Here is a 224,558-nt window from a genome sequence, read left to right as displayed (position 1 = left end):
GACAGCGCGCTGCCCTGACCGGTCTCGAAATACATCAGGTTCTGCCCCAGGGTGCCGCGATTCAGGCTCAAACCGGCGTCGTAACCTTCCTGCAGCACGTTCAGGTTGATGCCGAAACTGGCATTGGCCGCTTCGGTGCCTGCGATCGACTGGAACACCAGGTCCAGCGGAACGCCGCGATTGATCGCCTCGATGGACGTAGTGACGTGGGTCAGCACGCAGGCCTGGGTAGGAATTTCGTAGCGCTGGATGATCGCGTCGAGCATTTCCAGCATCGCGCAGATCGAAGCGATGCTGTCGGTGGCCGGGTTGATGCCGATCATCGCGTCGCCATTGCCGTACATCAGGCCATCGAGAATGCTCGCGGCGATACCGGCCGGCTGATCGGTGGGGTGGTTGGGTTGCAGGCGTGTAGACAGTCGGCCGCGCAGGCCCAGCGTGCCGCGAAATTTGGTGACCACGCGGATTTTTTGCGCCACCAGCACCAGATCCTGCACGCGCATGATCTTCGACACGGCGGCGACCATTTCCGGTGTCAGTCCGGGGGCGAGGGCACGCAGGCTGTGTTCATCAGCTGCATCGCTGAGCAGCCAGTCGCGGAAACCGCCGACGGTGAGGTGGCTGACGACGGCAAAGGCTTGCAGGTCGTGAGTGTCGATGATCAGTCGGGTGACTTCATCGGTCTCGTAAGGAATCAGCACTTCTTGTAGGAAATGAGTCAGTGGGATGTCAGCCAGGGCCATCTGTGCGGCCACCCGTTCGCCGTCGTTCTGCGCCGCGACACCGGCCAGGAAGTCTCCGGAGCGCGCCGGACTGGCCTTGGCCAAGACTTCCTTGAGATCGTCGAAGCAGTAGTTCTGGCCACCGACGGTATGTGAAAAACGTGCCATTTCTGTCTCCGTTTCAAATAGGAAGGTGCGCTGCCCAGTGCTGGCGATTCCTCAGAATGCCATGCCCTGTGTGATCAGCGCACTTCAATGCAGCACACTCAGGCCGTCACCTTGATGCCGTTCGGCGCAAGGGACTCGGGCAGCGGAAGGCCGAGGTATTCGCCCTCGGCGATGATCCCGGCGGCGCGATCCTGCGCTTCCAGTTGCAAGGCCTTGGGCACCGACAGCCAATACGCCAGGCCCACGGCAATGAAACCTGCACTTATCTTGCCAATCAGCACCGGCAGGATGATGGTGGGCTGGAAGTTCGCGGTGAACGACAGGTGATCGCCCAGCAGGAACGCGGCGCAAACGCCGAAGGCGATGTTGATCACTTTGTCTTTGGGTGGCATGAACCGCACCAGACGGAACATGGCCAGGATGTTGGCGATTGTCGCCAGCATGCCGGCACTGCCGACAGCGCTCAGGCCGATTTTGCTGCCCAGGCTTTCCAGCGGTTTACCCAGGTATTTGCGCAGCAGGTAAACCATCGGGAACGCACCGGCCAGCATAATGCCGATGTAGCCGGCCGTTTCCAGGGCTCGGGTCTGGTCTTCGGCGTCCGCGATGATCGGGTGGAAGCCCCAGCTGCCGAACACCACTGTGAACACGCCGGTGAAGTACTCGACGATGGAGAACACCAGCACCAGTTTGATAGCCGCGTCCATCGTACGGCCGAAGATGATGAAACCCTTGATCATCAGGTCGGGCAAGAACCGTAGCCCCAAAGCCAGGCCCACGACGAAGATCAGGATCGGCAGCAGGTTGGCGAAGATGCTGCCCAGGCCCAGGGCCAATTGATAGGTGGCTTCGCCGTTGGTCGACACCAGATCCCGTACCAGCGGATTACTGAAGGCGAGGATGACACTGGCGATCAACACACCCAGCGGGATGGTCAAAATGCCCGACATGATGCCCAGGGCCATGTATTTGTGGTCGCGCTTGTCGAGCATCGCCAGGCCCATGGGGATCGAGAACACGATGGTCGCACCGCCCATGAAACCGGTGATCAGCGCCATCACCAGCGCTTCTTTGCTAGCGGCCAGCGCCGAGGCCAGGTGATAGCCGCCCATGTCCGAGGCGATGATCATGGTCGCCGCCAGGGCCGGGTCGGCGCCCAGGGAGCTGAAGAACGGACCGAAGGCTTTTTCGATGACCACCGTCAGGTAGGGGATGGAAGCCATGATGCCCGCCGCCGGCACGAAGATGTGGCCCGTGGCGTGGATGCCTTCCATGAATTCTTTACCAAGCCCTTCATCGCTGTTGTAGATCGCCGCGAAGGCGCCGAGTACGGCGCAGAGCATGATGAGATAGAGCACGTAATTGCCGATCTGATCCATGCGTTGTGCTTCCTTATTGTTGTTTTTTTATGCGCGGACGCTGCGTGCACGACGGGCGCAGTGCCGTTTGGGGATTTGCGGTTGCTGCAATGCATTCGGCTGCTGGTGGGCGCCGAATCCGATGCGAAAAAAGTAGGGGAAACTGATAGTGAAGCGCCTCCCGGCGACCGAAGTCGCCGGGAGGAACGATCAGAAGAAGCCCAGTGGATTGATGTCGTAGCTCACCAGCAGGTTTTTGGTCTGCTGATAGTGATCAAGCATCATCTTGTGGGTTTCACGGCCGACGCCGGACTTCTTGTAACCGCCGAACGCGGCATGCGCCGGGTACAGGTGGTAGCAGTTGGTCCACACGCGACCGGCCTTGATGGCGCGGCCCATGCGGTAGGCGCGGTTGATGTCGCGGGTCCACAGGCCGGCACCCAGGCCGAACTCGGTGTCGTTGGCGATGGCCAGGGCTTCGGCTTCGTCCTTGAAGGTGGTGATGCTCACCACCGGGCCAAAGATTTCTTCCTGGAACACGCGCATTTTGTTGGTGCCCTTGAGCAGGGTCGGCTGGATGTAATACCCGGTCGCCAGGTTGCCCTCGAGTTTTTCCACCTTGCCGCCGGTCAGCAGCTCGGCGCCTTCGCCCTTGGCGATTTCCAGGTACGAAAGGATTTTGTCGAATTGCTGCTCGGACGCCTGGGCGCCGACCATGGTGTCGGTGTCCAGCGGGTCGCCACGTTTGATCGACAGGACTTTCTTCATCACCACTTTCATGAAGTCGTCATAGATCGATTCCTGCACCAGCGCGCGGGATGGGCAGGTGCAGACTTCGCCCTGGTTGAAGAACGCCAGCACCAGGCCTTCGGCGGCTTTTTCGATGAAGGTTTCTTCGGCTTGCATGATGTCGGCGAAGAAGATGTTCGGCGACTTGCCACCCAGCTCCACGGTGGACGGAATGATGTTTTCGGCGGCGCATTTCATGATGTGCGAGCCGACCGGGGTCGAGCCGGTGAAGGCGATCTTGGCGATGCGTTTGCTGGTGGCGAGGGCTTCGCCGGCTTCTTTGCCGAAGCCTTGCACCACGTTCAATACGCCGGGTGGCAGCAGGTCGCCGATCAGCTCCATCAGCACGGTAATGCCCAGCGGGGTTTGCTCGGCCGGTTTGAGCACCACGCAGTTACCGGCGGCCAGGGCCGGAGCGAGTTTCCACGCGGCCATCAGGATCGGGAAGTTCCACGGGATGATCTGCCCGACCACGCCCAGCGGTTCATGGATGTGATAGGCCACGGTGTTGCCGTCGATCTCGGCCGCGCTGCCTTCCTGGGCGCGGATGCAGCCGGCGAAGTAGCGGAAATGGTCGGCCGCCAGCGGGATGTCGGCGTTGAGGGTTTCACGCACGGCTTTGCCGTTGTCCCAGGATTCGGTGATCGCCAGGACTTCCAGGTTCTGTTCGATGCGGTCGGCGATTTTCAGCAGCACCAGCGAGCGCGCCTGGACGGACGTGGCGCCCCAGGCATCGGCGGCGGCATGGGCCGCGTCCAGGGCCTTGTCGATGTCTTCGGCCGTGGAACGGGGGAATTCGGCAATCGGTTGGCCATTCACTGGCGAAGTATTGGTGAAGTACTGACCTTTGACAGGCGCGACGAACTCGCCGCCGATGTAGTTACCGTATTTGCTCTTGAACGAAACGATAGCGCCTTCAGTACCGGGGTGAGCGTAACGCATAGTGATTTCTCCTTGGCTTTTGTGCTTATAAGGGAGAGCGCATGTGCGCTTGCTATAAGCGTAGAGCAAAGGTCGGGCCACTGCCTTGCAGGTCAGGCAAATCAAGGCCTTGCGCGATTTTTGTCGGACAGGCGGGCGGCGCCTGTGACGCTTCCGGTACAGCTTGGGTGACAGTTTGTACCGCTTGTGGCACAACCTGTGACTGGTCGGTCTTGCCAGCATTGCAATGCGCGCTGACGTGGAGGATGCTCGGCACAACCCCTGTAGGAGCTGTCGAGTGAAACGAGGCTGCGATCTTTTGATTTTGCTTTTCAGGAACAAGATCAAAAGATCGCAGCCTCGTTTCACTCGACAGCTCCTACAGGGGCGGTGAAAACCGCTCGGGGAGAAAAATAAGAAATGCACGACAATCATTTGAGTCGCCATGCCCAGCAAGTGCTGACCGTGACCCAGGGTAAATCGCACCTGCAGGGTCCCGGCAGCGATCCGTCGATTGCCCGTTCATGGCTGCGCTGTCTTGAGGACTATCACCTCGACCCGGCCTTGACCATGGCGCCGACGGTGCTGGAGCACGGCCGCGTGCTGGAAAGCCGCGAACGCTTGCAGCAAGTGCTGCACATCGCCGGCAACGAAATGACCAGTCTGCATCAGCAACTCTCTGGCGCCGGCCACGCGGTGCTGCTGACCGACGCGCGCGGGGTGATCCTCAACTGCGTCACCGCCCCCGCCGAACGCAAGATCTTCGAGCGTGCCGGCCTCTGGCTCGGCGCCGACTGGAGCGAAGCCTGCGAGGGCACCAACGGCATCGGCACCTGCCTGGTGGAACGGCAGTCGCTGACTATCCATCAGGACGAACACTTTCGCGGCCGCCACACCGGCCTGACCTGCTCGGCAAGCCCGGTGTTCGACCCGCACGGCGAACTGCTGGCGGTGCTCGACGTGTCTTCGGCGCGGCATGAGGTATCGCGTCAGAGCCAGTTCCACACCATGGCGCTGGTCAATCTGTCGGCGAAGATGATCGAGAGCTGCTATTTCCTGCGTTACTTCGACAATCAATGGTTACTGCGTTTTCACTTGCAGGCCGAATCCGTCGGGCTGTTCAGTGAAGGGCTGCTGGCGTTCGACGGAGAAGGGCGCATCTGTGCGGTCAACCAGAGCGCGCTGAACCTGCTGGGGCATATTCGCGGCGGGCTGCTGGGCAAACCGGTGGAGGCGTTTTTCGATTGCTCGCTGGATGAACTGCTCGGCCGTGCGAGCGTGAACGCCAGCGCCAGTTGGCCGCTGCGCACCCGCGACGGTCGGAGTCTGTTTGCGGTGTTGCGTGGGCAGTCGCGCAGCATTCCGGTGCCGGTGGTGCAAAGTCCGGTGATTGCCGAGCGTTCGCGCCTGTCCGGCATTTGCCTGGGCGACACGGCGTTGCAGGAAGATTTCCGCAAATCCCTGCGGGTTTTCGAGCGCGACGTGCCGCTGCTGATCAACGGCGAAACCGGGTCCGGCAAAGAGGCCTTCGCCAAAGCTGTGCACCAGGCCAGCCAGCGTGCGGAAAAAGCCTTCGTTGCCCTTAATTGCGCGGCTATCCCGGAAAGCCTGATCGAGAGCGAGCTGTTCGGCTATCGCGGCGGCAGCTTCACCGGCGCGCGCAAGGAAGGGATGCGCGGCAAGTTGCAGCAGGCGGATGGCGGCACCTTGTTCCTCGACGAAATCGGCGACATGCCCCTGGCCTTGCAGACGCGGCTGCTCCGGGTGCTGGAAGATCGGCAGGTAGTGCCGATCGGTGGCGAGCCGGAGGCGGTCAACGTACGAATTATCAGCGCGACGCACCGGAATTTGCTGGAACGGGTGCAGGACGGCAGCTTCCGCGAGGATTTGTATTACCGGCTCAATGGGCTGGAAGTCGCCTTGCCGGCGCTGCGTGATCGCACGGATAAATCGCAGTTGCTCGACTTTTTGCTGGCCGAGGAGGCAGGCGGGGAAACGGTGCTGATCGACGGGCCGGCGCGCCAGGCCTTGCTCGGTTTCGCCTGGCCGGGGGACGGTCGGCAGTTGCGCCATGTGCTGCGGGCGTTGGCGGCGCTGTGTGACGGTGGACGGATCGGGCTGGAGGATTTGCCAGCGATGATCCGTCAGGCTCGGCCGGCGGTGGCGCTGCCGGTTGAAGAGGCGTCCGAGTACCCACTGGATGACGCCGAGCGGTTGGCGTTGTTGAATGCGCTGGAGCAGACGCGCTGGCATATGACGCATACGGCTGAACAGTGGGGGGTCAGCCGCAATACGCTTTATCGCAAGCTGCGTAAACACGGTATCGCCCGGTAGACCGCGTCGCGACCAATCGCGGGCAAGCCCGCTCCCACAGGGTTTGCGCCGTCTTTGTGGGAGCGGGCTTGCCCGCGATGGCGTCAGTGTGATCGAAACACAAGGTGCGAATTTCCCCACCCTACGCTAACCTGCGGCCATGTTTTACGAGGTCGACTATGCACATTCATATTCTTGGTATCTGCGGCACTTTCATGGGTTCGATGGCGGTTCTGGCCAAAGAGCTGGGCCATCACGTGACGGGCTCCGATGCCAACGTCTATCCGCCCATGAGCACTCAGCTTGAGGCTCAGGGCATTCAGTTGACCCAAGGCTATGACCCGGCGCAGCTTGATCCGGCACCCGACCTGGTGGTGATCGGCAACGCCATGTCGCGCGGCAACCCCGCCGTTGAATACGTGTTGAACAAAGGCCTGCCGTACGTCTCCGGCCCGCAATGGCTAGCGGATCACGTGCTGCAAGGTCGCTGGGTGCTTGCTGTCGCCGGTACTCACGGCAAGACCACCACCAGCAGCATGCTTGCCTGGGTGCTGGAGCACGCGGGCATGAGCCCGGGTTTCCTGATCGGCGGCGTGCCACAGAACTTCTCGGTGTCGGCGCGCCTTGGTGGCACACCGTTCTTCGTGATCGAAGCCGACGAGTACGACAGCGCCTTCTTCGACAAGCGCTCCAAGTTCGTTCACTACCGCCCGCGCACGGCGATCCTGAACAACCTGGAGTACGATCATGCCGACATCTTCCCCGATCTGCCATCCATCGAGCGGCAGTTCCACCATTTGGTGCGCACTATCCCGAGCGAAGGCCTGGTGATCCATCCGACCACTGAGCCGGCCTTGCAGCGCGTCATTGAGATGGGCTGCTGGACCCCGGTGCAAACCACCGGTGCCGGTGGCCAGTGGCAGGTCAAGCTGCTGAGCGAAGACGGTTCGAAATTCGAAGTGATGTTCGAAGGCGTAGCCCAAGGCGTGGTCGAGTGGGACATGACCGGCCAGCACAACGTCGCCAACGCCCTGGCCACCTTGGCGGCGGCGCGCCACGTCGGTGTGGTGCCAGCCATGGGCATTGCTGCATTGAGCGCGTTCAAAAGCGTGAAACGGCGGATGGAGAAGGTCGCGGAAGTTCGCGGCATCACCATTTACGACGACTTCGCTCACCACCCGACCGCCATCGCCACCACCCTCGACGGTTTGCGCAAGCGGATCGGCGATTCGCCGTTGATTGCGATCATCGAGCCGCGCTCCAATTCGATGAAGCTCGGCGCACACCGTGACGGCTTGCCGGAAAGCGTGGTCGATGCCGATCAAGTGATCTGGTATGCGCCAGCCAACCTTGGCTGGGACCTGGGCGCTACCGCCGCGTTGTGCACGGTGCCGTCGATTGTCAGCGACTCGCTGGAAGGCATCATCGAACGCGTGAAAAGCCAGGCTCAACCCGGCACTCATGTGGTGATCATGAGCAATGGCGGCTTCGGCGGCCTGCACGGCAAACTCGCCGAGGCGCTGCAATGAACAACAGCCCGGAACGCATCACGCTGGCGATGACCGGCGCTTCGGGCGCCCAGTATGGCTTGCGCCTGCTGGACTGCCTGATCCGTGAAGACCGCGAGGTGCACTTCCTGATTTCCAAGGCGGCGCAACTGGTAATGGCCACCGAGACTGACGTGTTATTGCCGCCGAAAACCCAGATGATGCAGGCCTTCCTTACCGAATACACCGGCGCTGCCGCCGGGCAGATTCGCGTGTACGGCAAGGAAGACTGGATGTCGCCAGTGGCCTCGGGCTCCGGCGCGCCGGCGGCGATGGTGGTGGTGCCGTGTTCCACCGGGACGTTGTCGGCCATCGCGTCGGGCGCTTGCAACAACCTGATCGAGCGCGCTGCCGATGTGACCTTGAAGGAGCGTCGACAGTTGATTCTGGTGCCACGCGAGGCGCCGTATTCGAGCATCCATCTGGAAAACATGCTCAAGTTGTCGAACATGGGCGTGACGATATTGCCGGCCTCGCCGGGCTTTTATCACCAGCCGCAAACCATCGATGATTTGATCGATTTCGTTGTGGCGCGGATTCTCAACCTGCTGAATATTCCACAAGACATGCTGCCGCGTTGGGGCGAACACCATCTGACCAGCGATGAATAAGCTACTGGCGATTCTGTTGGCGTTGCAACTGGCTGGCTGCGCCACGGCGCGCACGCTCGATGCCGCGAAACCTGGGGCGCCCGTGGTGTACTCGGGGACCCGGCTGGATTTGTATGCGATGAACGGCGGGGGCTGCGCCATGGGCCGCTTCGGCGCTGCAGCACCGAGCTATCCTGGCGTCGACCTGCCGGCCAGTGCATTGCTCGATACGCTGCTGTTGCCGCTGTCGGTGCTCACGGTATTAGGTGTCGGGTTTCAGGCGACCGGGGGATTGTAAAAATCAAAAGATCGCAGCCTTCGGCAGCTCCTACAGGTACACATTCCCCTGTAGGCGCTGCCGAAGGCTGCGATCTTTTGATCTTACTTACCTAACTTACGCAACTCATCCGACTCAACAATCCGCACCCCATCCTGCTCCTCCAGCGCCAGGCGCCACATCGCGCGGGCCAGTTGGCAGGCTTCGATGCCGCGGTACTTGCCGGGGATCAGGCGGGACAAAGGCCCTGCGAATTGCTCGGCCGCACGCGGCTCAAGGCGGTCGCCCAGCAACAGCGAAGGGCGGCAAATGGTCAGCTGCGGCCAGTCCTGCGCGCGCAATGCGTGTTCCATCTCGCCTTTAACCTTGTTGTAGAAAATCGGTGATCTGCGATCGGCCCCCAAGGCACTGATGACGATCAGGTGCCGTGCGCCCATCTCTCGCGCGCGTTTGGCGAACGCCACCACCATGTCCAGGTCCACCGCGCGGAACGCCTGTTCCGAACCGGCTTGCTTGATGGTGGTGCCCAGGCAGCAGTAGGCGATGTCGACGCGACCATTCAGTTGTGGCAGGAACACCGCCGGGTCGCCGACCGGGTTTTCCAGGTGGGGGTGCTCGGCCAGTGGCCGGCGTGAGGGTGCCAATACCCGTGAAATCGTTGGCTCATTGAGCAAACGGTCAAGAAGATGTTCACCGGTCAAACCGGTAGCTCCGGCAAGCAATACGTGCTGAGGCGTCAAGTACATAGTGTTTCCCCCTTGATACTATTCAGCTTAGTTGCTCTTTGCATCCTTGCTGCTGATAGAGACACTTTGTAACGCCTTGCGCGCCTGTTGTTTGCGTAACAGCTGCCAGTGAGAGAGGACGGTTTTTGGCGCCCAGATCTGCGGTTCAGACGCCTCGAAGCTGTCCGCCAGTTCACGTTCGGCCACGGTTGCCTTGGCCAGTTTGAAGGCTTGTTCCAGATCGTCGGTCTGGTTCAGCGCCTGGGCGAACAGGGCGTCGCCGAAGTAGGTGAAGTTGGCTTCTTCCGAGCAACCGAAGGACACCCGGTCTGCGCGCGAGGCGGTCATGATCAGGGTGCGTTCGTCCTTGAGGGCGGGGATGAAGCCGCCGGAGTAGCAGGACGAAATAACGATGATCTTGTCGCGATTTTTCAGCGGTGCGAGGACGGCGGCGAGCTCGTCGGCCGGCAAATCGGACAGTTCCATGCGTGGCTGGTCGAGTACCAGTTCGTGTTCGCTGGTGCCGTGGCTGGTCAGGTAGATGAAGATCAAGTCTTCCGGGCCACTGCGCTCGGCCAGGGTCAGGGCGGCGCGGCGCAGGTTTTCCCGGGTGGCCATCGGCCGGTCGACGAGGTGATCGCGATGGTTCACCAGGCGGATCTGGCCAAACGCACCGAAGCGGCTGCTGAGCATGTTGCTGACGTAGTCGGATTCGCGCAGGAACACGCTTTGCTTGCCGTCGCCACCTAGGGTCAAGGTGTATAGCTCGACGGCCGGGGTCGAGGCCGGCACGTTGAACAGCGCATCGTCGAGCAAGCGGCCCTGGGCCAGCAAGCCGAGTTCCAGGGAGTCGGGCAGCAACTTGCCCTCGGCGTCGCGAACGCGCTGGCCATTGATCCACGTGCCGTTCTGCACCGTCCCGTCGGTCAGCACCAGCGTGCCGCGACCGGAATAGCTGTCACCGTCGAACTGGCCGATGTAGAAACTGCCGTCGGGCAGGTTCAGCCGGCCCTGGCCAGTAAATCGCCAATCGCTGAACTGGCCGATGTAATGGCTGCCATCGGCGCCGATCAATTCGCCCTTGCCGTTCAGCGAGCCTTCCTTGAACTGGCCCAGCCAGACATCGCCGTCGGCGTTCTCGTAGCGGCCTTTGCCGTGCAGTTGATTGTTCTTGAAGCCGCCGACATAGATGTCGCCATCGGCGCTGTTGAATGTCCCATTGCCTTCCAGCTGACCGTCAGCGAAGTGCCCGGTGAACTGATTGCCGCTGGCGTCGCCGCGCTGGCCTTCGCCGTTGGGTTTGCCGTGGGCGAATTGGCCCTGGTATGAGCTGCCGTCTTCGAGTTCGAGATGACCAAGCCCTGAATATTGATCGGCTTTGAATTCGCCGCGGTAGGTCATGCCGTTTTCTTTGAGGGTGCCTTCGCCTTCGCGCCGACCCAGTTTAAAGCCGCCGGTGTAGCTGCTGGCGGGGGTGGTCAGCGTACCCTGGCCGTCGAACAGCCCTTGGTTGAACTGGCCGCGATAGACCTCGCCGTTGCTGCCATGCCATTCGCCCTGGCCGTGCCATTGACCCTTGTCGAAGTCGCCGGCGTACCAGCTGCCATTCGGGTAGTCGATGCGGCCCTGACCTTGCAACAGCCCGTTGACCAGGTCACCACGATAGCGTCCGCCGTCCGGCAAGCGGGCGTCGGGAGGCAACAGCGATTCTCCATCGCCGCAAGCGGTGAGCAACAGGGTCAAAGCGAGGAGAGCAAGTGAGCGCATAGCGGGATCCGGGCAATTAGGCGACCGAGTATGCCGCAGCTATGTGTCGCATATATAGAGAGACGACGCGAAACAGCATGAGCTGCTTCGCATCCGGGATGGTTTACACGAAGCAGAGGGACAGCGGCTCGGCGATATACGCCGGTTTGTCCGACCCTTCGATCTCAAGCGTGGCGGTGGCCTTGAGCAGCCATTGGCCGGGTTTCTTCTCGATGACTTCGTTCATGTCGACCTTGAGGCGCACCCTGGAATTGACCTTGACTGGCTGGATGAAGCGCACGCTGTCGAGGCCGTAGTTGACCACCATCTTCGCGCCTTCAGGGAGGATGAGGATGTCTTCCATCAGTTTGGGGATCAGCGACAGCGACAGGAAACCGTGTGCAATGGTGCTGCCAAATGGCGTTTGCGCGGCTTTGACCGGGTCGACATGGATGAACTGGAAATCCCCTGTGGCTTCGGCGAACAGGTTGATGCGCTCCTGATCGATGGTGAGCCATTCGGAACGTCCCAGTTCCTTGCCGACATAATCTTTGAGCTCTGCTACGGGAACAAAGGGCATTGAGATTCTCCTTGGGTTCATCGGTTTTTTTTTAGTTTTGGGGTGGGGGGATTTGGCCTCCCGGATTACCACTTTAGATCAACATGGCAAATCGCTCCGGTCAACTGAACATGCTTTTGGCGAATGCCGATCCATAGCGTCGACGTGTTTATAATGCTCGGCCCGCCACTGCGGGAGATGGTTTTTGCGGGAGAGGAAGGATGTTGTTACGTGGCCTGACCTGGCTGGTGCTGTTCCAATTGCTCGGCACCGCGATCAATCACTTGTTTTTACCGATACTGCCGGGGCCGATTGTCGGCCTGCTGCTGTTGCTGGTGTACCTGATCAGCCGTGGTCAGGTGGGTGAACCGCTGAGCCTCGCGGCCAGCAGTTTGTTGCGTTACTTGCCGTTGCTGCTGGTGCCGCCGGCCGTGGGCGTGATGGTCTACGCCAAGGACATTGCAGCGGATTTCTGGGCCATCGTCGGCGCGCTGGTGTTGTCGCTGTTGCTGTCCATGGCCTTCGCAGGCGTGTTGATGCAGCGCATGGTCAAGCGTCACGCGCATCGCGGAGAGGGCCAATGATCCTCGATTGGCAGGGCGCCGTGGACTCGGTGGTTCACCATCCATTGTTCGGCATCGGCATAACCTTGGGCGCGTATCAACTGATGCTGGCGGCGTTCGAGAAAACCCGCTGGATCTTTCTGCAACCGGTGCTGGTTTCGATGCTGCTGGTGATCGCTGTGTTGCTGAGCTGTGGCCTGACTTACGCCGAGTACCGCAAGAGCACCGAGATCCTGAGCATCTTGCTCGGCCCGGCGACGGTTGCACTGGCGGTGCCGCTGTATCTCAACCTGCGAAGGATTCGGCAGTTGTTCTGGCCGATATTTACTACGCTGGTGATAGGCGGTGTGGTTGCCACGGGGATGGGCGTGTTGCTGGGCTGGTCGTTCGGCGCCGAACACATGATCCTGATGACCATGGCGCCGAAGTCGGTGACTTCGCCGATTGCCATGCTGGTGGCCGAGCAGATCGGTGGCGTCGCGGCGTTGGCGGCGGTGTTTGTGCTGATTACCGGGGTGATCGGGGCGATCTTCGGGCCGGCGCTGTTGACCCGGCTCGGTGTCCACAGCCCTGAAGCGCGCGGCATGGCACTGGGCATGACGGCCCATGCGGTCGGCACGGCGGTGGCCATGCAGGAAAATGAAGAGTGCGGCGCCTTCGCGGCGCTGGCGATGAGTCTGATGGGTGTGGCCACGGCGGTCTTCCTGCCGTTGGCGGTGTCGATGATGGTGTAAGGAAATGTCTATGAGCCTGCCGCTTTTTCCGCTGAACACGGTGTTGTTTCCTGGCTGCATCCTCGACTTGCAGATCTTCGAGGCGCGCTACCTGGACATGATCAGCCGCTGCATGAAACAGGGCGGCGGCTTCGGCGTGGTGTGCATCCTCGACGGCGAAGAAGTCGGCATCGCCCCGGCGGGCTATGCGCTGGTCGGGTGTGAAGCGCTGATCACCGATTTCAAGCAACAGGACAATGGCCTGCTGGGGATTCGGGTGCAGGGCGGGCGGCGTTTCCACGTGTTGCGCACCGAGATCCAGCGCGATCAGTTGACCATCGCCGAAGTCGAGTGGCTGGAAGACGAACCGGAGCAGCCGTTGCAGGATGAGGACGCCGACCTGGTCGCGCTGCTCAAGGCCCTGGCTGAACACCCGATGGTCGAAGCGTTGAACATGGGCACCGAGGCGACCGGGCAACAGTCGCTGGCCAATCAGTTGGCGTACCTGCTGCCCTTTGCCGAAGTGGACAAGATAGACCTGCTGCAACTCGATGACCCGCAGCAACGACTGGATGCCATCCAGGCGCTGCTGGACGAGCTGCAAGGCGAATTATTCGCCTGACTTGTCGCAGCGTGTAGCAACGTGTAGCAGCTGTCGAGCCTGCGAGGCTGCGTTCGGCGGCGCAGCCGTCGTGAAATCAACCACCACGGTGTGTCAGGAAAAACTCGCGGGCAGGATTTGCGACGGCTTCGCCGCCGAACGCAGCCTCGCAGGCTCGACAGCTGCTACAGGTGATTCGTCGTCAGTAGGCGTATCGCAACATCGTGTGCGGCAAATGCCTCAGGGCAAAGAACCCGAACAACGCCACCATTGCCGGCAGCACCAGCCACCAGACCTTCGGCGGCATGGCGTTGAGCGGCGTCTGGCGCTGACTCAACCACAAGCTCGCCGCACACACGCACGCCGCCAGCATTGCGCCGGCCAGCACATCCGTCGGCCAGTGCGCCCCCAGATACACCCGCGACAGGGCAATCGCCAGCGCCGGCAGGCAACCTACCAGTAACCAGGTCAGGCGCATCCGTGGCGGTTGTCCACGGCCAGCCAGTACGGCGAGGGTCAGGAACAGCGCGAAGGCGCCCGACGCATGACCGCTGGGCATGCTGAAGCTGGTCAGCGGATCGGTCAGCACTTCGGGGCGCACGCGGGCGAAAAAGTGTTTGGTCACGGTGTTGGCCAGCGCGGTGCAGAGCATCGTGCCACCCGCGAAAATCGCTTGTCGCCACTGCCGGGTGAGCAACAGCAGGATTGTCAGCAGGGCGCTGAAGATCAGCATGTTGCGGAACTCACCGATCAGCGTGAAGACCACGGCCACTTCATCGAGCATCGGGCTGCGGTGTTCCTGCACCAGCGTCATCACCCCCTGATCAAGGGCGGTCAGGTGCGGATAGCCGATAAACAGCCCCGCCAGAATCAGCAAGCTCATCCCGGCAATAAACACGGTGGCCTTGCGATGGCGACGCAGGCTGCTGGTTGCGCTCAGCCCCACCATCACCGCGATACTGCCAGCCACAATCCCGGCCTCAGGCCAGAAACCTTCCGGCAATGGCAAGCGAATCGCCGCGCCAGTGGCCCAGCCGGGCAGCAAGTAAGCAACGCTCCAGCCAGCGGCGGCCAACAGGCTGACGGCGACGAAGCGCGGGAAGGGCATGTCGACCATCCCGGCGACCATCGGCAGCATGGGCCGCAGCGGGCCGATGAAGCGTCCGACCAACAGGCTGGCGATGCCGTAGCGCTGGAAATACGCCGCGGCGCCGGCAATCCACGCCGGGCGAGGGCGCAACCCCGGCAGGCGCCGGATGGTCTGATGGAAATGCCGTCCAATGAAGTAGGAAACAATGTCGCCCAGCACGCCGGCGAGAAAGCCCAGCAACAGAGTTTCACCCAACGACAGCGCGCCACTGCCGGCCAGCACTGCGACGGCAAACAGCAGCACCGTGCCGGGTACGATCAACCCGGCAATCGCCAGACATTCCACAAACGCCACAATGAACACCGCCGCCGCCAGCCATTGCGGGTTGACCGTCAACCAACCGGTCACGCTATCGAGCCATGGGCCCATAAAAACCACTCCATTGAATGTTCAAATGATCCCGGTGGACCAGCGCAAGTTTCAAATCACTACTCAATCCTGTGGGAGCGGGCTTGCCCGCGATGAGGCCACACCAATCGATATCAATGTCGGCTGACCTATCGCTATCGCGGGCAAGCCCGCTCCCACAGGGATCTGGGTTGTTCAGGGCAGTAAAAAATAATCGCGACCTTCGACCTGCCCCCGTCGCAGTGGGTTCCGCGTGCAATACGGGGCGTAGGCCGCGTCGACGAAGCGGTACATCAGGTGTTCGTCACGTCCATGGGGAATGCCCAGTCGCGTGGTCTGGATGATATGGATCGGTGCCGGGCCGACATCTTCCACCAGCAGCACTTCATGATCGAAGCGCTTGGCATCCCAGACCGGCACTTTCAAACCCATGGCCTTACACAGTAGCGTTTGCCCGGCACAAAGCTTTTGCGATGGGCGAGGGCGGCCTTGGGCATCCGGGTTGTTCAAGAGCATCTGCGCCAGGCTCGCCGGCCCGCTCAGCTCATCGACCCACGGATAGGCGGATTTGATCAGCACGGCGTTGCCCGGCCCCTGTGCACTGAAGTTCAGGGAATCGCCACCTCGGGCGTAATACATATAGATATGACCGCCATCCAGAAACAAAGCCTTACGTTTTTCTGTGTAGCCGAGGGAGGCATGGCTGCCTTTTTCTTCGCAGTAATAGGCTTCGGTTTCGATGATCCGGGCGCTGAGCCACAACTCGCCGACCCGATGACGGATGACTTTGCCAAGTAAATCCCGGGCCAGCGTCTGGGCATCGCGGTCGAAAAATGCGTCCGGCAGCCCGGCGGGCAGGCTTGAAGCAGACGCACGAACAGTCAGATTGGACATGATGAACGGCATTAATCAGGGCTGATTGAGTCGTGATGATAACAATTTGCAGCTTAATCCCGGCTGAACGTCGGCAAATTGCCCTCCATTTTGACCATCCGCCCGTCACCGCTGTTAGTCCAGAGACGCGACAGCTATAATCTGCCGCTTTCCTCTTTGCCAAGACCCCAGCACACAATGACTGAGTCCGTTCTTGACTACATGACCCGCTTGGGTCGCGCTGCCCGCGAGGCTTCTCGCGTCATCGGCCGTGCCAGCACCGCGCAGAAAAACCGCGCCTTGCAGGCTGCTGCCAATGCGTTGGACGCTGCACGCGCCGAGTTGACCGCTGCCAATGAGCTGGATCTGGCGGCTGGCCGCGCCAATGGTCTTGAGCCTGCTTTGCTGGAGCGCCTGGCGCTGACGCCTGCGCGTATCGACGGGATGATCGTCGGTCTGCGCCAAGTGGCAGCACTGCCGGACCCGGTCGGCGCAATCCGCGACATGAGCTACCGCCCGTCGGGCATCCAGGTCGGCAAGATGCGTGTGCCGCTGGGCGTGATCGGGATCATCTATGAGTCCCGGCCAAACGTCACCATTGATGCCGCCAGCCTGTGCCTGAAGTCCGGCAACGCAACCATCCTGCGTGGCGGTTCCGAGGCGATTCATTCCAACCGTGCCATCGCTGCCTGCATCCAGCGCGGTCTGGCCGAGGCCGAGTTGCCTGCCGCCGTGGTGCAAGTGGTCGAGACCACTGACCGTGCCGCCGTTGGCGCACTGATTACCATGCCTGAGTACGTCGACGTCATCGTGCCCCGTGGTGGCCGTGGCCTGATCGAACGGGTCAGCCGCGATGCCCGCGTACCGGTCATCAAGCACCTGGACGGCATCTGCCATGTGTACGTCAGTGCCCACGCCGACCTGCCGAAAGCCCAGCGCATCGCGTTCAACGCCAAGACTTACCGTTATGGCATCTGCGGTGCGATGGAAACGCTGCTGGTCGATCAAACCGTTGCTAAAGATTTCTTGCCGGCCATGGCCGCCCAGTTCCGCGAAAAAGGCGTCGAGCTGCGCGGTTGCGAGCGTACCCGGGCGATCATCGAGGCGGGTGCGGCCCCCGAAGAAGGCTGGAACACCGAGTACCTGGCGCCGATTCTGTCGATCCGGGTGGTCGACGGGCTGGACCACGCCATCGAGCACATCAACACCCACGGCTCACATCACACCGATTCGATTGTCAGCGAAAACATCGCAGATACCCGGCGTTTTGTGGCTGAAGTCGATTCGTCGTCGGTGATGATCAACACCCCGACGTGCTTCGCCGATGGTTTTGAATACGGATTGGGTGCCGAGATTGGCATTTCTACTGATAAGCTGCACGCCCGCGGCCCGGTGGGCCTCGAAGGTCTGACCTGCGAGAAGTACATCGTGGTCGGCGATGGCCAGTTGCGCGGCCAGGCGTCGGTCTGACTTGGGCGACCTCGATCAGTTAGCCCGGGAATCCGCCAGCGAGCCAGCGCCTCGACGCATTGGCATGCTGGGCGGAACCTTCGACCCGGTGCACATCGGCCATTTGCGCGGTGCGCTGGAAGTCGCCGAATCGCTGGCGCTCGATGAGTTGCGCCTGACGCCCAGCGCCAGGCCACCGCATCGCGGTACGCCGCAGGTGTCGGCGAAAGACCGGCTGGCGATGGTCAAGTGCGCGGTGGACGGTGTGGCGCCGCTGGTGGTGGATGCTCGCGAATTGCAGCGGGATAAACCGTCCTACACTATCGACACCCTGGAGTTGATGCGCGCCGAACTGGCCGCCGAGACCCAGGTTTTTCTACTTTTGGGCTGGGACGCATTTTGCGGCCTGCCCACTTGGCACCGCTGGGAAGAGTTGCTCCAGCATTGCCACATCCTGGTGCTGCAACGCCCGGATGCCGACAGCGAACCGCCGGATGCCTTGCGCAACCTGCTGGCAGCGCGCTCGGTGAGCGACCCGCTGGCCCTCAAAGGGCCGAGCGGACAGATTGCATTCGTCTGGCAGACACCGCTCGCGGTATCCGCCACCCAGATCCGTCAACTGCTGGCCAGCGGTAAGTCGGTACGTTTCCTGGTGCCCGACGCGGTCCTGGCCTACATCGATGCGCACGGTCTCTACCGTGCGTCGAACTGAAAAGAGGGCACGCTTCCAGGCACGTGATGACGTGTATTGAAGCGCCCGAACATACGAGCAAAACGAGTTTTATATGACTGACAAAGACCAAACCAAAGTAAAGCGCAAAGGCACATTCAAGAGCGCCCCGCTGCCAGTAGAAGCTCAAACCGGTCCTGAACTGCGTGGCGAAGAGCTGGTCAAGGTTGCCGTTGCAGCCCTGGAAGACGTCAAGGCCCAGGACGTTCTGGTGATCGATGTTCGTGAAAAGCAGAGCATCACTGACTTCATGATCATCGCCACCGGTACTTCCAACCGCCAGATCGGCGCGATGCTGGATAAGGTCCGCGAGGCCGTCAAGGCTCAGGGCGTCAAGCCGCTGGGTGAAGAAGGCAAGGGCGACAGCGACTGGGTTCTGCTGGATATGGATGACGTCATCGTGCACATGATGACTGCCAGCGCTCGTCAGTTCTATGACCTGGAACGTCTGTGGCAAGGCGCTGAACAGAGCCGTGCTCTGAACGCGGCTCACCACAGCCCGGAAAACACCCATGAGCACTTCGTCAAGCTCAACAAAGACCAGCAATAAGGGACCGCTGTGCGACTGCGACTGATCGCCGTCGGTTCACGCATGCCCAAGTGGGTGGAAGAAGGCTGGCATGAATATGCCAAGCGTCTTCCGTCCGAGCTGGCGCTGGAACTGGTGGAAATACCGCTCAACACCCGTGGCAAGAACGCCGACGTGGCGCGCTTTATCCGTCAGGAAGGCGAAGCCATGCTGGCCAAGGTCGGGCCGAACGAGCGCGTTGTCACCCTCGAAGTCCACGGCAAGCCCTGGAGCACCGAGCAACTGGCGGTCGAACTCGATCGCTGGCGGCTGGACTCGCGCACGGTGAATTTCATGGTCGGCGGCCCCGAAGGGCTGGCGCCGGAAGTCTGTGCCCGGGCCGACCAGCGCTGGTCGCTCTCGCCGTTGACGTTGCCGCACCCGTTGGTGCGAATCCTCATCGGCGAACAGCTGTATCGTGCCTGGACAGTGCTGTCCGGCCACCCTTACCACAAGTAGTTCTGCCCTCATGTCCCAGCCGATCCGCATCAAGGACCACGAAAAAGACGCCCGTCTGGTGCGTGGCCGCGTCGTGTTCGGGGCAATTGCGGTGGTGACGCTGATCTGCGTGCTGATCGCGCGGTTGTATTTCCTCCAGGTGATTCAGTACGAGTACCACTCGACCCTGTCGGAAAACAACCGCGTTCACGTCCAGCCGATTCCGCCTACGCGCGGGCTGATCTTCGACCGCAATGGCGTGGTGGTGGCGGATAACCGGCCGAGCTTCAGCCTGAGCATGACCCGCGAGCGCTCCGGCGACTGGCAGCAAGTGCTCGACGTGATCGTCGAAGTGCTGGAGCTGACGCCGGAAGATCGGGTGATCTTCGAGAAACGCATGCGCCAGGGGCGTCGGCCGTTCGAGCCGGTGCCGATCCTGTTCGAGCTGACCGAAGAGCAGATCGCCCGTGTCGCGGTGAACCAGTTCCGCCTGCCTGGGGTGGAAGTGGTCGCGCAGCTGGTTCGTCACTATCCGCAGGGTGCGCACTTCGCGCACTCGGTGGGTTACATGGGGCGGATCAACGAGAAAGAGCTGAAGTCGCTCGACCCGGTGAGTTACAGCGGCACCCATCAAATTGGCAAAACCGGCATCGAGCGCTTCTACGAGCCGGAATTGCACGGTCAGGTCGGTTACGAAGAAGTCGAGACCAATGCTCGGGGCCGCGTACTGCGGGTGCTCAAGCGTACCGAACCTATTTCCGGCAAGGACATCGTCCTGAGCCTGGACATCAAGCTGCAAGAAGCGGCCGAGATCGCACTGGGTGGTCGCCGAGGTGCGGTGGTGGCGCTGGACCCGAAAACCGGCGAAGTGCTGGCGATGGTCAGTCAGCCGAGTTTCGATCCGAACCTGTTCGTTACCGGCATCAGCTTCAAGGCCTATTCCGAGCTGCGCGATTCCATCGACCGGCCACTGTTCAACCGCGTCCTGCGTGGTCTCTACCCGCCGGGCTCGACCATCAAGCCTGCGGTGGCGATTGCCGGCCTGGATTCAGGCGTGGTTACCGCATCGACCCGGGTCTTCGACCCCGGCTACTACATGCTGCCCAATTACGATCACAAGTACCGTAACTGGAACCGCACCGGCGACGGCTACGTGGATCTGGATACGGCGATCATGCGCTCCAACGACACCTACTTCTATGACCTGGCCCACAAGCTGGGGATCGATCGGTTGTCGACCTACCTGGGCAAATTCGGCATTGGCCAGAAGGTCTCGCTGGACATGTTCGAAGAGTCGCCGGGGCTGATGCCGTCCCGTGAGTGGAAGCGTGCAACCCGTCGTCAGGCCTGGTTCCCGGGCGAGACGCTGATTCTGGGGATCGGCCAGGGCTACATGCAGTCGACCCCGTTGCAGTTGGCCCAGGCCACGGCGCTGGTGGCCAACAAAGGTGTGTGGAACCGTCCGCACCTGGCCCGGACCGTCGAAGGCGAGAAGCCCAAGGATGACAATCCGATGCCGGACATCATCCTGCGCGACCCGTCGGACTGGAACAAGGTCAACCACGGCATGCAACAGGTCATGCACGGTGCCCGTGGTACTGCGCGCAAAGCGGCGATCGGTGCGCAATACCGGATTGCCGGCAAGAGTGGTACGGCCCAGGTGGTCGCGATCAAGCAGGGTGAGAAGTACGACCGCTCCAAGGTTCAGGAACGTCACCGCGACCACGCTTTGTTCGTCGGTTTCGCGCCGGCCGACAACCCGCAAATCGTGGTATCGGTGATGGTCGAGAACGGTGAGTCCGGTTCCGGCGTCGCCGCGCCAGTGGTGCGTCAAGTCATGGACGCCTGGCTTCTGGACCAGGACGGCCGACTGAAAGCCGAATACGCCAGCCCTATCAGTGCGGAGGCTACGGCCCGTGAAGAGTAATTTCGATCGCATCCTCTCCAGTGAGGATGTGATGCGTCGCCGTGCGACGCTGTTGCAACGCATGCACATCGACGGCCCGTTGCTGATCCTGTTGCTGACCCTCGCCGCCGGCAGCCTGTTCGTGCTGTATTCGGCGAGCGGCAAGAGCTGGGACCTGCTGGCCAAGCAAGCTACGTCGTTCGGCATCGGCCTGGTGTCGATGGTGGTCATCGCCCAATTCGAGCCGCGCTTCATGGCGCGCTGGGTGCCGGTCGGGTACGTGCTGGGTGTGCTGTTGCTGGTGGTGGTGGACGTCATGGGCCATAACGCCATGGGCGCCACGCGCTGGATCAACATTCCCGGGGTAATTCGCTTCCAGCCTTCGGAATTCATGAAGATCCTGATGCCGGCGACCATCGCCTGGTATTTGTCCAAGCGCACCTTGCCGCCACAGCTCAAGCATGTGGGTGTCAGCCTGTTTCTGATCGGTTTGCCCTTCATCCTGATCGTGCGTCAGCCGGACCTCGGCACCTCGTTGCTGATCCTTGCCGGTGGCGCGTTCGTATTGTTCATGGGCGGCCTGCGCTGGCGCTGGATCATCAGCGTGATCGCCGCCGCCGTGCCGGTGGCCGTGGCGATGTGGTTCTTCATCATGCACGACTACCAGAAGCAGCGAATCCTGACGTTCCTCGATCCGGAGAGTGATCCGCTGGGCACCGGCTGGAACATCATCCAGTCGAAAGCCGCCATCGGTTCCGGCGGCGTGTTCGGCAAGGGCTGGTTGCTGGGCACCCAGTCGCACCTGGACTTCCTGCCGGAAAGCCATACCGACTTCATTATTGCGGTCATGGGCGAAGAGTTCGGCCTGGTGGGCATCTGCGCACTGTTGCTGATTTACTTGCTGTTGATCGGTCGCGGGCTGGTGATTACCGCCCAGGCCCAGACATTGTTCGGCAAATTGCTCGCGGGCAGCCTGACCATGACGTTTTTTGTTTACGTTTTCGTCAACATCGGTATGGTCAGTGGCCTGTTGCCGGTCGTGGGGGTGCCTTTGCCGTTCATTAGCTACGGAGGAACTTCGCTGGTGACGCTACTGTCAGCGTTTGGGGTTTTGATGTCGATCCATACCCATCGTAAGTGGATCGCACAGGTTTGAATAAGGTGAAGATTTCAATGCAAGTAATGCGTGGCTGGGCGACTCGAAATGCGCCATGGGTCGGCCTGGTAAGCATCCTTGGCACAGCGCAGGACGCGTTGGCCGGCGATTACGAAGGCTCACCCCAGGTGGCCGAATTCGTCGGTGAAATGACCCGCGACTACGGTTTTGCCGGTGAACAGCTGATGGGCGTGTTCCGCGAAGCCGAGCGCAAGCAGGCGATTCTGGACGCGATCTCGAAACCTGCCGAGCGGGTCAAACAGTGGAACGAATATCGCCCGATGTTCATCACCGACGCGCGCATCGCCCGTGGTGTGGATTTCTGGCGTCAGCATGAGGCGGTCCTGGCCCGTGCCGAGCAGGAATACGGTGTGCCGGCGCAGGTTATTGTTTCGATCATCGGCGTTGAGACCTTTTTCGGTCGCAATACCGGCAATTACCGGGTAATCGACGCCTTGTCGACCCTGGGTTTCGACTATCCTCCCCGTGCCGAATTCTTCCGCAAGGAATTGCGTGAATTCCTGCTGCTGGCCCGGGAAGAGCAGGTCGATCCGTTGACCCTCAAGGGTTCATACGCCGGCGCCATGGGCCTGCCGCAGTTCATGCCGAGCAGTTTTCGCGCCTATGCGGTGGATTTCGACGGCGACGGCCACATCAATATCTGGACCAATCCGGACGATGCCATTGGCAGTGTCGCCAGCTACTTCAAGCGTCATGGCTGGGTCGCGGGCGAACCGGTGGTCAGTCGCGCCGATGTGCGTGGCGAGCAAGTGGACGCGGGTTTGACCACCGGCATCGAACCGACTAAAACCGTCGGGGAGTTGCGGGCTCTAGGGTGGTCAAGTCATGATGCGCTGCGCGATGATATGTCCGTCACGGCATTCCGCCTGGAAGGTGACAATGGCCCCGAATACTGGATGGGCCTGACGAATTTTTACGCGATCACGCGTTATAACCGCAGCGTGATGTACGCCATGGCCGTACATCAACTGTCTGAACAGCTGGTTCAAGCACGGGGCGTCAAGTAATGCGGGCATTGCCTATGAATAAACCCCTGAAGCTGATGGCATTTGCCGTGTTGGCAGTGCTGGTCGCCAGTTGCTCGACCAGCCGCGCGCCGACTCAGAAATCCTCCACGGCCGTGCGCTCTGCGCCGGGGCTGGACATCAACCGTGCGCACAAAGATGGCGCGCCTTGGTGGGACGTCGATGTGTCGCGCATCCCGGATGCCACGCCGACCCTGCACTCCGGTCCTTATAAGGCCAACCCGTACACCGTGCTGGGCAAGACGTATTTCCCTCTGCAGGAATCCAAGACCTACGTAGCCTCGGGCACGGCGTCCTGGTACGGCACCAAGTTTCATGGTCAGAACACCGCCAACGGCGAAGTCTATGACCTCTATGGCATGAGCGCTGCGCACAAGACGTTGCCGCTGCCGAGTTATGTCCGGGTGACCAACCTGGACAACAACAAGAGCGTGATCCTGCGAGTCAACGACCGTGGGCCGTTCTACTCGGACCGGATCATCGACTTGTCCTACGCCGCCGCCAAGAAGCTCGGTTATGCCGAAACCGGCACGGCGCGGGTCAAGGTCGAAGGTATCGACCCGCAGCAATGGTGGGCCGCCAAAGGCCGTCCGGCGCCATTGATGCTCAACGAGCCGCAAATCGCGCAGAATAACGCCCCGGTGATTACGGCGTCGGCCGGCACCGTCGAACAATGGACACCACCGCCGCAGCAACACGCAGCGGCCGTGGTGCCCGTGCAGATCGATGCAAAAAAAAACGCTTCTGTACCAGCCTCTGGCCAGTATCTGCAGGTGGGCGCGTTCGCCAACCCGGACGCTGCAGAACTCCTGAGATCGAAGCTGAGCGGGATGGTGAGCGCTCCGGTGTTCATCAGCTCGATCGTACGCAATCAACAGACGCTGCATCGGGTACGCCTGGGGCCGATCGGCTCGCAGGGTGAAATCCAGCAAGTGCAGAACAGTGTGCGAATGGCCAATCTCGGTTCGCCGAGCCTGGTCACCGCCGAGTAATACGTAGTACTTGATTGAGGGTTCACTTGCGGTTTGGGGGGTGAACCTGGTTGTTGGCTCGTTAAAGAACAAAAGCCCGGCAAGGGTTCCGAGTGAACAACTGAACACGCGATGGCCCGTTAGAAGGTCATCTGATTAGTTTTGCCTTTGGGCAGTTTCCATTAGCGATTTCGAGAGACGGATGAACATCACCACCTTTGCCAAACGACTGTGCCTGCTAGTACCGCTGCTCCTCTCGCCTGCCGCTTTCGCGGTCGAGATGATGCCGTCGCCACCACAACTGGCCGCTAAATCCTATGTGCTCATGGACGCCAGCAGCGGCAACGTGCTGGTCGAGAACAATGGTGACCAGCGTCTGCCGCCGGCCAGCCTGACCAAGCTGATGACCGCGTACATCGCGACCCTGGAAATCCGTCGTGGCCAGATCGGTGAAAACGATCCTGTGACCGTCAGCGAAAACGCCTGGCGTACCGGCGGTTCGCGGATGTTCATCAAAGTCGGCTCGCAGGTGACTGTCAGCGATTTGCTGCACGGCATCATCATTCAGTCGGGTAACGACGCCAGCGTTGCGCTGTCCGAGCACATCGCCGGCAGCGAAGACGCGTTCGCCGACATGATGAACAAAACCGTGGCCGACCTGGGCATGACCAACAGCCACTTCATGAACCCGACCGGCCTGCCGAACCCAGAGCACTACTCGTCGGCTCATGACATGGCCGTGCTGGCTCGCGCGATCATCCACGAAGACCCGGCTCACTATGCGATCTACTCGCAGAAAGAGTTCTTCTGGAACGGCATCAAGCAACCTAACCGTAACCTGCTGCTGTGGCGCGACAAGACGGTCGACGGTCTGAAAACCGGTCACACCGACGAAGCCGGCTACTGCATGGTGTCTTCGGCTGTACGTGACGGCATGCGCCTGATCGCCGTGGTGTTCGGCACCAACAGCGAAGTGGCACGTGCGTCTGAAACCCAGAAGCTGCTGACCTACGGTTTCCGCTTCTTCGAAACCCAGACCTTCTATCAGAAAGGCGCCGAGCTGGCTCAGGCTCCTGTCTGGAAAGGCACCACCAATCAAGTCAAGGCCGGCCTGGCTGAAGACCTGACCATGACCTTGCCAAAAGGCCAGCTGAAAAAGCTCGCCGCCAGCATGACCATGAACCCGCAACTGGTTGCGCCAATCGCCAAGGGCGACGTGATCGGTAAAGTCGAAGTGAAACTGGACGACAAGGTGGTGCACAGCGCTGACCTGATCGCTCTGGACGCGGTCGAGGAGGGTGGTATCTTCCGTCGCATGTGGGATAGCATCCGTCTATTCTTCTACGGCTTGTTCAACTGAATTAGTGTGGACTTGCATGGCTGCGCTCCAATCCGGAGCGGGGCCATGTCCGTTGCCACGGCTTACGAGGCCGTTACGCCATGACAGACACCGAAGTAAAGGCGCCAAAAATCGAATTCCCCTGCGCGGATTACCCGATTAAGGTAATCGGCGACACCGGCGTGGGTTTCAAGGACAAGATCATTGCGATCCTTGAGAAACACGCCACCGTTGACCACAAGACCCTGGCCGAACGCCAGAGTACCAACGGCAAGTACACCACCATCCAGTTGCACATCATCGCCACCGGTCAAGAACAGCTGTACGACATCAACAGCGAGTTGCGGGCGACCGGTTTCGTGCACATGGTGCTGTGATGTCTGGCACGCTGGGCTTTCGCGAGCTCGGCCAGATGGCCTACGAGCCTGTCTGGCATGCCATGCAGCGCTTCACTAACGAACGCGGCAGCGATGCCGCCGACGAGATCTGGCTGGTCGAGCACCCACCGGTGTTTACCCAGGGCCAGGCTGGCAAGGCCGAGCATTTGTTGCTGCCGGGAGATATTCCGGTGGTGCAGGTCGATCGGGGTGGTCAGGTGACTTATCACGGGCCGGGCCAATTGGTCGCGTACCTGTTGCTCGACGTGCGCAAGCTGGGTTTCGGCGTGCGTGACCTGGTCAGCCGCATGGAACTCTGCCTGATCGAGTTGCTGGCCAGCTACGGCGTCACCGCCGCGGCCAAGCCGGACGCGCCGGGCGTTTACGTCGACGGGGCGAAAATTGCTTCGCTGGGTCTGCGGATCCGCCACGGTTGTTCCTTTCATGGCCTGGCCCTGAACGTGGACATGAACCTGGAACCGTTTCGACGGATTAATCCCTGCGGCTACGCCGGGCTGGCAATGACCCAGCTGAGCGATCACGCAGGATCGATTGAATTTGCCGAGGTAAGTGCCCGGCTGCGCGCGCAGCTCGTCAAACACCTCGACTATGCTGAGCAGACGACCCTAACGGGCGGAATCGACTGATATGACTACTGATGCAGTGCAAACCATGATCCCGACGCTCGATGTCACCGAGCGTCCGGCCCCGCGTGCCAAGGTTGAAGCCGGCGTCAAGCTGCGCGGCGCCGAGAAGGTTGCACGTATCCCGGTGAAGATCATTCCGACCACCGAACTGCCGAAGAAACCTGACTGGATCCGCGTGCGCATCCCGGTTTCCCCGGAAGTCGACCGCATCAAGGCGCTGTTGCGCAAACACAAGCTGCACAGCGTCTGCGAAGAAGCGTCCTGCCCGAACCTGGGCGAGTGCTTCTCCGGCGGCACCGCGACCTTCATGATCATGGGCGACATCTGCACCCGTCGTTGCCCGTTCTGCGACGTTGGCCACGGTCGTCCGAAGCCATTGGACGTCAACGAGCCGGAAAGCCTGGCCATTGCCATCGCCGACCTGAAACTCAAGTACGTGGTGATCACCTCGGTAGACCGCGACGACCTGCGCGACGGCGGTGCCCAGCACTTTGCCGACTGCATCCGCGAGATCCGCAAGCTGTCGCCGAACGTGCAACTGGAAACCCTGGTTCCGGACTACCGTGGCCGCATGGACGTCGCGCTGGAAATCACCGCCGCCGAGCCGCCGGATGTGTTCAACCACAACCTGGAAACCGTGCCGCGCCTGTACAAGGCTGCGCGTCCGGGTTCGGACTACCAGTGGTCGCTGACCCTGCTGCAACGCTTCAAACAGATGATGCCGCACATTCCAACCAAATCGGGCCTGATGCTTGGCCTGGGCGAGACCGACGAAGAAGTCATCGAAGTCATGAAGCGCATGCGCGAACACGACATCGACATGCTGACCCTCGGCCAGTACCTGCAACCGTCGCGCAGCCACTTGCCGGTCCAGCGTTTCGTGCACCCGGACGTGTTCGCCTGGTTCGCCGAGGAAGGTTACAAGATGGGCTTCAAGAACGTCGCTTCCGGCCCGTTGGTACGTTCCTCGTACCACGCCGACGAGCAGGCGAAGCTGGTCAAGGCCGAGCTGATGTCGTCCTGATCCACGGCCAGACATAAAAAACGCCCGCCAGGCATACAGCCTCGCGGGTGTTTTTTTGCCTTGCCCACGGCCACTACCGCCTTTTCCTGCTACCTGCGGAGCAACGAAGCCTCTTCTGTTTGTCTCCGTTCCTGACTACTGTGTGCTTGACGCTTTCACGCAGGGAGATTCATGGATGACCGTTCGACCGACCCACACTCTTTACCCGCATGCCCCCGTCCCGGCCTTGCCGTCGGAGGGGCTGATCGGCGTCATCGCGCCTGCCGGTCCGGCAGCGCTGGACACCGATAAAGCCATCTCCTGGATGCGCGCTCGCGGGTATTCACTGCGGGTGTTTCCGGGGGTGTACGAGAAGGACGGCTACCTGGCCGGCAGCGACGACGTGCGGCTCAATGATCTGCATGCAGCATTCGCTGACAGTGAGGTCGACGCCATCATCTGCCTGCGCGGTGGCTACGGCACACCGCGTTTGCTCGACCGCATTGATTTCGAGTTGCTGCGCAACAACGCCAAGCCATTCATCGGCTACAGCGATATCACCGCGCTGCACCTGGCCATCAGCCGTTACGCGGGGTTCGTGACCTTTCATGGTCCGATGCTCAACGCCGATGTGCTGGGTGACAAGCAAAAACCCACCGAGGCCTCGTTTTTCAACCTGCTCAGAGGGCAGGTGAAGGCGGGCAGCGTGTTAGCGCACCCGGTGGCCTACCCGTTGACCACCATCGAGCCTGGCATCGCTCACGGGCGTTTATTGGGCGGCAATCTGTCAATGATCGCCGCGACCATGGGCACGCCCTACGAAATCGATGCCGAGGGCGTCATCCTGTTCATCGAAGACATCAACGAGCCGCTGTATCGGATCGACCGGCTGCTGACCCATTTGCGCCTGGCGGGTACGTTGCGCAAGCTGCGAGGGGTTCTGGTGGGGGATGTGGCAGGGGTGGACTGCGATGCGCTGGCGCGCTTGCTCAAGCAGACTTTCGAGCCATTGCGCATTCCGGTGCTGGCGGGCTGGCGCAGCGGGCATTGCGACCCGAACCTGACGTTGCCGATGGGGGCGCTGGTGAGGCTGGATGCGGGGAACAAGGCGTTGGTGTTGGAGCAGGATGTGGTGATCAAGTCTTAGATCATCACGGACTGATAGTCAGTCATCGCGGGCAAGCCCGCTCCCACAAGTTCCAGGTTGAATGCGAATGTTGCGTACGCCCTGGATCCTGTGGGAGCGGGCTTGCCCGCGATGCTTTTAGCGGCTACGCAAGCCTTCCAGCAACTTATGGGTCGGATAACCATCCGCCGGCCAGCCAAACGACTGCTGGGCGCTGCGGATTGCCTTGCGGGTGTTGGCGCCGATGATGCCGTCGGCGGTGCCCGCGTCGTAGTTCTGTGCACTCAACAAGCTTTGCAATTCGATCCGCTCGCTACGGCTCAGTGGCAGATCATCCTTCGGCCAGGTGCCATTGATGAAACCGGAGCCGTTAAAGCGCTCCGACAACAGGCTCACGGCCAGCGCATAGGACGACGAGTTGTTGTACTTGAGGATCGCGCGGAAGTTGTCGAGGACCAGGAACGCCGGGCCGCGATAACCGGCTGGCAGCAGCAGGGCGGCTGACAGATGCTCGGAGCCTGCTGGAACCTGGGCGCCATTGGGCAGTGTCACGCCCAGTTGCTGCCATTCGGCGACGCTCTTGCGAATCGTGCCATCGGCCAACACGTAGTTGAAGCTGCCCGGCAATTGCACTTCGAAGCCCCACGGCTGGCCTTTCTGCCAACCGGAGCTTTGCAGGTAGTGCGCGGTCGAGGCCAGGGCATCGGCGGAACTGCCCCAGATGTCGCGGCGGCCGTCACCGTCGAAGTCCACGGCGTGGGTGTTGTAAGTGGTCGGGATGAACTGGGTCTGGCCCATGGCGCCGGCCCAGGAACCGAGCATTTTCTCAGGTTCGATAGCACCCTGTTGCAGGATTTGCAGGGCGGCAATCAGTTGCGCGTGGGCGAAACCAGGGCGCCGGCCTTCGTAGGCCAGGGTCGCCAGGGAGTTGATCACCGCCTTGCTGCCCTGGAACTGCCCAAAGTTACTCTCCATGCCCCACACCGCGACCAGCGCCTGGCGATCGACGCCGTAGCGCTGTTCGATGCTTTGCAGAATGTCGGCATATTGGTTGACCAGCGCCTGGCCTTTGCGCACGCGCAGCGGCGAAAGGGCGCCGTCGAGGTACTCCCACACCGGGCGAGAGAATTCCGGTTGGCTACGGTCGGCGCGGATCACGCTGTCGTCGAAGCTGACATTGGCGAAGGCGCGGTCGAACAGGTCGGCGCGGATGCCGGCGGCCAGAGCGTCCTTGCGGAAACCCGCCTGCCATTCGGCGAAGGTCTGGGTGGGCTGGATGTCGAGGTCTTCACCGGTCGGCACCACGGGCGGAATCACCGCAGGGGCTGGCGCGACGGGGAGGGGCTGAAGCGGGTGGGCGGCGGCGGCGGTCGGGTTTTCCGCGCAGGCGACTAGCAAAATGAGGCTGGAGGCAGCGATCAGTTGGCGCAGGTGCCAACGACGGGAAAGACAAAGGGGCATGCACGGGTCCAGGGAATACGAATCAGGTGCAGACCTTAACATGTTGAGCGAGCGCCTGCCTTTCAGGCTGCCAGAAAGTAAGAAGCCTCCCAGCTTTTAGACTGGAAGGCTTCGCGGCGGTAGCTGCCTTTGCCCTTGCCGGCGGGTTCCTGACGGCTGCGGAACAGGGGCTGGGCGATGATTGATTTGGCCTTGTTGGGGCCATTCCTGGATGGCTTTTTGCTCATGATGATTGCTCGCAAGTGAGTGGGTTTTGCGGGGGAAATAATCTGCTGATGTTGGGGTTCTGTCTATAGGGGAAATGGAGGCGGTTGTTGTAGGAAACAAGATCAAAAGATCGCAGCCTCGTTTCACTCGACAGCTCCTACAGGGGGCGCATTCCAATGTAGGAGCTGTCGAGTGAAACGAGGCTGCGATCTTTTGACCTTACTCGGCAGGCAAACTCAAACGCTGGCCCGCCATCAACAACGACAACCGGCTCAAACTCATCCACGGCGAACCCGCGGCCTGGCCTTTGATCTGGGCGTCGATGCGCTGTGCTTCCAGCAACAACTGCGCCCAGCGTTGCGCCGAGTAGCGTTGCAGGGCTTTGCTCATCAGCGGTTTGCGTTTGTCCCAGACCGGCGGTCGGGCCGAACTGAAGGCTTTGTCCAGCGGCACGCCCTGACTGTATTGCAGCGACAGGTTGGCCAGCAGGCGCAGTTCCCGGGCCAGGGCCCAGAGAATCACCGGTGGTTCGACGCCTTCACCGCGCAGCCCTTCGAGCATGCGCAAGGCGTGGGCGGCTTCACCGTTGAGAATCGCGTCGGTCAGCCCGAAGACATCGAAGCGCGCACTGTCAGCCACTGCCGCTTGCACGGTTTCAACGGTGATCTGACCGCTTTCAGCCATCAACTTGAGCTTTTCGATTTCCTGGGCGGCGGCCAACAGGTTGCCCTCGACCCGTGCGGCGATCAGTTCGACCGCGTCCTGGCTGGCGGAAAGCCCGGCCTGGGACAGCCGTTGGCGGATCCAGCTTGGCAACTGATTGGCATCCACCGGCCAGATTTGCACGAACTGCGTCTGCTGGCCTTCGACCAGCGCTTTACCCCACTTGGTCTTCTGCGCACTGCCATCGAGCTTGGGCAGGCTGATCAGCAGCAGCGTGTCTTCGGCCGGCCGCGCGCAATACTCGATGAACGCGGCGGCGCCTTTGTCACCGGGCTTGCCAGATGGCAAACGCAGTTCCAGCAGGCGTTTCTCGGCGAACAACGACATGCTCGCGCCGGCTTGCAGCAGCGTGCCCCAGTCAAAACTGGCGTCGGCGGCGAAGACCTGGCGTTCGTCGAAACCCTGTTGACGGGCGGCGGTGCGAATCGCGTCGGCAGCCTCCTGACACAGCAGTGGGTCATCGCCACTGATGATGTAGACCGGCGCAAGCGGGCCTTGCAGGTGTTTGGCGAGTTGGGCGGGGGCGAGTTTCATAAGAGAGGTCAAACGGGGCGCCTGGGCGCCCCGTAAGTCTTACTGCTGCGGCAGTTGGATTGGCGACTGACGCGGAGTGTTCGCTTCAGCCTTCTGCGCTGCTTCCAGCGCTGCGGCTTCAGCCTTGGCCCTGGCTTCGGCAGTCTGTTGCAGTTGATCGAGCTGAGTCGGCGTGAGCTGTTGCAGACGCAGCATCATGCGTTGAACCAGTTCGCGACGCATTTCCTTGCGGGCATCGTTAGCTTCCTGGTCGGAGCCCACCAGGTTGTTGCCGTCGTGGATAAAGACTTTCTGCACTTCGAGCTTGTCACTCAGCAGCGACAGATTGCCCTGGCCACGGATGTCGTAGTTGAGCACTGTCGTCATCTGATACTCGCCCGTACGACCGGCACCTGCGTAGCTGAGGATGCGCTGGCTTTCTTGTTCGTCGGTCAGAATCAGTTTGTACGGTGCACCGGTGTAGACCTTGACGCCACTGCTATCCAGAACCTGGCGCAGCTGGGTGACAGTTTCACCGTAGGCATTGCGGGCGCTCAGGTCGAGTTCCTTGATCGTCAGTTCAGTGGTGCCGGTGCCGCGCAGCTGGAAACCGCAGGCGCTCAGCAGAACGGCGAGGCCCATCACCAGCAAATTGCGTTTGATCATCTTGTTGCTCCCCTTGAAACCATGTGGGCCGATCTGGCGGCCCGAAAGGTTTTACTCGGCGCCAGGCATGACCTGGCGCCCGATCCAATTAGCTGGCGACGATATTGACCAGTTTCCCGGGCACTACGATCACTTTACGAATAGTCAGACCGTCGACGAAGCGCAGCACGTTCTCGTTGGCCCGTGCAGCGGCTTCGACTTCTTCGCGGCTGGCGCTGGCCGGCATTTCGATGTGACCGCGCAGCTTGCCGTTGACCTGAATCACCAGTTGCAGGCTGTCCTGCACCAGGGCGCTTTCGTCCAGCTTCGGCCAGCCTGCATCGATCACCGGATCAGCGTGACCCAGTCGATGCCACAGCTCGTGGCTGATGTGCGGAGTGATCGGCGCCAACAGCAGGACCACGGTTTCCAGGCCTTCGTGAATCAGTGCGCGATCCTGTGCCGTGCCTTGCGGGGCTTTTTCCAGCACGTTCATCAGTGTCATCACCTGGGCGATGGCGGTGTTGAATTTGTGGTTCTGACCGACGTCGTGGCTGGCCTGCTTGATGGCCTGGTGGATCGAGCGGCGAATGGCTTTCTGCTCGTCGTTCAGGCTGGCGACGTCCAGTGTGCCCGGCAGGCCCTGAGTCACGTGCGCTTGCGCCAGGCGCCAGACGCGCTTGAGGAAGCGGTGCGAACCTTCTACGCCGGAGTCCGACCATTCCGCGCTCATATCGGGTGGCGAGGCGAACATCATGAACAGACGGCAGGTGTCTGCGCCGAACTGGTCAATCATCGACTGTGGGTCGACGCCGTTGTTCTTCGACTTGGCCATCTTTTCGGTGCCGCCGATCTCGACCGGCAGGCCGTCTGCGATCAGCTTGGCGCTGACAACCTTGGCCTTGCTGTCGCGTTCGAGTTCGACGTCCGCCGGGTTGAACCAGGTGTAGGCACCGTTGGCTTCGCGACGGTAGTAAGTCTCGGCGATCACCATGCCCTGGGTCAGCAGGTTCTTGAACGGCTCGTTGGAGCTCACCAGGCCTTCGTCACGCATCAGCTTGTGGAAGAAGCGCGCGTACAGCAGGTGAAGAATCGCGTGTTCGATGCCGCCGATGTACTGATCCACCGGCAACCAGTGGTCAGCCGCGGATTTTTCTACCAGGCCACCTTCATAGTGCGGCGAGGCGTAGCGAGCGTAGTACCACGAGGACTCGACGAAGGTGTCCATGGTGTCGGTTTCACGCTTGGCAGGCTGGCCGCATTTCGGGCAAGCGCACTCGTAGAACTCGGGCATGCGTGCCAGTGGCGAGCCGGCGCCATCCGGTACGACGTCTTCCGGCAATACGACAGGCAGTTGATCTTCCGGGACCGGCACATCACCGCAAGTGTCGCAGTGGATGATCGGGATCGGGCAGCCCCAGTAGCGCTGGCGGCTGATGCCCCAGTCGCGCAGGCGGAACTGGGTCCGCGAGGCGCCGAGGTTTTTCTTGATCAGCGCGACTTCAATGGCGTCGAACGCGCCTGCGAAGTCGAGGCCGTCGAACTCGCCGGAATTGATCAGCGTGCCGTGTTCGCCGTAAGCGTCCTGCCATGGAGCCGGGTTGGTGTCACCGGAACTGGTGCGCACCACGGACTTGATTGGCAGGTTGTATTTGGTGGCGAATTCGAAATCACGTTCGTCGTGCGCCGGTACAGCCATGACCGCGCCGTCGCCGTAGTGCATCAGCACGTAGTTGGCGACCCACACCGGGAGCTTCTCACCGGTCAGCGGGTGCTCGACGAACAGCGAGGTCGGCAGGCCTTTTTTCTCTTGAGTGGCGACGTCGGCTTCGGCAACGCTGCCGCCCTTGCATTCAGCGATGAACGCTTGCAGCTCAGGGTTGTTCTGTGCGGCCAGGGCAGCCAGGTGGTGTTCGGCGGCGACGGCAACGTAGGTCGCGCCCATCAGGGTGTCCGGACGGGTGGTGAACACTTTCAGCGCGCCGGTTTCGCCGATGGAATCGACGTTGTACGGGAACTGCACTTCCATGCCACGGGACTTGCCGATCCAGTTGCGCTGCATGGTCTTGACCTGTTCAGGCCAGCCCGGCAGATCGTCGAGGCTTTCCAGCAGCTCATCCGCGTAAGCGGTGATCTTGAAGTAGTACATCGGGATTTCGCGCTTTTCGATCAGCGCGCCGGAACGCCAGCCGCGACCGTCGATCACCTGTTCGTTGGCCAGAACGGTCTGGTCGACCGGGTCCCAGTTCACGGTGCCGCTTTTTTTGTAGATCACGCCTTTTTCGAACAGGCGAGTGAACAGCCATTGTTCCCAGCGGTAGTAATCCGGCTTGCAGGTGGTCACTTCGCGCGACCAATCCACCGCCAGGCCCAGGCTGCGCAGCTGGGTTTTCATGTAGGCGATGTTTTCGTAGGTCCACTTGGCGGGCGCTACGTTGTTCTTCATCGCGGCGTTTTCCGCCGGCATGCCGAAGGCGTCCCAACCCATGGGTTGCAGGACGTTTTTGCCTAGCATGCGCTGGTAGCGGGAGATCACGTCGCCGATGGTGTAATTGCGCACGTGCCCCATGTGTAGCTTGCCGCTGGGGTAAGGGAACATCGACAGGCAGTAGAAAGTCTCCTTGCCTGGCTGTTCACTGACTTCAAAGGACTTTTGCTCGTCCCAGAACGACTGGGCGGCGGCTTCGATTTCACGGGGCTGATATTGTTCGTGCATGGCTACTTTTGAACTGAATAGGGGTGGCCTAATCCTCTTCAATGCAACGTTGGACATTGATCACGCCAATTCGGCGTTTCGGTGTCCAGACGAGCTGGAAGTGGAGTTACAGGAAGCGCCGTAGCATACATGACCGCGCTCTACCGAGGGAAACCCTGATTACTGCCGCAGGTCACCCGAAACCCGCTGCGAGGGCCGTTGGTCGCAGCACTCAGCCGGTTTGTTGATGGAAGCTAAGCTCTAAATGGGGAGTAAGTCTTATCTTCAATGAGGTGAGGGATGGTTGAGTCACGGCAAAAAGTTACAAAACCGGAGCTTTACGAAAGACTGATCGATCGTCTGGGAATAGCCCTGGACGCGGCAAAAACCGCTGGCCGGTTACGCGACGAACGTCCGCTGGAACTGGAATTGCGTGGCTTGAGCCCCGCAGAGTTTGCACTGGTCAAGGCGTATCTCGATCGCAGTGAACGTGAGACACACGGATGCTTGTCAGAAGCAGTGAAGCAACTCGACGCACCACGTTCGGCCAAGATCATCTGGCTCAAGGACAAGACTCCCGGCAGAGACGCGGTAAAGGTCCGGTCTCTGCAATTCAAGTAAGGGCGCTTGGAGCCATGACCTATGGTTTTTTCAAGCATAGCCCTTCCGCATCTGTTGTCGCATTGCGTCAACCCACTTAGGCTTCGGGCATCTCTGGAGATGCTCGATGCCTTTTCGCTATTTCGTTAAACAACTTCTGCTGCCACCCGGCATTCTTTTGCTGTTGCTGGTGCTTGCCTGGTGGTTACGCCGCTCAAGACCGCGACTTGCCAGCCTGTGCTTTGTCTTGGGCGCGGGCGGCTTCTGGCTGATGAGCCTGCCGGTGGTGGTGCAGTGGAGTGCCGAACTCCTTGAGCGTGAACCGCCGCTGGCTCGCGACGAATGGGCAACGCTGGCCCGGCGTGCTGACGCAATTGTGGTGCTGGGTTCGGGGCGCGAGCGTGGTGACCTGGCCTGGGGCGAAGACCAGCCGACCGGCGTGGGCCTGGAGCGCCAGCGTTATGCGGCGCGATTGGCCAAGGCGTCCGGCCTGCCGATTTTGACCAGTGGCGGGCTGCATTACGGCACGCCGCCGACCGAAGCCAAGTTGATGGCGGACTCTTTGCTCGATGATTTCGGCGTGACCGTGCGTTGGCAGGAAGGGCGTAGCCGCACGACCTGGGAAAACGCCCAGTTCAGCGCCGAGGTGTTGTTGCCACAAGGGATCAAGCGCGTGGTGCTCGTGACCCACGCTTGGCACATGCCGCGCGCGGTGTGGAGTTTCCAGAAGGCCGGGTTTGAGGTGGTGCCGGCGCCGGTGGGGTTCTTGGGCGTGGACAACGCCCGGCCACTGGGTGGCTGGTTGCCGGAATTCAAGTCGATCTGGCAGAGCGGGCAATTGATGAACGAGGCGGTGGGGCAGGTCGGGTATTCGTTGTTTTACCGATAACCCAACATTTACGCGTTCCCTGTAGGAGCGAGCTTGCTCGCGAAAAACAGGCAGGCAACGCGTGTATCCAGACAACACGCGTCATCGTTCATGTCCATCGCGAGCGAGCTCGCTCCTACAGAGCTCGCATTAAACGGTCTTGGCCATCCGGCTAGCTATCAGCGCCCAGCCAAACAACAGCACACACACGATGATCAGCGGCCACGAGCGCCATTGCAGGTAAGGCGTCAGGTTGTGCATCGGCACCACTTCGCCGTACAGGATGCCGCGTTCGAATTGCGGGATCTGCACCGTGATCTGGCCGAACGGGTTGATCAGGCCAGTTACGCCGTTGTTGGTGGCGCGGATCATCCAGCGACCGGCTTCAAGCGCGCGCATCTGTGCCATCTGCAAATGTTGCAACGGGCCGATGGAGGTGCCGAACCAGGTGTCGTTGCTGATGGTCAGCAGCAGATCGCTACGAGCGGCGAGGCTGGCGGCGAATTCCGGATAAACCACTTCATAGCAGATGAACGGCGCGATCTGATAACCCTTGGCCTGCAACATCGGTTGATCGGCCGGGCCACGGGCAAAGTCCGACATCGGCAGGTCGAAGAAGGCAATCAGGCCGCGCAGCAAGTCCTGCAACGGCACGTACTCGCCAAACGGCACCAGCTTCTGCTTGAGGTACGTGCCGTCGCCTTCACCGACCACGGTAATGCCATTGAAGAAGCGCTTTTCGTGGCGGACTTCCTCGCGAATCGGTACGCCGGTAATCAACGCGGATTTACGCTCGGCAGCGAAATTCCCCATCATGTTCAGGTAGCCCTCGGCGGACTCCTTGAGCACCGGGATGGCGGTTTCCGGCCAGATCAACAGGTCGACGGGTTTGGAGCTGAAACTCATGTCGCGGTACAGCGCCAGCTGTGCGTTGAGCTGTGCCGGGTCCCACTTCATGCTCTGTTCGATATTGCCCTGAATCGCCGCGACGCTCAGTGGCGCACCCGCCGGGCTGGTCCAGGCATGCTCCTTGAGCGCCATGCCGGCCACCCAAGGGCCGACCAACAGCAGCACGCCAGCGGCGATGAAGCCTTTGCGGCCCGTACGCACCAGGCGCATAGCGTTGTAGATCAGCGCGGCCGTCAGGGCCAGGGTAAAGGAAATCAGCCACATCCCGCCGAGCGGCGCGAGCCCGGCCAATGGGCCGTTGAGTTGGCTGTAACCGGAATAGAGCCACGGGAAGCCGGTCAGGAACCAACCACGAAAGGCTTCCTGGCCGACCCACAACGCGGCAAACGCCAAGGCATCGGCCAGCGGCGCCTCGTTACGGCGCAGCCAGCGCGCCCAGATCCAGGCGGGCAGGGCGAAGAACCAGGCAATCGCCGCCGTGAAGATCAGCATCAGGAAACCGGCCAGCAGCACCGAAGCGCCGCCGAAGTGGTGAATGCTGTAGTAGATCCAGCTGGTGCCGGCGCCAAACAGGCCGAAACCGAAACACCAGCCACGGCCCAGGGCCTGACGGGGATTGAGTTCGCGCAAACCGGCATAGAAGAAACCGACCGCCAGCAACGCCAACGGCCAGATATCGAACGGCGCCAGGGCCAGGGTGGTGAGTGCACCGGCCGCCACGGCCAGCAGGTTACCGGGCCAGCCGGGGCGGGTCATACGATGCAAGGGGTGTGTCATCAGCTATTTCCTGTATCGCGCCGGGTCTGCTGTTACGCAGGGCAAGGCGCGAGGAGTGTGGTTTGGTTTTTCAAATGAGCGACGAGTAACGCAGCCCTGCGTAACAGCAGGCCCGGCCCTTCGGGTTGCGCCTGAAAGCGGGCCATGCTGCGTTGCAGTCCTTGGAAAGGGAATGCCATTCCCTACGGACTGCGCCTTGCCTGGCCCGCTTTCAGGCGCAACGCGATACAGGAAATAGCTGATGACACACCCCAATCCTTAGAATTACCGGGCAATAGGTGTCAGGCGCAGCAAGTGAATCCGACGGCTGTCGGCGTTCAGGATGCGGAAGCGATAAGGGCCGATTTCAGTGATTTCGTTGCGTTTTGGCAAGTGCCCGAACGCGCTCATCACCAGACCGCCAACCGTATCGAATTCGTCGTCGGAAAATTGGCTGTCGAAGAACTCGTTGAAGTTCTCGATCGGCGTCAGCGCCTTGATCAGGAAGTCACCGCTGGGCAGTGGCTTGATGTAGCTGTCTTCTTCGACGTCGTGTTCGTCTTCGATGTCGCCGACGATCTGTTCCAGCACGTCTTCGATGGTCACCAGGCCCGCCACGCCGCCGTATTCGTCAATGACGATGGCCATGTGGTTGTGGTTGGCGCGGAACTCGCGCAGCAACACATTCAGGCGCTTGGACTCCGGCACGAAGGTGGCCGGGCGCAGCAGGTCCTTGATGTTGAAGCTGTCGCCGTTCTCCCTGAGGATCAACGGCAGCAAGTCCTTGGCCAGCAACACGCCCATCACGTCATCGTGGCTTTCGCCGATCACCGGGTAACGGGAGTGGGCCGAGTCGACCACGGCAGGCAGGAACTCGCGGGGTGTCTGGGTCGCCTTGATGCTGATCATCTGCGAGCGCGGGACCATGATGTCCCGTACTTGCAGGTCCGCAACCTGGATGGCGCCTTCGACGATGGCCAGCGCTTCGCTGTCCAGCAGTTTGTTTTGGTGCGCATCGCGCAGCAGCTCCAGCAGCTCCTGGCGGTTCTTCGGCTCGTGGGCAAAAGCCTGGGTGAGCTTACCCAGCCAAGACTTTTGCCCGTTGCTCGATCGATCTTCGCTCATAGCGATTACTCTGAATCCTTTGTTGTTACGATTGGGGGTGTGTCAGTTTCGTCGTCTGCATACGGGTCTCGATGACCCAACTCGGCAAGCAACGTTCGTTCCAGTGCTTCCATTTCTTCGGCTTCCTCGTCATCTATATGGTCGTAACCAAGCAGATGCAAGCAGCCGTGAATGACCAGATGCGCCCAGTGGGCCTTCAGTTCCTTGCCTTGTTCGGCGGCTTCGCGCTCGACCACCGCGACGCAGATCACCAGATCGCCCAGCAGCGGGATGTCGAGAAACTCGTCAGGCACATCGGCAGGGAACGATAAGACGTTAGTGGCGTAATCCTTTTGCCGCCAGGTGTGATTCAGTTCGCGCGCTTCTTCTTCATCGACCAGGCGAATGGTCATTTCGGAATCAGCCGTGCGCTGGCGCAGAGCCAGTTCGCACCATTGGCGGAACTCGGCTTCGCTTGGGGCAGGCGCTTGGGTAGCCAGTTGCAGATCAAGCTCAAGCATCGTGGCGATTGTCCTTGGAAGAGAACTTCGCCGGCTCGTCGGCCACGCGATTCTCGAAGCGCTCATAGGCCTCGACAATGCGCTGCACCAGTGGATGGCGCACAACGTCCTTGGGCATGAAATGGGTGAAGCTGATACCCGGCACGTCTTTGAGCACTTCGATCACATGGTGCAGCCCGGACTTGGTGCCTTTCGGCAGGTCGACCTGGGTGATATCACCGGTGATGACCGCCGTGGAGCCGAAGCCGATCCGGGTCAGGAACATTTTCATTTGCTCGACGGTGGTGTTCTGGCTTTCGTCGAGGATGATGAAGCTGTTGTTCAGCGTGCGACCGCGCATGTAGGCCAGCGGCGCGACTTCAATAACCTGGCGCTCGATCAGCTTGGCCACGTATTCGAAGCCGAGCATTTCGTAGAGTGCGTCGTAGAGCGGACGCAGATACGGGTCGATCTTCTGGGACAGGTCGCCGGGCAGGAAGCCGAGTTTTTCGCCCGCTTCAACCGCCGGGCGGACCAGCAGGATACGGCGAATCTGCTCGCGTTCCAGCGCGTCTACCGCGCAGGCAACGGCCAGATAGGTCTTGCCGGTCCCGGCCGGACCGATGCCGAAATTGATGTCGTTACCGAGGATTTCCTTCACGTAGCGCAGCTGATTCAAGCCGCGAGGGCGAATCATGCCTTTTTTGGTGCGCAGGGCGACGGAGGGTTCGGACGGGGAGACGTTGTCCAGCTCTTCGACGGCCGATTCCTGCAGGAACAGGTGAACCATGTCCGGCGACAGCTCAGTACCTTTGGTTTCCCGATACAGGCGGCGCAGGAGGTTTTCCGCGGAGGTGGTGTGTTTGGGCTCGCCGATCAATTCGAACTGGTTTCCGCGGTTGCGGATCTCGATGGTCAGGCGCTGTTCGATCAAGCGCAAATGCTCGTCGAATTGCCCGCACAGATTGGCGAAGCGCCGAGCTTCAAAGGGCTCGAGGATAAAACGATGTGGTTCTATGGGTGCGTTCAAGGTCGTATTTAGCCGCCCTGGGGCAATTAAGATGAAATCAAGGATAACGCCAGCGGCTCGGGTGCGAAAGCTCTTAAATATCGCAACGTCGCACACCGTCCCTGTGGGAGCCGGGCTTGCCCGCGATGAACGATTACACGGTGTGTCAGGCAAACCGTGTCGTGGCCATCGCGGGCAAGCCCGGCTCCCACAGGGATTTGTGGTGCTACTGGATCAGCGAGCCCCGCAACGAATGCGGCTGCGCGGCATCGATGTGCACGTCGGCGAACTGCCCGATCAGGGTTGGGTTGTCGCAGCGGAAGTTGACGATGCGGTTATTCTCGGTCCGGCCTTGCAGCTCGCCGGGGTCTTTTTTCGAATAATCGGTCACCAGGATTCGCTGGATCGAGCCGACCATTTGTCGGCTGATTTCGAAACCTTGCTGGTTCAGGCGATGTTGCAGGGCGTTCAAACGTTCTTTTTTCAGCGCTTCCGGTGTCTCGTCGGCCAAATCGGCAGCCGGAGTGCCCGGGCGTTGGCTATAGACGAACGAGTAAGAGAAGTCGAAGCCGACGTCTTCGATCAGCTTCATGGTCTGTTCGAAGTCTTTTTCGGTCTCACCCGGAAAGCCGACGATGAAGTCCGAACTGATGCAAATCCCCGGCACCGCCGCCCGCAACTTGCGCAATTTGGATTTGTATTCCAGCGCCGTGTGGTTGCGCTTCATGGCTGCGAGGATCCGGTCCGAACCCGATTGCACCGGCAAGTGCAGGTGTTTCACCAGTTCCGGCACGTCGGCGTGGGCCTGGATCAGGCTGTCCGAGAACTCCAGCGGGTGCGAGGTGGTGTAGCGAATGCGGTCGATGCCATCGACGGCGGCCACGACGCGAATCAGCTCGGCGAGATCTGCCAGGCGTCCATCATGCGTGGTTCCGCGATAGCCATTGACGTTCTGCCCCAGCAGGGTCACTTCGCGCACGCCGTTTTCGGCCAGGTGGATGATCTCGGCGATCACGTCGTCGAATGGCCGGCTGACTTCTTCACCGCGGGTGTACGGCACCACGCAGAAGGTGCAGTACTTGCTGCAGCCTTCCATGACCGAGACGTAGGCGCTCGGGCCGTCGATGCGCGGTTCGGGCAAATGGTCGAATTTTTCGATTTCCGGGAATGAGACGTCGACCTGCGGCAGCTTGGTCAGGCGTGCGGCGTCGATCATTTCCGGCAGGCGGTGCAGGGTCTGCGGGCCGAACACCACATCGACGTACGGCGCGCGATCGCGGATGGCCGCGCCTTCCTGGCTGGCCACGCAACCACCGACGGCGATCACCATGTCCGGGTTGGCCAGTTTCAGTTCACGCCAGCGGCCGAGCTGGGAATACACCCGGTCCTGGGCGCGTTCGCGGATGGAGCAGGTGTTGAGCAGGATCACGTCGGCGTCTTCAGCGCGAGCGGTAACTTCCAGGGCCTGGTGTTCACCCAGCAGATCGACCATGCGCGAGCTGTCGTACTCGTTCATCTGGCAACCGTGGGTTTCGATGTAAAGCTTCTTGGCCATGGATAGAGTCATCACGTGATTCAAAGAACCGCGCATTATAGGGAACATGTTCCCAGGTTCCTACCGCTGTGCGTCCGGCGGCTATGCTATAGTTCGCGCCCTCATTTTTATCCCCCGATGTGTTGCTCGCCCACCATGACCAAACGTGAAGCTCCAATCTACAAGGTGATTTTCCTCAACCAGGGCCAGGTATACGAAATGTATGCCAAGCAGATCTATCAAAGTGATCTGTGGGGCTTCCTGGAAGTGGAAGAGTTCGTCTTTGGCGAGCGCACGCAAGTGGTCGTCGATCCGAGCGAAGAGAAGCTCAAGGCTCAGTTCGAAGGCGTTGTGCGCAGTTTTGTGCCGATGCATTCGATCGTGCGCATCGACGAGGTCGAGCGTCTCGGCACACCGAAAATCAGCGAAGCCCGCGGCGCGGTCGGCAATGTCATGCCGTTTCCGATGCCGATGCCTGAGAAGTAAGGCTCAAGAACGAGTCGCCCCCATTCGCTGGCGAGCCAGCTCCTACAGGAGATCGCGTGTAGGAGCTGGCTTGCCAGCGAAGGGGCCAATCAGAACAACGCAGATTCAGGGAAGTGGCGAAAAAGGCGTACGCCCATCGGCGCTTTGCAATTCCATCAGGTACTTGCGGAATATCTGCCCCAGCACCTGAGTCGCCACCTCAAGTTCTTCGCGTGGCATCTTCTCGGCGACTTCGTCAGCCGTGTCCAGCGCATCTTCCGCGCCATTGACCGCCGCCATTTTCAGCACGATATACGCCTGAACGTTATTGGCCGGCACGCCTTCGCCGTGGAAAAACATGGTGCCGAGTTTGAATTGCGCCTGGGCGTGGCCTTGCAGCGAGGCTTTTTCGAAGTAGTCCAGGGCTTTCTTGAGGTCGCGCGGGGTGTTATTGCCGTCGTAGTAGAACTCACCCAACTCGTATTGCGCTTGCGCATCCCCTTCATCCGACGCTTTCTGGCAGGCAGCGAGTGCCTGAGCCAGGTCTTGCGGCTGAGTATTGAGGGTGCAACGACCCATCGCTGGGATTAACAACGAGTTGCCGCCTGCTTGTGCGAGCGCGAGCAGGGGCTGAAGGAGCAACAGGCAGCCCAGTGCAAGGGCGCGGCCGGTGCGGTTCATGGGAATCGACTTACCTCTGAAGGGCGCGCGGACCCATCGAGGGGATCCAATAAGCGCGCATTATGAAATAAGCAGGGCCAACCTTACAAAGTCTTTACTCGTTTTTCTGCTGCGCGGGGAATATATCGCCCACTTTGCGGCTGATTGCTGGCAGAAGCGTAGGAAAAGAGGCGGGAATGTAGGTGAAAGCTGACGCTGGCAATCGCCAGCGTCAGCGCAACAGCGTTACTTCAACGCAGCAAATGCGCGTTCGGCGGCATCCAGGGTCAGTTTCAGCTCGGTGTCGCCGTGGGCGATCGAGGTAAAACCGGCTTCGAATGCGCTCGGTGCCAGGTACACGCCACCTTCCAGCATCAGGTGGAAGAAGCGCTTGAACAGGTTCGCGTCGCTGCCCATCACGTCATCGAAAGTCACGATGTCGTCGGCGCCGCTGAAGTACAGACCGAACATGCCGCCGGCCTGCGTGGTCACGAACGGAATGCCGGCGGCATCGGCGCGTTGTTGCAGGCCGTCGAGCAGGCGGCTGGTGTAGTCGGTCAGCTCAGCGTGGAAACCCGGACGGCTGATAAGGCGCAAGGTGGTCAGGCCGGCAGCCATCGCCAGCGGGTTACCCGACAACGTGCCCGCCTGGTAGACCGGGCCCAGTGGCGCGATGTGCGACATGATTTCGCGCTTGCCGCCGAAGCAGCCGACCGGCATGCCGCCACCGATGATCTTGCCGAAGGTGCTCAGGTCCGGCGTCACGCCGTAGTGGGCTTGTGCGCCGCCGAGGGCGACACGGAAACCGGTCATCACTTCGTCGAAAATCAGCACCACGCCGTGCTTGTCGCACAGGGTCCGCAGGCCTTCGAGGAAGCCGGGTGCCGGTGGCACGCAGTTCATGTTGCCGGCCACGGGTTCGACGATGATGCAGGCCACGTCCTGGCCGACGTCGGCGAGCATGGTTTCAACCGCGTCGATGTCGTTGAACGGCAGGGTCAGGGTGTGTTTGGCAAAGTCTGCCGGCACACCGGCCGAGCTTGGCACGCCTTGGGTCAGGGCGCCGGAACCGGCCTTGACCAGCAGGCTGTCGGAGTGTCCGTGGTAGCAGCCTTCGAACTTGATGATGCTGTCGCGGCCGGTGAAACCACGGGCCAGGCGAATCGCGCTCATGGTCGCTTCGGTGCCGGAGCTGACCATGCGCACCATTTCCATCGACGGCACGATCGAGCAGCCCAGATCAGCCATCTGGGTTTCCATCTCGGTCGGCGCGCCGTAGGACAGGCCGTGGTCCAGTTGTTTACGCACAGCGTCCAGCACGTCCGGATGGCTGTGACCGAGAATCATCGGGCCCCAGGAACCGACGTAATCGACATAACGTTTGTTGTCTTCGTCGGTGACGTAGGCGCCTTCAGCGTGTTTGAAGAACAACGGCGTGCCGCCAACGCTTTTGAAGGCGCGAACAGGCGAGTTCACGCCACCGGGAATGTGTTTCTGGGCATTGGCAAACAGGGTTTCGGAACGAGACATGATCGGGCTCTCAAATCAGACTTGGCTATTTATTTACGTAGCAGTTCGTTAAAGGCGCGGGCGCGGCGTGTCACTTCAGCCGTGCTGTCGGCGCCAAACAGGCCATGGACCACCGCCAGCAGATCGACCCCGTGGGCCACCAGCGGGGCGGCGTTGTCCAGGGTGATGCCGCCGATCGCGCAGATCGGCAGGTGCAGTTTGCTGCGGGCCTGATCGAGCAGTTCGAGGCTGCACGTCGGGGCGCCGGGCTTGGTGCTGGAATTGAAAAAGCGGCCGAAGGCGACATAACTGGCGCCTTCCTTGGCGGCTTGCTCGGCGAGTTCGAGTTGTGCGTGGCAGGTCGAACCGATGATCGCCTGGCGACCGAGCAGCGCGCGGGCCGGGGTCAGCGGTCCATCGGTCTGGCCCAGGTGCACGCCGACGTTCAGGCGCGCGGCCAGTTCGGCATCGTCGTTGATAATCAGCTGGGTCTTGTAGCGTTCACACAGATTACGCAGGGCCTCGGCCTCACGCAGGCGGCGGGCCTCGTCGCTGCTCTTGTCGCGGTATTGCAGCAGGGTGACGCCGCCTTCCAGCGCCGCCTCCACGTACGAAAGAAATTTACCGGCCAGTAATTGGCTGTCGGTAATGGCGTACAGGCCACGTAGTTTCATCGGGCAAGCCTCATGGCGTTACGAACAGAAATCCAGCGGCAAGCGGCGTGGCACAAATTGGCCTTTGCCCAGCTGCTCCGCATCTCGCAGGGTGCGCCAAGTGTAGTCAAGCGCGGTCTTCACGGCGCTGACGGGGTGTTCGCCCGGGGCCAGTCGGCCGGCCAGCGCGCTGGCCAGCGTGCAACCGGAACCGTGATAACTGCCGGGCAGGCGTTGGCAGGTAAAGGTCTGGCGGCTGCCGTCACGGCTGTACAAGCGATTGTGGATTTCGTGTTCATCGCCATGACCGCCGGTGATCAGCAGGTGTTTGACGTATGGCAGGAGTTTTTCAGCGCACTCGTCCGCGGTGCCTTCGGGCAGTTCGGCGAGGATGCGGGCTTCAGGAAGGTTAGGGGTGGCAATGATGGCCAGGGGCAGCAGGCGTTCGCGCATGGCGTAGCCGACTTCGTCCTTGCCCAGTCGTCCGCCGCCGCCGGCGCGCAGGACCGGGTCGCAGACCATCGGTAAATGCGGGTGCGCCTGGAGCAGTTCGACGACGGTGTCGACCATTTCCAGGGAACCGAGCATGCCCAGTTTGACCGCCGCTACCGTCGAGTCGTTGAGCACGGCATTGGCCTGGGCCAACACCCACTCACGGTCGAGGACGCGGAAGTCAGTGACATTGACCGTGTCTTGCACGGTCAGGGCGGTGACGGCCGGAGCCGCATGACAACCCTGGGCGAGCAGGGCTTCGATATCTGCCTGCAAGCCGGCGCCACCACTTGGGTCGTGGCCGGAGAGACAGAGGACAACGGGGCGAGAGCTGTAGATATTCATGGTGCGCGAGCTTACCACCAGTCGACCGACGAGTCATGAAGGACCCTGTAGCCGCTGGCGAAGCCTGCGTTCGGCTGCGAAGCAGTCGCTAAGTCGGGCACCGCGGTGATTCAAGTAAATCGAGGATTCAGTATTTACGACTGCTGCGCAGCCGAACGCAGGCTTCGCCAGCTGCTACAGGATTGTGGTCAGCCGCCGATGCATTATTAAGGTCGGATCGGGGAAACAGCTCTAGCTCAATACGCAGCGCTGGAACGCCCGTACTAGAGCCTTTGTAGGAAAAATTTCAATGGTGTTCAAAGGCCATCAACGGCTATGCTAGAGTGGATCCAAATCAATAACAGGTAATACCGGTTTTACGTCTACTCAAAAGGAATGAGGGGCTTCCTGAGATAACCGGACAGGCCACGCTGGGGCTTAAATGCGCTATTTGCTAATGTTGCTGTTGTGCTTGCCCCTCCTGGCGAGCGCCGTCGAATTCGATGAATTCACTCAAAGCCTTCCCCTGGGCCGAACCCTGCAAGTGTTCGAAGACGCCGGTGGTCAGGCGACCATCGCCGACGTGCGCGCACAAGCCGCGGCCGGAAACTTCAAGCCCCACGATAAAGACACCCTCAACGCCGGTTATTCGCGCTCGGCGTTCTGGTTGAAAATCGACCTGCATTACCGCCCGACCAATCCCGCCGTGCAACGCACCTGGTTGCTTGAACTGGCCTATCCGCCCCTCGATCACCTTGATCTCTACTTGCCCGATGCGGCCGGTGTGTATCAGTTGGTCCAGCAGACCGGTGATGCCTTGCCATTCGCGAGTCGCGAGATCCGTCAGAACAACTACCTGTTCGATCTGAATTTCACCCCCGACCAAACGCAAACCGTGTACCTGCGTCTGGAAAGCGAAGGGTCGGTCCAGGCGCCCGTCACGTTGTGGTCGAGTACCGCTTATCTTGAAGAGCAGCCGATCCGCCTCTATGTGCTGGGGCTGATCTATGGCGTGTTACTGGGGATGCTGGTCTACAACCTGTTCATTTACCTCAGCGTGCGCGACACCAGTTACCTCTATTACATCTTCTACATCGCCTCGTTCGGTTTGTATCAGCTGTCGGTCAACGGCGCCGCTGTGGAGTATTTCTGGCCGGACAACCCTTGGTGGGCCAACGCCGCGACGCCGTTCTTCATCGGTTGCGCGGGATTGTTCGGCAGCCAGTTCGCCCGTAGCTTCTTGCAGACAGCCGAGCACAGCCGTTGGCTCGACCGCTTGCTGCAGGCGTTGATTGCGTTTGGCGCGTTGGTGGTCGGGTTATCGCTGATGACCAGTTACGGCCTGGCCCTGCGTCTGGCGACGGCCTTGGCGTTGACGTTCACCGTAGTGATTTTTGCCGCGGGGATTCTCGCCTGGCTGCGCGGTCTGCGGGTGGCGCGGTATTTCATCATTGCCTGGTCGGCGTTTTTGCTCGGCGGCATCGTCAACACGATGATGGTGCTGGGCTATCTGCCGAACGTGTTCCTGACCATGTATTCCAGCCAGATCGGTTCGGCGATCGAAGTGGCGCTGTTGTCCCTGGCCCTGGCCGACCGCATCAACGCCATGCGCGAGCAGCAGGCGCAGACGCTGTTCGATGCCGGCCAGAAGCTTGAAGTGCTCAACCAGCAACTGGCGCACAGCAACAAGCTCAAGGACGAATTCCTCGCCACCCTGACCCACGAACTGCGCACGCCCATGAACGGGGTGATCGGTTCGCTGGAACTGATGCAGACCGTCGAGATGGACCCGGAACTGGAGCAGTACCAGCAAACGGCCGCGGGCTCGGCGCGCGACATGATGCGCATGGTCAACGGCATCCTCACCCTGACCGAGTTGCAGGCCGGCAAGCTCAAGGCAACTGCGACCACTTTCAGTTTGCGCGGTGTGGTCGAGGCCTTGCGCGTGCAGTTCGAAGGCAACGCCTTGAGCAAGTCGCTGGATTTCAAAGTCGAGGTGACGCAGGGGCTGCCTGACCGCTTGAATGGCGACAGCGCCAAGTTGGCGCAATGCCTGGAGTGCCTGCTGGACAACGCGATCAAGTTCACCCGAATCGGCGGGTTGGCGCTGCGGGTCACGGGCAAACCTGTGGAGCCCGACCGGCTGGCGTTGTCCTTTGCGGTGATCGACACCGGCATCGGTTTCACCGATCTGGGGGAGGCGACGATGTATCAACGGTTCTTCCAGGTCGATGGCTCGATGACCCGCGAGTACGGCGGTCTCGGCGTCGGCCTGGCCATCTGTCGGCAGCTGATCGAATTGCTCGGTGGGCGCCTGACGCACCGTTCCGAGCCCGGACGCGGCAGCCGCTTTCAGTTGGACGTCGAATTCGAGTTACCGGTAGTGGAGCGAGTGCCAACACCCTTCATGGCCCGGGATTTCCCGCGCCTGCGGCTGCCACAGGATTGCACCGTGCTGCTGGTGGATGACAACAGCATCAATCAACTGGTGATGCGCGGCATGTTGCTCAAGCTCGGGTTCCGGGTACGCACTGCCGACAATGGCCATGCCGCGCTCGACTATTTGCAGCGTGAGACCTTTGACGCCGTATTGCTGGATTGCCAGTTGCCGACGCTGGACGGCGTATCCTTTCCATGCCAGATCCGTGCATTGCCGGGTTGCAGCGAACTGCCGGTATTCGTGATTGCCGTGAGCGTCGAGCGGGAACGCTGCCTGACTGGTGCCTTGATCGATTACCTGAGTAAACCGGTGAAGTTCGAAGATTTGCAGGCTGCGTTGTATCGACGGGTACTCTGTCCAAGACAGGGCGAAAGCGCCGACAGTTAGGCAGATATGACACTTTGTTCGGCCAAAGGGCAGTGCTTAACTGAAATCCCTTGGCTGACCAAAGGAGCCCCGTCATGAACCTGCATCAGTTCGCCGAAACCCACGAAGTCACCAACCAGCCGCCGTCGCTGGACGGCACCAACCTGTATCGCATCGACTTGCCTTTGCAGGAGTGGTCGCGGCGTTTCGGGGCCGGGTGGGCCGAGTCGCGGATCGACGCTTACGGCGCACTGGCCGGCGGGCCGCTGATGGACGCGGGGTTCCTGGCCAATCAGAACAAACCGGTGTTCAGCAGCCATGACCGTTACGGCCATCGCATCGACCTGGTGGAATTTCACCCGGCTTATCACGAGCTGATGCGCACCGCGGTCGAACACGGTTTGACCTCGTTGCCCTGGGCGCATCCGCAGTCCGGCGCCCACGTCGCCCGCGCCGCCATGACGTATCTGCACAGCCAGGCGGAAGCCGGCAGCGGCTGCCCGCTAACCATGACCTTCGCCAGCGTTCCGGCCCTGCGCCTGCAAGCGGACCTGGCCGAGCAGTGGCTGCCGAAAATCCTCGCCACCGAATACGACCCGCGCAACGTCGGCATGGCCCACAAGGCCGGGGTCACCATCGGCATGGCCATGACCGAGAAACAGGGCGGCACCGACGTGCGGGCCAACACCACCAAGGCCTATCCGGTGGGCGCGAGCGGTCCGGGCCAGGCTTACGAACTGGTGGGCCACAAGTGGTTCTGCTCGGCGCCGATGTGCGACGCATTCCTGACCCTGGCCCAGACGGACAAGGGCTTGACCTGTTTCCTGCTGCCGCGCCATCGTCCGGACGACACGCGCAATCAGTTCTACATCCAGCGGTTGAAAAACAAACTCGGCAACTGCTCCAACGCGTCCAGCGAAGTGGAATTCCGTGGCGCACTGGCGTGGATGGTCGGCGAAGAGGGTCGGGGTGTTCCGACTATCATCGAAATGGTCGCCATGACCCGTTTCGATTGCATGGTCGGTTCCAGCTCGCTGATGCGCCAGGCCCTGACCCAGGCCAGCCATCACTGCGCGCACAGGATGGTCGGCGGCAAGTTGCTCAGCGAACAACCCTTGATGCAGAACGTATTGGCCGACCTGGCGCTAGAAAGCGAAGCGGCCCTGGCCTTGAGCCTGCGCATGGGCAAGGCGCTGGATCATCTGGATGACAGCCATGAAGCGAAATTCGCCCGGCTGGTGACGGCGGTGGGCAAGTATTGGATCTGCAAGCGCGCCCCCGGAATGATCAACGAAGCCGCCGAGTGCATGGGCGGTGCCGGTTATGTCGAAGACAGCATCCTGCCGCGTTTGTACCGTGAGGCCCCGGTCAATTCGACGTGGGAAGGTTCCGGCAACGTGCAATGCCTTGATGTGCTGCGGGCCTTGTCGAAAGAGCCGGGCGTGCTCGATGTGTTGTTCAGCGAGCTGGGCGATGGCCATGGCGACAAACGCCTGGCCGCGCACATCGGTCAATTGCAGGCGGCCTTCAAGGACACCAGCGACATTCAATACCGCGCGCGGCAGTTGACCGAAGACATCGCCCTGGGGCTGCAGGCCAGGCTGTTGCTGGAGGCCGGTAATTCTGCTGTCAGTGATGCCTTTATTGCCAGTCGTCTGGGTTCGGCGGGGCGGGTGTATGGCGCGCTGCCGCGGGGGTTGGAGGTGGAAGCGATAGTGGCGCGGTCGACCCCTCAGGGCTTCTGACCACCATTGACCCAACACACAAACCCTGTGGGAGCGGGCTTGCCCGCGATTGCGATTTAACATTCAACAGCCATGTTGTCTGAAACACCGCTATCGCGGGCAAGCCCGCTCCCACAGGGATTATCTTTGCTTCACATATGATGGATGACCAACACGCCGCTGTTCCCGTGAAGCGCTGTTGCAGGCAAGATGAAGCTCTGCAAGTCAGAACACAGGATGCTGATCGTGACCGAAGCTTTTATTGTCGTTCAAACCGCCGAGCAAGCCGTGGACCGGCTTGCGCTCTTGCACAATCGTGCAACCACCGCGCTGAACCAGGCGCTCAAGCGTTACCTCAAGGATCGTGTCGAGCCGGACGCCGAACAGCGTGCGATGTTTCGTTATCCCGAACTGCGTCTGACCTACCATTGCCAGGGCGAAGTCCCACAGACCACGCGCGCCTACGCCAAGGTTCAGCTGCCGGGGACCTACAGCGTCACCGTCACCCATCCGGCTGCATTCCGTAAATACCTGCTCGAACAGCTGGTGCCGTTGATGCACGACTTCACCGTGACTGTGGAAGTGGGCATCAGCCAGCAGAACATTCCTTATCCATACGTGGTCGAGCAGGGCGATGAACTGGCCGGCTCCGGCGTTACCGCCGCCGTGCTGGCGCGGGTGTTCCCGAGTACCGACCTGTCGGCCGCGACCGATGGCATTGCTGATGGTCTGTACGATTGGGAAAACACCGATCCGCTGCCGCTGGCCCTGTTCGACGCCGCGCGGGTGGATTTTTCCCTGCGCCGGCTGGTGCATTACACCGGCAGCGACTGGCGTCATGTGCAGCCGTGGATTCTGCTGACCAACTACCACCGTTATGTCGACCAGTTCATCGTCCATGGTCTTGAACAATTGCGCAGCGACCCGCGCTTCGTGCGCATGGTGTTGCCGGGCAACGTGATCATCGAAAAGAGCATGGACCACGGCGAAGCCTCGGCGATTGCCGCGGGCGTGGTCTGGCACCGTTATCAAATGCCGGCTTATCACCTGATCGCCAGCGATGGCCACGGCGTGACGCTGGTGAACATCGGCGTCGGTCCGTCCAACGCCAAGAACATCACCGACCACTTGGCCGTGCTGCGTCCGCACTGCTGGCTGATGATCGGTCACTGCGGCGGCTTGCGTCAGTCGCAGACCATTGGCGACTACGTACTGGCTCACGCCTACATGCGCCGCGACGGGATACTTGACCGTGTTGTGCCGCCGAACATTCCGATCCCGGCCCTGGCCGAAGTGCAGATGGCCTTGCAGCAAGCGGCGGCCAACATCACCGGCGAGAAGGGTGACGAGCTGAAGAAACGCCTGCGCACCGGCACCGTGCTGACCTACGACGACCGTAACTGGGAATTGCGCTGGGCTCAGGAACGTCCGCTGATCAACCTGTCTCGCGCCGTGGCGGTGGACATGGAAAGCGGCACGATTGCCGCGCAAGGTTATCGTTTGCGGGTGCCGTACGGCACGTTGCTTTGTGTCTCGGACAAACCGCTGCACAGCGAAATCAAGCTGCCGGGTTCGGCCAACGCCTTCTATGAACGCGCAGTCAGCCAGCACTTGAAGATCGGCATCGAGGCGGTGGACTTGTTGCGCACCGAACTCAACTCGTTGCACTCACGCAAACTGCGCAGCTTCGACGAGCCGCCGTTCCGCTAACGGTTGTCATGGTCATTTGGCGGTCAGGGCACTAGCATTAGCAGCCCTGACCGCTAGATGTTCACCTCCCATGTCCCGTCCGCCACGTCCCGTTTCCCGCCGCCCTGGCGTGAAGCCTGCGCCAACTTCTTCAGCCCCGCGCCGTATCGCCAAGGCGCCGCCGGCCGAGCCGAAGCTGATCCTGTTCAATAAACCGTTCGATGTGCTGACGCAATTCAGCGACGGCGAAGGGCGGGCGACGCTCAAGGATTTCATCGATATCCCGGGAATTTACCCGGCAGGGCGGCTGGACCGTGACAGTGAAGGGTTGCTGCTGTTGACCAACGACGGGCAGTTGCAGGCGCGGATCGCCGACCCGAAGCACAAACTGGCCAAGACCTATTGGGTGCAAGTCGAAGGCGAGCCAAGCGCCGAGCAGTTGCAGCGTTTACGCGATGGCGTGGAGCTGAATGACGGCATGACCTTGCCGGCCGAGGCGCGGCAGCTCGAAGAGCCTGAGTTGTGGCCGCGCAACCCGCCGGTACGCTTTCGTAAAACCGTGCCGACCTGCTGGCTGGAGCTGATCATTCGCGAAGGGCGCAACCGTCAGGTACGGCGCATGACTGCAGCAGTCGGCTTGCCGACGTTGCGCCTGGTGCGGGTCAGAATCGGCGACTGGTCGATCGAAGGGCTCGATCAAGGCCAGTGGAAGGAAGTGCCGGCGCGGTTATGAACCGTTTTCGATGTACGCAATGACCACGCTTTTGATGATGAACGCGAGAATCCCCAGGCCCAGCACGAAGAACAGAATGAACGTGCCGAATTTGCCGGCCTTGGATTTTTTCGCCAGATCCCAGACGATGAAACCCATGAATATGATCAGGATGGTGACCAGGCCGGTCATCATCCACTCTTCGAATACTGCAGGATCCATCGAACATCTCCAGCGCGGGCGGGGCTAAAAAGGGCGGGGCGAGTATACGCCATGGTGGATTGGCGGGGCATTGACCTGCGTCGGTGTGCCGCAGTCATTCGTCGCCTGTGCCGGCCCCTTCGCTGGCAAGCCAGCTCCTACAGGTATCACCTGCCCCTGGTAGGAGCGAGGCTTGCCCGCGAAGGCGTCCTCAGCTACGCAAATGAGTCTGCGGCAGCTCAGTGCTTTCAACACAGCCTGTGCCGGCCCCTTCGCTGGCAAGCCAGCTCCTACAGATATCACCCGCCCCTTGTAGGAGCGAGGCTTGCCCGCGAAGGCGTCCTCAGCTACGCAAATGAGTCTGCGGCAGCTCAGTGCTTTCAACACAGCCTGTGCCGGCCCCTTCGCTGGCAAGCCAGCTCCTACAGGTATCACCTGCCCCTTGTAGGAGCTGGCTTGCCAGCGAAGAGGGCTTCAGCTACGCAAATGAGTCAACGGCAGCTCAGTGCTGTTCAACACCTGGTTCAACACAAAACTCGACCGCACACTCGTCACCCCTTCAATCCGCGTCAGGTGCCCCAGCAGCAATTTCTGATAATGGTCCATATCCGGCACCACCACCTTGAGCTGATAGTCGGCGTCCATCCCCGTCACCAGACTGCATTCCAGTACCTGCGGCAATGTCCGGATCGCCGCTTCGAAGTTCTCGAAACGCTCCGGCGTATGGCGGTCCATGCCGATCAGCACGTACGCCGTCAGGCTCAGGCCGAGCATTTTGCGGTCCAGCAGGGCGACCTGGCGGGTGATGTAGCCGTCGTCTTCCAGTTGCTTGACCCGGCGCGAGCAGGGCGAAGGCGACAGGCCGATGCGTTCGGCCAGCTCCTGGTTGGAAATGCGCGCGTCACGCTGCAATTCCGCCAAAATGCTCAGGTCGTATCGGTCGAGTTTGCTCATCAATCAGGCCTTTGTCATAACTATTGCGGCAGATTATCTATCCAGGGTTAAAAATTGCGCAAGTGATGTTTATTTAAGCAATCTTCGCAATCCTCTGCCGGCGCCTGCGGCCTATTCTTATCACCAGAATCACTGCTCGGACAAACAGTCCACAGCGGCTCGCCCAATCAGGCCAGCTGCGGTCGCCACCCCCACAGGGGATGTGTCGGCCCCCGAGCTACACACTGTCCAGAAGACGGCGTGAGGTGAGCCGACGTCATAAGCGTCGAGCACGGACGAAGTTCTCAAAGGGAGGCCGACGGGTCTCCCTTTTCTTTTGCCCGCTATTTGTCACTCGTCCCCTCAATAAATAAGTTTCGCGACTGATAACCTGTTGCAGAACCGGCCTGTACTTTCCCAGTCTTACGTACAGGCCCTAACCCGCAGTGAGGAAAAGCATGAAGTCGCGCATCTGGCGTTTGGCCGGTGTTGGTTTGCTGTGTGTAAGTGTCACTGCGCAATCGCTGGCCGATGAGCCGCAAAACCGTGGTCCTGACGGTGGCCAACATGGCTCGGACGGCCATCAAGGCAATGGTCAGGGGCGTGGCGGCAACAATAATCAGCAGCGCCCGCAAAATAATCAGGCTCCTCAGAACAATCAACCGCGTCAGCAGAACAACGAGATCATTCGGGGCGATAACAGCCGCCAGTTCGAGCACAACGGCCAGAATCAGAACGGTGGCCAAGGGCAGAATCGCCAGCAGCCGAACTACAACAATCCGGTTCGGCCACCGCCACCACCGCCGCAGCTACCGGCCAATGACCTGCCGATTCAGGGCCGGCCCGACACCGTACGCCAGACCCAGCAACCACAGCGCGGTTACTATCAGGACGTGCCCCGGCGCAACGATAACAACCCGCACTGGCAGAACAATGGTCCGCGTCCCGATGACCATCGCTGGGCGGGTCGTCCGGACGGGCACGGTAATGGCTGGGGACCGGGTCCGCAGTACCGGCCCGGCCATGTGATCGATCGCTTCCCGGACCGTGATTACCGTGTGCCTTACCGGGGGCAGGATTACTTCTACTCCGGTGGCTACTGGTATCGCCCGCAAGGCCCACGTTATGTGGTAGTGCAGCCGCCACGCGGGATTCGTGTCAGCTACTTGCCGGATTACGCGCGCGAAGTGTGGATCGGCGGTGCGTTGTTGTTCCTGGCGGCCGGTTCGTATTACGCCTATCAGGAGAACACTCAGGATTACGTCGTGGTCGAGCCGCCGATGCAACAGCAGCCGCAACCGGTCAGCAACAGTTACGACGTGGAGGCGTATCCGGCCAACGGCCAGTCGCCGGAGCAGGTCAACCAGGACGGTTACGAGTGCTATCAGTACGCGGTGCAGCAGAGTGGTTTCAATCCGCGAACGGCCACCTATCAACCGGACCCGTCGGTGGTGCAAGCCTACCGCCAGGCCCAGGGCAACTGCCTGAGCAGTCGTGGCTATCAGGTGAGCTTCTAAGCGCTGGCGGTTTTGACGACTTCCTGCGGGTCGGCGTGCACCAGCACTTCGGCTCGCGGGTAGGCGGCGTGAATCGCATCGGCGGCCTGATCGCTGATGCCGTGGGCGACTGACAGAGTCAAATGCCCCGGCAATTCCAGGTGCAACTGCACGAACCACTGGTTGCCGGAGATCCGCGTGCGCAAGTCATGCGCGCCCAGCACGCCCGGTACACTGCAGGCCAGTTCGAGCATGTGCTGACTGACGTCCGGCGGCAGTTCTTCATCCATCAGTACCGTAAAACTTTCCCGGGCGATTTGAATGGCGCTCCAGAAAATGTACACGGCAATTCCCAATCCGAACCACGCATCCAGTTGATGCCAGCCAAACCCGGCCAGCACCAGCGCCACCAGAATGCTGCCGTTGAGCAGCATGTCCGAGCGGTAATGCAGGGAGTCGGCGCGCACGGCATTGGAGCCGGTTGCCTTGACCACGCGATGTTGCAACGTCAGCAACGCCAGCGTCAGCGCGAGGGAGAACACGATCACCCCGATGCTGATCCACGGCGCGCCCACCGGCTCCGGGTGCTTCAACCGGTCAACCGCTTGCAAGGCAATCAGCACCGCACTGCCACCAATGAACAGCGCCTGAGCCATGCCTGCCAACGACTCGGCCTTGCCGTGCCCATAGCGATGATCATCGTCGGCGGGGCGCAAGGCGTAATGCACGGCCAACAGGTTGAGCAGCGAGGTGACGCCGTCGAGTGCCGAGTCGGTCAACCCGGCGAGCATGCTCACCGAGCCGCTCAGCCACCAGGCGATGGCTTTGGCGACGATCAGCGTACACGCCACCGCCACCGAGGCGCGCGTCGCCAGCCGCAGCAGGCGGGCGTGTTCGGAGCTGGAAATCATAGGGGCGGCTTGTCCTTTAAGTGTTCCTTCACCGGCACGGATTACGCAGCAGGTTGCAGGCCGAACATGGCCAGTTGCTGGGTGCTGCCCTTGTGCTGGATCAGGCGTGGGTCGTCCAGCGGGAAGCTGCGGCCCAGTTCAGTTTCCAGAATAGTCTGCAACTTGTGGTTATCGACCTTGCCGTCAGCGCCGATGGCTTCCTTGAGTTTTTCCGGCGCCACTTGTGCAGTCTTGCCCGGTTCGAAGTAAATCGCGCCGGTGGCAAAGTCGACCGCAAAAGCGATCAGGCCGGGGATGATGTAGAACAGCAAACCGACGGCATCGAGTACGGCAATGGCCGGGTCGATCTTGCCGTCAATCTGGCCACGGCGATCGGGGTAGAAAATCGATCCGCAGGCGGTCACTTGGGTGAGCAGGGTGGCGACCAAAACACCGCCAATCAGGCGAAAGGGAACACGCATATGAAATCTCCTGAGTCATCTGGATAACGAAGCGTCGTTGATATGAATTAGGACCGCAACGAATGGCAAGCAGTTCGCCGTTATACTCGCGCCTCTGTTTGGGAGCCAGCATGATTTCTTTGCCGATTGATGAAGTTTTACCCGCGCTGCGTGAAGCCTTGATGTACTCGTTTTCGTAACAGGATTATTGCACGGTAACATTTGCGATGTTACCGTGCTGAAAACGTGTTACTTGGCGCTAAGATGAAAACCAGTCGGCAAGAGATTCAAAATTACTTCGAGTTGATTTTTGGGGCTAAGCCCGAAATCAAACATTGGTCAAAGTCCAAGGGTTTACCCTTCTATCTCTTGGATGAATACGCCTTTGATACCGTGACGCTCTATGATCGTCAGTGCCTCGTACTGTTGGCCCACAACCCCTTCGAAAACGCGACGAAGATTCGTAAGCACATCGATGTTTTGAAAAAAACAGTCGATCACCCGATTCTTTATGCAACGGGCGCGCTCAAATCCTTTGAGCGAAAACGCCTCATCGAGTCCGGAGTTCAGTTTGTTGTGCCGGGTAATCAACTCTTCGCTCCACAGCTTGGACTGGATCTGCGTGAGTTCTATCGCAGCAGGCATGCGGAGAAAGAAACGTTGAGCCCGGCCAGCCAAGCGTTGCTTATCGCAACCATCATCCGGGGATGGGATCAGGATTATTTTTTCCGTGGTGTGGACCTTGTCGACGCAGGCATCTACTCGAAAATGACCATGTCCAGAACGATGAAAGAACTTCATTCGTTTGGATTGATAGAGCCGGCTTCCAATGAGAAATCACTGCGCTGGCGTTTCGTGGGTGCGCCTAAAGCGATCTGGGAAAAAGCCCTGCCGGCGCTGCAAAGCCCGGTGAAGCGTGTGGTATACGCTGACCGGCGCCCCGTGGAGTCGCGCGCTGCGGGACTGTCCGCACTCAGCAAGATGTCCATGCTGGGAGAGCCATCAACGCCTGTTGTCGCGTTCTCCAAAGAAGGATGGGACGCGCACGTCCATCGCTCCGGCTGCGCAGAAGTCGGCCAGTTCGACGATCCCGTCGTCGAGGTTGAGATCTGGAGCTATTCCCCTGATCACATCCCTGTATCGACAGACAGCGTCGATCCTCTGTCCCTCTACCTCAGCTTAAGGGATGACCTTGACGACAGGGTCCAGATCAGCCTTGATGAAATGATGGAGAAAATCGAATGGTAAAGGGATTGGATACCTTTCGTGCAGCCTTTGCAGACCATGCGGATCGTTACGTACTCATCGGCGGGGTTGCGGCAAGTCTGACCCTTGAAGAAGCGGGTATTGAGTTTCGGGCAACTCGAGATCTGGACATTGTGCTCATCATCGAAGCCCTGGATGACGTGTTCGGTGCCGAGTTCTGGGCGTTCATCAAGCGTGGAGGTTATACCGAGCGCCAGGCACTCGATGCACCATCGAGGCGTTACAGGTTCGGCAATCCGACCGATGACCGTTACCCTGTTCTTCTGGAATTGTTTTCAAGAACGCCTGAAGGTTTGTCGCTGCCAGAAGATGCGCATTTGACACCCCTACCTGTTGAGGGAGAGATTTCCGATTTATCGGCAATTCTGCTCGACGAAGCCTATTACGCCTTCATCGTTACAGGTCGCAACCACACTAACGACCTCGCCTATATCGGAGTGGATCGACTGATCCCGCTCAAGGCACAGGCCTGGACTAACCTCAGCCGCCCTGAATGCGAAGAACCCAATGCCGATCGCAAGAGCAGCAAGCATTTGAAGGACATTGTGATTCTGTCGGGTCTGCTTTCGGCTGATTCTGCATTTGATCTGCCGCAACGTATCGCGGTGGATTTGCGACAGTTCCTGGAAGTCATGCCTTCGTTGGAAGTCGATATGAAAGCCATCGGGCTACGTGGAGTTACCATGGCTGAGGTCGCGGGTCGGATACGAACCGCATTCAAAATTTAGTTTCTGAATACCAGGCTGCGTTGAGCCGGACGCTTCGCCGTTATACTGCCCGGCTTGTCTGGGAGCCAGCATGATTTCTTTGCCGATTGATGAAGTTTTACCCGCGCTGCGTGAAGCCTTGGCGACACGCCATGAAGCTGTGCTCGAAGCGCCGCCCGGCGCCGGTAAAACCACCCGTGTTCCATTGGCCTTGCTCAACGAGCCGTGGCTGGCCGGACAGACGATTCTGATGCTTGAGCCCCGCCGGTTGGCGGCGCGTGCAGCGGCGGAGCGCTTGGCCAGTGAGCTGGGTGAGAAGGTCGGAGAGACCGTTGGTTACCGGATTCGGCTGGACAGCAAAGTCGGCCCCAATACCCGCATCGAAGTGGTCACCGAGGGCATCCTTACCCGGCGTTTGCAGGATGACCCGGCGCTGGACGGCGTGGGCCTGCTGATCTTTGACGAGTTCCATGAACGCAGTCTCGACGCTGACCTGGCGTTGGCCCTGAGCCTGAATGGCCGGGAGCTGTTTCGTGACGATCAGCCGCTGAAGATTCTCTTGATGTCGGCAACCCTTGAAGGCGAACGCCTGGCCGGGTTGCTCGACGACGCGCCGATCCTGCGCAGCGAAGGCCGCATGTACCCGGTCGCGATGCGTTGGGGCCGGCCGTTCCAGCCCGGCGAATTCATCGAGCCGCGTCTGGTGCAGACCATTCTCGAAGCATTGAATGACGAGACCGGCAGCGTGCTGGTGTTCCTGCCGGGTCAGGCGGAAATCCGTCGCGTGCATCAGCAACTGGCCGATGCGCTGGGCGAGAGCACGCAGGTGTTGCTCTGCCCGTTACACGGGGAACTGGACCTGGCGGCGCAACGTGCGGCGATCGATCCGGCCCCTGCGGGCAAGCGCAAAGTGGTGCTGGCGACCAACATTGCCGAGACCAGCCTGACCATCGACGGCGTGCGCGTGGTGATCGAGGCCGGGTGGGCGGGGGTGCCGCGTTTCGAGCCGGGCGGCGGGGTGCCCCGCCTCGACACCCAGCGCATCTCTCGCGCCAGTGCCACCCAGCGTGCCGGCCGGGCAGGGCGGCTGGAGCCCGGCGTGTGTTATCGCTTGTGGGCGCAGGATCAGCATGAACAACTGGCGGCCTACGCCAGCGCCGAAATTCTGTCGGCGGACCTTGCCGGTCGGGCGTTGCAGCTCGGGCGCTGGGGCGTGACACCGACGCAGTTGGTGTGGCTCGACGTGCCGCCCGCCGCCGCTTATGCACAGGCTCAGGATTTGCTTGAGCGCCTGGGTGCTTTAGACGGCGAGGCGCTGACGCGTCACGGTCAAGCGATGGCCGAGCTGCCGGCGCATCCGCGCATCGCGCATTTGCTGTTGCGGGGGCAAGCGCTCGGGCTTGCGGACATGGCGTGTGATGTCGCGGCACGGCTCGGCGAGCGGGATATTTTGCGTGGCGCTGGCGCCGATCTGCACAGCCGGCTGGTGCTGTTGGCCGGCGAAGAACGCGCCGCACGTGGCGCGCAGGGTGGCGTTCAACGGGCACGGCAATTGGCACGGCAGTATCGCGGTTACCTGCGCGGCAAAGCGTCGGAGCCGGTCAGCGATCCCGATCATCCGCGCTGGCTCGGTGCGCTGCTGGCGTTGGCTTATCCGGATCGGGTCGCGCAACAACGGCGGGCCGGGGGCGCGGAATATCGGCTGGCCAATGGGCGTGCCGCGCTGTTCGCCGAAGCCGACAGTTTGATGAAGCAAACCTGGCTGGTGATCGCCGATCTCGGCAGTCGTCAGGGCCAGCGTGAAGAACGGATTTACCTGGCGGCGGATTTCGATCCGGCGTTGTTTGATTCGGTGCTGGCCGAGCAAGTGCGGGTGGTCGATCAACTGGATTGGGACGAGCGCGAAGGCGTGTTGCGCGCCGAGCGGCAGCGCAAGGTCGGGGAGTTGATCCTCAGTCGTGAACCGTTGACCGGGCTGGATGAAACGGCGCGTAGTCAGGCGCTGGTGAATCTGGTGCGACGTAAAGGTCTGGAGCTGTTGCCGTGGACACCGGAGTTGCGCCAGTGGCAGGCGCGGGTGGCGTTGTTGCGGCAGTTGGACCTTGGCGGCAAGGGTGAGAGTGAATGGCCGGATGTCAGCGACGCGGCGTTGCTCAAAAGTCTCGAACACTGGTTGATGCCGTATCTGGGGAAGGTCTCGCGGCTCAGTCACTTTGCCAATCTGGACTTGTCGAGCATCGTTCATAACTTGCTGCCGTGGCCGCTACCGCAACGGCTCGATGAGCTGGCGCCGCATCATTTGAGCGTGCCGTCGGGGGCGTCGATTCGTCTGGATTACAGTGAGCAGCCGCCGATTCTGGCGGTGCGGTTGCAGGAGTTGTTTGGTCTGGCCGAGACGCCGCGGATTGCCGGTGGGCGGCAGGTGGTGAAGCTGCATCTGCTATCCCCGGCGCGGCGGCCGGTACAGGTGACTCAGGATTTGGCGAACTTTTGGCGTAGCACGTATGCCGAGGTAAAGAAGGATTTGAAGGGGCGGTATCCGAAGCATTATTGGCCGGATGATCCACTGGTGGCGGAAGCGACTGCGCGGATCAAACCCCGCAAATAATCCGATGGCATCCCTGTAGGAGCGAGCTTGCTCGCGATGGACGTGAACGATGACGCGTGCTGTCTGGGAACGAACGCTGCCTTCAAGTCTTTCGCGAGCAAGCTCGCTCCTACAGGGTTGGGTGTGATTTTTGAGATTTGGCGGTGAGTTGCTCTCGACAATAATCGGCAAACAACTGCGCCGGTTTGGTCAGTTGCCCGCGCTTGAGCCACGCAGCTACCAGCCCTGAGCCGGTGACGTCTTCGACGATGTCCACGCACACCACTTTCTGGCCGTCATAGGTGCATTCCGAATGCGGCCTCGTGACCAGGATCGAGAAGCCGAACCCTTGGCCGACCATCCCCCGCACCATCTCGATCGACGGTGAGCTGAAGGCGATGTTCGGCGTCAGTTGCAACTCTTCGAACAGGCTGACGAAGTAGGTCCGGCTCGGTTGCACGTCGAGCAGGATCATCGGCTCCAGGCACAGGTCACGCAGCGACACTTGCTTGAGCTGAGCGAAGCGATGATCTGCCGGCAGCAACGCATAGGGCCGTTGCGCCGGCATCAGCGGTTCGGTCTGGATGGTGGCGTCGAGGTCGTGTTCGTAGAGGATGGCGAAGTCGAAGGTGCCCGACGTCAGGCCTTGCACCAACTCTTGCTGCTCGCCGTCGCGGATGCGGATTTTCACCCCCGGATACAGCGCCGAGAACCCGGCGATCAACTGTGGCAGGTACAGCGGTGCGACGGTTTCGAAGCAGCCGATATCGATTTGCCCGGCCACCACGTCGTTGTCGGCCAGGGCGTTCTGTTCGAACTCCTTGGCCATGCGCAGCAGTTCCTGAGCCTTGCGGTAGAAGCGTGCGCCGCTGGGGGTCAAGGACACGCCTTGCGCGTGATGACGGATCAGCAGTTGCACGCCGAAGCTGTCTTCCAGGCCTTTGATCGCCGTGGATATCGCGGGTTGGGCGATGTACAGCTTGCGCGAGGCCTCGGCGACGCTGCCGCAATCGACGGTGGTGATGAAGTATTTCAATTGACGCAGGTTGTAGGCGGCCACAGCAAACCTCGGGGTGGATGATGTCGACATCCAAGCAAATTGCGAGCCGCCTGCATCCGTTCTGACGACGGTGTTTTTATGCCTGAACAATAGACCTTATGCGGTTCGACTGGGGAAATTGGCTGCCCAGTTTTTTCATCGTCTGCGAAGACATTTTTACTATTTTTCCTCGACACAGGCCTGGGCCACCATCCATCCACAAGAAAAAGCCCATGGAGCATCTGAACGTGTTCGAGCTTGCATACTGGCAAAACAAAGCCGCTGCGCTGCAGTTTCCCGATCAAGCCGTGATCGCTGGCAAACCCTGTTCGGCGCAGTCGGGGCAGACCTTCGCCGCGATCAACCCCGCCACTGGCCAATGCCTGGCGAATGTCGCGGCGTGCGGTGCGGAAGACGTGGACGCGGCGGTGCGCAATGCGCGGCAGGTGTTCGAGGCCGGCAGCTGGTCGGCGCGCTCGCCCGGTGAGCGCAAGCAAGTGCTTTTACGTCTGGCCGATTTGATCATGGCCAATCGCGAAGAACTGGCGCTGCTCGACTCGCTGAACATGGGCAAACCGGTGATAGATGCCTACAACATCGACGTGCCGGGCGCCGCCGGGGTGTTTCGCTGGTACGCCGAAAGCCTCGACAAACTGTATGACCAGATCGCCCCGAGCGCACAGAACGTATTGGCGACCATCACCCGCGAAGCGCTCGGTGTCGTCGCTGCGGTGGTGCCGTGGAATTTTCCGCTGGACATGGCGGCCTGGAAGCTCGGCCCCGCGTTGGCGGCGGGTAATTCGGTGATCCTCAAACCGGCCGAGCAGTCGCCGTTTTCCGCCCTGCGCCTGGCCGAACTGGCGCTGGAAGCCGGTTTGCCAGCGGGCGTGCTCAACGTGCTGCCGGGGCTCGGCGAGCAGACCGGCAAAGCCCTCGGTTTGCACCCGGATGTCGATTGCCTGGTGTTCACCGGCTCCACCGAAGTCGGCAAATATTTCATGCAGTATTCGGCGCAATCGAACCTGAAGCAGGTGTGGCTGGAGTGCGGCGGCAAGAGTGCGAACCTGGTGTTCGCCGATTGTCAGGACCTTGATCTGGCCGCAGAAAAAGCCGCGTTCGGGATCTTCTTCAATCAGGGCGAAGTCTGCTCGGCCAACTCGCGATTGCTGGTGCAGCGCTCGATCCATGATGAGTTCGTCGAACGCCTTAAAGCGCAGGCCGAACGTTGGCAGCCGGGTGATCCGCTGGACCCGTCGAGCCGCGCCGGGGCCATCGTCGACAGTCGCCAGACCGCGCACATCATGAAGCTCATCCAGCAGGCCGAGCGCCAAGGCGCGACCAAGGTGTGTGGCGGCCGGCAGTCGATTTTCAATGGTTCCGACAACTTCATTCAGCCGACGATTTTTACTCACGTCAGCCCGGACATGCCGCTGTTTCGCGACGAGGTCTTCGGGCCGGTGCTGGCGATCACCGCGTTCGATGACGAGGCCCACGCCTTGCAACTGGCCAACGACAGCGTCTACGGTTTGGCGGCCTCGCTGTGGACCGACGACCTCAATCGCGCCCATCGCGTGGCGCGGCAATTGCGCGCGGGCACGGTGTCGGTCAACAGCGTCGATGCGCTTGATGTGACCGTGCCGTTTGGTGGCGGCAAACAGTCCGGTTTCGGTCGTGACTTGTCGCTGCATTCATTCGATAAATACACCCAGTTGAAGACCACCTGGTTTCAGCTGCGCTAATAACAAAACGGAGAACTGGCGATGACCACACCACGTGAAACCCGCGACTACCAGGCCGCCGATGCTGCGCACCACATCCATGCATTCGTCGATCAGAAGGCACTCAACGACGAAGGGCCTCGAGTGATGGTCCGGGGCGAGCGCCTGCACCTGTGGGACAACGATGGTCGGCGTTACCTCGACGGCATGTCCGGGTTGTGGTGCACCAATCTCGGTTATGGCCGCAAGGATTTGGCGGCTGCGGCGACCCGACAGTTGGAGCAGTTGCCGTACTACAACATGTTTTTCCACACCACTCACCCGCAGGTGATCGAGCTCTCGGAGCTGCTGTTCAGCCTGTTGCCAGGGCACTACAGCCACGCGATCTACACCAACTCCGGCTCCGAAGCCAACGAGGTGCTGATCCGCACCGTGCGGCGTTACTGGCAGGTTCTTGGCAAGCCAGAGAAGAAAGTCATGATCGGTCGCTGGAACGGTTACCACGGTTCGACCCTGGCGGCGACGGCTCTCGGTGGCATGAAGTTCATGCACGAAATGGGCGGCATGCTGCCGGATATCGAACACATCGATGAGCCGTACTTCTTCGCTCACGAGGGCAACCTGACGCTGGCTGAATTCGGCCTGCGAGCGGCGCAGCAACTGGAAGCGAAGATTCTCGAACTCGGTGCCGACAAGGTTGCAGGTTTCATCGCCGAACCGTTCCAGGGCGCCGGCGGGATGATCTTCCCGCCAGAGAGTTACTGGCCGGAAATTCAGCGGATTTGCCGGAAGTACGACGTGTTGTTGTGCGCCGACGAAGTGATCGGCGGCTTCGGTCGCACTGGCGAATGGTTTGCTCACGAACACTTCGGTTTCGAGCCGGACACCTTGTCGATCGCCAAGGGTTTGACCTCGGGCTACATCCCCATGGGCGGGTTGATCCTGTCGAAGAAAATAGCCCAGGTGCTGGTGGAGCAGGGCGGGGTGTTTGCCCACGGCCTGACCTATTCCGGGCACCCGGTGGCGGCGGCGGTGGCGATTGCCAACCTCAAGGCCTTGCGTGATGAAGGAGTGGTGACGCGGGTCAAGGATGACATCGGGCCGTACCTGCAACAGTGCTTGCGCGAGGTGTTCGGCAATCACCCGTTGGTGGGCGATATTCAGGGTGTCGGGATGGTGGCGGCATTGCAATTGGCCGAGGACAAAAGCACTCGCAAGCGTTTTGCCAACGAGAACGACATTGCCTGGCGTTGCCGCACGATCGGTTTCGAGGAAGGGGTGATTATTCGCTCGACGCTGGGGCGGATGATCATGGCGCCGGCGTTGATTGCCAGTCGTGAAGAGGTTGATGAGCTGGTGGGCAAGACCGTCAGAGCGGTGGATCGTACGGCGCAGGAATACGGCCGGCTCTGATTTTGTAGCGATTTTGCGGGCCTCTTCGCGGGCAAGCCTCGCTCCTACAGGTTATGTGTCGTGCCAGGATTCCGAGGCCGACCTACATCCTGTAGGAGCGAGGCTTGCCCGCGAAAGCGATGGCCGATTCACCCCACCTCCCACCTTTTGCACCCACCCCGTGCACCCCCGCCAACAGCGCCCTTTCGCAGTGCACGCTAGCCAGTTTTTTCATCTCTCCCATCGACATATTTCCTAATTTTCCTAATCCCCGCCTTGGGCCAACATCGACCTCGCCAGTCAGCCAAACGCTGACCACCGAAAGGTCCCTCAGAGACCACCGGTTGCTTTTGCTCCAAGGCCACTGGCCGTACTGCCCATTACAAAACTAAATCAACAGCTTTGGGAGTGCTCCATGATCAAGTCCTTGCTTACCCGCTTCGCTCATCCACTGGCGGTCACCGCCATCGCCGCGACGGTCGCCACCAGCGCCCAGGCCGGCACCCTGTCCATCGGTCACACCACGTGGGTCGGCTACGGCACCCTCTACCTCGCCCAGGACCTGGGCTACTTCAAGGAAAACGGTTTGACCGTCGAGTTGCCAGTGGTCGAAGAGGCTTCGATGTACATGGCAGCTCAGGCGTCAGGGGAATTGTCGGGCTCGGCGTCGACCATCGACGAAGTGCTCAAGTACCGTCCGCAATTTTGCTTCAAGGCGGTGGCCGCGCTGGATGACAGCCACGGTGGCGACGGTGTGCTGGTCGGCAAGGACGTCAAGAGTCTGCAGGAGTTGAAGGGCAAGGCCGTGGCGGTGAATGAAGGTTCTACCTCGCAGTTCTGGCTGTCTTACCTGCTGAAAAAACACGGCATGACAATGAGCGACATCACCGTGCAGAACATGACAGCTGACGACGCCGCCACCGCATTCATCGCTGGTCGGGTGCCGGCCGCCGTGACTTGGGAACCGCATCTGTCGATGGTGCGCAGCAAGCAGCAAGGCAAGGTGTTGATCGACAGCAGCAGCACGCCGGGGGTGATTGTCGACGTGGTGGCACTCAATTGCACGGTCATAGAGAAGCAGCCGGAAGACGTCAAGGCGTTGGTGACGGGTTTGTATAAAGCCGTCCAGTACACCAAGGATCACCCGGAGGAAGCCTACAAAATCATGGCCAAAGGCGTCGGCGGATACCTGGCCGATCCGAAGGAACTGGCCGCCGCCGCGCAAGGCGTGCGCTTCTACGATCAAGCCATGAGCGAAAAACTCCTCGGCTCGCCGGGCAAGCCGGGCGACAGCGAACCACTGATCAAACTGGCCAACGAGACCGCCAGCGAATTGCAGGGCAAACCCTACAACGTCAGCAATGACGACCTGATCGATAACCGCTTCGTCAGCCCGACGCTCTAGGAGGTCCGCATGTTCAAGCGCAATTCATGGCTGAGCCGCTGCATCACGCCCAAGACCGGTTTGCCGGTGTCGGTGATCTGGAGTGCGAGCGGGCTGGCCTGGGTCTTGTTGGTCGGCCTGTGGGCCGGGTTGTCCTACGGCGGCGTGGTGCCAGGCATGTTCCTGCCGACACCGGGCGCGGTGGTTGAAGCCGCCGTGCGCCTGAGCCGCGACGGCACTCTCGGCCAGCATGTGTGGGCCAGCGTCGAAGTGGTGATGGTCGGCTTCATCGTCTCGTCGCTGGTGGCGGTGCCGCTGGGGTTGTTGATGGGCAGCTTTCGCATCGTCCAGGCGTTCCTCGAACCGATGGTCAATTTCATCCGTTACCTGCCGGTGACCTCGTTCGTGCCGCTGTTCATCCTGTGGATCGGCATCGGTCTGGAGCAACGGGTCTCGGTGATTATCTTCGGGGTGTTTTTCCAGCAACTGGTGATGATCGCTGACGTGTCCAAGGGCATCTCCAAAGACCTGATCAACGCCTCTTACACCTTGGGCTCGAACCGCCGCGATGCGGTGCTGCATGTGATCGCTCCGGCGTCGTTGCCGGGTGTGCTCGACACCTTGCGCGTGACCATGGGCTGGGCCTGGACTTACCTGGTGGTCGCCGAACTGGTCGCGGCTTCCAGCGGCCTGGGTTACTTGAGCCTTAAAGCCATGCGTGGCTTTCAAGTGGATGTGATTTTCCTGGCAATCGCGATCATCGGCCTGCTGGGCCTGGTCACCGATCAACTGTTCCGTTTCCTACGTCTGAGGATCGCCGCATGGGCTCAGTAACCGCCGTCAACCCTCGCTTCGTCACGCCCCAGGCGGCCCCGGTGCAAGCCGCGCCCCGGTTGCAAGTGGACAAGGTCAGCTTGCGCTATCAGAAACCTGACGGCGGCATGTTCACCGCGCTGGAGCAGGTGTCGTTTGAAGTGCCGGATCAGCAGTTCGCTGTGTTGGTCGGGCCGTCGGGCTGCGGCAAGTCGAGTTTGCTGTACCTCACTGCGGGTCTGAATGAGCCCACCGAAGGCGAGATTTACGTCGGCGGTCAGCAGGTGCAGGGGCCGGGCGCGGATCGCGGCATGGTGTTCCAGAGCTACACGCTGTTCCCGTGGCTGACCGTGCGCCAGAACGTCGAGTTTGGCCTCAAGCGTCGCGGCATGGCGGCGGCCCAGCGCAAGGAAATCGTCGACTACTACGTCAATGAAGTCGGCCTGACCGGGTTCGCCGACAACTACGCCAAGCAGCTGTCCGGCGGCATGATGCAGCGCGTGGCGATTGCCCGGGCGCTGGCCAATGACCCGCAAATTCTGTTGATGGACGAACCCTTCGGCGCGCTCGACAGCCAGACGCGTTTGCAAATGCAGCAGCTGTTATTGCGGGTCTGGGGCAACAGCAAGAAGACCGTGCTGTTCGTGACCCACGACATCGACGAGGCGATTTTGTTGGGCGATCGGGTTTACGTGATGGGCGCGCGGCCCGGGCGGATCAAGCAGATTCTCGACGTGCCGATCGAGCGCCCACGGACCCTGGACATGGTCATGGAGCGCTCGTTCATCGAGATGAAACGCAAGATTTTCGGATTGCTGCATGACGAGCTGGAGGAGGCGCATTGAGCTTCACGCAACCCCCTGTAGGAGCTGGCTTGCCAGCGAAGAGGCCGGCACATTCGGCATGGATGTCGGCTGACACACCGCCTTCGCCAGCAAGCCGGCTCCTACAGGTTTTGCGTTGCGTTGGCCGGGGTTAGGAGGCGGCCGGCAATAGGAACCGTGCAATCACCGGCAAATGATCGGAGATTCGCAAGGTATCGTCCTGCCTCACCACCGCTTCGACCCGTTTGATCCGCGTGCTGTAAAACAGGTAGTCGACGGTCCGGTCCGGACCGTTCAACCCCGGGTCGTTCGGGTAGTGGGTCAACCATCGCGCGCGGTCGACACCGCCGGCTTCGTTGTTGGTGGGGATCATCGGGTACTTGTCCCACAGCACATGCAACGCGCTGTCGGCGGAGTAGGGCGTGCGTTGCTCGGTGGGCAGGCGTTGGTATTGCCCCAATGGCAGCAGGTTGAAGTCGCCCCCGATCAACCACGGCGTGCCGCGGCTTTCGTACTTGTCGAGGGCTTTGGCCACGGCAGTCACCTGGGCTTGCAGGGTTTCGTCGGGCTGGATCACCCGGTCCAGATGAGTGTTGAGCACCGCGATCTGCCCGCCGTCACTCAGGGGCAGATACGTGACCAGCAAAGCGTTTTTCGGTTTGAACTGGCGGCTGATCAGATTGGCCGGCGCGACGGGCAATTGCAGGCGCTCGGCGTGTTCGATCTGGTAGCGGCTCAGCGTTGCCAGTTGCCGGCCAACGCTGCCGAAGATGTGCGGTTGCGGCACGAAGTCGGCTTTCCAGTCGAAGGCGTGAGCGCTGCACGGATAAAGGTCGGCGAGCCTTTCTTGAAGCAGTTTGATCTGGTTCTGGTAATCGCTGGCCTTGGCGCCGTCATCGAGTTCCTGCAGCAGGACGATGTCCGGCTGCTCGTCGCGAATCACCCGCGCCACTTCATCGAGGCTGAACGCCATGTCTTCAGGGGTGGGGTTTTCGTCGTTGCCGGCGGCCAGGTCATTCCAGAACACGTAGCGCTTGCCCGCCAGGTACTGAACGTTCCAGGTCATCACTTTCAACGCCTGGCCGGGGACCAGGGTTGGCGCCTGGGCGCTGCAACTGACGGGCAGCACTTCCTTGGCCTCGGGGCGCCAGGTCAGGCTGTAGATCAGCGAAGTCAACACGCCGATGACAATCAGCAGGCCCAGCAGGGTGTAGCGCAGTAGGCGGGTCATGGCTCGGCTTATAGCGTTACAAAAGATGGCTTCGAGCATAACCGAGCGTCGGGTTTAAGCCCAAGGGCGAAACAGCGAACCCATCAATTAGCCCTGGCACGCACCCATTGTGTAGCAGGCTTCGCCAGCGGCTACAAGGAGTGTGGGCCGTCGATTTTCTCGGGGGCGTCGCCGATCAGCATGAACAGGCGGAACAGCACCACGCTGACGAACAGTTGCAGGAAGCTGTGAGCGCTGTCGATCAACAACGAAATCACCGGGTTCTGCGGCTCGGGGTACACCGCCAGGGTCGCGCCCTTGAGCACCCACAACGGGCCCATCACACAGAGGATGCACACCAGGATGCGCAGGAAATGGCCGCGGGTCAGGCGCAGGCTTTCCTTCATCGCCGCCAGCGGGGCCATGCCGCGCAGCACCAGCAGGTACTCGCCAAACGCCAGGGTCACCATCAGCCAGATGCCCGGCAGGAAATACAGCGACAGGCCGATCAGGATCAGCAGCGTATTAAGCGCCGTCAGCACGGCAAAACGCGGCCACAGGTAAGCGGACCTCGACAGCAGGTCGCGGTTGCGCGGCGATTCGCCACGGCTGCGGGCGTCGAGAAACAGGATCAGTGCGGCGGTGTACAGCGGGTAAATCAGCAAGCCGACAATCACGCTGATGCCGGGAAAACTGTCGGGCTCCGTGGAGTGGTCGACGACTTGTTGCAACAGCGCCTCCAGAATCACCAGCGGCAGGCACAGCCGGACGATCTGGCCCAGATTGCGCTTGAAGAAATACAGGGAGTCACGCAGCACATCGAACGGATTCATCAGTCGGTATCGCAGGTTGGAAGCAGTGGCCCACTTTAACCGATCAAGTGCTTGCAGGCGCAAACGTAAACGTTCGGTAAAGATCATTGAAACATCCTGTGTCAGCCTCCATTACCAAGGAGCACCTTATCCACAGTGGATGAGGGCGACGATATTCCCGGCAATCTACGAGGTCGCCATGAACAGCGAAGAACAAACCCTGATCGATGGACTGTTTTCCCGGCTGCAACAGGCCGAAACGGATTCAGCCCCGCGCGACGCCCAGGCCGAGGCGCGGATCAAGGAACACCTGACTCGCCAGCCCGCGGCAGGCTATTTCATGACCCAGGCGATTCTGGTGCAAGAGGCCGCCATCAAAAGCCTCGACCAACAGAACCAGCAACTGACTCAGCAAGTTCAGCAATTGCAGGCCGAACTGCAATCGGCCAAGGCCCAGACAACGGCTCCGGCGCCGAGCAGCGGTGGCTTTTTGTCGAGCATCTTTGGAGGCGGCCCCCGTGATCCGCAGCCCGCGCCGACTCAAAGCGCACCGGCGTCGAGCGGTGGCGGCTGGCGTGAACCGGCGCGGCCGTCATTCAATTCGCAGCCGCCACAGCAGAACTTTGGCGCAGCGCCGCCTCAGCAGAATTACGCGCCGCAACAACCTGCCGGCAGCGGTTTCCTCGGTGGTGCTTTGAAAACCGCAGCGGGCGTGGCCGGTGGTGTGATGCTGGCGCAAGGCATCAGCAGCCTGTTCCATCACAACCAACAGCCGGAAGTGGTTGAAGTCATCAAGGAAGAACCGGCTCAGGTCAACGATCAGAGCGACAGCGACAAGGGTTGGGGCGACGATCAGCGTGTGGCTGACAACAATGCCAACGATCAGGGCGGCTTCACCGATGCCGACTACAGCGATGACAGCTCATCGTTCTTCGGCGGCGACGACGATTCCTTCGTCTGACACGCCATTCGTCCGGAGTGCTACGGCGCTTCGGGCCGATTATTCGCGGAACAATCCTTTGGGCTGGCATACTGGGCGACTTATCGGGCCTGGTGCCTGATCCAGCCTGCGCTGCGGCGCGCTCATGAGGATGACCGGTGAAAAAAATCGCAGTGTTCGCCGACGTTCAAAACCTCTATTACACCGTGCGCCAGGCTTATGGTTGTCACTTCAACTATGCCGCGTTGTGGGCTGACATCAGCAAACAGGGCGAGATCGTCGAGGCCTATGCCTACGCGATCGATCGCGGTGACAGCAAACAGCAGCAGTTCCAGCAGATCCTGCGCAACCTCGGTTTCGTCGTGAAGCTCAAGCCTTATATCCAGCGCAGCGATGGCTCGGCCAAGGGCGACTGGGACGTGGGCATCACCCTCGACATCATGGACGCCGCCGATCATGTTGACGAAGTGGTGCTGGCCTCAGGCGACGGTGATTTCGACATGCTGCTGGAGCGCATCATCGCCAAACACGGGGTGCAAGCGGTGGCTTATGGCGTCCCTGGCTTGACCGCCAACTCGCTGATCCGCGCCGCCAGCCGCTACGTGCCGATCGAAGGCGCGTTGCTGCTCAAGAATTGATTTTTACGGAGTTGAAACAGGTTTGGAACGCATAGCAGTCATCGACTTTGAAACCACCGGGATCTCCCCGAGCAGCAGCTGCCGGGCCACGGAAATTGCCGTGGTGATCCTTGAACAGGGGCGCATCGTCGAGCGTTACCAAAGCCTGATGAACGCTGGCGTGCGTGTGCCAGGCTTCATCGAACAACTCACCGGCATCAGCAACGCCATGCTGCGCACCGCGCCGTCGGCCGAGCAAGTGATGAACGAGGTCAACGAGTTCGTCGGCATCACGCCACTGCTGGCCCACAACGCGGCGTTCGACCAGAAGTTCTGGGACTTCGAACTGGGGCGCATCAAACGCACACGCTTGCAGAACTTTGCCTGCTCGCTGCTACTGGCCCGTCGCCTGATGCCCGCCGCACCGAACCACAAACTCGGGACCCTCACCACGTTCGCCAACCTGCCTCACACCGGTAAAGCTCACCGGGCGATGGCGGATGCGGAAATGGCGGCGAACCTGACGGCGCACCTGGCCCAGGAGCTGCGGCAGAAGCACGGGTTGCGCGAGTTGTCGCATGATCTGTTGGTGAGTTTGCAGAAAGTCCCGGCGGCGAAGATCAACGAGCATCTCAAGCGGCATCGCGGGTTTTGAACCTTACCTGAACCCTGTGGGAGCGGGCTTGCCCGCGATAGCGGAGGGTCAGTCAGCAAATATATTGAATGTGCTGGCCTCATCGCGGGCAAGCCCGCTCCCACAAGGACTGCACTGTTTCAGACTTTGCCATTGGCTTCCAGCTGCCCCAACGGCACGCGTTTCTCTATCGCGCTCGACAGCACGATCGATGTCTTGCTGAACCCGAACTTGGCAATCCGGTTGATCAGCTCTTCCAGCTCCGGCATCGAGCCCACTGCAGCCTGCATGATCACGCACGGATCGCCGGTTACCCGGTGGCATTCAGTCAGCTGTGGGATTTTGATCAGGTCGTCGTAGGCCTTCTGGTTGCCGTGTTGGTTCAGGCGCAGTTCGATGACGCACTGGATCGGCAGGCCGAGCTTGGCCATGTCGACCTTCGCCTGGTAACCGGTGATCACCCCACAGGCCTCGAGTTTGGCCACGCGCTCGGCCACGGCCGGGGCGGACAGGTTCACTTTGCGCGCCAGGTCGGCGTAAGACGCACGACCGTTTTCCAACAAGGCGCTGAGCAGCATGCGGTCGTATTTATCCATCGTCGTATTCCTGAAAAATGACTGACTTTCGAAAGCACGGTTTATGCCGCAAATCTCCGTGTTTTGAAAAGTGTACCGGCGCTATAAACAGGTTTTGTAACTTATTTTACGCCGCTGGCCTTTCTAGAATAGCTGTTCACTTGTCCTGCCTACGAGCTGCCCCATGCCTGGCTTACGTCGTTTTCCCTTACCGTTGATCGCCGCCTTTTTCGCGCTGTACGTGATTTGGGGCTCGACTTACCTGGTGATTCGCATCGGCGTGGAGTACTGGCCGCCGTTGCTGCTCGCCGGTATCCGCTTTGTGATCGCCGGTTCGTTGATGTATGGCTTCCTGCGCTGGCGCGGGGCACCGGCGCCGACTTGGGCGCAGTGGAAAGCCGCGGGGATCATCGGGATTCTGCTGCTGGCCTGCGGTAACGGCGGGGTCAGTGTGGCTGAGCACATGGGCGTGGCCTCCGGTGTGGCGGCGCTGGCGGTGGCGACGGTGCCGTTGTTTACCTTGCTCTGCGGATATTTCTGGGGCGCGCGTAATACCCGTCTCGAATGGGCCGGGATTGCGCTCGGGCTGATCGGTATCGCCATGCTCAACCTCGGCTCCAACCTGCAATCGAGTCCGTTGGGCGCGTTGTTGCTGGTGTTTGCGGCAGCGTCCTGGGCCTTCGGTTCGGTGTGGAGCAAGCACTTGCCGTTGCCCCAAGGCGCGATGGCCAGTGCCGTGGAAATGCTGGTGGGCGGCGTAGCCCTGTTGATCGGCAGTGCGTTGAGCGGTGAGCACCTGGACAGCATGCCGCCGATCGAAGGCTGGGCAGCTTTGGCCTACCTGACCTTCTTCGGTTCGATCATCGCCTTCAACGCTTACATGTACCTGTTGAAAAACGTGCGTCCGGCGGCGGCCACCAGTTATGCCTACGTCAATCCGGCGGTGGCGGTGTTGCTGGGGATCGTGTTTGTCGGCGAGACCATCGGGATTGAAGAAGCGCTGGCCATGTTGGTGATCATCAGCGCCGTGGTGCTAATTGGCCTGCCGCAGTGGCGCCGTGCACCGGAACGGCCGGTGGTGAAGGCGGTGCCGACAGAATCCCGTGTGAATTAGGGTAAACTGCGCGCCATTGCACACCCGCGCTGATTTTTCCTACGGTAATCCCATGACTTTCGCCACCCTTGGCCTGATTGAACCCTTGCTGCGCTCTCTCGAGAAGCTCGGCTACCAGACCCCGACGCCGGTTCAGGCGCAAGCCATTCCGGCGGTGCTGGCCGGTCGCGACCTGATGGCCGCGGCCCAGACGGGCACCGGCAAGACCGCCGGTTTCGCGCTGCCGCTGCTGCAATTGTTGGCCATGGAAGGACCGAAAGTGGCGTCCAACTCGGTACGCGCGCTGATCCTGGTGCCGACCCGTGAGTTGGCCGAGCAGGTTCATGAAGCCGTGCGTCAGTACGCCGAGAACCTGCCGTTGAGCACTTACGCGGTGTACGGCGGCGTCAGCATCAACCCGCAAATGATGAAGCTGCGCAAAGGTGTCGACGTGCTGGTGGCGACACCGGGGCGGTTGCTCGATCTGTATCGCCAGAAGGCGCTCAAGTTCAATCAGCTGCAAACCCTGATCCTCGACGAAGCCGATCGCATGCTCGATCTGGGTTTCTCCGAGGAGCTGGGGAACATTTACCGCGTGCTGCCGAAGCAACGCCAGACACTGTTGTTCTCCGCGACATTCTCCGACGCGATCCGCTTGCTGGCCGGGCAAATGCTCAACGATCCGCTGAGCATCGAAGTCAGTCCGCGCAACGTGGCCGCCAGCACCGTCAAGCAATGGGTGGTGACGGTGGACAAGAAACGCAAGGCCGAACTGTTCGTTCACTTGATGCGCAAGGGCAAATGGAAGCAGGTGCTGGTGTTTGCCAAGACCCGCAACGGCGTGGACGCGCTGGTGGAAAAACTCCAGGGCCTGGGCATCAACGCTGACGGCATCCATGGCGACAAACCGCAGGCGACCCGTCAGCGTGCGCTCGACCGGTTCAAGCTCAGTGAAGTGCAGATCCTGGTCGCCACTGACGTCGCGGCCCGTGGCCTGGATATCGAAGACCTGCCGTTGGTGGTCAACTTCGATCTGCCGATCGTGGCGGAAGACTACATTCACCGTATCGGTCGAACCGGCCGTGCCGGCGCAAGTGGGCAGGCCATTTCGCTGGTGTGCGCCGATGAAGTGAATTTGCTGTCAGCCATCGAGACGTTGACCCGTCAGACGTTGCCTCGGCAGATGGAGCATGACTTTGAACCAGAGCACCGCGTGCCGGATACCGATGCCAGCGGTCAGGTGGTCAAGAAACCGAAAAAGCCGAAGAAACCCAAGACCTCCGGTGGCGGCAAGCGCAACCTGGGCAAGTGGGTTGAGAGTGGGGATGCTTCGGCGCCGGAACCTTCGATCAAGCCTGTGCGAAAAGTGCCGGTGTTTAATACCGGGCCGCGTAAGAAGAAGCCTTGATGAGTTGCGGCGTCTGTTAAGCCGCCTTCGCGGGCAAGCCTCGCTCCTACAAGGGCACCACCAATCCGTAGGAGCGAGGCTTGCCCGCGAAGGGCGCGCCTCGGTCTTCAGCCCCTGCGCTGCAACCACTCCACCATCCCCAGCCCCGCCGTTCGCCCACTGGCGAAACACGCAGTCAGCAGGTAGCCGCCCGTCGGCGCTTCCCAATCCAGCATCTCACCCGCGCAGAACACGCCGGGCAATTGCTTGAGCATCAAACGTTCATCCATCGCCTCGAACATCACGCCTCCGGCGCTACTGATGGCCTCGTCCAGCGGGCGGGTTTTCACCAGCGTCAGGGGCAAAGCCTTGATCGCTTTGGCCAGCCGCGCCGCATCGACAAAAGTGTCGGCCGGCGTGAGTTCCCGCAGCAATGCCGCTTTGACGCCATCAAGACCCAGCTGACTGTGCAGATGCTTGGCCATGGAACGCGACCCGCGTGGTTTGCTCAGCGCCGCCTGGACTTTATCCACAGGCTTGCCCGGCAGCAGGTCGAGATGAATAGTCGCCGCGCCGTGCAGGTTGATGGCCTCGCGGATCGGTGCCGACAGGGCGTAGATCAAACTGCCCTCGATCCCTGTCGCGGTAATCACACATTCGCCGAGTCGTGGTACGTCGTCATTCAGGCCAATGGCGATGTTTTTCAGCGGTGCCCCGGCGAATTTGCTGACCATCAATTCGCTCCAGGCCTGCACCTCGAAGCCGCAATTACTCGGTTGCAACGGCGCCAGTCCTACGCCGCGTTTTTCCAATGGCAGCATCCAGGCGCCGTCCGAACCGAGGCGCGACCAGCTGCCGCCGCCAAGGGCCAACAGGGTTGCATCAGGCGTTAAGGTTTTCTCGCCCTCGGGGCTCGCTACTTTCAAGCTGCCATCGGCATTCCAACCCAGCCAACGGTGGCGGGTGTGGATAACGACGCCGGCATCGCGCAGGCGTTTGAGCCAGGCGCGTAACAGCGGCGCGGCTTTCATGTCGGTGGGGAAAACCCGGCCGGAACTGCCGACAAAGGTTTCAATGCCCAAGTCATGAATCCATTCGCACAACGCTTCGGCACCGAAGCCACGCAGCAGCGGTGCAATTTGCGGGGCGCGTTCGGCGTAGCGCGAGAGAAACGCCGGGTAGGCTTCGGAATGGGTGATGTTCATGCCGCCGACACCGGCCAGGAGGAATTTTCGCCCGACCGACGGCATGCCGTCGTACAGGTCGACCTTGATCCCGGCCTGGCTCAGCACTTCAGCCGCCATCAGACCGGCGGGGCCGCCACCGATGATGGCGACGTGAGAAGGGGAGGTGGTCGAGGGCTGAGTCATGGGATGCGCTGCGGTTTGGCGGAATGAAGCCGGGCATTCTACCAGCACGAATCATTGTGGGAGCGGGCTTGCCCGCGATAGCGGACTGTCAGTCACCAAATATGATGAATGTGCCGGCCTCATCGCGGGCAAGTCGAATCGTCGCACCGCCGCTCCCACAGGGATTGGTGATGGATTCGATAGTTGATCAAAAAACAATCAGCACTCTGTAGCCTATACGCGGCATGGGCTGTAGGCGCTTTCACTCAGGTTATCCACAGGCGGTTCCACAGGCATTGTGGGTAAAGACTCACAGCTCAATGACAACCTGATGACTGCCAGACACGCTGGGCGCTGTGATGCAGGATGCCATGCCGACGGGCGAGGGCCTTACGGTCCTTGCTGTAACCACCGCCAATCACCCCGACCACCGGAATATCGCGGCCCAGGCAATGACGCATCACGCTTTCATCACGCGCGGTGACACCTTCGTCTGTCAGCTTCAGGTAACCGAGGGCGTCATCCTTATGCACATCGACGCCGGCGTCATACAACACCAGGTCCGGTTGGTAGAGCGGCAGCAAATAGTTCAGCGCATCGTCGACGACCTTCAGGTAGTCGACATCGCCCATGCCCATCGGTAACGGAATGTCCCAGTCACTTTCGGCTTTGCGTGCCGGAAAATTCTTTTCGCAATGCAGGGAAACGGTTATCGCCTCCGGGGTGTTGTGCAGAATCCGTGCAGTCCCATCGCCCTGATGCACATCGCAATCGAAGATCAGCACCCGATTCACACGACCACTTTCCAGCAGGAAATGGCTGATCACGGCCAGGTCGTTGAAGATGCAGAACCCGGCAGGATGGTCGTAATGCGCGTGATGGGTGCCGCCCGCCAAGTGGCAGGCCAGCCCGTGTTCCAGCGCCTGCTCGGCCGCCAGCAACGAGCCGCCGACCGCTCGCACTGTGCGCCGGGCCAGGGCTTCGCTCCAGGGCAGACCGAGGCGCCGCTGGTCTTCGCGGGACAATTCGCCACCCATGTAGCGTTCGATATACGCAGGGTCATGAGCGAGGGCGAGAATCTCTGGCGGGCACAGCTCCGGGCGCAGCAGATCGGCGTCGAGGGTCAGCCCGCTGTGCACCAGGTGATCACGCAACAGGCGAAATTTGTCCATGGGGAAGCGGTGATCCGCCGGGAACTCGGGGCTGTAGTCTTCGTGGTAGATCAACGGCAGGGGCATGATGAAATCGTGTAGGAATGAGTGAACGATCCTACCAGCGATGTAGACTTGCGGCATGGAATTGGAGGGGCACGATGGAGCCGATACTGGAACTCGAGAGCGCGCGACTGCTGTTGCGGCAGTGGCGCGATGAGGATTTGCCGGCATTTGCGGCGATGTGTGCCGATCCACAGGTGATGCGCTATTTTCCGGCGCCCTTGAGTCGATTGGAAAGTGCTTCGCTGATCGGGCGGATTCGCGGGCATTTTGCCGAGCACGGCTTCGGCTTCTGGGCGCTGGAGCGCAAGGACACCGGCGCATTTATCGGTTTTACCGGACTGGCTGCGGTCGGTTTCGACGCGCCCTTCACCCCGGCCACCGAGATCGGTTGGCGCCTGGCCCGCGAGCACTGGGGCTTGGGTTACGCCAGTGAAGCGGCGTGGACCGCTCTACGCTGCGGGTTTGATCGGTTGGCGCTGAAGGAGGTCGTGTCTTTTACGACCGAAGCCAACACGCCTTCGCAGAAAGTCATGCAGGCGATCGGCATGCAGCATGATTCAGCCGATGATTTCGAACACCCAAAACTCGCGTCCGATCATGCCCTGCGTCACCATGTGCTGTACCGGATTTCTCGTGAACAATGGCTGCAAACCTTGCATGGATAAGCTGGCACGGACGTTTACAATGGCCGTATGGGCCATGGCCAGAAACTGAATCGACCGCCGCAGCCAAGACTGCGCGGCATTGCGTTGTGTGAGGAGAGTCTGAATGAGCCAAGTGTTGGATGATCTGGTTGACCTGCTGACCCTGGAACCGATCGAAGAAAACCTGTTCCGTGGCCGCAGCCAGGACCTGGGTTTTCGTCAGTTGTTCGGCGGTCAGGTGATCGGTCAGTCCCTGTCGGCGGCCAGTCAGACGGTCGAAGAAAAGCGCCACGTGCATTCGATGCACGGTTATTTCCTGCGTCCGGGTGATTCGGCGTTGCCCGTGGTGTATCAGGTGGATCGGGTGCGCGACGGCGGCAGTTTCAGCACGCGTCGGGTGACGGCGATCCAGAAAGGCAATCCGATTTTCACCTGCAGCGCGTCGTTTCAGTATGACGAAAAAGGCTTCGAACACCAGGCTGAAATGCCGATTGTGGTCGGCCCGGAAAATCTGCCGTCGGAACTGGAACTTACCCAGCAGCGTGCGCACCTGATTCCGGAGCACATGCGCGAAAAATTTCTGTGTCCGAAACCGATCGAATTCCGACCGATCACCGAGAAAGATCCCTACAACCCGCAACCGTCCGATCCGATCAAGTACGTCTGGTTTCGCGCCGACGGTGCCTTGGCCGACTCCCCGGCGCTGCATAAATATTTGCTGGCCTACGCCTCGGACTTCGGTCTGCTGACCACGTCGATGCAGCCCCACGGCAAATCGGTCTGGCAGAAAGACATGCAGGTCGCGAGCCTCGATCACGCGTTGTGGTTTCACGCCGACCTGCGTGCCGATGACTGGTTGCTCTACGCGATGGACAGCCCGTGGGCTGGCAATTCTCGCGGTTTTACCCGTGGCAGCGTGTTCAACCGCGCCGGGCAACTGGTGGCCTCGGTCACTCAGGAAGGCCTGATTCGCCATCGCAAGGATTGGGCATGAGCCTGGCCGAGGTGCGGCACTGGGTGTTCGACATGGACGGCACCCTGACGGTGGCGGTGCATGACTTCGCGGCGATTCGCGTGGCGTTGGCGATCCCGGTCGAAGACGACATCCTGACCCACCTCGCTGCACTGCCGGCCGATGAAGCCGCGGCCAAACATGCGTGGTTGCTGGAGCACGAACGCGACCTGGCGTTGGGCTCGAAGCCGGCGCCGGGAGCGGTGGAACTGGTGCGTGAATTGGCCGGGCGCGGTTATCGCCTCGGCATTCTTACGCGCAATGCTCGTGAGCTGGCGCATGTGACGCTGGAGGCCATCGGCCTGGCCGACTGCTTCGCGGTGGAGGATGTGCTGGGTCGCGATGAAGCGCCGCCGAAACCTCACCCGGGTGGTTTGCTGAAGTTGGCCCAGGCCTGGAATGTGCCGGCGAGCGAGATGGTGATGGTCGGTGATTATCGCTTTGACCTGGATTGCGGTCGGGCGGCGGGCACGCGGACGGTGTTGGTGAATCTGCCGGATAATCCGTGGCCTGAGTTGACGGATTGGCATGCGCAGGATTGTGTGGCGTTGCGGGAAATGTTGTTCGCTTGAGGGACCCTTCGCGGGCAAGCCCGCTCCCACAAGGTTCTATGTTGATCACAATACTTTGCCCAACACAAAACCTGTGGGAGCGGGCTTGCCCGCGATGGCGTCAGATCAGGCGCCACCAACCTACTGACCGAACAACGCCTTCTGCCCCTCCGGCGAATTAAACATCGCATTCCCATCATGCCCGACCCCGGGCACTTCGATCAGCTGCTGACTCAACCCCTGAGGATGCAGCCGCTTCAGATAATCAAAATAATTGCGCCCGCGAGCCAATCGATAAGCGCCCTGGGCTTTGGCCTCGCAGCTTTTATCCAGTGCCGGATGATTCGGGTCGATGTCCTGCTGCCCCAGTAGATAAACAATGTCACGCGTGACGTAGTTTTCCTGCAGCTGCGCGGGCGTTTGTCCTTCGGCATAGGCGGGCAGATCCGTCAGCCCGTACTTCCAGCGATTGAATCCCGGACAACCGGCATGGCTGAACGCTACCGGCCGTCTCTCATCGAAGTACGCGTAAGAAGACGGGTTGGCGATCACGTATCGCACCTGTATGCCAGCTGCCTTGAGCTCTGGCTGATCGTGGCCCAGCAACGCATATCGCTGCACCACCTGAGCGCCTCCAGAGTGACCGGCGATGACGATTTGCTTCACGTCCGGAAATTGTCGGCGATCGCCAATTCGGGCGACGATTTCGTCGAGTGCTGCGTAGGAACTCAGAGGAAACGGCGCTGTGGATAAACCACCGGCCATCCACTCATTGCCCTGCCAGCGCAATACGCTGTCAGCCACGGGATGGGCCGCGACGTCGGTTTCATTGAGAAACTGCGGGGCGATCACCAGCGTGGTCGCGCTTTGTCCCGCTTGTTCGGCCGCATGCTCGGCACTCCGGCGATAGGTTTCGGCATTGCGCAATCGACCATGGATGATGATCAGTACGCGTTCGATTTTGCTCGGTGCCGGGCCAATGCCCACCGCGATCTCACCTTCCTTCAACAACAGCCGGCCTGGGCTGAGTTCTTTAACTCCGTGCTCGGCAGCCTGGGTGCTTGCGCAGGTAAACAGTAAAGCCAACAGCCACTTATTCATTAAAGGTTTTTCGCTGCAAAGGTGTCGCACTGGCCGACCTGGCCTTGGGCGAATCCGGTTTTAAACCAGCGCACCCGTTGCGCCGACGTGCCATGAGTAAACGAATCCGGCACCACGCGACCCTGACCTTGCTGCTGCAAGCGGTCGTCGCCGATGGCGTTGGCGGCATTCAAGGCTTCTTCAATGTCACCCGGTTCCAGCCAATTCAGACGCTTCTGCGCATTGTTCGCCCAGACCCCGGCCAGGCAATCGGCTTGCAGTTCCTGACGCACCAGCAATCCGCCGTCGCCTTCCATCTGCCGCCCTTGCTGGCGAGCTGTCTGAATTTTCGCGGAAACACCGAGCAGGGGCTGCACGTGATGTCCGACTTCATGCGCGATCACGTAGGCTTGGGCGAAGTCGCCTGCGGCCGAAAAGCGTTGGGACATCTCCTGGAAGAAACTCATGTCCAGGTAGACCTTCTGGTCCGCCGGGCAATAGAACGGACCGGTGGCCGACGTGGCCAGGCCACACGCCGAGTTGACGCGGTTGCTGAACAGCACAAGCGTCGGGTTCTTATATTGGCGGCCGGCCTGCTGGAAAATCTGGCCCCAAGTGTCCTCGGTATCGCCGAGGATCGAGCGCACGAATTCGGCACCTTCATCATTGGCCGGTGGCGCCTTGCGGGTTTGGCTGGTGGTCGGTGCCGATTGCTCGCTCATCTGACCGGTGAGTTGTCCGAGGATTTGCATCGGGTCCTGGCCGGTGATCCAGCCGATCCCGACGATCAGAATGATCGCCGTCAGGCTCAGGCCCTTGCCGCCCCCGAAGCGCATCCCGCCACCACCACCGCCGACATCATCGCCACGGGCATCGACCACGTTGTCGCTGCGTCGGCCTTTTTTCCATAGCATGTGGGAATCCTCTGATTGTCCGTGGGGATGAGTGTTGCTGCTGAGTGGGAGCGGCGCCAGTCCGGTCGTCCATCTTTTGCTGCGCGCAGGCGCCTTCCCGGCAACCGGTATCGGGTTGCCGGGAACATCCAGACTCGTATTGAACACGGACTACCCATCTAATTCCCCAGTCGAAGGGTTTTTATCGAGCTGGCGACTGCCTGCGTCGCAGGATTACTGGTCGAACGCGTCCCATACCGGCGGACAGCGCAGCGATGGGACATTGGGTTCCAGATTTCGCATTCATCCGGTTGTCTTCTAGAATCGAAAAAATTTTGTGTGGAAACCCTCATGGCCGGCAGTCAGATCGACCGTGGTTTCAGCGTGCTCGAAAGCCTCACCAGTGACCCTCGCGGCCTGCCGATGCAGACGCTGGCGGAGCAACTGGATATCCCCAAAAGTGCGACCCACCGTCTGCTGGCCGAACTGATTCGACTGGGCTACGTGCGGCAGAATCCGGAGAATCTGCGCTATCACTTGTCGACCAAACTGGTGGCGATGGGCTTTCGTTACTTGTCGAGCAGCGGTGCCGATATCGTTCAGCCGGTGCTTGATCGCCTGGCGCAGGAAACCGGTGAGCTGGTACGCCTTGGGGTGATCGAAGGCGAGCGGCAGGTCTGGATTGCCAAGTCCCAAGGCGCCCGTTCCGGTCTGCGTTACGACCCGGACATGGGCCGCGATGCGCCGTTGTTTTACACCGCGTCGGGGCATGCGTGGCTGGCGTGCATGAGCGATGCCGAAGCGTTGTCGCTGGTGGAGCGCCAGGGTGGCGACCGGCCGAAAGACCTGGGGCCGAATGCGCCGCGCTCCAACATTGAACTGCTTGAACGTCTGCGTATGGCGAGGGAGCAGGGTTATGCCTGGGTCGAGGAGAGTTCGGCGGTGGGGACGTCGGCGATTGCCGCGGTGGTGAGGCATCCGGGTGATGGCCGGGTGATCGGTGTGCTCAGCATCGCCGGGCCCAGCGCGCGGATGCCAGGGGCACGGTTGCATGAGCTGGCGCCCTTGTTGTTGAAGTTTACCGAGGAGTTGGCGGCGGCGAGCCTGGCGTCTGAGTTGTTCGCCTGAATCTGGTGGGAGCGAGCCTGCTCGCGATAGCGGTGGGGCAGGCGACATCGACGCTGGATGTGCGGGGCCTCATCGCGAGCAGGCTCGCTCCCATATTTGAATTTTCGAATAAGCGCTAGAAAGTGTGCGCTGTTCGAACACTTTCGATCCATGCGTGTGCGAGAATCTGGAATCTGGTTCTAAATTGTTTGAGCTCGCCCCTGAACGAACGATTTTTCTCCCAGGCCAGTCTGACGGTACTGTAGGAGCACGGCGTGCCCGCGATGCTTTTGACTCTATGAACAAGGATACCTAATGACCGTCAGCACTCCGCTTTCCGGCGTCAACCAGCCCTTCAAAGGGATCCTGCTGATTGTTCTCGCGACCTTCCTGTTTTCCAGTCATGACGCCTTGTCAAAGTACCTTTCGGGGTTCTACCCGATTGTCATGGTGGTGTGGGCGCGTTATCTGGTCCACACCTTGCTGATGGCAGGGATTTTTCTGCCGCAATCCGGGCTGCGTGTCCTACGGTCCAAGCGTCCATTGCTGCAATTGCTGCGGGCGTTGTGTCTGTTGGGCACCAGTCTGTTTTTCACCACCGGCTTGCAGTACATCCCGTTGGCCGAAGCCACGGCAGTCAACTTTCTCGCGCCGGTATTGGTGACCGCGCTGTCGGTGCCCTTGCTGGGGGAGCGGGTCACGCGTGGTCAGTGGATCGCGGTGATTTGTGGATTCATCGGTGTGGTGATCATCGTCCATCCTGGCGGTGAGTTGTTCACCCCGGCCGTCTTGCTGCCGCTCTGCTCGGCGCTGTTTTTCTGCTTCTATCAACTGCTGACCCGCATGCTCAGCAAAATCGACAGCCCGACCACCAGCAACTTCTTCGCCGGCTTGTGCAACACCCTGGTGATGAGTGCACTGGTGCCGTTCTTCTGGCAGGTGCCGAGTCTGGGGCACGGGGCAATGATGCTGGCGCTGGGCACGTGTGGAATGACCGCGCATCTGTTTCTGACCCAAGCCTTCCGGCATGCTGCGCCGGCATTGCTGGCACCCTTTGGCTACTGCCAGATTGTGTTTGCCGGTCTGTTGGGCTGGTTGGTGTTTTCTCACACGCCGACTCTCACTGCTGTCGTCGGGATCGCTGTGATTTGCTGCAGCGGATTGGCAGCGGCCTGGCAACAAAGTCGCCGCTGAAAAAAGCGTTGCAGGCCTGGAATCAGGCCTGCCGGGTGAAGGGATTTTAGTCGGTGACGGTAGGAATCTTGCGCGGTGCCATGAAGTACATCCAGATCAGCGCGATGAAGTACATCGCCGGAATCATGGTGAACAGCACGGTGTAGTTGTTGTTGGTGATGGTCAGAATGTGCCCGACCAACTGGGTCATGAACATCCCGCCGATGGCCGCGCACATGCCGCCGAAGCCGAACACCGTGCTCATCATGTGCTTGGGCGTGTAGTCCATCACCAGGCTCCAGATGTTCGCGGTCCAGGCCTGGTGAGCGCCGATGGCCAGGGAGATGGCGAACACCGCGACCCACAGATTGCTCGAACCGGCAGCCATGATCACGCCGATGATGCAGCAGGCGAACAGGAACATCGACATCAGGCGTGCCTTGATCGGGTTGATCCCGCGGCCGATCAGGAACGAGGAGAGGATCCCGCCACCGACGCTGCCGAAGTCCGCCGTGAGGTAGATGATGATCAGCGGAATGCCCATCTGGGTCACGTTGATGCCCAGGTTGTATTGCTGATTGAGAAACGGTGGCAGCCAGTACAGGTAAAACCAGAACACCGGAGCGGTCATCGAATAGGCGAGGGCGAAGGCCCAGGTGCCGCGCATGCGCAGGATTTTCGAGAACGGCACGCGGGTTTGTTCCGGTTCGACTTCCTTCTGGATGTAGTCCAGTTCCGATTGTTTAACGCTTGGATGCTCTTCCGGGTTGTAGTATTTCAAGCCCCAGAGCACCAACCAGATCCCGCCCAGCGCCGACATGCACAGGAACGCCGCCTGCCAACCCCAAACGTGGAGAATCAGCGGCAACAGCATCGGGGTGAACATCGCACCGACGTTGGTCCCGGCGTTGAATATGCCGGTGGCCACCGCGCGTTCGCCGGCAGGGAACCACAGCCGCGTGGTTTTCACGCAGGCCGGGTAGTTGGCGGCTTCGGTCAGGCCGAGGATGAAGCGGCACACCATAAAGCCGACCGCTGAAGTGGCCAGGCCATGGGCGCCGGTCGCCAGGCTCCAGAGCAGCACGGCACAGAAGAACACGCGCTTCACACCGACGCGGTCGATCAAGCGGCCTTGCAGCACGAAACCGATGGCGTAGCCGACCTGGAACCAGAAGTTGATGTTGGCGTAGTCCATCGCCGTCCAGCTCATTTCCTTGGCCAGGATCGGCTGCATCACGCCCAGTGCGGCGCGGTCGATGTAATTCAGGGTGGTGGCGAAAAACACCAGCGCCAGCATACCCCAACGGGTTTTGCCGACGGCCATGGCGCCGCGAATCTTGTCGCCGATGCCACTTGTGGCAGGAGTCATGGAGCGACGCTCCATGGGAGAGCTTCGAGAAGGAGTCATGTAGGCCACCCGATTATTTTTATGTGGTGTGCTGCGTCGTTGAAAACCAAACCCGGTGGTTCATGACCGGACTCAATGTGCAGTCGATGTTGCGCAGTGGACGAAAAATCGTCAATTCGCGAACGGCCATTGTGTTCGATAATCGCACGCAAAACTAACCGGGTAGTACACTTTAAATTGCCGTGTCGAATCGCGCAGCCAATAATTTACCCCAAGAAAAACGCAGTCCCTGTAGCAGCTGGCGAAGCCTGCGTTCGGCTGCGAAGCAGTCGTAAACCTGTACACGCGGTTTACCTGTCAGACCGCATCGCCTGATTTCACGACTGCTGCGCAGCCGAACGCAGGCTTCGCCAGCTGCTACATGCCGCGAGCTATGCCCTAACAAGATGGTCTCCACCACCGGGAGTCGAAATATGCAGCGTTCCATTGCCACCGTTTCCTTGAGCGGTACTTTGCCGGAAAAGCTCGAGGCCATTGCCGCCGCCGGTTTCGACGGCGTGGAGATTTTCGAAAACGATCTTCTCTACTACGACGGCAGTCCGCGGGAAATTAAACAGATGTGCGCCGATCTCGGGATCGCCATCACGCTGTTTCAACCCTTTCGGGATTTCGAAGGCTGCCGCCGTGATCGGTTGTCACGCAATCTGGAGCGGGCAGAACGCAAGTTCGATCTGATGCAGGAACTGGGCACTGACCTGGTGCTGGTGTGCAGCAACGCCTCGGCCGACTCCATTGGCGATGAACACATTCTTGTCGACGACTTGCGCCTGCTCGCCGAACACGCCGGCGCGCGTGGTCTGCGGATCGGTTACGAAGCACTGGCCTGGGGCCGTCACGTAAACACGTATCAACAGGTGTGGAACATCGTTCGCCAAGCCGACCACCCGAATCTCGGTGTGTTACTCGACAGCTTCCACACCTTGTCGCTCAAGGGCGATCCAAGCGCAATCGCCGAGATTCCCGGCGACAAGATCTTCTTCGTGCAAATGGCCGACGCGCCGATTCTGGCCATGGACGTACTGGAATGGAGTCGGCATTTCCGCTGCTTCCCGGGCCAGGGCGAATTCGATCTGGCGGGTTTCCTCGCGCCGATCATCAAGAGCGGCTACACCGGGCCGTTGTCGCTGGAGATCTTCAACGACGGCTTCCGCGCCGCGCCACCGCGGGCCAACGCCGCCGATGGGTTGCGTTCGTTGCTCTATCTGGAGGAAAAGACTCGCCAGCGTCTGGAGCAGGAAGCCAGGCCGGCGACCAACCTCGATATTTTGTTCGAGACACCGAAGGCCAGCGAGTACAACGGCATTGAGTTTCTTGAATTCGCCGTGGACGAAAGTCTTGGCGCCAAGCTTGCCCATTGGCTGGAGCGGCTGGGTTTCGTCAAGGCCGGTCAGCATCGCTCCAAGAACGTCAGCCTGTTGCGTCAGGGCGATATCAACCTGATCCTCAACTCTGAGCCTTACTCGTTCGCGCACAGTTTTTTCGAGGCCCACGGTCCATCGCTGTGCGCCACCGCCGTGCGCGTCAAGGACAGCGCCAGCGCTCTGGCCCGGGCCGTGGCTTATAAAGGTCAACCGTATCGCGGACTGGTCGGCCCCAATGAACTGGAGCTCGCTGCCGTACGCGCGCCGGATGGCAGCCTGATTTACCTGGTGGACCAGGACGCAGACGTCTATGGCACCGATTTCAATCTGCAGCCAACCGCCGTGGCCAGCGGCGGACTCAAGCGCATCGACCACATGGCCATGGCGCTGCCGGCCGACAGTCTCGACAGTTGGGTGCTGTTTTATAAAAGCCTGCTGGATTTCGAGGCCGACGATGAAGTGGTGCTGCCTGACCCGTACGGCCTGGTGAAGAGCCGGGCGCTGCGCAGCCGTTGCAGTTCGATTCGCTTGCCACTGAACATTTCCGAGAACCGTAACACCGCGATCTCACATGCGCTGTCGAGTTATCGCGGCTCTGGCGTACATCACATCGCGTTTGATTGCGACGATATCTTCGCCGAAGTCAGTCGCGCAAAAGAGGCGGGCGTGCCGCTGCTGGATATTCCACTCAACTACTACGATGACCTCGCCGCGCGGTTTGATTTCGACGACGAATTCCTCAGTGAACTGGCCTACTACAACGTGCTTTACGATCGCGATGCCCAGGGCGGCGAGCTGTTTCACGTTTACACCGAGCCTTTCGAAGGGCGGTTCTTCTTTGAAATCATCCAGCGCAAGAACGGTTATGCCGGTTACGGCGCGGCGAATGTGGCGGTGCGTTTGGCGGCCATGGCCAAATCCCGAAGTGGTGCCATCCGTCAGGCAAAGTTGTAGGAAATTCGTAACCGCGAGGCTAAACCGCTGCCGCACGGCTTCCTTCAGTGTGCGGCGCGGCCCATAATCGCCAGCTTGTGCAGTGATGGCCGTGAGCCCGCAATGACAATAACTTCAGAACTTTCCGTAAAGCCCGACGAGCCCATTGCCGAACCGCGCAAGAGTCGCAAGAACAACCCGGAAAAGACCCGCGAGAACATCCTTCAAGAGGCTATTGTCGAGTTCGTCCAGCAGGGGCTTTCCGGCGCCCGCGTCGATGCTATCGCCGAGCGCATCCACACCTCCAAGCGCATGATCTATTACTACTTTGGCAGTAAGGAGCAGCTCTATATCGAGGTGCTGGAGAAGCTCTACGGCGATATCCGCAGCACCGAAAACCGTCTGCACCTGGCTGAGCTGGCGCCGGTCGAGGCTATTCGGCGGCTGGTGGAGTTCACCTTCGATCACCATGATCGCAACGTCGATTTCGTGCGCATCGTCTGCATCGAGAACATTCACAACGCCGAGTATGTGAAGCGCTCCGATGCGATCAAGGCGATGAACAACACCATTCTCGATTCACTCGGTGTGATTCTGCGTCGGGGCGTTGAAGAGGGTGTGTTCCGTGCCGGTCTTGATCCTTTGGATGTGCACTTGCTGATCAGTTCGTTCTGCTTTTATCGCGTGTCGAACCGCCACACGTTTGGTGAGATTTTTCAGATCGACTTGCCGGATGAAGGCATCAAGCAGCGTCATCGGGAGATGATTTGCGAGTCGGTTTTGCGGTATCTGCAGGCCTGATTGGCCCTTAAAAGATCGCAGCCTCGTTTCACTCGACAGCTCCTACATTAGATCGCATCCACCTGTAGGAGCTGTCGAGTGAAACGAGGCTGCGATCTTTTGATCTTCACCCATTCATGCTTTGAAAATGCGCCAGCATCCGCTGGGCATCCGGCACCACGCCGCTGAACAACTCAAACGCCTTCACCGCCTGAAACACCGCCATGGTGCCGCCATCCAATGTCCGGCAACCCAAGGCGCGGGCGTGGCGCAGCAGTTCGGTTTCCAGTGGGAAGTAAACAATCTCCGCCACCCACAACTCGGCCCGAAGTAGCTCCACCGGCACCGGCATGCCTGGCAGTTTTTTCATGCCCATCGGCGTGGTATTCACCAGACCGTCAGCCTGGGCCAGGGTGCTCGACAGGTCATGGCCGGCAACGGCCCGTCCGGCGCCAAAATGCTGATTCAGGTTATTTGCCAGCGATTGAGCGCGGCTGTCATCCACGTCGAAAATGCTCAGCAGCTGTACGCCTTCGCTCAAAAGTGCGTGGGCCACCGCCGCACCGGCACCACCGGCGCCCATTTGGACGACGCGCTCCAGGGCAACGCCCTTCAAGCCGCGACGAAACCCTTCCGCGAAGCCCAGGCAATCGGTGTTGTGGCCGATGCGTTTACCGCCCTTCAACACCACCGTGTTCACCGCGCCGATCCCGCGGGCTTCCGGCGACAATTCGTCGAGCAGCGGGATGATCGCCTGCTTGCACGGAAAGGTGATGTTCAGGCCGGTGAAGTTCATGCGTTCGGCGGCTGTCAGCAGGTCGGGCAGGGCGCTGCTGTCGAGTTGCAACGGGTCGATATCGATCAAGCGATAAAGGTAACGCAAGCCCTGGGCATCACCTTCGTGCTCGTGCAGCGCCGGGGTGCGGGAAGCCTGAATGCCGGCGCCGATCAGTCCGGCCAGTATTGCGTTGTTCTGGGTCACGGCGTTCACCCCTTCAAGCGCAGGCTGAAATGCTCCAGTGCCAGGCGATAGCCATGACTGCCGAACCCGGCCATTACCGCTGTGGCGATGGCCGAGACGAAGGAGTGATGCCGGAAGGGTTCGCGGGCGTGGACGTTGGACAGATGGACTTCGATTACCGGCAGTTCGCTGGCGGCCAGGGCGTCGCGGATGGCCACTGGGGTGGGGGGCCGGGCGGCCGGATTGATGACGATGCCGGTGCAGCGGCCGCGGGCGGCGTGAATCCAGTCAAGCAGTTCGCCTTCATGGTTGGTCTGGCGAAACTCCACCGCCAGGCCGAACTCTTCGGCGGCACGTCCGCACAGGGCTGAGATATCTGCCAGGGTTTCGTGACCGTAAGTCGCCGGTTCACGGGTGCCCAGCAGGTTCAGATTCGGGCCGTTGAGCACCAGAACGATTGGGGGCATCGATGTATCTCCACTTATTATTTTTGGCATTGGCCGAAGGAATCAGCCTGTGGAGATAAATTGTACTAGCTGGTTAATTTGGTCAATTGAAGAGGCGACGTCTTCGGTTTTTGTGTGCGGTGATCGGACGATTTCGATGTTAGCGCGGCAGATGTTCCACTAGAAAATCGACAAATGCTCTAACCCGCAAAGGCATATGGCGACTCTGCGGATAGAGCAGGGTGAACGGCCGCGAGCGTCCGCCATAGGGTTTGAGCACTTCCACTAGCGAACCATTGGCCAGTTCGTTTTCGACGATGAAGCGGTAGGTCTGGAACAAACCCGCTCCGTGCTTGGCCAGGGTCACGCCGCCCAGTACGTCGTCGGAACAACTGAGATTGCCCTCGGCCAGAATCTCCCGTTCAACGCCATTGTCGTTGAAGAGCCAGGCAATCCGCCGACCGCTGCTGGGCAGTTCATACTGGATGCACTCGTGCTGTTTGAGATCGTCCAGCGTTTGCGGAACGCCCGCGTGCTTCAGATAGTCGGGGCTGGCAATCATCACCAGCGCTGCGTCTTCAAGGTGTCGGGCGATCAGGCCGGAATCCGGAATCGCCCGCACGCGAATGGCCATGTCATAGCCTTCGCCAACGAAATCGATATTGCGATTACTGATGTGCGACTCGACCTTCACCGACGGAAAGCGCGTCCGAAATTCAGGCAGCAACGGCAGGATCCGGTGGTGTGCGTACGTCGTGGGAATACTGATGCGCAAGGTGCCGGAAGGTTGTTGCTGCTGGCCCATGACCTCGCGCTGTGCCTCGACCAGTTGCGCCAGCGCCTGACGACATTCCTCGTAATACCGGCGGCCACTGTCGGTCAGTTTGACGCTGCGAGTGGTGCGCGCGAACAGCCGCACACCCAGGCGTTCTTCCATGCGCGACACCGACCGGCTCACCGCTGCCGGCGTCACGCCGGCCCCCAGAGCGGCAGCGGTAAAACTGCCAGCCTCGGCGGCGAGACAAAAAAGCTCGATGCTGCCCAACTGAAGATCGTCGAATTGTCGCTGCATGATTAATTACACCGGGGATCAAATGAACTGTGTAATCAGTATTTATCAGATGCCTGCACACGGATACAGTGAGTTCCGGCGGTAAGCCGTTCTTAATCAGCCAGCAGGAGCAACACCATGCCTTTCGTTAGCGTACGCATTACCCGTGACGGCGTGACCCGGGAGCAGAAGGCCCAGGTCATTGCCGAAATCACCGACACCTTGAAGCGCGTCCTCGGCAAGCCGCCGGAGTTGACCCACATTGTGATTGAGGAAGTCGATACGGATAACTGGGGGTACGCGGGCATCACCACGACCGAGTATCGAAAAAACCAACCGGGTTGATTTCCTGACACGCCAAGACAGCCGTCCCCGGGACGGCTTTTTTGTGGGCGCGAGGAAAGGATTGCTTACCATTTTGCGCTGTTATCCACCGACTTGAGGCGCGGCTTGGCACTAGGCTCAGAAGCGAAGTGACGATTCAGTGCAGCACCAGTTATCGGATTTTCCAGGGAATGTCGAGTCTTCGGACTCATTAACCTAACGGATGGGTTAGCATGAGATTGTTCAGCTACAAAGGCTTTTCAATGGTGATCATGTTGCGCGATGAACACTGCCCGCCGCATGTACATGTGGATGCCGGGACTTGGAGTGCGCGCTTTAAATTCAGTTTCTGGCACAACAGTGTCGAGCTGTGGGACGTGGTGCCTCATACACGCAGGCCACCTGTGGCGGTGCTGGAAGGTTTACGCCACGCGCTGGGACGACCTGCTCACTTGCGCCGCGCCCGAGGTGTCTGGTGGGACAAGCTGCACACGGTCTGCCTCGATCATCAGATATGGGACTGGCAAACCAGCGAAGTCGTGGTGGTAAAAAGGATTGCGAGTACGACCTGGATGATTGGCTCGGCTTGCTATGAACCTGAGACGAACAAGACCCTGCTGGCGCTGATCGGCGTTCCAGAGGGCGTGGAGATCCAACTATGAAATCGATACAGGCAGGAATGCTGGCTGATCGGCCCGTAACCGATGCGGGGCTGGATGAAGCCATCCAGCGCGGGCAAGTGCGCCACAAAGGCGGTTTGCAGGCGACTTCGGTGACCTTTGTGGATCCGTGCCTGGCGGTCGGTTTCGTTGATGGCAGTGGCGTGCTGCTGCCCGTGCAGCACTATCCGGAATTCGATGAGTTCGACGTCGACGATTTCGCAGACTTGAAAGTCGGTTTTTCCGGGACAGCCCTTTGCCACGAGGGCAAGGATCTGCACGTTTCCATCGCCGGGATGATTTCGGCCAGCAAGCCGCTGATGGACATGGCCGCCTCGGTCATCGCCTCGCGCAATGGTCGCCAAAGCAGCGCCGCCAAAGCCGAGGCGGCGCGAGCAAATGGCCGCAAGGGCGGGCGGCCACGCAAGGCCGATGTCACCGATTGAGCGCGCACAAAAAAGCCGTCGTACTGACGGCTATTTTTGTAGCGAACGGCTGCAATCAACGACGGGTCAACAACACCCCGGATTCCATGTGATGCGTCCACGGGAACTGGTCGAACATCGCGCATTGAGTAATGCGATGGGTGTCGTGCAGTTGGGCGATGTTGGCTGCCAGGGTTTCGGGGTTGCAGGAGATGTACAGGATGTTGTCGAAGCGTCGGGTCAGCTCGCAGGTGTCCGGGTCCATGCCGGCGCGCGGTGGATCGACGAAGACGCTACCGAACTCGTAGCTCTTGAGGTCGATGCCATGCAAACGACGGAACGGGCGCACTTCATTCAGGGCTTCGGTCAGCTCCTCGGCGGACAAGCGCACCAGGGTGACGTTATCCACAGCATTTTCGCTGAGGTTGCTCAGCGCCGCGTTGACCGACGCCTTACTGATTTCGGTGGCCAGCGCTTTGCGCACGCGGGTCGCGAGCGGCAGCGTGAAGTTGCCGTTGCCGCAATACAGCTCCAGCAAATCGTCGGAGCGATCACCCAGTGAGTTGTAAGCCCAGTTGAGCATCTTCTGGTTCACGGTGCCGTTGGGCTGGGTGAACGCGCCTTCCGGTTGGCGGTAGCTGAACGTGCGACCGCCGACTTCCATCTGTTCGACCACGTAATCGTGCCCGATGACTTCGCGTTTGCCCTTGGAGCGACCGATGATGCTGACGTTCAGGTCGGCGGCCAGTTTCGAAGCCGCCGCGTGCCAGTGCTCGTCCAGTGGACGGTGATAGCACAGGGTGATCATCGCATCGCCGGCCAGGGTGGTCAGGAACTCCACCTGAAACAGTTTGTGGCTCAGGGCCGCGCTCGCTTGCCACGCCGCTTTCAGCTGCGGCATCAACTCGTTGATGCGCAGGCTGGCGATCGGAAACGCTTCGATCAGGATCGGCGTGCGTTTGTCGTCCTGGGAAAACATCGCGTAGTGACGCTCGCCGGCTTCGCGCCACAGGCGGAACTCGGCGCGTAGGCGGAAGTTTTTCAGCGGTGAGTCGAAGACTGCTGGCTCGGGCGCATCGAACGGGGCCAGCAGATCACGCAGGCGCGTGACCTTTTCTTCAAGCTGAACGGTGTAAGCCTGGGAATCAAAAGTCATGCGTTGAACCAACCCAACTTGATCACGAACAGAATCGACAGAATCACCAGCGCCGGGTTCAGCTCACGACCGCGACCGGACAGCAACTTGATCGCGGTCCAGGAGATGAAACCGAAGGCGATACCGTTGGCGATGGAATAAGTGAATGGCATGGCCAGCGCAGTGACCACGACCGGTGCGGCAACGGTAATGTCGTCCCAGTCTATTTCGGCCAACCCGGATGTCATCAATACTGCGACGAACAGCAGTGCAGGCGCGGTGGCGAATGCCGGGATGCTGGCGGCCAGCGGCGAGAAGAACAGCGCCAGCAGGAACAGAATGGCCACCACGACGGCGGTCAGGCCGGTGCGGCCACCGGCACTGACGCCAGCTGCGGACTCGATGTAGCTGGTGGTGGTCGAGGTGCCCAGCAGCGAACCGGCCATGGCCGCGGTGCTGTCGGCGATCAGCGCACGACCCATTTTCGGCATGTGGCCATCCTTGCCCATCAGGCCGGCGCGCTTGGCGACGCCGATCAGGGTGCCGGAGTTGTCGAACAGGTCGACGAACAGGAAGGCGAAAATCACGCTGACCAGACCGATGTCCAATGCACCTTTAATGTCCAGTTGCAGGAAGGTCGGCGCCAGCGAAGGTGGCATCGACACCACACCGCCGAACGGGGTGAAGCCCATCAGGATCGAAACGATGGTCACCGCCAGGATGCCGATCAGTACCGCACCGCGCACGGCGAGGGCTTCGAGGGCGACGATCAGGGCAAAACCGAGGGTGGCGAGGATCGGAGCCGGTTGTTTCAGGTCACCAAGGCCAACCATGGTTGCCGGGTTGCTGACCACGATGCCGGCGTTGTGCAGGGCGATCAGCGCCAGGAACAGGCCGATACCGGCGGCAATCGCGGAACGCAGTGGCAGCGGGATGCTGTTGATGATCCATTCACGGATGCGGAAGATCGACAGCAGGAAGAACAGCACTGCCGAGATGAACACCGCGCCCAGCGCCACTTGCCACGTGTGGCCCATGTGCAGGACCACGGTGTAAGTGAAGAAGGCGTTCAAGCCCATGCCCGGCGCGAGGGCGATCGGGTAGTTGGCGATCAGGCCCATCACCGTGGAGCCGATGGCCGCGGCCAGACAGGTCGCGACGAACACTGCACCCTTGTCCATGCCGGTCTCGCCGAGGATGCTCGGGTTGACGAACAGAATGTAGGCCATGGCCAGGAAGGTTGTGATGCCCGCAAGAATCTCGGTCCGCACGTTGGTGTTATGTGCCTTGAGTTGAAACAGCCTTTCCAGCATGTCTGCTCCCCGTGGCGCGCCCGGCGCCGTGAATGTATCGACCTCAACAGCAAAGCACAGACCACTGCAGGCGCCTGGTAATTTTCTGTGGGTCGGAAAAAGCCGCGCATCATACCAGCAGCGTGGGGCTATGGCTGCTTATGGCTGCGATCGTCGTCGATGTTTTGCGCTAAAGCCAAGTGAGCCATACTGCGCGCTGGTTTTGGGGGTACGTATGCAGTGCATTAAAAAGCGTCTGGCTGGTGTGTTCGCAATGGCGATGGCCTTGTTCCTGGGGGCGCAAACCGTCTCGGCGGCATCGGCGCCACCGTTGACTCAGGTGAAAGTGCTCAAGGTCGAATCACCGGGCTGCGGCTTTGAAGATATTGCCGAGGGGCAAGCGCAGACGCGCTGCAATCACAGCGGACCGAATATAAAGGTCTACGTGCTGGAGGTCGGCTACGGACGCCAGCCGCAGGTTGCGCTGGATGGTTTTGAAGTGGACGGCACCCGGACCAAGGTCTGCGCTTTCGCTAATGGCAACCTGACTGACTGCTCGGAACGGACGAAAGTCGTCGGCTATCTGTACATCTTCAATCTGGCGGGCAAGCAGGAAGGCACCTTTACCTTCAGTAACACCTCGATCAACGCGCCCGGCAATACGATGTCGACGCAGCTTTACATCAAGTAACGGCAGGCTCGAACAAGGGTCAGGAAAGCTGACTACGCTTTAAAGATCATTCTGTGGACCGCACCCATGACCTTTAGAGCACTGATCACCCTCGCCGAGGGCATCGATGACTTGCAAGCAGCGACCCTGATCGATGTGCTGCGCCGCGCCAAGGTTGAAGTGGTGGCGGCCAGCATCGAGGGGCGGCGCATGATCACCTGTGCCCGCGGCACCCGACTGACGGCCGATGCGATGCTGGTGGATTTGCTGGCGCAGCCGTTTGACCTGATCGTCCTGCTGGGTGGTGCCGTTGGCGCACAACATCTGGCCGCCCATCAACCGTTGCAACAAATGATCAAGGATCAGGCCGCGGCCGGTCGCCTGTTCGCCGGCATCGCCGAGGCCCCGGCGCTGGCGCTGCAAGCCTTTGGCGTCCTGCGACAGCGACGCATGACCTGCCTGCCATCGGCCAGCCATCAACTGTTGGGGTGCAACTTCGTCGACCAACCGGTGGTGGTCGACGGCAACTGCATCACCGCCCAAGGCTCGGGGGCGGCGCTGCCATTTGCGCTGGCGCTGGTGGAACACCTTTGCGGCAAAGCCACGCGTACGGCGGTGGCGGGGGAGTTGGTGGTTTAGAAAATGTCAGGCGTGGGCGGCAATAGGTTCGATGAACGGTTGCTCACGGTGCTCCGCTTGCCAGAGGTCGTAGTCGGTCTGAACGCCTAACCACATCCGGGCCTTGCCAATTCCAGCACGTTCCAGCCGTACCGCCAGGTCCGGACTAAGCGGTGCGTGGCCGTGCAGCACTCTCGATAGATGCGGGCGGGCAAACCCAAGGTGTCGGGCCAGTTCTGTGACGCTGATGCCCAGCTCGGGTAAAACATCCATCAAGAGTGTCTCACCAGGGTGTGGCGGGTTGTGCATGGGCATGTCCTGCCTCCTGTCAGTGGTAGTCCAGATAGTCGATCAGTTCAATGTCCGAACCCATAAAGCGAAAAATTACCCGCCAGTTCCCCGAAACACTCAGTGACCAAAACTCAGTCAATTCACCCTTGAGCGGGTGTAACCGCCATCCCGGAAGATCGAGGTCGCCGGGAACCACTGCGCGGTCCATGAACTGCAGCAGGCGAGCCAGACGTTTCGCATGATCTACGCGGATCCCACGAGTCGAACCTGTTTCATAGAAGCCACGAAGGCCTTTGTGCTGAAAGGATTTGATCATGGGCTGAGTGTAAGGCGATACATTACACTCGATGCACTATCTATGTATTGCACCTGGTCGGCAAATTTGTGTTTGGTCGCGGTTTCAAACCTTCACTTCCTCCACCGGCACATGCATGCGGTCGCGATTTGCCAGGGTCGGGAACAGTTTGATCCACGCCCCGGTCACCACCAGTGTGCCGATACCGCCCATGACCACCGCTGGCACGGTGCCGAACCAATGGGCAGTCAGGCCGGATTCGAATTCGCCCAGCTGGTTCGACGCGCCAATGAACAGCCCGTTCACGGCGCTGACCCGGCCGCGCACTTCGTCCGGAGTTTCCAGTTGCACGAAGGACGCGCGGATCACCATGCTGATCATGTCCGCCGCGCCCAATACCACCAGCACAGCGAGGGAAAACCAGAACGATGTCGACAGGCCGAAAGCGATGGTCGCGACGCCGAAGATGCCCACGGCGGTGAACATCACCCGTCCCACTTTGCGTTCCACGGCAAACCGCGCGAGGTACAGCGACATCAGCAGTGCGCCGACGGCCGGTGCCGAACGCAACAGGCCCAGCCCCCAGGGGCCGGTCAGCAGAATGTCCTTGGCGAACACTGGCAACAACGCCGTGGCGCCACCGAGCAATACGGCAAACAGATCCAGCGAAATCGCCCCGAGAATGTCCGGACGACTGCGAATGAAACGGATGCCCGCCAGCAATGAATCCAGGGTCGCCTTGCCCTTGTTCAGCGGCGTTTGTCGGGCTGGGAGGTTAAGCATCAGGGAACAGGCGATGACGTACAGGATCACCGTCGGGCCGTAGACCCAGACGCTGCCGAATGCATAGAGCAAACCACCGAGCGCCGGCGCAACGATCGTCGCCGATTGCTGGGCCGATTGTGCGGCGGCGACGGCGCGGGGAAACAGCGCGCTGGGGACAATGCTCGGCAGCAACGCCTGGGTGGTCGGCATCTCGAAGGAGCGGGCGGCACCAAGCAGGAATGCGAGGATGAAGATCATTTCCCGGGTGACATGGTCGGTGGCGCTACCGATGGCCAGCGCCAGGGCGATCAACGCTTGCAGGGACTGGCAGATGGCGGCGACCTTGCGTCGGTCATAACGGTCAGCGACGTGCCCGGTATGCAGCATGAACAGCACCCGTGGGGCGAACTCGACCAGACCGACCAAACCCAGATCCAGCACGTTGCCGGTCAACTGATAGAGGTTCCAGCCGATGGCCACGGTAAGCATCTGAAAGCCACTGGCGGTAAACACCCGAGCCAGCCAGAACGCGATGAAAGGACGGTGATGACGTAACAGCAAGGGCGCTTGGCTGGGCATCTGTAAGCAGGTCTTGAGCGAGGGGAAGGTCGAGGTTATCACCAAGCTGTAACCAGAAGTTACGGTGAAGGAAAATTTAGTTAGCAAGACATCGATCTGAAAAAACACGGAAGTCCCCTGTGGGATCGGGCTTGCCCGCGATAGCGGCGGATCAGTCGATATCAATGTACCTGTCACACCGCTTTCGCGGGCAAGCCCGCTCCCACAGGGAATGTGTTGCTGCTTATGACCAGGCGACTGAGGCAACCTGTCACGCGGCAAAAGACCACACCGTCCATCGCCAGAAATGCGACTACTCTTTTAGCGTTGCTTGATCCAGATCAACACGCTTTGCGCAATTGATCCGGGCGGCCAGATGGCCAGATTCCCTACGTTGTGATGATTGTAGAAAAAGAACGAATTCAAATTCGCCACACTCCATATCCGTGGGGGCAGTGGGTGTAGGGCCAAAGCCCTCCAGCCGGTATTACCTGACAGAGGAAGACTTATGTTCGGTTTGGAGGCGCTCGATCTCGCCCGAATTCAGTTCGCGTTCACCATCTCGTTCCACATCCTGTTCCCGGCCATCACCATCGGCCTGGCGAGTTACCTGGCGGTACTCGAAGGCCTGTGGCTGAAAACTCATAACGACACCTACCGCGATCTGTACCACTTCTGGTCGAAGATCTTTGCCGTCAACTTCGGCATGGGTGTGGTCTCGGGGTTGGTCATGGCCTATCAGTTCGGCACCAACTGGAGCCGTTTCTCGGACTTCGCCGGTTCCGTGACCGGGCCGCTGCTGACCTACGAAGTGCTCACGGCCTTCTTCCTCGAAGCTGGTTTCCTTGGCGTCATGCTGTTCGGCTGGAATAAAGTCGGACGCAATCTGCACTTCTTCGCCACGGTCATGGTGGCCATCGGCACACTGATCTCGACCTTCTGGATTCTGGCATCCAATAGCTGGATGCAAACCCCGCAGGGCTATGAAATCGTCAATGGCCAGGTCATTCCGGTGGACTGGCTGGCAGTGATCTTCAACCCGTCGTTCCCGTACCGCTTGATGCACATGGCGACCGCTGCGTTCGTGGCCACGGCATTCTTCGTTGGTTCTTCGGCAGCCTGGCACTTGCTGCGCGGCAAGGACAACCCGGCGATCCGCACCATGCTGTCGATGGCGATGTGGATGGCCCTGATCGTCGCGCCGATCCAGGCCGTCATCGGCGACTTCCACGGCCTCAATACGCTTGAGCATCAGCCGGCGAAAATCGCCGCGATCGAAGGTCACTGGGAAAACAAAGGGGATGAGGCGACTCCGCTGATCCTGTTCGGCTGGCCGGACATGAAAGAAGAGCGGACCAAATTCGCCGTCGAGATTCCGTACCTGGGCAGCCTGATCCTGACGCACTCCCTGGACAAACAGGTGCCGGCGCTCAAGGAGTTCCCACCGGAAGACCGGCCGAATTCGACCATCGTTTTCTGGTCGTTCCGGATCATGGTCGGTCTGGGTTTCCTGATGATCTTCACCGGTTTGTGGAGCCTGTGGCTGCGCAAGCGCGACAAACTCTATACCTCGCGTCCGTTCCTGTACCTGGCGTTGTGGATGGGGCCGTCCGGCCTGATCGCGATCCTCGCCGGTTGGTTCACCACTGAAATCGGCCGTCAGCCGTGGGTGGTCTACGGTTTGATGCGCACGGCGGATGCGTCCTCCAATCACAGCTTCATGCAGATGAGCATCACGCTGGTCCTGTTCGTTGTGGTGTATTTCGCGCTGTTCGGTGCGGGGCTGGGCTACATGATGCGCCTGGTGCGCAAAGGGCCGAAAATCGACGAAGGCAAGGAAACCAATGACGGTGGTCCCGGCCAGAAACGCACACCGTCCCGTCCTTTGTCCGCAGCCGACGACAACGGTGACAGCGATCACAGCCACAGCCTGAGCAAGGAGATTTGAATCATGGGTATTGATCTTCCGCTGATCTGGGCCGTGATCATCATCTTCGGCATCATGATGTACGTGGTCATGGACGGCTTCGATCTGGGCATCGGGATTCTCTTCCCGTTCATCCCAGGCAAGAGCGACCGCGACGTCATGATGAACACCGTCGCCCCGGTCTGGGACGGAAACGAAACCTGGCTGGTCCTCGGTGGTGCCGCGTTGTTCGGTGCCTTCCCGCTGGCTTATTCAGTAGTGCTTTCGGCGTTGTACTTGCCGCTGATCCTGATGCTGATCGGCTTGATCTTCCGCGGTGTGGCGTTCGAATTCCGCTTCAAGGCCAGGGACGACAAGCGCCATCTCTGGGATAAGGCGTTCATTGGTGGCTCCGTGACTGCGACGTTCTTCCAGGGCGTGGCATTGGGTGCGTTCATCGATGGGCTGCCGGTGGTCAATCGTCAGTTTGCCGGTGGTTCACTGGACTGGCTGACGCCGTTCACGATGTTCTGCGGCGTAGCGTTGGTGGTGGCGTATGCGCTGCTCGGTTGCACCTGGCTGATCATGAAAACCGAAGGCAAGTTGCAGGAACAGATGCATGACCTGGCACGGCCGTTGGCGTTTGTGGTGCTGGCAGTGATCGGCATCGTCAGCATCTGGACCCCATTGGCCCACGCCGAGATCGCGGCTCGCTGGTTCACCTTGCCAAACCTGTTCTGGTTCCTGCCGGTGCCGATTCTGGTGTTGGTAACGATGTACGGACTGATCCGCGCCGTGGCTCGCAACGCGCACTACACACCGTTCCTGCTGACGCTGGTGCTGATCTTCCTCGGCTATAGCGGTTTGGGCATCAGCCTTTGGCCGAACATCGTGCCGCCGTCGATCTCCATCTGGGACGCCGCCGCACCACCACAGAGTCAGGGCTTCATGCTGGTGGGCACGCTGTTCATCATCCCGTTCATCCTGGGTTACACCTTCTGGAGCTACTACGTGTTCCGCGGCAAGGTCACCCACGAAGATGGTTACCACTAGACGCCCAAAACCTGTGGGAACGGGCTTGCCCGTGATGGCGCCGGCAGCGGCGCCGTCGATCTGAAGGAGGAGCGAAGCAATGACCAACAAACACACCTTGCACGACATTGAAGAAGCCGAAAAAAAGCCGCTCTGGCAGCGACTCGGTTGGCTGGCAATGATCTGGACCGGCAGCGTCGTGGCGCTGTTTATCGTCGCGAGCCTGATGCGCATGTTCATGAATGCCGCGGGCCTGACGACTCACTGATCCCATCCCGATGCCCTTGGGCACGGATTTACAACCCTCCTGCGCTGGAGGGTTTTTTTTGCCCGGGATTATTTGCGCGCTTTAAGGATCACGAACTTGGGTGTGGCTGCCACTTGTTCGACGCCGCGGAACAACCGGGCAAGCTTGCTGTGATACCCCAGATGGCGGTTGCCGACGATGTACAACGCGCCGCCCACCACCAGCGCTTCCCGGGCTTGCTGGAACATGCGCCAGGCCAGGAAGTCGCCTACCACCTGTTGCTGGTGAAACGGCGGATTGCACAGCACGACGTCCAGGGATTGAGGCTCCTGACCTGCCAGGCCATCGCCGGCACGCACGATAACATCCCGGTCCCCCAGCGCCGCGCGCCAGTTTTCGGCCGCCGATTGCACGGCCATGAACGACTCGTCCACCAGCGTGTAGTGCGCCTCAGGGTTTTGCAGGGCACTGGCGATTGCCAGAACGCCGTTGCCGCAACCGAGGTCGGCGACCCGCGCTGTGCCAAGGTTCTTCGGCAAGTGCGGGAGAAACGCCCGCGTGCCGATATCCAGGCCTTCGCGGCAGAACACATTGGCGTGGTTGAGCAACTCGATCGATGGCTCGTCGAGACGATAGCGAGTCGGATAGGGTGACGTGGCGGGCGCTTTGGCTTCTGGCGTGGCGATCAGCAGTCGCGCCTTCTTCACCGCCAGCGAAGCCTGCACCGGACCGATGTAGCGCTCCAGCAAGTCGCCGGCAGCGCGCGGCAGATGCTTGACCATCGCGGCGGCAATCACCTGGGCACCCGGCGCCAATTGACCTTGCAGGCGGATCAGTTGTTCTTCCAGCAACGCCAGGGTTTTCGGCACCCGGATCAACACACGATCAAACGGCCCGACCAAGACTTCACTGGCCGGTACGCTCGGCACGGCATCAAACGCCAGGCCGTTGCGGATAAGGTTCTTTTCCAGCCCTTGGAGGGCCAGGAACGAGTCACCGCTGCTGATCACTTGGACCTTGCCCGCCAAACTTGCTGCCAACGCGCCGAAACTGTCGTTGAGCACCAACACTCGAGAGTCCGCTGTCGGTTGCTGTGCGGCAAGGTGACTGAGCAGGTATTCGTCCGCGGCATCGAAGGCTTGCAGCGGTTCATTCGGCTGGTCGGGTTGGCGGATCAGGTCGAGTTGGGCGAAGGGCGTTTCGAGCAGGGGCATGGGGCGGGGGCTCTGGATAATAAACGGGAGTCCCGCGGCCCGGGGGCGTTGTAGCGGGCGGGACCGTCCGAGTGGACTGCGTCGTGATGTCTCACACGTCATCACTCAGGAAGGATCGCAAATGGTACGTTTTTTTCTATTGGATTGCCCGCAGGTTTTCCTTGAAACCGAGCGGTTTCAGATAGAGCCGGTCCTGGTCGCAGCGATCACCGCCGCCATCTTGTTGTTGACGCCGAATTTCTCGATTGCACTGTGTACATGGAAGTGTACGGTGCGTTCACTCAGGCACAGGATTCTGGCAACCTCGTAGGCTGTCTTGCCATCGGCAGACAGTCTTAATACCTCGATTTCCCGTGGTGACAAATGCGGCGCCAGGGGGCGAGGCGGTCTTTGCGGTTGCGCCTGTGTCACCAGAGCATGCAGGTGGCGGATGATAAAAACCGTGAAACCAAGGTTTTCATACAGCTCATAGGCCGTGATCGGGCAATGACTTCTGGCCAGGCTCAAGATGCTGCTCAAACCGCTTTGTTCATCATGGATCGATTGCGACCAGCCATGCTGTAATCCTTGTTGTTGCAGCGATTTCCAAAGCCAAGGCGTCTTGGAGAAGAGATCTTCGCTCCAGAGTACCGGTAACATTGAGTGATTGCAGTGAGCCATTATCGGATCTATTTCGATGACGTTGTTTTTTTCATATTGTGTATTCCAGTCCTGGGGAAAATTGTTCAGGTTCACACTAGTGCAGTAGGCATCATTTGTATGTGAAGTTATTGAAAAGGCACAAAATTTGTAGCCCAGGTTCTTAACAAAGTTAAGCGAAATCTGATAGGCAGTATCGATTTCCTTTGCGTGGGCCAACTGTTTCAATTGAGATTCCTTCCACATCTCCATCTCTTGTCTCCATTAATTTCTCTGGGCGCCTTGTTGGATCCAAGATCCGGCACGCCACGAGTGTAGGACGATTCCTACTGTTTTGCTGCGTCTTTTTTGCTCTTGTTAATGTCGGGAAGTGCATATCTGGTTCTTAAGCGCATTAACGTATTGAGATAACAGGTGACATGTAATGATAGGGTTTGTACAGGCTGGTTAGTTGCATGGTTATAATTGGGAATGGTTAGAATTTACATAGGGCATTATCAGTACGAACTAAAGCCACTACAAATCACCGGTGTTTACGCAGCCTGCTTTGCGGGACACTGTGGCTATCTGTTGATATGGAGTGCCCCATGACCGCCAGCGCAGAAAAATTCACTCACCAGACCTTGCTCGACGTCCAGCCATTGACCCCGAGCCTGTTCACCCTGCGCACGACCAGGGATCCAGGGTTTCGTTTTCGCGCGGGGCAATTCGCTCGATTGGGCGTGACCAAGGCCGACGGCAGCACGGTTTGGCGGGCCTATTCAATGGTGTCGTCGCCCTATGACGAATTCCTTGAGTTCTTTTCAATCGTGGTTCCGGGGGGCGAGTTCACCAGTGAGCTGAGCCGATTGGAAGTCGGCGATACGCTGCTGGTCGAGCGTCAGGCTATTGGTTATCTGACACTCGATCGCTTCATTGACGGGCGTGACCTCTGGTTATTGTCCACAGGCACCGGCGTAGCACCGTTTCTGTCGATCCTGCAGGACTTCGAGGTCTGGGAAAAATTCGAGCGAATCATCCTCGTCTACAGCGTGCGCGAAGCCCGGGAGCTGGCCTATCGTGAGCTGATTGCGGGGCTGGCGCAGCGCGATTACCTGGAAGAGCACGCCCACAAGTTGCAGTTCATCGCTACCGTAACGCGTGAGCAGCATCCTGGAACCCTGAGTGGCCGAATCACCACGCTAATTGAAAGTGGCGAGTTGGAGCGGGCAGCCGGCGTGGCGCTGACCGCCGAGCACTCGCGGGTCATGCTTTGCGGCAATCCTCAGATGATCGATGACACGCGTAAATTGCTCAAGCAACGGGATATGAACTTGAGCCTTACTCGACGACCCGGGCAAGTGGCGGTGGAAAACTACTGGTAAAAAACGGAGCTCGCCCTTGTAGGAGCGAGCTTGCTCGCGATGGACGTTAACGATAACGCGTGTTTGCTGGCCAGAAACATCGCCCTCAGGTCCATCGCGAGCAAGCTCGCTCCTACACATTTAACTGCCCGAAGGCCGTTTTTGGATGCAACACGTCACTCAGGTCGGTTGTTCTGGGCCTTGAGCAGGTCGCGGATCTCACTCAGCAGCTCTTCTTCCTTGGTAGGAACCGGCGGCAGGGTTGGCGCAACGGCCTCTTCGCGCTTCAAGCGGTTGATGGCTTTGACGCCCATGAAGATCGCGAAGGCGACGATGATGAAGTCGATCATGCTTTGGATGAATTTACCGTACGCCAGCACCACCGCCGGGACGTTGCCATCAGCCGCCTTGAGCGTAATGGCCAGATCACTGAAGTCCACCCCGCCTATCAGAAGGCCGATGGGTGGCATGACCACGTCACCAACAAATGACGAAACGATCTTGCCGAAGGCGGCACCGATGATGATACCGACGGCCATGTCGACCACGTTGCCTTTGACCGCGAAGGCCTTGAACTCACTTATCACGCCCATAGGTTGGTTCCTTGTTACAGATGAGGTTGGTGAAGGCAGTGTAAATCAGCGATACACATCTTGCTCGAAACGCCTGCTTACAATGCTTGCTGGCTATCGACCCGAGCATCGGGAAAAAGTTTTCCATGGGCCATCACTGCTGAGCGATCAGCCCTTTTTCAAGTGAGTTTTTGCGCTGTCGGATCGTTGAGCATTTCATTCTTTCTGTCCATCGGTTACCAACCTCTATCGAGCGGAGGTGGATGAGATTGATAAAAACAACGGAATAAATTGTTGCCTGAGGAGTTGGTAGAAGATAGAAAGTTCGACAAAACTCAAGACGATCAATGTTCCAGGTTGAGGGTTCGGTTATTGGGTCTGCGACCAGGTTTTTTCATTTAAAAAGAATAACTATTAGAGTCAGGGTTGTACGCTCATATTTTATTTGCTCAAGCTCTGTACAGATATTGTTGCGACTTAACGAGTGGTGCTCAGCGTGCCCGCGTGAAAAGTTATACAGGTTTTTCTAAATCGTAATATGTTTAGGGTATTTATATTGCAGGGAAAGTTACTGGCGAAGTGCCGCTGGGCCACAGCACCGCGCTGATCTGCTCCAGCTAAGCTATCATCGCGGTTTTTGCCGGGAGTTCAGATGGCCAAGGCCAAACGCATGTACGGCTGCACCGAGTGCGGCTCAACCTTCCCCAAGTGGGCCGGCCAATGCGGCGAATGCGGGGCCTGGAATACCCTGACGGAAACCATGGTGGAAAGCGGTGGCGCAGCCGCCCCCAGCGGCCGCACCGGTTGGACCGGTCAGCAAGCCCAGATCAAGACCCTGGCCGAAGTCAGCGTCGAAGAAATCCCGCGTTTCTCAACGGCCTCCAGTGAACTCGACCGAGTGCTGGGTGGCGGTCTGGTGGACGGTTCGGTGGTGTTGATCGGCGGCGATCCCGGCATCGGCAAGTCGACCATTTTGTTGCAAACCCTGTGCAACCTCGCCAAGAGCATGCCGGCGCTGTATGTCACCGGCGAAGAATCCCAGCAACAAGTGGCCATGCGTGCCCGACGCCTGGGGTTGCCTCAGGATCAGCTGCGGGTGATGACCGAGACCTGCATCGAAACCATCATCGCCACCGCCCGGCAGGAAAAGCCCAAGGTCATGGTGATTGACTCGATTCAGACGATCTTCACCGAGCAACTGCAATCGGCACCCGGCGGCGTGTCCCAGGTTCGCGAAAGTGCGGCGTTGCTGGTGCGTTATGCCAAACAGAGTGGCACGGCGATTTTCCTGGTCGGCCACGTGACTAAAGAGGGCGCATTGGCCGGGCCGCGAGTGCTGGAGCACATGGTCGACACCGTGCTGTATTTCGAGGGAGAGTCCGACGGGCGCTTGCGTCTGTTGCGAGCGGTGAAAAACCGTTTCGGAGCGGTCAACGAACTGGGCGTGTTCGGCATGACTGACAAAGGCCTGAAAGAAGTCTCTAACCCTTCAGCGATTTTCCTGACCCGTGCGCAGGAAGAAGTCCCTGGCAGCGTGGTCATGGCGACGTGGGAAGGCACGCGGCCGATGCTGGTGGAAGTTCAGGCGCTGGTGGATGACAGTCACCTGGCCAACCCGCGCCGGGTTACCCTCGGCCTGGATCAGAACCGGTTGGCGATGTTGTTGGCGGTTCTGCACCGTCACGGCGGCATTCCTACCCACGATCAGGATGTATTCCTTAATGTGGTCGGCGGAGTGAAAGTGTTGGAAACGGCTTCCGACCTGGCATTGATGGCCGCAGTAATGTCCAGTTTGCGTAACCGGCCATTGCCCCATGATTTGCTGGTGTTCGGTGAAGTGGGCTTGTCCGGCGAAGTGCGCCCGGTGCCGAGTGGTCAGGAACGCTTGAAAGAAGCGGCCAAGCACGGCTTCAAGCGCGCCATCGTGCCCAAGGGCAATGCGCCGAAAGAGGCGCCGCCAGGGTTGCAGATTATTGCGGTAACCCGTCTGGAACAGGCCCTCGACGCGCTGTTCGAGTAACTTCAGGCAAAACAAAGATCCTGTGGGAGCGGGCTTGCCCGCGATAGCGGACTGTCAGTCGGCATTAATGTGGGAGCTGAAGCTGTCATCGCGGGCAAGCCCGCTCCCACATTGGATCTGGGTCAGGTCAAATCTCTATGAGCGCACCCAATTCCCGCTCAAGCTCCTGCGGGTCACCAAGGTTGAGCTCAATCAGCCGCCGCAGGCGTCCGATGGACTCCAGGCTGATGTGTTTGCAGGCAAATCCGAGCTGGCCATGGTCATCGTGGGTCAGCTGCACATCCATCTTGATGTTGACCTCATCGCTGAGATGAACATCGACCAGGAAATGCCACTCCGGGTTACCCAACCAAGGCTCGGGCTTTTCGATAAGCACTCCCTTCAGCGACAAGTCGATCAGCCTCACCGGCCAGATGAGTTCTCCCTGGCTCAGCTCCGTTCGGGCATCGAACGCAATACGTTTGAAGCGGCGGCGATCGACAGTCTGGTCGCTCATGGCGCAATCCTCGATAAGGTTCGCTGACTATAGACCCGCATTGTCAAAGCCTGCCAGCCAAGACAATTCTCTAGACCAATGTTGGGGTATGGCCTTTGTTGCCAGTAGCGCTAAACTCGGGATGGCTGTCTTTCTTGTCCACTCTGGCTGGAATCATAAAATGAAAAATAATAATAGCCTGGCACGCCACATACCCTGGCTACTGCTGGCAATCGTAGGAGCGTGCGCTCTTGGTGTAGTGGCATTGCGCCGAGGAGAGGCGATCAACGCCTTGTGGATTGTGGTCGCTGCCGTGGCCATCTATCTGGTTGCATACCGCTATTACAGTCTGTTCATCGCTAACAATGTGATGCAACTCGACCCGCGACGGGCCACCCCCGCCGTGCTCAACAATGATGGTCTGGACTACGTCCCCACCAACAAACACATCCTTTTCGGTCACCACTTCGCCGCCATCGCGGGTGCGGGGCCGCTGGTCGGTCCGGTCCTGGCGGCGCAGATGGGCTACCTGCCTGGTACGCTGTGGCTGATCGCCGGGGTGGTGCTGGCCGGTGCGGTTCAGGACTTCATGGTCCTGTTCATGTCCACCCGCCGCAACGGCCGCTCCCTGGGCGACATGGTTCGTGAAGAAATGGGCCGCAACCCCGGCACCATCGCGCTGTTTGGCTGCTTCCTGATCATGATCATCATCCTCGCGGTGCTGGCGCTGATCGTGGTCAAGGCCCTGGCCGAAAGCCCGTGGGGCATTTTCACTGTGATGGCGACCATCCCGATCGCGATGTTCATGGGCATTTACATGCGCTACATCCGCCCGGGCCGCATTGGTGAAATCTCCGTGGTCGGCGTGCTGTTGCTGCTGGGTTCGATCTGGCTGGGCGGGCAGATTGCCGCTGATCCGGTGTGGGCCAAGGCGTTCAGCTTCACTGGCGTGCAGATTACGTGGATGCTGGTCGGTTACGGTTTCGTAGCCGCTTCGTTACCGGTCTGGCTGATTCTGGCGCCGCGAGACTACCTGTCCACGTTCCTGAAAATCGGCACCATCGTCGCCTTGGCGATCGGCATCCTGATCACCATGCCAGAGCTGAAAATGCCGGCATTGACCCAGTTTGTCGATGGCACCGGCCCGGTGTGGAAGGGCGGGATGTTCCCGTTCCTGTTCATCACCATTGCCTGTGGCGCGGTCTCCGGTTTCCACGCGCTGATCTCGTCCGGCACCACGCCGAAACTGCTGGATAACGAGGTCAACTCCCGTTACATCGGTTACGGCGCCATGTTGATGGAGTCCTTCGTCGCCATCATGGCCATGGTCGCCGCTTCGGTGATTGAGCCAGGCGTGTACTTCGCGATGAACAGCCCGGCGGCGATCGTCGGCGGTGATGTGGTGGCTGTGGCTCAAACCGTCAGCAGCTGGGGTTTCGCGATTACGCCGGAAGCGCTGCAAGCGGTGGCCAAGGACATCGGTGAAACCACTGTCCTGGCCCGTGCTGGCGGTGCACCAACCCTGGCGGTCGGCATCGCACAGATCCTGCACAGTGTCCTGCCGGGTGAAAACACCATGGCGTTCTGGTATCACTTCGCGATCCTGTTCGAAGCGCTGTTCATCCTCACCGCGGTAGACGCCGGTACTCGCGCCGGGCGCTTCATGCTCCAGGACTTGCTGGGTTCCTTCGTGCCGGCGCTGAAACGCACCGAATCGTGGACCGCCAACCTGATCGCCACCGCCGGTTGTGTGGCGATGTGGGGTTGGTTGCTGTATCAGGGCGTAATCGATCCGCTGGGTGGCATCAATACCTTGTGGCCGCTGTTCGGTATCTCCAACCAGATGCTCGCCGGTATCGCGCTGATGCTCGGCACGGTCGTGCTGATCAAAATGAAACGCCAACGCTACGTTTGGGTGACCATGCTGCCAGCGGTATGGCTGTTGATCTGCACCACCACTGCAGGCTTCATCAAGCTGTTCGACGCCAACCCGGCGATCGGCTTCCTGTCGCTCGCCAAAAAATACAGCGACGCCCTGGCCAACGGCCAGATCCTCGCCCCGGCCAAGGACATCACTCAAATGCAGCACGTGATCTTCAACGCCTACACCAACGCAACGCTGACGGCGCTGTTCCTGTTCGTGGTCTTCAGTATCCTGTTCTATGCGCTCAAGGTCGGTATTTCCGCCTGGGGCACCAAGGAACGTACCGATAAAGAAGCGCCATTCCAGGCTCTGCCGGATGCGTAATCGAGGATTGCACCATGTTCAATGACCTGAGTCGCCTCGGTAAATACCTCGGTCAGGCCGCGCGCCTGATGGTCGGCATGCCCGACTACGACAACTACGTCGAGCATATGCAAAGCAAACACCCGGACAAACCGGTGATGAGCTACGAGATGTTCTTCCGCGAACGTCAGGAAGCCCGTTACGGTGGCAAGGGTGGGCCGAAGTGCTGTTGATGCTTCGGGCTTAGGCAACACAAGCTTGTAGGAGCCGGCTTGCTGGCGATGGCAGTCTTCAGGACGCCATCGCCGGCAAGCCGGCTCCTACAGTTTTTTAGCGCACGGGAGATTTTTGTTTTGCTCACCCCAATTCCAGTCACGATCCTCAGCGGCTTCCTCGGCGCTGGCAAGACCACCTTGTTGCGCCACCTGCTCAAAGCCGAGCACGGCCTGAAAATCGCCGTGATCGAAAACGAATTCAGCGACGCCGGCATCGACACCCAACTGTTGGGCGACGAGCCGGTGCAAGTGATGACGCTGTCCAATGGCTGCGTCTGCTGCACCATCCACACTGACCTGACCAAGGCCCTGTACCTGCTGCTCGAACGCCTGGACAGCGGTGAGATCGCCTTCGACCGCCTGGTGATCGAATGCACCGGCCTGGCCGATCCAGCTCCCGTGGCGCAAACCTTCTTCATCGACGAAGAATTGCGCGAGCGCTACATCCTCGACGGCATCATCACCCTGGTGGACGCGGCGCATGCCGACCAGCACCTGACCCAGACCATCGCCCAGGCACAGATCGGTTTCGCCGACCGCTTGCTGGTGAGCAAGCGTGATCTGGTGGACGAACCTGCCTTCACCACGTTGAGCGAACGCCTGACCCGGATCAACCGCCGCGCACCGATCCGCGTGGTCGACCACGGCAAGATAGACCTGGCCGAACTGCTCGACGTGCGTGGCTTCAATCTCAATGCCGACCTCGGCGGTGGCATCAGCCTGCGCCCGGTGAGCAAGGCGCCCTCAATCGACCGCATTTCCAGCCTGGTGCTGCGCACCGATAAACCGCTGGATATCGACAAGCTCAGTGAGTTCATGAATGAACTGCTGGAAGAGCATGGCAAGCAACTGCTGCGCTACAAAGGCGTGTTGAGCATCGTTGGCGAGCCGCGGCGCATGGTGTTCCAAGGGGTGCTGAAGCTTTACGGTTTCGATTGGGACACGGAGTGGGCAGAGGGTGAAACACGCGAAAGCGTGATCGTGTTCATTGCCGATGATTTGCCGGAAGAGAAGATTCGCGAAGGGTTTGCGCGGGTGGCGGCGGATTAAAGCCAGAAGTTGCAGCGAACCTTAAGCCGCCATCGCGAGCAGGCTCGCTCCCACATTTGAAATGCAGTCCCCTGTGGGAGCGAGCCTGCTCGCGAAAGCTGACTAACCAGCGGCACAATTTTGGCCCCGTGCCGATACAGGGCTCAGCAACATGTCTTCCAGATAATCCAGATGCCGGTTGAGCACGGTTTCCCCCTTCGTTGCATCACCTTGCTCCAGCGCATCCACAATCTCCAGGTGCGCCCGCCACGCGCAATAATCCGTCGACTGCTCATCAAACTGCGCAAGCGCCAACGAAGTCAGCGGTATCAGGCTTTCGAGAAAGTGCGCCAACGGTGCATTCCCTGCCATTTGCGCCAACCGCAGGTGGAACTCGCCCGACAGACGCAGCGTCCGGCCTAGTTCTGTGCATTGGCGTTCGCTTTCGATCAGCGCGCGAAGGCGTTTCATGTCCTGTGCAAGAGGCTGCTGACAGGCCAATCGCACCAGCATGACTTCGGCCAGTCGCCGCGCGTGCAGTGTCTGTCGGATCTGTTCGGCATCAATTTCGGCTACGCGGGGGCGATGGTTGACTCGAAGGACGATGATCTGCTGATGGGACAGTTGCATCAGCACCTCGCGAACATCGCTGCGTCGAACGGCGAACATTTGCGCCAGGCTTTCTTCGGTGAAGCGGCTTCCCGGATGAATTTTCTGTTCGAGAATTGCCTCGAAGATTCGTGCATACAGATCATCCACCGACGGCGCAAAGGGCAGGGCAACAAGAGTCTGCGGTGAGGCGAAGCTGTTCATGGCCTGTCTCCAGTTCGAAGAGGGTTCAACTGCCGAAGTTGTCGTCCGGGATGTTCAATTCGATGCCCATTCGCTGGCCTTCCCGGAGGATGTGCCGACGCATCTCGGCACTGGCCTGGGCGCTGTTCTTGCTGCGGATCGCCCGCACCACGGCTTCGTTTTCCTCGAGACGTTCCGCCAGGTGCTCCGGGGAATTACGCAGCACCTCGGCGCTTTGCTTGAGGGCGTTGCTGGTCTGCTGCACTACGCTCTGGAAGATCGGGTTCGAGGTCAACGTGAACAGTTCTTCGTGGAACGCGATATAGGCGTTGACCCCGGCTTCGCTGTCGTTGGCTTCCAGGGCTTCGCGCATGTCCATCAGCGTCAGGCGCAACTGTCCGACTTCCTTGCTGCTGATCGACTGCGCCACCAGGCCGACAATGAACGGTTCGAGGGTGTAGCGCAGTTGCAGCACATCCTCCAGGCTCGCGCCGGCCACCGCGCTGTCGTGGCGTTGGCTGTCGCTGAGATTGGCCTCCAGCACGACCACGCCTTTGCCCGGCATGGAACGCACCAATCCGAGGGTTTCCAGCACGATGACCGCTTCTCGCAGGCTCGGGCGGCTGATGCCCAGTTGTTCGGCCAGTTCCCGTTGCCCCGGCAACATTTCGCCGGAGCGCCACTGACCACGGGCCAGCGCGGCCCGAAGTTTTTCTACTACTGAATTCACAACGGTCGACGAGGTGATCACTGTTCGCTCCATGAGCATCCAAAACGATTGATGGCCGTGCCTGCCCGAAGACAGGCACAGCGATTATTCAGAATTCCTGCTGATGTGCCGGGGCGGCAGGTTTTCTCGGCTGGAAGGTATAACCCACCTGGCCGGAAAGCACCTTGTTCGCCCGTTGGATATCGATGTCCTTTTCCCAGCGAGCGATGGCCACGGTGGCGACGCAGTTGCCAATCAGGTTGGTCAGCGCCCGGCCAATGCCCATGAACCAGTCCACTGCCAGCACCAACACCAGGCCGACCACTGGAATCGCCGGGATTGCGGTCAGGGTCGCGGCAAGAATCACCAGCGCCGAACCGGGAATGCCGTGAGCTCCTTTGGAGGTGATCAGCGACACCAGCAGAATCGTCAGCAAATCGGTCATGGCCAGCGGCGTGCCGGTGGCGTTGGCGATGAACACGATGGCAAGGGTCAGGTAGATCGAGAAACCGTCCAGATTGAACGAGTAGCCGGTCGGAATGACCAAGCCGACCGTCGAGCTGCCGATGCCCAGATGCTCAAGCTTGCGCATGATTTGTGGCAGCACGGCGTCGGAAGAAGCGGTGCCCATGACGATCAGCAGTTCTTCGCGCAGGTACTTTAGCAACGGCCACATCCGCAGGCCGGACAAGCGCATGACCAGGCCGAGAATCAACGAAACGAACGCCACGCAGGTCAGGTAAAACAGGCCGACCAGACTGCCCAGATGCTGCAGCGAGTCCAGGCCATATTTGCTGGTAGTGAACGCAATCGCGCCGAACACGCCGATCGGCGCCAGGCGCACGATCATGCCCATGATGCGGAAGATCACGTGGCTCAGCTCATTGATCAGCCGTGAAATGCCCGATGCCGCTTCACCCACCAGATTCAGCGCGCTGCCGAACAGCACCGAAAACAGCAGGACTTGCAGGATGTTGTTGTCGGCAAAGGCGCCGATCACCGAGGTCGGGATCAGGTCCATCAGGAATTGCGTGGTGGTGTGCATGTGCTGACCGCGCTGGGCGATGTCGCCTATGTCGGCGGCGGAAAGCTGATCCAGATGAATGTTCGCACCGCTACCGATGCCAGTGCTGAACGCGAACACCAGGCCGATCACCAGTGCGATGGTGGTCAGCACTTCGAAGTAGATCACCGATTTCAGGCCGATGCGTCCGACCTTCTTCAGGTCGCCGGCACCGCTGATGCCGCTGACCACTACGCAGAACACGATCAAGCCGATGAGCATCTTGATCAGCTTGATGAAACCGTCGCCGAGGGGTTTGAGTTGGGCGGAGTATTCGGGAAGGGTCAGCCCGCAGACGATGCCGAGCACCAGTCCGAGAACCACTTGGAGGAAGATTGAACGCGAGCACCATCTGAGCATGGGAGGAATCCTGGTCGGTGTCCTGGCTGCCGTGCGCTTAAGCGCATCAGATTCAGGACTTAATTATTGTGGTCTTACCGGTATGTCCAGTGCAGGCGCAGTCTAGGCGCTGTTTTGTGGCGTACGCAAGTGGAAATTGCGTGATTGGCATGACCGGTCTTACCAGTTGTGCAGGAAGTCCCGACCTTGAGCCTTCTCATATGAAAAATGCCAGTCGGCTGGGCTGACTGGCATCGGGTGACATTTGCAGGGGGCGGTTCTCGGCGGCTGGCCAATCAATAGTCTTGTGACTGACTATTCGATCGACGATCTCGACTCATTATGATTTTGTCGAATAGACATCACGAGGGTCGCGGTCAAGGATTTTTAATGTAAAAACCAGCGGGCTCCCGATGCGGTTTGGATCATCAGTCAAAACCGGGAAGAAGGGTGGTTCGCCGTAAGTTTTAACCGGGCGCTGTTGCGGCCCGGTGTAAAGACAAACTTCGCTGACATCGTCAGGAATTTCATCAAGTTTTACAACTTCACCGGCACTGTTAATGATGCGGTAGAAAGTTGGGTCATCTCCCTTGAATTTGCTCAAGTTCCGAGGTGATCCTTCCATACTTGCCGTTTCATTAAAAAGTCCGTCAACTCTTTTAATTCTGATCGTATACACACCATTTTGATGTTTGAAGTAGAACGTTTCGGGCGTTACACCTTCGCCATAGCTCAGCTCCTGGGGGTCGCTCTCGCGGAGGTCACGAAGTAACTGGCGTAGTTCGCCTTGGATTTCTTGGCTTTCCAGCATTTTGCCAAGGACTTTTCTGGCCTCTGCAACCGGCTTGTCACCGACAAAAAGTTGCGCGGTGAATGATTGGTCTACATCCGAGTTTTGCATGATATATGTCTCTTCCTTGATCGATGAATAGCCCTGGTGTTGGGTTGTTCAGTGTGTTGGGTTTCGCCATTTGTAGGCGTCGGAAGAGGCTACCATGAGATTTTAAAGTCTGAGTTTCAGGTGTGTTGCAAAATAATGGATTTGATCCGGTAATATGATCTTTGAAGAGGTTGTTGTTTTTATTAGTTGTAGTTGGCAGGCATAAAAAAACCGGCACAAGTGCCGGTTTTTTTATTGCGGTTAAACGGGGCTTATTAAGCGCCGTACACCGGCAGCTTCTTGCAGATAGCCTTGACCTTCTCACGAACGGCGTCGATCACCGCTTCGTTGTTCAGGTCAGCCAGGATGTCGCAGATCCAGCCAGCCAGTTCCTTGCACTCTGCTTCCTTGAAGCCGCGAGTGGTCACAGCCGGAGTACCGAAGCGCAGGCCGGAGGTGACGAACGGGGAGCGTGGGTCGTTTGGTACGGAGTTCTTGTTCACGGTAATGAACGCCTTGCCCAGAGCGGCATCAGCGTCTTTACCGGAGATTTCCTGCTTGATCAGCGACAGCAGGAACAGGTGGTTTTCAGTACCACCGGACACCACGTCAAAACCGCGCTCGATGAACACGCCGGCCATGGCCTTGGCGTTTTTCACCACTTGTTGCTGGTAAGCCTTGAACTCAGGCTGCAGCGCTTCCTTGAAGCAGATCGCCTTGGCAGCGATCACGTGTTCCAGCGGGCCGCCCTGGGCACCCGGGAATACCGCGGAGTTCAGCTTCTTCTCGATGTCGGCGTTGGCGCGAGCCAGGATCAGGCCGCCACGTGGACCGCGCAGGGTCTTGTGCGTGGTGGTGGTCACGACGTCAGCGAAAGGCACCGGGTTCGGGTAGACGCCCGCGGCGACCAGACCGGCCACGTGGGCCATGTCGACGAACAGGTAGGCGCCAACTTTGTCAGCGATTTCACGGAAGCGCGGGAAGTCCAGAATCTGCGAGTAAGCAGAGAAACCGGCCACGATCATTTTCGGCTTGTGCTCAACCGCCAGGCGCTCGACTTCGTCGTAGTCGATCAGGCCGTTGGCGTCGATGCCGTATTGAACGGCGTTGTACAGCTTGCCGGAGGACGAAACGCTGGCACCGTGGGTCAGGTGACCACCGTGGGCCAGGCTCATGCCCAGAATGGTGTCGCCCGCTTGCAGCAGCGCCAGGTAAACGGCGCTGTTGGCTTGCGAACCGGCGTGCGGCTGAACGTTGGCGTAATCAGCGCCGAACAGTTCTTTTGCACGGTCGATGGCCAGTTGCTCGACCACGTCGACGAACTCGCAACCACCGTAGTAGCGCTTGCCCGGATAGCCTTCGGCGTACTTGTTGGTCAGTACCGAGCCTTGAGCTTCCATCACCGCTGGGCTGGTGTAGTTTTCCGAAGCGATCAGCTCGATGTGTTCTTCCTGGCGCTGAGCTTCTTGCTCCATGGCGGCAAAAAGGTCGGCGTCGTACTTGGCAATAGTCAAATCACGGCTGAACATGGCGGTCCTCAAGGATCGGGGCAGAAAAGGGGGGCATTCTAACCCAATGGGTTTTAGATGGCATATGAAAGGACATCATGTCGCAGACAAGTGGCGTTCATGCAGGGATCGGCGGTGATCGTGCCGGCCCCTTCGCGGGCAAGCCTCGCTCCTACGGTCGGTGAGATCTGTAGGAGCGAGGCTTGCCCGCGAAGACTTCAGCGGCGGCAGCACACAATTCAGTCGAACATGAACAACGCATCATTACTGAACTGCGCTTCAAACCGGCTCGCCGGCATTGGCCGCCCAAACAGATACCCCTGAACCTCATCACACCCATGCTCACGCAGGAAGTCGAGCTGCTCGTGGGTTTCCACGCCCTCGGCGATCACCGCCAGGTTGAGGCTGTGGGCCATGGCGATGATCGCCCGGGCAATTTGCGCATCCTGTTCGCCCGACGGCAGGCCGTCGACAAAGGTGCGGTCGATTTTCAGCACATCGATCGGGAACTGCTTGAGGTAGTTCAGCGACGAGTAACCGGTGCCGAAGTCGTCGACCGCAATGCTCAGGCCAAGGTTTTTCAGGCCGGCGAGAATCTGCATCGCTTCGCTGACTTCGCGCATCAGGATACTTTCAGTCAGCTCCAGCTCCAGGCACGCCGGGGGCAGGCCGGTTTCCTTGAGGATGGTGGCGATCCGCGTGCCGAGCTGGCCATCGGAGAACTGCCGGGCCGAAATGTTCACCGACACCTTCGGCACCCGCACCTTGGCCTGATGCCAGGTCTTGAGCTGACGGCAGGCCTCGCTGATCACCCAATCGCCGACATCCACCACCAGGCCGAGCTCTTCGAGTACCGGAATGAAATCGCCCGGCGGCACCAGGCCGCGTCGAGGATGACGCCAGCGCAGCAAGGCTTCGGCACCGGTCAGGCGTTTGCCATCACCGCTGAACTGCGGCTGGTAATACAGCACGAATTCGTTTTGCTCGAGGGCATGACGCAGGTCGCTTTCCAGCTCCAGACGCTCCAGGGCGCTGGCGTTCATGTCTGCCTGATAGAACTGGAAGTTGTTCTTGCCGCGCTCCTTGGCGTGGTACATCGCGGTGTCGGCGTTCTTCATCAGCTGGCTGAGCTCGTTGCCGTCCTGCGGGCTCAGGGCGATGCCGATACTGGCCGTGACGAAGAACTCGCGGCCTTCGAGGACGAACGGTTTCACCAGGCTGGCGAGAATCTGTTCCGCCACATGAATCGCCCGGTTCAAGGCAATTTCACGGTTGATGCGCGGTTGCAGCAACAAGGTAAATTCATCGCCACCCATGCGCGCCACGGTGTCGTCATCGTCGACGCACCCAAGCAGGCGCGTGGCCATTTCCTTGAGCATGCGATCGCCGGCGGCGTGGCCCAGCGAGTCGTTGATCGGTTTGAAGCGGTCGAGGTCGAGGAACATCAGCACCACCCAGGACTTTTGCCGCTCAGCCGATTGCAGTGCCGTGTGCAGACGGTCCTGGAACAGCGTGCGGTTGGGCAGGTGAGTCAGGGCGTCGTAGTAGGCGAGGCGGTGAATCCGCTGTTCACTGGCCTTGCGCTCGCTGATGTCACTGAAGAAACATACATAGCTCGCCAGATCGCCTTCGTCGTCCAGCACCGCGGTGATCCCGACCCAGGCCGGGTAATGCTCGCCGTTGCGTCGCTTGAGCCAGACTTCGCCTTCCCAGGTGCTGTGCTGATGCAATTGCTTGAGCACATAACGCAGATGGGCTTCCTGCTGGTCATCGACGGTCAGCATGTTCGGCAACTGGTCGAGCACTTGCTCCACGGCATAACCGCTGACGCGACTGAACGCTTCGTTGGCCTGGACAATGTAGCCGGCCGGGTCGGTGATCAGGATCGCCGAGGTCGAGTGTTCAAACACCGTCGCCGCCATGCGCAGGTCTTTTTCGGCCCGGCGTTGCTGGCTGATGTCGCGACCGACGCCCAGTACGCCCTCGAATGCACCGTGTTCGTCCCAGACCAGCACCAGCCGCAGTTCGATCGGAATCTTGCGCCCGTCAGCCCGCAGGCAGTCGAACAAGAACAGTTGGGTCTGCACCTGACTGCGCAGCAGCGCCAGTTGCTCGGGTTTATCCAGCGCTTTGCCGACCCGGTCCATCAGATGGTAAATGCCGCTCAGTTGTTGCGGGTTGGCGATGGTCGATTGCCAGCCGTTCTGGAAAATCCAGTCGACGTCGTAACCCAGCACGGCTTGTACCGACGGGCTGACGTAGTTGAGCGCCATCTTGCTGTCGGTGGAGAAAATCACGTCGCTGATGCTTTCGGCGAGCATCCGGTAACGCTGCTCGCTGTCACGCAAGGATTCACTGGCTTCGATTTGCTCGGTGATGTCCTTGGCCACGCCGATGATCCGCGTGACCTGATCGTTCTTGTCCCGCGCCAGGGCTTGTTCGCGAATCTCGAATCGCCGCCATTTGCCGTCCCGGTGACGAAAGCGCAGCTGGCATTGCAGCAATTGCCGGTAACCGGCGTGCCGCTGGATCTGGCGCGAGCGGTGGTAGAAGTCGGCATCTTCGGGGTGCAGGAGGATTTCCCAGAAGTATTCGCCCATCTGGTGCAACTCGGTGCGGTTGTAACCGAGTGTCTGGCCCAGGTGGTGGTTACTAAAGATCATTCGCTGGCTGATCACGTCTTGCACATACAGATGATCCGGCACCGTGCGCACCACATCGGACCAGAATCCTTCACGCTCCAGCAGCGACAGTTCGACGAGCTTGCGGCTGGTGATGTCGGTGATGCTCAGGATCACTGCTTTATAGTCGTCCTGATCTTCCGGCAGGCGCAGTACCAGCCACAAGTGCTGGTCGCGGCCATGGGCGTCCTGGAGTTTGATTTCCAGCTCGAGCTGTTTCTGATGATTGAGCACGGCTTCAAGCATTTGATTGCCGATGGCGGTGCCGCTCAGCGGACCGCCGTCGATCAGCAGATTCCAGGCCTGCTGGCAGGAATTGACGTTGAGCAGTTGCAGGGCAACCTGGTTGACCTCGGTAATACGCAATTCTTGCAGCAAGGTCTGACGCTGCTCCGGAGTCTCCAGCCAGGCGCGCAGCTGTTCGTTGCTGTGCAATTGGGCCTTGTCGAAGCAGCTTTTGAGACCGGACACGTCAAGTACACACAGGGCAACGCCGGTGCCTTCGAAAATATCCTGATAACGCCGGCGGCCTTCGTGCAGCTGGCGTTGGCGGCGACGCATGTTTAATAGGGCGATGAACGGCAGCAGCGAGAAAGCCAGGCCCAGCAGGCACTTGCCGATGAACGCTGGCAGCAGCTCTTCAAGCACTCGCTGCCGGTCGAACAGCCCACGCAGTTGCCAGTCGCTGCTGCTCAGGGGGACGGTCAGCACGCTGTTGGCCATGTCTTCCTGGGTCAACATGCCCGGATTGACCGAGGGCATCGCTTCATCGCGACTGATGATCTGGTGATTGACGCGGTTTTCCACCAGCCAGAGCGGGCGGATAGCGGCTTCGTTTTGTTTGGACAAGGTCGAGAAAAAGCCCGGCGTCAGGCGCAGGGCCCAGTAGCCACGGGTGCTGCCGCTGGCTTGATGCAGCAGCAGATGCACCACTGAACCGTCATCGGCGTTACTGAAATAGTGCGCCTGGGCGCGGCTGCGCCGAACCAGCTCGCTCAGGTAGTCGGCATCATCGCTGTCGGCGGCGCTGTCACTGAGAATTTTTCCGGAGGGACTGAGCAGCGCCAGGCTGCGCAGCTCAGGCAAGGATTGCTGCAGTTTGCGCAGCAGGGCCTGCTGGTCGTCGGCGCTTTGCGGTTGCTCGACGATCGGTAGCAGGTTGAGGGCGATCTGTGCGTTCAGCGCCATGTTCAGGCTGACTTGCGAAGCCAGGTCGGCGGTGTAGTCGATGGTGTACTGACGCTGGCTTTTCTGGGTTTCGCGAAGCTGGTCCAGTAGCTGCCAGAACAGCAGTGCGAGCAGCATCAAAACGAGTGTCGCCAGTGCGCCCTTCAATGTACCGCGCAGGGGAGAGCCAGCCGCAACAGTCGGTGCACGGGTGGTCAGGGGCGGAGTGACATTAGACAAACTGTAATCCTGCGGATTGGCTGGACTGGCGCGGCGTGCACTATAAGCCGGACGCCCGAAGGGCGGCTAGCATGCCTTGAGTTGTGGCAAAGTGCCAGCCCCGCCCGGCTGGACGGCCTTCCGTCATTCAGGTAGCTTTGCCGGTTACGCGGGAGCGTTCCAGCTCCTAGAATCAGGTTTTTTCAGCGCGCAGCATTGATACCCATCAATCGTCGACGCGCACGGCCTGGCCGGGCATCGCCCGCGCTCCAACCATTCATCTGTCACTGACCCAAGGTTCTCCATGGCTCAATACGTCTTCACCATGCATCGGCTGGGCAAAGTTGTTCCGCCGAAGCGGGAAATCCTGAAAAACATTTCGCTGTCGTTCTTCCCCGGCGCCAAGATCGGCGTACTCGGCCTCAACGGTTCGGGTAAGTCCACGTTGCTGAAAATCATGGCCGGCGTCGACACCGAGTTCGACGGCGAAGCCCGTCCGATGCCGGACCTGAACATCGGCTACCTGCCGCAGGAACCGATCCTCGATCCGACCAAGACCGTGCGTGAAGTGGTCGAGGAAGCGGTCAGCGTGATCAAGAACGCCCAGGCTCGCCTGGATGAGGTCTACGCGGCCTACGCTGATGAGGATGCCGACTTCGACAAGCTGGCGGCAGAACAGGCCAAGCTTGAAGCCATCCTGCAAGCCAGCGACGGCCACAACCTGGATCGCCAACTGGAAGTCGCCGCCGATGCGCTGCGTCTGCCAGCGTGGGATGCCAAGGTCGAATTCCTGTCCGGTGGTGAAAAGCGTCGTGTGGCCCTGTGCCGCCTGCTGCTGTCCGCCCCCGACATGCTGCTGCTCGACGAACCGACCAACCACCTGGACGCCGATTCCGTCGCCTGGCTGGAGCACTTCCTGCACGACTTCCCGGGCACTGTGGTAGCGATCACGCACGACCGTTACTTCCTGGACAACGTTGCTGGCTGGATTCTGGAGCTCGACCGTGGCGCCGGTATCCCTTATGAGGGCAACTATTCGGGTTGGCTCGAAGCCAAGTCCGATCGTCTGGCTGCCGAATCCAAGCAGCAGTCGGCCCACGAAAAAGCCATGAAGGAAGAACTGGAGTGGGTGCGCAAAGGCGCCAAGGCCCGCCAGTCCAAATCCAAGGCTCGTCTGCAACGCTTCGAAGAAATGCAATCGCAGGAATTCCAGAAGCGCAGCGAAACCAACGAGATCTACATCCCGGCCGGTCCGCGCCTGGGCGACAAGGTCATCGAGTTCAAGAACGTATCCAAGGGCTACGGCGATCGCGTGTTGATCGACAACCTGTCGTTCTCCATGCCTAAAGGCGCCATCGTTGGCGTGATCGGCGGTAACGGTGCCGGTAAGTCGACCCTGTTCCGCATGCTGATGGGCAAGGAAACGCCGGATTCGGGCAGCATTGAAGTCGGCGAAACCGTGCAACTGGCGTGCGTCGATCAGAGCCGTGAAGACCTGGACGGCAGCAAGACTGTGTTCCAGCAAATCTCCGACGGTTCCGATCAGATCCGCATCGGCAACTACGAGATCCCGTCGCGTACCTACGTCGGTCGCTTCAACTTCAAGGGTGGCGATCAGCAGAAGTTCGTCAAGGACCTGTCCGGTGGTGAGCGCGGTCGCTTGCACCTGGCCCTGACCTTGAAAGAGGGCGGCAACGTCCTGCTGCTCGACGAACCGTCCAACGACCTCGACGTTGAAACCCTGCGTTCCCTGGAAGAAGCCCTGCTGGACTTCCCGGGCGCCGCCATTGTGATCTCGCACGATCGGTGGTTCCTTGACCGCGTCGCGACGCACATCCTGGCGTACGAAGACGACTCGCAAGCCGTGTTCTTCGAAGGCAACTACACCGAGTACGAAGCTGATCGCCGCAAGCGCCTCGGCGAAGCTGCTACCCAGCCGCACCGGGTACGGCACAAAAAACTGGCCTGATTTCGGGTTGGTTGCATAAAAACGGAGCCTTCGGGCTCCGTTTTTTTTGCTCTTTTTTCTGTAACACCGAGGTGAATTCATCGCAGGCAAGCCAGCTCCCACAGGTGTTGAGTTTTGCCTGGAATGTGTGAACATCAACAAATCTGTGGGAGCTGGCTTGCCTGCGATAGCGGTGTAACTGATGGTGCAAAACTAAAACTGTGAGTCCCTGTTCAGGTGCAAAACCAGCCCAAAAACAGGCTAAATTTATATCCTGTGCACCATTTAATTTCACAAACGCGACATTTTGCTCTGTTCCTGTGCGCGATTCGTTTGTTAAAGTCCGGCCCAATCTCTTCCAACGACAATAAATTTGCCGAGACTTTTCCATGATCGAATCCGTTGAATCCTTCCTTGCCCGCCTGAAAAAACGCGACCCGGACCAACCCGAATTCCACCAGGCCGTGGAAGAAGTCCTGCGCAGCCTGTGGCCGTTTCTTGAGGCCAATCCGCACTACCTGAGCTCAGGGATTCTGGAGCGGATTTGCGAGCCAGAGCGGGCAATCGTTTTTCGGGTGTCCTGGGTCGACGATCAGGGCAAGGTGCAGGTCAATCGCGGGTTCCGCATCCAGATGAACAGCGCCATCGGCCCCTACAAAGGCGGGTTGCGTTTCCATCCTTCAGTGAACCTCGGCGTGCTGAAATTCCTCGCCTTCGAACAGACTTTCAAAAACTCCCTGACCTCGTTGCCCATGGGCGGCGGCAAGGGTGGTTCGGACTTCGACCCGAAAGGCAAAAGCGACGCGGAAGTCATGCGTTTCTGCCAGGCCTTCATGAGCGAGCTGTACCGTCACATCGGTGCCGACGTTGATGTTCCGGCCGGTGATATTGGTGTCGGTGCCCGCGAGATCGGTTTCCTGTTCGGTCAGTACAAGCGTCTGAGCAACCAGTTCACCAGCGTGCTGACCGGCAAGGGCCCGAGCTACGGCGGCAGCCTGATTCGCCCCGAAGCCACCGGTTTCGGCTGCGTGTACTTCGCCGAGGAAATGCTCAAACGTCGCGGTGAAGCCGTCGAAGGCAAGCGCGTGGCCATCTCGGGTTCCGGCAACGTCGCGCAATACGCGGCGCGCAAGGTCATGGACCTGGGCGGCAAAGTGATTTCGCTGTCCGACTCCGAAGGTACGCTGTACTGCGAAAGCGGGTTGACCGAAGAACAGTGGCTGGCGGTGCTGGAACTGAAAAACGTCCAGCGCGGACGCATCAGTGAACTGGCCAGCCGTTTTGGCCTGGAATTCCTCGCCGGCCAGCACCCATGGTCGCTGAGCTGCGACATCGCGCTGCCGTGCGCGACGCAAAACGAACTGGACGCCGAGGCCGCTCGCACGTTACTGCGCAACGGCTGCATCTGTGTGGCGGAAGGCGCGAACATGCCGACCACCCTTGAGGCAGTGGACCTGTTTTTGGACGCGGACATTTTGTTTGCGCCGGGCAAGGCATCCAACGCCGGTGGTGTCGCGGTGAGCGGGCTGGAGATGTCGCAGAACGCCATGCGCCTGCTGTGGACCGGTGGTGAAGTGGACAGCAAACTCCACGCGATCATGCAGTCGATCCACCATGCTTGCGTGCATTACGGCGAAGAGAACGGTCGGGTCAATTACGTCAAAGGCGCGAACATCGCCGGCTTCGTCAAAGTCGCCGACGCCATGCTCGCCCAAGGCGTGGTTTAAGCCGGTTCGATGCGGATGATCTCGATCGACTGATCGCCGGCCGGACGTTGCCACAGCACCTCGTCGCCGAGTTGCGCCCCGAGCAACGCTCGGCCCAGCGGTGAACCCCAATTGATCAGGCCCGCCGCTGCGTCGGCCTGATCCTCACCGACTAATTGCACTGTTTGCTCGGTGTCGTGTTCGTCGGCGAAGGTCACGTGGCTGCCGATCTGCACTTTCTGCGTTGAACGGGCGGGCGTCACTACCTGAGCGCTGTGCAGGCGCTGATTGAAGTAGCGCAAGTCCCGTTCAAGATCCGCCTGGCGCTGCTTGTCGGCCTGCTCACCTTTGGCCGATTGCTCGCTGAGCAGCTGTTGTAGCTCGCTGACTTTCGCCTGCAATTGGGCCAGGCCCGGGGGCGTGACGTAGTTGGGTTGCGCGCTGACCTGCCGTTCGACGGGCTGATCGGCTTGTGCGGCAGCGTTATCTTCATTGACGAAGGCACGACTCATGGTTTTCTCCCGTTATAGGGTTTGGGCCATGGTCGCAGGCTTTTAGTTTCGACGGATGTCTGTCAGCGACTTATTGCGAGCGATAGGCGTGGGCGGCGTCCTGGTCTTTTTGCTGCTGCCAGGCTTTCTCGTGATCGTCCCAATAGTGGTTGCGGTAGTCCTCGCGGTCCTCGCTTTCGCGCATGGCCTGGCACTGGCGGAAACCATCGCTCCAGCCTTCGGCGTATTGTTTGTCCTTGAGATAACGCGGGACGTTCTTGCGAAATTCCCCGGTCATCGCCCCGGCGGCTTGTCGACCACTGCTGCAACCATCATCGAAGCCATCGGCGAACGCCGGTGGATAACCCTTGGTGATCAAATCCTCGTGGGTCGTCTGGCAACCCGCGATCAACAGCAACACGCCCAACACACCCACGCAACGCCACATCTCATACTCCCGGGGCCGTTCAACGGCCTATGAGGGAAGTCTAGGAGTGGATTCGTGAGGCGCTTGTAGAAGGTCTGTGAAAAATCTATTGAGCACCACAGAACAACTGTGTGCGGGCCTGCTCGCGAAAGCGGTCGGTAGCGCCCAGCTTTGTAGCAGCTGTCGAGCTTGCGAGGCTGCGTTCGGCTGCGAAGCAGTCGTCAATCCGGCATACGGTTTTTCTCTGACACTCCGCGCGGCCTGGTTTCACGACTGCTTCGCAGCCGAACGCAGCCTCGCAAGCTCGACAGCTGCTACAGCATTCGCGAGCAAGCCCGCTCCCACATTTGTTTTGTGGTGCATTGGGGATCAATAGTGATACCACTTCACCTCAAGCATCACTTCGTTCTCGGGCGAGGCCAGGTGGCTGAATTCGCGCTGGGCACTCAAGCGCAGACCCAGGTTGCGCGACAATTCCCACTGTTGATTCAGACTTACGCTGCGGCGTACTTCGCCATTGGTGAAAAAGTCGCCCTTGGCTTCCAGGCTGAAGTTGCCCAGCGGGTTTTTCCACAGCAGGCCGCTGTTGAAACCCGCCGCCGGAGCGATGAAACCGGCGAAGTCGTTGTTGTGCTCCACGCGCACCGTGCCCAAGGCAAAACCGAGCATGTCATCGCCCAGTTGCCAGGTGCCGCCACCACCACCGTTGACGTGGCTGACCAGCGTTTCGTCGTCATGCTTGCCCGGTACGCGCTCCAGCCCGCCGGTGACCTGCCACGACAGCGGTTGCAGCAACGCGTTGCGCGGGGTCAGTGAGCGAATGGTCGCCAAATCCAGTTGCTGAAACTGCCAGTGATTGCCTTCGTACTGGCGCAGTTTCATTTGCAGGATTTCGATCTGCGCACCGAGGGGAAAGCTTTCAGCGTTGTCATTGAGATCGTGATAAGCCATGCGCAAGCCGTATTCGCCAAATGCCTTATCGCCGCGAGTGCCGATGCCGGCCTGCCAGGTGCGCGATTCATGGCCGTCTTCGGGCAGGCCCGGGCGCGGGATATCCAGTTCCGGTGGCGGGTTCTGGTTGATCGCCCGCAGCAGTTCGAAAGAGCGTTGCGCCCGTTGCGGGTCGCGCTCCTGACCGTTGGCGCGGTAGCGTTCCAGACGGTAGGCCGCGTCGATGATCAGCGCCTGACGCTCGCGGGGTTGTGCCTTGAATGCCGGCTCCTGCAGTTGTTTCTGGTCGGCACTGACTTTCAGCACCCACTCCTGTTCTTCGCCAGTCAACGGTTCGGCGCGGCTCAGCAGTTCACGTTCGCGAGACGGGCGATACTGAATGGACTCCACCAACCCGGCTTCTTTCACGGCTTTGACGGTGTCGGTGGGGATCGCGGTCAGCGGGAATTGTTCGGTCAGGCGCAGGCTCGGACGCGCCACTTGCAGCAGTTCCAGCAGGCGATAGGAGCAGTTTTCGTCGAAGAAGAAATAATCGAACTGGATCTGTTTCAGTTCCCAGACGTGCTCGACCATGCGCTCGGTTTCTTGCTGCGTCAGGTTCAGGCGGTATTCCCACAGGTCGCGGTTTTCGAGACTGCGGTATTCCGAGAGTTTTTCCTGATAGGGCACCAGTGCAAACAGCCCCGGATAGCCGCCCATCAAGCCTTTCCAGGCATACAGGATGCTGTTGTCCGAGCCTTCGATGTAGGCGCCGAAGTTGATGGCGTAGCTGAGCAGGGCGGTTTGATTGCTCTGCACGTCAGCCTGGTCGATGCGCAGCAGGGTGTGGCCGAACATCGACGACGGACTGTTCAAATAGGCGGCCGGGAAAATCATCACCGCGCTGTGAGGCGAAACGTCCTTGAACCATTTCGTGAACTCAGTGCAGTCCAGCGTCGGCAGATCGGTCAGGTTGAGCTGCGCCTTCAGCCAGCGCGTGCGCGCGGGGTAGACGCATTGAGCGTGTTGTTCGCCGGCGCTGGCGGGGGCGTATAGCGCTTGCACGGTGGCGGCCAGTTCACGGTCGGGGTGTTCGTTGCCGTCGGGGGCGAGGAAGAATTTCTTGTCGCTGACATAGCTGCGCCAGCCGCCGAGCTTGGCGGTTTCATAGTGGCCCAGGGAAATCCAGAAGGGGTCATTGGCCAGTTGCTGCAAACGTTGATTGTCGAGGTGGGGCGCGGCGGACAGCGGGGCGCAGACACAGAGCGCCAGCCAGGCAAGGCGTTTGAGCATAGTGGGCAACTTAAGTCGAAAAAAATAAAGACCCAACGCGGTGGATGCCATCTGCCCGTAGGAGCTGTAGGAGCTGTCGAGTGAAACGAGGCTGCGATCTTTTGATCTTTAAATGCAAAGATCGCAGCCTCGTTTCACTCGACAGCTCCTACAGCTCCTACCGTTGAATTGGCATTACCCAAAGAGGGGCAGGTCCAAAAAATAAAGCCCGCTCCCCGAAAGGCGCGGGCAGGTCGAGCTTAAGCTTGAGTGGCGTACTTGGCCAGACGAGGATCGTTCTTCAGGACGGACAGGGTGTTGGTATGCACATCGTCAGCGGTCACGTCAGCTTTGCTGAAGATCTGCTGGAAGTGCTCGTGAGTGACAGCAGCGAAATGCGCACGGTCTTCCGGCGCCACGCCCAGTACCACGGCGTACGTAGTCAGCGCTTCGCCCTGACCTTTCGCCATGTCTTCGGACAGCTCGTTCATCATGCCATTCATGGCAATCCAGGATTTGCCGCCATAAGTCAGCGACGCATTTGTTGCGCAACCGTTGGTGCCAGAAGTCATACCGAAGGTTGCGTTGCCGGAAGTGCCGTTGGTGGTGGATGCCAGGAAGTGAGCCGGGGTGCCACGCTGACCTTCAAACAGCATGTTGCCCCAACCGCAATCCGGGCCGCCTGGGGCCTGAGCCATGGCGTTGATGGATACAGCGGTGAAGAGAGTACCGAGAAGAATCCGTTTCATAGCTTTGTTCTCTTTATGTGCATACCAATGGACAGGGGTCTGGCCCGATCTGGCGCCAGTGGGCCGGTTATTGTTCCAGCCGCGCAGTTTGGAGTTTAGGCACGTTCCAGGGGTTCCGTGATTTTTTGCAAAACATTCGCCGAAATCATTGATTTGCGCCCGGCCCGCCTGGGGATGCCGGTTTGTCTATGCTTTGGCTTGAGGCGCGCCTTGCAAGTGAGGTATGGGCAGCGCCAGAATGCCGTTATCTGCCCCGCCTGATGTAAGGAAGCCCGATGCCTGATCCTGTTGCTGCCAGCTTGCGTCTAGCGCCCGACGCGCTGACCCGTCCGTTTTCCGCTGAACAGTTCAGCTTCTCTACCACCAATGATCTGGAGCCCTTCCGCGGTGTGCTTGGCCAGGAACGTGCGGTCGAAGCCTTGCAGTTTGGTGTGGCCATGCCACGCCCCGGTTACAACGTATTCGTCATGGGCGAGCCCGGCACTGGCCGGTTTTCGTTCGTCAAACGCTACCTCAAGGCCGAAGGCAAACGCCTGCAGACCCCGGCGGACTGGGTCTATGTCAACAATTTCGATGATCCTCGCGAGCCTCGCGCCCTCGAATTGCCGTCGGGCACTGCCGGTGCCTTCATCGATGACATCAACGGTTTGATCGACAACCTGCTGGCGACGTTTCCGGCCGTGTTTGAGCACCCGTCCTACCAGCAGAAGAAAAGCGCCATCGACCGCGCCTTCAACCAGCGTTACGACAAGGCGCTGGATGTGATCGAGCGGCTGGCGCTGGAGAAGGAAGTCGCGCTGTACCGCGACAGCAGCAACATCGCCTTCACGCCGATGGCAGAAGGCAAGGCGCTGGACGAAGCGGAATTCGCCCAGTTGCCGGAAGTCGATCGCGAGCGTTTTCACGATGACATTTCGTGGCTGGAAGAACGCCTGAACGAAGAACTCGCCAGCCTGCCGCAATGGAAGCGCGAGTCGAGCAACCTGCTGCGTCAACTCAACGAAGAAACCATCACCCTGGCCTTGCAGCCATTACTGTCTCCGTTGTCGGAGAAGTATGCGGAAAACGCGGCGGTCTGCGGCTATCTGCAAGCCATGCAGGTGTATTTGCTGAAAACTGTGGTCGAGCAATTGGTGGACGATAGCAAGACCGACGCCATCGCACGCAAACTGCTGGAAGAGCAATACGCCCCGAGCCTGGTGGTCGGCCATCCACACAGCGGCGGTGCGCCAGTGGTCTTCGAGCCGCACCCGACGTACGAAAACCTGTTCGGCCGCATCGAGTACACCACCGATCAGGGCGCGCTCTACACCACGTACCGCCAGTTGCGTCCGGGTGCGCTGCACCGCGCCAACGGCGGCTTCCTGATTCTTGAAGCGGAAAAAATGCTCAGCGAGCCGTTCGTATGGGATGCGCTCAAGCGCGCCCTGCAATCGCGCAAACTGAAAATGGAATCGCCGCTGGGCGAGATGGGCCGTTTTGCCACCGTGACTCTGACGCCGCAACACATTCCGTTGCAGGTCAAAGTGGTCATCATCGGCGCCCGTCAGCTGTACTACACGCTGCAAGACCTCGATCCGGATTTCCAGGAGATGTTCCGGGTCCTGGTGGATTTCGACGAAGACATCCCGATGGTCGACGAGAGTCTGGAGCAGTTCGCCCAGTTGCTCAAAACCCGTACCTCTGAAGAAGGCATGGCGCCGCTGACGGCCGATGCGGTGGCGCGTCTGGCGACGTACAGCGCTCGTTTGGCTGAGCACCAGGGGCGTTTGTCGGCGCGGATCGGTGATCTGTTCCAGCTGGTCAGCGAGGCGGATTTCATTCGCCATCTGGCGGGTGACGAAATGACCGACGCCGGGCACATCGAGCGTGCGCTCAAGGCCAAGGCCACCCGTACCGGACGCGTCTCGGCGCGGATTCTCGATGACATGCTCGCCGGGATCATCCTGATAGACACCGATGGCGCGGCCGTCGGCAAGTGCAACGGGCTGACGGTGCTGGAAGTCGGCGACTCAGCCTTCGGTGTGCCGGCGCGGATTTCCGCCACGGTTTATCCGGGTGGCAGTGGCATCGTCGACATTGAGCGCGAGGTCAACCTCGGCCAGCCGATTCACTCCAAAGGCGTGATGATCCTCACTGGATACCTGGGCAGCCGTTACGCCCAGGAATTCCCGTTGGCGATTTCCGCGAGCATCGCCCTGGAGCAATCCTACGGTTACGTCGACGGCGACAGCGCGTCGCTGGGTGAGGCATGCACTTTGATCTCGGCGTTGTCGAAAACGCCGCTCAAGCAGTGCTTCGCGATCACCGGGTCGATCAACCAGTTCGGTGAGGTGCAAGCGGTGGGCGGGGTCAACGAGAAGATCGAAGGCTTCTTCCGGCTGTGCGAAGCCCGCGGGCTGACCGGTGAGCAGGGGGCGATCATTCCTCAGGCCAACGTGGCCACGCTGATGCTCGACGAGAAGGTGCTGGCAGCGGTGCGCGCGGGGCAGTTCCATGTCTACGCGGTACGCCAGGCCGATGAGGCGCTGAGCCTGTTGGTCGGTGAACCGGCAGGTGCGCCGGATGCCGATGGCCAGTTCCCTGAAGGCAGCGTCAATGCGCGGGTGGTGGAGCGCTTGCGGGTCATCGCGGAAATGATCAGCGAGGAAGACCTCAAGGAAGCCGAGAAAGAGATGGCGCAGGAAGCGTTGGTGGAGACCAAGCCGGCCTGACAGTCGCCTGATCCGGGATCAGGCTGAACCTGTGGGAGCGAGCTTGCTCGCGATGAGGGACTGACATTCAACATCTGTGTTGGCTGAAAGTTCGTTTTCGCGAGCAAGCTCGCTCCTACAGGTTTTTATGTGTTGTTGAAATTGACATTTGCTTAAAAAGTGCCATCACTTTGGCGTCAATATTCACACAATGACCATTCGGCGCCTTCTGGTCCTACTTGACGTCCCAGTCAGACTTTTCTTCTATTATCAGCTCAAGGATATCGACAGTAATCACTGGATCGAGACAGCCTTCCCGTGGGGGCTGAATACCGGATCTAACGAGGGTCGCCGCCATGTCGCGCAACCTCTGCCTCACCCGTCAATGCTTGGGTCTTGTGACCCGTATCGAATGCGCCATCCGCCCATTGGCGGGGGATACGGGCATGTGGACCTTGCTTTTCGCCGCCGGAATGGCTGGCGAACAACCTTCAGCCATCAAGGCCCAGGGTCCATTTCATGGCCCCTTCGTCGCTGAGTCGATTCTCGACACCATTGTTGAAAGCCTGACCCTGCACGGCTATGAACTGGCCGATGATCCGCAAATCTGGTGCCTGCATCTGCAAGCCCAGCTGCGGGAAATCAACGGTGGGCGTTACCGCAGCGCCACATAAACGCTGTCGAGCAGGTTATTGATCAAGGCTGGACGTATCAGCCTTGTCGAGTTTGACCTCGAATCCATATTGCACCGTGGTGAGGTCGGTTCGCTGGTAGGTTTCCAGTCGGGTGGGTTGCCCGTAGAAGTAGTGCACGCTGAATATTGCCGGGCCTTGCGCGCTCGCATCGTGACTGACCGACAGAATCTCCTTCAGGTAATTACCGCTGTCGTCCTTGGCGAAGAAACGCCAGTCCTGGGCGGGAAACAGCTTCGAATCCACCACCAGTGCATTGCCTTTGAGTTCCAGGCCTTTGGGCAGATGGTGGGCATCGATGGTTTGCTTGTCGACCAAGGCCAGGAATATTGGCATGGAGCCTACGGCGTAAGCCGGGGTTTCTGGAAACAGGTTCAAGTCGTAGGTGATGGTGCCGCGCAGCGGATCGACCTGGTACGCCTCTGGCGGCAATTCGATCGGCTCATCGCGTTTGCCATTACCGTCTTCGGTGAAGAAACTGACCGGGCTTTCACCGGGGTTGAAGGATGTACCGAGCAATTCATCATTGAAGCTTTTGGGGTGATCGAACTCGATCTGCGCAGCACTCGGGTCTTCCACCGACTGATGGACTGTGACGCTTTTTTTCAGTTGTTCCTCGCCCAGCGTCGCACCTTTGAGCCAGGTGGGCGCCTGGTCGTCATACACCACCACCGGCAAAGACAGTGGCTGGATGGTTTTCTCCGTGGTGGCGCGATCGAAGCGGCGTACTGGCAGGTTCAGGTCCTTGCGAGTCACCGTGGCCGCCGAAAAATCCAGCACGCTGACTTCGACGGTTTCGATCGGTCCGTTGAAGTAGACCTTGGAGTAATGATGGGTCTGTTGCTTTTCAAACGCTTGCTGTTCGTCATTCAGCTGTTTTTCAAACGTTTCGCTCCAGGCCTTTTGCTGCTGCATTTTCGCCAATTGTTTTTGATAGAAGGCAATTTGTGCAGCGGTTTCATTGATCGATCCTGAGCGCGAGAGAAACTGCCCGGTGGTGTCCCTGGCCTGCACGATCAGCGGGTTCAGCGGCGTGTCGCCGACCTCGGGGGCCAGTGGCGCGCTGTTGTTGAATTCGATTTCGGCGTAGTTGTTTTCAAGTTTCAGCAAGGTGACGCTGAGGTTATCGTTGGTGCGGGTCTGGCCGACGTCTTTTTTCGTCAGGTCGAAGCTGTAGAGCCTGCGCGGCGCTATGACTTCCACTGTGCCTTGCAGGCTCACCGGTTGTGGCTGGTTCTTGTTTTCAACGTCCAGGCCATCGATGAAGGGGTAGGTCACCGTGAGGTCATCGGGGTTGGTCAGGTTGGAACTCGACGGGCTCAGCTGAATACCGGGATCGGTTTCCGACCATTCCGGCTGAAACGCGATGACGCGTTTGTTGCTCAGCGTCACTGATTGCCATTCCAGGCCATGGGGAAAGAGAAACGCGGCCGGAATACTGAAATTGAAGGGGAACACCGGTTGCAGATCGGTCAGGTAGTCGGAACTGGAGTCTTTGTGCAATACGAACAGGCCGTTGATGTACGTGTCGACCAGCGCCTGTGGTGTGGGATAGTGCTTGAGCACGGCGAGGGCGTCTTCGCCGTATTCGGTGTCCACCGGCTTGCTGTCGAGCTTGAGTTGCGCACGTTCAAGCAACAGCAGTGAACCACCGAGCTCGGCGACGGCATCCTTGAGTTTCGGATCCTGAATCGCATCCAGCGACTTTTCGAACTGCGCGGTCTTTTCCTCAAGGCTGACCTGGCGCTTCTCATCGCTGGGCGAACAGCCGATCATCAGCAGCGCCAGGCAAAGCCCGGCACTCGTTAAAGGCAATCGCACATCCATTTTCCCGTCTTCCTGTCCGATGTCGCTGAGCTGTCAATGGTTTGGACACTAGCAGAAAAACCTTGTCACACACGCGCAGGTGGCGGATTTCTCGACGGTTTCTGGCTGTAACCGGTGGCTGGTATACTCGCGGCCATTTCCAGCCCTGTGTGAGATTCAATGGAACGCTTTATCGAAAATGCAATGTACGCCTCCCGTTGGCTGCTGGCGCCGATCTACTTCGGCCTGTCCCTTGGGCTGCTGGCCCTGGCGCTGAAATTCTTCCAGGAAGTCTTCCACGTCATCCCCAACGTGTTCTCGATGGCCGAATCGGACCTGATCCTGGTGCTGCTGTCGTTGATCGATATGGCGCTGGTGGGCGGTTTGCTGGTGATGGTGATGATTTCCGGGTACGAGAACTTCGTGTCCCAACTGGACATCGACGACGACAAGGAAAAGCTCAACTGGCTGGGCACCATGGATTCGTCTTCGTTGAAGATGAAAGTGGCCGCCTCCATCGTGGCGATCTCGTCGATCCACTTGCTGCGGATTTTCATGGACGCCAAGAACGTCGATCCCGAGCATTTGAAGTGGTACGTGATCATCCACATGACCTTCGTGATCTCGGCATTTGCCATGGGTTACCTGGATAAGCTGACCAAGCACTGATCCGCACGATCCCCCGAACACCTGATCCCCCCGGACCGTCGATCCCCTGTAGGAGCGAGGCTTGCCCGCGAAGGCGGCGTCACAGACAACACTTATGTCGTCTGACACGGCCTCTTCGCGGGCAAGCCTCGCTCCTACACAGAAGGTGTTAACCAGACGGGCGGTGGCGTTTTTGGCTTGTACTTTGAGGCATCAAGGCATATGCCTGTAAGGGTCTTGGTTCGCCACTGTGTGAGGTGCGTTCATGAACCTGCAAGAGTTGAATGCCTACGCCATCGCCGGAAAAGTCGATGAGCTGAATCTGATCTCGATGGAAGGCGGGATCTACCTGCTGGAAGCGCGCATGCATGGCGCGGCATATCCGTTGAGTGATAACCACGGCGAGATGTTCCATGTGCGCTCTGTCGAGCATGCACGTGAAGTGCTTCACGCCTGTCCTAGCGTACCGTTCAACCTTGTGCACACCTCCGTTCATGACGAAATGTGTGGCCTCGGCGGTAATACCGAGGAAAGCCTGAAGGTGCCGATTGCCTTCCGTTCTGTGTGGCAGCGCTGACGCCCCTGATCAACGCGATGGCATCTGTGCTAGTCTGCTGGCCCTTTTGGTTCCGGGCGCTCCGGGACGCGCTGTGCACGCACGGCAAGTTCCTGGGCCGTCCGCACAGCGGAGCAGTGTCATGTCCGAAGTAAATCTGTCCACCGACGAAACCCGCGTCAGCTACGGCATTGGCCGTCAGTTGGGCGACCAGCTGCGCGACAACCCGCCACCGGGCGTTAGCCTGGACGCGATCCTGGCTGGCCTGACCGATGCCTTCGCCGGCAAGGAAAGCCGTGTAGGCCAGGAAGAAATGTCCGCGAGCTTCAAAGTCATTCGCGAAATCATGCAGGCCGAAGCTGCAGCGAAAGCTGAAGCCGCTGCTGGCGAAGGCCTGGCTTTCCTGGCTGAAAACGCCAAGCGTGATGGCATCACCACCCTGGCTTCCGGCCTGCAGTTCGAAGTGCTGACTCAAGGTGAAGGCGCCAAGCCAACCCGTGAAGATCAAGTGCGCACTCACTACCACGGCACGCTGATCGACGGCACTGTCTTCGACAGCTCCTACGATCGTGGTCAGCCTGCAGAATTCCCGGTTGGCGGCGTGATCGCTGGCTGGACCGAAGCCCTTCAACTGATGAACGCCGGCAGCAAATGGCGTCTGTACGTGCCGAGCGAACTGGCTTACGGCGCGCAAGGCGTTGGCAGTATTCCGCCGCACAGCGTACTGGTATTCGACGTCGAACTGCTCGACGTTCTGTAATCCCTGATCCTGTAGGAGCGAAGCTTGCTCGCGAAGGCGGTGTGTCATTCAACGATGATGTTGAATGTGGTGGCCTCTTCGCGGGCAAGCCTCGCTCCTACAGGGGTTTGTGGTGTTTTTCATATTTCGATCTTGTGCTGCAGTTCATTCGTCGGGCGCAACGCCCGGGCGTAGCAGAATAGAAACAGATTGCGCACCAGTTCCTTGAGCACCACCGGCTCGCTGGAACTCAGGCCGTTGACGTCCAGATCACCCTGGTCCTGTAACTCGTTCAAGGCTTCTTCTTCAAGCACCGCACAGACTTCCCCGGTTTCCCGATGCAGGATCCTGAGGTAAGGGTGTGGGCGGTCCAGCCACGCATCGATCAAATAAGTCATGGGTCTCATCTCCATTGATGGGTTTCAATGAGAATAATTCTTATTCATCAAATAGCAAGGGCCTATTGGCTGTTTGTGTTTTTTTCAGGGTAAAAATTGCGTAAGGTCAAAACGGCTGGCGTTTGGCTACTGCGAGGGTTTGCTGGGCGAAGCGGGGAAGGGTGAAGCACCATCCCACGCGAGGCGCGGGATGGAATACAGCAGGCTCAGACTTTTCTGACGAACTCGGATTTGAGCTTCATCGGGCCGATGCCGTCGATCTTGCAGTCGATGTCGTGATCGCCATCGCACAGGCGAATATTCTTGACCTTGGTGCCGACCTTGACCACCAGCGACGTGCCCTTGACCTTCAAGTCCTTGATCACGGTGATGGTGTCGCCGTCCTGCAGGACGTTGCCCACCGAATCCTTCTTCACGGTGTCATCCGACGCAGCTTCGGCTTCGCCGCTGGCGGACCACTCGTGGGCGCACTCAGGGCAGATCAGCTGGGCGCCGTCTTCATAGGTGTATTCGGAATTGCATTTTGGGCAGGGTGGCAACGTGCTCACTAAAGCTCCTTGAATTTCAGGATCGCTAAAAAGCGCACATTATATAGGGTTTTTAGTAGGCGAGGGGCGACGCATGATTTGTAGGAGCGAGGCTTGCCCGCGAAGGCGATCTACCAGTCGACATCAAGTTGACTGACACATCGCCTTCGCGGGCAAGCCTCGCTCCTACAGGGGCGTTTCAGTGCGTGCGGGCGACCGCAAACTCGCTCAGCTCGACCAGTGCATCGCGGTACTCGCTGGCTGGCAGCGCGTCGAGGCATTTGATCGCACGGGCCACGTAGTCGCGGGCCAGTTTCGCGGTGTAATCCAGCGAGCCCGAGGCTTCCACGGCTTCGCGGATGCTTTCCAGGTCTTCGATGCCGCCTTTCTGGATCGCCTTGCGCACCAGTGCAGCCTGCTCCGGCGTACCTTCACGCATGGTGTAGATCAGCGGCAGGGTCGGCTTGCCTTCGGCCAGATCGTCACCGACGTTCTTGCCCAGGGTTTCGGCATCGCCACGGTAATCCAGCAGGTCGTCGACCAGTTGGAACGCCACGCCCAGGTGGTCGCCGAACGTACGCAGCGCTTCGCTCTGCTCCGGCGAGGCGCCGGCCAAAGCAGCGGCACTGTGGGTCGAGGCTTCGAAAAGCATCGCGGTCTTGCCGCGGATGACTTCCATGTAGGTTTCTTCGGTGGTGCTGGCGTCGCGGACCTTCGACAGCTGCAACACTTCGCCTTCGGCGATAATGCGCGTGGCTTGCGAAAGGATCTTCATCACCGGCATGGAGCCCAGTTCGACCATCATTTCGAAAGAACGCGAATACAGGAAGTCGCCTACCAGTACGCTCGGGGCGTTGCCCCACATGGCGTTGGCGGTCGAGCGGCCACGGCGCATGCCGGACATGTCGACCACGTCGTCATGCAGCAGGGTGGCGGTGTGCAGGAACTCGATGGTCGCGGCCAGCAGGCGCAGGTCATCGCCTTCGCGGCCAAGTGCCTTGCCACACAGCAACACTAATAAGGGACGCAGGCGTTTACCGCCGGCCGAGGTAATGTAATCGCCGATTTTCGATACCAGCGGCACTCGGGAAGTCAGCTGCTTCTTGATGATGCCGTCGACGGCGCTAAAATCGTCCGCCACCGCGCGGTAGAAAGCTTGGGGTTGCATCAGCGACAGTTGCTCCAGAAGGGTTGCGCGGCATGCTAGGACCCACGTCGGCGGGTGTCAAGGCGCGATGGACGGCCTCTTGCATCGCTCAAGCAGCTTGCGTACAATCGCGCACCCTGAACTTCCTGGGCAGCACCTGCCTTACGCAATTGCAAAAAGGCCTTCCAGCCTTATGCAGCCATGCCAGCCAATACCTCTTCTTATAAAGAGCTGGGTGAGCAGGATTATCGGAGAAATACCATGTCGTACGCAGTAATTGTTACTGGTGGCAAGCAATACAAGGTCGCCCCGGGTGAATACCTGAAGATCGAAAAACTGGAAATCGCTACCGGCGAATCCGTTACTTTTGATCGCGTTCTGTTGGTCGCCAATGGCGATGACGTGAACATCGGCGCTCCAGTTGTTGCTGGCGCTACCGTTGTGGCTGAAGTGATCTCCCAAGGTCGTCACGATAAAGTCCGCATCATCAAGTTCCGTCGTCGTAAGCACCACATGAAGCGTATGGGCCACCGCCAGTGGTACACCGAGATCAAAATCACCGGTATTCAGGCTTAATTTCAGCCTAATTCCTCACTAGGAGAATTGACTCATGGCACACAAAAAAGCTGGTGGTAGTACCCGTAACGGTCGCGACTCAGAAGCTAAACGCCTTGGCGTGAAGATGTATGGCGGCCAGGCTATCATTCCGGGCAACATCATCGTGCGTCAGCGCGGCACCCAATTCCACGCCGGTTACGGTGTTGGCATGGGTAAAGATCACACTCTGTTCGCTAAAATCGACGGCGTGATCAAGTTCGAAGTAAAAGGCGCTTTCAACCGCCGTTACGTGAGCATTGTCCCGAAGACTGAAGTCGTCGCGGCATAATTACGTAGTTGCTGGAAAAGCCCTGTCTCGCGACGGGGCTTTTTCGTTTGTGGGGTGAGTCTCTTGCAAAGCTGTTTGTAATGGGCGAAAGCAGCTGGATTTTGCGGTCGTTGCTTGAGGTCGCTGCGCTCATTTTTGCAAGAGTCTTATGTCTAGATTTTTTCGGCTCGTCCGTATGACGAGAGGCGTTTTGTTATGAAGTTTGTTGATGAAGTATCGATTCGAGTAAAGGCCGGTGACGGCGGCAACGGTTGCATGAGCTTCCGTCGCGAAAAGTTTATTGAAAACGGCGGCCCGAACGGCGGTGACGGTGGTGATGGCGGCTCGGTCTACATGATCGCCGACGAAAACCTCAACACCCTGGTGGACTACCGTTACACCCGGCACTTCGATGCCGAGCGTGGCTCCAACGGCGGCAGCACCGACTGCACCGGCAAAAAAGGTGAAGAGCTGGTGCTGCGCGTTCCGGTCGGCACCACCGTTATCGACTCCGCCACTCAGGAAGTCATTGGCGACCTGACCAAGGCCGGTCAAAAGCTGTTGGTGGCTCATGGTGGCTGGCACGGTCTGGGCAACACTCGTTTCAAATCCAGTACCAACCGCGCTCCGCGTCAGACCACTCCGGGTAAGCCGGGTGAGGCGCGTGACCTCAAGCTGGAAATGAAGGTGTTGGCTGACGTCGGCCTGCTGGGCTTGCCGAACGCCGGTAAAAGTACCTTTATCCGCTCCGTTTCGGCCGCCAAGCCGAAAGTCGCCGACTACCCGTTCACCACGCTGGTGCCGAACCTGGGTGTGGTCAGCGTCGATCGCTGGAAAAGCTTCGTGGTCGCGGACATTCCGGGCCTGATCGAAGGTGCTTCCGATGGTGCGGGCCTGGGGATTCGCTTCCTCAAGCACTTGTCGCGTACCCGTCTGCTGCTGCACCTCGTGGACATGGCGCCGCTGGATGACGCCAGCGCTCCGGATGCGGCTGAAGTGATCGTCAGCGAACTGACCAAGTTCAGCCCGTCCCTGGCTGAGCGTGATCGTTGGCTGGTGCTGAACAAGTGCGACCAGATCCTTGAAGAAGAGCACGATGCTCGCGTCAAGGAAATCGTTGATCGTCTGGAGTGGACGGGTCCGGTCTACGTGATCTCGGCCATCTCCAAGCTCGGCACCGAGCGTCTGTGTCACGACATCATGCGTTACATGGAAGATCGTGCTGACCGTCTGGCGAACGACCCGGCTTACAAGGAAGAACTGGCCGAGCTCGATCAGCGCATCGAAGACGAAGCCCGTGCTCAGTTGCAGGCGCTGGATGACCAGCGTGCCCTGCGCCGTAGCGGCGTGAAGTCGGTCCATGACATCGGCGACGATGATTGGGACGAAGAAGATGTGGATGACGAAGACGGTCCGGAAATCATTTACGTGCGTGACTGATTCGTTGCGTGCGTGACTGATCTGTAGGAGCGAGCTTGCTCGCGAAGGTCTCAAGAGTGCCGCGTTCGTCCAGGATGCACGCGGCATCGTTGGCGTCCTTCGCGAGCAAGCTCGCTCCTACAGGCGGTGTTATCATCGCTGGCACGCCGGCTCACTAGGCGCCGCTCAATTGAGCGGCGTTTTAGTATCTGGAAATCGGTAGTCACGAATAACGTTACGGGCGGCGCTGGGTCGCGCTGCCCTCAAGCTAAGGTTGAAGATGATGCGGAGCAAGGTGACAGGTGCGCAGCGTTGGGTCGTGAAGATCGGCAGCGCTCTGCTGACGGCGGACGGCAAGGGCCTGGATCGCGCGGCAATGGGTGTCTGGGTCGAACAGATGGTGGCCTTGCATGAGGCGGGCGTCGAGTTGGTGCTGGTGTCCTCCGGGGCGGTAGCGGCCGGCATGAGCCGTCTGGGCTGGACTGTGCGACCCAGTGCAATGCACGAACTCCAGGCTGCTGCTGCCATCGGCCAAATGGGCCTGGTGCAAGCCTGGGAATCGAGCTTCGCCGAGCATGGTCGGCACACCGCGCAGATTCTCCTGACTCACGACGACTTGTCGGACCGCAAGCGCTACCTGAATGCGCGCAGCACCTTGCGCGCGCTGGTTGAGCTGAAAGTGATCCCGGTGATCAACGAAAACGACACCGTGGTCACCGATGAAATCCGTTTCGGCGACAACGATACGCTGGCCGCGCTGGTGGCCAACCTGGTCGAGGCTGACTTGCTGGTGATCCTCACCGATCGCGACGGCATGTTCGACGCCGACCCGCGCAATAACCCGAATGCCAACCTGATTTATGAAGCGCGTGCCGATGATCCGGCGCTGGATGCAGTGGCGGGCGGTACGGGCGGGGCGTTGGGGCGTGGCGGCATGCAGACCAAATTGCGCGCTGCCCGACTGGCGGCCCGTTCCGGAGCGCATACGATCATCGTTGGCGGGCGCATTGAGCGTGTGCTGGATCGCCTCAAGGCGGGCGAGCGCATCGGCACCTTGCTCTCGCCGGAGCGCGGTCTGCTGGCGGCGCGCAAGCAGTGGCTGGCCGGGCATCTGCAAACCCGTGGCACCCTGGTGCTGGATGCCGGTGCAGTGACTGCATTGTCCAAGGGCAACAAAAGTTTGCTGCCGGTGGGGGTCAAATTGGTCCAGGGCAGCTTCCGTCGTGGCGAAATGGTGGTGTGCGTGGCGCCGGACGGTCGTGAAATCGCCCGAGGCCTGGCCAACTACAGCGCTCTGGAAGCACAAAAAATTATCGGTCAGTCGTCTGAGGCGATTGTCGGTCTGTTGGGTTACATGGCTGAACCGGAACTGGTTCACCGCGATAACCTGATTCTGGTTTGAAGGAATATCTGAATGCGCGTGGCAAAAGGATTGTTGGGGCTGCTGTTGGCGATGCCGCTGCTGGCTTCGGCCGAAGAGATTGGTCAGGTGTCGACGGTGTTCAAATTCGTCGGGCCGAATGATCGTATCGTCGTCGAAGCGTTCGATGATCCGAAGGTTGAGGGTGTGACCTGTTACCTGTCGCGCGCCAAGACCGGTGGCGTGAAGGGCGGTCTGGGCTTGGCGGAAGATCGCGCCGAGGCGTCCATCGCCTGTCGTCAGGTCGGTCCGATCAGCTTCAAGGGTGAGCTCAAGGATGGTGACGAGGTGTTCAAGGAGCGTACGTCGCTGGTGTTCAAGACCATGCAGGTGGTGCGATTCCTCGACAAGAAGCGCAATACCCTGGTGTATCTGGTCTACAGCGATCGCTTGATCGAAGGCAGTCCGCAGAATGCGGTAACGGCAATCCCGATTCTGCCGTGGGCGCACGCCCAATAAGTCCTGCGCAAATCGAAATGTGGGAGCGGGCTTGCTCGCGAAGAGGCCATAACATTCAACATCATCGTTGACTGTTATGCCGCCTTCGCGAGCAAGCCCGCTCCCACATTTTTTTGCGTAGCCTGTTGAATCGCAGGCAATAAAAAACCGACCCGGAGGTCGGTTTTTTAACAAGCTTATCGCTTATGCGGCAACAGCAAGGTTCAGAGCCTTGACGTGACCGTTCAGGCGGCTCTTATGACGAGCAGCCTTGTTCTTGTGGATGATGCCTTTATCGGCCATACGGTCGATAACTGGCACGGCCAGAACGTAAGCAGCTTGAGCTTTTTCAGCGTCTTTTGCGTCGATGGCTTTAACCACATTCTTGATGTAGGTACGAACCATGGAACGCAGGCTGGCGTTGTGGCTGCGACGCTTCTCAGCCTGTTTTGCACGTTTTTTGGCGGAAGGTGTGTTGGCCACCGTCGAGCTCCTCGAAAGACTTTTTAGGAAATAGCAAACAAAATAGGCCGCGAATCATGCCGATGAGTTGATGTCTTGTCAAGGGCGGTTGAGACGTTCCGCTAAGTGGTAGGTATAAAGAGGCGGGATATTTATTTCCGGCGCTTGACCTGTAAACTCGCGAGCTTTGGCTCTGTGCTGCTGCGGCGCGGAGTATCGCATAAGTGGGCGCGTTGTTCGCCTGCTGTTTATCGACAGGCACAAACTCTTTCAATGAATCTGCTCAAATCGTTGGCCGCCGTCAGCTCTATCACGATGCTTTCCCGGGTTCTGGGGTTCGTTCGTGACACGCTCATCGCACGTGCATTTGGCGCAGGAATGGCGACAGACGCCTTCTTTATCGCCTTCAAACTGCCCAATCTGCTGCGGCGAATCTTCGCCGAGGGAGCATTTTCCCAGGCTTTCGTGCCGATTCTTGCCGAATACAAGAGCCAGAAGGGCGAGGAGGCGACGCGAACGTTCATTGCCTACGTCTCGGGCCTGCTGACGCTGGTGCTGGCGTTGGTCACTGCGCTGGGCATGATCGCCGCGCCATGGGTCATCTGGGCCACCGCGCCGGGTTTTACCAATACTCCTGAAAAATTCGAGCTGACCGCCAGCCTGCTCCGGGTGACCTTCCCTTATATATTGCTGATCTCCCTGTCTTCATTGGCCGGGGCAATCCTCAATACCTACAACCGTTTCTCGGTGCCGGCCTTCGTGCCGACCTTGCTTAACGTCAGCATGATCATTTTCTCGGTGTTTTTGACACCGTACTTCGATCCGCCGGTGATGGCCCTGGGTTGGGCGGTTCTGGTGGGCGGTCTGGCGCAGTTGCTCTATCAGCTGCCGCACCTGAAAAAAATCGGCATGCTGGTGCTGCCGCGCCTGAATCTGCGCGACAGTGGCGTCTGGCGGGTGATGAAGCAGATGTTGCCGGCGATTCTCGGTGTGTCGGTGAGCCAGATTTCCCTGATCATCAACACCATCTTTGCCTCGTTTCTGGTCGCCGGCTCGGTGTCCTGGATGTACTACGCCGACCGTTTGATGGAATTGCCTTCCGGCGTGCTGGGCGTCGCATTGGGCACAATCCTGCTGCCGACACTGGCCAAGACCTACGCCAGCAACGATCGCGAGGAATACTCGCGGATTCTCGATTGGGGCCTGCGCCTGTGTTTCATGCTGGTGCTGCCGTGTTCACTCGCATTGGGGATTCTGGCCGAGCCGCTGACGGTTTCGCTGTTTCAGTACGGCCAGTTCAGTGCGTTTGATGCGTCCATGACCCAGCGCGCGTTGATCGCTTATTCGGTCGGTTTGCTCGGGATTATCGTGATTAAAGTGCTGGCGCCGGGCTTTTATGCGCAACAAAACATCCGTACGCCGGTAAAGATCGCGATTTTCACGTTAGTCTGCACTCAATTGTTCAACCTGGTGCTGATTGGTCCGTTGGCCCATGCTGGCCTGGCCTTGGCCATCAGCGCCGGTGCCTGCCTCAACGCCGGGCTGCTGTTCTATCAACTGCGCAAGCAGCAGATGTACCAGCCGCAACCCGGCTGGGCGAAGTTTGGCGCCAAGCTGGTGGTCGCGGTAGTCGTCATGTCCGCGGTATTGCTGGCCGGAATGCACTTTATGCCGGCCTGGGATCAGGGCCACATGCTTGAGCGATTCCTGCGTCTGGGGGCTCTGGTGGCGGCTGGCGTGGTGGCTTATTTCGGTATGTTGCTGTTGATGGGCTTCCGTTTGCGCGACTTCAATCGCAAGGCGCTAAGCTGAGGTCCACGCCTCGATAAATACGGGCGGGCTGGCGGTTTTGTCGGCTCGATCACTTTGGGTTACGGTGTTGCCTGTCGTCGGCCGCCGGGTGTGGTTATAATCGACCACTTTATGAGCAAGAAGCGCGTTATGCAGCTGGTTCGAGGCCTCCACAATCTGCGCCCCCAGCATCGGGGCTGTGTCGCCACTATTGGCAACTTTGACGGTGTTCACCGTGGCCACCAGGCTATCCTGGCGAGGCTGCGTGAGCGTGCAATCGAGTTGGGCGTGCCCAGCTGCGTGGTGATTTTCGAGCCGCAGCCCCGGGAGTTTTTTGCACCCGACACGGCACCCGCTCGCTTGGCCCGTCTGCGAGACAAATTGCAGCTGCTGGCCGAGGAAGGTGTCGACCGGGTCTTGTGCCTGGCGTTCAACCAGCGCTTGAGCAAGCTCAGCGCCAGTGAATTCGTCGATACGATTCTGGTGGACGGCCTCGGCGTGCAGCACCTGGAGGTCGGTGACGACTTCCGGTTCGGTTGTGACCGGGTTGGGGATTTCGATTTCCTGCAACAGGCCGGCGTCCTTCAGGGCTTTACCGTGGAAGCGGCGCAAACCGTCGAGCTGGACGGCATTCGCGTCAGCAGCACCCAGGTCCGCAATGCCCTGGCCGCTGCCGATTTTGCCTTGGCCGAACGCTTGCTCGGTCGTCCGTTCCGGATTGCCGGGCGGGTGCTGCATGGCCAGAAGCTGGCGCGCCAACTGGGTACGCCAACCGCCAACATACAACTCAAGCGTCGTCGCGTGCCGTTGTCCGGGGTTTACCTGGTCAATGTCGACATCGACGGCAAGACCTGGCCAGGCGTCGCCAATATCGGCGTGCGGCCCACGGTCCAAGGTGATGGCAAAGCCCACCTGGAAGTACACCTTTTAGATTTTGCCGGCGATCTGTATGACCGGCGTTTGACGGTGGTTTTCCACCACAAGCTGCGTGAAGAGCAGCGTTTCGCCTCTCTGGAGGCGCTTAAGACGGCGATCAATGCGGATGTTGCCGCCGCCCGTGCCCTGTCGCACCTAGCGCCAATCGCTAATGAAGAGCCTTAAATGACCGACTATAAAGCCACGCTAAACCTTCCGGACACCGCCTTCCCAATGAAGGCCGGCCTGCCTCAGCGCGAACCGCAGATTCTGCAGCGCTGGGACAGCATTGGCCTGTACGGTAAGTTGCGCGAGATTGGCAAGGATCGTCCGAAGTTCGTACTTCACGACGGTCCTCCGTACGCCAACGGCACGATTCACATCGGTCATGCGCTGAACAAGATTCTCAAGGACATGATCATCCGCTCGAAGACCCTGTCGGGTTTCGACGCGCCGTATGTGCCGGGCTGGGACTGCCATGGTCTGCCGATCGAGCATAAAGTCGAAGTGACCCACGGCAAGAACCTGGGCGCGGACAAGACCCGCGAACTGTGCCGTGCCTACGCCACCGAGCAGATCGAAGGCCAGAAGTCCGAATTCATCCGTCTGGGCGTGTTGGGCGACTTTGCCAACCCGTACAAGACCATGGACTTCAAGAACGAGGCCGGTGAAATCCGTGCCCTGGCGGAAATCGTCAAAGGCGGTTTCGTCTTCAAAGGCTTGAAGCCTGTGAACTGGTGCTTCGACTGCGGTTCGGCCCTGGCTGAAGCAGAAGTCGAGTACGAGAACAAGAAGTCCTCGACCATCGACGTGGCGTTCCCGATAGCCGATGAAGCCAAACTGGCTGCCGCTTTCGGTCTGCCGTCGCTGGGCAAGCCTGCTTCGATCGTGATCTGGACCACCACCCCGTGGACCATCCCGGCCAACCAGGCGCTGAACGTTCACCCGGAGTTCAACTACGCCCTGGTCGACGTCGGCGACAAGTTGCTGGTGCTGGCTGAAGAGCTGGTCGAGTCGTGCCTGGCGCGTTACAGCCTGGAAGGTTCGGTCATCGCGACCACCACCGGTAAAGAGCTGGAGCTGATCAACTTCCGTCACCCGTTCTACGATCGCCTGTCGCCGGTTTACCTGGCCGACTACGTCGAACTGGGCGCTGGCACCGGCGTCGTTCACTCCTCGCCGGCCTACGGCGTAGACGACTTCGTGACCTGCAAGAAGTACGGCATGGTCAACGATGACATCATCAATCCGGTGCAAAGCAACGGCGTTTACGTACCGTCGCTGGAGTTCTTCGGCGGCCAGTTCATCTGGAAAGCCAACCCGGCCATCGTCGACAAGTTGACCGAAGTCGGTGCGCTGCTGCACACCAGCATCATTGAACACAGCTACATGCACTGCTGGCGTCACAAGACCCCGCTGATCTACCGCGCCACCGCGCAGTGGTTCATCGGCATGGACAAACAGCCTGAGACCGGCGAAACCCTGCGCAAGCGGGCGATCAAAGCCATCGAAGAGACCAAGTTCGTCCCGGCCTGGGGCCAGGCGCGCCTGCACTCGATGATCGCCAACCGTCCGGACTGGTGCATCTCCCGCCAGCGTAACTGGGGCGTGCCGATTCCGTTCTTCCTGAACAAGGAAAGCGGCGAACTGCATCCACGTACCGCCGAGCTGATGGAAGAAGTCGCCAAGCGCGTCGAAGTCGAAGGCATCGAAGCCTGGTTCAAGATGGACGCTGCCGAGTTGCTCGGTGACGAAGCGCCACAGTACGACAAGATCAGCGACACCCTGGACGTCTGGTTCGATTCGGGCACCACGCACTGGCACGTCCTGCGCGGTTCGCACCCGATGGGCCACGAGAGCGGTCCACGCGCCGACCTGTACCTGGAAGGTTCGGACCAACACCGTGGCTGGTTCCACTCGTCGCTGCTGACCGGTTGCGCCATCGACAATCACGCGCCGTACCGCGAGTTGCTGACTCACGGCTTCACCGTCGATGAGTCCGGCCGCAAGATGTCCAAATCCTTGGGCAACGTGATCGCGCCGCAAAAAGTCAACGACACCCTGGGCGCCGACATCATGCGTCTGTGGGTTGCCTCCACCGATTATTCGGGTGAAATGGCGGTTTCCGAACAGATCCTGCAACGCAGTGCGGACGCCTACCGGCGTATCCGTAACACCGCGCGCTTCCTGCTCTCCAACCTGACCGGTTTCAACCCGGCCACCGACATCCTGCCGGCCGAAGAAATGCTCGCGCTGGACCGTTGGGCCGTGGACCGTACCCTGTTGCTGCAACGCGAGCTGCAAGAGCACTACGGCGAATACCGCTTCTGGAACGTCTACTCCAAGATCCACAACTTCTGCGTGCAGGAGCTGGGCGGTTTCTACCTCGACATCATCAAGGACCGTCAGTACACCACTGGCGCCAACAGCAAGGCGCGCCGTTCGGCGCAAACCGCGCTGTACCACATCAGTGAAGCGCTGGTGCGCTGGATCGCGCCGATCCTCGCGTTCACCGCCGACGAACTGTGGGAATACCTGCCGGGCGAGCGTAACGAATCGGTGATGCTCAACACCTGGTACGAAGGCCTGAGCGAGCTGCCGGAAGGCGTCGAGCTGGACCGCGCCTACTGGGAGCGGATCATGGCGGTGAAGGTTGCGGTCAACAAGGAAATGGAAATCCAGCGCGCGGCCAAGGCCGTCGGTGGCAACCTGCAAGCCGAAGTGACGCTGTTCGCCGAAGAATCGCTGAGCGCCGACCTGGCCAAGCTGAGCAACGAACTGCGCTTCGTGCTGATCACCTCGACCGCTACCGTTGCGCCGTTTGTACAGGCGCCAGCCGATGCCGTGGTCACCGAAGTCAGCGGCCTGAAGCTGCAAATCGTCAAGTCGGCCTTCCCTAAGTGCGCCCGTTGCTGGCACTGCCGTGAAGACGTCGGCGTGAACCCGGAGCATCCGGAAATCTGCGGTCGTTGCGTCGACAACATCAGCGGCACGGGCGAGGTTCGTCACTATGCCTAATGCGGCTGGCCGTTTCGGACGGCTGAGCTGGCTCTGGTTGAGTTTGCTGGTCCTGGTCATCGACCAGGCCAGCAAGTTCTACTTCGAAGGCAAGCTCGCGATGTACCAGCAGATCGTGGTGATCCCCGATTATTTCAGCTGGACCCTGGCCTACAACACCGGCGCAGCGTTCAGCTTCCTGGCCGACAGCTCCGGCTGGCAGCGCTGGTTGTTTGCCCTGATCGCCGTAGTGGTCAGTGCGGTGCTGGTGGTGTGGCTCAAGCGTCTGGGGCGCAACGAAACCTGGCTGGCCGTCGCTTTGGCGCTGGTGCTGGGTGGCGCGCTGGGCAATCTGTATGACCGCATTGCCCTGGGCCATGTGATCGATTTCATCCTGGTGCATTGGCAGAACCGCTGGTATTTCCCGGCGTTCAACTTTGCTGACAGCGCTATTACTGTCGGCGCCGTGATGCTTGCACTGGATATGTTCAAAAGTAAGAAAACCGGAGAAGCCGTTCATGACTGAACAGGTATTGGCTGAGCAACGCATCCGCCAGAACACGGAAGTCACCTTGCATTTTGCACTGCGCCTGGAGAACGGCGACACCGTCGACAGCACCTTCGACAAAGCGCCGGCGACCTTCAAGGTCGGCGACGGCAACCTGTTGCCAGGTTTCGAAGCGGCACTGTTCGGCTTCAAGGCTGGCGACAAGCGTACGCTGACGATTCAGCCGGAAAACGCCTTTGGCCAGCCTAACCCGCAGAACGTACAGATCATCCCGCGCTCGCAATTCAAGGACATGGAACTGTCGCCAGGCTTGCTGGTGATCTTCAACGATGCGGCGAATACTGAGCTGCCGGGTGTGGTGAAAGAGTTCGATGACGAGCAAGTGACCATCGACTTCAACCATCCGTTGGCCGGCAAAACCTTGACCTTTGACGTCGAGATCATCAACGTCAAATCGCTGTAACTGACCCAACCGGCTCGCGATAACATACGTTTTTCCGAATCTACGCGGTGCCCTGTAGGAGCGAGCTTGCTCGCGATGATCGTTAACGGTAACGCGTTCTTCCTGAATTAACGCGGTGTCCTGACGTCCATCGCGAGCAAGCTCGCTCCTACACAGGGCAAGACACGAGGCACAGCATGCAAATCAAACTCGCCAACCCCCGTGGCTTCTGCGCCGGCGTGGACCGGGCGATCGAAATCGTCAACCGCGCCCTGGAAGTCTTCGGGCCGCCGATCTACGTGCGCCACGAAGTGGTCCACAACAAATTCGTCGTCGAAGACCTGCGCGCTCGCGGGGCGATCTTCGTCGAGGAACTGGATCAGGTGCCGGACGACGTCATCGTGATCTTCAGTGCCCACGGCGTTTCCCAGGCCGTACGTACCGAAGCTGCCGGTCGTGGCTTGAAAGTGTTCGACGCGACGTGCCCGCTGGTGACCAAGGTGCACATCGAAGTCGCGCGCTATAGCCGCGACGGGCGTGAATGCATCCTCATCGGCCACGCCGGTCATCCGGAAGTCGAAGGCACCATGGGCCAGTACGATGGCAGTAATGGTGGCGCGATTTACCTGGTCGAAGACGAGAAAGACGTTGCGGCATTGCAGGTCCACAACCCTGAAAAACTGGCGTTCGTGACCCAGACTACTTTGTCCATGGACGACACCAGCCGCGTCATCGATGCCCTGCGTTCACGCTTCCCGGCGATCGGTGGTCCGCGCAAGGACGACATCTGCTACGCCACGCAAAACCGTCAGGACGCGGTCAAGCAACTGGCCGACGAATGCGACGTGGTGTTGGTGGTCGGCAGCCCGAACAGCTCCAACTCCAATCGCCTGCGTGAACTCGCCGAGCGCATGGCCACCCCGGCCTACCTGATCGACGGCGCCGAAGACCTGCAAAAGAGCTGGTTCGACGGTGTCGAGCGCATCGGCATCACCGCTGGTGCCTCCGCACCGGAAGTCCTGGTGCGTGGCGTGATCCAGCAGTTGCAGGCGTGGGGCGCTACCGGTGCCGATGAATTGGCCGGTCGCGAGGAAAACATCACGTTCTCCATGCCTAAAGAGTTACGGGTCCGCTCGCTGCTCTGAGTTTTTTCCTCCCTCGCATAACGCCTGTGCAGTTTTCTTGCTGCGCAGGCTGACGCGGCCGCTTGAGGCCAGCACCACCTGGAGCTGACTCACCGCTTCACGGGATGCGCAAATGTGCAATGTCCCCGATTGAAAGCCACCGTGCAGCGGTTCGCCGAGATGGCTGAATCGTACGGAAGTCCTGACATGTTGATTACCGACAGTCGGCACCCGAGCACTGCTCTGGCGTTCGATCAGTAGCGGATTGCTGCTGTCCTCATGCCCCTTGCCGCTGATATCCAGAATGATTCGCCAGCCCTGGCCCCAGTCGTCGTTTATCCCGTGAACGACAACGGTCTGATTACGCGTGATCGCTTCGCTCCTGGCACTGCGCAGACCACTGACAAGAGACGCCGCTGCTTCCTCGCGATGGTTCGATTCCGTGAGCGTTGCGAACGCCGGACTGACCAGTAGCAGAACAATCCCGGCAATTGTCAGTCCCATGAGCAGTTCGATCACGCTGAAACCTTGCTGATGCATGACATTTCCTTCCCTGGAATGCAGTGGCCCGCGCGATCCGTGCGCGAGTAACGGCAAAACAACCGGACATCTGCCGGTCGAATGCTCTAGCGTGTAGAAGCAGGTATAGCCGACGGCAACGGAGGGCACCGATGGAACATCGTACAAAAGGTTTCTCGTTGATCGAGTTGCTGGTCACGCTCGCGGTGTTTCTGATCCTGATCACCCTGGCTGTCCCGGCGTTTACCCGTTCGGTGCAAAGCACCAAGGCCGACACCGAGGTCGGTGATCTGCAACGGGGTCTGAATTTCGCCCGCCTGGAAGCGATCGACCGAGGGATCACTACCCGGATTCGTCCAACAGCGGGCGGCAGCGTCTGGACCGGGGAACTCACGGTTTATGACGGTACTGGCAATCCGGCGAATGTATTGCGGGTTGTTCCATCGATGAGCAGCGGCGCGACTCTGACGCTAACCTCAGGAGTGACCGCCATCGATTTCAATAATCTGGGGGGCTTGTCGGCACCGTCCACGGCGGTGGTGATCAGCTATGTACTGGGGGCGCAAAGCAGGACGCTGAATGTGTGTTTGAACGGACGAGTTCTATTGGGTGGAAGTTGCGGATGAGGGGATGGAGCAAGCGTGCACAGGAAGGCATGACGCTGATCGAAGTCTTGGTCGCGTTAGTGATTCTTAGCGTTGGGCTGTTGGGGGCGGCGGCGATTCAGCTGAATGCGCTGAAGTACACCGACAGCTCGCGGATGACCAGCCAGGCGAGTTTTATCGCCTACGACATGATGGACCGCATTCGCGCCAACTCCGGCGCCGACTACACCGTCACGCCTCCCACCTCGGGCAACCTGAGCGTCGCCCGGGATCAGGATCTCTACGACTTCACCAGCAACATCGTCAATTCCCTCGGCGCGACCGCGACAGGTAGCGTCGCGCTCAATCAGCGTGTGTACACCATCACCATTACCTGGGACGACTCGCGGGCCGCCAACGTCGCCAATTCCCGTCGCACCTTCGTCCTGACCAGTCGTGCCACCGTCGACCCGGTGTCGACACCATGAAGCGGCTCAATAGCGGTTTCGGCCTGATCGAACTGCTGATCGCCCTGGCGTTGAGCCTGATCGTGGTACTGGGCGTGGCGCAGGTTTTTATCGCGGCGAAGAACACCTACGTTAGCCAGAACACGGCCGCCAGCATGCAGGAAGATGCGCGTTTCGTGCTGAGCAAGATGATTCAGGAAATCCGCATGGTGGGCATGTTCGGCTGCCTGGGGACGATCACTGACGCCAGTGCGACGGGTGATTTCAATGCCAACCAGATAACGCCGATCAACTGGGATAACGCCAATCTCAAGCTCACGCTGGTGAGCGCCGATGTCGGTGGCAGTGGCGGGGCGCCGACCCGGGCTGTGGGTTCCGATCGCCGAAATACGGCGACGGCCCATACCGGCGTGCGGGGGCCCGCGACAGGGCAGCAGGCGGTTGCGATCCGGCGACTGATCTACAGTCTGAAAAACGGACAACTGACAATGGGAGCCGGCAGCGGCACGCCAACCCAATTTGTGCTGGTAGACAACGTCAGTGCCTTCAATGTGAGCTTCGGCCTCGCCAGTTCGACCACCGATACGGCCGCCTCCAGTTACAGCACCAACCCTTCCGATCCGGCACGTATTCGTAGCGTGCGCCTGACATTGACCCTCACGGACCCGAACAACCGGGTGCGCAATCAAACCTTCAACGTGGTTGCCGCTTTGCGCAACCGATTGCCATGAGGGGAGGGCCGATGAAATTATCCTCCATGACGTCTCACTCCCAGCGCGGCATGGCCCTGCTAGTCAGCCTGGTGTTTCTGCTATTGCTGACGCTGATCGGCATTTCATCCATGCAGAACGCCACCCTGCAGGAAAAAATGGCGGGCAGCGTGACCCTGCGCAACCAGTCTTTCCAGAGCGCCGAAGCGGCATTGCGCATTGGCGAAAGTGCGGTGCAAGTGGACACCTACACGTTGCCGGTCTGCAGCGGCACCAGCCAATGTGCGCCGCCGGCCGAGTCATCTTCAATCGCCGCTGCCGGGTTCAATTCCACCTCGGGGGTGACCTGGATCGCCGCCGGCACCGGTTTTTACGGAGTACAGAATATCGGCACCACCCTGACCGCCGTGAATGTGCCGAGCAATACCTCGGCAACGCTGTATCGAGTGACCGCCGTGGGTTTTCCGGGCACCTCGCGCAATTCACGCAGTGTGGTGGAGAGTATTTATGCGAAGTACTAAGACGCGCGCCGGGTGGTGGCCGCTGCTGTGTGGGGCGCTTTTGGGGCTGTACCTGTCGGCTCCGGCCTATGCCTTCACGCCGTCGGATTCTCCGTTGTTGAGCGCCGCGGCCGTTGCGCCGAACGTGATGCTATTGATCGATGACTCGGGGAGCATGAACAACATCATTTGGGCGCCGGGTTTCAATTCCGCGGCCAACTGGCCACAGATAGCGATTTGCAACTCCAACTTGTCGTGTCTAGGCGGTCAGAACCTGGACATGAGTGATACCAATATTTTGTTGTCGAGCCTCAATCGTGGAGGTTGCTCGACCAATGGCAACTGGTATGGTTTTTATCGTGGTTTTTTGGGCCTGTCATCGATCTGCCTGAAGCTGCCCGACCCGGTAGGCAATGAAAACACTCGTTACACGGCTGATTACCTGTCTTATCTGGTGGGCCTGGCCAACGGTTCGAACCGGGATTTCACCACCGGGGCCAACGCGATTCCCAACGAATACCGGATCAGCGTCGCACAGGATGTATCCACCAGCCTGGTCTCCAGCAATCGCGCGTTGCGCATTGGCCTGGCGACGTTCAATCCACCGACGAGCAGCAACTCCGGCGGTGGCGGCTTCATCGCCCGATCGATCAGCGATCTTTCACCGGTCAGCGGCAGCGTCACTCAGGCCCAGGCTGACAGCAATTACAACAATCTGCTTGCCTCCATCAACGCCTTGAGCGCCATCGCCAACACGCCGCTGGCGGAAACCTACTACGAAATAAACCGCTATTTCCGGGGGCTGGCGCCGTTCTACAACTCGACCCCGACGACGTACACCAGCCCGATTCAGTACCGCTGCCAGAAAAACTACGGTGTGGTGATCACCGATGGCTTGCCGACCTTCGACCGGACTTTTCCCACGACCGATCCGCTGGGTGGTGCTCGTCTGCCGAACTGGGATGGCGTGAACAACGATGGCGACAACCTCAACGGTGACGGAGAAGGCGATACGCTGTATCTGGACGACATCGCCAAGTTTGCCTTCGACATCGACATGCGCTCCACAGGAACCGATCTGGCCGGCAAAAGCTGGAATGCGGCGGATTTTCCCAAGCAAAATATGAACACCTACACCGTGGGTTTTACCGCCGCGAATCAGATGTTGTCGGATGCCGCCAATTACGGGCAGGGCAAGTATTACCAGGCCACCGACAGCATTGGCCTCAACACCGCGTTGTCATCTGCCCTGAGTGATATCACCTCCAAGGCCGGCTCCGGGGGCAGCGGCACCACCAGCAGCTCGATCATCGTTGCCGGCTCCGCCTATTACCAGACCAGCTATGACCCCAAGGACTGGCGCGGCACCATTAAATCCTATGGCTTCTCCTCCAATGGCGCGGTGAATACTGCCTCGGTACTCTGGAGCACCGACACGGCCATCGTGCCCGCCGCCACGGCCCCGGGCTACCAATCCTGGAACACCCTGACTAATGCCCCTATAACCCTCGCTTACAGCAATTTCGCCCCGGCGCAGCAGACGACGTTGAGTCAGAGTTTGCCCACCGGCATTACCGGCAGTGATCTAGTGGAATGGAGCAAGGGCACCAACAAAACCGGATTGAAAGTGCGCAACGTGTTGCTCGGCGACATCATCAATTCGCCCCTGGTGCTTGCATCACCCGCAGAAAAAACCGCCTCCGACCTGATCGGTGACACCAGCTACAGCACTTACCTGGCCACCAAAGCCACCAACATGAGTGCCAGTCTGGTGGTCAACGCCAACGATGGCTTTGTCAGCGTCATCAACTCGGCCAACGGTGCCCGGCGTTATGCCTACATGCCGTCCAGTGTGCTGCCATCGCTGCGCAATATCGCCGATATCGCCTACATCAACGGTGTCAGCCACAAGTTTCTGGTCGACGGTCAGGTCGGGGTGTTCGATGCCCAGCTCAACAGTGCCTGGAAAACCCTGGCACTGGGCGGGACCGGCGCAGGCGGCAAGACGTTTTACGCGTTGCAGTTGTTCGACGCCTCGGCCGGTAACGTGACCAAGGCGCTGTGGGAAATCACTGCGCCGACCACGGCAAATACGGCCAACGTTTTCAATGATCTGGGTTATGCCTACGCCCGCCCGGAAGTGGCACGCTTGGCCGACGGTCGATGGGCAGCGTTCATCTCCAACGGCTACGGCAGTAACTCCGGGGTGGCGGCGCTGTATGTCGTGGATATTCGTGACGGTTCGCTGATCAAGAAAATCGTGGTCGACAGCACCGAAACCACTAACGGCTTGTCCTCGGTAAAGCTCAAGGTCAACTCGCAGAATGTGGTGCAGGCCGCCTATGGTGGCGACTTGAAAGGGCGGCTCTGGAAGTTTGATTTGAGCGGTATCACCACGGACACCTGGGGCGTGGCGTTTTCCGGCAAACCGTTGTTTACCACCGCAGGCGGCGCGACCCAGCCGATCACGGTGCAGCCGGTGCTGGCGGACAATCCACTGGGCGGTAAGGTGGTGTTTTTTGGCACCGGCAAGTTCAACGAAACCGCCGACAAGACCAGCAAGGATTTGCAGGCGTTCTATGCCGTGTGGGACGCGAACGGTGGCGCCGGGCAGATCACCACCTCCAGTTTGCAGGCCCAGGCAGTGACGGGAGTGTTGTCGAGCAGCTCGGGACAAATCATTACCACCAGCCAGAACGAAGTGACCTATCCGGCGGAGAAAGGCTGGTACTTGCCTCTGGTCTACAACAGCGTATTGACCGGTGAGCGGGTGATCAATCAGGCCTCATTGGTACTGGGCCGGATCGTCTTCACCACCGCGATCGTGGACACCACCGACCCGTGCGCGAGCTTTGGCACCGGCAAACTGGTCGAACTGGATGCGTTCAGCGGTAAGATGCTCAACTACGCGGTGCTCGATACCACTGGCGATGGTTTGATCGACAGCACCGACACGATTTCCAGCGGGGTGGTTTTCACGGGGGGGATTCCGATCGTGAACGCCATCGTCGACGGTGGCACCGGCAAGATCGTGGGCGATACCAGCGGCGCGGTGAGCAGGCTGGTTGAAAAGGGCGGCGGCGGCAGCCGTCGCATCATGTGGCGACAAATACAGTAAGTGAGAGTTGAGGCATGCGCAGAACCAACCGAGGTTTTACCCTGATCGAAATCATGATCGTGATTGCGATCATCGGGATCGTCATTACCATTGGCTACCCGAGCCTCACCGAGTACGTGAAAAAGGGTCGCCGCACCGAAGTCGCCGGCCTGCTCTCCGAACAGGCACAGCTCCTTGAGCGCTTCTATTCGAAAAACAACGTCTACACCAATGCCACCGGGCTGAGCACTGGCAATGACTTCTACACCATTACCCCGACCCTGACCGACCAGACCTTCCTGCTGACGGCAGTGCGCAAGTCTGGCACCGCCATGACAACAGACAAGTGTGGCGATTTCACCATCACCAACACGGGTGTCCGGAGCATGGCCAATGCAACGAGCGGTCTGACGAGCAAGGATTGCTGGGGTCGCTGAGTTCCTTTTTCGGGCGCTTTTTGCGCCTCTGTCCATTTAACGGTTGGATCAAAACATGACCAGGCAACAGCAAGTGGTGATTGTCGGCGGCGGGGTGATTGGGCTGCTGACGGCGTTCAACCTGGCGTCCGAAGTGCAGAGCGTTGTGCTGCTGGATCGTTCGAACGTCGGTCAGGAGTCGTCATGGGCGGGTGGCGGTATCGTTTCGCCGCTATATCCGTGGCGTTATAGCCCGGCGGTTACCGCGCTGGCGCATTGGTCTCAGGATTTTTATCCACAGCTGGGCGAGCGACTGTTTGCAGCAACCGGCGTCGATCCTGAAGTGCACACTACCGGCTTGTATTGGCTGGATCTGGATGATGAAGCCGAGGCGCTGGCCTGGGCAGAACGGGAAAACCGGCCGTTGCGGGCTGTGGATATCTCGGCGGCGCACGACGCCGTTCCCGTGCTGGGTGGCGGTTTTTCCCGGGCAATCTACATGGCCGATGTGGCCAACGTGCGCAATCCACGGCTGGTGAAATCGCTCAAGGCTGCTTTGCTGGCACTGCCGAACGTGACGATCCATGAACAGTGCGAAGTCAGCGGGTTTATCCGCGAAGGTGCTGCGGTGGTCGGGGTGCAGACCTCGGCGGGTGCCATTCATGGTGATCAGGTGGTGCTGACTGCGGGGGCCTGGAGCGGTGACCTGCTCAAAAAACTGGGCTTGGAACTGCCGGTCGAACCGGTGAAAGGGCAGATGATTCTCTACAAATGCGCGGCGGATTTTCTGCCGAGCATGGTTCTGGCGAAGGGGCGTTATGCGATTCCTCGGCGCGACGGGCACATTCTGATTGGCAGTACGCTGGAGCATGAAGGTTTCGACAAGACCCCGACTGAGCCTGCGCTGGAGAGCCTGAAAGCGTCGGCGGTCGAGTTGATACCCGCGCTGGCGGATGCTGAGGTGGTTGGACATTGGGCCGGATTGCGGCCGGGTTCGCCGGAAGGGATTCCCTATATCGGTCAGGTTCCAGGGTTTGAAGGGTTGTGGCTCAATTGCGGGCATTACCGGAACGGGTTGGTGTTGGCGCCGGCGTCGTGTCAGTTGTTCGCGGATGTGATGTTGGGTAGGGAACCGATAATTGATCCTGCGCCGTATGCGCCGAGTGGGCGGATCTAGCCGCAACACTTTCGGCGTTGGTTAGATCGCCTTCGCGGGCAAGCCTCGCTCCTACAGTGGCATACGGCATCAAAGCTGTAGGCGCGAGGCTTGCCCGCGAAGAGGCCCTCAATCCAAGCCCAATTTCTTCAACCTGTAGCGCATCGACCGAAACGACAAATTCAACCGCTGAGCCGCCGCCGTGCGATTCCAACGGGTTTCTTCCAGCGCCTGGAGGATGAGTTTGCGTTCGACGTTTTCCAGATAGTCTTCCAGGTTGTCGATCTGCGTCAGGTCCGGCACACCCCCTTCCGGGTTGCAGTTACCCTCGGCCAGTCGCAGGTCGCTGGCCTCGATTTGTTTGTTCTCGCACAACGTATGAGCCCGTTCAAGCATGTTTTCCAGTTCCCGCACGTTGCCCGGAAAGCGATAGCTTTTCAGCGCGTCCAGCGCTTGTGGGTGGAGTTTTGCGGCGGGTTGGCCGGTGGCGGCGGCCAGGCGGTTGAGCATATGGTTGGCCAAGGTCTCAATGTCGTCCCGGCGCTCGCGCAAGGACGGCACCCGTAGCTCGATCACATTCAACCGGTAGTACAAATCCTGGCGAAAGCGTTCGGCGGCCACTTCGCCATCGAGGTCTTTGTGCGTGGCGCAGAGGATGCGTACATCGACCACGATTTCCTGCTGGCCGCCGACACTGCGTACGGCTTTCTCCTGGATCGCCCTGAGTAGTTTGACCTGCATCGCCAGTGGTAAATCAGCCACTTCGTCGAGGAACAGAGTGCCGCCGTTCGCTGCCTGGAAAAGCCCGGGTTTATCTTCAAAGGCACCGCTGAAGCTGCCTTTGCGATGCCCGAAAAACTCGCTTTCCATCAACTCTGACGGGATCGCCCCGCAGTTGACCGGGATAAACGGTTGCTTGGCGCGCGGCCCTTGCTCGTGGATCAGTCGGGCAACCAACTCCTTGCCGCTGCCGGATTCGCCGCTGATGTAGACCGGCGCCTGGCTGCGGGCCAGTTTGTCGATGTGTTTACGCAGGCTACGCATGGGCAATGAATCGCCCAGCAACCGCCGATCGATGGAAGTGCCGGAGCAGCCCGCCGTGGGTAAACGCAGGGCGCTGCTGACCAGTTCCCGCAGGCGAGTGAGGTCGACCGGTTTGGTCAGGAAGTCGAAGGCACCCGCCTTAAGGGCGTTGATCGCTATTTCCAGGCTGCCATAGGCGGTGATCATTGCCACGGGTAGGTGAGGGTGGCGTTGCTGGATGTAGTGCACCAGTTCAAGGCCGGTGCCATCCGGCAGGCGCATGTCGGTCAGGCACAGATCGAACGTCTCCCGCGTCAGCAGGGCCTGGGCTTCGCCGAGGTTGCGGGCACTGAAGGTCTCGAGTTTCATCCGTCCCAGGGTGATTTCCAGGAGTTCGCGGATATCCGGTTCGTCGTCGACGATCAGGACTTTTTGCCGTGAGCTAGTGTTCAACTTTGTTTCCGTCCGTGAGCAAAGGTGATACGAAAGCAGCCGCCGCCTTGGCGTGGTTTGAAGTCTAGGCGGGCCTGGTTGCTTTCGCACAGCTCACGGGACAGATACAGCCCCAGGCCAGTGCCTTGGGTGCTGGTGGTGAAGAAGGGTTCGAACAGGTGCGCCTGATGGTCCAGTGCCACGCCGGGTCCATTGTCGAGGATCTCAAGGACTGGCAGCTGGCTGTCGGGATCGACAAACAACTCGAGCCTGACCTGCGCCGGGTCGTGGCTCAGGGCGCTATGGCGCCAGGCGTTGCGTACCAGATTGTCGAGAATCTGCGTCAGCTGGTTCGGATCCATCAAGGTCTTGAAGTCTCCCGAGCCTATACGCAAGTGAACCTGCTGACCTTCGGTCGCCCGCTCGCGGGTTTCGGCGACGAACTGTTCCAGCCACGGCTTCAGATCGAGCCTTTGCGGCACGGTTTGCTCGCGGCGGGACAGTTGCAGGACATTTTCGATTACCCGATTCATTCGCTGAGAGTGGTCTTGAACAATTTGTGTCAGACGTCGATCCGCGCCGTTCAGTTCCTCTGATTCTTGTAATAGCTGCGCGGCATGACTAATGGCGCCCAGTGGATTGCGGATTTCATGGGCGATGCCGGCGGTCAGACGGCCGAGGGCAGCAAGTTTCAGCTGCTGGGCGGGTTGAGCGATTTGCGCGAGGGCTTCGAGAAACACCAGGGGCTGGTGGTGTGGGCGTTGGTCCAGCGCGATGAAACTCGGCTGCAGTTCCAGGCCGCTGTGGGCGACTTTCAGGCTCTGGGGGCGCAACGTGGGGTTGTTGAGCCACGGTTCCAGGCGTTCGACCAGGGTGGGTGAGTGGTCATCGATCAGTTGACCTTCGAGGCGGTCGCGTCCCAGCAGGGTCAAGGCACTGTGGGGGGCCAGTTGACCCCGCCGCTGGTCGTCGAGGACCAGGATGCCGGTGCGCATGCGTTGCAGGATCAGTGCGTTGAGGGCTTCAAGTCCGACGACTTCACTGGCCCGCTGTTCGGCCAGGGTTTCGCTGACTTCCAGGCGTCGCATCAGGCCTTGCACCAGCAATGCCGCGGCAAAACACAGGGCGCCGAGCGTACCGACCTGGAGATAGTCATTGGGGCTGGCGGGATGGTTGAAGCTCAGGAGGAAGCTCGAGCCGACGATGCCGATCGCACCGATGGCGGCAATCAGCAGGCCGATGGAGCGTCGCAACAAGGTGTTGCCTATGGCCACCGATACAATCAGCAGGTTGCCGATGGCGCTGGCCACACCGCCGGCGGCGTAGAACAGGCCGCACAGGAGCAGTACGTCGATCAGCGCGAGGGTAAACAGTTGCGTGGGGCGTCGAGTGTCTTCGAGGAAGACCACCAGCAGGATATTCAGCACCAGGTACAGCCAGCTGCCATTGCGCAGCAAGATGTCATTGGCGGACGTCAGCAACTGGTTGTCCATGTTGCTGGAGATCAGCAGCACCAGGGTGATGCCGATGCTTAATCGGTAAAGATGATAAAGGCGCAGCAGTCGCTGCGCCCGTGTGCTGCCGGGACGGGACGTCTCAGCGATCACTGGTGCCCGGGCCTTGCTCAAGATGAGCCTGGCTGCAATACCACTGTTGTTGAAGGTTTAGCGCGCGGTCGCGGGGCAGGTGGACGCCGCAATGGGCGCAGCGGACCATCGGTGCTGCTTCCAGTTCGGCAGAGGACTTGGGCACGGACGCCTGGCCCTTGAACTTGCGCCAGAACCATACTGCAGCGGCAATCAGGGCGATCCAGAACAATAAACGAAGCATGATGAGCTGCTTTTTAGCTAATGATCAGCCAGTTTAGCCGGGGGAGATGGCAGGCGCACAGCGAATATAATATGTAGGAGCGAGCTTGCTCGCGATGGACGTTAACGATAACGCGTGTCTTCTGAAGAAACGCGTTGCCCTCAAGTCCATCGCGAGCAAGCTCGCTCCTACAGGGGCGGCATGTGTCAGTCGAACACACCGAAGGTCATGTAGCTGAACCACGAGCGGTCGCTGTTGTTGCCTTCCGCTTCGTGATTCTCTTCTTCGATCACGTCGCCATTTTGATCTTTAGGCTTGAGATCGCTCGGGATCGCGTCCTTCGCATCCTGGAACTGCTTCTGCACATCCTGGTTGGCGCGGGTTTCGCCCGGCGGCAGCGGCGGACGGGATTCGATCAGGCCCAGGGTCGCCTTGCTCAACCACGAACGGTTGTCGGCTTCGGCTACCGATGGCACGAACTGACCGTCCACCAGGCTTGGGTGGTTCGGGTAGTTGAGCTTCAGGGTTTCCAGGCTGGTGGCCGCCAGGTCATCGAGGTGCAGACGCTGGTAAGCCTCGGTCATCACCGCCAGGCCGTCACCGACCGAAGGGGTTTCCTGGAAGTTTTCCACCACATAACGACCACGGTTCGCGGCAGCGACATAGGCCTGACGAGTCAGGTAGTAGTCGGCAACGTGAATCTCGTAGGCGGCCAGCAGGTTGCGCAAGTAGATCATGCGCTGCTTGGCGTCTGGTGCGTAACGGCTGTTCGGGAAGCGACTGGTCAGCTGGGCGAACTCGTTGTAGGAGTCGCGAGCGGCACCCGGGTCACGCTTGGTCATGTCCAGCGGCAGGAAGCGCGCCAACAGGCCAACGTCCTGATCGAACGAGGTCAGGCCCTTGAGGTAGTAGGCGTAATCCACGTTCGGGTGCTGCGGGTGCAGGCGAATGAAACGCTCGGCAGCGGACTTCGCAGCCTCTGGCTCGGTGTTCTTGTAGTTGGCGTAGATGAGCTCGAGTTGAGCCTGATCGGCGTAGCGGCCGAACGGATAACGCGACTCCAGCGCTTTCAGCTTGGCTGTGGCGGCAGTGTAGCTATTATTGTCGAGATCTTGCTGAGCCTGCTGGTACAGCTCGACTTCGCTAAGGTTTTCGTCTACGACTTCCTTCGATGAGCAAGCAGCGGTCAATGCGAGGATGGCGATCAGCAGCAGGTGTTTCACTTGCATGGCGGCTTGCGTCCCTATGACGGCCGCTGTCTTGGGCGGGGCCGTCCTGTTATGATGAGCGCCCCGTTGAATAGCCTCGGGGCAAAAGACGCCGTATTTAACCACAAGCGCGCAGCCGAAACCAAAGGCTGTGCCGACGCCTAGTCTGAGCATGTCCGATAAAATTGAACTTCGCGCAGAGGTGCCGTCCGAATTGGGCGGCCAACGCCTCGATCAAGTCGCCGCACAATTATTCGCTGAGCACTCGCGCTCGCGCCTTTCCGCCTGGATCAAAGACGGCCGCCTGACTGTGGATGGGGCGGTTATCCGCCCGCGAGACATCGTTCACGGTGGCGCCATTCTTGAACTGACTGCCGAGCAGGAAGCTCAGGGCGAATGGATCGCTCAAGACATCGAGCTGGACATCGTCTATGAAGACGACGACATCCTGGTGATCAACAAGCCTGCGGGCCTGGTGGTGCACCCGGCTGCCGGTCATGCCGATGGCACCTTGCTCAACGCCTTGCTGCACCACGTGCCGGACATTATCAATGTGCCCCGCGCCGGTATCGTGCATCGTCTGGACAAGGACACCACCGGTCTGATGGTGGTGGCCAAGACCATTCAAGCTCAGACGCAACTGGTCACTCAGTTGCAGAGCCGTAGCGTCAGCCGGATCTACGAGTGCATCGTGATTGGCGTGGTGACTGCCGGTGGCAAGATCAACGCGCCGATCGGTCGTCATGGCCAGCAACGCCAGCGCATGGCCGTGATGGAAGGGGGCAAGCAAGCCGTCAGCCATTACCGCGTGCTCGAGCGTTTCCGCTCCCACACTCACGTGCGGGTGAAGCTGGAAACCGGTCGTACGCACCAGATTCGTGTGCACATGGCGCACATCAACTACCCGTTGGTCGGAGATCCTGCCTATGGCGGACGTTTCCGCATCCCGCCGGCAGCCAGTGTGACCATGGTCGAATCGTTGAAGGCGTTCCCGCGTCAGGCACTGCATGCGCGGTTCCTGGAGCTGGATCACCCGACCACCGGTAAACGCATGAGCTGGGAATCGCCGTTGCCGGACGATTTCGTCTGGTTGCTGACCCTGCTCAAGCAAGACCGTGAGGCGTTCATCGGATGAGTGACTGGCTAATTCCCGACTGGCCTGCGCCTGCCGGGGTGAAAGCCTGCGTCACCACCCGAGCGGGCGGCGTCAGTCTGGCGCCGTTCGACAGCCTCAACCTCGGCGATCATGTCGACGACAGCCCTGAAGCCGTCGCCGAAAATCGCCGTCGCCTCACCGATCATTTCTCTATTCAACCGGCCTGGTTGCAGCAGGTTCACGGCATCGTCGTGGCTCATGCAGAACCGGGCCGGGTGGCCACTGCCGACGCCAGCTGGACGGCAACGCCCGGTATCGCCTGCGCGGCGATGACTGCCGACTGCTTGCCGGCGCTGTTCTGTGACCGCGCCGGCACTCGCGTCGCGGCGGCCCATGCCGGTTGGCGCGGGTTGGCGGCGGGTGTGCTGGAAGCCACCCTCGACAGCCTGGCCGTGGCACCGTCCGAGGTGCTGGTCTGGCTCGGCCCGGCCATTGGCCCGCAAGCGTTTGAAGTCGGCCCGGAAGTGCGCGAAACGTTCGTCCAGCAACAGCCTGAAGCCGGCAACGCCTTTTTGCCCAGCGCCAATGCTGGCAAATTCATGGCTGACATCTATCAGCTGGCGCGTTTGCGCCTGGCCGCTCGCGGTGTAACTGCCGTTTACGGTGGCGGTTTCTGTACCGTGACCGATCCGCGCTTCTTTTCCTTCCGCCGCAGCCCAAAAACCGGCCGATTCGCCTCCCTTATCTGGCTCGAACGCTAGACTTCTCTGATCTACATCAACTCTACCGCGCTTGAAACTCCCAGAATCGACCACATCTAAGTGATATCTGGCAGGTTTCTTCATTCAGGATGTTTATAGGTCCGGCCTGCTCAAAAGGAAGGTGACCCATGCGTATAGACCGTTTAACCAGCAAGTTGCAGTTAGCCTTGTCCGACGCCCAATCCTTGGCCGTCGGCCTTGATCATCCGGGCATTGAACCGGCGCATTTGATGCAAGCCATGCTTGAACAGCAGGGTGGTTCGATCAAACCCCTGTTGATGCAAGTAGGTTTCGACGTCAACAGCTTGCGTAAAGAGCTGACCAAAGAGCTCGATCAACTACCGAAAATCCAGAACCCGACCGGCGACGTCAACATGTCGCAGGATCTGGCGCGCCTGCTCAACCAGGCCGACCGTCTGGCCCAGCAGAAGGGCGACCAGTTCATCTCCAGCGAATTGGTGTTGCTCGCCGCGATGGACGAGAACAGCAAGCTTGGCAAACTGTTGCTCGGCCAGGGCGTCAGCAAAAAAGCCCTGGAAAACGCGATCAACAACCTGCGCGGTGGAGAAGCCGTCAATGACGCCAACCACGAAGAGTCGCGCCAGGCGCTGGATAAATACACCGTCGACCTGACCAAGCGCGCCGAAGAAGGCAAGCTCGACCCGGTGATCGGCCGTGACGATGAAATTCGCCGGACCATTCAGGTGCTGCAACGCCGCACCAAGAACAACCCGGTGCTGATCGGTGAGCCTGGCGTCGGTAAAACCGCCATCGCCGAAGGTTTGGCCCAGCGCATCATCAACGGCGAAGTGCCGGATGGCCTCAAGGGCAAGCGCCTGTTGTCGCTGGACATGGGGTCGCTGATTGCCGGTGCCAAGTACCGCGGCGAGTTCGAAGAACGCCTGAAATCCCTGCTCAACGAACTGTCGAAGCAGGAAGGTCAGATCATTCTGTTCATCGACGAACTGCACACCATGGTCGGCGCCGGCAAGGGCGAAGGCTCGATGGACGCTGGCAACATGCTCAAGCCGGCACTGGCTCGCGGCGAGTTGCATTGCGTCGGTGCGACCACGCTCAACGAGTACCGCCAATATATAGAGAAGGACGCCGCGCTTGAGCGACGCTTCCAGAAAGTCCTGGTGGACGAGCCGAGCGAAGAAGACACCATCGCCATCTTGCGTGGCCTGAAAGAGCGTTACGAAGTTCACCACAAGGTGGCGATCACCGACGGCGCGATCATTGCGGCGGCCAAGCTCAGCCATCGCTACATTACGGATCGTCAATTGCCGGACAAGGCCATCGACCTGATCGATGAAGCCGCCAGCCGCATCCGCATGGAGATCGATTCCAAGCCGGAAGTGCTGGACCGTCTGGAGCGTCGCCTGATTCAGCTGAAGGTGGAATCCCAGGCGCTGAAGAAAGAAAGCGACGACGCGGCGAAGAAGCGTCTGGAAAAACTTCAGGAAGAAATCGTTCGTCACGAGCGTGAGTATTCGGACCTCGAAGAAATCGGGAGCGCGGAAAAAGCCGAAGTCCAGGGCTCTGCGCAGACCCAGCAGAAAATCGACCAGTCCCGTCAGGAACTGGAAACCGCCCGCCGCAAAGGCGACCTGAACCGCATGGCCGAGCTGCAATACGGGGGGATCCCGGACCTGGAGCGCAGCCTGCAAATGGTCGAGCAGCACGGCAAAAGCGAAAACCAGTTGCTGCGTAGCAAGGTGACTGAAGAAGAGATCGCCGAAGTCGTGTCGAAGTGGACCGGCATTCCGGTGTCGAAGATGCTCGAAGGCGAGCGCGACAAGCTGATGAAGATGGAAAGCCTGTTGCACCAACGCGTGATCGGCCAGGACGAAGCGGTGATTGCCGTTTCCAACGCGGTGCGGCGTTCGCGGGCCGGGTTGTCCGACCCGAATCGCCCAAGCGGTTCGTTCATGTTCCTCGGCCCGACCGGTGTCGGTAAAACCGAGTTGTGCAAGGCGCTGGCCGAATTCCTCTTTGATACTGAAGAGGCGATGGTGCGGATCGATATGTCCGAGTTCATGGAGAAACATTCCGTCGCTCGTCTGATCGGTGCGCCACCAGGCTACGTAGGCTATGAAGAGGGCGGTTACCTGACCGAGGCGGTGCGTCGCAAGCCTTATTCGGTGATCCTCCTTGACGAGGTCGAGAAGGCCCACCCGGACGTGTTCAACATCTTGCTGCAAGTGCTGGAAGATGGTCGCTTGACGGACAGCCATGGCCGCACGGTGGATTTCAAGAATACCGTGATCGTCATGACCTCCAACCTGGGCTCGGTGCAGATCCAGGAACTGGTGGGTGATCGTGAGGCTCAGCGTGCGGCGGTGATGGACGCGATTTCCACGCATTTCCGTCCGGAGTTCATCAACCGGGTGGATGAAGTGGTGATCTTCGAGCCATTGGCTCGTGATCAGATCGCGGGCATTACCGAGATCCAGTTGGGTCGCCTGCGCAGTCGTCTGACCGAGCGCGAGCTGAAGCTGGAACTCAGCCCTGAAGCCATGGATAAGCTGATTGCTGTCGGTTACGACCCGGTATACGGCGCACGGCCGCTCAAACGAGCGATCCAGCGCTGGATCGAAAACCCGCTGGCGCAGCTGATTCTGTCGGGCCGCTTCATGCCGGGCGACACCGCGGTGGGTACAGTGGAAAACGACGAAATCGTTTTCGCCTGACCCAAAGTGGCGGCGCAATAAACGAGGCCTCGCATTGCGAGGCCTTTTTTTCGCCAGGCTGTTGAACTCTAAGGAAAAGGCTTGTAAAGTGCGCCCCGCAGTAAGTCACCCGCGAGGGTTTCTGCTCCCCAAGCAGGAATCCAAAATAAGTTGCAAATCATTAACTTGAAAGCAATTTAGGGGGTTGACAGAGGTGCTGAAGATTGTAGAATAGCGCGCCTCAGACACACGAACGCAGCGATGCGAACGGGTTGAAGAGAACGCAAAAAGTTTCAAACGTTGTAATTGAAATATGTAGTTCCGTGATAGCTCAGTCGGTAGAGCAAATGACTGTTAATCATTGGGTCCCAGGTTCGAGTCCTGGTCACGGAGCCAATTTCAAACCGGGGTATAGCGCAGTCCGGTAGCGCGCCTGCTTTGGGAGCAGGATGTCAGGAGTTCGAATCCCCTTACCCCGACCATTTTTGGGTCGTTAGCTCAGTTGGTAGAGCAGTTGGCTTTTAACCAATTGGTCGTAGGTTCGAATCCCACACGACCCACCATTTTTGAAACCAGTTAACGCTGGAATCAGATCTTAAGATCAGACGCCAAAAGCTCTGTTCGCAGAAGGCGCCTTTCAAAGGTGCCTTTTTTTTACCGGGGTATAGCGCAGTCCGGTAGCGCGCCTGCTTTGGGAGCAGGATGTCAGGAGTTCGAATCCCCTTACCCCGACCATATTAAAAATCCTCGTATCGAAAGATACGGGGATTTTTTTTGTCTGCGGATAATGACCCAGCGCTTTCAGGTGTAAAAACTCCGGACGAAAAAAAGCCGCGCTTCTCGATGGAAAAGCGCGGCCTGGCTCACAGACGCTTAGGCGCCGTCTTGGTCTTTCAGGTGTTCGAACAAACCTTTTGGCATTTTCTTGCCGTTGGCTTCGAAGTTGGCTTTTACGTTGTTGTAAGCCTCTTGCTCATCGATGAAGCCGTCATGGTTGGTGTCGATCTTGTCGAAATTGGACTTCGGCGCGACTTTCAGAAATTCGGCACGGGAGACCTTACCGTCGCCATCCGTGTCGGTTTTCGCCATCGAGGCATCCCCACACTTACCTTCGCCACATTTGCCTTCCGGGGTCTTCACCACCTGTTCGGCCGAGGCCAGCAGGTAGCCTTGAGTCAGAGGCTGCGCAGCGAACACGGAGCCGGACAACATCATGCCACCGGCCAAAACAGCGCCGAGCAGACCGATAGTGTTTTTGGTGGTACGGGACATTTCAATACTCCTGGGTTGCACGACACAACCGTTCGATAAAGGACGCCACGTAAGTGCGGCGATAACCGAAGCAGGCGGTGCCTTGCTCGGGTGTGGCCATTTAGCGGGCGTGGTGTATCGCTACTGTGTCGTGCAAGGGGGGAGTTTGTAAGCAAAGGGCGCAATTGCGGGGATAGATACAGTGAGACACAGAAGTGTTCGCGGGTTAGACCGAGGCGCCTGCTTCGCGGGCAAGCCTCGCTCCTACGGACACATAACCTGTAGGAGCGAGGCTTGCCCGCGAAGAGGCCCTGACTGACGACGAGGATCTTAATGCAGCTTGAGCCGCGGCTCAGTCCCGCGTCCGATCTTGCTGCCGAGCATCAGCATCGCCGTGCGAAACGCGCCATACAGCGCCATCTGGTGCATCCGGTACAGCGACACGTAAAACATCCGCGCCAGCCAACCCTCGAGCATCACGCTGCCGGTGAGGTTGCCCATCAAGTTACCCACAGCCGAAAAACGTGACAGCGAGATCAGCGAGCCGTAGTCGGTGTACTTGTACTCCGGCAACGCCTTGCCTTCGATCCGCAGTTTCAGCGATTTGGCCAGCAACGAAGCCTGCTGATGCGCAGCCTGCGCCCGTGGCGGCACATTGCGGTCGGTGCCCGGTTGCGGGCAAGCGGCGCAGTCACCGAAGGCGAAGATGTTTTCATCGCGGGTGGTTTGCAGGGTCGGCAGCACTTGCAGCTGATTGATGCGGTTGGTTTCCAGGCCATCGATGTCCTTGAGGAAACCCGGTGCACGAATCCCGGCAGCCCAGACTTTCAGGCTGGCGTTGATCACTTTGCCGTCGGCGGTGATCAGGCTGTCGGCGGTCACTTCACTGACGGCGGCGTTGGTCATGACATTGACCCCGAGTTTCTCCAGGGTTTTATGCACAGGCCCGCCAATCCGTTCCGGCAGCGCAGGCAGAACCCGTGGCCCGGCCTCGATCAGGGTGATGTGCATGTTTTCGGGTTTGATCCGGTCCAGGCCGTAAGCCGCCAGTTCATGAGCGGCGTTGTGCAGTTCGGCAGCCAGTTCGACCCCGGTGGCACCGGCGCCGACGATGGCCACGCTGATTTGCTCGACCTTGTCGGTTTGCCCTGCGTGGGCGCGCAAGTAGTGGTTGAGCAATTGCTGGTGGAAACGCTCGGCCTGTTTGCGGGTGTCGAGGAACAGGCAATGCTGCGCCGCGCCTTGGGTGCCGAAATCGTTGGTGGTGCTGCCGACGGAGATCACCAGCGAGTCGTAAGCCACTTCACGGGCCGGCACCAATTCCACGCCGGCTTCGTCGTAGGTGGCGGCCAGCTGGATTTTCTTCTGCGCCCGATCGAGCCCGCTCATGCGCCCCAGTTGGAACTCGAAGTGGTTCCATTTGGCTTGGGCCACATAGTTGAGTTCGTCTTCGGAAGAGTTCAACGACCCGGCCGCCACTTCATGCAACAGCGGTTTCCAGATATGGGTCAGGTTCGCGTCGACCAGCATGATGCTGGCCGTGCCGCGCTTGCCCAGAGTCTTACCCAGACGGGTAGCCAACTCCAGACCGCCGGCGCCGCCGCCAACGATGACAATACGATGAGTCATGGGGATATCTCGCAAGGCTAAAAGAAATCGGTGCAATTACCCGAGCGAGCGCGAGGCAGCTCATAGCGTCAGGTAACTGATAAATCGGCTCAACAGGCCTAAACCAATGGTCACTGCCAACACCACCACCAGGAGCATCCACGGCCGGAAGGGCCGGCGCTCGACTTGGTGCTGGGACAGGTGCAGGTACTCTTCGACATGCTTCTGGTCGTCCGGGTTCAGGCGGCTGGTCATATTGGGCCTCGTCAGGGGTAGACGTAGCTGAATGTGTAGAAGCTACAGGCTGATTTAACGAACGTTGAACGGAGCATAGCCGCTGTCCGGAATAGGCTCGACGCTCACCGTATCGTCCAGGCGAATGATTCCACTTTGTAACACTCGGGCGGTGATTCCGCCATGTCCGCGAACGGCCTGAAACGTCCCGGGGCCGAGGTTGTTTTGCAGGCGCGCGCAGGGCTGGCACCAACCCGTGGTTTCGAAAATCGCCTGGCCAATCCTGAAGCGTCGGCCCTTGAGGCTGAACAAATTGATGCCGCTGATAACCAGATTGCGCCGCAAATCTTTTGGCAACACCGGTTGATCGTCGGGGCGGCCCATCAGCGAACTGATCACCGCTAGGTGTTCCCACTGAATCAGCGTCACCTGCCGCGCATTGCGCACGCCTGGCCGGGCGCGATCGCCGGTCAACCCGGCTTCAAGCCGCGCTTCCACCGCCTCCAGTTCGATCATTGGCGCATGAGGTGCGGGGCGCACGCCGATCCAGCGTACACGGCCGATCTGCGGGACTTCAGCAATCAGTTCCTGCAATGGACTCACAGACTGATCCCAACGTCGAAAACGATGCTGCGACCGAGGTTGCTGCGCAGGAAATCCGGCGCATCCGGATGAGCGAACAGCACACGAGCGAAGGTCGGACCCACCAGCGACAACGAGCGCCAGCCCTGGCGCAGGTATTCGGTCGGCGGCGGGAAATGGCTGTTGAGGTCCAGCACTTCGCGCTTGAGGCTGGCGAAGGCGATGATGTCCAGCTCGCCAAGGTCCATGCCGCGTTCTTTATAGTTATGCGCTTTTTTGCGCAAGGTCGGCGCCAGTCTCAGCAAAAATTCATTGGCCGGAATGCGCCGGGGCTTGGCCTCGCGGCGTACCAGCGAACTCAGGGAAAACGCGCTGCGCCGACGTTGCAGCTCGTCGCGCCATTCGTCGTTGAGGCGCCGGCCCTCGTCGAGCACGAAGAACACCTCGAAATTCGCCTCACGAAACAGCACGTCCGGCGGTTCCCCGGCCGGGGCGAATTCGTCGGCGCGATAAGGAATGTTCAGGCCTTGCAGCAGGCGCTGGCAGACCCAACGCTCACGCTCCCATTTGCGGGCATTGGACAGAAAGGCGTTGGCTTGCTCGGCCGCGATGGTCAGCAGGCGTAAATAGTCTGAGTCATCCATAGGCCCAAGCTTAGCGTTCAAATGCGATCGCAAAGAAGACAATTTGTCGGAGCAGGCCGGCCTCGCTCGAAAATTCCTCGGCACAACCCTGCCGTAATCCTCACCCAAGTCCCGACTTCACAGCCGTGCACAAAACGGATAGCGATCTGCGTGAAGCGGATATTGCACGGTTCCAGGCCGCTCTACCCTCGGCTGTACGGACGTCAGCCGCTTTCCCGACGCTCTTACAAAAACAACAACAAGAGATAAATGCCATGCGCAAGATCGACGTACACGAGGTTATCGACAACGCTCGTTTCAACCGTTTTCACTGGATGGTGCTGTTCTGGTGCGCCCTGATCATCATCTTCGATGGTTACGATTTGGTGATCTACGGCGTGGGGTTGCCGATGCTGATGAAAGAGTGGGGGCTCAGTCCTCTGCAAGCCGGGGCGCTGGGCAGTTATGCACTGTTCGGGATGATGTTCGGCGCGCTGTTTTTCGGCCCGTTGTCGGACAAGATCGGCCGCAAAAAAGCCATCACGATCTGCGTGATGCTCTTCAGCGGTTTTACCGTGCTCAACGGATTTGCCCGCAACCCCACCGAGTTTGGCCTCTGCCGCTTCATTGCCGGGTTGGGCATTGGCGGGGTGATGCCCAACGTCGTGGCGCTGATGAACGAGTACGCGCCGAAGAAAATCCGCAGCACGCTGGTGGCGATCATGTTCAGCGGCTATTCGGTGGGCGGCATGCTCTCGGCCGGACTGGGCATCGTGTTGATCCCGAGCTTCGGCTGGCAGTCGGTGTTTTACGTGGCGGTGCTGCCACTGCTGATGTTGCCGTTGATCATGTACTTCTTGCCCGAATCGGCGGGTTTCATGCTGCGTCAGGGGCGCAATGAAGAAGCGCGCAAAATCCTCGAGCGGGTTGATCCGGCTTACACCGCGCACTCGAGCGATCAGCTGCACATGAGCGAAGTCAAAGGCACCGGCACACCGGTGTTGCAACTGTTCCGTGAGGGTCGCGCGCTGCGCACGCTGATGCTGTGGCTGGCGTTTTTCTGCTGCTTGTTGATGGTCTACGCCTTGAGTTCCTGGCTGCCGAAACTGATGGCGAACGCCGGTTACAGCCTGGGCTCGAGCCTGTCATTCCTGGTGGTGCTCAACTTCGGCGCCATCTTCGGCGCGGTCGGCGGCGGGGTACTGGGTGACACGCTCAATCTGCCGCGCGTGCTGGCAGTGTTTTTTGCGGTGGCTGCGGTGTCGATCACCTTGCTCGGTTTCAACAGCCCGACGCCCGTGTTGTACCGGCTGATCGCCATTGCCGGCGCCACCACCATTGGCTCGCAGATTCTGTTGTACGCCTGCGCCGCGCAGTTCTATTCCATGACTATTCGCTCCACCGGTCTGGGCTGGGCCTCGGGCATCGGGCGCAACGGCGCGATTGTCGGGCCACTGCTGGGTGGTGCCTTGCTGGGGATCAGCCTGCCACTGCAACTGAACTTCATGGCATTTGCCTTACCCGGCGCGGTAGCCGCCATCGCGATGACGGTGTTCGCGATCAGCAGTCAGCGCAGCGCCCGGCAAGAGCGATTGGACCTGCGCCCTGGTACGTCGGGGTCTTTCGGCGAAGTTTCATGAACGCGTTCGTCCGGGACTTTTCCCTGTCCGCGGCCGTCGCCGGATTTATCGCCACGGTGATTTCCTACGCCGGCCCGTTGGTGATCATCTTCCAGGCTGCCGAGACTGCGCACCTCTCGCGGGAAGTGCTGTCGTCCTGGGTCTGGGCCATTTCCATCGGCAGCGCGGTGCTCGGCATTGGCTTGAGCCTGCGCTACCGCGTGCCGGTCATCATTGCGTGGTCGGCACCGGGCTCGGCGTTGCTGGTGGCCTTGTTGCCGGGGATTTCCATGGCAGAGGCGGCGGGGGCTTATCTGGTCAGCAGCCTGATTATCTTTCTGATCGGGGTGTCGGGGGCTTTCGACCGGATCATCAGCAAGCTGCCCGCAGCGATTGCCGCGGCGATGCTGGCGGGGATTCTGTTCAGCTTCGGCACCGGTTTGTTCGTCTCGTTGCAAGGCAAGCCGTGGCTGGTGTTGGCGATGTTTGCCACGTACCTGATCTGCAAGCGGGTGATGCCGCGTTATGCGGTGTTGATGGTGCTGCTGGTGGGCTGTTCCAGCGCCTTTTTCGCCGGTGATTTGCACCGCGAAGCGCTGGTGATCGGTTTGGCCACGCCGGTATGGATCACGCCTGAGTTCAGCCTGAGCGCGACCCTGAACATTGCCCTGCCGTTGGTGATGGTGGCGCTGACCGGCCAGTTTGTGCCCGGCATGGCGGTGCTGCGCGCCAGCGGTTACCGGTTGCCTGCGAGCCCGATCATCGCCAGCAGCGCATTGGGCACTGCACTGTTGGCTCCGTTCGGTTGCCATGGGCTGAATCTGGCGGCGATTACCGCGGCCATGTGTACCGGCCGCGAGGCGCACGAAGATCCGCGCAAACGCTATGTGGCCGGGGTCGTTGGGGGGCTGTGTTACCTGGTGCTGGGGATCTTTGGCGCGACCCTGGTTTCGCTGTTTTCAGCGTTTCCCAAAGAACTGATCTCGGCATTGGCCGGGCTGGCGCTGTTCGCTGCGATTGCCGGGGCGTTGGCTGGCGCGATGGCCGTGCCGAGTGATCGCGAGGCGGCGCTGGTGACCTTTCTCACCACGGCGTCGGGCATGTCGCTGTTTGGTTTGTCCGCCGCATTTTGGGGGCTGATTTTCGGAATGGTCACGCACTTGCTGTTAAGCGCCCGTCGTCCCATTTCCCGCACTGAATCTGCTGCGGCTGAAGCACTTCAACCTGTCGATCAATAAAAATAAGAGAAACAACGATGAAACAGATTCTTCCAACAACCGGTTCGGTGTTGTCCATGGCGCTCGTCTCGAGTTTCTCCGCGAGCGCGATGGCGGGCGGCTTTATCGAAGACACCACGGCCACCTTGCAAGCGCGTAATTACTACTTCAGCCGGGACTTCTCCGACATCGTCGGGGCCAACCAACAATCGAAGGCCGAAGAGTGGGCGCAGGGCTTCATCCTTAACGTCAAATCCGGTTACACCCAAGGGCCGGTCGGTTTTGGGGTGGACGTCATTGGCCTGCTCGGCCTCAAGCTCGACAGCAGTCCGGACCGGGTCAATACCGGGTTGCTGCCGGTGCAGGGTGATGGGCGCGCGGCGAATGATTACAGCCGTCTGGAGGGCGCGTTGAAGGTGCGTTACTCGAAAACCGAGCTGAAAGTGGGGGAGTTGCAGCCCAATCTGCCGGTGCTGGCCTTCAGCGATATCCGTCTGCTGCCGCCTAGTTATCAAGGGGCGAGCATCAGTTCCAATGAAATTAACGGCTTGACCGTGCAAGGCGGTCACTTGAGTTCGACCAGCCTGCGTAACGAGGCCGGAGACGAAAAGATGCAAGCCATGCTCGGGCACGTGCCGCAACGTCAGGTCAGCAGTGATGGCTTCAACTATGCCGGCGCCGATTACGCCTTCAACGATAAACGCAGCTCGGTCAGCGCCTGGTTCGGGCAGCTGGAAGACATCTACAACCAGCGTTTTCTTGGCCTCAAGCACAGTCAGCCAATGGGCGACTGGGTATTGGGCGCCAACCTCGGTTATTACGATTCACGCGAAGATGGCAAGAAGTTGCTGGGCAACATCGACAATCAGGCTTTTTTCTCGCTGCTGTCGGCGAAGCGTGGCGGTCACACGTTTTATGTCGGCTATCAGGGCATGTTTGGCGGCAGCGCTTTTCCGCGAGTCTTTGCCAACATCTCGCCGCTGGGCAACGAGGTGCCGACCTACGAGTTCGCCTACACCGATGAACGCTCCTGGCAGGCGCGTTATGACTACGATTTCGCGGCCCTTGGTGTGCCGGGGTTGACCAGCACCGTGCGTTACATCTCAGGCAACAATGTCGATACCGGGCAGGGGTTTGAAGGCAAGGATCGTGAGCGGGACCTGGACCTTGGCTATGTGCTGCAGAGTGGCAGCCTCAAAGGCCTCGGGATTCGGGTGCGCAATGCGATGGCGCGGTCTAACTATCGCAGTGATATTGACGAGAACCGGTTGATCCTCAGTTATACCTGGACGTTGTTATGAGGCGCTGATTACAGGTTGCTCGTGCAGTTGCCCATGACTTGATAGGTCACTTGATGGGTCTGGCCCTGGTGATCGATGTAGACCATGGTGACCGGGACGACGTCGCAGGCGGTAGCGGTATCGGTGACTGAGACTACCTGGGCGATGTCCAGTGGCTGCGCCGGATTGTAGGGAGTGGCGGCTGGTTCATTGCCGGCAGCCATTGCCGAGGTGGCTACGAGGGTCAGAAACAGGGTGGTCAAGGTTTTCATTTTTGTGCGCTCGGGGTTGATTCTGATGGTTGAAGTTTAGTCTTTGGCTGTGGGGGATAAAGGGGGCTGGGTTGGATTCAGTTTTACGTGGGACGTAACAATTGCGCTTTTTTGGGGGGCATATCCGTTTCTTCGGTGACGGCTGACATTGGTTTCGCGCCTGCGCCCCCCTGTAGGAGCTGCCGAAGGCTGCGATCTTTTGATCTTGAGCCACAGCGAGGCACCGAATGGAGGGGCAAAGCATTTTGGTTACTTTTCGCTGGGCCGGCATTCCGGCGTCTGGAAAAGTGACTCGCTGTAAGAGCGAAACCAATATCAGCCGTTACCGCAGAAACGGATATGCCCCCAGTCCTGGAACACCCCAACCCGAAATCGAATCGCACTCAAACTGCGGTGTAGACTGAAAACCTATCCCCTTTCGGCAAAGACAACGGAGTGCGCCCCACCATGATTGGTGCCGAATTACTGTCACCCGAAAGCCTCACAATAGGGTGGTTGATCTACGTCCCAGTGCTGATCTGGGCCGTCGCGCGAGCACCGTGGGTCGAACTGTTCAGCGACAGCCGTCGCCAGCACCTGTTGTTCGGCACAGTGTTCGCGCTGTTCATGCTCTGGCTGGTGCGACGAGACTTCGACACCGGCGTGTCCTACCACTTCATCGGCATGACCGCTGTGACCCTGTTACTCGACTGGCCATTGGCAATCGTCGGCGGCTTGGTCGCGCAAACCGGATTGGTGCTGCTTGGACGCCAGGATCTGGCGGCGATGGGAGTCAACGGCGCGCTGCTGATTCTGCTACCGGTGCTAATCACCGAGTGCTGCGCGATCCTGGTAGAACGCGCACAACCGCGTAATCCCTTCGTGTATATCTTCGTGTCCGGTTTCTTTGCCGCCGCGCTGTCGGCATTGCTGTGCCTGCTGCTGGCCCTGTGGCTGCTGTGGTTCGACGAACGTTTCGCCATGCCGTACTGGCTTGAAGACTTCGTCGGCTACCTGTGGCTGATCATTTTCCCGGAGGCCTTCATCAACGGCATGGTGGTCAGCGCGCTGGTGGTGTTCTGCCCCGAATGGCTGGAAACCTTCAACCGCACACGCTACCTGTCGGCACCGTGGAAGGACGACGATCCGAAATCTTGATCCACATCAAACCCACCAATCACTGACGAATTCATGCTCCGTAAAACCTTCAGGAGCATCGAAATGAGTGTCTACGAATGGGCAAGGCAGGAGTTGCGCCAGAGTCTGAATGTGGCGCAGGAAGTGGGGTTTGATCCGGGGTTGAGCCTGCGCGCCTTGCTCAGTGCGGTGGTGCAGCAAAGCAAGGCTGTGCGCAGTATCGAGGACCTGGCCGACGAGTTGCAGTTTCTCGCCGAGAACCTCGACGAAGAGGAAGACTACGGCTTCATGCGGCCCTGATGCTCAGGATCAGTGACGCGGTTCGAAGTCTTCGCTGAACATCTCGTCTTCGGCATCCGGGCTCACCGGAATCTTGTGTTCTTCCGACGCCCAGGCGCCCAGGTCGATCAGTTTGCAACGGTCCGAACAGAACGGTCGGAACGTGCTTTCGGCGCTCCATTCAACAGGGGCGCCACAGGTTGGGCAATTGACGGTTGGGGTTTGGCTCATGACTGGCCTCCACGCAAAGTAAGGTAAAAGTGATGCAGGCGTTCGACCTCGCTGTGCAGCCAGGCGAGGTCGCGGTCGTTGACCACCACATCGTCGGCATGGGCCACGCGATCCTGGCGGCTGGACTGGGCCTTGAGGATCGCCTGGACCTGTTGTTCGCTGGTCTGGTCACGCTGCAGGGTGCGTTCGATCTGTAGCTGTTCGGGGGCATCGATCACCAGCACCCGTTGGGTCATGGCGTACTGCCCGGACTCGATCAGCAGCGGTGAAACCAGAATCGCGTAAGGCGATTGTGCCTTGGCCAGATGATCGGCGATTTCCTTGGCGATCAGCGGATGCAGCAACGCTTCGAGCCAGAGACGTTGCTCCGCCACTTCAAAGATCAGTTTGCGCAATGCCGCTCGGTCCAGTTGCCCATCAGCCAGCAATACACCGGGGCCAAAGTGTTCGGCAATTTTCGCCAGCGCCGGGCGACCCGGTTCCACCACCCAACGCGCTGCATGATCGGCGTCCACCACGTGTACGCCCAGGTCGATGAAGTGTTGCGCAGCCGCGCTTTTGCCGCTGCCGATACCGCCGGTCAAGCCGAGAATCCAGGGTTTTTCCACAGGGTTATTCATTTCAAACCGACAAACTGCCAATAGAAGTCGGTTATTTGACCACCCCAGAGCAGCGCAATCCAGCCGGCAATTGCCAGGAAGGGGCCGAAGGGGATCGGCGTGGAGGTTTTCGCGTGACGCACACGCAGCAGAATCACACCGACAACCGCGCCCACCAGCGACGACAACAGGAGGGTCAGCGGCAAAATCTGCCAGCCGCCCCAAGCGCCAAACAGGGCCAACAGCTTGAAATCACCATGGCCCATGCCGTCCTTGCCGGTGAGCAACTTGAACAGCCAGAACACCGACCACAGCGCCATGTAACCGGCTATCGCGCCCCACAGCGCCTCATTCAATGGCACGAACAGGCTGAAGCTGTTGACGATCAGCCCCAACCACATCAACGGCAGCACCAGCACATCCGGCAGCAGTTGATGCTCGGCGTCGATCAGGCTCATCGCCAACAGGCCCCAGGTCAGGACCAGTGCCAGGCACGCCGGCCAACCGAAACCGAAGTGCCAGGCAATGAAGGCCGACAACAGGCCGCAGGCCAGTTCGGTCAACGGATAGCGTTTACTGATGGGCGCCGCGCAGCTCGAACAGCGCCCGCGCAGGCACACATAACTGAGGAGCGGAATATTTTCCCAGGCGCGAATCTGGTGTCCGCAACGGGGGCATTGGGAGTGCGGCAGCAGCAGGTTGTAGGTCGGCAGTGGGGTTTCGGTCGGCAGCCCGAGCATGTCGTGAGCCTGCACCCGCCATTCACGCTCGAGCATTTTCGGCAGGCGCCAGATCACCACGTTGAGAAAGCTACCGATCAGTAGGCCAACCACCCCGGCGATGACAACGAAGACCAGCGGGTAGGCAGACAGGATTTCGTTCAAGGGCATGTCAGATCGCTGAGCCGAGTTGGAAGATAGGCAGGTACATCGCAACCACCAGGCCGCCGACGATAACGCCCAGCACCACCATGATGAACGGCTCCATGAGGCTGGTGAGGTTATCGACCATGTTGTCCACTTCGTCTTCGTAGAAACTCGCGACCTTGTCGAGCATGTCGTCCAGTGCGCCGGACTCTTCGCCAATCGCCGTCATCTGGATCGCCATGTTCGGAAAGATACCGGAGCTACGCATCGAGAAGTTCAGCTGCATGCCAGTGGATACGTCCTGCTTGATGCGCAACACCGCACGCTTGAACACGATGTTGCCGGTGGCGCCGGCGACAGACTCCAGGGCTTCCACCAAGGGCACACCCGCAGCAAAGGTCGTCGACAGCGTGCGGGCGTAACGGGCCACGGCGGACTTGTACATCAGCGTGCCAACCAACGGCATTTTCAACAGCCAGGTGTCCATCCGGTCACGAAAGACTTGCGACGTTTTAAAGGCGTGACGCATGCCGAAGATCGCCGCGATCAGCACGCCGAGCATTATCCACCACCATTCCTGCATAAACTCAGACAGGCCGATGACCATCACGGTGAAGGCCGGCAATTCGGCGCCAAAGCCCTTGAACACCGACTCGAACTGCGGCACCACCTTGACCAGCAGAATCCCGGTCACAATGATCGCGACAAACACCACGGCCAGCGGGTAGGTCATGGCTTTCTTGATCTTGGCCTTGAGGCTTTCGCTCTTTTCCTTGTAGGTCGCCACCCGCTCCAGCAGGGTGTCCAGCGCACCGGCCTGCTCGCCGGCATCGACCAGGTTGCAGTAGAGCTCGTCGAAATACTGGGGCTTTTTACGCAGGGACGCGGCGAAGCTGTTACCCGCGGCGACTTCCTGTTTCACCTCGTCCACCAGCTTGCGCATGGCCGGGTTATCGAAGCCCTCACCGATGATTTCGAACGACTGCAGCAACGGCACACCGGCTTTCATCATGGTCGCCATCTGCCGCGTGAACAGGGCAATTTCCTGGGCCTTGATGCGCTTGCCCAGGTTGAAAATCGAGGCGGATTTCTTGCGTACCTTGCCGGGGTTGATGCCTTGTTTGCGCAGTTGGGCCTTGATCAGTGCCGGGTTTTGACCGCTGAGTTCGCCGGTCATTTTCGTGCCTTGCCGGTTCGTGCCTTCCCAGGCATACACGCTGATTTTTGCTGCTTTGACCGCCATGTTCAGTCCTTGGTGACCCGGTTGATTTCTTCAAGGCTGGTGATGCCTTGCATGGCCTTGAGCAGCCCGGAAGTGCGCAGGTCGTTGAAACCGTCCTTGCGCATCTGGATGTCGATTTCCAGTGAATTGCCTTCGGCCATGATCAGCCGTTGCAGCTCTGGTGTGTTCTTCACCACTTCATAAATCCCCGTTCGCCCTTTGTAACCGCCGTTGCAGTGATCGCAACCGACCGGCTCATAAATCGTGAACGAGCCGATGCGTTCCTCGGGGAAGCCTTCCTTGAGCAACGCCTCGCGGGGAATCTCGATGGGTTTCTTGCAATGACTGCACAGTTTGCGCGCCAGGCGTTGGGCAATGATCAGGCTGACCGAGGTGGCGATGTTGAAGCCTTGAATGCCCATGTTGTGCAGGCGGGTCAGGGTTTCGGCGGCGCTGTTAGTGTGCAGGGTCGACAGCACCAGGTGCCCGGTCTGGGCGGCCTTGATCGCGATTTCCGCGGTTTCGAGGTCGCGGATCTCGCCGACCATGATCACGTCCGGGTCCTGGCGCAGGAACGAGCGCAGTGCCTGGGGAAAGCCCAATCCCTGTTTGGCATTGACGTTGACCTGGTTGATGCCTTCCATGTTGATCTCCACCGGGTCTTCGGCAGTGGAGATATTGATGTCCACGGTGTTGAGAATATTCAGGCCGGTGTAGAGCGACACGGTCTTGCCCGAACCGGTCGGGCCGGTCACCAGGATCATCCCCTGTGGCTGCTTGAGTGCGGCCATGTACAGGGCTTTCTGGTCGGGTTCGTAGCCGAGGGCGTCGATGCCCATTTGCGCGCTGGACGGATCGAGGATCCGGATCACCACTTTCTCGCCCCATAAGGTCGGCAGGGTGTTGACCCGGAAGTCGATGGACTTGCTCTTGGACAGGCGCATCTTGATCCGCCCGTCTTGAGGTTTGCGTCGCTCGGAGATGTCGAGGCTGGCCATGACTTTCAGGCGCGCGGCGATGCGGTTGGCCAGTTGAATCGGTGGCTTGGCGACTTCACGCAGCATGCCGTCGGTGCGCATCCGCACGCGGTAGGTTTTTTCGTAGGGCTCGAAATGCAGGTCGGAAGAGCCGCTCTTGATCGCATCGAGCAACATTTTGTGGACGAAGCGCACCACGGGCGCGTCGTCGGCATCCTGCCCGGCGATGCCGTCCTGGTTGCGCTCGTCGCTGGATTCGATGTCGACGCCATCGAGGTCGACGTCGGCCATGTCTTCGAGGCCGGTAGTGTGGCTGTCGAAGAACTTTTCGATGGCGTCCGTGAGTTTGTCGTCTTCGACCAGAATGGCTTCGGTATTGAGCCCGGTGCTGAACTGGATATCGTTGATGATCTGGTGATTGGTCGGGTCGGAAATCCCCACGAACAATTTATTGCCGCGTCGCCAGAGGGGCAGGGCGTGGTGCTGGCGGATCAGTTTCTCGCTGACCAGCCCCCTGGGCTGGGTGTCCTTGTCCAGGCAGTTGAGGTCGAGCAAGGCCATGCCGAAGTGTTCCGAAGCGATCTCGGCGACCTGGCGGCTTTTCACCAGTTTGTTCTGCACCAGGTAGCTGACCAGCGAGATGCGATTGCGTTGGGCCTGCTGATACGCCTGTTGCGCGCTTTTGTCAGTGAGCAGCTCGGCCAGGACCAATTGCTTGGCCAGACCGCTAAGGGCGATGTCATTCATTGGAATCCCGGACGCAGACAGTTCATGACTTATAGCCTAGTCAAGCCGAGGAACCAAACCAGCGTCGGTCAGGTGACAAAAAGTGTCAGATAGTGCGGATCCTGGGGGTAGGAAACCGCGTTGCGCTGGCATCGCGCACCGCCAATAGGGGGTTCGGCGCTTGGCATGGGCTGTGCTGCGGCTAGTACAGATCATGAGATTTCGACTCATGCATGGAGCTTGTCTATGAATACTCAAAAAGGTTTTACCCTGATCGAGCTGCTGATCGTGGTGGCGATCATCGGGATTCTGGCGACGTTTGCGTTACCGCAATATGCCAAATATCAGGCGCGTGCCAAGGTTACGGCCGGTATCGCCGAGGTGTCTGCGCTTAAAGTTGCTTTTGAAGATGTGATTAACGGTGGGGCAGCCAATCCGGACATTACCAGTGTGAATGGAGGTGTAACGGCAACTCAGAACTGCACGCTGACGGCGGCGGGTACGATTGCTGACGGCAAGGGAACGATTACGTGCAAGTTGCTCAACGCGCCTGCACCCGTATTAGGCCAGACCATCACATTGACCCGTAGTGCAACCGGCACGTGGACGTGCGGGTTCTCGGGCGGGAAAGAATACACAACGACCAGTTGCCCAGGCGCTGTTTGACTTACCGTTTTGATAAACAATACCCCGCCTCGGCGGGGTATTTTTTTTAGTAATCGCGGATGACCCTGTCGTTTGGGAAAGTCCCGAAAATTCATGGCCTTAGGCCCTGAGCAAAAACCCGCAACTTGCATGTCGATAATTTCCAACTCATGCAATTTGCATGATTCCGAAAATTAGCTGTTTTGTTAAGTTGTTGATTTATATGGGTTTATCGTCTGTCTCAAAGTTGGCACAGCGTTCGCAATATACCCAGTAACCCTGCTGACAAGACACGCAGCAGACTATCTGGAAAAACAGGAGTTACTCGTATGAAGAAGTTCGCTATTGCTGCCGCTACTGCTACCGCGCTGACCCTGACTATGGCCAACGCAGCATTTGCACAGACCACTCAAACCACCCAGGCCCCGATGACTCTGGCGGCTGGTGAAGTGACCAAGGCGAAGGAAGCTACTTCCGATACCTGGATTACTACCAAAGTTAAAAGTGACCTAGTAACTGAAAAAGGCATTCCTGGTACAGACATCAAAGTCGAAACCAACAAAGGTGTCGTGTCCCTGTCGTCCACCGTTGCGGTGACTGACGCTCAAAAAGCCACTGCTGTGGCGATCACCAAGAAAATCAAAGGCGTTAAAGCGGTCTCCGCTGACGGCCTGAAAGCCGAGTAAGGCACGGCTTCTCGCCTGGACCGGGAGAAGGCGCGGCAGGTGAGCCGAGTCATACACCTGCTGCATCTGGAGAGTTCATGCGAAAGGCCATAAGGATGTGGCCATTACAGGCCCCGGACATTCGTGTCCGGGGCCTGTTCTATTGCGCAAGAGCAAAAGCAAAAGATCGCAGCCTTCGGCAGCGCCTACAGGGGTCTACATTCCACTGTAGGCGCTGCCGAAGGCTGCGATCTTTTGATTAGTTGCCGCGTTTGCTGGTGATCTGCTTCAAGCGATTGCCTTCAAACCGCAGGTACTGGTACATCCCGCCGTTGGGCCCGTAGGTCCATTCCTCGACCTGGAACTCGTCCCGTCGGTTGGCGCTGCGCTTGTAGCCCAATAGATCGCGGCTGACCGGTTCACCGCATTTCTGCAGCACTTCGCCGGACCTGTCGCCAACACTGACCAATTGGGTGCCGCAGCGCAGGGTATCCGCCGCCGAGGCCTGGCTGGCGAGCATTGCCAGGGCCAGGCTGATCAACAATCGACTGATCATCATTCGGCGTCCAGATGCATCGGTGTCACCACCCGACCGTCACTTTGCGCTTCGCCCAACTGTGCGTCGATGAAGTACACACGGTCATCAGCCAATTGACCCTTGTCGACCAGATAGTCCTTGATGCTGCTGGCGCGCTCCTGACCCAACTGACGCAACAGTACGTCGCTGGAGCTCCAGAACTTGATCACGTCTGCGCGCATCTTCGCGGTGCGTTCTTCCTTGCCCAGGTCTTTCCATTCGGCGGGTGGCTGAGTCTTCAGGCGTGTGCGGTAGATGCCTTCCAGCAGCGGACCTTTTTCGCTGTCCGGCACTTGCAGCAATGACGCCTGGGCCGGCACCTTGTCACCTCGGCGCTGGAGCATTTTGTAGTAGTTGTACTGGTATTCCCGCTCCAGGCGTTGCTCGGCAATCAGCGGGCCGTCGCTTTTCGCGGCAGCAGTACCTTCGATTTCCAGGCGCAGGGCCGGACGCTCCTTGAGTGCCTGGGACAGTTTGACCAGCGAACCTTCGGCTTCCTTGCTCAGGTCGCTTGAACCCGGCGCAAACGAGACAGTGCCCAAATCTTCCGAACCGCCGCCACTGATCAGCCCGCCAATCATTTTGAACGGCGCGGCGGCGGCTTTGACGATCAGGTTGCGCAGGGTCTGCCAGACAATCGGCATGATGCTGAACTGCGGATTGTTCAGGTCACCGGTCACCGGCAGCTCGATGGAAATCTTGCCGTCGACGTCCTTGAGCAAAGCGATGGCCAGCTTCAATGGCAGGCTCACGGCGTCCGGGCTGTCGACTTTTTCACCCAGTTGCAGCTGTTCGACCACCACTTTGTTTTCGGCCTTGAGCTGGCCCTTGGTGATCAGGTAATGCAGGTCGAGGTTGAGTCGGCCCTTGCGGATGCGGTAACCGGCGAACTTGCCGGAGTAGGGCGTCAGGGTCGTCAGCTCGACACGTTTGAAACTGGTGGCGATGTCGAGGCTGGCCATCGGGTCGAACGGGTTGACCGAGCCCTTGATGGTTACCGGTGCATAGCGATCAACCTTGCCTTTGATATCGACAGTGGCCGGTTTCGCCTGACGGCTGTCGATGGTGCCGATTTGTCCATTGAGCTGCTGCACGGCGGTGGCGAAGTTCGGGGTCAGGCTGAAGTCGGCAAAGTTCGCCGAGCCGTCATTGATGGCAATGCCGCCAATGTGGATGCCCAGCGGTTTGTCCTTGCTGGCCGGTTTGGCGGCGGCAGTCTTGGCACCGGAATCGGGTGGTTGCGGAATCAGCAGGTCATCGATGTTGGTCGTGCGGTCTTCGTTGATCATGAAGCGCGTATAGGGCTGGAGCAGGTTGACCTTGTCGATCGACAGGCTGTCGCCGTGCTGATAGTTCAGGCCTTCGAGCACCAACTGCTGCCACTTGAGGAAGTCGCGGGTTTTCAGAGTGTCGAGGGTATGCAGCTGATCGACCTGCGCGCGGCCGGTGACGCTGAACGCCAGCGGCTCGGTGCTTTTCAAGTCGACCGCGAGGTCACTGCCAAGCATGCCGCTGCGCAGTTCGAGGCGAATGAACGGATTGATGTAGGACTGCGCGACTCGCAGGTCGATGTCCTTGGTCTGTACTTTCAGCTTGGCGCTGACCGGGGCCAGATTGACCACGCCGTCCGCCATGAGCTTGCCTTGCTTGCCCACGCCCGTGTCGAGCTTGAGGTTGAAGGGCGAGCCATTGAGGCTGTCGAAATTTTGCAGGTCCAGGTTCAGCGGGCCGACTTCCAGCGCCACGGCGGGGTGCGCCTTGCGGTCAGCCAGGTGCACCTGGTAATTGCGCAGTTGCACGTCTTTGAGCAGCACTTGCCATGGTTTGCTTGGCGGCGCAAGTTCCGGCTTTGGTGAATCGGCTGCTGCTGGCGTACTCGCCGGTTCGGCTTTGGCTTTGACCGCTGCTTTGGAAGGTTGGCTGGCGAACAGTTTCTGCCAGTCCAGTTGTCCGTCGGCTTCCAGGGCCGCCCAGGTTTCCAGTTTATTACTGCGGATCTTGCCGACCACCACTTGCTGTTTGGCCAGGTCCAGGGTGGTTTCACTGACGTCCAGGCGTTCGAGTTTCACCAGTGGCCGACCGTCCGGAGCCTTGATGGCGAAGGGCGCGACGCTGACCGCGACGTTACTCAGCAGCAGCTCGGTTTCCTTGGACAGATTCAGTTTGTAGTCGGTACTGAGGTTGATGACGCCGTCTTCAAGCACCAGCGGCACGGCGTCGCGCACATAAGGCCAAAAGGCTTTCATCTTGCCGTCGGTGATCTTCAGCTTACCTTCAGAGGCGATCGGGATCAGGCTGAAGTTACCGCTCCAGTCGACCTGCCCACCGTTGGGACCGACAGCCACCAACGTCATGTCGGCACTGTCTTCGGGCAGGGTGCTGAGGTTCTTCAGTTCAAAATCGAGTTTGTCGTAGAGGAATTCGATGGGCTCGCTTGGGCGTTCATCCATGAAGTGCACAGAACCGCCCGCGAGTTTGATCCGCTCGATGCGCAACGGGAACGGCTTGGCGTTCGGGTCGGCGGGTGTCGGTTGGCTGGCGGGTATCTTGAACAGGCCGAGCAGGTTGAGTTTGCCGTCCTTGCCGAAGAGGATTTCGGTCTTGGGTTTGTCCAGTTCGATATCGGACAGGTGCAGCGCCTTGGTCCAGAGGCTGTCGATCTGCAGATTGGCGTACAGGCGTTCGAAGCCCACCTGTTCCTTGCCAGGCTCGCCAATGATCAGGCCCCACAGGGTCACTTCAAGGCTGAAGGGGTTGAGTTCGATCCGCGAAATCGTCGCGGGTGTCGTGGCGTAGTTGGCCAATTGTTGGTTGGCCACCCGCAACGCAATCCCCGGCAAAATCAGAAACCCCAGCAGGCTGTAGAGGGCCAGAGCAGTCAACAAAGCGCCAATAGCGCGAATCAATCCTTTGGGCATGTGCGGCTTCATCTGTCTGAATCGAGTGCGTTGGAGTATGGCACGCGATTCCGGTTCCGAAGTGATCCTGCTTTATAGGATTAATCTGATTTTGCGGGCGACTTTTAGAGTTGCAGGATCAGAGTTTTCAACGGTGGCTGCTGATCCATCGACGGGAAATCGCCTCCCGGTTTCATCACGGTCCACTCACGCACCGCACGCCCGGCTTTCTCTGCACAACGCAAAACCTGCTCGCGCCAGTCGTCCATGCTGACCTTTGCCAGGTTGTTGCAGCAGATCAGCACGCCATTCTCGGCGGTGGTCAGCAGCGCCGGCTTCAGCAGACTCTGATAGTCGCGCAGCAGGTCGACGGTGCCGAAAGCACTCTTGGCCCAGGCCGGCGGGTCCAGCAGCACCAAGTCGTACTGACGCTGTTCCAGACGCGGGTAGCTCGGCAGTTTCTGCCCGCGCCGCTGGCTGATGGGCAGGCCGGCCAACTGGCGGATGGCCGGGAAGTAGTCGGACTGGATGAACTGCATCGTCGGCAATTGCGGGTTGAGCAGGCCGTTCTCACGACCGACGGCCAGGTTGCCTTCGGCGAAATCCAGATTGCACACCTCGCGAGCACCACCGGCCGCAGCGCTGAGGCCGACGCCACAGGTATAGGCAAACAGGTTCAGCACGCTTTTGTTTTTACTGTGGTCCTTGACCCAGCCGCGGGTGTTGCGCAGGTCGAGAAACAGCAGAGGATCCTGGCCCGCGTGGCGGCCGCGAACCCGATAATTGAGGCCCCATTCGTGGCCGACCAGATCTTGCAGCGCGGCTTCGTCGGCGCGGTAGACCGTGTCTTCGCGGTCGATACGTGAGTTGCCACGGGAGCGGTCGTTGTAGACCAGCAGGGTTCCAAGCCCGAGGTGTTGATTGATAGTCGCGTGCAATTGCAGCAAGGCATCGCGTTCCAGCGCCTGGTGAAAGCTTTGCACCAGCAGTTGCGGGCCGTAGCGGTCGATGGTCAGGCCACCGGCGCCTTCCTGGCTGCCATGGAACAGGCGATAGCAATCGGTGCCTTGCTGGTGCAGCTCGGCGAGCAGGTCCTGGCGATGATCGAGGGCGGCGCGCAGCGCCTGATTCAAGGAAGACATGCTGGGCGCCTTGCAGGAGGGAATTTGGCGCGGGAGTTTAACAGCTTGAGCGATGAAGAACCTGTAGGAGCGAGGCTTGCCCGCGAAGAACGACAACGTTGTGCGTCAGGCAGACCGAGTTGCATTCTTCGCGGGCAAGCCTCGCTCCTACAAGGGGTGTTCAGGTCAATAGGCCCATCCGTCGCTTGGCCCGATGCACCGAGCCGTTTCGCACCGCCCAACGCAACATCGGCGCACTGCGATTGACGCTGGCGCGGATCAGCTTGCGTCGCAGCGGGCTCTGGCTGACGCCAAGCATGGCACTGGCCCAGTCCGGCAGCAGGTCGATTCCGGCCTGCATCATCAAGCGACCAAAAGGCTTGGCCAGACGGCTGGGAGACGGCGCGTTCAACAACAGCCGCAACACTTCACGACTGCGTTCATCGCACAGCAGTTGTGGGCGCATGCGCTCAAGGTAACCGGCAATCTCCTGCCGCGAACGGGGCACATCGCGGGCGCCCAGGCGTTCGGCAATCATCGCGATTTCGGCGTAGTAGCGATCCTGATCGGCCAGCGACAGGTGCGGATTGCGGTAACGCAGGTGCGCCGCGAGGAAGTTGCTGACTTCAGCCACGTGCACCCAGGTCAGCAGGTCGGGATCGCTGGCAGCGTAGGGGCGACCGTCCGGCGCGGTGCCGGTCACTTGCAGGTGGATGGTGCGGACTTTCTCGATCAGCCAGTCGGCGTCCCGGCGAGAGCCAAAGGTGGTGCCGGAGATGAACTGCCCGGTGCGGCGCAAGCGGCCGAGCATGTCTTCGCGAAAGTTGGAATGGTCCCAGACCCCGGCCAGCGCCAGTGGATGCATGACCTGCAGCATCAGGGCACTGATGCCGCCGATGAGCATGCTGCTGAAGTCGCCGTGGACTTGCCAGCTCACCGAATCGGGACCGAACAGGCCGGGATCGCCTTTGGGGTTTTCCAGGTCGAGCTTGCCCAGGGACAGGCCGGTCAGGCTCATGATTTGGGTTTCGATACGGGTGCGGATGAATTCCATGGCGACTCAATGGGCTTCTGTAGGAGCGAGCTCGCTCGCGATGGACTCAGACGCGCCGCGTACACTCTGCAAGCACGCGTTATCGTTGACGCCCATCGCGAGCGAGCTCGCTCCTACAGGGGGCAAATGTTATTGATTTAAACGTTTATCGATCAGGCCTTGTACCACGCTCGGGTCGGCCAGGGTCGAGGTATCACCCAGGCTGTCCAGTTCGTTGCAGGCGATCTTGCGCAGAATCCGCCGCATGATCTTGCCCGATCGGGTTTTCGGCAAGGCCGGGGCCCACTGGATCAAGTCCGGTTTGGCGAAACTGCCGATTTCCTTGCTGACGTGAGCCAGCAGTTCTTTTTTCAGTTCATCGTTGGGGTCGGTGCCGTTCATCGGCGTGACAAAGGCATAAATGCCCTGGCCTTTGACGTCGTGGGGGTAACCGACCACCGCGGCCTCGGCAATGCTGTCGTGCAGCACCAGGGCGCTTTCCACTTCGGCGGTGCCGATGCGGTGCCCGGAGACGTTGATCACGTCGTCGATGCGCCCGGTGATCCAGTAGTCGCCGTCCTCGTCGCGACGTGCACCGTCGCCGGTGAAGTAATAACCGGGGTAGGGCTTGAAGTAGGTGTCGATCATGCGTTGCGGGTCGCCGTACACCGTGCGGATCTGCGCCGGCCAGCTGGATTTGATCGCCAGCACGCCGCTGCCGGCGCCTTTGATTTCCTTGCCTTGCTCGTCGAGTAGTACCGGTTGCACGCCGAACATCGGTTGCGTGGCGCAGCCGGGCTTGATCCGTTGCGCGCTGACCAGCGGGCTGAGCATGATGCCGCCGGTTTCGGTCTGCCACCAGGTGTCGACGATCGGGCAACGCTGTTCGCCGACTACATTGAAGTACCAGTCCCACGCTTCCGGGTTGATTGGCTCACCGACACTGCCGAGTAATCTGAGGCTCTCGCGGGAAGTTTCCTTCAACGGTTCGGGGCCTTCTCGCATCAGGGCGCGCAGGGCGGTGGGGGCGGTGTAGAAGATATTGACGTGGTGCTTGTCGATCACCTGCCAGAAGCGCGAGCAGTTCGGGTAACTCGGTACGCCTTCGAAGATCAACGTGGTGGCGCCATTGGCCAGCGGGCCGTAGACGATGTAGCTGTGCCCGGTGACCCAGCCGACATCGGCGGTGCACCAGAACACTTCGCCGTCGCGGTAGTCGAGCACGTACTTGAAGGTCATGGCCGCTTGCAGCAGATAGCCGCCCGTGGTGTGCAGCACGCCTTTGGGTTTACCGGTGCTGCCGGAGGTGTAGAGGATGAACAGCGGGTCTTCGGCGTCCATCGGCTCGGGCGGGCAATCGTCGCTGACATCACGCAGGGCCTGGTGATACCAGAGGTCGCGGCCTTCGACCCAGTTCACCTCGCCCTGGGTGCGCTCGACGACCACCACCGTGCTGACGTCCGGGCAATTTTGCAGGGCCTTGTCGACGTTCTGTTTGAGCGGCACGAATTTGCCGCCGCGCACGCCTTCATCGGCGGTGATCACGGTGCGGCAGTCGGCGTCGAGAATCCGGTCGCGCAGGGAGTCCGGGGAGAAACCACCGAACACCACCGAATGCACCGCACCGATCCGCGTACAGGCGAGCATGGCGTAGGCGGCTTCGGGGATCATCGGCATGTAGATGCACACCCGGTCGCCTTTCTTCACGCCACGGCTTTTGAGTACGTTGGCCAGGCGACAGACGTTGTGATGAAGTTTTTTGTAGGTGATTTGCGCGGATTCGGCAGGGTCGTCGCCTTCCCAGATGATTGCGATGTGATCGCCGCGTTTTTCCAGGTGACGGTCGATGCAGTTGTAACTGACGTTCAACTGACCGCCGGCAAACCAGTTGGCTTCACCGGTTTTCAGGTTATAGCGCTGGACGGTGTCCCACGGTGCGCTCCAGTCGAGAAAGCGTGTGGCTTGTTCAGCCCAGAAGGTGCTGGGGTGCTCGATGGATTGGCGGTACAGGCGCTGGTAGTCGTCTTGACTCAATTGTGCAGCCCGGCGGACGGCATCGGCTTTGGGGAACGTGCTGATATCGAACATGACGGTTCCTTATTCTTGTTTTGGGACAAGAGGGGAGCTACACGACCCTCGTAGGAGCTGGCTTGCCAGCGAAGACGGCGGACCAGTCGACATAGGTGTTGATTGACACACCGCCTTCGCTGGCAAGCCAGCTCCTACAAGATTAGTACGCGCAGCAGGAATAGCGTCAAATCGGGCCCCGTAGGAGCTGGCTTGCCAGCGAAGACGGCGGACCAGTCGACATAGGTGTTGATTGACACACCGCCTTCGCTGGCAAGCCAGCTCCTACAAGATTAGTACGCGCAGCAGGAATAGCGTCAAATCCGCCCTCGTAGGAGCTGGCTTGCCAGCGAAAGCGGCGGATCAGTCGACATAGGTGTTGATTGACACACCGCCTTCGCTGGCAAGCCAGCTCCTACAAGATTAGTACGCGCATCAGGAATAGCGTCAAATCGGGCCCCGTAGGAGCTGGCTTGCCAGCGAAAGCGGCGGATCAGTCAACAAAAGAGTCGATTGATCTACCGTCTTCGCTGGCAAGCCAGCGCCTGCAAGGTGGGTACGATTGGCGTCAGATCACCCGCGGTGACGGCCGCGGAAGTAGTTGATCAGGCCTTGAGTGGAAGCATCGTCAGCCGGTGTTTCTTCGCTGCCGACCAGGCGGTTGTAGACGCCTTTGCCCAGCTCTTTACCCAGCTCCACGCCCCATTGGTCGAAGGCGTTGATGCCCCAGATCACGCTTTGCACGAAGACTTTGTGTTCGTACATCGCCACCAGTGCGCCGAGGCGACGCGGGCTGATGCGTTCGACCACCAGCGTGTTGCTCGGACGGTTGCCCGGGATCACCTTGTGCGGCGCGAGTTTCTGTACGTCTTCTTCGCTCATGCCCTTGTCGCGCAGCTCGGCTTCGGCCTCGGTGCGGTTCTTGCCCAGCATCAACGCCTGGCTTTGGGACAGGCAGTTGGCGTACAGCCATTGGTGGTGGTCGGACACCGGGTTGAAGCTGACGATCGGCACGATAAAGTCGGCCGGGATCAGTTGGGTGCCTTGATGCAGCAACTGGTGGTAAGCGTGCTGACCGTTGCAACCCACGCCACCCCAGATCACAGGACCGGTATCAGTGGAAACAGGAGTACCGTCCTGACGCACGCTCTTGCCATTGGATTCCATGTCCAACTGCTGCAAGTGCTTGGTGATGTTGCGCAGGTAGTGGTCGTACGGCAGGATCGCGTGGCTCTGCGCGCCCCAGAAGTTGCCGTACCAGACGCCGAGCAAGGCCAGCAGTACCGGCATGTTCTGTTCGAACGGCGCGCTCTGGAAGTGCTGGTCCATGGTGTAGGCACCGGACAGCAGTTCCTTGAAGTTGGACATGCCGATGGCCAGGGCGATCGGCAAGCCGATGGCCGACCACAGCGAGTAACGCCCGCCGACCCAGTCCCACATCGGGAAGATGTTCTCTTCACGAATACCGAACGCCACGGCCGCAGCATTGTTGCTGGATACGGCGATGAAGTGACGATACAGCTCGGCTTCCGACCCACCCTGCGCCAAATACCAGGCGCGTGCGGCCTGGGCATTCTTCAGGGTTTCGAGGGTATTGAAGGATTTCGACGAGACGATGAACAACGTGGTCTCGGCGCGCAGCTTCATGGTCAGTTCGTGGAACTCACTGCCATCGATGTTCGCCAGGTAGTGGCAGCGCACGCCTTTCTGGGCGTAGGACAACAGCGCTTCGGAAACCAGCTCAGGGCCGAGGAATGAACCACCGATGCCGATGTTCACCACGTCAGTGATCGGCTTCTCGGTGTAACCGCGCCACAGACCATCGTGGATACGGCCTACAAGGTCGGTGATCTGGTTCAGCACTTTGTGCACTTCCGGCATCACGTTGACACCGTTGACCGACAGCTTGTCGCCGACCGGGCGGCGCAGCGCCGTGTGCAGGGCCGGGCGACCTTCGGAGGAGTTGACGATTTCGCCGTCGAACAGCGATTTGATCGCGCCCTTGAGGTCGACTTCGTTGGCCAGGCCCACCAGCAGGTTGCGGGTCTCGGCGTTGATCAGGTTTTTCGAATAATCGAGAAACAGGCCGCAGCTGCTGAGGGTGAATTGGGTAAAGCGCTGCGGGTCAGCATTGAAGGCTTCGCGCATGCTGAAATCCTGCATGGCTTGGCGGTGGTCATTCAACGCTTGCCAGGCGGGCAGAGCGGTCACGTCGTGAGGAGTGCGGTAATACGCCATCGCTGCGGGTTTCCTTTTTACTTGAACGGCCTTTTGAACACTAAAAATACCGGAACGCTGCGGGTGGGCGTCCGGTCAACTGCGTCGACACGATTTGATGACACAGGGCGAATACAGTAACCCTCGCGCTGCAATCTGTCTTGACTTTGTCTGACCCGTTCCCTGTACTTTTTTAACATTAAAGAAGGGGGCGGTCCGACAAACGGAAGGGAAATGAGGACTTGGGCTCGATCAAATACTAGGCGGGAACTGACGCGGAACCTTGTAGGAGCAAGCTTGCTCGCGATAGCGGTTTAACATTCGACAGATGTGTCTGTCAGTCCGCCATCGCGAGCAAGCTTGCTCCTACAGGGGTATTGCGGTGTTTATGCGATCGCGTCGAGGTTCAGGTGCAGGTTGTCGATCAACCGTGTCGTCCCCAGGAACGCGGCCACCAGAATCACCAGGTCCCGATCTTCCGGGGTGGCCGGACGCAACGTCTGCGCATGGCGGATTTCCAGGTAATCAGCTCGCAGGCCAGCGGCTTCAAGCTGTTGGATCTGCTGGTTGATCAACGTGGGGAAGTCCCGCTCACCCTGTTTGATCGCGTCGCTGATCTGATTCAGTGTGCGATAGACCACCGGGGCAACGGCCCGCTGCTCTTCGCTGAGGAAACCGTTGCGCGACGACAGCGCCAGGCCATCGGTCGCACGCACTGTCGGTTCGCCGATGATCTGGATCGGCATGTTCAGGTCATGCACCAGCGCGCGGATCACCGCCAATTGCTGGAAGTCCTTCTCGCCGAAGATCGCCAGGTCTGGCTGGACCATGTTGAACAGTTTGCTGACAACGGTTGCGACGCCCTCGAAATGCCCAGGACGGCTGGCGCCGCACAAGCCTTCCGAGAGTTGCGGAACACTGACGCGGGTCTGGCCGGCCATGCCATCGGGGTACATTTCTTCAACGGTCGGCGCGAACAGCAGGTGGCAACCGGCTTGCAGCAGTTTTTCCTGGTCAGCCGCGAGGGTGCGCGGGTACTTGTCGAGGTCTTCTCCGGCGCCGAATTGCAGCGGGTTGACGAAAATGCTCGCGACCACGAAGTCCACCCGTTGGGTGGCTTTGGTCACCAGTGCGACATGCCCGCTGTGCAGGTTGCCCATGGTCGGCACGAAGCCGATGCGCTTGCCTTCGCCGCGGGCACGGGCCACGGCGGCCCGCAGTTCACGTACGGTTTTTACGGTGTTCATGCAGAGAATCCGTGTTCGATACCAGGGAAAGTGGCTGCTTTGACTTCGGTGACGTACGCGCCAAGCGCCGCTTGAATGTTCTGTTGCCCGGTCATGAAGTTCTTCACGAACTTCGGCACACGGCCGGTGATCGACAGGCCTAACATGTCGTGCAGAACCAGCACCTGGCCGTCGGTGGCACTGCCGGCACCAATACCGATCACCGGGATTTTCACCGCTTGGGTGATTTCCTCGGCCAGTTCACTCGGCACGCATTCGAGCAGCAGCATGGCCGCGCCGGCCTGCTCCAGGGCGATCGCGTCGGCACGCATTTGCCGCGCCTGGTTTTCGTTACGACCCTGGACCTTGTAACCGCCAAGGATGTTCACCGATTGCGGCGTCAGCCCCATGTGCGCGCACACCGGGATGCCACGCTCGGCCAGCAGACGGATCGAGTCCGCCAGCCACAGCGCGCCTTCAACCTTGACCATGTGCGCACCGGCCTGCATCAACAGGGCGCTGTTGGTCATGGTTTGCTCGAGGGTGGCGTAGGCCATGAAGGGCAGGTCGGCGAGGATCAACGCGTCGCTGTTACCGCGTTTAACGGCGGCGACGTGATAAGCCATCTCGGCGGTGGTCACCGGCAGGGTGCTGTCGTGACCTTGCAGAACCATGCCGAGGGAGTCGCCCACCAGCAGCACTTCAACACCAGCCTCATTGCAGGCGTGGGCGAAGGTCGCGTCATAGCAGGTCAGCATGGTGATTTTTTCACCTTTTTGCTTGAGACCTTGCAGAGTGGTCAGGGTGATGGCTGGCATGAAAAGTTCCTCATTCAGGCGCTGTGGAAACTACTGCGAGTAACGCGCGTGATTCTTCGTTAAATACAGGCGCACGGTCTTTCGTCGTGCTTTTAAGGCCTGGATTGCGCCCTGTAATGCCGTGTTGGCGGCAGCGGGACGCCTATAGTCGTGAGGAGAACTCGGGAAGTCAATTGCGTGTGTTACCGCATTGTTACGCGTGGGGTGTTACCGGGGTAACTGATGCGATTCAGCAAAATTTTATTGCTGCAGATCGTTGAAGCGACATAAACCATTGTGGGAGCGGGCTTGCCCGCGATAGCGACTTCAAATTCAACATCAATGTTGACTGATGGTCAGCCATCGCGGGAAAGCCCGCCCCCACAGGGATTTTTATCAATTTGAAGGGAGGCGTTCCAGGCCGACGAACGGGCAGGCAGCGAGCAAATCACTCAGGCTGCGGCCATCAGCCAGGCGCAAATCCGCAGGCGCCAATTCGGCCAGCGGATAAAGAACGAACGCGCGTTCCTGCAGATGGTAGTGGGGGACTTTCAGGCGAGGTTCGTCGATCAGCCGGTCACCGAACAGCACGATATCGAGATCCAGTGTGCGTGGGCCCCAACGTTCAAGACGTTCGCGGCCCCGTCCATTCTCGATGGCGTGCAGCGCATCAAGCAGGTCCAATGGTGCGAGTGTGCTATCGAGGGCGGCGACCGCGTTGGTATAACGCGGTTGGCCGGGCAGCAGGGAGTCGCTTTGATAAAACGCGGAAACCCCGACCAGTTCGGTCAGCGGCAACTGCCCCAGCGCCTCGATGGCGCTGCGCAGTTGTTCGGCGGGGTCAGCCAGATTGCTGCCCATGCCGATGTAGATGCGTTCCATGGATTACTCGCCCGTGGTGCTCGGTGCGCCGGCTGCGCGTTTACGCTTGGCGCCACCGCTGCGGCGACGTTTGCGTGGAGCGCCAGTGCCTTCATCCTTGCCGCTGAGGTCGCGGATCATGTCGCGGCGTTCGCTGTCGTTGGCGTCCTGGTAGTCAGTCCACCATTCACCGAGGCCATCGGTCTGCTCACCGGCGCTTTCACGCAGCAGCAGGAAGTCGTAACCGGCGCGGAACCGCGGGTTGTCCAGCAACAGGTCGGCACGCTTGCCGCTACGGCGTGGCAGGCGTTCCTGCATGTCCCAGATCTCGCGGATCGGCATGGTGAAGCGTTTCGGGATCGCAATGCGCTGGCACTGCTCGGCAATCAACTCGTGAGCCGCTTCCTGCATCGCCGGAATCGGTGGCATGCCACGCTCTTGCAGGCGCAACACGCGAGCCGGCAGGGCAGGCCACAGCAGAGCAGCAAACAGGAACGCCGGGGTCACCGGTTTGTTCTGCTTGATCCGCAGGTCGGTGTTGATCAGGGCTTCGCTGATCAGCGTGTGGGTGTACGTCGGGTTGTATTCCAGCGCCTCGGCACTGGCCGGGAACAACGGATCGAACAACTGCAGGTCGACGAGCATCTCGAAGGTGTCCGCGGCATGGCCGGAGAGGAACAGCTTGAGCACTTCTTCGAACAGACGGGCCGACGGGATCTCGCGCAGCATCGGTGCCAGGTCGCGGATCGGTGCGGCGCTGTGTTTTTCGATGCCGAAATTCAGCTTGGCGGCGAAACGCACGGCCCGCAGCATCCGTACCGGGTCTTCCTGGTAGCGTTGCTTCGGATCGCCGATCAGGCGGATCAGGTGATTGCGGATGTCGTGTACGCCGTTGGCGTAGTCGAGAATGCGCTCACTGACCGGATCGTAATACAGGGCGTTGATGGTGAAGTCGCGGCGTTGCGCGTCTTCTTCCAGCGTGCCGTAGACGTTATCGCGCAGGATGCGCCCGCTCTCGTTGCGCGAGGACTGGTTGCTGTCTTCCTCTTCATCGTTTTGCGGGTGGTTGGCGCGGAAGGTCGCGACTTCAATGATTTCGCGACCAAAGTGGATATGCACCAGTTTGAAGCGACGACCGATGATCCGCGCATTGCGAAATTCGGCCCGTACTTGCTCAGGAGTAGCGCTGGTGGCGACGTCGAAATCTTTTGGCGTGATGCCGAGCAGCATGTCGCGCACGCAACCGCCGACCAGGTAAGCCTGGTAACCGGCGTTCTGCAGGCGTTCGACGATGTTCACCGCGTAACGGCTGAATTGGGCCTTTTGCAGCGAATGTTGGCCGCTGTTGAGCACTTCAGGCGTACTGCGAATGTGTTGCGTATGACGCTTGGGAGAACGGAATGACTGGAACAACTTCTTCAGCATGGGATGCACTGTTTGAAGGAATGTTCGGCCATAACGAAGAATGACCGCATGATGGGCGGGGATTCTAGCATTTAGTCGGGGGATGGTGTAGGAAGCTGCGAAACGGCTTGAAGGGCGTTGCTGGAGCTGATGGCTTCGCCTGTGTAGCAGCTACCGAGCCTGCGAGGCTGCGTTCGGCTACTGTAGGAGCGAGCTTGCTCGCGAAAGATGTGAACGATAACGCGTATAACCCGATGTCCAGCGCTGCCTGTGAGTTTTTCGCGAGCAAGCTCGCTCCTACAGTACGCAGGCTTTTCAAATCGCAGAAACCACAAGGGGAGCCGAAGCTCCCCAAGAAGTAGTTGCATGCTCTATTTTTATTATTGATTCGGGCTTTTTGTTTTTGTTAAGTGCCCACGCCATGAAGATTTTCCTTCATGACCCTCCCAATCGGGAGCCAAGAGCAAACGGATTGCTTTGGTCGCTGTGTTGCAGTGATCTTTCGATCCAACCAGTTCAGGCTCTGTCTTATGACAGTTTTTTGTTGTTCTCGGCCTGGTCGTGGGGCAAGCCCCAAATACAACGCCTCTCCAAAAGAATCAGTTAGCTGCGCCTCTCGCCGTCTTGTTTTTATTGTGCGTGAGTCGATACGTCTTATTTTTATTGTCTTGTACGTTGCTTGTTATTGTTCTTGTACCAAACATATAGCAGGGGGCGTGCCAACTTTTGTGATCCCCAGTAAAACAAGGGGTTAGGCCGGTTGGCGGGTTTCATCCAGGCCAAAAAAAGCCGGGGCTTCGTTACCGTAAGCCCCGGCTTCTGTTACGTGAAAAATCTGAGGTAACAGTTTTTCCACAATGTCACGTGTTACCCACACATCAGACAGGTGCGGTTCAGCTCTCGCTGGCCACCCCGGTCTTGCGCCGCGGGATGCCCAGGCGCTGACGGCGTTCCCACAGGCATTTGCGACTGACGCCGAGTTTGCGTGCCAGCTCGGTTTCGGTCATGTGGTCTTGATGCTCGAGCACGAAGTGCTGGAAGTAGTCTTCCAGCGACAAATCTTCGGTGGGCTCATGGCTATTGTTGCCGGCGGCGCTGCCTTGTTGTGGCGGCAGGCCGATGAAGTCGTCGTCTTCCAGGTCGCTCAGTTCGATGTCGATACCCAGCAGCTCGGCGGAAATCTCCGGGCTCTCGCACAGGATGACGGCGCGCTCGACGGCGTTTTCCAGTTCACGAACGTTACCCGGCCAGGTGTAATGACGAATCGCCTGCTCGGCATCCGAGGCGAATTTCAGGTCGGTGCGATTGACCCGCGCGCTCTGCCGCGCCAGGAACGCATTGGCGATTTCGTTGACGTCCGCGCCGCGTTCGCGCAGGGCTGGCAGTTTCAGGGCGATCACGTGGAGGCGGTAATACAAGTCCTCACGGAACTGGCCGATTTTCGCCAGGCTCTTGAGATCCCGGTGAGTGGCGGCGATCAGGCGTACATCGACTTTCTGCGACTGTACCGACCCGACCCGGCGAATTTCACCTTCCTGCAATACGCGCAGCAGGCGAGCCTGGGCTTCCAGTGGCAGTTCGCCGATTTCGTCGAGGAACAAGGTGCCGCCGTCGGCTGCTTCCACCAGACCGGCACGCCCGGCGCTGGCGCCGGTGAATGCACCTTTTTCGTGGCCGAACAGTTCGGACTCGATCAGGCTTTCCGGAATGGCCGCGCAGTTCACCGAAATCATCGGTGCCTTGGCACGTTTGGACAGGTTGTGCAGGGCGCGCGCCACCAGTTCTTTACCGGTGCCGGATTCGCCCTGGATCAGGACATTGGAATCGGTCGGCGCGACTTTGCGGATCTTGCTGTACAGATCCTGCATCGGCGGGCAGGAGCCAATGATGCCGATTTCGCCATTGCTGTTATCGACACCCGGTTTCGCCGCGCCATTGGTTGCTTTGCCGGTAGCGATCGGCTCACCGCTGGCTTGCACCGATTGTCGGTCGCGCAGGATACGTGCGACGGCCTGGAGCATTTCATCGTGATCGAAAGGCTTGGCGATGTAATCCACCGCGCCCATTTTCATCGAGTCGACGGCCGAACGCAGGCTGGCGTAGCTGGTCATGATCAGCACCGGAGTGCCTTGGCCGAGTTTGATCAACTCGGTGCCCGGCGCGCCCGGTAGACGCAGGTCGCTGACGATCAGGTCGAACGTGGGAATAGTGAAGCGTTCTTGTGCTTCCTGCACTGAACCGGCTTCGCTGACCTGGTACTGGTTACGTTCCAGCAGGCGGCGCAAGGCGGAGCGGATAATGGTTTCGTCTTCGACGATCAAAATGTGCGGCATTGATTCGATACTCTCGACGGTCTCAGTTCACAGCGGACGTCGCTTCGACATGACGCGGCAAGGTCACCCGGATACGGGTGCCGCGTTGGCTTTGAACATCAGCCGGGCTGTCGATGGTGATTTGTCCATAATGCTCTTCAACGATGGAATAGACCAGTGCAAGGCCCAGACCGGTGCCTTCGCCAGGGTCCTTGGTGGTGAAGAAGGGTTCGAACAATCGGTCCATGATGTTCTTCGGAATACCGCTGCCTTCGTCTTCCACGATCAGATCGACCGTGTGTTCGCCGGCTTCGCTTTTGACCCGCACCGCACTGCCGGGAGGCGAGGCGTCGCGGGCGTTTGAGAGCAGGTTGATCAACACTTGGGCGAGTCGCTGCGGATCGCCTTCGACCCAGTGATCGGGGTCGCACAGGTTGTAGAACTGCACTTCGAAATTGCGTCGGTTCAGGGCCAGCAGGCCTATCGCGTCCTGGGCCACTTCGGCCAGACAGACGGGCTCGTCGCTGTGCTGATGGCTGCCGGCGTGGGCGAAACTCATCAGCGACTGAACGATGCGCGACACGCGTTTGGTCTGCTCGAGGATCTGCCCGCTGATTTCCTTCAGCTCGCCATCGTCTTCACGCTCTTCGCGCAGGTTCTGCGCCAGGCACGCGATGCCGGTGATCGGGTTGCCGATTTCATGGGCTACGCCTGCCGCGAGTCGGCCAATACTGGCCAGTCGCTCGGAGTGCACCAGTTTGTCTTCGAGCATCTGCGTTTCGGTCAGGTCTTCCACCAGCAGCACCAGGCCACTGTTGCCCGGTGCGAGCGGTTCGTCGATCGCAGCTTTGTGCAGGTTCAGCCAGCGAGTCTGGCCGTCGAGGGCCAAATGCTGTTTGTGCAAATGCTCGTCCGGGAGATTGATGAAGCCTTGCAGCAGCTCTCTCCATGGATCGGCAATGGTGCTCAAACGCGAACCGACCACACGCTGCGCAGCAATTCCGGTCAGCTCCTCCATGGCTTTGTTCCACATGAGGATTTCCTGATCCTTGGCCAGCGAGCAAACGCCCATCGGCAATTCCTGCAGGGTCTGGCGGTGGTAGCGGCGCAGGGCATCGAGCTCGGCGGCAAGGCCGGTCAGGCGCGAGTGGTAGTCCTCGAGTCGACTTTCGATGAAGTGGATGTCTTCGGTGACGTAGTTTTCGCCGCCAGCCTTATAAGGCAGGAATGTTTCGACCATGTCCTGCGCCACGCTTGGCCCCATCAGGCCGGAGAGGTTGGCTTCGATCCGGTCGCGCAAACGGCGCAAGGCGTAAGGCCGGCGCTCGTCGAACGGCAGATAAAGATCGCGCAAAGCCTGTTCGACTTCTTTCTGCGCGGCTTTTGCGCCCAATGGCTTGGCCAGTTGCGTGGCGAATTCCTGGGGCGAGGCGGCGTGCAATTCGCGGCGTTGCGGGCGACGCACGTTGTCCACGGCACAGGCTTCGGCAGCACTGGCCTCTTCGCTGCTGGCATTGGTGAACAGCGAGATCAGGGTGAACATCAGTACGTTGGCGGCCAGCGAGGCGATTGCCGCCATGTGCCAACTGGTGTCGTCCAGCACGTAGATCATGTTCAGCAACGGGATGTAGAAGCCTTGCAGGTTGCCGACCAGCGGCAGCAGCATGGTCACCAGCCACACCAGGATCCCCGCAAGCAAACCGGCGATGAAACCGCGGCGGTTGGCGGTCGGCCAATACAGGACCGAAAGTACGCCCGGGAGGAATTGCAGGGTGGCGACGAAGGCGACGATGCCCAGGTTCGCCAGATCCTGTTCCGCGCCCAGCAGCAGGTAGAAACCGTAACCGGCCATGATGATCGCGACGATCAGCGCCCGACGGGTCCATTTCAGCCAGCGGTAAATGTTGCCTTCGGCCGGCGGCTGATAGAGCGGCAGCACCAAATGGTTCAGCGCCATCCCGGACAGCGCCAGGGTGGTGACGATGATCAAGCCGCTCGCCGCCGACAATCCGCCGACGTAGGCCAATAGCGCCAGGGCTTTGTTGTTGGCGGCGATGCCGATGCCCAGCGTGAAGTATTCCGGATTGGTAGTGGCGCCGAGCTTCAGGCCGGCCCAGAGAATCAGCGGTACGGCCAGGCTCATCAGCAGCAGGAACAGCGGCAGGCCCCAGCTCGCACTGACCAGCGAGCGCGGGTTGAGGTTTTCGGTAAACGTCATGTGGTACATGTGCGGCATCACAATCGCCGAGGCGAAGAACACCAGCAGCAGCGTGCGCCACGGACCTTCCTGCAACGGCGTGTGCAAAGCAGCGAGGGCCGTCTGGTTTTGCAGCAGCCACAATTCCAGTTGTTGCGGGCCGTCGAACACGCCGTACAACGCGTACAGGCCGACGCCACCGATGGCGATCAGCTTGATCACCGACTCGAAAGCAATCGCAAACACCAGGCCTTCATGCTTCTCGCGGGTGGCGATGTGGCGCGAGCCGAAGAAAATCGTGAACAGCGTAATCAGTGCGCAGAAACTCAGGGCTACGCGATGCTGCACCGGTTCGCGGGTGAGGATGCCGATGGAATCGGCCACCGCCTGAATCTGCAAGGCCAGCAACGGCAACACGCCGATCAGCATGAAGATCGTCGTCAATGCGCCGGCCCACGTACTGCGGAAACGGAACGCGAACAAGTCCGCCAGGGAGGACAGTTGATAGGTGCGAGTGATCTTCAGGATCGGATACAGCAACACCGGCGCCAGCAAAAATGCACCGGAGACCCCGAGGTAGCTGGACAGAAAACCGTAGCCGTACTGATAGGCCAGGCCGACCGTGCCATAAAACGCCCACGCACTGGCGTAGACCCCAAGCGACAAGGTGTAAGTCAGCGGGTGGCGAATGATCGCCCGGGGGATCATGCCCCGTTCACTGACCCAGGCTACGCCGAACAGCACCGCCAGGTACGCGGCGCTGATCAGGATCATCTGGGTCAGGCTAAAGCTCATCGGCATCTTTTTGGCTCTGCAGGATGAAGGTCACGACGATCAGAATCAGCCAGAGCAGATAAGGGCGATACCAGGCGCCAGTGGCGTCGATCCACCAATCCATGATGGCCGGGGAGAACAGATAAATCCCCACTACCAGGAGCAGGACCAAGCGATAGATGTACATCCCGGCCTCTCTTCTTTATGCGCGTGCCCGAAAACGTGCGGCGATGGTAACGGATGGGCGCACCACTGCAAGTGTGATCACTGTAGTTGCGCTTCGGGCAGGTTGAGTGTGCGCGGGATCAACAGCGCATCCCAGTGGACGATGCCCCAGTTCAATACTTCCCGTGGTGTCGCGTAGTCCAGTTCGGTGCCTGGTTTCTGCCCCAGTGCGCGCAATGCCCGCAGCAACAAAGGCGTTGCCTGGTCTTCGGTCAGCGGCGGCGAACGGTAGGATTTGCCGAGTTTGTTGCCATCGGGCTGGGTAATCAGCGGGATGTGCAGATAACGCGGTTGTGGCAGGCCGAGCAGTTCTTGCAGGTAGAGCTGACGCGGTGTCGAGTCGAGGAGGTCGGCGCCACGGACGATATCGGTGATGCCTTGCCAGGCATCGTCGAGGACCACCGCCAGTTGATAGGCGTAGAGCCCGTCGCGACGGCGGATCACGAAATCGCCGACTTCCTGGCCCAAGTGTTGGCGGAACTCGCCTTGCACCCGGTCGATGAAGTGGTATTCCAGTTCGGGCACGCGCAAGCGAATCGCGGCGTCTTCGGTGCCGTGGCCGGCGTTGCGGCACAGCCCCGGATAAATCCCGTGATACGGCTCCAATTGTTTGCGCGAACAGGTGCAGGCGTAGGCCAGGCCGTGATTGAACAGGCGATTGAGCACTTCGGCGTAGGCCTCGTGCCGGTCACTCTGGCGAACCATCTCGCCGTCCCACTCGAAACCGTAGCTTTCCAGCGCCTTGAGAATGGCCGCCTGGGCGCCAGGTTCTTCCCTCGGAGGATCGAGGTCTTCCATGCGCATCAGCCAGCGACCACCTACGGAGCGGGCGTCGAGGTATGAGGCCAGCGCGGCGACCAGCGAACCGAAATGCAGATGGCCACTGGGCGTGGGGGCGAAGCGCCCGATGTAGGTGGGGGAGGCGATGGCGGTCATAAGGCGATGTCAGGCTGTCCAATCGTTTTGAGCATGGCGTGAAGCCGCCTTCGCGAGCAAGCTTCGCTCCTACAGGAGATTGCGCCAACCTCTGTAGGAGCGAAGCTTGCTCGCGAAGGCGATTCCGAAGACGCAACAAATATCAGCAAATATCAGAAACAAAAACGGAGCGTTCGCACGCTCCGTTTCTTCGTTCAAGTCGATGTTACTTGCCGACTTGCTTTTCCTTGATTTCCGCCAGGGTCTTGCAGTCAACGCACATGTCGGCGGTAGGGCGGGCTTCCAGTCGCTTGACACCGATCTCGACGCCGCAGGACTCGCACCAGCCATATTCTTCGTCTTCGATCAATTGCAGCGTCTTGTCGATCTTCTTGATCAACTTGCGCTCGCGGTCGCGGGCACGCAGCTCGAGGCTGAATTCTTCTTCCTGGCTGGCACGGTCTGCCGGGTCCGGGAAGTTGGCCGCTTCGTCCTTCATGTGATCAACCGTACGGTCGACTTCCTGCATCAAGTCCTGTTTCCACTTGTTCAGGATCTTGGTGAAGTGAGCGCGCATGGGCTTGCCCATGTATTCCTCCCCCTTCACTTCTTTGTGGGGTTCGAAACCGCTGATCGACTGGTTTTGCTGCTTTGCTTGGGTGGGCATGAAAGGGACCGCCTCTACTCTTGTAATCCATTGCGCAGGATTGCTCCATCACCGACACCTGCCGGCCCTGCGGCTGCAAGCGGGCGAACTTACCAGATCAAATCGGACCGCGCTACTCCCGGATGTCGAGGTAGTGGCCCAAGGTGCTTGCAAATGATTGCAAAGCCTTGTCTGGTGGTGCTGGAGACCTGATCAATTATTGATTTTAGTCAAACCTGGGGCACACGCTTGAGTCGTTTACAGCCAGGGATATAACGGCTCTGACCGCTTTAGGTTCTCGCTCGTTCCGACGGTTGGGTAGAATCAGTTTTTTTCCCTGTTGAAGGAAGGCCAATGGCTCAGCCCTACAGTGCCCGCAGTCGCGCGATCGAACCGTTCCATGTCATGGCGCTGCTGGCGCGGGCCAATGAATTGCAGGCCGCGGGCCATGACGTGATCCACCTGGAAATCGGCGAGCCGGACTTCACAACGGCCGAGCCGATCATTCAGGCCGGCCAAGCGGCGCTGACGGCGGGGAAAACCCGCTACACCGCGGCGCGCGGCATTCCCGAGTTGCGCGAGGCCATTTCGGGCTTTTATCAGCAGCGCTACGGTTTAAACATCGACCCGCAGCGAATCCTCATCACGCCGGGCGGTTCCGGCGCGCTGCTGCTGGCCAGTGCCTTGCTGGTGGACCCCGGCAAACACTGGCTGCTGGCGGACCCGGGTTATCCCTGCAACCGGCATTTCCTGCGGCTGGTCGAAGGCGCGGCGCAATTGGTGCCGGTCGGCCCGGACGTGCGCTATCAACTAACACCGGATCTGGTGGCCCGCCATTGGGATCACGACAGCGTCGGTGCCCTGGTGGCATCGCCCGCTAATCCGACCGGTACTATCCTGACGCGCGACGAGCTGGCGGGCCTGTCTGCCGCCATCAAGGAGCGCCACGGCCATCTGGTGGTCGATGAGATCTATCACGGCCTGACGTATGGCACCGATGCAGCCAGCGTGCTGGAAGTAGACGACAGCGCGTTTGTGCTGAATAGTTTTTCCAAGTATTTCGGCATGACCGGCTGGCGACTCGGTTGGCTGGTGGCGCCGGAAGCGGCGGTCAGTGAACTGGAAAAACTCGCCCAGAATCTCTACATCAGCGCCCCGAGCATGGCCCAGCACGCGGCACTGGCCTGCTTCGAACCCGCCACCATTGCGATTTTCGAAGATCGTCGTGCCGAGTTCGGTCGTCGTCGGGATTTCCTGCTGCCCGCCCTGCGAGAGTTGGGCTTCGGCATTGCCGTGGAGCCGGAAGGGGCGTTCTACTTGTACGCCGATATCAGCAAGTTCGGCGGCGATGCCTTCGCGTTCTGCCGGCACTTCCTCGAAACCGAGCACGTTGCGATCACCCCGGGCCTGGATTTCGGGCGGTATCAGGCCGGGCATCATGTGCGGTTTGCCTACACCCAAAGCCTGCCGCGCTTGCAGGAAGCGGTCGAGCGGATTGCTCGTGGTCTGCGGAGCTGGCAAGGCTGATGCGTTTCCATCCTCCCCTCGAAGAAGGTCGCCTGATTCGTCGTTACAAGCGTTTTCTCGCCGATATCGAGACCGTTACCGGCGAGTTGCTGACGATTCACTGCCCGAACACCGGCTCGATGCTTAACTGCCAGGTCGAAGGCGGGCAGGTCTGGTTCAGTCGCTCAAATGACCCCAAACGCAAATTGCCTGGCACCTGGGAAATTGGAGAAACCCCGCAGGGCCGTTTGTTTTGCGTGAACACCGGGCGGGCCAACGGTTTGATTGAAGAGGCGCTGCGGGCGGGTGTTATCACCGAGCTGAACGGTTTTACCGAGCTGAAGCGCGAAGTGGCCTACGGTCAGGAAAGCAGCCGCATCGATTTTCGTCTCGACTACCCGAGCGGGCCGGCCTACGTAGAAGTCAAAAGCGTCACGTTGGGCTTCGATGGTTCATCGGTAGCGGCATTTCCCGATGCCGTCACGCAGCGCGGGGCCAAGCACTTGCGCGAATTGGCGCATCTGGCCCGGGACGGGATTCGTGCGGTGCAGCTGTATTGCGTGAATCTCACTGGCGTCGACGCGGTGCGTCCGGCAAAAGAAATCGATTCTGCCTACGCCGATGCGTTGCAGGAGGCGGTAGCGTGTGGGGTGGAAGTGCTGGCTTATGGCGTGCGGTTGAGCCACGAAGAAATGCTGGTTGACCGACGTCTGGACGTGTTGCTCAACGGTTAGAGATCGACCCAGATCCCTTGCTCATCTTCGCGACACACGACGCGGGTCAGCGATTGTCCGGCGCAGGGGCCGGCGACGCATTCGCCGTCCTCGATCAGAAACAGCGCGCCGTGGGTGGCGCACTGGATCAGGCTGTTGCTGGGATCGAGAAACTGGTCGGGCTTCCATTCCAGCCCGACGCCACGGTGCGGACAGCGATTGATGTAGACATAAACCTGGCCGCCCCGGCGCACGGCGAAGAGTTTCTGGCCGTCAATGTCGAAACCGCGGCTGCTGGCATCGGCCAGCTCAATGCCAGCACAAAGAAACTTCATGTCTATCCTCAGGTTCTGCGGCTCGTGACCAGATGTGTCCGAGCTTGACGTTCAAATGCAAACAATTATCAAATGGCCGCTTCGCCCGTCGGGTGCAGGTGCCAGATGCCGAGGATACTTGGCCTGTCATCCCGGCGCCCGGGAAAACCTTAAAGGAAGCTGTTTATGCGCCTGAGTACCCGCGTTGCTGCGCTTTGTGTCGGACTCCTCGTCAGTCATCACGCCGCAGCGGCCGAGTTGCCACAACGTTGGGTCAGTGCCGGTGGCGCGTTGTCGGAGTGGGTCAGCGCGCTGGGCGCTGAATCAAAACTGGTGGGCGTTGATACCACCAGTCAGCATCCGCAATCCCTCAGGGCATTGCCGAGCATCGGTTATCAACGGCAACTCTCGGCGGAAGGCATCTTGAGCTTACGCCCGCAGATTCTGATCGGCACCGAAGAAATGGGGCCGCCGCCCGTGCTTTCGCAAGTGCGCAGTGCGGGTGTGCAGGTCGAACTGTTCTCGGCTCAGCCTGACCTGACGACGTTGCAGGGTAATCTGCAACATCTGGGCAAGTTGCTTGGCGCAGAGGATCGGGCTTCGCAGTTGTTCCAGGCTTACCAGGAGCAACTCGATCAGCAAAAGATCCGGGTCACCCGGGCGCAGTTGAAGGAAAAGTCACCGGGTGTGCTGTTATTGCTTGGCCACGCCGGCGGCAAACCACTTATTGCCGGCAAGGACACCGCTGCCGATTGGTTGGTGCAACGCGCTGGTGGGCACAACCTGGCGACGCATACTGGCTACAAACCTTTTTCCAACGAATCCCTGGTCAGTCTTGATCCCGACGTGCTGGTGTTTGCCGACCGGGCGCTGACCGGCGATGCGGCGCGCGCGGCGTTGTTCAAGGAAAATCCGATTCTATCCTCGACCCGGGCGGTCAAGGACGGGCGAGTCATGGAACTCGATCCGGCGCTGCTGGTGGGCGGGCGCGGGCCGCGCTTACCCGCTGCGTTGAAAAAAATCTCTGCTGGCTTCTTTCCCGGCACGGCTGGCCAATGACCGTTCTGGTTAAACCGCGTGCGTTGTTTATCGGCCTGAGCCTGCTGTGTCTGTTGGCGATCTGGTTGTCGTTGGCGCTTGGGCCGGTGAGTTTGCCGCTGCTGGATACCTTGCGCGCGGCGTTGCGGCTGATCGGCTTGCCCATCGCGCCCGATGGGCTGGAGCAGGCCGAGCTGATCCTTGGGCAGATTCGCCTGCCGCGTACGTTGCTGGGTTTGGCCGTGGGCGGCGTTTTGGCGTTGTCTGGCGTGGCGATGCAGGGACTGTTTCGTAACCCTCTGGCCGACCCGGGGTTGGTGGGGGTGTCCAGTGGCGCGGCCTTGGGCGCGGCGATTGCGATCGTTGGTGGCTCGGTGTTTGGCGGTCTGCCGGAATCCTTCGGGCCTTATCTTTTATCGCTATGCGCGTTTCTGGGTGGTCTCGGTGTCACGGCGCTGGTGTATCGACTGGGCCGACGCAACGGGCAAACCAACGTGGCGACCATGCTGTTAGCGGGGATTGCGCTGACGGCGCTGGCGGGTTCGGCGGTGGGGCTGTTCACCTACCTGGCGGACGACGCGACCCTGCGCACCCTGACGTTCTGGAACCTGGGCAGCCTCAACGGCGCCAGCTATTCGCGGCTCTGGCCGTTATTGCTGGTGAGTGCCGGGGTGGCGCTCTGGTTGCCGCGCCGGGCCAAAGCCCTGAATGCGTTACTGCTCGGCGAGTCGGAGGCCGGTCACCTTGGCATTGATGTCGAAGGGCTCAAGCGTGAACTGGTGTTCTGCACGGCGCTGGGTGTCGGTGCGGCGGTCGCGGCGGCGGGGATGATTGGGTTTGTCGGTCTGGTAGTTCCGCATTTGGTGCGGTTGCTGGCCGGTCCCGATCATCGGGTGCTGTTGCCGGCGTCTGTGCTGGCGGGGGCGAGTCTTCTGTTGTTCGCCGATCTGGTGGCGCGACTGGCACTGGCGCCGGCCGAGTTACCGATCGGGATCGTCACGGCCTTCATTGGAGCGCCGTTCTTTCTGTATCTGCTGCTCAGAGGGCGTGCCTGATGTTGCGAACGCACACTCTGCAAATCCGTCGTGGGCGCAAGATCGTCCTGACGGACATCACGCTGGAACTCAAACCGGGCGAAGTCCTCGGCGTGCTGGGGCCTAACGGTGCCGGTAAAAGTACCTTGCTCGGCGCCTTATGTGGCGAGTTGAAAGCTGATCACGGCAGCGTCTGGCTCGATGAGCGCGAGCTGAGTGACTGGACCGGAGCGCTGCGCGCGCAACGTTTGGCAGTCCTGCCGCAGGTATCGACCCTGGACTTCGCCTTTCGCGTCGAAGAAGTGGTCGGTATGGGTCGCTTGCCCCATCAGAGTGGTCGGGTGCGTGATGATGAAATCGTCGCCGCCGCATTGCGCGCTGCCGATGCCGGACACCTGAGCGGCCGCAGCTATCTGGCGCTGTCCGGTGGCGAACGACAGCGGGTGCATCTGGCGCGGGTGCTGGCGCAACTCTGGCCGGGGGTGGCGGGGCAAACACTATTGCTCGATGAACCGACGTCGATGCTCGACCCGCTGCACCAGCACACCACCCTGCAAGCGGTGCGCGAGTTCGCCGATCGTGGCGCAGCGGTGCTGGTGATCCTGCATGATCTGAACCTGGCGGCGCGCTATTGTGATCGCCTGTTACTGCTTGAAGGCGGGCGTCCTGTCGCGCTCGATACGCCCGAGCAAGTGTTGCGCCCGGAACCGCTCAAAGCCGTGTTCGGGTTGGACGTGCTGGTACAACAGCACCCGGAGCGTGGGCATCCGCTGATCATCGCCCGCTGAATTTTTCATAGGGACGAGACGATGCGCGGAATTTTGATGCTGGCCTTGCTGTTGCTGAGTGCTTGTCAGCATGTTGCGGCGCCGCCGATCACGGGTGAGATTCGGGACTTGCGCAGCGGTCAGACCCTCACGCCCCAGCAACTGGTTGAGCGGTTGCAGAAGCCTTCGCGGCTGATCGTCGGTGAGCAGCATGACAATCGCGATCACCATGCACTGCAACTGTGGTTATTGCAGTCGCTGGGCGAGCAGCGTCCTCAAGGCAGTCTGCTGCTGGAAATGCTCACGCCGGATCAACAACTGCGCGTCGACGACGTTCGTCATGCCTCGACACCACCGGCGGATTTACCTGGTGCATTGGCCTGGCAGTCGGGTTGGGACTGGAATGTATACGGGCCGATCGTACGGTTCGCCCTGACCCAGCCGTACCCGCTGCTGGCGGCCAATCTGGACACACTTGAAGTCCGTTCCGTCTACGCCAACCCTCCGACATTAAACGGTTCGCGCTCCAACGCTCCGTCAGTCAAGGGCACGTTGCTGGGGCAAATCAGCGACTCTCATTGTGGGTTGCTACCTGAATCGCAAATGCCGGCAATGCTGGCGGTCCAGCAGCAACGTGATCGTCGTATGGCTGAGCGGTTACTGATGGCACCGACGCCTTCTTTGTTGTTCGCCGGTGCTTACCACGCGCGCAAGGATGTTGGCGTGCCAATCCATGTGCTTGACCTGGGGGCGCCCGAGGCTCCGAGGGTGTTGATGCTGGCGCAGCAGGGCAGTGAGGTGACGGCGGCGATGGCCGATTACGTCTGGTACACGCCTGCCACTGTGGCGCCGGATTACTGCGCGCAGATGCGCAAGCAGTTCGGGAAGTAAATGAAGGACTTTTCTACAGGCAAAAAAAGACCCGGCAAGAGCCGGGTCAAATAACCGTGATTAGCCTGATGAGGAGATATCTGAGAGTCCGAACCAAGGGCTTTTCAAATATCGACCAGTCTCGCGACCAGTTGTGATAATCATAGCGATTCTCATTACCAAGTCAACCGCTGATTTCCGATTTATTTGAAATCCGTCGGTCCCTCGCTGGAAACGCCCGTAATCATTGGGCTTCAGGCTGTATTTTGAGTGAGTTGGCTCCAGCAGGTGCATAGCTGCTGTGCCGTTTCAATTCTTGTGGCGTGAAGAAATAGCTTCCAGCTGTTTGTTCAAGGCTTCCTTGCGTTCGGCGGGAATGTCATTCCAGTGCACATCCATCAGCGCACCTTCGATCGCATACAACAACACCTTGGACGCTCGAAACCCGCGCGTGCGCACGGCCCGATAAGCGTCCACCGCCCCCAGGCGACGCAAGTCCGAGGCGCTGTGGATGCCCACGGCATGCAGCCACTGCGCCGACGTCTTGCCAAGATTCTTCAGGTGTTGCAGTTCATCATTCATCAAGCCTCCTTGCGATGGCCGAATGGTGCGTGGGCAAGCTTCTGAGGAGTGTAGCCATCAGTAGGAAAAGCGTGATTGTTTGGTCGGTTTCGACGCAAAAGCTTCTAAGAAGAAGATGTCGGGAGAGAGGGGAAATGTCTGCGAGCGCAGTCGAGGAAGGCTTCGCATTCCCTGTAGGAGCGAGCTTGCTCGCGAAGACGTAGTGTCAGTCGACATCAATGTTGAATGACACACCGCCTTCGCGAGCAAGCTCGCTCCCACAGGGATTGTGTCGTATCGGGGATGTGCTGCAGGTATTAGCGGGTGCGATAACGCAGGCGTGTACCGAAATTCATCGACATCAGAATCTCGTCGGCACTCAGCTCAGGCGGAAAGTAGGCGCCGGAGATTTGCGCGTGTGCGAGGCTCGCGCCTTCCAGGTTTGAGTGGCGGAAGTCGATACCGCGCAAGTCGGCGGAGCGGAAATAGGCATCGGTAAAATCGACGCGGTCGGCGTTCAGCTCACGCAAGTCCAGACCACGGAAGTCGCCACCGACCATATCGATCGTGCCGTCTTTGGGGCGCTCGTTATTGAAACCTGTGATGTCGTCTTTGTGCAGCAAGGCATAAAGCGGGGTGTCGAGAAGTTTGGGCTGGCTCATGTCACATCACCTGTTGGTTTTATGGCGCCAGTATAGTGCCACTATTTGACAGCCGTGAAGCCGGCTGAGGCTTCACGGCTGAAATACTTTTTACAGGCCCGGCAGACGCTGGCGAATCTGTGCAACAACGGTGTCGAGTGTGCCGCTTTCATTGGTCTGTACGCGTTTGCTGCAGAGGATTTCTGCGGGCGTCAGCGCTTCACGAGTGGCTTGCTGGGCCGCGATCACAGCCAGGTTGGCGTCAGACGGATCCTTTTTATCTGCCTGACGCAGGGCCAGCCAGCTCTCGATTACCGCTTGCGGCGCATTGCAATCAAGGATCAGGAACGGTGCGCCGGTGGATTCGGCGATTTTCGCCGCACCGTCGCGCTGCTCACGCTTGAGGTAAGTGGCATCGACCACCACCGGGAAGCCGGCACGCAGGATCACGCTGGCAATCTCATGCAGGCGGGTGTAGGTCGCAGCGCTGGCGTCGGCACTATAAATACCGGCCTGCGGATCGTTCGGCACGGTTTGCTCGCCGAACAGACGTTTGCGCTCTACATCGGACCGCAGGCGAATGGCGCCCAACGCTTCCACCAGACGCATGGCCACGTGGCTCTTGCCGACGGCAGAAACACCATGGGTGATGGCCATGAAGCGCGAAGGAATGGTGCTGTAGCTTTCCGCCAGGTTGGCGTAATTGCGGTACTGACGCAGGGTGGTGGCGCGCTGCACCGGGGAGGCATCGGCTGGCATGCTGAACAGGCTGACCTTGGCACGAACCAGTGCGCGGTAGGCTTTATAGAAGTTAAGCAACTCAAGGCCGTGGTAATCGCCGGTCAGCTCCAGGTATTGGCTGATAAAGCGACGCGCCAGGCATTTCAGCCCGCGATCTTCCAGGTCCATCGCCAGGAACCCGGTGTCGGCGTACACGTCGGTGAAGCGGAACGGTTCGTTGAACTCGATGCAGTCGAAGATCACGACCTTGCCGTCAATCACGGTGGCGTTGCCCAGGTGGATGTCGCCGTGGCATTCGCGGATAAAGCCGTCGGCCTTGCGCTGGGCGAACAGCGGCTTGAGGCGCTCGAAGCTGCTTTCGGCCCAGGCTTGCAAGGCATCGAGTTGCAGCAGGTCAGCCTTGTCGCTGAGGAACGGGCGGATCTGCTCGAAGTTCTGGCTCACCGGCGCCATGACGCTGTCCGGGGTGCCGGCTTCGTGTTCGGCAGGCACTTTTGGCGCATTCAGGTGAAATTGTGCGATTTGCGCGGCCATCTCATCGATGTGCGCGGTGGTCAATTCGCCATTGGCTTGCAGGGTGCTGAGTAACCCGCTCTGTGGGAATTGACGCATTTTCAGCGCGTATTCGATAACCGGGCCATCCCCGCCCAATTGTGGCGCTTCGACGCTGCCGGTTATCGGCAACACTTCCAGATACAAATCGTTGGTCAGACGCTGGTTCAGACGCAGCTCTTCAGCGCAGAAATGTTCCCGTGCATCGAGGCTGGTGAAGTCGAGGAAGCCGAAGTTCATCGGTTTCTTCACTTTATAAGCAAAGGGGCCCGTGAGGATGACCCAGGAGATATGGGTCTCGATGACCTGGAACGCGTCTACGGGATGCGGGTAGAGGGCCGGGTTTTGCAGGGCAGCGATCAGTGACTGGCTCACAGGCGATCCTTCAGAGTCTGGGAAAATTCAAGGTCGACATTATGGCCGCAAGTCCGCCTGACGCAAACCTCGGAGGGCTCCTGTTGAGTATGAATAAAGTGCGTATAATCCGCGCCCATGACTCGTACTCGATCCCCCCGCACCCCCAAAAAACCACCTTCCAAGGGCCTGAGCCCCTGGCTGGGCTGGGCCCTTAAACTCAGTCTGGTCGGCCTCGTGGTGCTCGCCGGATTCGCGGTTTACCTCGACGCTATTGTCCAGGAGAAGTTCTCTGGCAAGCGCTGGACCATTCCGGCCAAGGTATACGCGCGCCCGCTCGAGCTGTTTACCGGCCAGAAGTTGAGCAAGGAAGACTTCCTCACCGAGCTCGATGCCTTGGGCTACCGACGCGAAGCGGTGAGCAACGGCCCCGGCGCGGCGGCGGTCAGCGGCAATACCGTCGACTTGAATACCCGTGGTTTCCAGTTCTATGAAGGCCTGGAGAAACCCCAGCCTGTGCGTGTGCGGTTCTCTGGCGACTACGTAGCCGAACTCTCGGCGACGAACGGTTCCAAGCTATCTGTGGTGCGTCTTGAGCCGCTGTTGATCGGCGGTATTTACCCGAAAAACCTCGAAGACCGCATTCTGATCAAGATCGATCAGGTCCCGCCGTACCTGCTGGAAACGCTGGTAGCCGTGGAAGACCGGGACTTCTATAGCCACTGGGGCGTTTCGCCCAAGTCGATTGCCCGCGCCGTTTACGTCAACACCTCGGGCGGCAAGATGACCCAGGGCGGCAGTACGCTCACGCAACAGCTAGTCAAGAATTTCTACCTGACCAGCGAACGCAGCCTGACCCGTAAACTTACCGAAGCCATGATGGCGATGTTGCTTGAGCTGCATTACGACAAACGGGAAATTCTTGAGGCTTACCTCAATGAAGTGTTCGTCGGTCAGGATGGGCAGCGCGCGGTGCACGGTTTCGGCTTGGCCAGCCAGTTTTTCTTCGGGCAGCCATTGTCCGAGCTGAAATTGCATCAAGTCGCGATGCTGGTGGGCATGGTCAAGGGGCCTTCCTATTACAACCCGCGTCGTAACCCTGAGCGGGCGCTTGAACGGCGCAATCTCGTGCTCGATGTCCTTGAGCAACAAGGTGTTGCCAGCGCCGAACAAGTCGCTGCTGCGAAGAAAATGCCACTGGGTGTGACCACTCGCGGCAAGCTGGCGGACAGCTCGTTCCCTGGCTTCCTCGATCTGGTCAAGCGTCAGCTGCGCGAAGACTATCGCGACGAAGACTTGACCGAAGAAGGTCTGCGGATCTTCACCAGTTTCGATCCGATCCTGCAGATGAAAGCAGAAGCGTCGGTCAACGACACCTTCAAGCGACTCTCCGGGCGCAAGGGTTCCGATGACGTCGAAGCGGCCATGGTCGTGACCAACCCGGAAACTGGCGAAGTGCAGGCCATGATCGGTAGCCGTCAGGCCAGTTTTGCCGGTTTCAACCGGGCGCTGGACGCGGTACGACCGATCGGTTCGTTGATCAAGCCGGCGGTTTATCTGACAGCCCTTGAGAAACCGACCCAGTACACCTTGACCAGTTGGCTGTCGGACGAGTCCTTCTCGGTCAAAGGGGCGGACGGTCAGGTCTGGAAGCCGCAGAACTATGATCGCCGCTCCCATGGCACGGTTTTCCTTTATCAAGGCCTGGCGCACTCCTACAACTTGTCGACTGCGCGTCTCGGCTTGGCGGTGGGCGTACCGAATGTCCTGAAAACCTTGGGACGCCTGGGCGTGACTCGCGAGTTTCCGGCATTCCCGTCGATGTTGCTGGGTGCTGGCGGTATGACCCCGATCGAAGTGGCGACCATGTACCAGACCCTGGCCAACGGTGGTTTCAATACCCCGATGCGCGGGATCCGCAGCGTACTGACCGCCGAAGGCGAACCGCTCAAGCGTTATCCGTTCCAGATTCAGCAGCGTTTTGATCCGGCTTCCATTTACCTGATTCAGAGCGCCATGCAGCGAGTCATGCGTGAAGGCACCGGTAGTTCGGTTTATAACGTGTTGCCGAAAACCCTGACCCTGGCGGGCAAGACCGGCACCAGTAACGATTCGCGAGACAGCTGGTTCGCCGGCTTCAGTCAGGACTTGCTGGCCGTGGTCTGGCTGGGTCGCGATGACAACGGCAAGACGCCGTTCACCGGTGCCACCGGTGCATTGCAGGTCTGGACCAGTTTCATGCGCAAGGCCGATCCGCTGCCGCTGGACATGCCGCAACCGGACAACATTGTTCAGGCCTGGGTCGATTCGCACACCGGACAAGGCTCCGATGCCAACTGCCCAGGTGCGGTGCAGATGCCGTATATTCGCGGCAGTGAGCCGCCTCCCGGCGCTGCTTGCAGTGGCGAAAGTCCCGTTTCCGGCGAAACGGTGATGGATTGGGTCAAGGGCTGGATGAATTAAGCAAAGAGGGTTTCAAGTGAACAAGTGGTTGATTCCAGCGGTTACCGCCGTGGCTTTGCTCAGCGGTTGCTCCACCGTACAGCGCGGTTCGATTCCGGTTGTGGATTCCGGCAGCGCCGTTTCGAACAGTGAACGTGTTTCGGCAAATGGCGGTTACCGTCAGACGACGACCAAACGTCCTGTGCAAGCCCAGCCTCAGGCAATCCCGCAAGGCGATACTGGCGTGGTTGTGATGGTGCCTGGTGGCGGTGCAGTAACATCGGCGCCGATCAGCACTGCGCCGATCACACCAGGCCCGATTACCCCGGGGCCTATCGATACCTCGCCGGTGCAGTCGGCGCCGATCAATCAGGGCAGCTACAGCATGCCGTCGACGCCGAGCGGGATTCCTTCAGCCAGTACCGGTGGTGGCTTGTCTGCCGACGAGCAACTGGATGGTCCGGTATTGGCGCTGCTGACCACTGCTCAGCAGCAACAGGCAGGTGGTGATCTCAATGGTGCTTCCTCCAGCCTCGAGCGCGCCCAACGTGTCGCGCCGCGTGAGCCGCAAGTGCTTTATCGCCTGGCGCAGGTACGCATGGCTCAGGGCGATGCGCCACAAGCCGAGCAGTTCGCACGTCGTGGCCTGACGTTCGCCAGCGGTCGTCCGGCGCTTCAGGCCAGCCTGTGGGAATTGATTGCCCAGGCGCGTGAGAAGCAGGGTGACTCGGCTGGCGCTGCACTGGCCCGTCAGAAGGCCAAGGTTTCTTCGTGATGGATGCACGCTTCCCGAAGATCGCCGAACAGTTATTACTGATCGAGCGCGAGCTGCGAATCCAGGGGTGGTGGGACGATGTTGCACCCTCCGCCGAAGCGCTTTCCAGCGTCGAGCCGTTCTCGGTCGATACGCTGGATTTCGAGCAATGGCTGCAATGGATCTTCTTGCCGCGCATGAAAACGATCCTCGAACAGGATCTGCCATTGCCCAACGCATCGGGGATTCAGGAGATGGCCGAAATGGTCTTCGCCGCCCGTAATGTCCAGGGCAAGGATCGACAGTTGCAGGTGCTGCTCAAAGAGTTCGACCTGCTGATCACCGCCTCCCGCTGACCCCCATCCGTCGTGGGAACCGTAGGAGCTGTCGAGAGAAACGAGGCTGCGCTCTTTTGATCTTGATCTTAAAAAATCAAAGTCAAAAGAGCGCAGCCTCGTTTCTCTCGACAGCTCCTACGGGGGTTCTACTGGCAGTTATCCTTGATCTGCTTCTGTGCTTCAGTCATGCGCTCCTGACGTTGCTCGTCGGTCAGGCGGCGCATCTCACCTTCAACCTCCTCCCGTACTCGCGGGTTGTTCTGCAGTTGAGCCAGGTTCGTTCGCGCCTGCTCGCAAAATACCTTGAGCTGCGCTTGCTGCTCGGCGACCTGCTTTTTAACCGTCTTGTCGATGGCCTGTTGATCGCCGATGACATTGCTGCGTGGCAGCGTGTCCGGTTTGCCGGCAGGTGGGGAGGGCGTAACCACGGTGGTGGCTTCCTGACCTTGCGGCGGTTGTGCGTCGAAGTGGGTAACGCCCTGGGCGTCGACCCATTTGTAGATCTGACCGCCCATACACAAAGGGCTGATCAGCAGAGTGACCATGAAGAACGTTCGCATGCCATTTCCTTGCCATAAGTTGCGCAATTGAAGCTAACACAGTTGCTGTTTAGCGGTTTTTTCTTGCTTTCTCATGTGCTTACTTCAATAAAGCACATTGACGACTTGACTTGCAGGGGACGAAACAGAAGAATCCAAAGTCCGCTGTAGAGGGACTGCCAGAAGCAGACCCACTCAGCAGATCATGAGGCGCACATCCGCGCCGACCTGTTACACCCGCAACGCGTTACCTCGCGCTGGGTGGGAAAGGCCCGCAACACTTGGGACGATCCCAATACTTGCTCAGTCAGTGCTGACGTAGTCGGCGACCACCGTCGCTCATGCTCTGCTGAGAAGTAAACCTATTAAGACCCGTCCCTTTAGGTGGACGGTATTCTGGCGTTTTAGAGGTGGACAACGTGGAGCTTTTATCTGGCGGTGAGATGATCGTCCGCTTTTTGCGTGACGAAGGCGTCAAGTATATCTATGGGTACCCGGGTGGTGCCGCATTGCATATCTACGATGCACTGTTCAAAGAACCATCTGTTCAACATATTCTCGTTCGTCATGAGCAGGCTGCCACTCACATGGCTGACGGCTATGCGCGTGCCACCGGCAAGGCCGGCGTTGTACTGGTGACCTCCGGTCCCGGCGCGACCAACGTCATTACCGGTATCGCCACGGCGTACATGGACTCGATCCCGATGGTCATCCTGACCGCCCAGGTGCCTAGCACCATGGTGGGGACCGATGCGTTCCAGGAAACCGACATGATCGGTATCTCCCGGCCGATCGTGAAGCACAGCTTCATGATCAAGCATGCTTCGGAAATCCCGGAAGTCATGAAAAAGGCCTTCTACCTGGCGCAGTCCGGTCGTCCTGGTCCTGTCGTTGTCGATATCCCGAAAGACATGACCAACCCGGCCGAGAAGTTCGAATACATTTTCCCGAAAAAAGCCAAGCTGCGTTCCTACAGCCCGGCGGTTCGTGGCCACTCGGGCCAGATCCGCAAAGCCGTGGAAATGCTGTTGGCGGCCAAGCGGCCGATCATCTATGCCGGCGGCGGCGTCATTCTGGGTAACGGCTCCGCGCCGCTGACCGAGTTGGCGCAACTGCTGAACACACCGGTGACCAATACTTTGATGGGCCTGGGCGCTTATCCGGGTATGGACCGCCAGTTCCTCGGCATGCTCGGTATGCACGGCAGCTACACCGCCAACCTGGCGATGCACCATGCGGACGTGATCCTGGCCGTCGGCGCGCGTTTCGATGACCGTGTCATCAACGGTTCGTCGAAGTTCTGCCCGAGCGCCAAGATCATCCACATCGATATCGACCCGGCTTCGATCTCCAAGACCATCAAGGCCGACGTTCCTATCGTAGGCCCGGTGGAAAGTGTATTGACCGAAATGGTCGCTACCCTCAAGGAAATCGGCGAAACCCCTAACAAGGAAGCGGTCGCCAACTGGTGGAAGCAAGTTGAAGAGTGGCGCGGTGGTCGCGACATGTTCCCTTACAACAAGGGTGACGGCAGCATCATCAAGCCTCAGACCGTGATCGAAACCCTGTGCGAAGTGACCAAGGGCGATGCCTACGTGGCCTCCGATGTGGGTCAGCATCAGATGTTCGCGGCGCAGTACTATCGCTTCAACAAGCCGAACCGCTGGATCAACTCCGGTGGACTGGGCACGATGGGCTTTGGTTTCCCTGCTGCGATGGGCGTGAAACTGAACTTCCCGGACGCTGACGTTGCCTGCGTGACCGGTGAAGGCAGCATCCAGATGAATATCCAGGAGCTGTCGACCTGCTTGCAGCATGACCTGCCGGTGAAGATCATCCTGCTCAACAACGGCGTGCTTGGCATGGTCCGTCAGTGGCAGGACATGAGCTACGGCGCGCGTCACTCGCACTCCTACATGGAGTCGTTGCCGGACTTCGTCAAGTTGGCTGAAGCCTACGGTCACGTCGGCATGCGCATCACCGACTTGAAAGATTTGAAGCCGATGATGGAAGAAGCGTTCGCCATGAAGGATCGCCTGGTGTTCATTGACATCAAGGTCGATGCCAGCGAGCACGTCTACCCGATGCAGATCAAAGACGGCTCCATGCGCGATATGTGGCTGAGCAAGACGGAGCGTACTTAATCATGCGGCACATTATTTCCTTGCTTCTGGAAAACGAACCCGGCGCTCTGTCTCGTGTAGTCGGCCTGTTCTCGCAGCGCAACTACAACATCGAAAGCCTGACCGTGGCACCCACCGAAGACCCGACCTTGTCGCGTCTGACGTTGACCACTGTTGGCCATGATGAAGTGATCGAGCAGATCACCAAGAACCTGAACAAGCTGATCGAAGTGGTCAAATTGGTCGACCTGTCGGAAAGTGCTCATATCGAGCGCGAACTGATGCTGGTCAAGGTCAAGGCCACCGGCGCCCAGCGCGCCGAGATCAAACGCACTACCGATATTTATCGTGGGCAGATCGTCGATGTCAGTGCAAGCGTGTATACCGTTCAACTGACCGGTACCAGCGACAAGCTCGACAGCTTCATTCAGTCCATTGGCACCGCTTCGATCCTGGAAACCGTCCGCAGCGGCGTAACCGGTATTGCCCGCGGCGACAAAGTACTCAGCATCTAAACCAAATTAGCGAATGGCCTGAACGGCCTGGATATATAGGGGAATTTCATGAAAGTTTATTACGAAAAAGACTGCGACCTGTCGATCATCCAGGGCAAGAAAGTTGCCATCATCGGTTACGGTTCCCAGGGCCACGCTCAAGCGTGCAACCTGAAAGACTCCGGCGTTGACGTTACCGTTGGCCTGCGTAAAGGTTCGGCGACTGTTGCCAAGGCCGAAGCCCATGGCCTGAAAGTGACTGACGTTGCTTCCGCTGTCGCTGCTGCCGACCTGGTCATGATCCTGACCCCGGACGAATTCCAGTCTGCCCTGTACAAGAACGAAATCGAGCCGAACATCAAGAAAGGCGCCACCCTGGCCTTCTCCCACGGCTTCGCGATCCACTACAACCAGGTTGTTCCGCGCGCTGACCTCGACGTGATCATGATCGCGCCGAAAGCACCAGGCCACACCGTGCGTTCCGAGTTCGTCAAGGGCGGCGGTATCCCTGACCTGATCGCTATCTATCAGGATGCTTCCGGCAACGCCAAAAACGTTGCGCTGTCCTACGCCGCTGGCGTGGGTGGCGGTCGTACCGGCATCATCGAAACCACTTTCAAGGACGAGACCGAAACCGACCTGTTCGGCGAACAAGCCGTTCTGTGTGGCGGTACTGTTGAACTGGTCAAAGCTGGTTTCGAAACCCTGGTTGAAGCTGGCTACGCGCCGGAAATGGCCTACTTCGAGTGCCTGCACGAACTGAAACTGATCGTTGACCTCATGTACGAAGGCGGTATCGCCAACATGAACTATTCGATCTCCAACAACGCTGAGTACGGCGAGTACGTGACCGGTCCGGAAGTGATCAACGCCGAATCCCGTCAGGCCATGCGCAACGCCCTGAAACGTATTCAGGACGGCGAATACGCCAAGATGTTCATCAGCGAAGGTGCAACCGGCTATCCTTCGATGACCGCCAAGCGTCGTAACAACGCCGCTCACGGTATCGAAATCATCGGCGAGCAACTGCGCTCCATGATGCCGTGGATCGGTGCCAACAAGATCGTCGACAAAGCTAAAAACTAAGTCGCGCACTTGTACGAAAAACGCGGCTTAGGCCGCGTTTTTTCGTTTGGGAGGCTGGTTCTGGTATAAAGCTGCATCGTTTGCGGCCGAACCCTCGTCCCAGACACCTGTCGAAACTTTCCACCCCGTTGCAAGGTAATGTCCATGAGCGAACGTCCCGAAGAGCCAAACCAGGCTTCTGACGCCGAAAGCCTGCTGCCCATCGATGAGCACATCGAAGAAGGGCATGACGCTGAAGGTCGTAAAGTCCGGCATCGTGGTATCTATCTTCTGCCGAATCTGTTCACCACTGCGAACCTGTTCGCAGGGTTTTATTCCATCATCAACTCGATGAGCGCCCAGAGTGCCTTGAGTGCCGGTGATTCGATCGGCGCGAGCAAGTATTTTGCTTTTGCCGCCATCGCCATTTTTGTCGCCATGGTGCTCGACGGCCTTGATGGTCGCGTTGCGCGCATGACCAATACTCAGAGTGCCTTTGGTGCCGAGTACGACTCGCTGTCGGACATGGTTGCCTTTGGTGTCGCGCCGGCATTGCTGGCGTTCGGCTGGGCCTTGGGTGATATGGGCAAGGTCGGCTGGATGGTCGCCTTCATTTATGTGGCTGGCGCGGCTTTGCGCTTGGCGCGTTTCAATACCCAGGTTGGCACCGCGGATAAACGCTACTTCATCGGTCTGGCCAGCCCGGCTGCTGCCGGTGTGGTCGCCGGCATTGTCTGGGCGTTCAGTGATTACGGCATCCAGGGCTCCAAGATGTCCTTCCTGGTTGCGCTGATGGTCGCGGCCGCCGGCATGCTGATGGTCAGCAATATCAAGTACAACAGCTTCAAGGAGCTGGACTTGAAAGGGCGCGTACCGTTCGTGGCGATTCTCGCCGTGGTGCTGGTGTTCGCCGTAGTGTTCAGCGATCCGCCGCGCATTCTGCTGCTGGTTTTCCTCGCTTACGCAGCCTCTGGCCCGGTGCAATACCTGCTGCGTCTTCGTCGGCACAAAAACGCCGAGTGAGGTAATTTCCCTCATACTCCGCAGTCTATTGGTGCATCTGTCCTCCAATGCTGCGGAGTTGTCATGCTGATCAAAGTCCCCAAAGCGTCTGACTGCCATGAGTCGGACGTCACGCCTGAATCCTTCTATTTTTCTCGACGCAATGTGCTCGGTGCTGCTGTCGCCGGATTGGCTGTGGGCAGTCTGCCGCGTTGGGCTTCTGCCGACGATGCGCCGCGTTATGCCGACGTCGAGCCTGGCAAGGCACCATCCTGGTTTGCCGAAAAGCTTCCTTCTACTAAGTGGGGAGCGGTCAACGTCAAGGACGAGGCGATCACGCCGTTCAAGGATGCGACCCACTACAACAACTTCTATGAGTTCGGCACCGATAAAGGTGACCCGGCCGCCAACGCGGGTGCGCTGAAAACCGAACCGTGGAGTGTGGTGGTGGACGGGGAGGTGGGTAAACCCGGACGGTATGCGCTGGAAGACTTCATAAAGCCCTATCAGCTGGAAGAGCGGATCTACCGACTCCGTTGTGTGGAGGCCTGGTCGATGGTCATTCCATGGATTGGTTTTCCCATTTCGGCTTTGCTCAAGGAAATCGAGCCAACCTCCAAAGCCAAATTCATTCGCTTCGAAACCCTGGAGGATCCCAAGAGCATGCCGGGGCAGCGTTCCGGTTTTGCCTTGATCGACTGGCCTTATGTGGAGGGGCTGCGTCTGGATGAAGCGATGAATCCATTGGCGATTCTCGCGGTGGGCATGTACGGGCGTGAGTTACCGAATCAGAACGGCGCGCCTTTGCGTTTGGTGGTGCCCTGGAAATACGGTTTCAAGAGCGTTAAATCCATCGTGCGTATCAGCCTGGTCAGCGAGCAACCGAAAACCACCTGGCAGAGCATTGCCTCGGATGAGTATGGTTTCTATGCGAACGTGAATCCTACTGTCGATCATCCGCGCTGGACCCAGGCCCGTGAGCGGCGTTTGCCGAGCGGCCTGTTCAAGCCCAATGTTCGGGACACGCAGATGTTCAACGGCTACTCGGATGAAGTCGCCTCTCTCTATACAGGGCTCGATTTGCGGAAGAACTACTGATGCGTTTTCCGATTTGGCGAATTGGCGTCTTTATAGCTGCAGCAGTGTGGCCGCTGCTGTGGTTGTACCAGGCCTGGGCGGATGTGCTGGGGCCTGATCCGGGTAAGGTGCTGGTTGATCGGTTGGGGCTGGGGACGCTTGTCCTGTTGCTCATTACGTTAAGCATGACGCCTTTGCAGAGGCTGACGGGTTGGGCGGGGTGGGTGGCTGTCCGGCGACAACTGGGTTTGTGGTGTTTCGCTTATGTGGTGCTGCACCTGAGTAGCTATACGGCGTTTATCCTTGGCTTTGATTGGTCGCAGCTGGGTGTCGAGCTGCGCAAGCGGCCGTACATCATTGTCGGGACGCTGGGGTTTGTGTGTTTGTTGGCGATGGCGGTGACGTCCAATCGCTACAGTCAGCGACGATTGGGTTCGCGCTGGAAGAAGCTGCATCGCCTCGCCTATGGGGTTCTCGGGCTTGGCTTGCTGCATATGTTGTGGATTGTTCGCGCCGATCTGAAGGAGTGGGCGGTCTATGCCTCTATAGGTGCGTTGTTGTTGGTGTTGCGGCTACCGCCTGTAAACCGTCGAATTCCCCGTTTAATGGCTAAAAAGGCATCTTCTGCACGAAAGGCGTAATTAATGGTTGACGGCAAATCCTGAGTGTCTATAATTCGCCCCACTTCCGGCGCAGTCGAAACGGAAAACTCCTTGGTAAACAAAGAGTTACGCAGTTTTCGGCAGCAGGTTGCTTCAGTTCATCGAAGCCTGGAAGGAGTTGAAAGAGCAGGGTTGTTTGGCGCTTTTGACGATTCGATCTTCTCGGTCGAAAGCGGCGGAAGAGAGGTGTTGACAGCAGCGAGTAACGCTGTAGAATTCGCCTCCCGCTAACGAGAGATCGGAAGCGCAAGTGGTTGAAGTTGCAAAGGAAACTTTGAAAACTTCGAAAAATAACCGCTTGACAGATACAGAGGACGCTGTAGAATGCGCGCCTCGGTTGAGACGAAAGTCTTAACCAACCGCTCTTTAACAACTGAATCAAGCAATTCGTGTGGGTGCTTGTGGAGTCAGACTGATAGTCAACAAGATTATCAGCATCACAAGTTACTCCGCGAGAAATCAAAGATGTAACCAACGATTGCTGAGCCAAGTTTAGGGTTTCTTAAAAACCCAAAGATGTTTGAACTGAAGAGTTTGAT

Annotated in this window: 210 protein-coding genes and 4 tRNA genes (1 of these 214 running past the window's edge); 115 read left to right on the top strand and 99 right to left on the bottom strand. The window is 59.7% G+C overall.

All coding sequences use genetic code 11. The annotated features are described in order from the left end of the window. From AEQ67_RS01255 to exaC, 3 genes are all read right to left on the bottom strand, one after another. On the bottom strand, nucleotides 1-890 hold the 5' portion of the coding sequence (locus tag AEQ67_RS01255; RefSeq protein WP_059402119.1) for an ethanolamine ammonia-lyase subunit EutB. The gene continues 505 nt to the left of window position 1, outside the view; only the first 890 of its 1,395 coding nucleotides appear in the window; it begins with the start codon at nucleotides 888-890; its stop codon lies beyond the left edge, outside the window. A gap of 98 nt (nucleotides 891-988) precedes the next feature. Beyond that, nucleotides 989-2,269, bottom strand: coding sequence for an ethanolamine utilization protein EutH (gene eutH / locus AEQ67_RS01250; RefSeq protein WP_059402118.1), 1,281 nt, complete (start codon nucleotides 2,267-2,269; stop codon nucleotides 989-991). Between the two features lie 189 nt (nucleotides 2,270-2,458). Continuing rightward, nucleotides 2,459-3,979, bottom strand: coding sequence for an acetaldehyde dehydrogenase ExaC (gene exaC / locus AEQ67_RS01245; protein WP_059402117.1), 1,521 nt, complete (start codon nucleotides 3,977-3,979; stop codon nucleotides 2,459-2,461). A 399-nt stretch (nucleotides 3,980-4,378) separates the two neighbouring features. Between exaC and AEQ67_RS01240 the strand changes: the two genes are divergently transcribed. The 4 genes from AEQ67_RS01240 (at nucleotide 4,379) to AEQ67_RS01225 (ending at nucleotide 8,706) form a co-directional block, all read left to right on the top strand. Next, nucleotides 4,379-6,292 (top strand): sigma-54-dependent Fis family transcriptional regulator, encoded by a 1,914-nt coding sequence (locus tag AEQ67_RS01240; protein ID WP_059402116.1) that lies wholly within the window; start codon nucleotides 4,379-4,381, stop codon nucleotides 6,290-6,292. Between the two features lie 158 nt (nucleotides 6,293-6,450). Then, nucleotides 6,451-7,800 carry a UDP-N-acetylmuramate:L-alanyl-gamma-D-glutamyl-meso-diaminopimelate ligase gene (gene mpl / locus AEQ67_RS01235; RefSeq protein ID WP_059402115.1) on the top strand — a complete coding sequence of 450 codons (1,350 nt, stop codon included), beginning with the start codon at nucleotides 6,451-6,453 and terminating at the stop codon, nucleotides 7,798-7,800. Further along, nucleotides 7,797-8,429, top strand: coding sequence for a flavin prenyltransferase UbiX (ubiX, locus tag AEQ67_RS01230; protein WP_059402114.1), 633 nt, complete (start codon nucleotides 7,797-7,799; stop codon nucleotides 8,427-8,429). The genes mpl and ubiX overlap by 4 nt, the downstream gene beginning before the upstream one ends. Next, a complete protein-coding gene (locus AEQ67_RS01225; RefSeq protein ID WP_059402113.1) occupies nucleotides 8,422-8,706 on the top strand; it encodes a YceK/YidQ family lipoprotein in 285 nt (94 codons plus the stop codon). The genes ubiX and AEQ67_RS01225 overlap by 8 nt, the downstream gene beginning before the upstream one ends. 83 nt (nucleotides 8,707-8,789) lie before the next feature. Here AEQ67_RS01225 and AEQ67_RS01220 read toward each other — a convergent pair whose 3' ends face one another. The 3 genes from AEQ67_RS01220 to AEQ67_RS01210 all read right to left on the bottom strand — a co-directional run bounded on the left by AEQ67_RS01220 (nucleotide 8,790) and on the right by AEQ67_RS01210 (nucleotide 11,736). Beyond that, complete coding sequence (locus tag AEQ67_RS01220; RefSeq protein ID WP_059402112.1) at nucleotides 8,790-9,431, bottom strand: oxidoreductase; 642 nt, start codon at nucleotides 9,429-9,431, stop codon at nucleotides 8,790-8,792. Nucleotides 9,432-9,458: 27 nt separating this feature from the next. Next, on the bottom strand, nucleotides 9,459-11,177 hold the full coding sequence (locus AEQ67_RS01215) for a C13 family peptidase (RefSeq protein ID WP_059402111.1): 1,719 nt from the start codon (nucleotides 11,175-11,177) through the stop codon (nucleotides 9,459-9,461). Nucleotides 11,178-11,280: 103 nt separating this feature from the next. Continuing rightward, nucleotides 11,281-11,736, bottom strand: a complete 456-nt coding sequence (locus AEQ67_RS01210) for a MaoC family dehydratase (protein ID WP_059402110.1) — start codon at nucleotides 11,734-11,736, stop codon at nucleotides 11,281-11,283. Nucleotides 11,737-11,936: 200 nt separating this feature from the next. Here AEQ67_RS01210 and AEQ67_RS01205 point away from each other — a divergent pair, with 200 nt between their 5' ends. Genes AEQ67_RS01205 through AEQ67_RS01195 form a run of 3 tightly spaced genes read left to right on the top strand, consistent with a single transcriptional unit; the run spans nucleotide 11,937 to nucleotide 13,613 of the window. Beyond that, the gene (locus AEQ67_RS01205) at nucleotides 11,937-12,299 is read left to right on the top strand and encodes a CidA/LrgA family protein (protein ID WP_059402109.1); all 363 of its coding nucleotides are present in this window, start codon (nucleotides 11,937-11,939) and stop codon (nucleotides 12,297-12,299) included. Then, a complete protein-coding gene (locus tag AEQ67_RS01200) occupies nucleotides 12,296-13,012 on the top strand; it encodes an LrgB family protein (RefSeq protein WP_059402108.1) in 717 nt (238 codons plus the stop codon). Before AEQ67_RS01205 ends, AEQ67_RS01200 begins: the two co-directional genes overlap by 4 nt. A 10-nt stretch (nucleotides 13,013-13,022) precedes the next feature. Beyond that, on the top strand, nucleotides 13,023-13,613 hold the full coding sequence (locus tag AEQ67_RS01195; RefSeq protein ID WP_059402107.1) for an LON peptidase substrate-binding domain-containing protein: 591 nt from the start codon (nucleotides 13,023-13,025) through the stop codon (nucleotides 13,611-13,613). 181 nt (nucleotides 13,614-13,794) lie between these two features. On the opposite strand, the gene AEQ67_RS01190 is transcribed toward AEQ67_RS01195, so the two are convergent. Both AEQ67_RS01190 and AEQ67_RS01185 read right to left on the bottom strand, forming a co-directional pair. Beyond that, a complete protein-coding gene (locus AEQ67_RS01190; protein ID WP_059402106.1) occupies nucleotides 13,795-15,111 on the bottom strand; it encodes a bifunctional DedA family/phosphatase PAP2 family protein in 1,317 nt (438 codons plus the stop codon). Nucleotides 15,112-15,285: 174 nt separating this feature from the next. Further along, nucleotides 15,286-15,984, bottom strand: coding sequence for a DNA-3-methyladenine glycosylase (locus AEQ67_RS01185; protein WP_059402179.1), 699 nt, complete (start codon nucleotides 15,982-15,984; stop codon nucleotides 15,286-15,288). 177 nt (nucleotides 15,985-16,161) lie between these two features. Here AEQ67_RS01185 and AEQ67_RS01180 point away from each other — a divergent pair, with 177 nt between their 5' ends. The 13 genes from AEQ67_RS01180 to AEQ67_RS01120 all read left to right on the top strand — a co-directional run bounded on the left by AEQ67_RS01180 (nucleotide 16,162) and on the right by AEQ67_RS01120 (nucleotide 28,740). Continuing rightward, entirely contained in the window at nucleotides 16,162-17,433 is a 1,272-nt protein-coding gene (locus AEQ67_RS01180) for a glutamate-5-semialdehyde dehydrogenase (RefSeq protein WP_059402105.1), read from the top strand. After that, entirely contained in the window at nucleotides 17,402-18,124 is a 723-nt protein-coding gene (gene nadD, locus AEQ67_RS01175; RefSeq protein ID WP_059402104.1) for a nicotinate-nucleotide adenylyltransferase, read from the top strand. Before AEQ67_RS01180 ends, nadD begins: the two co-directional genes overlap by 32 nt. A gap of 73 nt (nucleotides 18,125-18,197) precedes the next feature. After that, entirely contained in the window at nucleotides 18,198-18,692 is a 495-nt protein-coding gene (gene rsfS, locus AEQ67_RS01170) for a ribosome silencing factor (protein ID WP_059402103.1), read from the top strand. 9 nt (nucleotides 18,693-18,701) lie between these two features. Next, nucleotides 18,702-19,169, top strand: coding sequence for a 23S rRNA (pseudouridine(1915)-N(3))-methyltransferase RlmH (gene rlmH, locus AEQ67_RS01165; RefSeq protein ID WP_007937439.1), 468 nt, complete (start codon nucleotides 18,702-18,704; stop codon nucleotides 19,167-19,169). A gap of 10 nt (nucleotides 19,170-19,179) precedes the next feature. Continuing rightward, nucleotides 19,180-21,075 carry a penicillin-binding protein 2 gene (gene mrdA / locus AEQ67_RS01160; RefSeq protein ID WP_059402102.1) on the top strand — a complete coding sequence of 632 codons (1,896 nt, stop codon included), beginning with the start codon at nucleotides 19,180-19,182 and terminating at the stop codon, nucleotides 21,073-21,075. A gap of 31 nt (nucleotides 21,076-21,106) precedes the next feature. Continuing rightward, nucleotides 21,107-22,210, top strand: a complete 1,104-nt coding sequence (gene rodA / locus AEQ67_RS01155; protein WP_059402101.1) for a rod shape-determining protein RodA — start codon at nucleotides 21,107-21,109, stop codon at nucleotides 22,208-22,210. 17 nt (nucleotides 22,211-22,227) lie between these two features. Further along, nucleotides 22,228-23,238 carry a lytic murein transglycosylase B gene (gene mltB, locus AEQ67_RS01150; protein ID WP_059402100.1) on the top strand — a complete coding sequence of 337 codons (1,011 nt, stop codon included), beginning with the start codon at nucleotides 22,228-22,230 and terminating at the stop codon, nucleotides 23,236-23,238. Beyond that, nucleotides 23,238-24,248: a septal ring lytic transglycosylase RlpA family protein gene (locus AEQ67_RS01145; RefSeq protein WP_059402099.1), complete on the top strand. Its 1,011-nt coding sequence runs from the start codon at nucleotides 23,238-23,240 to the stop codon at nucleotides 24,246-24,248. Before mltB ends, AEQ67_RS01145 begins: the two co-directional genes overlap by 1 nt. 181 nt (nucleotides 24,249-24,429) lie before the next feature. Beyond that, the gene (locus AEQ67_RS01140; RefSeq protein ID WP_059402098.1) at nucleotides 24,430-25,587 is read left to right on the top strand and encodes a D-alanyl-D-alanine carboxypeptidase family protein; all 1,158 of its coding nucleotides are present in this window, start codon (nucleotides 24,430-24,432) and stop codon (nucleotides 25,585-25,587) included. A gap of 80 nt (nucleotides 25,588-25,667) precedes the next feature. Continuing rightward, on the top strand, nucleotides 25,668-25,943 hold the full coding sequence (locus AEQ67_RS01135) for a DUF493 domain-containing protein (protein WP_008152827.1): 276 nt from the start codon (nucleotides 25,668-25,670) through the stop codon (nucleotides 25,941-25,943). Beyond that, nucleotides 25,943-26,590, top strand: coding sequence for a lipoyl(octanoyl) transferase LipB (lipB, locus tag AEQ67_RS01130; protein WP_038361904.1), 648 nt, complete (start codon nucleotides 25,943-25,945; stop codon nucleotides 26,588-26,590). Before AEQ67_RS01135 ends, lipB begins: the two co-directional genes overlap by 1 nt. 1 nt (nucleotide 26,591) lies before the next feature. After that, nucleotides 26,592-27,614 (top strand): lipoyl synthase, encoded by a 1,023-nt coding sequence (lipA, locus tag AEQ67_RS01125; RefSeq protein WP_059402097.1) that lies wholly within the window; start codon nucleotides 26,592-26,594, stop codon nucleotides 27,612-27,614. A 175-nt stretch (nucleotides 27,615-27,789) separates the two neighbouring features. Next, the gene (locus AEQ67_RS01120; RefSeq protein WP_059402096.1) at nucleotides 27,790-28,740 is read left to right on the top strand and encodes a S66 peptidase family protein; all 951 of its coding nucleotides are present in this window, start codon (nucleotides 27,790-27,792) and stop codon (nucleotides 28,738-28,740) included. A gap of 117 nt (nucleotides 28,741-28,857) precedes the next feature. Here the strand turns inward: AEQ67_RS01120 and AEQ67_RS01115 are convergent, their stop codons facing one another. The 5 genes from AEQ67_RS01115 to leuS form a co-directional block, all read right to left on the bottom strand. After that, complete coding sequence (locus AEQ67_RS01115) at nucleotides 28,858-30,180, bottom strand: lytic murein transglycosylase (protein ID WP_059402095.1); 1,323 nt, start codon at nucleotides 30,178-30,180, stop codon at nucleotides 28,858-28,860. Between the two features lie 62 nt (nucleotides 30,181-30,242). Next, nucleotides 30,243-30,407: an alternative ribosome rescue factor ArfA gene (gene arfA, locus AEQ67_RS01110; protein WP_059402094.1), complete on the bottom strand. Its 165-nt coding sequence runs from the start codon at nucleotides 30,405-30,407 to the stop codon at nucleotides 30,243-30,245. Between the two features lie 199 nt (nucleotides 30,408-30,606). Then, nucleotides 30,607-31,644, bottom strand: a complete 1,038-nt coding sequence (gene holA, locus AEQ67_RS01105; RefSeq protein ID WP_059402093.1) for a DNA polymerase III subunit delta — start codon at nucleotides 31,642-31,644, stop codon at nucleotides 30,607-30,609. Nucleotides 31,645-31,683: 39 nt separating this feature from the next. Then, nucleotides 31,684-32,289: an LPS-assembly lipoprotein LptE gene (locus tag AEQ67_RS01100; protein ID WP_059402092.1), complete on the bottom strand. Its 606-nt coding sequence runs from the start codon at nucleotides 32,287-32,289 to the stop codon at nucleotides 31,684-31,686. Nucleotides 32,290-32,377: 88 nt separating this feature from the next. Further along, nucleotides 32,378-34,984 (bottom strand): leucine--tRNA ligase, encoded by a 2,607-nt coding sequence (gene leuS, locus AEQ67_RS01095; RefSeq protein WP_059402091.1) that lies wholly within the window; start codon nucleotides 34,982-34,984, stop codon nucleotides 32,378-32,380. A 279-nt stretch (nucleotides 34,985-35,263) separates the two neighbouring features. Here leuS and AEQ67_RS01090 point away from each other — a divergent pair, with 279 nt between their 5' ends. After that, nucleotides 35,264-35,584, top strand: coding sequence for a hypothetical protein (locus AEQ67_RS01090; RefSeq protein WP_059402090.1), 321 nt, complete (start codon nucleotides 35,264-35,266; stop codon nucleotides 35,582-35,584). 106 nt (nucleotides 35,585-35,690) lie between these two features. Further along, nucleotides 35,691-36,452, top strand: a complete 762-nt coding sequence (locus AEQ67_RS01085) for a YdcF family protein (protein ID WP_059402089.1) — start codon at nucleotides 35,691-35,693, stop codon at nucleotides 36,450-36,452. Between the two features lie 129 nt (nucleotides 36,453-36,581). Here the strand turns inward: AEQ67_RS01085 and lnt are convergent, their stop codons facing one another. The 5 genes from lnt to miaB form a co-directional block, all read right to left on the bottom strand. After that, on the bottom strand, nucleotides 36,582-38,105 hold the full coding sequence (lnt, locus tag AEQ67_RS01080; protein WP_152974785.1) for an apolipoprotein N-acyltransferase: 1,524 nt from the start codon (nucleotides 38,103-38,105) through the stop codon (nucleotides 36,582-36,584). Nucleotides 38,106-38,381: 276 nt separating this feature from the next. After that, a complete protein-coding gene (locus AEQ67_RS01075; protein ID WP_059402087.1) occupies nucleotides 38,382-39,221 on the bottom strand; it encodes an HlyC/CorC family transporter in 840 nt (279 codons plus the stop codon). A 5-nt stretch (nucleotides 39,222-39,226) separates the two neighbouring features. Then, nucleotides 39,227-39,721 (bottom strand): rRNA maturation RNase YbeY, encoded by a 495-nt coding sequence (gene ybeY, locus AEQ67_RS01070; protein ID WP_059402086.1) that lies wholly within the window; start codon nucleotides 39,719-39,721, stop codon nucleotides 39,227-39,229. Further along, on the bottom strand, nucleotides 39,714-40,730 hold the full coding sequence (locus AEQ67_RS01065; RefSeq protein ID WP_046055581.1) for a PhoH family protein: 1,017 nt from the start codon (nucleotides 40,728-40,730) through the stop codon (nucleotides 39,714-39,716). The genes ybeY and AEQ67_RS01065 overlap by 8 nt, the downstream gene beginning before the upstream one ends. A gap of 205 nt (nucleotides 40,731-40,935) precedes the next feature. Next, entirely contained in the window at nucleotides 40,936-42,264 is a 1,329-nt protein-coding gene (miaB, locus tag AEQ67_RS01060; protein WP_030129525.1) for a tRNA (N6-isopentenyl adenosine(37)-C2)-methylthiotransferase MiaB, read from the bottom strand. A 135-nt stretch (nucleotides 42,265-42,399) separates the two neighbouring features. On the opposite strand from miaB, the gene AEQ67_RS01055 reads away from it, so the two are divergent. Beyond that, nucleotides 42,400-42,729 carry a DUF1820 family protein gene (locus AEQ67_RS01055; protein WP_007894425.1) on the top strand — a complete coding sequence of 110 codons (330 nt, stop codon included), beginning with the start codon at nucleotides 42,400-42,402 and terminating at the stop codon, nucleotides 42,727-42,729. A gap of 105 nt (nucleotides 42,730-42,834) precedes the next feature. Here AEQ67_RS01055 and AEQ67_RS01050 read toward each other — a convergent pair whose 3' ends face one another. The 4 genes from AEQ67_RS01050 to AEQ67_RS01035 form a co-directional block, all read right to left on the bottom strand. Further along, the gene (locus AEQ67_RS01050) at nucleotides 42,835-43,389 is read right to left on the bottom strand and encodes a tetratricopeptide repeat protein (protein WP_059402085.1); all 555 of its coding nucleotides are present in this window, start codon (nucleotides 43,387-43,389) and stop codon (nucleotides 42,835-42,837) included. Nucleotides 43,390-43,614: 225 nt separating this feature from the next. Continuing rightward, a complete protein-coding gene (hemL, locus tag AEQ67_RS01045) occupies nucleotides 43,615-44,898 on the bottom strand; it encodes a glutamate-1-semialdehyde 2,1-aminomutase (RefSeq protein ID WP_059402084.1) in 1,284 nt (427 codons plus the stop codon). Nucleotides 44,899-44,927: 29 nt separating this feature from the next. Next, nucleotides 44,928-45,551, bottom strand: a complete 624-nt coding sequence (gene thiE, locus AEQ67_RS01040) for a thiamine phosphate synthase (RefSeq protein ID WP_059402083.1) — start codon at nucleotides 45,549-45,551, stop codon at nucleotides 44,928-44,930. Between the two features lie 18 nt (nucleotides 45,552-45,569). Beyond that, a complete protein-coding gene (locus tag AEQ67_RS01035; RefSeq protein ID WP_059402082.1) occupies nucleotides 45,570-46,367 on the bottom strand; it encodes a hydroxymethylpyrimidine/phosphomethylpyrimidine kinase in 798 nt (265 codons plus the stop codon). 421 nt (nucleotides 46,368-46,788) lie between these two features. On the opposite strand from AEQ67_RS01035, the gene AEQ67_RS01030 reads away from it, so the two are divergent. The 4 genes from AEQ67_RS01030 (at nucleotide 46,789) to AEQ67_RS01015 (ending at nucleotide 53,298) form a co-directional block, all read left to right on the top strand. Continuing rightward, nucleotides 46,789-49,173, top strand: a complete 2,385-nt coding sequence (locus AEQ67_RS01030) for a hybrid sensor histidine kinase/response regulator (RefSeq protein WP_059402081.1) — start codon at nucleotides 46,789-46,791, stop codon at nucleotides 49,171-49,173. 74 nt (nucleotides 49,174-49,247) lie between these two features. Then, a complete protein-coding gene (locus AEQ67_RS01025) occupies nucleotides 49,248-50,897 on the top strand; it encodes an acyl-CoA dehydrogenase family protein (protein ID WP_059402080.1) in 1,650 nt (549 codons plus the stop codon). Between the two features lie 189 nt (nucleotides 50,898-51,086). Then, complete coding sequence (amn, locus tag AEQ67_RS01020; protein WP_169858286.1) at nucleotides 51,087-52,586, top strand: AMP nucleosidase; 1,500 nt, start codon at nucleotides 51,087-51,089, stop codon at nucleotides 52,584-52,586. Nucleotides 52,587-52,731: 145 nt separating this feature from the next. After that, nucleotides 52,732-53,298, top strand: a complete 567-nt coding sequence (locus tag AEQ67_RS01015; protein WP_161807452.1) for a pseudouridine synthase — start codon at nucleotides 52,732-52,734, stop codon at nucleotides 53,296-53,298. On the opposite strand, the gene AEQ67_RS01010 is transcribed toward AEQ67_RS01015, so the two are convergent. Both AEQ67_RS01010 and AEQ67_RS01005 read right to left on the bottom strand, forming a co-directional pair. Then, nucleotides 53,293-53,499, bottom strand: coding sequence for a DUF2788 domain-containing protein (locus AEQ67_RS01010; RefSeq protein ID WP_059402078.1), 207 nt, complete (start codon nucleotides 53,497-53,499; stop codon nucleotides 53,293-53,295). The genes AEQ67_RS01015 and AEQ67_RS01010 overlap by 6 nt on opposite strands. 453 nt (nucleotides 53,500-53,952) lie before the next feature. Further along, nucleotides 53,953-54,432 carry an Lrp/AsnC family transcriptional regulator gene (locus AEQ67_RS01005; protein ID WP_007894448.1) on the bottom strand — a complete coding sequence of 160 codons (480 nt, stop codon included), beginning with the start codon at nucleotides 54,430-54,432 and terminating at the stop codon, nucleotides 53,953-53,955. 437 nt (nucleotides 54,433-54,869) lie between these two features. On the opposite strand from AEQ67_RS01005, the gene AEQ67_RS01000 reads away from it, so the two are divergent. Further along, on the top strand, nucleotides 54,870-55,928 hold the full coding sequence (locus AEQ67_RS01000; protein WP_059402077.1) for a DUF6515 family protein: 1,059 nt from the start codon (nucleotides 54,870-54,872) through the stop codon (nucleotides 55,926-55,928). Here AEQ67_RS01000 and AEQ67_RS00995 read toward each other — a convergent pair. Both AEQ67_RS00995 and AEQ67_RS00990 read right to left on the bottom strand, forming a co-directional pair. Further along, nucleotides 55,925-56,818 carry a cation diffusion facilitator family transporter gene (locus AEQ67_RS00995; RefSeq protein WP_059402076.1) on the bottom strand — a complete coding sequence of 298 codons (894 nt, stop codon included), beginning with the start codon at nucleotides 56,816-56,818 and terminating at the stop codon, nucleotides 55,925-55,927. The genes AEQ67_RS01000 and AEQ67_RS00995 overlap by 4 nt on opposite strands. A 41-nt stretch (nucleotides 56,819-56,859) precedes the next feature. After that, entirely contained in the window at nucleotides 56,860-57,279 is a 420-nt protein-coding gene (locus AEQ67_RS00990; protein ID WP_059402075.1) for a hypothetical protein, read from the bottom strand. Between the two features lie 243 nt (nucleotides 57,280-57,522). Here AEQ67_RS00990 and AEQ67_RS00985 point away from each other — a divergent pair, with 243 nt between their 5' ends. The 3 genes from AEQ67_RS00985 to hrpB all read left to right on the top strand — a co-directional run bounded on the left by AEQ67_RS00985 (nucleotide 57,523) and on the right by hrpB (nucleotide 61,839). After that, a complete protein-coding gene (locus AEQ67_RS00985) occupies nucleotides 57,523-58,506 on the top strand; it encodes a hypothetical protein (protein ID WP_059402074.1) in 984 nt (327 codons plus the stop codon). Further along, nucleotides 58,500-59,252, top strand: a complete 753-nt coding sequence (locus tag AEQ67_RS00980; RefSeq protein ID WP_059402073.1) for a nucleotidyl transferase AbiEii/AbiGii toxin family protein — start codon at nucleotides 58,500-58,502, stop codon at nucleotides 59,250-59,252. The genes AEQ67_RS00985 and AEQ67_RS00980 overlap by 7 nt, the downstream gene beginning before the upstream one ends. 70 nt (nucleotides 59,253-59,322) lie before the next feature. Beyond that, nucleotides 59,323-61,839, top strand: a complete 2,517-nt coding sequence (gene hrpB, locus AEQ67_RS00975; protein WP_059402072.1) for an ATP-dependent helicase HrpB — start codon at nucleotides 59,323-59,325, stop codon at nucleotides 61,837-61,839. A 109-nt stretch (nucleotides 61,840-61,948) separates the two neighbouring features. Here the strand turns inward: hrpB and AEQ67_RS00970 are convergent, their stop codons facing one another. Beyond that, nucleotides 61,949-62,878: a LysR substrate-binding domain-containing protein gene (locus AEQ67_RS00970; RefSeq protein ID WP_059402071.1), complete on the bottom strand. Its 930-nt coding sequence runs from the start codon at nucleotides 62,876-62,878 to the stop codon at nucleotides 61,949-61,951. A 227-nt stretch (nucleotides 62,879-63,105) separates the two neighbouring features. On the opposite strand from AEQ67_RS00970, the gene AEQ67_RS00965 reads away from it, so the two are divergent. From AEQ67_RS00965 to AEQ67_RS00945, 5 genes are all read left to right on the top strand, one after another. Next, on the top strand, nucleotides 63,106-64,596 hold the full coding sequence (locus AEQ67_RS00965; RefSeq protein ID WP_059402178.1) for an aldehyde dehydrogenase: 1,491 nt from the start codon (nucleotides 63,106-63,108) through the stop codon (nucleotides 64,594-64,596). A gap of 21 nt (nucleotides 64,597-64,617) precedes the next feature. Continuing rightward, on the top strand, nucleotides 64,618-65,988 hold the full coding sequence (locus tag AEQ67_RS00960) for an aspartate aminotransferase family protein (RefSeq protein ID WP_059402070.1): 1,371 nt from the start codon (nucleotides 64,618-64,620) through the stop codon (nucleotides 65,986-65,988). Nucleotides 65,989-66,382: 394 nt separating this feature from the next. After that, entirely contained in the window at nucleotides 66,383-67,372 is a 990-nt protein-coding gene (locus AEQ67_RS00955) for an ABC transporter substrate-binding protein (RefSeq protein ID WP_059402069.1), read from the top strand. Between the two features lie 9 nt (nucleotides 67,373-67,381). Next, nucleotides 67,382-68,185, top strand: a complete 804-nt coding sequence (locus AEQ67_RS00950; RefSeq protein WP_033054201.1) for an ABC transporter permease — start codon at nucleotides 67,382-67,384, stop codon at nucleotides 68,183-68,185. Continuing rightward, on the top strand, nucleotides 68,173-69,009 hold the full coding sequence (locus AEQ67_RS00945) for an ABC transporter ATP-binding protein (protein WP_059402068.1): 837 nt from the start codon (nucleotides 68,173-68,175) through the stop codon (nucleotides 69,007-69,009). Before AEQ67_RS00950 ends, AEQ67_RS00945 begins: the two co-directional genes overlap by 13 nt. Nucleotides 69,010-69,139: 130 nt before the next feature. Here AEQ67_RS00945 and AEQ67_RS00940 read toward each other — a convergent pair whose 3' ends face one another. Next, nucleotides 69,140-70,219: an endonuclease/exonuclease/phosphatase family protein gene (locus tag AEQ67_RS00940; RefSeq protein WP_059402067.1), complete on the bottom strand. Its 1,080-nt coding sequence runs from the start codon at nucleotides 70,217-70,219 to the stop codon at nucleotides 69,140-69,142. 131 nt (nucleotides 70,220-70,350) lie between these two features. Further along, on the bottom strand, nucleotides 70,351-71,031 hold the full coding sequence (locus AEQ67_RS00935) for a YciC family protein (RefSeq protein ID WP_059402177.1): 681 nt from the start codon (nucleotides 71,029-71,031) through the stop codon (nucleotides 70,351-70,353). A gap of 178 nt (nucleotides 71,032-71,209) precedes the next feature. On the opposite strand from AEQ67_RS00935, the gene AEQ67_RS00930 reads away from it, so the two are divergent. The 3 genes from AEQ67_RS00930 to AEQ67_RS00920 all read left to right on the top strand — a co-directional run bounded on the left by AEQ67_RS00930 (nucleotide 71,210) and on the right by AEQ67_RS00920 (nucleotide 73,222). After that, the gene (locus tag AEQ67_RS00930; protein ID WP_059402066.1) at nucleotides 71,210-71,971 is read left to right on the top strand and encodes a DUF2076 domain-containing protein; all 762 of its coding nucleotides are present in this window, start codon (nucleotides 71,210-71,212) and stop codon (nucleotides 71,969-71,971) included. Nucleotides 71,972-72,108: 137 nt separating this feature from the next. Then, on the top strand, nucleotides 72,109-72,588 hold the full coding sequence (locus AEQ67_RS00925) for a LabA-like NYN domain-containing protein (protein ID WP_059402065.1): 480 nt from the start codon (nucleotides 72,109-72,111) through the stop codon (nucleotides 72,586-72,588). A gap of 22 nt (nucleotides 72,589-72,610) precedes the next feature. Then, the gene (locus tag AEQ67_RS00920) at nucleotides 72,611-73,222 is read left to right on the top strand and encodes a 3'-5' exonuclease (protein WP_059402064.1); all 612 of its coding nucleotides are present in this window, start codon (nucleotides 72,611-72,613) and stop codon (nucleotides 73,220-73,222) included. A gap of 119 nt (nucleotides 73,223-73,341) precedes the next feature. On the opposite strand, the gene AEQ67_RS00915 is transcribed toward AEQ67_RS00920, so the two are convergent. Then, nucleotides 73,342-73,797 carry an Lrp/AsnC family transcriptional regulator gene (locus AEQ67_RS00915; protein ID WP_059402063.1) on the bottom strand — a complete coding sequence of 152 codons (456 nt, stop codon included), beginning with the start codon at nucleotides 73,795-73,797 and terminating at the stop codon, nucleotides 73,342-73,344. A 163-nt stretch (nucleotides 73,798-73,960) separates the two neighbouring features. Here AEQ67_RS00915 and yedA point away from each other — a divergent pair, with 163 nt between their 5' ends. Further along, nucleotides 73,961-74,890 (top strand): drug/metabolite exporter YedA, encoded by a 930-nt coding sequence (yedA, locus tag AEQ67_RS00910; protein WP_059402062.1) that lies wholly within the window; start codon nucleotides 73,961-73,963, stop codon nucleotides 74,888-74,890. Nucleotides 74,891-74,942: 52 nt separating this feature from the next. After that, complete coding sequence (locus tag AEQ67_RS00905) at nucleotides 74,943-76,277, top strand: DEAD/DEAH box helicase (protein ID WP_059402061.1); 1,335 nt, start codon at nucleotides 74,943-74,945, stop codon at nucleotides 76,275-76,277. 107 nt (nucleotides 76,278-76,384) lie between these two features. On the opposite strand, the gene AEQ67_RS00900 is transcribed toward AEQ67_RS00905, so the two are convergent. Next, nucleotides 76,385-77,626 carry a TIGR03862 family flavoprotein gene (locus AEQ67_RS00900; RefSeq protein ID WP_059402060.1) on the bottom strand — a complete coding sequence of 414 codons (1,242 nt, stop codon included), beginning with the start codon at nucleotides 77,624-77,626 and terminating at the stop codon, nucleotides 76,385-76,387. A 296-nt stretch (nucleotides 77,627-77,922) separates the two neighbouring features. Continuing rightward, nucleotides 77,923-78,843, bottom strand: coding sequence for a histone deacetylase family protein (locus tag AEQ67_RS00895; RefSeq protein WP_059402059.1), 921 nt, complete (start codon nucleotides 78,841-78,843; stop codon nucleotides 77,923-77,925). Nucleotides 78,844-78,917: 74 nt separating this feature from the next. On the opposite strand from AEQ67_RS00895, the gene AEQ67_RS00890 reads away from it, so the two are divergent. The 3 genes from AEQ67_RS00890 (at nucleotide 78,918) to AEQ67_RS00880 (ending at nucleotide 81,050) form a co-directional block, all read left to right on the top strand. Continuing rightward, on the top strand, nucleotides 78,918-79,487 hold the full coding sequence (locus AEQ67_RS00890; RefSeq protein ID WP_059402058.1) for a GNAT family N-acetyltransferase: 570 nt from the start codon (nucleotides 78,918-78,920) through the stop codon (nucleotides 79,485-79,487). A gap of 103 nt (nucleotides 79,488-79,590) precedes the next feature. Next, complete coding sequence (gene tesB, locus AEQ67_RS00885) at nucleotides 79,591-80,460, top strand: acyl-CoA thioesterase II (protein ID WP_059402057.1); 870 nt, start codon at nucleotides 79,591-79,593, stop codon at nucleotides 80,458-80,460. Then, on the top strand, nucleotides 80,457-81,050 hold the full coding sequence (locus AEQ67_RS00880; RefSeq protein WP_059402056.1) for an HAD family hydrolase: 594 nt from the start codon (nucleotides 80,457-80,459) through the stop codon (nucleotides 81,048-81,050). Before tesB ends, AEQ67_RS00880 begins: the two co-directional genes overlap by 4 nt. Nucleotides 81,051-81,170: 120 nt before the next feature. On the opposite strand, the gene AEQ67_RS00875 is transcribed toward AEQ67_RS00880, so the two are convergent. After that, the gene (locus AEQ67_RS00875) at nucleotides 81,171-82,130 is read right to left on the bottom strand and encodes a hypothetical protein (protein ID WP_059402055.1); all 960 of its coding nucleotides are present in this window, start codon (nucleotides 82,128-82,130) and stop codon (nucleotides 81,171-81,173) included. Then, nucleotides 82,130-83,023 carry a KPN_02809 family neutral zinc metallopeptidase gene (ypfJ, locus tag AEQ67_RS00870; RefSeq protein WP_059402054.1) on the bottom strand — a complete coding sequence of 298 codons (894 nt, stop codon included), beginning with the start codon at nucleotides 83,021-83,023 and terminating at the stop codon, nucleotides 82,130-82,132. Before ypfJ ends, AEQ67_RS00875 begins: the two co-directional genes overlap by 1 nt. Nucleotides 83,024-83,353: 330 nt before the next feature. Between ypfJ and AEQ67_RS00865 the strand changes: the two genes are divergently transcribed. After that, nucleotides 83,354-84,130 (top strand): IclR family transcriptional regulator, encoded by a 777-nt coding sequence (locus AEQ67_RS00865; RefSeq protein ID WP_059402053.1) that lies wholly within the window; start codon nucleotides 83,354-83,356, stop codon nucleotides 84,128-84,130. Between the two features lie 294 nt (nucleotides 84,131-84,424). Continuing rightward, nucleotides 84,425-85,303 carry a DMT family transporter gene (locus AEQ67_RS00860; RefSeq protein ID WP_059402052.1) on the top strand — a complete coding sequence of 293 codons (879 nt, stop codon included), beginning with the start codon at nucleotides 84,425-84,427 and terminating at the stop codon, nucleotides 85,301-85,303. Between the two features lie 46 nt (nucleotides 85,304-85,349). Here AEQ67_RS00860 and AEQ67_RS00855 read toward each other — a convergent pair whose 3' ends face one another. Beyond that, nucleotides 85,350-86,666 (bottom strand): MFS transporter, encoded by a 1,317-nt coding sequence (locus AEQ67_RS00855; RefSeq protein ID WP_236710267.1) that lies wholly within the window; start codon nucleotides 86,664-86,666, stop codon nucleotides 85,350-85,352. Nucleotides 86,667-87,103: 437 nt separating this feature from the next. Here AEQ67_RS00855 and quiC point away from each other — a divergent pair, with 437 nt between their 5' ends. After that, a complete protein-coding gene (quiC, locus tag AEQ67_RS00850) occupies nucleotides 87,104-89,005 on the top strand; it encodes a 3-dehydroshikimate dehydratase QuiC (RefSeq protein ID WP_059402050.1) in 1,902 nt (633 codons plus the stop codon). A 102-nt stretch (nucleotides 89,006-89,107) separates the two neighbouring features. Continuing rightward, nucleotides 89,108-89,785, top strand: coding sequence for a TetR/AcrR family transcriptional regulator (locus AEQ67_RS00845; protein ID WP_059402049.1), 678 nt, complete (start codon nucleotides 89,108-89,110; stop codon nucleotides 89,783-89,785). Nucleotides 89,786-89,891: 106 nt separating this feature from the next. Here the strand turns inward: AEQ67_RS00845 and AEQ67_RS00840 are convergent, their stop codons facing one another. The 3 genes from AEQ67_RS00840 to AEQ67_RS00830 form a co-directional block, all read right to left on the bottom strand. Beyond that, entirely contained in the window at nucleotides 89,892-90,746 is an 855-nt protein-coding gene (locus AEQ67_RS00840; protein WP_059402176.1) for a shikimate dehydrogenase, read from the bottom strand. A 5-nt stretch (nucleotides 90,747-90,751) separates the two neighbouring features. Continuing rightward, entirely contained in the window at nucleotides 90,752-91,192 is a 441-nt protein-coding gene (aroQ, locus tag AEQ67_RS00835) for a type II 3-dehydroquinate dehydratase (protein WP_059402048.1), read from the bottom strand. 139 nt (nucleotides 91,193-91,331) lie between these two features. After that, entirely contained in the window at nucleotides 91,332-92,243 is a 912-nt protein-coding gene (locus AEQ67_RS00830; protein WP_059402047.1) for a LysR family transcriptional regulator, read from the bottom strand. Between the two features lie 117 nt (nucleotides 92,244-92,360). On the opposite strand from AEQ67_RS00830, the gene AEQ67_RS00825 reads away from it, so the two are divergent. The 3 genes from AEQ67_RS00825 to AEQ67_RS00815 all read left to right on the top strand — a co-directional run bounded on the left by AEQ67_RS00825 (nucleotide 92,361) and on the right by AEQ67_RS00815 (nucleotide 93,651). Next, the gene (locus AEQ67_RS00825) at nucleotides 92,361-92,567 is read left to right on the top strand and encodes a tautomerase family protein (protein ID WP_059402046.1); all 207 of its coding nucleotides are present in this window, start codon (nucleotides 92,361-92,363) and stop codon (nucleotides 92,565-92,567) included. 212 nt (nucleotides 92,568-92,779) lie between these two features. After that, the gene (locus AEQ67_RS00820; protein WP_059402045.1) at nucleotides 92,780-93,208 is read left to right on the top strand and encodes a hypothetical protein; all 429 of its coding nucleotides are present in this window, start codon (nucleotides 92,780-92,782) and stop codon (nucleotides 93,206-93,208) included. Beyond that, entirely contained in the window at nucleotides 93,205-93,651 is a 447-nt protein-coding gene (locus AEQ67_RS00815) for a DUF2442 domain-containing protein (protein ID WP_059402044.1), read from the top strand. Before AEQ67_RS00820 ends, AEQ67_RS00815 begins: the two co-directional genes overlap by 4 nt. Before the next feature lie 55 nt (nucleotides 93,652-93,706). Here the strand turns inward: AEQ67_RS00815 and trmA are convergent, their stop codons facing one another. Both trmA and AEQ67_RS00805 read right to left on the bottom strand, forming a co-directional pair. Next, entirely contained in the window at nucleotides 93,707-94,786 is a 1,080-nt protein-coding gene (trmA, locus tag AEQ67_RS00810) for a tRNA (uridine(54)-C5)-methyltransferase TrmA (protein WP_059402043.1), read from the bottom strand. After that, nucleotides 94,783-96,078 (bottom strand): NCS2 family permease, encoded by a 1,296-nt coding sequence (locus AEQ67_RS00805; RefSeq protein ID WP_059402042.1) that lies wholly within the window; start codon nucleotides 96,076-96,078, stop codon nucleotides 94,783-94,785. Before AEQ67_RS00805 ends, trmA begins: the two co-directional genes overlap by 4 nt. A 214-nt stretch (nucleotides 96,079-96,292) precedes the next feature. Between AEQ67_RS00805 and AEQ67_RS00800 the strand changes: the two genes are divergently transcribed. Continuing rightward, on the top strand, nucleotides 96,293-96,748 hold the full coding sequence (locus AEQ67_RS00800) for a DUF4879 domain-containing protein (protein WP_059402041.1): 456 nt from the start codon (nucleotides 96,293-96,295) through the stop codon (nucleotides 96,746-96,748). Nucleotides 96,749-96,814: 66 nt separating this feature from the next. Further along, the gene (locus AEQ67_RS00795; protein ID WP_059402040.1) at nucleotides 96,815-97,366 is read left to right on the top strand and encodes a DJ-1 family glyoxalase III; all 552 of its coding nucleotides are present in this window, start codon (nucleotides 96,815-96,817) and stop codon (nucleotides 97,364-97,366) included. A 6-nt stretch (nucleotides 97,367-97,372) separates the two neighbouring features. Here the strand turns inward: AEQ67_RS00795 and AEQ67_RS00790 are convergent, their stop codons facing one another. From AEQ67_RS00790 to AEQ67_RS00780, 3 genes are all read right to left on the bottom strand, one after another. Next, nucleotides 97,373-97,660, bottom strand: a complete 288-nt coding sequence (locus tag AEQ67_RS00790; protein ID WP_059402039.1) for a HigA family addiction module antitoxin — start codon at nucleotides 97,658-97,660, stop codon at nucleotides 97,373-97,375. A gap of 13 nt (nucleotides 97,661-97,673) precedes the next feature. Beyond that, nucleotides 97,674-97,952: a type II toxin-antitoxin system RelE/ParE family toxin gene (locus AEQ67_RS00785; protein WP_059402038.1), complete on the bottom strand. Its 279-nt coding sequence runs from the start codon at nucleotides 97,950-97,952 to the stop codon at nucleotides 97,674-97,676. Nucleotides 97,953-98,036: 84 nt separating this feature from the next. Beyond that, nucleotides 98,037-99,275, bottom strand: a complete 1,239-nt coding sequence (locus AEQ67_RS00780) for an MFS transporter (protein WP_059402037.1) — start codon at nucleotides 99,273-99,275, stop codon at nucleotides 98,037-98,039. A gap of 487 nt (nucleotides 99,276-99,762) precedes the next feature. On the opposite strand from AEQ67_RS00780, the gene AEQ67_RS00775 reads away from it, so the two are divergent. The 3 genes from AEQ67_RS00775 to AEQ67_RS33485 all read left to right on the top strand — a co-directional run bounded on the left by AEQ67_RS00775 (nucleotide 99,763) and on the right by AEQ67_RS33485 (nucleotide 102,460). Beyond that, the gene (locus tag AEQ67_RS00775) at nucleotides 99,763-101,202 is read left to right on the top strand and encodes a cytochrome ubiquinol oxidase subunit I (RefSeq protein WP_059402036.1); all 1,440 of its coding nucleotides are present in this window, start codon (nucleotides 99,763-99,765) and stop codon (nucleotides 101,200-101,202) included. 3 nt (nucleotides 101,203-101,205) lie between these two features. After that, nucleotides 101,206-102,213 carry a cytochrome d ubiquinol oxidase subunit II gene (gene cydB, locus AEQ67_RS00770; RefSeq protein ID WP_059402035.1) on the top strand — a complete coding sequence of 336 codons (1,008 nt, stop codon included), beginning with the start codon at nucleotides 101,206-101,208 and terminating at the stop codon, nucleotides 102,211-102,213. 79 nt (nucleotides 102,214-102,292) lie between these two features. Then, nucleotides 102,293-102,460: a DUF2474 domain-containing protein gene (locus tag AEQ67_RS33485; RefSeq protein WP_082377757.1), complete on the top strand. Its 168-nt coding sequence runs from the start codon at nucleotides 102,293-102,295 to the stop codon at nucleotides 102,458-102,460. A 68-nt stretch (nucleotides 102,461-102,528) separates the two neighbouring features. On the opposite strand, the gene AEQ67_RS00765 is transcribed toward AEQ67_RS33485, so the two are convergent. Both AEQ67_RS00765 and AEQ67_RS00760 read right to left on the bottom strand, forming a co-directional pair. Next, a complete protein-coding gene (locus tag AEQ67_RS00765; RefSeq protein ID WP_059402034.1) occupies nucleotides 102,529-103,653 on the bottom strand; it encodes a methyltransferase in 1,125 nt (374 codons plus the stop codon). 177 nt (nucleotides 103,654-103,830) lie between these two features. After that, entirely contained in the window at nucleotides 103,831-104,544 is a 714-nt protein-coding gene (locus AEQ67_RS00760; RefSeq protein WP_059402033.1) for an autoinducer binding domain-containing protein, read from the bottom strand. A 335-nt stretch (nucleotides 104,545-104,879) separates the two neighbouring features. Between AEQ67_RS00760 and AEQ67_RS00755 the strand changes: the two genes are divergently transcribed. Next, nucleotides 104,880-105,656 carry a ferredoxin--NADP reductase gene (locus AEQ67_RS00755; protein WP_059402032.1) on the top strand — a complete coding sequence of 259 codons (777 nt, stop codon included), beginning with the start codon at nucleotides 104,880-104,882 and terminating at the stop codon, nucleotides 105,654-105,656. 155 nt (nucleotides 105,657-105,811) lie between these two features. Here the strand turns inward: AEQ67_RS00755 and mscL are convergent, their stop codons facing one another. Further along, on the bottom strand, nucleotides 105,812-106,228 hold the full coding sequence (gene mscL, locus AEQ67_RS00750) for a large-conductance mechanosensitive channel protein MscL (RefSeq protein WP_059402031.1): 417 nt from the start codon (nucleotides 106,226-106,228) through the stop codon (nucleotides 105,812-105,814). Nucleotides 106,229-106,859: 631 nt separating this feature from the next. Between mscL and radA the strand changes: the two genes are divergently transcribed. Then, nucleotides 106,860-108,227, top strand: a complete 1,368-nt coding sequence (gene radA / locus AEQ67_RS00745) for a DNA repair protein RadA (RefSeq protein ID WP_007937264.1) — start codon at nucleotides 106,860-106,862, stop codon at nucleotides 108,225-108,227. Nucleotides 108,228-108,354: 127 nt separating this feature from the next. Here the strand turns inward: radA and AEQ67_RS00740 are convergent, their stop codons facing one another. Further along, complete coding sequence (locus tag AEQ67_RS00740) at nucleotides 108,355-108,723, bottom strand: PilZ domain-containing protein (protein WP_059402030.1); 369 nt, start codon at nucleotides 108,721-108,723, stop codon at nucleotides 108,355-108,357. A gap of 160 nt (nucleotides 108,724-108,883) precedes the next feature. Between AEQ67_RS00740 and AEQ67_RS00735 the strand changes: the two genes are divergently transcribed. From AEQ67_RS00735 to yjiA, 3 genes are all read left to right on the top strand, one after another. Further along, nucleotides 108,884-110,950 carry a carbon starvation CstA family protein gene (locus AEQ67_RS00735; RefSeq protein WP_059402029.1) on the top strand — a complete coding sequence of 689 codons (2,067 nt, stop codon included), beginning with the start codon at nucleotides 108,884-108,886 and terminating at the stop codon, nucleotides 110,948-110,950. A 14-nt stretch (nucleotides 110,951-110,964) separates the two neighbouring features. Then, entirely contained in the window at nucleotides 110,965-111,162 is a 198-nt protein-coding gene (locus AEQ67_RS00730) for a YbdD/YjiX family protein (RefSeq protein WP_008052036.1), read from the top strand. A gap of 120 nt (nucleotides 111,163-111,282) precedes the next feature. Next, nucleotides 111,283-112,254 (top strand): GTPase, encoded by a 972-nt coding sequence (gene yjiA / locus AEQ67_RS00725; protein ID WP_059402028.1) that lies wholly within the window; start codon nucleotides 111,283-111,285, stop codon nucleotides 112,252-112,254. Between the two features lie 102 nt (nucleotides 112,255-112,356). Here yjiA and AEQ67_RS00720 read toward each other — a convergent pair whose 3' ends face one another. From AEQ67_RS00720 to AEQ67_RS00695, 6 genes are all read right to left on the bottom strand, one after another. Continuing rightward, entirely contained in the window at nucleotides 112,357-113,046 is a 690-nt protein-coding gene (locus AEQ67_RS00720) for a GntR family transcriptional regulator (protein ID WP_059402027.1), read from the bottom strand. A gap of 25 nt (nucleotides 113,047-113,071) precedes the next feature. After that, nucleotides 113,072-113,776 (bottom strand): FadR/GntR family transcriptional regulator, encoded by a 705-nt coding sequence (locus AEQ67_RS00715; protein WP_059402026.1) that lies wholly within the window; start codon nucleotides 113,774-113,776, stop codon nucleotides 113,072-113,074. 67 nt (nucleotides 113,777-113,843) lie between these two features. Further along, complete coding sequence (locus tag AEQ67_RS00710; RefSeq protein ID WP_059402025.1) at nucleotides 113,844-115,157, bottom strand: C4-dicarboxylate transporter DctA; 1,314 nt, start codon at nucleotides 115,155-115,157, stop codon at nucleotides 113,844-113,846. A gap of 319 nt (nucleotides 115,158-115,476) precedes the next feature. Next, a complete protein-coding gene (locus tag AEQ67_RS00705) occupies nucleotides 115,477-116,037 on the bottom strand; it encodes a hypothetical protein (protein WP_059402024.1) in 561 nt (186 codons plus the stop codon). A gap of 254 nt (nucleotides 116,038-116,291) precedes the next feature. Further along, on the bottom strand, nucleotides 116,292-117,545 hold the full coding sequence (glyA, locus tag AEQ67_RS00700) for a serine hydroxymethyltransferase (RefSeq protein ID WP_059402023.1): 1,254 nt from the start codon (nucleotides 117,543-117,545) through the stop codon (nucleotides 116,292-116,294). A gap of 218 nt (nucleotides 117,546-117,763) precedes the next feature. Then, nucleotides 117,764-121,612, bottom strand: a complete 3,849-nt coding sequence (locus AEQ67_RS00695) for a sensor domain-containing protein (RefSeq protein WP_059402022.1) — start codon at nucleotides 121,610-121,612, stop codon at nucleotides 117,764-117,766. Nucleotides 121,613-121,895: 283 nt separating this feature from the next. On the opposite strand from AEQ67_RS00695, the gene ettA reads away from it, so the two are divergent. Further along, nucleotides 121,896-123,560, top strand: coding sequence for an energy-dependent translational throttle protein EttA (gene ettA, locus AEQ67_RS00690; protein ID WP_059402021.1), 1,665 nt, complete (start codon nucleotides 121,896-121,898; stop codon nucleotides 123,558-123,560). Here ettA and AEQ67_RS34595 read toward each other — a convergent pair. Continuing rightward, the gene (locus tag AEQ67_RS34595; protein ID WP_152974782.1) at nucleotides 123,520-123,930 is read right to left on the bottom strand and encodes a hypothetical protein; all 411 of its coding nucleotides are present in this window, start codon (nucleotides 123,928-123,930) and stop codon (nucleotides 123,520-123,522) included. The genes ettA and AEQ67_RS34595 overlap by 41 nt on opposite strands. On the opposite strand from AEQ67_RS34595, the gene gdhA reads away from it, so the two are divergent. Continuing rightward, nucleotides 123,929-125,266: an NADP-specific glutamate dehydrogenase gene (gdhA, locus tag AEQ67_RS00685; RefSeq protein WP_059402020.1), complete on the top strand. Its 1,338-nt coding sequence runs from the start codon at nucleotides 123,929-123,931 to the stop codon at nucleotides 125,264-125,266. The genes AEQ67_RS34595 and gdhA overlap by 2 nt on opposite strands. On the opposite strand, the gene AEQ67_RS00680 is transcribed toward gdhA, so the two are convergent. The 4 genes from AEQ67_RS00680 to AEQ67_RS00665 form a co-directional block, all read right to left on the bottom strand. Beyond that, a complete protein-coding gene (locus AEQ67_RS00680) occupies nucleotides 125,263-125,757 on the bottom strand; it encodes a GreA/GreB family elongation factor (protein WP_059402019.1) in 495 nt (164 codons plus the stop codon). The two genes, gdhA and AEQ67_RS00680, sit on opposite strands and share 4 nt — an antisense overlap. Nucleotides 125,758-125,827: 70 nt before the next feature. After that, nucleotides 125,828-126,184 (bottom strand): hypothetical protein, encoded by a 357-nt coding sequence (locus AEQ67_RS00675; protein WP_059402018.1) that lies wholly within the window; start codon nucleotides 126,182-126,184, stop codon nucleotides 125,828-125,830. Between the two features lie 348 nt (nucleotides 126,185-126,532). Further along, nucleotides 126,533-128,386, bottom strand: a complete 1,854-nt coding sequence (locus AEQ67_RS00670) for an Lnb N-terminal periplasmic domain-containing protein (RefSeq protein WP_059402017.1) — start codon at nucleotides 128,384-128,386, stop codon at nucleotides 126,533-126,535. Nucleotides 128,387-128,625: 239 nt separating this feature from the next. Then, the gene (locus AEQ67_RS00665) at nucleotides 128,626-129,114 is read right to left on the bottom strand and encodes a DUF3015 domain-containing protein (RefSeq protein ID WP_059402016.1); all 489 of its coding nucleotides are present in this window, start codon (nucleotides 129,112-129,114) and stop codon (nucleotides 128,626-128,628) included. A 275-nt stretch (nucleotides 129,115-129,389) separates the two neighbouring features. Between AEQ67_RS00665 and AEQ67_RS00660 the strand changes: the two genes are divergently transcribed. Then, nucleotides 129,390-131,828 (top strand): Lon protease family protein, encoded by a 2,439-nt coding sequence (locus tag AEQ67_RS00660; RefSeq protein ID WP_059402015.1) that lies wholly within the window; start codon nucleotides 129,390-129,392, stop codon nucleotides 131,826-131,828. Between the two features lie 335 nt (nucleotides 131,829-132,163). Beyond that, nucleotides 132,164-132,481, top strand: coding sequence for a PA4575 family protein (locus AEQ67_RS00655; RefSeq protein ID WP_059402014.1), 318 nt, complete (start codon nucleotides 132,164-132,166; stop codon nucleotides 132,479-132,481). A gap of 15 nt (nucleotides 132,482-132,496) precedes the next feature. On the opposite strand, the gene AEQ67_RS00650 is transcribed toward AEQ67_RS00655, so the two are convergent. Further along, entirely contained in the window at nucleotides 132,497-134,326 is a 1,830-nt protein-coding gene (locus tag AEQ67_RS00650) for a hypothetical protein (protein WP_059402013.1), read from the bottom strand. Between the two features lie 159 nt (nucleotides 134,327-134,485). Between AEQ67_RS00650 and AEQ67_RS00645 the strand changes: the two genes are divergently transcribed. From AEQ67_RS00645 to AEQ67_RS00635, 3 genes are all read left to right on the top strand, one after another. Beyond that, nucleotides 134,486-134,974 (top strand): TIGR00645 family protein, encoded by a 489-nt coding sequence (locus AEQ67_RS00645; protein WP_033054284.1) that lies wholly within the window; start codon nucleotides 134,486-134,488, stop codon nucleotides 134,972-134,974. 244 nt (nucleotides 134,975-135,218) lie between these two features. Next, nucleotides 135,219-135,530, top strand: coding sequence for a DUF6482 family protein (locus AEQ67_RS00640; RefSeq protein WP_059402012.1), 312 nt, complete (start codon nucleotides 135,219-135,221; stop codon nucleotides 135,528-135,530). 121 nt (nucleotides 135,531-135,651) lie between these two features. Then, nucleotides 135,652-136,269 carry an FKBP-type peptidyl-prolyl cis-trans isomerase gene (locus tag AEQ67_RS00635; protein WP_046048787.1) on the top strand — a complete coding sequence of 206 codons (618 nt, stop codon included), beginning with the start codon at nucleotides 135,652-135,654 and terminating at the stop codon, nucleotides 136,267-136,269. Between the two features lie 119 nt (nucleotides 136,270-136,388). Here AEQ67_RS00635 and AEQ67_RS00630 read toward each other — a convergent pair whose 3' ends face one another. The 3 genes from AEQ67_RS00630 to AEQ67_RS00620 form a co-directional block, all read right to left on the bottom strand. Then, complete coding sequence (locus AEQ67_RS00630) at nucleotides 136,389-136,646, bottom strand: PA4570 family protein (protein WP_059402011.1); 258 nt, start codon at nucleotides 136,644-136,646, stop codon at nucleotides 136,389-136,391. Between the two features lie 206 nt (nucleotides 136,647-136,852). Beyond that, nucleotides 136,853-137,194, bottom strand: coding sequence for a zinc ribbon domain-containing protein YjdM (locus AEQ67_RS00625; protein WP_010467527.1), 342 nt, complete (start codon nucleotides 137,192-137,194; stop codon nucleotides 136,853-136,855). A 178-nt stretch (nucleotides 137,195-137,372) separates the two neighbouring features. Further along, nucleotides 137,373-138,341 carry a polyprenyl synthetase family protein gene (locus tag AEQ67_RS00620; RefSeq protein ID WP_059402010.1) on the bottom strand — a complete coding sequence of 323 codons (969 nt, stop codon included), beginning with the start codon at nucleotides 138,339-138,341 and terminating at the stop codon, nucleotides 137,373-137,375. A gap of 240 nt (nucleotides 138,342-138,581) precedes the next feature. On the opposite strand from AEQ67_RS00620, the gene rplU reads away from it, so the two are divergent. From rplU to AEQ67_RS00595, 5 genes are all read left to right on the top strand, one after another. Next, the gene (gene rplU, locus AEQ67_RS00615) at nucleotides 138,582-138,896 is read left to right on the top strand and encodes a 50S ribosomal protein L21 (protein ID WP_003176051.1); all 315 of its coding nucleotides are present in this window, start codon (nucleotides 138,582-138,584) and stop codon (nucleotides 138,894-138,896) included. Nucleotides 138,897-138,930: 34 nt separating this feature from the next. Further along, on the top strand, nucleotides 138,931-139,206 hold the full coding sequence (gene rpmA, locus AEQ67_RS00610; protein ID WP_059402009.1) for a 50S ribosomal protein L27: 276 nt from the start codon (nucleotides 138,931-138,933) through the stop codon (nucleotides 139,204-139,206). Nucleotides 139,207-139,401: 195 nt separating this feature from the next. After that, nucleotides 139,402-140,625 (top strand): Obg family GTPase CgtA, encoded by a 1,224-nt coding sequence (gene cgtA, locus AEQ67_RS00605; protein WP_059402008.1) that lies wholly within the window; start codon nucleotides 139,402-139,404, stop codon nucleotides 140,623-140,625. 262 nt (nucleotides 140,626-140,887) lie between these two features. After that, nucleotides 140,888-142,006: a glutamate 5-kinase gene (proB, locus tag AEQ67_RS00600; RefSeq protein WP_059402007.1), complete on the top strand. Its 1,119-nt coding sequence runs from the start codon at nucleotides 140,888-140,890 to the stop codon at nucleotides 142,004-142,006. A 12-nt stretch (nucleotides 142,007-142,018) separates the two neighbouring features. After that, a complete protein-coding gene (locus AEQ67_RS00595) occupies nucleotides 142,019-142,483 on the top strand; it encodes a CreA family protein (RefSeq protein WP_015096894.1) in 465 nt (154 codons plus the stop codon). A 183-nt stretch (nucleotides 142,484-142,666) separates the two neighbouring features. Here AEQ67_RS00595 and rpsT read toward each other — a convergent pair whose 3' ends face one another. Further along, nucleotides 142,667-142,945 carry a 30S ribosomal protein S20 gene (rpsT, locus tag AEQ67_RS00590; RefSeq protein ID WP_008154937.1) on the bottom strand — a complete coding sequence of 93 codons (279 nt, stop codon included), beginning with the start codon at nucleotides 142,943-142,945 and terminating at the stop codon, nucleotides 142,667-142,669. A gap of 252 nt (nucleotides 142,946-143,197) precedes the next feature. On the opposite strand from rpsT, the gene murJ reads away from it, so the two are divergent. The 6 genes from murJ (at nucleotide 143,198) to ispH (ending at nucleotide 150,722) form a co-directional block, all read left to right on the top strand. Further along, nucleotides 143,198-144,736 carry a murein biosynthesis integral membrane protein MurJ gene (murJ, locus tag AEQ67_RS00585; RefSeq protein ID WP_059402006.1) on the top strand — a complete coding sequence of 513 codons (1,539 nt, stop codon included), beginning with the start codon at nucleotides 143,198-143,200 and terminating at the stop codon, nucleotides 144,734-144,736. 129 nt (nucleotides 144,737-144,865) lie between these two features. Further along, nucleotides 144,866-145,816, top strand: a complete 951-nt coding sequence (ribF, locus tag AEQ67_RS00580; protein WP_059402005.1) for a bifunctional riboflavin kinase/FAD synthetase — start codon at nucleotides 144,866-144,868, stop codon at nucleotides 145,814-145,816. After that, entirely contained in the window at nucleotides 145,817-148,648 is a 2,832-nt protein-coding gene (ileS, locus tag AEQ67_RS00575) for an isoleucine--tRNA ligase (RefSeq protein ID WP_059402004.1), read from the top strand. Beyond that, a complete protein-coding gene (lspA, locus tag AEQ67_RS00570; RefSeq protein WP_059402003.1) occupies nucleotides 148,641-149,153 on the top strand; it encodes a signal peptidase II in 513 nt (170 codons plus the stop codon). The genes ileS and lspA overlap by 8 nt, the downstream gene beginning before the upstream one ends. A gap of 7 nt (nucleotides 149,154-149,160) precedes the next feature. Further along, nucleotides 149,161-149,598, top strand: coding sequence for an FKBP-type peptidyl-prolyl cis-trans isomerase (fkpB, locus tag AEQ67_RS00565; RefSeq protein ID WP_177333623.1), 438 nt, complete (start codon nucleotides 149,161-149,163; stop codon nucleotides 149,596-149,598). A gap of 176 nt (nucleotides 149,599-149,774) precedes the next feature. Next, the gene (gene ispH / locus AEQ67_RS00560; RefSeq protein WP_059402001.1) at nucleotides 149,775-150,722 is read left to right on the top strand and encodes a 4-hydroxy-3-methylbut-2-enyl diphosphate reductase; all 948 of its coding nucleotides are present in this window, start codon (nucleotides 149,775-149,777) and stop codon (nucleotides 150,720-150,722) included. Here ispH and AEQ67_RS00555 read toward each other — a convergent pair. Further along, the gene (locus AEQ67_RS00555; RefSeq protein ID WP_059402000.1) at nucleotides 150,699-151,241 is read right to left on the bottom strand and encodes a GspH/FimT family pseudopilin; all 543 of its coding nucleotides are present in this window, start codon (nucleotides 151,239-151,241) and stop codon (nucleotides 150,699-150,701) included. The two genes, ispH and AEQ67_RS00555, sit on opposite strands and share 24 nt — an antisense overlap. Nucleotides 151,242-151,372: 131 nt before the next feature. Here AEQ67_RS00555 and AEQ67_RS00550 point away from each other — a divergent pair, with 131 nt between their 5' ends. The 7 genes from AEQ67_RS00550 to thiO are packed head-to-tail and all read left to right on the top strand — an operon-like array spanning nucleotide 151,373 to nucleotide 158,171. After that, the gene (locus AEQ67_RS00550; protein WP_059401999.1) at nucleotides 151,373-151,846 is read left to right on the top strand and encodes a GspH/FimT family pseudopilin; all 474 of its coding nucleotides are present in this window, start codon (nucleotides 151,373-151,375) and stop codon (nucleotides 151,844-151,846) included. Continuing rightward, nucleotides 151,843-152,292 carry a type IV pilus modification protein PilV gene (gene pilV / locus AEQ67_RS00545; protein ID WP_059401998.1) on the top strand — a complete coding sequence of 150 codons (450 nt, stop codon included), beginning with the start codon at nucleotides 151,843-151,845 and terminating at the stop codon, nucleotides 152,290-152,292. The genes AEQ67_RS00550 and pilV overlap by 4 nt, the downstream gene beginning before the upstream one ends. After that, nucleotides 152,289-153,002 (top strand): PilW family protein, encoded by a 714-nt coding sequence (locus AEQ67_RS00540; protein ID WP_059401997.1) that lies wholly within the window; start codon nucleotides 152,289-152,291, stop codon nucleotides 153,000-153,002. Before pilV ends, AEQ67_RS00540 begins: the two co-directional genes overlap by 4 nt. An 11-nt stretch (nucleotides 153,003-153,013) precedes the next feature. Beyond that, nucleotides 153,014-153,502, top strand: coding sequence for a pilus assembly PilX family protein (locus tag AEQ67_RS00535; RefSeq protein WP_059401996.1), 489 nt, complete (start codon nucleotides 153,014-153,016; stop codon nucleotides 153,500-153,502). Beyond that, entirely contained in the window at nucleotides 153,489-156,599 is a 3,111-nt protein-coding gene (locus AEQ67_RS00530) for a pilus assembly protein (protein WP_059401995.1), read from the top strand. The genes AEQ67_RS00535 and AEQ67_RS00530 overlap by 14 nt, the downstream gene beginning before the upstream one ends. Nucleotides 156,600-156,613: 14 nt before the next feature. Beyond that, nucleotides 156,614-157,015 carry a type IV pilin protein gene (locus AEQ67_RS00525; protein ID WP_059401994.1) on the top strand — a complete coding sequence of 134 codons (402 nt, stop codon included), beginning with the start codon at nucleotides 156,614-156,616 and terminating at the stop codon, nucleotides 157,013-157,015. 55 nt (nucleotides 157,016-157,070) lie between these two features. Further along, entirely contained in the window at nucleotides 157,071-158,171 is a 1,101-nt protein-coding gene (thiO, locus tag AEQ67_RS00520; RefSeq protein WP_059401993.1) for a glycine oxidase ThiO, read from the top strand. Between the two features lie 108 nt (nucleotides 158,172-158,279). Here the strand turns inward: thiO and AEQ67_RS00515 are convergent, their stop codons facing one another. The 4 genes from AEQ67_RS00515 to AEQ67_RS00500 all read right to left on the bottom strand — a co-directional run bounded on the left by AEQ67_RS00515 (nucleotide 158,280) and on the right by AEQ67_RS00500 (nucleotide 162,643). Beyond that, nucleotides 158,280-159,626 carry a sigma-54-dependent transcriptional regulator gene (locus AEQ67_RS00515; RefSeq protein WP_059401992.1) on the bottom strand — a complete coding sequence of 449 codons (1,347 nt, stop codon included), beginning with the start codon at nucleotides 159,624-159,626 and terminating at the stop codon, nucleotides 158,280-158,282. Next, nucleotides 159,623-161,212: a sensor histidine kinase gene (locus AEQ67_RS00510; protein WP_059401991.1), complete on the bottom strand. Its 1,590-nt coding sequence runs from the start codon at nucleotides 161,210-161,212 to the stop codon at nucleotides 159,623-159,625. The genes AEQ67_RS00515 and AEQ67_RS00510 overlap by 4 nt, the downstream gene beginning before the upstream one ends. Continuing rightward, on the bottom strand, nucleotides 161,202-161,435 hold the full coding sequence (locus AEQ67_RS00505; RefSeq protein ID WP_059401990.1) for a PP0621 family protein: 234 nt from the start codon (nucleotides 161,433-161,435) through the stop codon (nucleotides 161,202-161,204). Before AEQ67_RS00505 ends, AEQ67_RS00510 begins: the two co-directional genes overlap by 11 nt. A gap of 185 nt (nucleotides 161,436-161,620) precedes the next feature. Further along, complete coding sequence (locus AEQ67_RS00500) at nucleotides 161,621-162,643, bottom strand: outer membrane protein assembly factor BamD (RefSeq protein WP_059401989.1); 1,023 nt, start codon at nucleotides 162,641-162,643, stop codon at nucleotides 161,621-161,623. Between the two features lie 151 nt (nucleotides 162,644-162,794). Between AEQ67_RS00500 and rluD the strand changes: the two genes are divergently transcribed. The 7 genes from rluD (at nucleotide 162,795) to AEQ67_RS00465 (ending at nucleotide 167,886) form a co-directional block, all read left to right on the top strand. Further along, nucleotides 162,795-163,757, top strand: a complete 963-nt coding sequence (gene rluD / locus AEQ67_RS00495) for a 23S rRNA pseudouridine(1911/1915/1917) synthase RluD (RefSeq protein WP_007942311.1) — start codon at nucleotides 162,795-162,797, stop codon at nucleotides 163,755-163,757. After that, nucleotides 163,754-164,479, top strand: a complete 726-nt coding sequence (gene pgeF, locus AEQ67_RS00490) for a peptidoglycan editing factor PgeF (protein WP_059401988.1) — start codon at nucleotides 163,754-163,756, stop codon at nucleotides 164,477-164,479. Before rluD ends, pgeF begins: the two co-directional genes overlap by 4 nt. A gap of 128 nt (nucleotides 164,480-164,607) precedes the next feature. Continuing rightward, nucleotides 164,608-167,172 carry an ATP-dependent chaperone ClpB gene (gene clpB, locus AEQ67_RS00485; RefSeq protein WP_059401987.1) on the top strand — a complete coding sequence of 855 codons (2,565 nt, stop codon included), beginning with the start codon at nucleotides 164,608-164,610 and terminating at the stop codon, nucleotides 167,170-167,172. Between the two features lie 299 nt (nucleotides 167,173-167,471). Then, a tRNA-Asn gene (locus tag AEQ67_RS00480) sits at nucleotides 167,472-167,547 on the top strand. Between the two features lie 9 nt (nucleotides 167,548-167,556). Continuing rightward, a tRNA-Pro gene (locus AEQ67_RS00475) sits at nucleotides 167,557-167,633 on the top strand. A 5-nt stretch (nucleotides 167,634-167,638) separates the two neighbouring features. Next, nucleotides 167,639-167,714 (top strand) — tRNA-Lys (locus tag AEQ67_RS00470). Nucleotides 167,715-167,809: 95 nt separating this feature from the next. Next, nucleotides 167,810-167,886: transfer RNA gene (locus AEQ67_RS00465), tRNA-Pro, on the top strand. A gap of 138 nt (nucleotides 167,887-168,024) precedes the next feature. On the opposite strand, the gene AEQ67_RS00460 is transcribed toward AEQ67_RS00465, so the two are convergent. From AEQ67_RS00460 to AEQ67_RS00440, 5 genes are all read right to left on the bottom strand, one after another. After that, entirely contained in the window at nucleotides 168,025-168,423 is a 399-nt protein-coding gene (locus tag AEQ67_RS00460; RefSeq protein WP_059401986.1) for an HvfA family oxazolone/thioamide-modified RiPP metallophore, read from the bottom strand. Between the two features lie 309 nt (nucleotides 168,424-168,732). Then, nucleotides 168,733-170,031: an NAD(P)/FAD-dependent oxidoreductase gene (locus AEQ67_RS00455; RefSeq protein ID WP_059401985.1), complete on the bottom strand. Its 1,299-nt coding sequence runs from the start codon at nucleotides 170,029-170,031 to the stop codon at nucleotides 168,733-168,735. 60 nt (nucleotides 170,032-170,091) lie between these two features. After that, complete coding sequence (locus AEQ67_RS00450) at nucleotides 170,092-170,265, bottom strand: DUF3094 domain-containing protein (protein WP_032833555.1); 174 nt, start codon at nucleotides 170,263-170,265, stop codon at nucleotides 170,092-170,094. Between the two features lie 54 nt (nucleotides 170,266-170,319). After that, nucleotides 170,320-170,847 (bottom strand): MOSC domain-containing protein, encoded by a 528-nt coding sequence (locus tag AEQ67_RS00445; RefSeq protein ID WP_059401984.1) that lies wholly within the window; start codon nucleotides 170,845-170,847, stop codon nucleotides 170,320-170,322. Then, nucleotides 170,844-171,470, bottom strand: a complete 627-nt coding sequence (locus AEQ67_RS00440) for a DUF1780 domain-containing protein (RefSeq protein ID WP_059401983.1) — start codon at nucleotides 171,468-171,470, stop codon at nucleotides 170,844-170,846. Before AEQ67_RS00440 ends, AEQ67_RS00445 begins: the two co-directional genes overlap by 4 nt. 254 nt (nucleotides 171,471-171,724) lie before the next feature. Between AEQ67_RS00440 and AEQ67_RS00435 the strand changes: the two genes are divergently transcribed. Genes AEQ67_RS00435 through AEQ67_RS00425 form a run of 3 tightly spaced genes read left to right on the top strand, consistent with a single transcriptional unit; the run spans nucleotide 171,725 to nucleotide 175,586 of the window. After that, nucleotides 171,725-173,089: an aromatic acid/H+ symport family MFS transporter gene (locus AEQ67_RS00435; protein WP_059401982.1), complete on the top strand. Its 1,365-nt coding sequence runs from the start codon at nucleotides 171,725-171,727 to the stop codon at nucleotides 173,087-173,089. Further along, nucleotides 173,086-174,306: a benzoate/H(+) symporter BenE family transporter gene (locus AEQ67_RS00430; RefSeq protein WP_059401981.1), complete on the top strand. Its 1,221-nt coding sequence runs from the start codon at nucleotides 173,086-173,088 to the stop codon at nucleotides 174,304-174,306. Before AEQ67_RS00435 ends, AEQ67_RS00430 begins: the two co-directional genes overlap by 4 nt. A gap of 17 nt (nucleotides 174,307-174,323) precedes the next feature. Further along, nucleotides 174,324-175,586 (top strand): OprD family porin, encoded by a 1,263-nt coding sequence (locus AEQ67_RS00425; protein WP_059401980.1) that lies wholly within the window; start codon nucleotides 174,324-174,326, stop codon nucleotides 175,584-175,586. 8 nt (nucleotides 175,587-175,594) lie between these two features. On the opposite strand, the gene AEQ67_RS00420 is transcribed toward AEQ67_RS00425, so the two are convergent. Further along, complete coding sequence (locus tag AEQ67_RS00420) at nucleotides 175,595-175,837, bottom strand: DUF2790 domain-containing protein (RefSeq protein WP_059401979.1); 243 nt, start codon at nucleotides 175,835-175,837, stop codon at nucleotides 175,595-175,597. A gap of 447 nt (nucleotides 175,838-176,284) precedes the next feature. Here AEQ67_RS00420 and AEQ67_RS00415 point away from each other — a divergent pair, with 447 nt between their 5' ends. Next, complete coding sequence (locus AEQ67_RS00415) at nucleotides 176,285-176,974, top strand: energy-coupling factor ABC transporter permease (RefSeq protein WP_059401978.1); 690 nt, start codon at nucleotides 176,285-176,287, stop codon at nucleotides 176,972-176,974. Between the two features lie 63 nt (nucleotides 176,975-177,037). Further along, nucleotides 177,038-177,253 carry a hypothetical protein gene (locus AEQ67_RS00410; protein WP_059401977.1) on the top strand — a complete coding sequence of 72 codons (216 nt, stop codon included), beginning with the start codon at nucleotides 177,038-177,040 and terminating at the stop codon, nucleotides 177,251-177,253. Between the two features lie 9 nt (nucleotides 177,254-177,262). Here AEQ67_RS00410 and yacG read toward each other — a convergent pair whose 3' ends face one another. The 5 genes from yacG to pilB are packed head-to-tail and all read right to left on the bottom strand — an operon-like array spanning nucleotide 177,263 to nucleotide 181,874. Further along, nucleotides 177,263-177,463 (bottom strand): DNA gyrase inhibitor YacG, encoded by a 201-nt coding sequence (yacG, locus tag AEQ67_RS00405; RefSeq protein ID WP_059401976.1) that lies wholly within the window; start codon nucleotides 177,461-177,463, stop codon nucleotides 177,263-177,265. Next, nucleotides 177,460-178,083, bottom strand: a complete 624-nt coding sequence (gene coaE, locus AEQ67_RS00400) for a dephospho-CoA kinase (RefSeq protein ID WP_059401975.1) — start codon at nucleotides 178,081-178,083, stop codon at nucleotides 177,460-177,462. Before coaE ends, yacG begins: the two co-directional genes overlap by 4 nt. Then, nucleotides 178,080-178,952, bottom strand: a complete 873-nt coding sequence (locus AEQ67_RS00395; RefSeq protein ID WP_059401974.1) for a prepilin peptidase — start codon at nucleotides 178,950-178,952, stop codon at nucleotides 178,080-178,082. The genes coaE and AEQ67_RS00395 overlap by 4 nt, the downstream gene beginning before the upstream one ends. Before the next feature lies 1 nt (nucleotide 178,953). After that, complete coding sequence (locus tag AEQ67_RS00390) at nucleotides 178,954-180,171, bottom strand: type II secretion system F family protein (protein ID WP_059401973.1); 1,218 nt, start codon at nucleotides 180,169-180,171, stop codon at nucleotides 178,954-178,956. A 2-nt stretch (nucleotides 180,172-180,173) separates the two neighbouring features. Then, nucleotides 180,174-181,874 carry a type IV-A pilus assembly ATPase PilB gene (pilB, locus tag AEQ67_RS00385; RefSeq protein WP_059401972.1) on the bottom strand — a complete coding sequence of 567 codons (1,701 nt, stop codon included), beginning with the start codon at nucleotides 181,872-181,874 and terminating at the stop codon, nucleotides 180,174-180,176. Nucleotides 181,875-182,099: 225 nt separating this feature from the next. Between pilB and AEQ67_RS00380 the strand changes: the two genes are divergently transcribed. Together AEQ67_RS00380 and AEQ67_RS00375 are read left to right on the top strand one after the other, a co-directional pair. Next, the gene (locus AEQ67_RS00380) at nucleotides 182,100-182,519 is read left to right on the top strand and encodes a pilin (protein WP_059401971.1); all 420 of its coding nucleotides are present in this window, start codon (nucleotides 182,100-182,102) and stop codon (nucleotides 182,517-182,519) included. A gap of 308 nt (nucleotides 182,520-182,827) precedes the next feature. Then, on the top strand, nucleotides 182,828-183,184 hold the full coding sequence (locus AEQ67_RS00375; RefSeq protein ID WP_059401970.1) for a BON domain-containing protein: 357 nt from the start codon (nucleotides 182,828-182,830) through the stop codon (nucleotides 183,182-183,184). A gap of 238 nt (nucleotides 183,185-183,422) precedes the next feature. Here the strand turns inward: AEQ67_RS00375 and AEQ67_RS00370 are convergent, their stop codons facing one another. From AEQ67_RS00370 to dksA, 15 genes are all read right to left on the bottom strand, one after another. Continuing rightward, a complete protein-coding gene (locus tag AEQ67_RS00370) occupies nucleotides 183,423-183,719 on the bottom strand; it encodes a DUF2845 domain-containing protein (RefSeq protein ID WP_059402175.1) in 297 nt (98 codons plus the stop codon). Next, the gene (locus AEQ67_RS00365; RefSeq protein WP_082377759.1) at nucleotides 183,719-186,658 is read right to left on the bottom strand and encodes a DUF748 domain-containing protein; all 2,940 of its coding nucleotides are present in this window, start codon (nucleotides 186,656-186,658) and stop codon (nucleotides 183,719-183,721) included. Before AEQ67_RS00365 ends, AEQ67_RS00370 begins: the two co-directional genes overlap by 1 nt. 104 nt (nucleotides 186,659-186,762) lie before the next feature. Continuing rightward, a complete protein-coding gene (locus tag AEQ67_RS00360) occupies nucleotides 186,763-187,779 on the bottom strand; it encodes a class I SAM-dependent rRNA methyltransferase (protein ID WP_059401968.1) in 1,017 nt (338 codons plus the stop codon). Nucleotides 187,780-187,939: 160 nt separating this feature from the next. Next, entirely contained in the window at nucleotides 187,940-188,812 is an 873-nt protein-coding gene (locus AEQ67_RS00355) for an oxygenase MpaB family protein (RefSeq protein ID WP_059401967.1), read from the bottom strand. Nucleotides 188,813-188,941: 129 nt separating this feature from the next. Further along, nucleotides 188,942-190,879, bottom strand: coding sequence for an acetate--CoA ligase (acs, locus tag AEQ67_RS00350; protein ID WP_059401966.1), 1,938 nt, complete (start codon nucleotides 190,877-190,879; stop codon nucleotides 188,942-188,944). A 552-nt stretch (nucleotides 190,880-191,431) separates the two neighbouring features. Beyond that, complete coding sequence (gene pgi, locus AEQ67_RS00345) at nucleotides 191,432-193,096, bottom strand: glucose-6-phosphate isomerase (protein ID WP_059401965.1); 1,665 nt, start codon at nucleotides 193,094-193,096, stop codon at nucleotides 191,432-191,434. 365 nt (nucleotides 193,097-193,461) lie between these two features. After that, entirely contained in the window at nucleotides 193,462-194,322 is an 861-nt protein-coding gene (gene panC / locus AEQ67_RS00340) for a pantoate--beta-alanine ligase (RefSeq protein ID WP_059401964.1), read from the bottom strand. Continuing rightward, the gene (gene panB, locus AEQ67_RS00335) at nucleotides 194,319-195,119 is read right to left on the bottom strand and encodes a 3-methyl-2-oxobutanoate hydroxymethyltransferase (RefSeq protein WP_059401963.1); all 801 of its coding nucleotides are present in this window, start codon (nucleotides 195,117-195,119) and stop codon (nucleotides 194,319-194,321) included. Before panB ends, panC begins: the two co-directional genes overlap by 4 nt. A gap of 375 nt (nucleotides 195,120-195,494) precedes the next feature. Further along, entirely contained in the window at nucleotides 195,495-195,980 is a 486-nt protein-coding gene (gene folK / locus AEQ67_RS00330) for a 2-amino-4-hydroxy-6-hydroxymethyldihydropteridine diphosphokinase (protein ID WP_059401962.1), read from the bottom strand. Nucleotides 195,981-195,983: 3 nt separating this feature from the next. After that, a complete protein-coding gene (locus tag AEQ67_RS00325) occupies nucleotides 195,984-197,384 on the bottom strand; it encodes a polynucleotide adenylyltransferase PcnB (RefSeq protein WP_059401961.1) in 1,401 nt (466 codons plus the stop codon). A gap of 872 nt (nucleotides 197,385-198,256) precedes the next feature. After that, nucleotides 198,257-199,696 carry a sigma-54-dependent transcriptional regulator gene (locus tag AEQ67_RS00320; protein ID WP_059401960.1) on the bottom strand — a complete coding sequence of 480 codons (1,440 nt, stop codon included), beginning with the start codon at nucleotides 199,694-199,696 and terminating at the stop codon, nucleotides 198,257-198,259. Nucleotides 199,697-199,718: 22 nt separating this feature from the next. Continuing rightward, on the bottom strand, nucleotides 199,719-202,673 hold the full coding sequence (locus AEQ67_RS00315) for a sensor histidine kinase (protein ID WP_161807451.1): 2,955 nt from the start codon (nucleotides 202,671-202,673) through the stop codon (nucleotides 199,719-199,721). After that, nucleotides 202,657-202,833 (bottom strand): hypothetical protein, encoded by a 177-nt coding sequence (locus AEQ67_RS34590; RefSeq protein WP_003176118.1) that lies wholly within the window; start codon nucleotides 202,831-202,833, stop codon nucleotides 202,657-202,659. Before AEQ67_RS34590 ends, AEQ67_RS00315 begins: the two co-directional genes overlap by 17 nt. Nucleotides 202,834-202,910: 77 nt before the next feature. Continuing rightward, entirely contained in the window at nucleotides 202,911-203,807 is an 897-nt protein-coding gene (gene gluQRS / locus AEQ67_RS00305) for a tRNA glutamyl-Q(34) synthetase GluQRS (protein ID WP_059401958.1), read from the bottom strand. Between the two features lie 205 nt (nucleotides 203,808-204,012). After that, entirely contained in the window at nucleotides 204,013-204,453 is a 441-nt protein-coding gene (dksA, locus tag AEQ67_RS00300) for an RNA polymerase-binding protein DksA (protein ID WP_059401957.1), read from the bottom strand. A gap of 333 nt (nucleotides 204,454-204,786) precedes the next feature. Between dksA and AEQ67_RS00295 the strand changes: the two genes are divergently transcribed. Continuing rightward, on the top strand, nucleotides 204,787-205,959 hold the full coding sequence (locus AEQ67_RS00295) for a pyridoxal phosphate-dependent aminotransferase (RefSeq protein ID WP_059401956.1): 1,173 nt from the start codon (nucleotides 204,787-204,789) through the stop codon (nucleotides 205,957-205,959). Then, on the top strand, nucleotides 205,959-206,672 hold the full coding sequence (gene sfsA, locus AEQ67_RS00290; protein WP_059401955.1) for a DNA/RNA nuclease SfsA: 714 nt from the start codon (nucleotides 205,959-205,961) through the stop codon (nucleotides 206,670-206,672). Before AEQ67_RS00295 ends, sfsA begins: the two co-directional genes overlap by 1 nt. Here the strand turns inward: sfsA and AEQ67_RS00285 are convergent. After that, on the bottom strand, nucleotides 206,669-206,986 hold the full coding sequence (locus AEQ67_RS00285) for a Rieske (2Fe-2S) protein (protein ID WP_059401954.1): 318 nt from the start codon (nucleotides 206,984-206,986) through the stop codon (nucleotides 206,669-206,671). The genes sfsA and AEQ67_RS00285 overlap by 4 nt on opposite strands. A 165-nt stretch (nucleotides 206,987-207,151) precedes the next feature. Between AEQ67_RS00285 and AEQ67_RS00280 the strand changes: the two genes are divergently transcribed. Genes AEQ67_RS00280 through AEQ67_RS00265 form a run of 4 tightly spaced genes read left to right on the top strand, consistent with a single transcriptional unit; the run spans nucleotide 207,152 to nucleotide 210,695 of the window. Continuing rightward, nucleotides 207,152-208,024, top strand: coding sequence for a heme/hemin ABC transporter substrate-binding protein (locus AEQ67_RS00280; protein WP_059401953.1), 873 nt, complete (start codon nucleotides 207,152-207,154; stop codon nucleotides 208,022-208,024). A 50-nt stretch (nucleotides 208,025-208,074) separates the two neighbouring features. Next, entirely contained in the window at nucleotides 208,075-209,058 is a 984-nt protein-coding gene (locus AEQ67_RS00275) for a FecCD family ABC transporter permease (protein ID WP_177333622.1), read from the top strand. Further along, complete coding sequence (locus AEQ67_RS00270) at nucleotides 209,058-209,825, top strand: heme ABC transporter ATP-binding protein (RefSeq protein ID WP_059401951.1); 768 nt, start codon at nucleotides 209,058-209,060, stop codon at nucleotides 209,823-209,825. Before AEQ67_RS00275 ends, AEQ67_RS00270 begins: the two co-directional genes overlap by 1 nt. Before the next feature lie 21 nt (nucleotides 209,826-209,846). Continuing rightward, entirely contained in the window at nucleotides 209,847-210,695 is an 849-nt protein-coding gene (locus AEQ67_RS00265) for a ChaN family lipoprotein (RefSeq protein ID WP_059401950.1), read from the top strand. A 288-nt stretch (nucleotides 210,696-210,983) separates the two neighbouring features. Here AEQ67_RS00265 and AEQ67_RS00260 read toward each other — a convergent pair whose 3' ends face one another. From AEQ67_RS00260 to AEQ67_RS00250, 3 genes are all read right to left on the bottom strand, one after another. Next, nucleotides 210,984-211,256, bottom strand: a complete 273-nt coding sequence (locus AEQ67_RS00260; RefSeq protein WP_007971093.1) for a TfoX/Sxy family protein — start codon at nucleotides 211,254-211,256, stop codon at nucleotides 210,984-210,986. A 296-nt stretch (nucleotides 211,257-211,552) separates the two neighbouring features. After that, a complete protein-coding gene (locus tag AEQ67_RS00255; protein WP_059401949.1) occupies nucleotides 211,553-211,897 on the bottom strand; it encodes a pentapeptide repeat-containing protein in 345 nt (114 codons plus the stop codon). 90 nt (nucleotides 211,898-211,987) lie between these two features. Then, entirely contained in the window at nucleotides 211,988-213,544 is a 1,557-nt protein-coding gene (locus AEQ67_RS00250) for a bifunctional aminoglycoside phosphotransferase/ATP-binding protein (RefSeq protein ID WP_059401948.1), read from the bottom strand. 117 nt (nucleotides 213,545-213,661) lie between these two features. On the opposite strand from AEQ67_RS00250, the gene mrcB reads away from it, so the two are divergent. The 3 genes from mrcB to AEQ67_RS00235 are packed head-to-tail and all read left to right on the top strand — an operon-like array spanning nucleotide 213,662 to nucleotide 217,075. Then, on the top strand, nucleotides 213,662-215,986 hold the full coding sequence (gene mrcB, locus AEQ67_RS00245) for a penicillin-binding protein 1B (protein ID WP_059401947.1): 2,325 nt from the start codon (nucleotides 213,662-213,664) through the stop codon (nucleotides 215,984-215,986). Between the two features lie 16 nt (nucleotides 215,987-216,002). Then, on the top strand, nucleotides 216,003-216,740 hold the full coding sequence (locus AEQ67_RS00240; protein WP_059401946.1) for a tetratricopeptide repeat protein: 738 nt from the start codon (nucleotides 216,003-216,005) through the stop codon (nucleotides 216,738-216,740). Then, on the top strand, nucleotides 216,740-217,075 hold the full coding sequence (locus tag AEQ67_RS00235) for a YqcC family protein (RefSeq protein WP_059401945.1): 336 nt from the start codon (nucleotides 216,740-216,742) through the stop codon (nucleotides 217,073-217,075). The genes AEQ67_RS00240 and AEQ67_RS00235 overlap by 1 nt, the downstream gene beginning before the upstream one ends. 128 nt (nucleotides 217,076-217,203) lie before the next feature. Here AEQ67_RS00235 and AEQ67_RS00230 read toward each other — a convergent pair whose 3' ends face one another. Then, the gene (locus AEQ67_RS00230; RefSeq protein WP_059401944.1) at nucleotides 217,204-217,617 is read right to left on the bottom strand and encodes a DUF4124 domain-containing protein; all 414 of its coding nucleotides are present in this window, start codon (nucleotides 217,615-217,617) and stop codon (nucleotides 217,204-217,206) included. A 398-nt stretch (nucleotides 217,618-218,015) separates the two neighbouring features. Here AEQ67_RS00230 and AEQ67_RS00225 point away from each other — a divergent pair, with 398 nt between their 5' ends. From AEQ67_RS00225 to msrQ, 6 genes are all read left to right on the top strand, one after another. After that, nucleotides 218,016-219,740, top strand: a complete 1,725-nt coding sequence (locus AEQ67_RS00225) for an acetolactate synthase 3 large subunit (protein WP_059402174.1) — start codon at nucleotides 218,016-218,018, stop codon at nucleotides 219,738-219,740. A gap of 2 nt (nucleotides 219,741-219,742) precedes the next feature. Beyond that, nucleotides 219,743-220,234, top strand: a complete 492-nt coding sequence (ilvN, locus tag AEQ67_RS00220; RefSeq protein WP_003176102.1) for an acetolactate synthase small subunit — start codon at nucleotides 219,743-219,745, stop codon at nucleotides 220,232-220,234. Nucleotides 220,235-220,282: 48 nt separating this feature from the next. Beyond that, nucleotides 220,283-221,299 carry a ketol-acid reductoisomerase gene (ilvC, locus tag AEQ67_RS00215; protein WP_007948647.1) on the top strand — a complete coding sequence of 339 codons (1,017 nt, stop codon included), beginning with the start codon at nucleotides 220,283-220,285 and terminating at the stop codon, nucleotides 221,297-221,299. A gap of 144 nt (nucleotides 221,300-221,443) precedes the next feature. After that, nucleotides 221,444-222,301 carry a CDP-diacylglycerol--serine O-phosphatidyltransferase gene (gene pssA, locus AEQ67_RS00210; RefSeq protein WP_056746100.1) on the top strand — a complete coding sequence of 286 codons (858 nt, stop codon included), beginning with the start codon at nucleotides 221,444-221,446 and terminating at the stop codon, nucleotides 222,299-222,301. A 63-nt stretch (nucleotides 222,302-222,364) separates the two neighbouring features. Beyond that, the gene (gene msrP, locus AEQ67_RS00205; RefSeq protein WP_059401943.1) at nucleotides 222,365-223,378 is read left to right on the top strand and encodes a protein-methionine-sulfoxide reductase catalytic subunit MsrP; all 1,014 of its coding nucleotides are present in this window, start codon (nucleotides 222,365-222,367) and stop codon (nucleotides 223,376-223,378) included. Next, nucleotides 223,378-223,998 carry a protein-methionine-sulfoxide reductase heme-binding subunit MsrQ gene (msrQ, locus tag AEQ67_RS00200; protein WP_059401942.1) on the top strand — a complete coding sequence of 207 codons (621 nt, stop codon included), beginning with the start codon at nucleotides 223,378-223,380 and terminating at the stop codon, nucleotides 223,996-223,998. The genes msrP and msrQ overlap by 1 nt, the downstream gene beginning before the upstream one ends. The last annotated feature ends 560 nt before the right edge of the window (nucleotides 223,999-224,558 follow it).

The sequence above is a fragment of the Pseudomonas sp. RIT-PI-q genome (assembly GCF_001297125.1).
Lineage (GTDB): Bacteria > Pseudomonadota > Gammaproteobacteria > Pseudomonadales > Pseudomonadaceae > Aquipseudomonas.
The sequence above is the reverse complement of the archived record's forward strand: the minus strand, read 5'-3'. Positions and strand labels throughout refer to the sequence as shown.

Excerpts from the sequence above, each read along its gene's own strand:
- eutH (WP_059402118.1), bottom strand. The coding sequence starts at position 2,269 with ATGGATCAGATCGGCAATTACGTGCTCTATCTCATCATGCTCTGCGCC.
- exaC (WP_059402117.1), bottom strand. The coding sequence starts at position 3,979 with ATGCGTTACGCTCACCCCGGTACTGAAGGCGCTATCGTTTCGTTCAAG.
- AEQ67_RS01240 (WP_059402116.1), top strand. The coding sequence starts at position 4,379 with ATGCACGACAATCATTTGAGTCGCCATGCCCAGCAAGTGCTGACCGTG.
- mpl (WP_059402115.1), top strand. The coding sequence starts at position 6,451 with ATGCACATTCATATTCTTGGTATCTGCGGCACTTTCATGGGTTCGATG.
- ubiX (WP_059402114.1), top strand. The coding sequence starts at position 7,797 with ATGAACAACAGCCCGGAACGCATCACGCTGGCGATGACCGGCGCTTCG.
- AEQ67_RS01225 (WP_059402113.1), top strand. The coding sequence starts at position 8,422 with ATGAATAAGCTACTGGCGATTCTGTTGGCGTTGCAACTGGCTGGCTGC.
- AEQ67_RS01220 (WP_059402112.1), bottom strand. The coding sequence starts at position 9,431 with ATGTACTTGACGCCTCAGCACGTATTGCTTGCCGGAGCTACCGGTTTG.
- AEQ67_RS01215 (WP_059402111.1), bottom strand. The coding sequence starts at position 11,177 with ATGCGCTCACTTGCTCTCCTCGCTTTGACCCTGTTGCTCACCGCTTGC.
- AEQ67_RS01210 (WP_059402110.1), bottom strand. The coding sequence starts at position 11,736 with ATGCCCTTTGTTCCCGTAGCAGAGCTCAAAGATTATGTCGGCAAGGAA.
- AEQ67_RS01205 (WP_059402109.1), top strand. The coding sequence starts at position 11,937 with ATGTTGTTACGTGGCCTGACCTGGCTGGTGCTGTTCCAATTGCTCGGC.
- AEQ67_RS01200 (WP_059402108.1), top strand. The coding sequence starts at position 12,296 with ATGATCCTCGATTGGCAGGGCGCCGTGGACTCGGTGGTTCACCATCCA.
- AEQ67_RS01195 (WP_059402107.1), top strand. The coding sequence starts at position 13,023 with ATGAGCCTGCCGCTTTTTCCGCTGAACACGGTGTTGTTTCCTGGCTGC.
- AEQ67_RS01190 (WP_059402106.1), bottom strand. The coding sequence starts at position 15,111 with ATGGGCCCATGGCTCGATAGCGTGACCGGTTGGTTGACGGTCAACCCG.
- AEQ67_RS01185 (WP_059402179.1), bottom strand. The coding sequence starts at position 15,984 with ATGTCCAATCTGACTGTTCGTGCGTCTGCTTCAAGCCTGCCCGCCGGG.
- AEQ67_RS01180 (WP_059402105.1), top strand. The coding sequence starts at position 16,162 with ATGACTGAGTCCGTTCTTGACTACATGACCCGCTTGGGTCGCGCTGCC.
- nadD (WP_059402104.1), top strand. The coding sequence starts at position 17,402 with ATGGCCAGTTGCGCGGCCAGGCGTCGGTCTGACTTGGGCGACCTCGAT.
- rsfS (WP_059402103.1), top strand. The coding sequence starts at position 18,198 with ATGACTGACAAAGACCAAACCAAAGTAAAGCGCAAAGGCACATTCAAG.
- mrdA (WP_059402102.1), top strand. The coding sequence starts at position 19,180 with ATGTCCCAGCCGATCCGCATCAAGGACCACGAAAAAGACGCCCGTCTG.
- rodA (WP_059402101.1), top strand. The coding sequence starts at position 21,107 with ATGCGTCGCCGTGCGACGCTGTTGCAACGCATGCACATCGACGGCCCG.
- mltB (WP_059402100.1), top strand. The coding sequence starts at position 22,228 with ATGCAAGTAATGCGTGGCTGGGCGACTCGAAATGCGCCATGGGTCGGC.
- AEQ67_RS01145 (WP_059402099.1), top strand. The coding sequence starts at position 23,238 with ATGCGGGCATTGCCTATGAATAAACCCCTGAAGCTGATGGCATTTGCC.
- AEQ67_RS01140 (WP_059402098.1), top strand. The coding sequence starts at position 24,430 with ATGAACATCACCACCTTTGCCAAACGACTGTGCCTGCTAGTACCGCTG.
- AEQ67_RS01135 (WP_008152827.1), top strand. The coding sequence starts at position 25,668 with ATGACAGACACCGAAGTAAAGGCGCCAAAAATCGAATTCCCCTGCGCG.
- lipB (WP_038361904.1), top strand. The coding sequence starts at position 25,943 with ATGTCTGGCACGCTGGGCTTTCGCGAGCTCGGCCAGATGGCCTACGAG.
- lipA (WP_059402097.1), top strand. The coding sequence starts at position 26,592 with ATGACTACTGATGCAGTGCAAACCATGATCCCGACGCTCGATGTCACC.
- AEQ67_RS01120 (WP_059402096.1), top strand. The coding sequence starts at position 27,790 with ATGACCGTTCGACCGACCCACACTCTTTACCCGCATGCCCCCGTCCCG.
- AEQ67_RS01115 (WP_059402095.1), bottom strand. The coding sequence starts at position 30,180 with ATGCCCCTTTGTCTTTCCCGTCGTTGGCACCTGCGCCAACTGATCGCT.
- arfA (WP_059402094.1), bottom strand. The coding sequence starts at position 30,407 with ATGAGCAAAAAGCCATCCAGGAATGGCCCCAACAAGGCCAAATCAATC.
- holA (WP_059402093.1), bottom strand. The coding sequence starts at position 31,644 with ATGAAACTCGCCCCCGCCCAACTCGCCAAACACCTGCAAGGCCCGCTT.
- AEQ67_RS01100 (WP_059402092.1), bottom strand. The coding sequence starts at position 32,289 with ATGATCAAACGCAATTTGCTGGTGATGGGCCTCGCCGTTCTGCTGAGC.
- leuS (WP_059402091.1), bottom strand. The coding sequence starts at position 34,984 with ATGCACGAACAATATCAGCCCCGTGAAATCGAAGCCGCCGCCCAGTCG.
- AEQ67_RS01090 (WP_059402090.1), top strand. The coding sequence starts at position 35,264 with ATGGTTGAGTCACGGCAAAAAGTTACAAAACCGGAGCTTTACGAAAGA.
- AEQ67_RS01085 (WP_059402089.1), top strand. The coding sequence starts at position 35,691 with ATGCCTTTTCGCTATTTCGTTAAACAACTTCTGCTGCCACCCGGCATT.
- AEQ67_RS01075 (WP_059402087.1), bottom strand. The coding sequence starts at position 39,221 with ATGAGCGAAGATCGATCGAGCAACGGGCAAAAGTCTTGGCTGGGTAAG.
- ybeY (WP_059402086.1), bottom strand. The coding sequence starts at position 39,721 with ATGCTTGAGCTTGATCTGCAACTGGCTACCCAAGCGCCTGCCCCAAGC.
- miaB (WP_030129525.1), bottom strand. The coding sequence starts at position 42,264 with ATGGCCAAGAAGCTTTACATCGAAACCCACGGTTGCCAGATGAACGAG.
- AEQ67_RS01055 (WP_007894425.1), top strand. The coding sequence starts at position 42,400 with ATGACCAAACGTGAAGCTCCAATCTACAAGGTGATTTTCCTCAACCAG.
- AEQ67_RS01050 (WP_059402085.1), bottom strand. The coding sequence starts at position 43,389 with ATGAACCGCACCGGCCGCGCCCTTGCACTGGGCTGCCTGTTGCTCCTT.
- hemL (WP_059402084.1), bottom strand. The coding sequence starts at position 44,898 with ATGTCTCGTTCCGAAACCCTGTTTGCCAATGCCCAGAAACACATTCCC.
- thiE (WP_059402083.1), bottom strand. The coding sequence starts at position 45,551 with ATGAAACTACGTGGCCTGTACGCCATTACCGACAGCCAATTACTGGCC.
- AEQ67_RS01035 (WP_059402082.1), bottom strand. The coding sequence starts at position 46,367 with ATGAATATCTACAGCTCTCGCCCCGTTGTCCTCTGTCTCTCCGGCCAC.
- AEQ67_RS01030 (WP_059402081.1), top strand. The coding sequence starts at position 46,789 with ATGCGCTATTTGCTAATGTTGCTGTTGTGCTTGCCCCTCCTGGCGAGC.
- AEQ67_RS01025 (WP_059402080.1), top strand. The coding sequence starts at position 49,248 with ATGAACCTGCATCAGTTCGCCGAAACCCACGAAGTCACCAACCAGCCG.
- amn (WP_169858286.1), top strand. The coding sequence starts at position 51,087 with ATGAAGCTCTGCAAGTCAGAACACAGGATGCTGATCGTGACCGAAGCT.
- AEQ67_RS01010 (WP_059402078.1), bottom strand. The coding sequence starts at position 53,499 with ATGGATCCTGCAGTATTCGAAGAGTGGATGATGACCGGCCTGGTCACC.
- AEQ67_RS01005 (WP_007894448.1), bottom strand. The coding sequence starts at position 54,432 with ATGAGCAAACTCGACCGATACGACCTGAGCATTTTGGCGGAATTGCAG.
- AEQ67_RS01000 (WP_059402077.1), top strand. The coding sequence starts at position 54,870 with ATGAAGTCGCGCATCTGGCGTTTGGCCGGTGTTGGTTTGCTGTGTGTA.
- AEQ67_RS00995 (WP_059402076.1), bottom strand. The coding sequence starts at position 56,818 with ATGATTTCCAGCTCCGAACACGCCCGCCTGCTGCGGCTGGCGACGCGC.
- AEQ67_RS00990 (WP_059402075.1), bottom strand. The coding sequence starts at position 57,279 with ATGCGTGTTCCCTTTCGCCTGATTGGCGGTGTTTTGGTCGCCACCCTG.
- AEQ67_RS00985 (WP_059402074.1), top strand. The coding sequence starts at position 57,523 with ATGAAAACCAGTCGGCAAGAGATTCAAAATTACTTCGAGTTGATTTTT.
- AEQ67_RS00980 (WP_059402073.1), top strand. The coding sequence starts at position 58,500 with ATGGTAAAGGGATTGGATACCTTTCGTGCAGCCTTTGCAGACCATGCG.
- hrpB (WP_059402072.1), top strand. The coding sequence starts at position 59,323 with ATGATTTCTTTGCCGATTGATGAAGTTTTACCCGCGCTGCGTGAAGCC.
- AEQ67_RS00960 (WP_059402070.1), top strand. The coding sequence starts at position 64,618 with ATGACCACACCACGTGAAACCCGCGACTACCAGGCCGCCGATGCTGCG.
- AEQ67_RS00955 (WP_059402069.1), top strand. The coding sequence starts at position 66,383 with ATGATCAAGTCCTTGCTTACCCGCTTCGCTCATCCACTGGCGGTCACC.
- AEQ67_RS00950 (WP_033054201.1), top strand. The coding sequence starts at position 67,382 with ATGTTCAAGCGCAATTCATGGCTGAGCCGCTGCATCACGCCCAAGACC.
- AEQ67_RS00945 (WP_059402068.1), top strand. The coding sequence starts at position 68,173 with ATGGGCTCAGTAACCGCCGTCAACCCTCGCTTCGTCACGCCCCAGGCG.
- AEQ67_RS00940 (WP_059402067.1), bottom strand. The coding sequence starts at position 70,219 with ATGACCCGCCTACTGCGCTACACCCTGCTGGGCCTGCTGATTGTCATC.
- AEQ67_RS00935 (WP_059402177.1), bottom strand. The coding sequence starts at position 71,031 with ATGAATCCGTTCGATGTGCTGCGTGACTCCCTGTATTTCTTCAAGCGC.
- AEQ67_RS00930 (WP_059402066.1), top strand. The coding sequence starts at position 71,210 with ATGAACAGCGAAGAACAAACCCTGATCGATGGACTGTTTTCCCGGCTG.
- AEQ67_RS00915 (WP_059402063.1), bottom strand. The coding sequence starts at position 73,797 with ATGGATAAATACGACCGCATGCTGCTCAGCGCCTTGTTGGAAAACGGT.
- yedA (WP_059402062.1), top strand. The coding sequence starts at position 73,961 with ATGCCTGGCTTACGTCGTTTTCCCTTACCGTTGATCGCCGCCTTTTTC.
- AEQ67_RS00905 (WP_059402061.1), top strand. The coding sequence starts at position 74,943 with ATGACTTTCGCCACCCTTGGCCTGATTGAACCCTTGCTGCGCTCTCTC.
- AEQ67_RS00900 (WP_059402060.1), bottom strand. The coding sequence starts at position 77,626 with ATGACTCAGCCCTCGACCACCTCCCCTTCTCACGTCGCCATCATCGGT.
- AEQ67_RS00895 (WP_059402059.1), bottom strand. The coding sequence starts at position 78,843 with ATGCCCCTGCCGTTGATCTACCACGAAGACTACAGCCCCGAGTTCCCG.
- AEQ67_RS00890 (WP_059402058.1), top strand. The coding sequence starts at position 78,918 with ATGGAGCCGATACTGGAACTCGAGAGCGCGCGACTGCTGTTGCGGCAG.
- tesB (WP_059402057.1), top strand. The coding sequence starts at position 79,591 with ATGAGCCAAGTGTTGGATGATCTGGTTGACCTGCTGACCCTGGAACCG.
- AEQ67_RS00880 (WP_059402056.1), top strand. The coding sequence starts at position 80,457 with ATGAGCCTGGCCGAGGTGCGGCACTGGGTGTTCGACATGGACGGCACC.
- AEQ67_RS00875 (WP_059402055.1), bottom strand. The coding sequence starts at position 82,130 with ATGAATAAGTGGCTGTTGGCTTTACTGTTTACCTGCGCAAGCACCCAG.
- ypfJ (WP_059402054.1), bottom strand. The coding sequence starts at position 83,023 with ATGCTATGGAAAAAAGGCCGACGCAGCGACAACGTGGTCGATGCCCGT.
- AEQ67_RS00865 (WP_059402053.1), top strand. The coding sequence starts at position 83,354 with ATGGCCGGCAGTCAGATCGACCGTGGTTTCAGCGTGCTCGAAAGCCTC.
- AEQ67_RS00860 (WP_059402052.1), top strand. The coding sequence starts at position 84,425 with ATGACCGTCAGCACTCCGCTTTCCGGCGTCAACCAGCCCTTCAAAGGG.
- AEQ67_RS00855 (WP_236710267.1), bottom strand. The coding sequence starts at position 86,666 with ATGGAGCGTCGCTCCATGACTCCTGCCACAAGTGGCATCGGCGACAAG.
- quiC (WP_059402050.1), top strand. The coding sequence starts at position 87,104 with ATGCAGCGTTCCATTGCCACCGTTTCCTTGAGCGGTACTTTGCCGGAA.
- AEQ67_RS00845 (WP_059402049.1), top strand. The coding sequence starts at position 89,108 with ATGACAATAACTTCAGAACTTTCCGTAAAGCCCGACGAGCCCATTGCC.
- aroQ (WP_059402048.1), bottom strand. The coding sequence starts at position 91,192 with ATGCCCCCAATCGTTCTGGTGCTCAACGGCCCGAATCTGAACCTGCTG.
- AEQ67_RS00830 (WP_059402047.1), bottom strand. The coding sequence starts at position 92,243 with ATGCAGCGACAATTCGACGATCTTCAGTTGGGCAGCATCGAGCTTTTT.
- AEQ67_RS00825 (WP_059402046.1), top strand. The coding sequence starts at position 92,361 with ATGCCTTTCGTTAGCGTACGCATTACCCGTGACGGCGTGACCCGGGAG.
- AEQ67_RS00820 (WP_059402045.1), top strand. The coding sequence starts at position 92,780 with ATGAGATTGTTCAGCTACAAAGGCTTTTCAATGGTGATCATGTTGCGC.
- AEQ67_RS00815 (WP_059402044.1), top strand. The coding sequence starts at position 93,205 with ATGAAATCGATACAGGCAGGAATGCTGGCTGATCGGCCCGTAACCGAT.
- trmA (WP_059402043.1), bottom strand. The coding sequence starts at position 94,786 with ATGACTTTTGATTCCCAGGCTTACACCGTTCAGCTTGAAGAAAAGGTC.
- AEQ67_RS00805 (WP_059402042.1), bottom strand. The coding sequence starts at position 96,078 with ATGCTGGAAAGGCTGTTTCAACTCAAGGCACATAACACCAACGTGCGG.
- AEQ67_RS00800 (WP_059402041.1), top strand. The coding sequence starts at position 96,293 with ATGCAGTGCATTAAAAAGCGTCTGGCTGGTGTGTTCGCAATGGCGATG.
- AEQ67_RS00795 (WP_059402040.1), top strand. The coding sequence starts at position 96,815 with ATGACCTTTAGAGCACTGATCACCCTCGCCGAGGGCATCGATGACTTG.
- AEQ67_RS00790 (WP_059402039.1), bottom strand. The coding sequence starts at position 97,660 with ATGCCCATGCACAACCCGCCACACCCTGGTGAGACACTCTTGATGGAT.
- AEQ67_RS00785 (WP_059402038.1), bottom strand. The coding sequence starts at position 97,952 with ATGATCAAATCCTTTCAGCACAAAGGCCTTCGTGGCTTCTATGAAACA.
- AEQ67_RS00780 (WP_059402037.1), bottom strand. The coding sequence starts at position 99,275 with ATGCCCAGCCAAGCGCCCTTGCTGTTACGTCATCACCGTCCTTTCATC.
- AEQ67_RS00775 (WP_059402036.1), top strand. The coding sequence starts at position 99,763 with ATGTTCGGTTTGGAGGCGCTCGATCTCGCCCGAATTCAGTTCGCGTTC.
- cydB (WP_059402035.1), top strand. The coding sequence starts at position 101,206 with ATGGGTATTGATCTTCCGCTGATCTGGGCCGTGATCATCATCTTCGGC.
- AEQ67_RS33485 (WP_082377757.1), top strand. The coding sequence starts at position 102,293 with ATGACCAACAAACACACCTTGCACGACATTGAAGAAGCCGAAAAAAAG.
- AEQ67_RS00765 (WP_059402034.1), bottom strand. The coding sequence starts at position 103,653 with ATGCCCCTGCTCGAAACGCCCTTCGCCCAACTCGACCTGATCCGCCAA.
- AEQ67_RS00760 (WP_059402033.1), bottom strand. The coding sequence starts at position 104,544 with ATGGAGATGTGGAAGGAATCTCAATTGAAACAGTTGGCCCACGCAAAG.
- AEQ67_RS00755 (WP_059402032.1), top strand. The coding sequence starts at position 104,880 with ATGACCGCCAGCGCAGAAAAATTCACTCACCAGACCTTGCTCGACGTC.
- mscL (WP_059402031.1), bottom strand. The coding sequence starts at position 106,228 with ATGGGCGTGATAAGTGAGTTCAAGGCCTTCGCGGTCAAAGGCAACGTG.
- radA (WP_007937264.1), top strand. The coding sequence starts at position 106,860 with ATGGCCAAGGCCAAACGCATGTACGGCTGCACCGAGTGCGGCTCAACC.
- AEQ67_RS00740 (WP_059402030.1), bottom strand. The coding sequence starts at position 108,723 with ATGAGCGACCAGACTGTCGATCGCCGCCGCTTCAAACGTATTGCGTTC.
- AEQ67_RS00735 (WP_059402029.1), top strand. The coding sequence starts at position 108,884 with ATGAAAAATAATAATAGCCTGGCACGCCACATACCCTGGCTACTGCTG.
- AEQ67_RS00730 (WP_008052036.1), top strand. The coding sequence starts at position 110,965 with ATGTTCAATGACCTGAGTCGCCTCGGTAAATACCTCGGTCAGGCCGCG.
- AEQ67_RS00720 (WP_059402027.1), bottom strand. The coding sequence starts at position 113,046 with ATGAACAGCTTCGCCTCACCGCAGACTCTTGTTGCCCTGCCCTTTGCG.
- AEQ67_RS00710 (WP_059402025.1), bottom strand. The coding sequence starts at position 115,157 with ATGCTCAGATGGTGCTCGCGTTCAATCTTCCTCCAAGTGGTTCTCGGA.
- AEQ67_RS00705 (WP_059402024.1), bottom strand. The coding sequence starts at position 116,037 with ATGCAAAACTCGGATGTAGACCAATCATTCACCGCGCAACTTTTTGTC.
- glyA (WP_059402023.1), bottom strand. The coding sequence starts at position 117,545 with ATGTTCAGCCGTGATTTGACTATTGCCAAGTACGACGCCGACCTTTTT.
- ettA (WP_059402021.1), top strand. The coding sequence starts at position 121,896 with ATGGCTCAATACGTCTTCACCATGCATCGGCTGGGCAAAGTTGTTCCG.
- gdhA (WP_059402020.1), top strand. The coding sequence starts at position 123,929 with ATGATCGAATCCGTTGAATCCTTCCTTGCCCGCCTGAAAAAACGCGAC.
- AEQ67_RS34595 (WP_152974782.1), bottom strand. The coding sequence starts at position 123,930 with ATGGAAAAGTCTCGGCAAATTTATTGTCGTTGGAAGAGATTGGGCCGG.
- AEQ67_RS00680 (WP_059402019.1), bottom strand. The coding sequence starts at position 125,757 with ATGAGTCGTGCCTTCGTCAATGAAGATAACGCTGCCGCACAAGCCGAT.
- AEQ67_RS00675 (WP_059402018.1), bottom strand. The coding sequence starts at position 126,184 with ATGTGGCGTTGCGTGGGTGTGTTGGGCGTGTTGCTGTTGATCGCGGGT.
- AEQ67_RS00670 (WP_059402017.1), bottom strand. The coding sequence starts at position 128,386 with ATGCTCAAACGCCTTGCCTGGCTGGCGCTCTGTGTCTGCGCCCCGCTG.
- AEQ67_RS00665 (WP_059402016.1), bottom strand. The coding sequence starts at position 129,114 with ATGAAACGGATTCTTCTCGGTACTCTCTTCACCGCTGTATCCATCAAC.
- AEQ67_RS00660 (WP_059402015.1), top strand. The coding sequence starts at position 129,390 with ATGCCTGATCCTGTTGCTGCCAGCTTGCGTCTAGCGCCCGACGCGCTG.
- AEQ67_RS00655 (WP_059402014.1), top strand. The coding sequence starts at position 132,164 with ATGTCGCGCAACCTCTGCCTCACCCGTCAATGCTTGGGTCTTGTGACC.
- AEQ67_RS00650 (WP_059402013.1), bottom strand. The coding sequence starts at position 134,326 with ATGGATGTGCGATTGCCTTTAACGAGTGCCGGGCTTTGCCTGGCGCTG.
- AEQ67_RS00645 (WP_033054284.1), top strand. The coding sequence starts at position 134,486 with ATGGAACGCTTTATCGAAAATGCAATGTACGCCTCCCGTTGGCTGCTG.
- AEQ67_RS00640 (WP_059402012.1), top strand. The coding sequence starts at position 135,219 with ATGAACCTGCAAGAGTTGAATGCCTACGCCATCGCCGGAAAAGTCGAT.
- AEQ67_RS00635 (WP_046048787.1), top strand. The coding sequence starts at position 135,652 with ATGTCCGAAGTAAATCTGTCCACCGACGAAACCCGCGTCAGCTACGGC.
- AEQ67_RS00630 (WP_059402011.1), bottom strand. The coding sequence starts at position 136,646 with ATGACTTATTTGATCGATGCGTGGCTGGACCGCCCACACCCTTACCTC.
- AEQ67_RS00620 (WP_059402010.1), bottom strand. The coding sequence starts at position 138,341 with ATGCAACCCCAAGCTTTCTACCGCGCGGTGGCGGACGATTTTAGCGCC.
- rplU (WP_003176051.1), top strand. The coding sequence starts at position 138,582 with ATGTCGTACGCAGTAATTGTTACTGGTGGCAAGCAATACAAGGTCGCC.
- rpmA (WP_059402009.1), top strand. The coding sequence starts at position 138,931 with ATGGCACACAAAAAAGCTGGTGGTAGTACCCGTAACGGTCGCGACTCA.
- cgtA (WP_059402008.1), top strand. The coding sequence starts at position 139,402 with ATGAAGTTTGTTGATGAAGTATCGATTCGAGTAAAGGCCGGTGACGGC.
- proB (WP_059402007.1), top strand. The coding sequence starts at position 140,888 with ATGCGGAGCAAGGTGACAGGTGCGCAGCGTTGGGTCGTGAAGATCGGC.
- AEQ67_RS00595 (WP_015096894.1), top strand. The coding sequence starts at position 142,019 with ATGCGCGTGGCAAAAGGATTGTTGGGGCTGCTGTTGGCGATGCCGCTG.
- murJ (WP_059402006.1), top strand. The coding sequence starts at position 143,198 with ATGAATCTGCTCAAATCGTTGGCCGCCGTCAGCTCTATCACGATGCTT.
- ribF (WP_059402005.1), top strand. The coding sequence starts at position 144,866 with ATGCAGCTGGTTCGAGGCCTCCACAATCTGCGCCCCCAGCATCGGGGC.
- ileS (WP_059402004.1), top strand. The coding sequence starts at position 145,817 with ATGACCGACTATAAAGCCACGCTAAACCTTCCGGACACCGCCTTCCCA.
- lspA (WP_059402003.1), top strand. The coding sequence starts at position 148,641 with ATGCCTAATGCGGCTGGCCGTTTCGGACGGCTGAGCTGGCTCTGGTTG.
- ispH (WP_059402001.1), top strand. The coding sequence starts at position 149,775 with ATGCAAATCAAACTCGCCAACCCCCGTGGCTTCTGCGCCGGCGTGGAC.
- AEQ67_RS00555 (WP_059402000.1), bottom strand. The coding sequence starts at position 151,241 with ATGCATCAGCAAGGTTTCAGCGTGATCGAACTGCTCATGGGACTGACA.
- AEQ67_RS00550 (WP_059401999.1), top strand. The coding sequence starts at position 151,373 with ATGGAACATCGTACAAAAGGTTTCTCGTTGATCGAGTTGCTGGTCACG.
- pilV (WP_059401998.1), top strand. The coding sequence starts at position 151,843 with ATGAGGGGATGGAGCAAGCGTGCACAGGAAGGCATGACGCTGATCGAA.
- AEQ67_RS00540 (WP_059401997.1), top strand. The coding sequence starts at position 152,289 with ATGAAGCGGCTCAATAGCGGTTTCGGCCTGATCGAACTGCTGATCGCC.
- AEQ67_RS00535 (WP_059401996.1), top strand. The coding sequence starts at position 153,014 with ATGAAATTATCCTCCATGACGTCTCACTCCCAGCGCGGCATGGCCCTG.
- AEQ67_RS00530 (WP_059401995.1), top strand. The coding sequence starts at position 153,489 with ATGCGAAGTACTAAGACGCGCGCCGGGTGGTGGCCGCTGCTGTGTGGG.
- AEQ67_RS00525 (WP_059401994.1), top strand. The coding sequence starts at position 156,614 with ATGCGCAGAACCAACCGAGGTTTTACCCTGATCGAAATCATGATCGTG.
- thiO (WP_059401993.1), top strand. The coding sequence starts at position 157,071 with ATGACCAGGCAACAGCAAGTGGTGATTGTCGGCGGCGGGGTGATTGGG.
- AEQ67_RS00505 (WP_059401990.1), bottom strand. The coding sequence starts at position 161,435 with ATGCTTCGTTTATTGTTCTGGATCGCCCTGATTGCCGCTGCAGTATGG.
- AEQ67_RS00500 (WP_059401989.1), bottom strand. The coding sequence starts at position 162,643 with ATGCAAGTGAAACACCTGCTGCTGATCGCCATCCTCGCATTGACCGCT.
- rluD (WP_007942311.1), top strand. The coding sequence starts at position 162,795 with ATGTCCGATAAAATTGAACTTCGCGCAGAGGTGCCGTCCGAATTGGGC.
- pgeF (WP_059401988.1), top strand. The coding sequence starts at position 163,754 with ATGAGTGACTGGCTAATTCCCGACTGGCCTGCGCCTGCCGGGGTGAAA.
- clpB (WP_059401987.1), top strand. The coding sequence starts at position 164,608 with ATGCGTATAGACCGTTTAACCAGCAAGTTGCAGTTAGCCTTGTCCGAC.
- AEQ67_RS00460 (WP_059401986.1), bottom strand. The coding sequence starts at position 168,423 with ATGTCCCGTACCACCAAAAACACTATCGGTCTGCTCGGCGCTGTTTTG.
- AEQ67_RS00455 (WP_059401985.1), bottom strand. The coding sequence starts at position 170,031 with ATGACTCATCGTATTGTCATCGTTGGCGGCGGCGCCGGCGGTCTGGAG.
- AEQ67_RS00450 (WP_032833555.1), bottom strand. The coding sequence starts at position 170,265 with ATGACCAGCCGCCTGAACCCGGACGACCAGAAGCATGTCGAAGAGTAC.
- AEQ67_RS00440 (WP_059401983.1), bottom strand. The coding sequence starts at position 171,470 with ATGGATGACTCAGACTATTTACGCCTGCTGACCATCGCGGCCGAGCAA.
- AEQ67_RS00435 (WP_059401982.1), top strand. The coding sequence starts at position 171,725 with ATGCGCAAGATCGACGTACACGAGGTTATCGACAACGCTCGTTTCAAC.
- AEQ67_RS00430 (WP_059401981.1), top strand. The coding sequence starts at position 173,086 with ATGAACGCGTTCGTCCGGGACTTTTCCCTGTCCGCGGCCGTCGCCGGA.
- AEQ67_RS00425 (WP_059401980.1), top strand. The coding sequence starts at position 174,324 with ATGAAACAGATTCTTCCAACAACCGGTTCGGTGTTGTCCATGGCGCTC.
- AEQ67_RS00420 (WP_059401979.1), bottom strand. The coding sequence starts at position 175,837 with ATGAAAACCTTGACCACCCTGTTTCTGACCCTCGTAGCCACCTCGGCA.
- AEQ67_RS00415 (WP_059401978.1), top strand. The coding sequence starts at position 176,285 with ATGATTGGTGCCGAATTACTGTCACCCGAAAGCCTCACAATAGGGTGG.
- AEQ67_RS00410 (WP_059401977.1), top strand. The coding sequence starts at position 177,038 with ATGAGTGTCTACGAATGGGCAAGGCAGGAGTTGCGCCAGAGTCTGAAT.
- yacG (WP_059401976.1), bottom strand. The coding sequence starts at position 177,463 with ATGAGCCAAACCCCAACCGTCAATTGCCCAACCTGTGGCGCCCCTGTT.
- coaE (WP_059401975.1), bottom strand. The coding sequence starts at position 178,083 with ATGAATAACCCTGTGGAAAAACCCTGGATTCTCGGCTTGACCGGCGGT.
- AEQ67_RS00395 (WP_059401974.1), bottom strand. The coding sequence starts at position 178,952 with ATGCCCTTGAACGAAATCCTGTCTGCCTACCCGCTGGTCTTCGTTGTC.
- AEQ67_RS00390 (WP_059401973.1), bottom strand. The coding sequence starts at position 180,171 with ATGGCGGTCAAAGCAGCAAAAATCAGCGTGTATGCCTGGGAAGGCACG.
- pilB (WP_059401972.1), bottom strand. The coding sequence starts at position 181,874 with ATGAATGACATCGCCCTTAGCGGTCTGGCCAAGCAATTGGTCCTGGCC.
- AEQ67_RS00380 (WP_059401971.1), top strand. The coding sequence starts at position 182,100 with ATGAATACTCAAAAAGGTTTTACCCTGATCGAGCTGCTGATCGTGGTG.
- AEQ67_RS00375 (WP_059401970.1), top strand. The coding sequence starts at position 182,828 with ATGAAGAAGTTCGCTATTGCTGCCGCTACTGCTACCGCGCTGACCCTG.
- AEQ67_RS00370 (WP_059402175.1), bottom strand. The coding sequence starts at position 183,719 with ATGATCAGTCGATTGTTGATCAGCCTGGCCCTGGCAATGCTCGCCAGC.
- AEQ67_RS00365 (WP_082377759.1), bottom strand. The coding sequence starts at position 186,658 with ATGCCCAAAGGATTGATTCGCGCTATTGGCGCTTTGTTGACTGCTCTG.
- AEQ67_RS00360 (WP_059401968.1), bottom strand. The coding sequence starts at position 187,779 with ATGTCTTCCTTGAATCAGGCGCTGCGCGCCGCCCTCGATCATCGCCAG.
- AEQ67_RS00355 (WP_059401967.1), bottom strand. The coding sequence starts at position 188,812 with ATGGAATTCATCCGCACCCGTATCGAAACCCAAATCATGAGCCTGACC.
- acs (WP_059401966.1), bottom strand. The coding sequence starts at position 190,879 with ATGTTCGATATCAGCACGTTCCCCAAAGCCGATGCCGTCCGCCGGGCT.
- pgi (WP_059401965.1), bottom strand. The coding sequence starts at position 193,096 with ATGGCGTATTACCGCACTCCTCACGACGTGACCGCTCTGCCCGCCTGG.
- panC (WP_059401964.1), bottom strand. The coding sequence starts at position 194,322 with ATGAACACCGTAAAAACCGTACGTGAACTGCGGGCCGCCGTGGCCCGT.
- panB (WP_059401963.1), bottom strand. The coding sequence starts at position 195,119 with ATGCCAGCCATCACCCTGACCACTCTGCAAGGTCTCAAGCAAAAAGGT.
- folK (WP_059401962.1), bottom strand. The coding sequence starts at position 195,980 with ATGGAACGCATCTACATCGGCATGGGCAGCAATCTGGCTGACCCCGCC.
- AEQ67_RS00325 (WP_059401961.1), bottom strand. The coding sequence starts at position 197,384 with ATGCTGAAGAAGTTGTTCCAGTCATTCCGTTCTCCCAAGCGTCATACG.
- AEQ67_RS00320 (WP_059401960.1), bottom strand. The coding sequence starts at position 199,696 with ATGCCGCACATTTTGATCGTCGAAGACGAAACCATTATCCGCTCCGCC.
- AEQ67_RS00315 (WP_161807451.1), bottom strand. The coding sequence starts at position 202,673 with ATGCCGATGAGCTTTAGCCTGACCCAGATGATCCTGATCAGCGCCGCG.
- AEQ67_RS34590 (WP_003176118.1), bottom strand. The coding sequence starts at position 202,833 with ATGTACATCTATCGCTTGGTCCTGCTCCTGGTAGTGGGGATTTATCTG.
- gluQRS (WP_059401958.1), bottom strand. The coding sequence starts at position 203,807 with ATGACCGCCATCGCCTCCCCCACCTACATCGGGCGCTTCGCCCCCACG.
- dksA (WP_059401957.1), bottom strand. The coding sequence starts at position 204,453 with ATGCCCACCCAAGCAAAGCAGCAAAACCAGTCGATCAGCGGTTTCGAA.
- AEQ67_RS00295 (WP_059401956.1), top strand. The coding sequence starts at position 204,787 with ATGGCTCAGCCCTACAGTGCCCGCAGTCGCGCGATCGAACCGTTCCAT.
- sfsA (WP_059401955.1), top strand. The coding sequence starts at position 205,959 with ATGCGTTTCCATCCTCCCCTCGAAGAAGGTCGCCTGATTCGTCGTTAC.
- AEQ67_RS00285 (WP_059401954.1), bottom strand. The coding sequence starts at position 206,986 with ATGAAGTTTCTTTGTGCTGGCATTGAGCTGGCCGATGCCAGCAGCCGC.
- AEQ67_RS00280 (WP_059401953.1), top strand. The coding sequence starts at position 207,152 with ATGCGCCTGAGTACCCGCGTTGCTGCGCTTTGTGTCGGACTCCTCGTC.
- AEQ67_RS00270 (WP_059401951.1), top strand. The coding sequence starts at position 209,058 with ATGTTGCGAACGCACACTCTGCAAATCCGTCGTGGGCGCAAGATCGTC.
- AEQ67_RS00265 (WP_059401950.1), top strand. The coding sequence starts at position 209,847 with ATGCGCGGAATTTTGATGCTGGCCTTGCTGTTGCTGAGTGCTTGTCAG.
- AEQ67_RS00260 (WP_007971093.1), bottom strand. The coding sequence starts at position 211,256 with ATGAATGATGAACTGCAACACCTGAAGAATCTTGGCAAGACGTCGGCG.
- AEQ67_RS00255 (WP_059401949.1), bottom strand. The coding sequence starts at position 211,897 with ATGAGCCAGCCCAAACTTCTCGACACCCCGCTTTATGCCTTGCTGCAC.
- mrcB (WP_059401947.1), top strand. The coding sequence starts at position 213,662 with ATGACTCGTACTCGATCCCCCCGCACCCCCAAAAAACCACCTTCCAAG.
- AEQ67_RS00235 (WP_059401945.1), top strand. The coding sequence starts at position 216,740 with ATGGATGCACGCTTCCCGAAGATCGCCGAACAGTTATTACTGATCGAG.
- AEQ67_RS00230 (WP_059401944.1), bottom strand. The coding sequence starts at position 217,617 with ATGCGAACGTTCTTCATGGTCACTCTGCTGATCAGCCCTTTGTGTATG.
- ilvN (WP_003176102.1), top strand. The coding sequence starts at position 219,743 with ATGCGGCACATTATTTCCTTGCTTCTGGAAAACGAACCCGGCGCTCTG.
- ilvC (WP_007948647.1), top strand. The coding sequence starts at position 220,283 with ATGAAAGTTTATTACGAAAAAGACTGCGACCTGTCGATCATCCAGGGC.
- pssA (WP_056746100.1), top strand. The coding sequence starts at position 221,444 with ATGAGCGAACGTCCCGAAGAGCCAAACCAGGCTTCTGACGCCGAAAGC.
- msrP (WP_059401943.1), top strand. The coding sequence starts at position 222,365 with ATGCTGATCAAAGTCCCCAAAGCGTCTGACTGCCATGAGTCGGACGTC.
- msrQ (WP_059401942.1), top strand. The coding sequence starts at position 223,378 with ATGCGTTTTCCGATTTGGCGAATTGGCGTCTTTATAGCTGCAGCAGTG.